Consider the following 230,686-nt stretch of genomic DNA (forward strand, 5'->3'; position numbering starts at 1 on the left):
ATGAAAAGCTCTCGACCACGATCGATGCCTTCACTTCCGCCGGTCAATCCCGTCGGCGGCCTACGACAGTGAATACCTTGAAGCGCCGCACCCCCATAGCGCCAGCATCGTCACACGGCATCGTCATAGCACCTGTTCCCGTCGTTGGCCGACGCAGGAAGGATCATCGAGGCATGGCGGACGGACTACAGCGCCGTGCGTCCGCACGGCAGCCCTGGCGGGATGGCACCCGCTGAGTTTGCAAGCCCTCGCCAAGGCCATAAGGGCACCGGATCTAATTTATCGGCGGCCTAAGAACGGGAGGAGGGTCAATAATCTTAATTTCATCCCGTAGAATTTATCAGAAGTCCGTTATTCAGTAGGAGAAGTAATAATACTCATATTTGTTATTTAATTTGCATAAAATTCAATAGGTTTTATAATAATGACAATGCAGTGGTTGTTACCAGAGACTTGAGGTTATTATGGTGCCATTAGGGCGTACTAAGGGGGAATTTACTGGTGTGCGATAAATGCGTCGGAGGAGGGGAAAGGTCGCGATCGTCGATTCCGGCCTGCTGGAGTGCAGTTTTCATATCGGCGTAGCATCGGTCCGCTTCCGCATCGAACATGCCGGGCATGGCAGCCATGGCGCCAAAGACCGCGGTCAGCCCGTCACCACTTAGCCGCGCTATCAGTGGTTCCAGATCGTCCCGCTCCGGCCCTATGAACTGACCAGAGTTCATCTTCTCCATCAGAGCCACCAGGCGAGCATAGTCAGGATTGGAAAAGAGATCTGTGGCGTGCTGCAACTGGGCGTCCGTCAGTTTTCCGGCTTCCATGGTGATGGCGTCTTTCCACAAGACGGAAGGAACACGGGACAGACAGGACAGCATATCATCCGCGATGGTGCTGATCGCTTCGATCTTGCCGGGGTTGCGGGGGCCGAGTTGGGCTACTGCCCCCGCGACGGCGTTGGTACGAGCGAGCGTTTTGTCTTCGTTCAGCGCGGACGGTTCGTCATAAACTGCATTCAGATCAAACGGGGGGCGCGCCGCAGCGACAAATGCTGCTTCGAGTTGCTCGCGAGCCGGTTCCTGCGCCTCCTGGGCGTTGACTGCACCGGGCAGACCGATGATCGAGGTGACCAGCATACATGCAGTGCGCAGCATCCAGGCTGCGGAAGCCGTGCGAAACGTTATCATGGCTGTGCCATCCTTTTCACGCGGGTGGCAACCTGTCCCCAAAAGCTGGTCCTGCGCCTCCACCCGCCTGTTATCCCGTGACATGCGGTTCAATCCGCCCAAGTACTCACATAAGCTTATCAAGCACGTCGTCTGAAAATCCGGCATAGCCAGCGGAAAGCGGCCCACTGGTGCCCCCGGGTGCCGGATCGTCGGAATAGAGAACGACGGTGACATTCACATCCCGGCTCACCGGCAAATCTTGAACCGTCTTCACAATGGCAGATACCTGCGCCGGGGTCATTTTTGCCAGCGAGGCTATGTCAATCTTCGACAGATTATCGGGTATGGCCACAGTCTTGCAGGTCGAGTTCACGGTATAGACCATCTGACCCTCGACATCCTCATTGGGCCGTGCCGTGTGGCTTAGAGCATGGCACCGACTGCGCTGGACGGCCTCGGCCGTCACGCGCATGATCGTCGCCATGCGCTGCTGCGCGGTTTGGCTGACATCAGGGAAGGCGGTCCGTGCTTCATCGTCATAGTCGACGTGACGCATGGCTTCTATCAACGGTCTGGCAGAGAACCTGTCGGCGGCCTGGAACGCTCCGGATGTGACGATGCGCGCTCGCCAGCAACTGCTGCGCACATTGATCGCCGACATCATCGTCGACGTCGATGATGCCGTGCGTGACGTCGTGCTCACGATCCATTGGCGCGGCGGCCAGCACTCGGAACTGAGGGTTCGCAAGCTGAAAGCCGGCGAGCACGGTTGTGCAACAGCGGAGGATGCGCTGGAGGTGATGCGCAGCATGGCGGGCCGTTGGTCCGACGAGCATATCGCCGCGACGCTCAATCGGATGGGCTTGCCCACCGGCCAAGGCAAAACCTGGACGGCGCATCGCGTTTACTCCGTCCGGCGCGTGCGAGGGATCGATGCCTACCGGTCTGCGGTGAAAGACGGCGAATGGCTGACTATGGAGGAAGCAGCCAAAGCCCTAGGCACCACAAGTCATACGATACGGCGCCTGATTAATGCTGGACTGCTGCAAACGGTACAAGCTGTACCGCGTGCTCCTCACCAAATCCGTGCCGCTGATCTGACGTCGGAGCCGATAATGGCTGCGATGGCCCGAAAGGGTCGCCCGTGTCGCGTCGTTGACGCAGACACGCTTCCAATGTTTACAGATACTTGAGGAAGGGCTGTACAATGAAACACGCTTCGCGGTCGGTTTCTATGAGGTGATGGGCGCGGTCGTCGTCGGCACGAAACCACCGACAATCAAGGCAACGTGGAGCCGTCCGATCCTGTCACTGGCGATCTAGCCACCTTTCCCGAAGTTCGATCCCAGTGGAAAAGCCGCGGCCGTCTCGCTGTCTCGCGTGTGTGCGCTGATGGGTAACAGGTCTTCCGCCATCAGTGGTCACGTAGTCGTTTCATCTGTGGTACATCAGCGTCAAATATTATCCGGCTAGAAATAACGGCTTGGGGTGGTGATTGGTGAGGCAGGGTGCGGTCGCAATTTTAGCGGGTAGCGCGGTCGTCTTTTGGGCGATGGCATCGTCAGCCCCTGCCACAGCATCGACGCGATCGACGCGTACGACATCGTCATTCATCGTGTGGTGCGATTGCGACACACCAGTTAAAAGGTCACGAATACAGAAAAGGATCGGTCGCATCGGGGGTAAGGTGTTCTACGTCTACGAACAGATGGGCGGGTTGGCGGTTTCAGTTCCCGTGCTTCGCGATCCCGCTGCCGTCGAGAGGACGTTGCGCAAGATTCCGGGCGTCTCCGCAGTTCAACCGGATCGAGTGATACAGTTGGGGGAACCCGGGGGGCCGCTGTAGGGTACGCGTCAGTCCGCCCAACAACATTTTTAACTGCCGATCGCCCATCTGCTTCAAGGGTCGGCTTCGAGCAGTGAAAAGCGCCGCCCCCGCCATGGGAGCGACGCCTTCATGATGCAGAATATGGACGTCAGAACTTCTGACGGAGGCCGACCATGATCGAGGTCGCCGTGTTCTTCAGCTTGTAGTTCATCGTCTGGCGGGCCAGGTTTTCGTCGATGGCTGCGGCCTTCATCTCCAAACCGCTGGTCTGCGAGTAGCGGCCGAGCAGTTCCACCGACGTCTTAGGTGTCACATCGTAGCTAGCGCCGGCATCGAGGTGCCAACGGAAGCCCCAGTCCTTGCCGACCATGGCGACCATCGGCTTCTGCGTGCCTGGGATCTTGTCGATCATCATGCGGCTGATCGAATAGTCGACGCGCGAGGCACCGATGCCGCCACCGACGAACGGCTTGAACGGACCTTCGCGGACGAGGTCGATATAGGCGGTGACGCCGAGATCGAACGACTTGGTGCGTCCGGCGCCCGAATATGTTTTGGCGCTCAGCCCCTCGGCGTTGACTTTGGCGGTGTCGTAGCCTGCCGTTCCCTCGACGCGGATGCCGCCGAAATCGTAACCCATACCGAGTTCGCCGGTGAAGCCGCCGTCATGGTCGATGTTCTTGGGCAGGGTCGGCGTCGTCTTGGAGACGGCCTGGCCCTTCGCCAGGACCTGGGTCGGCTTCACGTCGGAATCGACCTGCGCACCGGCGCGGGCAACGACATAGGCGCCCGGCTCAGCTTTCTCCGCGGCCGCAGGGGATGCCGCGACGATCGCCGCGGCGAAGCCTGCCAACAGGGCAGCCGAGTTCCTACGCGCACCGCAATGTGCGGGCGCGAGCGTGCTAACCAGGGTCATAAAAAATTGGTCCTTCGAAATGGAACTTGTTGTCGAGTGGGTCGCACGAGTTCGCGTCCCCCTACATTCACAAGACGGCACCCGTTTGGAATTCCCTTGGGCGTAACCGAAACTTTTTTCGAAATGATGCCAGGTGGTATTTTAGCAATTGATACCAGCGGGATAGCACATCGTCATAAGCGCATGGGCCGCGCCCTTTCGAACACGGCCCATGGCATTCGTGTTTAGCGGGCGCGGCCGGCCGGCTGTTCGCGGAAGAGTTCCCATTCCTCCACGATCCGTCCGTCCGGAAGGTGGCAATAATTCGCGTCCTGCCGTACTTCGATCGTACCCTTCTGCTTTTCGCAATAGGTCGCGGCGGGATTGCCCAGATGCGCATTGGTGCGGCGCTTGGGCGAGCGCTTCTGGCTCTTGCGGAAGAGCGCCCATTCCTCATGGACCTGGCCGTTGCGCAGGCGGCAATAGCCGACCTCGCCCGACGGCGTCTTGCGGACAAACGACTTGCCGCCGATCGAACCGCAATAGGCCGCTGCAGGGTTGGCCACGCCCGGGCCAGCCTGCGCCGGAACGGACAGCATGGCCGCCCCTGCCGAAATCAGGCCGGTGGTCATCAATGCTACAAACTTCATTTCATCGTCCCTACTGGCGAAGCCGGACTGGTCGTCCGCTTCGGTTTGCAAGTGCAGCAGCCGGAATATCCCTGCATCGGCATGGCCGATGCCTGAACATGTCCGCCGCCTTGCATGGCACGGCCGCCACACGACGGTGCCAGCATGACGATGACGAAGCCGAGCGACCGATACCCTTGAAAATTTATCAGAAGGCCGCGTCGAGGCCGATGCGGAAGGTACGCGGACGAATGGGCGTGATCTGCTCCTTGCCGGTGACGAAGGGCGTGCCCATCGCGAACCGGTTCCCCCGCGCGTCGAGGATATTCGACACGCTTGCGGTTACGCCGAAGCGGCCCAGGCCCAACCGCGCGGTGACGGCGCTGTCGGCATAATTGCCCTGCTCATCCCCCAGCACCGGTCCCAGCCCCAGGCGCGACAACCCGACATAGCGAACGCAGCCATCGACCTTTAATCGTGACCGGTCGCTGAGCGCGGCTTCATAGGTCATGCCGATCCGCGCGGTCACGTCCGCGATATTGGGGATGGGACGCAGGCTTGCCGCGACGCCGCCCTGCTCGCCGGACGCATCTTGCAAGGGCAGGTCGTTCGGATCGCGTCCGTTGACGCTGCTGTCGTTGAGCGAAACCGCCCCCTCCATACGCCATCCCTTGGCGAGGCGGATCGCGCCGGATGCCTCCACGGTCCAGATGTCGCCATTGCCGATATTGGCGGTCGACGGCAGGTTTCCGCTGTCGAGGAAGTCCGCCTGTATATTGCGCCAACCGGTGTGGGCGATGGTGAGTGTCAGGGCGAAGGGATCCCGCGCCGCGCGGCCGAAGCGATAACCGGCCTCGATCGTCGAGACCCGGTCGCTGTCGAACCGGCGGACATAGTCGTCGTCGACCGCCAGACCGCCCGGACGGAAGCCCTGCTGATAGCGCAGAAACGCGGACGCGCCGCCACGCAGGTCGACCAGCAGCGCGGCAGCGGGCAGGACGGACCATTCATAGCGCGTCGCCACGGTGGCGGACACGATCGGCGTGGTCCGTACCCGGGCGTCCTCCGCCGCGCCGGACAGGACGGACCGGCTGACCCGCGCGCCGCTGGTCAGCAGGATCGCCGAGGTCAGCCGGACGCTGGCCTCGCCATAGGCGGTGAGTTCGTGCAACTGATTGGACACGCCGGGAAGCGGGTAGCGCTGGCCGGGCTGTACGAAGGACCGCAACAGCCGGGTGCGATTGCCGGTATAGCTGAAGCCCAGCAACCATCCCGATCCGTCAGCCTGCGTAACCCAGGCGCGTGTCTCGTTGGCGACCATGCGGGTGCGGTTGCTCTGGACGAAGAGCGTCGCGGGATCGCCGGGCGTCGTCGCATCGTAGCGCTCCGTCAGGTCGAGCGCGGTAACCCCGGTGGAGGAGCGCAATCGAACGTTGCCGATCCGACCGTCCAGCACGAACTGCCCTTGGCCGAAATCATTGCCGAAAGCCTCGACCACGCGTGTCCTGCGGGCGAGATGGGGACCATCGCGATCCGCATATTGGCTGTCCGCCCCCCGGATACGCTGCGCGATGCCGATCAGCTCCGCGCTCCAGCCATCGGCGATGTTCAGATGGACGGTGCCGCGCCCGCCCGCGATACGGGTTGTATTGACGTTGCGGCGGCCGAGCAGCGGCTTGTCGATATAGCCGCCTTCCTCGACCGCCGTGGCGACCAGTCGGATCCCCAGTCGATCGGTGACGACCGGGAGATTGACGACGGCCTGCGTGTCGAAGCCGGGTGCGCCATGGGCCGTGGCGGATGTTCCGATCGCCACCGAACCGCCGGTCCGGTCCAGTTCGACGGGATTGGGAACGAGGCGGATCAGCCCGCCCATCGACCCTGCGCCGTACAGCGTGCCTTGCGGTCCAGCCAGCACCTCTACCGCCGCCAGATCGGCGAGGCGCAGGTCGGGATCGGGCGCATTGTAGCCAAGGCGCAGGTCGCCGAAATACTGGCCAACGGTCGCCTGGCTCGGCCCCGAAAAGCTGGAATCGGCGATGCCGCGGATGAACAGCTTGTTGCGGCCCGCCCCCAGGCTGGTCGCGGCGATCGTCGTCAGGCGTGACGTCAGCCGTTCCGTTCCACCGGCACCGCCCAGTTCGAGATCCTGCCCCGACACGCGCATGACCTGCCCGGCGGTCTGGCCGAACGGCAGATCGCGTTTGCTGCCGACGACGACGATGTCGGGCGCAGGGGCCTCGGGTGTCTTCGACGTTTCGGCTTGGGGGCGAGGACGGGGCGGGGCCGGACGAGGCGTCGGTACGCGCCGGGGGACGATCCGGTACAGCAGGCTGTCGATGGCCTCGACTTCCCCGCCACAGCGCGCTGCGATCAGGCGCAGGGCGACGAGCGCACTCATCCGCCCGCGCAACCGCGGCACCGGCTTCGACCACAAGCGAGGGTCCGTCACCACGACGCTGATCCCGCCCAGACGGCCCAGCGCCGTCACCTGATCGCGGACCGTTCCCGCCCGCAAATCGATCGACAGCCCCTGCGCATTCGCCGGAGCCGCCGCAATCGCCGCAATCGTCAATCCTGTCGCGACCGCAGCCGCACCGAATGTCACCGATTGTCGCCCAGCACCCATGCCTTGCCATCGACCCGGACCGATACGCCCAGCAAGCGCCCCAGTCGTGCCGGATCGTCCCGCAGGCTGCGGATGTCGATCGTCCCGCTGAACGATCGGTCGGCCAGCGCGGGATCGACCCGGACGGTACGGCCAAGCTGGCGGGTAAGATCGCGCGCGACGTCGGACAAGGGCGCGTTGTCGAACGTCAACCGACCCTCACGCCACCCGCCGACATCCGTCGCGGGCTGTCGAAGCAGCTCCCCGCCGCTCGCCACCGCCGCCTGCCCCGGATCAAGCCGCAGCTTCGCGCCGTCGGGATCGACCATCACCGCCCCTTCCGCGACGGCGATGCGGGTCCGTCCCGGATCGTGCGTGACGTCGAACACCGTGCCGAGGTCGACCATCTGCGTGTCGCCCGCGGTGACGCGGAACGGATGCGCAGCATCATGACGCACGCGGAAGAGCATCTCGCCATGGTCGACGCTCGCGATGCGCGTATCGGCGCGGTCCAGCGTCACGCGCGAACCACCGGCCAGGACGACCTCGCTGCCATCGGCCAGCTGCACCGTGCGCTGCTCGCCCGGCGCGGTTTCGACCGCATAGGGCTGGCTGCGTTCGTTCCACACGGATACGCCCACCACTGCGACGAGCATCGCGGCGACGGCGCTGCCACCCCAACGCCAAAAGCGGTGCCGGACCGGCCGTTCGTCATTGGCGGCGACCAGTGCGGTCGGGACGGGCATCGCGGCGACACGATCGCGCGCCTCCGCCATGGCAGTCATTGCCTCGTCATACCGGTCATGATGGCCCGGATCGGCCTCCAGCCAGGCGGTCAGCCCGTCCCAGTCGTCAAAGAGCGGATCGGCAGAGCGGATCGCCCATTCCAGCGCCTGTTCGTCGATCTGTCTGCCGGTCATTGCAGTTCATCCTTCAATTCGAACACGGCACGGGTGGCGATCCGCAGATCGGCCTCCACCGTGCTCAGGCTGACGCCCAGTTCCGCGGCGATCTGCCGTTGCGACACGCCATCGATCCGGGCGCGGCGGAAGATGGTTTCTCGGCGTGCTCCCAGCCTGGCCAGGACCGCAGCGACCTTCGCCACTTCCTGTCGTGCGCCGATCACACGCTCGCCTGCCGGCTCGGGCGACGCCTCACCAGCCCCGCGAAGCTCGTACCAGTCCTGTTCCCGCTTCTCCCCCTGGCGCTTCGCACGATAGCGGTCGATCATCAGCGTATCGGCCGCCCGGAACAGGTAGGACATGGGATTGGCAATCGGCCCCGACGACGAAGACGTCGATATCTTCAACCAAAGATCGTTGACCAAGTCTTCGGCTGCATCGCCCGCGCCACGCGCGGCAAGAAACCGGACGAGTTTATCACGATTGGCAAGATAAACCGCTTCAAGCCCGTTTGACGACATCGGCACCGACACTGAGGGAATGGACGATGTCGATTCCCTTACCGGATGAATCGTGAGAAATGAATTTCGACACGCCGTATTTTGCTTGGCCCCGCGGGGAGAGATCGCCTGTCGCTGTGCGGGGCCGACAGCCACCATCGCTTTGGCGGCGTTTGCGCTATCAGCGGCCACGGAACAACGCCCATTCCTCGACGACGGCACCGTTTGGCAGATGACAATAACCCGCTTGGCCGCCGGGACCGTTTACCATTTCGAGCCGTCCGCCATTCTGTTCGCAATAGGCACTGGCAGGATTGGGCATGACCGCAGGTCTGTGCCGACGACGAAATAGCAATCGCTGGCCGATAAGCCGTCCGTCCTGTAAGCGGCAGTAACTCCCGCCGTTGACTACGATGGCCACCCCGCCGGTCCGAAAGCAGATACCGGGCGCTGCATGGCCATCCGGCATTTGCCCGAACGCCTCGGCGCTGTTCAGGATGAGCGCCGGCACACCAAAGCACACCAGCGATCCCATGGCGACAAAGACCCAAAGACGCATCGCCACTCCATCCCCCGTTCATCCGGCAAGGTCTGGCACGCGAGCCTGTCTCGCCGCCCTCACTAATCAGACGAAGCTGGAGGTGAATAACCTTGGCGCGTATCCATCAGCTACGCCGGTAGCGAGATGAGAGTATCGTCTCACTGCTGTAGGCGCGGAAGGAACCCTTTCGTCACCAAACCGAAAACCCACAATGGGTGGCGGGTCGATCGCAACATAGCCAGCCACCAAGCTAATTCCCAAAAGACCATCCTTTTCGGGACGCTTGCGAATGGCGGTTTTCAGCTGAATCCTCCGTTCGGCGAGCTCGCTGCAGATGGCAGCAATTTCCCAAGCCAAGCCTTTCGACAGCATTGCAGCGGGCGCCAATGTATGGCCGGTTTCGTTGTCCTGACCCTATGCGCTGAATGTCCGGTGTCGCGGCGATTGTGGCGGAGGACCAGTGATGGCCATATCGGCAGCTCGCGCCCAAACCCGGTCGTTCGATCTGTATGCATAAGAGCCTGAAACCGCCGTTAGAACTATCATCAGATTCCTGTTTTCCAATGTCCAGCAGGCAATTTCGGGAAAGCTCAATAGGGAACAAATTTTGGGAAAGCGGCTCATTCGGGGCGATGAGACCCCTTCGGCGCCACGGCTTTCCCGCTCAATCTTCCCAATCAGGAAAGTGACGGTGCCCGCATCGCGCTCGATTGTGGGAACAGCTAGCCGGTGATAGGGAGCAGCAGTGATTACGATCCGCCCTGCCGTGCCCGATGATGCGGAAGCACTTACCGACCTGATGCATGGGTCGGCCGCTTATAGCGGTAAATATGCAAGTATTCTCGACGGGTATGCGGTCAAACCGTCGCAGATCGAGCGAGATGTTTTCTATATCGCCGAGCGTGATCGCACGTTGTGCAGATTTTACAGTCTAACCCTTGATGGTGAACCCGAACTGGACCTGATGTTCGTAGCGGATGGCGTTCAGGGTAGCGGGTTAGGGTCTATGCTGTTCCGGCACATGATGACGGAAGCGAGGCGGCAGGGCATCGCCTCGATCAAGATCGTTTCCCATCCGCCCTCGGTGGGCTTCTATGAGGCGATGGGCGCGGTCGTCGTCGGTACGAAACCACCGACTGCCAAGGCAACGTGGAGCCGCCCGATCCTGTCGCTTGCGATCTAGCCGCTTTTCTCGATATTCGATCCTTTTCGGGAACAGTAGTTATCGCCACCAGCCTCCTCAAAGCTGCCTGTCCGTTCCCCACCATTTTTCGACGCTAAGCGCCGTTCCGGACACGGAGTCATAGCCGTCATTTCAATTTCGACGGTGGCCAATCTGACGTGCTCCCCTGATTGTTACCAGTCAGAGGTAGAGTCCGGCCCCCTTCATGATCCGACACCGTTCTCTGGTCAGCCACTTCACGGACGTCTACGGACGTCCGTGGAATGAGAGATGGTGCCCAGGGTGGGCAACGAATGGGTCGGGCGGCTGTTCCGCCAGCTTTTCCCGACGCAGGAATAACATGAAAGCACAGGCAATTGCCTATACGAGATAGCGTGCGAGCGAGGGGAGGGCATAGCATGGGGCCAAGAATGCAGGGCAGCGCGCCAGGAGGATCATGACACAGGAAACCGAGAAGACCGGTACAGTCGGCGCCGGTGCGCGCCGGGCAAGGCGCCTGACGCGTGCCAGCGCGCTGCTGGGCCTTGCCATGCTGACTGCCGCCGCTGCGCCGCCTGCCAGCAATGCGCCGGGCAAGCTGGCCATCGGCCTGGATCAGCCAGAGCCCGGCCTGCCCGAACTGGCCGCGCCTGGCCCCTATGTACCGGGCACCATGACGCGCACGATCGTGGCCTCGGGGCAACTGGATGCGACGGCGTCGGTCGCGGCGGGGCAAGTCGTGCACGGCACGCGCACCCTGCCGTTGCGCATCTGGTATCCCGCGCGCGGCGCAGCCGGCGCGCGCACCGTGACCTATTCTGCCAGCCTGACGGCAGAGCCGCCGCAGCCACCGGTGCACTTCACCATAGCCGGGCGCGCGGTGGCCGATGCGCCGCCGGCGGGCCAGGGCTTTCCCCTGGTGCTGCTTTCGCACGGGTTTGACAACGATCCGGTGATGCTGCGCTGGTTGGGCGAAAACCTGGCGAGCAAGGGCTATGTCGTGGTGGCCATCGCCCATCATGATGGGCCGATCACCGATCCGCGCGGCGCCGTGCCGATGATGCTGCGCCGCCCGCTCGATATCGTGTTGACGTTGCAACGCCTGCGCGCCGGGTTGCTGGGGCCGCTGGCCGATCCGGCGCAGGTGGCGCTGATCGGCTATTCGTTCGGTGGCTATGGCGTGTTGACGGCGGCAGGCGCCCGCCTCGATCCCACAGCTGCGTGGCTAGCGCGCATGCCGGCCGCCCTGCGCGCCGCCTATGCCGGCAATGGCCCGGCCGCGGCCGATCTGCGCGTCGATGGCATTGCTGCTGTCGTGGCGATTTCCCCGGCAGGCGGCGGGCCATCGCCGGTGTGGGGCAGCGGCCTGGCGCAAATCCATGCGCCGCTCATGGTGGTGACCGGAACGGCCGATCGCACGGTCGGCTTTGATCCCGGCCCGGCCACGATCTTTGCAGGCGCCACGGGCAGCGATCGCACCATGCTGGCGTTCGAAGGGGCCGGCCATTCGATCGGCACCGATCCCGCGCCGCCGCAGATGCGCCAGGCCTTGTGGGACATGGACTGGTTCGAAGATCCGGTGTGGCGCAAGGCGCGGCTCAACGGCATCAGCCTGCATTTCATCACCGCCTTCCTGGGCGTGCATCTCAAGCATCAGGCGGCGATGCAGGCCTATCTCACTGTGCCGGCCGAACGCTCTGACCGGGCGGGGTGGACTGGCCCTGGCACACCCTATGCAGCGGTGAGCCAGGGGGGCGACAACCCCACCTGGAAAGGCTTTGTGCGCAACCATCAGGACGGCCTGATCCTGCGCCACTTGGCCCCCGCGCCATGAGCCTGGCGCGCGCCAAGGCCCTGCTGTCCAGCGATCCTGCCCAGGCGCGCGATCTGGCCCTGGCGGCAGGGCAGGGGTTGGAGGCGCGCTTCGTGGCGGCGGCTGCCATGCGCCGCTGCGGCGATGCCACTGGGGCGCTGCGTCTGCTGGCGCCGCTGGCGCAAAGCACGGCCTGGGGCGTGCACTATGAACGCGGCGCGGCCCACGCCATGGCGGGGGAGGATGCCGCCGCGCTGGACGCGTTCAGCCTGGCCCACCGCCGCAATCCGCAATCGGCCATCGCGGCCCATGCCCTGGCCGGCCAGCACGCCGTGCTGGGCCAGGCGCTGCCCCCGGCGCTGGCGCAGGCACAGCACCAGATCGTGGCGCAGGGCCATGCGCTCGCGGGGATAGACCGCGTCGATCCATGCTGGCTGCGTCTGCTGGCGGCGGCAAGCCTGGCCCAGGGTGGGCAGGATGCCGCCGAAGAATTGCTGCTGGCTGCCCTGGCCCGCGCCCCGGCCTTTTCTGCCGCTGCGCTCGATCTCGCGCTGCTCTACGAACGGCAGCAGCGCGGGCCAGAGGCGCTGGCCCTAGTGGCGCCGCTCGCCGCGCGTCATCCCGGCAATCCGGCGCTACACGGCCTGTTGGCAGCAGCGCACCTGCACGGTGGCGACGTCGACGCTGCCCTGGCCGCGCTGGATGCGGCCCTGGCGCTGGCGCCAGATGACGCGGGGTTCTGGCACGTGCGCGGCCATGCCCTGGCGGCGGCTGCCGATGTTGCCGGTGCAGTGGCGGCCTATCGCCGCGCACTGGCGCTACGTCCCGACCAGGCAGAGCCGTGGTGGAGCCTGGCCAATCTCAAGACCTTCCGCTTTGCGCCCGAGGATCACGCCGCGATGACAGCGGCGCTTGCCGCGCCGGGCCTGCCGCCAGCCCAGGCCGCGCATCTTCATTTCGCGCTGGGCCGCGCGCTGCTCGATGCGCAGGCGCCGGCCGGGGCGATGGACCATCTGCACCGCGCCAATGCCCAGCGCCGCGCGCAGGTGCCGTTTGATATCGCCGCGCATGAGGCATTCGTTGCCGATACGATCGCCGCCACTCCTGCGTCGTTTTTCGCCGCGCGTACCACCTGGGGCGATCCGCGCCCTGGCCCGGTATTTATCGTCGGCCTGCCGCGCAGTGGGTCAACCCTGATCGAGCAGATCCTGGCCAGCCACCCGGCGGTCGAAGGTCTGTCCGAGCTGGCCGATTTCACCCTGCTGGCGCGGCAATGGACCACGCGGCTGATCCGCGAAGGGCGCGCCCGCGATCGCGCGTCGGCACTGGCGGCACTGACCGCACCCGAAGCGCGCGCGCTGGGCGAAGCCTATCTGGCGCGGGTGGCGCGCCTGCGGCAGACCGATCGGCCGCTGTTCGTCGACAAGGCGCCGGGCAACCTGTTCAACCTGGCGCTGATCCGCGTGGCGCTGCCCCAGGCGCGCATCATCCACGTTTCGCGCGATCCCATGGCCTGTGGTTTCTCGCTTTATGCCCAGGATTTCGCGGGCGGGCAGGGCTATAGCTATGATCTCGTCACGCTGGGCCGCTATTGTCGCGCCGCTGCCGCATTGGCCGCGCATATGCACAAGGGTTTGGGCCAGGCGATGATGGCAGTTGCCTATGAAGAGCTTGTCGAGGACGCGGAAGGCACGGTACGCCGCCTGCTGCGCCATTGCGGGCTGCCCTTTGCGCCTGAAACCCTGCGCTTTTTCGACAATCCGCGCGCCGTGCGCACGATCAGCGCGCAGCAGGTGCGCCAGCCGCTGCACCGCCAGGGCCTGTCGCGCTGGCAGGCCTGTGCGCCCTGGCTTGGCCCCCTGACGCAGGCGCTGGGCCTCGCGGATAACAAAATCCGATAAGCGCATGCGATTAACACAGTTGTTGCACGCCAGCTTGGTGCGAAGCTGGCAAGGCTCAAGACGAGTACCGGCCCAGACGCGGTCGAGCGGGTGGCGAGCGCCCGCACGGGGAGTCAAATCAGAAAGTGCGAGGGGTATAATGAACAATAGCGACCTCCTGTCCGCCATGCACCGCGCGCGCCTGTCCGCGCGGCTCCTGGCATCCACTGCCGTGGTCTCGGCCGCGATGCTGGCGACGGCGCCCGCCTGGGCCGATGAACAGGCCAGCCAGCCCAGCGGCAAGATCGAAGACATCGTCGTCACCGCCAGCCGTTCGGGCGCGGAATCGGTGCAGAAGGTGCCGATCGCCATTTCGGTGGTGAACGTCGACACGATCACCAAGTCTGGCCAGGGCAACCTGTCTGACCTGCAGCGCTTCGTCCCCTCGCTCTCGATCACCGAAAGCGCGCCGGGCTTCAACAAGTTCAACATGCGCGGCCTGTCGACTGGCGGCTATCGCACGTCCGACACCTCGGACCGCTCGCTCGTGGCGGTCTATCTCGATGATACGCCGATCTCGGTGCAGGGGCAGACGCCCGATCTCAAGGTCTATGACCTGGAACGCGTGGAAGTGCTGCGCGGCCCGCAGGGCACGCTCTATGGCGCAGGCTCGATGGCCGGCACGGTGCGCTTTGTCACCGCCAAGCCGCGTGCCGACGAAGTGTCGGGCTCGATCGAAGGCACGGCCGCTTCCACCGAGCATGGCGCGGCCAGCGGCAGCGTGCGGGGCATGATCAACCTGCCGCTGGTGAAAGACCAACTGGCCGTGCGCGCCAATGTCTATGTCGGCCGCGATGGCGGTTTCATCGACAATGTCGGCGCCTATGCCGGGCAAAACCGCAACAGCAACACCACCGAACAGGCACGCGTGGCCCTGCGCTGGACGCCCAGCACCGCCTTCACGTTCGACGCTGCGTTCACCTATGAACACAGCAAGGCCAACGGCCTCAACACCGGCATGAGCGGGTTGGCGGACTACACCACGTTCACCAATGGCCCGGAAGGCACCAGCGACAAGTTCCGCCTCTACCAGGCCTCGGGCGATTATGACCTGGGCGGCGTGCACCTGATCATCAGCGGCGCCCATACCGATCGCGATGTGGGCTATCTCGCCAGCACCGAACCGACCATCGGCTATTTCTTCCAGGATTACAGCGGCGGCACGCTGCCGGTCAGCAGCACGACCTATCCGCTCTACAAGGCGCCGACCAGCTTTGATCCGGCGGTGAGCAAGCTGATCCCCTATGAACAGTATTCGATCAACCAGAAGATCAAGGACACCATGCTGGAAGCGCGCCTCGCTTCCGACAATACCGGCCCGGTGAAATGGACCGCCGGCGTGTTCTATGAAAAGCAGATCCGCCACCTGGTCCAGGACATTCCCGTCGCCGGGTTCGATACGCTGTCGTACATGAACTATTTCTATGGCCCGTTCCCGCAGACGGCCAATGGCCTCTATGATTCCAAGGCCGTGGACAAAGCGTTCAATTCCAATGACATCTTCTCGGGTCTTCAGGATACGGACGAACATCAGTTCGCCGCTTATGCCGATGCCACCTGGCACATCACCGACAAGCTCGATCTGTCGGGCGGCCTGCGCTACTTCAACTTCAAGGAAAAGTATTACCTGTTCGAAAGCGGCGTCTATGGCGTGATCAACCACGTGCCGCTGGAACAGAACGCCACGCTCAAGTCCAACGGCGTGAACCCGCGTGCCAACGTGTCGTACAAGGCCAGCCAGGACTTCATGGTCTATGCCGAAGTCGCCAAGGGCTTCCGCTATGGCGGGGCCAACCAGCCCGTGCCGATCGGCGACACCGGCATCTCGCAGACCTGCAAGAACAACCTGGCGTCCTATGGCTATTCCTCGGCCCCCAGTACGTTCGGCCCGGACAAGCTGTGGAACTATACTATTGGTGAAAAGGCGCGCCTGGCCGATGGCAAGGTGACGTTCAACGCCAGCGCGTTCTGGATCGACTGGAGCGACGTGCAAACGCGCCTGCTGCTCGATTGCTCGTACTTCTTCACCGACAACAAGGGCAAGATCCGCTCCAAGGGCCTGGAGCTGGAAACCACGGTGAAGCTCAGCCCGGAAATCACCTTCTCGGGCTTTGCCTCGTACACGGACTCGCGCGCCAACGGGAATATCCCCACGGTCGGCGCGTTTGACGGCAACCGCACGCCCTATTTCCCGCAATGGACCGCGTCGGCCTCGCTGTTCTACGATGCCAATGTCGGCACCGATCAGTCGATCCACCTGCGCGCCAGCTATCAATACCAGGGCGACCAGTTCACCACCTTCAACCCCTACAAGACCACGATCACCAATGGCCAGTTGGTGACCGATGGCCCCAGCGCCACCTATGCGCGCATCCCCGCGCAGAACAATGTCAGCGCCTCGATCAGCTATGACATCGGCCGCCTGGAAATCGGCCTGTTCGGCAACAACCTGATCAACGGCGTCAAGTATGTCGATGTGGCACGGGCGACCTATTACAAGGTCTATCAGCCGGGTGACCGCATCTCGTGGGCACGTCCCCGTACGATCGGCGTGCGCGCGCGCTACGCGTTCTGATGATATGATCGGGGGGAAGCGGCTGTGCCTGCTTCCCCCTGACATTGCCGCCGGCCGGGCCTTGGCATAGGGTCAGGCCATGCCGGCGCCCGATCCTTTGCTGCCCAATCCCTTGTTTGCCGCTCAGGTCGATTGGAACCTGCTGCGCCTGTTTGCCGATATCGTGAAGGCAGGCGGCATCGGCGCGGCGGCGCGCCGGCTCAACAAGCAGCAACCCACGATCAGCGCCGCGCTCAAGCGGCTGGAAGAGCACGCCGGCGCGCGCCTGCTGCATCGCAGTGCCAGCGGCGTGGAACTGACCGCGGCAGGCCGCGCGCTTTATCTGCTGTGCGAAGACATGGCCCAGGCCGCGTGCGCCGCGCCGCATCGCATCGCCCAGGCGCTGCAGCAGGTCGAAGGGCTGGCGCGCATCCAGGTGGTTTCCTCGATCGTGTCCCCCGCGTTTGATGCCGCGATCGCCAGCCTGCATGCCCGCCACCCGGCGATCCGTATCGAAATCCGCGTCTCGCCCTGGCGCAGCGTGCTCGATGTGTTGGAACGCGGCGAGGCGGAACTGGGCGTGGGCACCGATAGCGGCGTGCGCGCCGGGCTGACCTACGAGCCGCTGTTCACCGAAACCCAGCAACTCTACTGCGCGCGCAGCAGCCCGCTCTACGGAACGCGCGTGGCCACCATGGCTAGCCTGCGCGAACAAGGTTTCGTGCTGACCGGGCAGGACGAGGTCGACACCATTACCCACCTGCGCCAGCGCTATCGCCTCGGCACGGTGCTGACGGGCCTGGCCGAGGATATTCACGAGGCGCTGCGCCTGATCCGGCTGGGCACCGGCATCGGCTTCCTCCCGACCCTCGCCGCCGCGCCGGCCGTGGCGAGCGGGGACTTGTGGCCGCTGCTGCCCGACGACCTGGCGCCATCCTATCCGATGTACCTGCTCACCCGCCAGGCGCCCGAGCGCGGCACGCCGGCGCAGCTGTTCCTCGACGCGATCACCGGCCACCTGCGCGCGCGGGAGGTCTAGGTAGCAAGGCAGCGGGACGCCGGATCAAGTCCGGGGTGACGTAGGTGCATGTAATATATTGTATTTTTCGTCACCCCGGACTTGATCCGGGGTCCCGCTTTGTCAACGCAACACCCGCGCATTGCGCTCCAGATGCCCGCGTTCGGCCTCCAGCCAGGCTTGCCCTTCGGGCGTGGTGGGCGTCTGCGTCGCAAAGGCGAAGTCGGGCTCGTGCACGTCGATGGTATAAGCCAGCGTGCAGGCCATGCCGTCGATCGTGCAGTGCTGGTGCACCTGGCCATCGACCTGGAGCGCGAAGTCACCGTGGAGCAGCAGTGCCCCGTGCCGCGCTGGGATGGTGGTATGCGTGATGTGGGCGCCGTCCAGCGCGACCGAGACTTCGTAGCTGGCGATCTGCGCCGCGCTGGCGATGCCCTGGGCCAGGGCGTGGTCCAGGCTCGGGGTGCTGGAGAGCGCGGCGTCGATCGCTGGCAGGCGTGATCGCGCGAGGGCCATGTGCGCGCCGGCCACGATCAGCCCGCCGTCCATGGCATGGTCTGTCCCGGTGGCATGCTCGCGCAGCAGATGCAGCCGCAGCCCAAGCAGCCGGCCAGGCGCGGCGAGTTGCCGCCAATCCTCGACATAGGCGCCTGATGGCGCGAACTCGAGCACGCTGTTGCCGATGAACGCCAGGCGCGCCGGTTCGGGCCATTGGTTGCGCGGTTGATAGCTGCGCGCCACCGACCACGACATTTCGCCGCGCTGCGCATCCCACAGCGTGTCGCCCACCCAGCCCTGGCGGTGGGTCAGTGCCGTGTCATCTAGGCCGGGCAGGCGCAGGTCGAGCGTGAAGCTGCGTGACTGGAACCAATAAACCGGCGTTACCTCGTCAGTCAGCCCGGTGCAGAAGGTGATGCTCTTGCGCCGGAACGCGCCGAGCAGGTGGCGCGGAAACGGCACCGCGCCCAGCGGCCGAGGCGGCAGCGCGGCCAGTAGATCGGCAACTTTCATGCACCGGCCTCTGGCCGGCCGAACGAGGCCAGTGGCACTGGATCGTTGAGCGCCAGGTCGCCGCGCGCAATGCGCTGCTTGAGATAGGCGAAGGTCTGCGCCGTCTGGTTGAACAGGTGTTCCCCGCCCTTGATCGGGCGATAGCGCGGGGCTTCGCCGCGCACCACCGGGGCGATGACGTGGTCGTAATCACAGGAGCAGAACAGCGGGAAAGAATAGCGCTCCTGCGCCACGGTCTTCACCCGGTGCTTGGTGGCCAGATAGCGGCCGTTGGACATGATCTCCATCATGTCGCCTACATTCATGATCAGCGCGCCATCGATCAGCGGCACATCGAACCAGGCGCCGTGCCGATCCACCACCTGCAGCCCCGGCGCAGTCACGTGCAGCAGGGTGAAGCATTCGTAATCGGTGTGCGCGCCAATCCCTGGGCGATCTTGCGCGGCGGGATCGTGGGGATAGTGGATCAGCCGCAACTGGCTGGGCGGATGGCGCAGGTGCGCGTCGAAATGGGTTTCATCCAGACCAAGCGCCAGGGCAAAGGCACGAAACAGCTGGTGGCTGATCCCGGTAAGATGGGCATACCAGGCTTGCACATCGGCGCGAAAGCCGGGCATCGCCGGCCACAGGTTTGGCCCCAGCAGCGGGCGGCGCTCGCTGCCGTGATAGTCTATGTTGATGTCATAGGCTTCCTTGAGGTCGGCCGGGCCGCTGCCAAACTGCTCCTCGCCCACCGGCACATAGCCGCTGTGGTTGTGCGACAGGCCGATATAGCCCTGCATCTTGGTGGCGAGATCCTGCGAAAAATAGTCCTGCGCCCGCGCCACCAGCCGCGCGCGTAGCCCGGCGTCGATCTGCGATCCCGTGACATAGAGAAACCCCGCCTCGACACAGGCGCGGTCCAGTTCCTGCGCCACGGCCAGGCGATCGGCGCGGCTTGGGCTTTGCAGGCGGGAGATATCGACGAGGGGCAGGGCGTGATCGGGCATGGCCGATCTTCTTCCCCTTCTGCCTGCCCCACGCCAGCCGGCAAATGCCGATGCCGGCCATCAATCTGGTCTATGGGCTCAGGCAGCCGCGAAATAGGCGGTGCACATCCGCCCGAGCTCGCGCTTGAGCACGTTCCAGTCATAGTTGGTGACCGACTCGCTGCTCGAACCCAGGCTCAACTGGCGGGCAAGGGTGGCGAAGATGATGTGGTGCGCGGCCTTGGCGCACATTTCCGGGTCTGGCCCGGCAATTTCATCGCGATAGCGCATGAACGCCGCCAGCGCCTTTGATTCGGCGAGCAGCGCGGCGCGCTTGCCCAGCGCGGAAATGGGCGGGTCGTGCTCGGCCCGCATCATCGTCAACCGCAGCAGCGGCGCGTTGCGGCGCAGCACTTCGGAATAGGCTTCCACATAGTGCGGAACGAATTCCTTGAGCGTGGCGCACGAGGCGGCCAGCGCGGCCTGCATCGTGTCTTCTTCCTGCGCCAGGGTCTGCGTCGCGCGATAGAGCACGGCGCGCACCAGGCTGTCCTTGTTCTCGAACCGCAGGTAGATCGACCCGATCGAGACCTTGCCCCGGCTGCTCACCTCCTGCAGGGTGAAATCCTCGTTGCCGCGCTCCACCATCAGGGTTCGCGCGGTGGCCAGCATACGCTCGAGTGAGGCCTTGCTGCGCCCCTGCAACGGCGCACGGCCCATGGATTCAAGCGACAACTCGACGGCATCCGCCAAGGCGGACATGTCCTGCGGCATCAAGGCAACCCCATGCTGGCACACGCTGAAACGGCGCGCGCATCCCTCTGCGCCTTAAAGGCATTTGTGGCGAACGCCAACCGGCCTGTCATACCGCTGCCACAGGACGCCGCCAGGCTTGGCTCAAGCTCAAGCCCGGCGCGCCGCGTGGCTGCGGCGCTCAAGCGGGCTGCAACGCTGCTGGCCGGCGCAGGCCCAGGACGCCGCCCGCGATGGCGGCGATCAGCGCGACCACGCCGGCGACCAGGAACGCCCCCTGCATCGATCCCGCACCGCGCGCCACCAGGCCCACCACGATCGGGGAGACGGCCTGGCCCAGGAAGAAGCAGCTGGTCCACACCCCCATGCCCCGGCCGCGATGGCGGAACGAGAACTTGGTCTGCGCCCATGCGATCAGCGCCGGCACGGCCATGCCCGCGCCGGTCTGCTGCACCGCCAGCGCCAGCTGCATTTCCAGGATCGAATGCGCCAGGCCCACGCCAGCCAGCCCAATGGCGAACAGCACCAGGAACGTGGCGATCTGCACGGCATTGCCAAAGCGCGAGACGATGCGGAACAGCACCGCGCCGGCCAGGATGAAGAAGCTGGGCACGAAGGTGGCCTTGCTTACCGCCATCGGGCTGGTCACGCCCACTTCGGCCCAGGCGATGCTGCCATTGACGATGAACACGTAATAGAGAACCGAGCAGAACAGCGTCAGCCCGCCGACCAGGAAGGCCGTGCCGAACGGAAACGGGCCATCGGCCGCCGTGGTTGCCGGTGCACCGGCCGTACGGGTCTTGTCCTTAGCCTGGTTGGGCTCGAAAATGCACAGGTACATCGCAACAAAGATCGGCAGGGCGATGAGATAGACCAGGAAGCTGCCGTTCCAGCGCCATGCCGCCACCGCCGCCACCAGCAGGAACACCATGGACTGGAACGCCGGCCCAACCAGGCCTTGCAGCATCAGCCAGGTGCGGCGCTGGCCATCTTCCCAATAATCCGCGATCAGGGTGTTGACGATAGTGAGGATGCCGGCCTCGCACACGCCCAGCAGCAGGCGCGTGGCAAAGATCACATCAAGGTTTTCCAGGAAGAACGGCAGCGTGCCGACGATGCCGTAGAAAAACGTGCAGATCAGCAGCAGCGGCCGACGGCCAAAGCGATCGACGAACAGCCCGGCAAACGGCGCCAGCACGGCAATGGCATAGCCCGGCGCCGTAACCATGGCCGGCACGCGGATCGCGGCATCGGGCACGTTCTTGAAATGGGTGATCATCGCGGCAACCACCGGGAACATCGCGATGATGGCAAAGACCGGCAGGAAGCCCGCCACGATCATCGTGGCGCCCTGGGGCTTGAGCGTGAGCGAGCCGTAAAACTTGCGGGCGAGCTGCATTCGATATTCTCCCGTCGGGGCCGTTCAGCCGCGGCCATTCCTGCTTGACGACGCAGGCCCTATCAAACTAGAATTTGGATTACAAACGAAACTGCGCGGGGAGAGTGACTTGCAGCGTCTGCGAATGGGCATGATCGGGGGTGGGCCAGGCGCCTTCATCGGGCCGGTGCACCGCTATGCGGCGGAAATGGACCGTGAGATCGAGCTGGTTGCCGGGGTTTTCTCCAGCCTTGCCGCGCGCGGCAAGGCTGCCGCCGATGTCTATCGCGTCGATCCGGAACGCGCCTATCCCACGCTTGAGGCGATGTTCGCCGCCGAACGCGAGCGGGCCGATGGCATCGATTTCGTGGCGATCGTCTCGCCCAATCACCACCACTTGCCCGCCGCCCGCGCGGCGCTGGCCGCAGGCTTGCCGGTGATGACCGACAAGCCGCTGACCGCCACGCTGGACGAGGCAGACGAACTGGCTGGCCTGGTGCGCGCCGCCGGGCTGCCGTTCGGCGTCACCTATACCTATTCCGGCTATCCCCTGGTGCGCGAGGCGCGGGCGCGGGTGGCGTCTGGCGCGCTTGGCACCGTGCGCAAGATCGTGGTGGAATATCCCCAGGGCTGGCTTGCGACAGAGGCCACCGGCAAGCAGGCCGAATGGCGCGTCGATCCCGCGCGCGCCGGGCTGGGCGGCTGCATCGGCGACATTGGGGTTCACGCGTTTCACCTGGCTGAATTCATCAGCGGGCTGAAAGTCGTCTCGCTACTGGCCGATCTGGGCACTGTGGTGCCGGGCCGCGCGCTGGATGATGACTGTACGGTGCTGCTGCGTTTCGACAATGGCGCGCGCGGCGTGCTGCTGGCCAGCCAGATCGAAGTGGGCGAGCGCAACGGCCTGCGCATCCGGCTCTATGGCGATCGCGGCGGGCTGGCCTGGCGCCAGGAAACGCCCAACATGCTGGAACTGACCACGCTGGATGGGCGCACCGAGATCGTTCACGCTGGCAGTGGCCAGTTGGGCCCCGATGCCCTGGCCCGCACGCGCACGCCGGCTGGCCATCCCGAAGGCTATCTCGAGGCCTTTGCCAATCTCTATCGCGATTTTGCCGCCCAGCTGCGGGGCGAACCTGCGCCGTTGCTGCCCGGCCTGGACGATGGGCTGCGCGGCATGGCGTTCATCGCCACTGCCGTTTCTGCCAGCCGCGCCGGTGCCGGCTGGGTGCCCCTGACTGTTTGACGGAGCCTGACACCATGAAGACCATCAAGGGGCCGGGCATTTTCCTGGCCCAGTTCGCCGGCGACGCCGCCCCGTTCAACAGCCTGGATGCGATCGGCACCTATATGGCCGGGCTGGGCTACAAAGGCGTGCAGATCCCCAGCTGGGACAAGCGCCTGTTCGATCTCGACCTTGCTGCGGAAAGCCAGACCTATTGCGACGAGGTGAAAGGCATGCTGGCTGACAAGGGGCTGGCGATCACCGAGCTTTCCACCCATTTGCAGGGACAGTTGGTCGCGGTGCATCCCGCGTTCGATGCGCAGTTTGACGCCTTTGCCCCGGCTGCCGTGCATGGCAACCCGGCCGCGCGCCAGGCCTGGGCGGTGGACCAGGTGAAGAAGGCGGCGATCGCCAGCCGGCGCCTGGGCCTGTCGGCCCATGCCACCTTTTCCGGGGCACTGGCCTGGCCCTATTTCTATCCCTGGCCGGCGCGCCCAGCGGGGCTGGTCGAGGATGCGTTTGACGAACTGGCGCGACGGTGGAAGCCGATCCTGGATGTGTTCGAGGACAACGGCGTTGATGCCGCCTATGAAATCCATCCCGGTGAAGACCTGCACGATGGCGTGACGTTCGAGATGTTCCTGGAACGCACGGGCAACCATCCGCGCGCCAAGATCCTCTATGATCCCAGCCACTTCGTGCTGCAGTGCCTGGATTACCTGGCCTACATCGACATCTATCACGAACGCATCGCCTGCTTCCACGTCAAGGATGCCGAATTCCGCCCCAGCGGCCGCAGCGGCGTCTATGGCGGCTATCAGGCCTGGGTCGATCGGCCCGGCCGGTTTCGCAGCCTGGGCGATGGGCAGGTCGATTTCCCCGCGATCTTTTCCAAGATGGCGCAATACGATTTCGCTGGCTGGGCCGTGCTGGAATGGGAATGCGCGCTCAAGCATCCCGAACAGGGCGCGGCCGAAGGCGCCCCGTTCATTGCCCGCCACATCATTCGCGTGACCGAGCATGCGTTTGATGATTTCGCCGCGGGTGGGGCCGATCGCGCGCTCAATCGCCAGCTGATGGGCTTTTGAGCGCGCCACGATCAAGTGCCTGTCATGCAAGCGTTTGCCCATTTGTGTCGGCGGGGCAGGCTTGACAGGCACGATGCAGAACAATAATTGAAATTCTAATTAAACGGGCGCACGTGCCGCGCGGGCGCCCGCACGATCGCACACCGGGAGGATGCATGATTGTCGCCGCCGATTCTCCACATCCAGCCGATACGGGATGGCAGCGCCGGGATTTCCTCGCCGGGTTGGCGTTGCTGGGCCTTGCCGTTGGGCCGGCCGCTGCAGCCGTTGCCGCGTCTGCGCCGCAGGACGCGAACATCGTGCGCTACCAGGGCCTGATGCGCGATGTGGCGCAGATCGTCATTCCGCGCACCGACACGGCGGGCGCGGGGGATGTGGGCGCAGGCGCTTTCGTCTTGCTGGGCCTGGCGCACGGGCTGGGCGGCGCGCACCAGCCGGTGACCACATCGGGGCTGGAGGGCTTTTCCAGCGCCGATGGACGCTTTGACCATGCACGCTGGCTGGCTCTCGAACTCGATCGCCGCGCCGGCGGTGATTTTGCCCATGCCGGGTTGCCGGCGCGGCAGGCGGCCGTGGCGGGCCTGGATCGCGATGCCTTTGCCGACGCGCCGATGGCGCAGCCCTGGCGCACCATCAAGAACCTTGTCCTTACAGGCTATTACACCTCGGAAATCGGCGGTTCCAAGGAACTCAACTATGAACTCGTGCCCGGCCGGTGGGACCCCGACGTGCCCGTGACGCCCACCACGCGCGCCTATTCCAGCGACTGGACGGCGATCGACTTCGGCTGATGAGCAGACAGGATTTTCCCATGGATTTCGATGCAATTGTGGTGGGCTCGGGGATCAGCGGCGGCTGGGCGGCCAAGGAGCTGACCCAGGCCGGGCTCAAGGTGCTGATGATCGAGCGGGGGCGCGAGATCCGGCACCAGCAGGACTATGACACCGAGATGAAGGCGCCGTGGGAGATGCCGTTTCGCGGGGAGGGCGATACTGCGCTCTATGAACGCGAATATCCCGTGCAGATGCTCAACCGCCATTTCAACGAATTTACCGAAGGCCACTTCGTCAACGACGCGCAGAACCCCTATCAGACCGGGGACGGCACCGATTTCACCTGGTTTCGCAGCTATCAACTGGGCGGGCGCTCGCTCACTTGGGGGCGGCAGTGCTATCGCTGGTCAGACTATGACTTTGGCGCCAACGCGCGCGACGGGCATGGCACCGATTGGCCGATCCGCTATGCCGATCTGGCGCCGTGGTATGACAAGGTCGAGCGCTTCGTGGGCGTTTCGGGTGCGAACGAGGGCCTTAAGCAATTGCCCGATGGGCAGTTCCAGCCGCCCATGGCGCTCAACGTGGTGGAACAGCACGCCCGCGCCGAAATCGCCAAGCGCTGGCCCGAACGCTGCCTGACCGTGGGGCGGACCGCCAACCTGACCGAGGCCAAGACCGAGGAAGGGCGCGCGCCGTGCCAGTATCGCTCGATCTGCGCGCGCGGCTGCTCGTATGGCGCCTATTTCTCCACGCAATCGAGCACGTTGCCTGCCGCGATGGCCACCGGCAACCTGACCGTGATCACCGACGCCGTGGTAGAGGCGGTGGATTTCGATCCCGCGACCCAGCGCGCGCGGGGCGTGCGCTATTTCGATACCAAGGCCCGCGTGCACAAGACCGCGAGCGCGCGGCTGGTGTTCCTCAACGCCGGTGCGTTCAATTCGGTGCACGTGCTGCTCAATTCCGCCACCGATGCCATGCCGCAGGGCCTGGCCAATTCCAGCGGCGTGCTGGGCACGCACATCATGGACCACGCCAATACCCTCTCGGCCGCGGCGATCATGCCGGGGTTCGAGGGCCATACTTCGTTCGGCAATCGCCCGACCGGCATCGTCATCCCGCGCTACCGCAACATGGACACGCTGGACGGCATTGGCCACACGCGCGGCTATTCGTTCCAGGGTGGCGCGCTGCAAAGCACGTGGACGCAGGGCAAGCGGCTGGCGGGCACCGGCACCGATTACAAAAACACGCTGCGCAAGCCCGGGCCGTGGCGCATGGTGTTGGTGACCTTTGCCGATTGCGTGCCGCGGCCGACCAACCGCCTCACGCTCGATCGCAGCAAGACCGACGCCAATGGCCTGCCGCAGCTCAAGGTGGACTTTGCCTATGGCAAGGAAGAGCATGCCGCCCTGGCCCAGGCCAAGGCCGATGCAGCCGAAATGCTCACGGCGGCCGGCGGCCATGTGATCATGGGCTTTGACCGGCCGGGCGCGGGCGGCAGTTCCATCCACGAGATGGGCGGCGCGCGCATGGGCCGCGATCCCAAGACCAGCGTGCTCAACCAGTGGAGCCAGGCCCACGACGTGGCCAACCTGTTCGTCACCGATGGCGCGCAGATGAGCTCTTCGGCATCCCAGAACCCGTCGCTCACCTATATGGCCTTGACCGCGCGCGCGGCCGATGCCGCCGTATCGATGTTGCGCGAAGGCAAGATCTGAGCGTGATCGACCCCCATAGCCTGACCCACCGCCAAAAGACTCTTGCGCTTGCCACCCTGATCATTGCCCTGGTGCTCGAGATCGTCGACATGACGATCGTCAACACCGCGTTGCCGGCGATCAAGGCCAGCCTGGGTGCCGATGCCCAGGCATCGCAGTGGATCGTGGCGGGCTATTCGCTGGCCTTTGCCGTGCTGCTGATGGCTGGCGGGCGGCTGGGCGATACCTTTGGCTATCGCCGCATGTTCCTGGTGGGGGTCACCGGGTTCACTCTGGCCTCGGCCGCTTGCGGGCTGGCGCATACCGGCACTGCCCTGGTGGCGGCGCGGCTGCTGCAGGGCGCGACCGGGGCGGTGATGGCGCCCCAGGCGATGGCCATGGTGCAGGTGATGTTTTCCCCGCTGGAGCGGGTGTCGCGCATGGCGCTGTTCGGCGTGATCGGCGGGCTTGCCGCGATCGCCGGGCCAGTGCTGGGCGGCTTGCTGATCGAGGCCAACCTGTTCGATCTGGGCTGGCGCGCGGTATTCCTGATCAACCTGCCAGTGGGCCTGGGCGCGGTGATCGCCGGGCTGGTATTCCTGCCCGAGGCGCGTTCGGGCCGGCCGGCGGGGTATGATCTGATCGGCATGGCGCTGTTCGGCTTGGCCATGGCAGCGCTGCTTCATCCCCTGATCGGCGCGGCGGAAACCGGGCATGGCGGCGCCATGCTGTGGCCCCTGGTGGCGGTGGTGCCGTTGGGCGTGCTCGCCTGGCGCCACGCCGGCAAGCGCGTGCGTGCCGGGCGGCCGGCGCTGTTCGATCCGGCGCTGTTCAGCATCGCCAGCTTTCGCCAGGGGCTGGCGCTGGCGATCGTGTTCGGCGCGGTGGGCGCAGGCTTTCTGCTGGTCTTTGCCTTTGCCATGCAAGCCGAACGTGGCCAGACGCCGCTGTTCACCGGGCTGCTCCACGTGCCTTATGGGCTTGGCGCGATGTTCGGCATCGGGGTGATGAGCCGCAATCTGCTGCCCCGCCTCGGCCGTTGGGTGCTGGTGCTGGGTGCAGGCGTGATGCTGCCGGCAACGGCGCTGGTGCTATGGGGGATTACCATGGCGCACTTGCCCTGGCTTGCCGTGGGGCTGTGCCTGATGCTGGCCGGGGCAGGCATGGGCATGACCTCGGGTTGTGTCGGCCCGGTGGTTGTCTCGCGCGTCGATCGCGATCATGCCGGGGCGGCCAGCGCGCTGTTGAAGACCAGTCAGCAGTTTGGCGCGGCATTGGGCGTGGCCCTGGTCGGCAGCCTTTATTTTGCCGCCGGCGCAAGGGCATTCGCCCCGCCCGCCATGGCCGCCCTGGCCGTGATCGCGGCATTGCAACTGGCGTGCATCGGCCTTGCCTGGCGCCTGCCGCACAAGCTGTTCGACTAGGCCGAAAAACGCCGGGATCGGCCTGCGCCCTGGGGCATTGAAGCGGCCATGGACAAGCAAGCGGCAGACCCGTCGATCGAGCAGGAGCGCCTGCACCACATCATTGGCGGCCTGAGCGAGGGGGTGCTGCTGGTTGACGCGGAGCAGCGCATCGTCTGGGCCAACCCGGCAGCCCTTGTCATGCATGGCGTGGAACGGCTGGCAGACCTTGGCGCCGATGTTGACGATTATCGCCGCCGCTTCCAGCTGCGCTATCGCAACAACCACCGCCTGGAGCGCGGCGACTATCCGCTCGATCGGGTGATCGCCGGCGAAGCGTTCGACGAAGTGGTGGTCGAGGTAATCCCGCAAGGGGAGGAGGAGCCGCGCTGGATCCACCAGATCCGCAGCCTGATCCTGTCTGACTCTGGTGGCACACCCGATCTGCTGGTGCTGATCATCCAGGACGTGTCCTTGCGGTATGAGGCCGAGTTGCGGTTCGAACGGGCATTCAACGTCAACCCCGCGCCGGCGGTGATCATGCGGCTGTCTGACCTGCGCTATGTCAAGGTCAACCAGGGGTTTGTGGACCTGACCGGCTACCACAAGGACGAAGTGCTGGGCCGCACGCTCTATGAGATCGACGTGCTCAAGGACGCGGCCGATATCGACACGGCCAAGGAACGCATCCGCGAGGCGCGCACCGTGCCGCAGATGCAGGCCGATCTGGAACTGCCCGATGGTGGGCGCAAGCTGGTGATCGTGGCCGGGCAGCCGGTGGACCTGGACGACGAGCCGTGCATGCTGTTCTCGTTTGCCGACCTTGAGCCGCGCCGCCAAGCGGAAAACGAACTGCGCCACAGCGAAGAGCGCTTTGTCACCACGTTCCGCCTCGCGCCGGTGGCCATGGCGATCACCACGCGCGGCGATCATACGCTGTGCGATACCAACGATGCGTTCCACCAGTTGACCGGGTGGTCATCGGATGAGGCGATGGGCAAGACCATGCCCGCGCTCAAGCTGTGGGCCGATGCCACGTTCCTGCCGTCGGTGGCCGAACAACTGGTCGAACGCAGCGCCTTTCGCGGGCGCGATGCGCAAGTGCGCGCCAAGGATGGCGGGGTAACCGACTGCCTGGTTTCAGCCGCGGCGATTCCCTTGCGGCGCGACACCTGCACACTGTGGGTGATCCAGGACATTCACGAACGCCGCCACAGCGAGCTGGAACTGATCGGCGCGATCGAGGCGGTGATGAAGGACACCAACTGGTTCAGCCGCACTGTGGTGGAAAAGCTCGCCAACCTGCGCGCCCCGCATGGCAGCGAGCGCCCTGCCGAAACCAGCGAACTGACCCGGCGCGAAAAGGAAGTGCTCAGCCTGCTGTGCGAAGGTGGCGACGACGCCACGATCGCACGCGAAATGGGCGTCTCGCGCAACACCCTGCGCAACCACGTGGCGCGCGTCTATGCCAAGATCGGCGTCAACCGCCGGGCGCAAGCGGTGCTGTGGGCACGCGAGCGCGGCTACCCGCTGCAGCGCCCGATCCGCTGACTCAAAGGATAGCGGGACCCCGGATCAAGTCCGGGGTGACGGCAATCTATAGCTAGATGTTCTTCGTCACCCCGGACTTGATCCGGGGTCCCGCTTGATGTTCCTCAGAACGGCCGCCTGCACCAAACCCGCCCGCCGATTTGGCCAGTTTGTACCATACGATTTGGTACTTCTGCATCTCTCGCGGGCGATTGGGGCGGCCTATCTCTCCATCATCGGCGCGATGGTCGCGCCACGTGATGGGAGGTTCCCATGAACGAAGACCGCATCGAAGGCGAAGTGCGCCGGGTGAAGGGCTCGATCCTGGAAGCGATCGGCAAGATCACCGGCGATGACCAGACCCGTGCTGAAGGCGCGGCGGAAAAGCGCGCTGGCAAGGTCCAGGCCAAGGCCGTGCGCAAGTCTTCCCGCCCCTAAAGCGCGCCTTTCTTACCACCACCACACGAAGATACCTTTCTTCCCGCAGGAGATTTGCATGGCAACGACCATGGTTGACGGTCGCATTGAAGACCGTCTTGCCCCGCGCATGAACTGGTCGGCCCTGATGGCCGGCACCGTGATCGCGCTGGCCACTGAAGTGACGCTGGGCCTGCTTGGCGCCGGCATCGGCTTTTCCGCCATCAATCCCGGTTCGGCGAGCGGCGCCAGTGCCGGCGGGCTTGGCCTGGGCGCGCTGGTCTGGTGGACGGTCAGCAGCATTCTGGCGCTGGCCGCCGGTGCCTATGGCGCCACGCTGGTATCGCGCAGTCGGCGCCCGGTCGATGGCGTGATGCACGGCCTGGCAATCTGGGGCCTGACCCTGTTGCTGACCTTCTACCTGCTTTCTTCGGCGGTGGGCGGCATCGTTGGCGGGGCGTTCCGCGCGGTGGGCAGCGTGGCGACGGCAGCGGCCAGTGGCGCCAGCGCGGTCACGCCCACGGTGGCCAAGGCGGCCGGCGTGGACCAGGCCGATGTCGACGCGCAGGTTTCTGCCCTGCTCGATACCACGCCCAACGATCCGGCCGCGATGACGCCGGAACAGGGCCGCAAGGCGATCGTGGCGGAACTGCCGGCCATGGCCAAGGGCGGTGAAGAGGGGCGCGCGGCCGAACAGCGCGTGGCGATGATCGTGGCGGCGCAGAACAAGATCTCGCCCGACGAAGCCATGGCGCGCGTCGAAAAGGCCCGCCAGCAGTTCCTGGCCGCCAAGCAGAGCGCGATCGATACCGCGATCGATGCTGGCAGCAAGGGCGCCGATCTGGCCGCCGGCACGGCCTTTGCCCTGTTCGTGGTGATGATGCTGGGCGCCAGCGCTGCCGCCGCCGGGGGTGTTGCCGCCACCCGTCGCAACAACACCTGAGCCAAGCCATCACGACTTTGACCAACATTCCAACGCAAGGAGCACGATCATGAACGAACATCGCATTTCCGGCGCGATCAAGGAAGCGGCCGGCACCATCGAACAGGGCATCGGCACGGTTACCGGCGATGATGCCACCCGCCTGCGCGGCCAGAGCCGCCGCATCGAAGGCCGCGTGGAAGGCCTGGTTGGCAAGACGATCGACCGGGCGATCGACCGGGCAGTGGTGCTGATCGAACGCGGCGAGCAGCTGGTGCGCAACCATCCCCGCACCAGTGCCATCGTCGCCGGCGTGGTCGCGCTTTCGCTCGGCCGCCGGTTGAGCGCGGCAACGCGGGGCTGATTGACGGAACCAGCGCGGCGGCGCGGAAGGGAGCGATCCTTTCCGCGCCGCTTTGCGCATGGTCACTGCACCGGTTCGAGCGTCGCCAGCGTGACATCGTTGCTGTGCATCGCCACGTCGCGCATCAGTTGGCCATCGGCGCTGACGGTCACCGTCTCGCTCGCTTCGGGCTTGTCCTGGGCCAGTGCGGCCAGGCTGGCAAGCTGGGCCGGGGTCAGCCGCTCGGGCGCGCCCATGTCGATATAGGCGGAATAGGCATCGTTGGCGCGATAGCCGGTGCGATGCAGGGTATAGCGATAGCGACCGGGCGCGAGGTGGCTGAACGCCAGGCGCACCGGCGCCGCCGGATGATTGGGCACCAGCTTGCCAAAGAAACTGCGGTTGCTGGTCGGCTGGGCGGGCTGCTCGAAATCCCACACCACGGCGGCCACCTTGCGTCCGTCGCGCGCGATCCAGCTTTGCGCGTCGTCAGCCGGCACGCGGCGGCCCTGCAGGGCGTGGAGGTATTTGTAGGCAAACCACGCCGGCTTGCGGATGCCATCCTTGGTCATCAGGCCAAAGCCGCCGTGAAATTCGGTGGTTGGCGGGCCCGGCTCCTCGAACAGGTCGGAGTAGACCCAATAGCTCATACCTTGCGCGGCGCCTTCCACGCTTTTGAGCTTGGACAGGATATAGGGCGCGCTGACGTAGGAATCGTGCACCAGGTCACGCGGGGTATAGCTGGTGCTCCATTCGGTGAAATAAAGCGGCAAGCCGGGAAAGGCCGAGGCGTCGATCTGCTGGCGCACACGCCGCACATCGCCGGTGATCGCCTGGGGGCTGGGATCGAGCTTGGTATCGTCCTTGCCCATTTCATCCAGAAACCCGCCATTCACGCCATAAGTGTGGGTGGTGACGAAATCGATCGTGCCGCCCTTGGCTTTCACTGCGGCGAGAAGTTCGGGCACCCAGGCCGCGCCGGCGGTGGACGGGCCACCAACCCTGAGCTTGGGATCGATCGCCTTGATAGTCCTGGCAGTCAGCAGATAGAGATCGAAATAGGCCTGTTGATCGGCGTTTTCCCAGAAGCCGGCCAGGTTTGGCTCGTTCCACACCTCGAAATACCATTGCCGCACGTCGTCCTGGCCATAGCGCGCGATCATGTGCCGCACGAAGGCATCGACCAGATCGCGCCACGGGCCGGGCTGCGGGTGCGAGGTATTGCCTTTCCAGTAGAAGATCGTCTGATCAGAGGTTTTCAGCGCATCGGGGGTAAAGCCAAGTTCCACGAAGGGGCGCAGGTGCCGCGCCTTGAGATCATCGTAGAGCGCGTCGATCGCGGTCCAGTCATAGACGATCTTGCCGTTGACGCGCTTTACCGTGCCCAGCGCATCGTGGAAAATGTCGTGGAAGCGGATGGTGCGAAAGCCCAGTTCTTCGCTAGCGAGCTTGAGCTGCGCCATGTTTTCCGGGCGACGCAGCGTGCCGGGATAGTCTGACCCGATCGAGAGATCGAAGAACCGATCGATCGGCCCACCATCGCGCGCCACGTCAACGGCGATCTGGCGAGTGGCGGTGGCGGCAGGGACGGAGGCAGATGCGGCGGCTGCACCCGGTGCCGCGCCGGCCACGGGCAGCGGCTTGTTGGCCGGCATGCCCACCATGATGCCGCGCCCATGCGGCGCCAGATAGAGCGTGCCGGGATCGAGCATGTCCCCCGCGATCGCGCGCAAGGTGCCGAACTGCTGGTCCGGGCTGTTGATCCGCACCCAGTTGGCGCCGGCATCGTCAGACCGCCACAGCCCTTCCTGGCCCATGACCTTGCCCCACAGGAACACCGCGGGATACGCGTCCTTGACCACCGGCGCGCCAAAGCTGACGAGCCAGGCCTCGGTCACCTTGCGCATTTGGGTAACCTTGGTCTTGCTGTCGGGCGAATGGAACAGCCCCATCGGCAGCGCCAGCCACAGGTCTCTCACCCGGCCGGGCACCACTGCCAGCGTGCCCTTCTGCCAGCTTTCCACCTTGGGCAGGCCTGCGATCAGGGTGGTAAAGCTGCTGCCGCCATCGCCGCTGGCCAGCACCGCCGAACTGGCCTGGTCATAGACATAGAACAGCCCATCGGCGGCCTTGTCGGCCACGGGCAGATAGGACGTATCGGCCCGCGCGGCGATGCCGGTGGAAGGCTGCCAGGTCTTGCCCATGTCTTTCGAGACATAGAGCCCATCCTTCTCCGGCGCCCAGACCAGCGTGGTGCCCTTGGCCGATATCGCTGCCACGCCCGGCCTGCGCCAATCGCCGCCAGGGGCGGGCGGGTGATAGGCGGCGCTGGCAAACGGTGTCCACGTCGCGCCGCCATCGGTGGTGGTATAGCCATAGCTGGGACCATGATCGACCAGGCGCACCATGCTGCCCGGCTTCGCCCCGGCATAGTCGATGCTGAAATTGGTCTCGCTTGCCGGGGTGAACAGGCCCTTGCGCGGCGGGGTGCGCGCCAGGTCTTCCCAGGCGCCGCCACCCACGTCGCCAAAGGCGGCCAGCACGGCCGCGCCGCCGGTGGGAGAGGCCATCTGCAGCGTGGCGGCCTCTTCCAGATTGCCCACGGTAAAATCGAACGTCACCGGCTCGCCCGGCTTGGCCGAAGCAAGGTTGCGGCTGATCCACAGGCCATAGCCGGTGCCATAGATCATCTCGTCGGACTTGAACGGGTTGAATTTCAAATCGGCCAGCCAGTGGCCCATGGTGTCGCGGCCCTTCATGTAATCGACCAGCCAGGGATAGGCACCGGGATCGTGCCGCGCATGGGCCGAAAGCGCGTCCCAGTGCGCGCCGCCATCGCGCGAAAGATAGATATCATCGCCCGGCGCCCAGCGATCGATGGTCGAGACCGCCAGCGTGCCGTCACTGGCCAGGTCCACGCCGGAAAAGCCGCCAGGCAGGCCGGGCGCGGGCGGGGTGGGGGTGATGTCGTGCCAGCGCCCATCGCGGCCATCACGCTTCCACACGGCGCCGGTCTTGATATTGCTGGGGTTGAGCGTGCTGGCCTGGTCGCCGCCGGCAAAGGTGACATAGAGGCTGCCATCGCGGCCGAACACCAGGTGTTGCGGCACCATCGCGGGCAGGCCCGGCACGACGGCAAAGCTGGCGCCGCTATCGCGGCTTTGCATCAGCGCGCCCGTGCCATCGGTCGATCCGGCCCAGACCTGGCCGGGCACCATGGGATCGACCGCCACCAGGCTAAACCCCTCTACCTTTGCGCCGGTGCGGGCGAAAGTAAGGCCGCGATCGGTGCTCTTCCACAGGCCGTCGCGGTTGGAGCCGAAATAGAGCACGTCGCCCTGGCGCGGATCGACCGCCAGCCGCTCGCCCGTGCCGCGCCCGTCGGTGTTGCCACCTACGCCGATCGGCAGTTCGGTCTTCTGCCAGGTGCGGCCGCGATCGTCTGAGCGCAGGATCGCGCCCTTGCGGCTCCACTGCGACAGGTAAAGCCCGGCAGCGGCATAGACGCGGTCGGGCGCGTTGGGATCAACGGCAAAGCTCAGGATGCCCATCAGATCGCCATCGTCGCGGCCCAGGTGATCGAGCAGGGGAATCCAGCGTTTGTTCTCGAAATCAAAGCGGTACATGCCGCCGATATCGGTGCGGGCATAGAGAATGCCCGGCGTGCGCGGATGATAGAGAAACCCGTCGACAAAACCGCCCGCGCCAAATGGCACTGTCTGCCAGTGATAAGGCCCGCTCGCCAGCGGCGTAGCGGCGGCGTTGGCCGCAGCCGGCGCTTGCGCGTGGAGCGGCGCGGCCACGCCGAGCGCCAGGACGCTGGCCAGGGTAGTGCAGGCCAACCGGCGCGCGCCACGGAACGGGATTCCAGGCATGACATTCTCCTTCCCTGGCGGTGGCTGGGCGAGCGGTGCGCTGCCTGGCCTTTGCCGTTGTGTTTTTGTTTGCGGGGACGAGGCATAATTTGCGCTCGAAATGCCGTCAAGATAGCGCTAACAATTCCGCTACAAGCAAACTGCCCCGGGCCGCCATAACGATGGTGGCGGCCGGGCGGTAAAAGAGGAGCCCTGTCGGCCATGCGTCCATTTCGCCTTGCGGTGCCCGTCATTGCCGCCGCCGTTCCGCTGCTGGCCTGGCCCGTGGCGGCGCAGGCCGCGCCCTTTGCCCTGGCGCCGGTCCTGACCGACAACGTGGTGTTGCAGCGGGGCAAGCCGGTGCCCCTGCGCGGGATGGGGGAGCCGGGCAGCGTGGTCCATGCCAGCCTGGATGACGGTGCCTTGCCAGACGCGACCGTGGCGGCCGATGGAACATGGCAGATTGCTTTGCCTGCGCAGGCTGCGGGGGGCGGCCACCGCTTGCGCTTTGCCACGTCGACCGGGCAGCAGACGCAGCTTGCCAATGTGGCATTTGGCGACGTGTTCCTGTGTTCGGGCCAGTCCAACATGGAGTTCACGCTGCGCCACGCCACCAATGCCGACGTGGTGATTGCGGGCAGCGCCAATCCCGATCTGCGCCTGTTCAACGTACCCAAGCAAAGCAGCCTGACACCGCAACCGCAATTCGGTGCCGGCGTGGCCTGGGCGCCGGCTGGCCCGGCAAGCACGCCTGATTTTTCTGCCGTCTGCTATTTCATGGGCGCCAGCCTTCAGGCGACGCGCAAGGTGCCGGTGGGCCTGATCGCGGCATCGTGGGGCGGTTCGATCATCGAGGATTGGATGTCACCGGCGGCCGTGCGCCAAGCCGGTGGGCACGACGATGATTTGGAGCTGCTGGCCCTGCGCCGGCGCGATCCGGCTGCGGCCGAGCAGGCCTGGGGCAAGCAGTTGCGTGCCTTTTTCGCGCGCACGGCGGGGAAGGGGGCGGCCCGCAGCGCCGACGTGGGCAAGTTGTGGGAAGACTGGGGCGATCCGGCCTATGCCCGGTTTGACGGCACCGCCACCTATACCGCCACGGTCAGGCTCAGCGCGCAACAGGCCCGAGCCGCCCGCGCGCTGCGTCTGGGCGTGGTCGACGATATCGACCAGACGCTGGTCAACGGCGTGGCGGTGGGCGCGGGGGTGGGCTGGAACACGCAGCGCCACTATATGCTGCCGGCCGGCAGCCTGCACGCCGGCACCAATACGATCACCGTCAACGTGCTCGATACCGGCAGCGGCGGCGGCATGCATGGCGATAGCCTGCCGGCCCTGGAACTGGCCGAAGGCAGCATCCCGATTGCCGGATGGCAGGTGGTCCAGGGCATGCCGCTGGCGCGTGCCGGCAAGATTCCGATGCCGCCATGGATCGCGGCGAGCGGGCTGACCACGCTGTACAACGGCATGATCGCCCCGCTGGGCGATATCCCGCTGGCCGGCATCGCCTGGTACCAGGGGGAATCGAATGCCGGCGATGCAACCGGCTATCGTGGCTTGCTGCGCGCGCTGATCGCCGATTGGCGCAGCCGCTTTGCCACGCGGCCTTTCGGCATCGTGCAGATTGCCGGTTATGGCCCACTGGTGGCTGGCCCAACCGATGCCTTCTGGCCCCGGATCCGCGAGGCGCAGCGCGATGTGGCGGCCAGCGATCCCGACGCCGGCCTGGCCGTGGCGATCGACGTAGGTGACCCTGACGATATCCACCCCACGCGCAAGAAGCCGGTGGGCCAACGGCTGGCCCAGGCCCTGGCCGGCAAGTCGGTTGCCGCGCTGCCGGTGGTGCTGCGCGAGGGCAACGACAAGGTGCGGCTGCGCTTCAACCGGCCATTGCGGGTGATCGGCGATGCCGTGCCGATCGGCTTTGAGCTGTGCGATGCGGCAGGCCATTGCCGGTTTGCCCCGGCAAAGCTGGACGCCCCCGATACGGTGGCCATCCCCGTGCGCACTGGTGACGTGACACTGCGGTATCTCTGGGCAGATAGCCCGGTGGTCAACCTGTTCGATGCCGATGGCAGCCCGCTGAGCCCCTTCACTATGCCGATACCCTGATCACCCCGTCTCTCGCCTGGTCGATACGCGCCGCGCGATAGCGGTATCAATTTGGTATCGGGTTGGCCGTTTCGCTTGCATGCCGCATTGGCGGGGCTTAGGACGGCGGGGATGACTGATCAGGACAACGGCCGCGTCAAGCGTGGGCAACGCCGGGGGGCGCGTGGACCGACGGTGGCCGATGTCGCGCGCCTGGCGCAGGTTTCGCCGATGACGGTGTCGCGCGTGGTCAACAGCGATCCCAAAGTGCACGAGGCCACCCGCGCCAAGGTGGAAAAGGCCATTGCCGAACTGGGCTATGTGCCCAACCTGGCGGCGCGCAGCCTGGCGGGGGGCCGGCAGTGCCGCATCGGCCTGCTCCATTCCAACCCGAGTTCGGCCTATCTCAGCGAGTTTCTGGTCGGATCGAACGAGCAGGCCAACGCCATGGGCGCGCAACTGCTGGTCGAGCATTTCGAGGAAGAGGCCAGCCGCGAAGCGCTGGCGGCCAAGCTCTTGTCGCACCGCGTTGATGCCGTGCTGCTGCCGCCGCCCCTGTCTGACGATGGGCTGCTGCTGGAATGCATCAACCGCGCCGGGCTCGTCATGGCGCAGGTCGCCACCGGAGCGCCGTCGCCGCTGGCCCATGCCGTAACCATCGATGACGAGGCGGCCGCCTATGCGCTGACCGCGCGGCTCACCGGGCTGGGACATCGGCGGATCGGCTTTATCGGCGGCGCGCCCAACCAGACCGCCAGCGCCCTGCGCCGCAACGGCTATCGCCGCGCCTTGGCCGAAGCGGGCATCGATGGCGATCGGCGCCTGGAAACCACCGGCGATTTCACGTTCCGTTCGGGCATGGATTGCGCGCTGGCGCTGCTCTCGCTCGACGAGCCGCCCACGGCGATCTTTGCCAGCAACGACGACATGGCCGCCGCCACCGTCGCCGCGGCGCACCGTATGGGGCTGGACGTGCCGCGCCAGCTATCGGTCTGCGGGTTCGACGATACGGCATCGGCGACCAATGTCTGGCCGGAACTCACCACCGCGCGCCAGCCGGTGGCCGATATGGCACGCGAAGCCGTGCGCCTCTTGGTGGACAGCGTGTTTGACCCCAAGGCCCGCGCGCCGCGCCATGTGCGGGTCGATTTCTCGCTGGTGCTGCGCGCATCCGACGCCACGTTGACCGCGCCTCGCGCCGGTTAATCCGTACCCGGCCATCCCGCGCAATGCGGGGGAACGGATCACGCCATTTTCGCTACGCGCGCTTGCGGTGACCACGCACGAATAGTGGGTGACCGTTGCGGCTTTGCCACAGTCCTGCAATCGTTTTAGCGCTATCGCCAGGCCATTTGCTGCGCCTCTCGCACCGCAAAAGAGCGTGCGATAAATCCTAGTTATCTCATTGATACGATAATTCTAAGTAATTGAATTAAAACAAATGATGCAAAGCGGCATAAATTGCCGATTTGTTGCCGAATGCGGCTGTCCAGCGGCAAGCCCGCAGCACGGCGGGCGTTTGGCAATAATCCGGTTTGCGAATCGTGTGTTGAAATGGTAGCGTTAACGCAGATGAGGTGCTCTGACACACGGAGCAATCAGGAGGGGGCTCTAAGGGAAATAGATCTGTTTCTCGCCATTGCCGCGCGTCTCTCACGACGCTGAGATCGGCATGGAAATATCTGTAAAAACTACATTTCTTTAGAGATAGCCTTAATTGGGAGGGGTTATGCACAACGTTTTCGGGCGCAGCACGCGCCGCAATGCGCGCAAGATCGGTTTTCTTGTCACGTCCAGCATGGTGATGGCCGCCTCGCTGGTGGCCGGCACCGCCCATGCGCAGGAAGCCGCTGCCGCCACAGACGCCGGCAAGGCCGCCGCTGCCGATGAGCCCGGCGTGCCGTCGATCATCGTTACCGGTATTCGCGGCTCGCTGAGCAACGCTCTCAACACCAAGCGCAATTCGCAGGTGATCGTGGACTCGATCTCTGCCCAGGACATCGGCGCGCTGCCCGACCGCACCGTTTCCGAAGCCCTGCAGCGCGTGCCCGGCATCACCCTGCAGCGTACCGGCGACGTCAACACCCTGGAAGGCAGCGACCCCGGCCGCGTGCCGGCCGAAGGTGGCGGCGTGTTTATCCGTGGCCTTTCCTGGACGCGCAGCGAGATCAATGGCCACGACGTGTTCTCTGCCAACAGCGGCCGTGGCCTGAGCTTTGAAGACGTTTCGCCTGACCTGATGGGCGCAGTCGACGTCTACAAGACCCCGTCGGCCGACATGGTCGAAGGCGGCATTGCCGGCATCGTCGACCTGCGCACCCGCAAGCCGCTCGACAGCAAGAACTTCGTCGCCGTTTCGGGTGACTGGAACTATGCCGACAAGCGCAAGGAAGGCTTCTTCTCGGGCAATGCCGTGATCAGCCACCGCTGGGACACGCCCGGCGGCACCCAGATCGGCCTGCAGCTTTCCGCATCCACCGGCAAGACCGGCAACCGCACCGACGCGATCCAGACCGGATCGATCAGCACGACAACGCTGCCAGCGGCGCAATCGGGTCTCCCGGCCGGCACCACCGTGGCCCTGCCCAGTGGCCTGGGCTATCGCTCGGTCGAATGGACGCAGGTGCGCCACTCGTATGACGCGGTGCTGCAGATCAAGCCGTCGTCCAGCCTGCTGTTCACCTTTGAAGGCATGATTGCCAAGGTGACGCCGCGTGACGCTGAAAATGCCGTGCAGATCAACGACCAGAACGGCGGTTTCAGCCTCGATCCCAGCTTCACCTTCACCGGGCCGCAGCACACCCTGGCCTCGGGCACGCTGACCAATGCGCAGCTGGTCTATGACAGCCGCGTTGGCCAGCAGGACAAGGTCACCCGCGAATTCTATGGCAGCATGTTCTGGACGCCGACCGATCACCTGACGGTGAGCGTCGATGTCGATCACGTCAACTCGCACGCCAGCGTCTATAGCATGACCGCGTTCGACGGTTTCGGCCTGAACGGCGGCCGGCCCAACGTGGCGTTCAACCTGACTGGTGACCGGCCCAGCCTCACCTTCAGCGAAAATGGCCTGAGCCTGAGCGATCCGGCCAACTATTTCTGGTACGCTGCCATGCAGCACAACGAGAACAACCGCGCATCCTCGTGGGCGGAACGCGCCGACGTGACCTACACGCTTGATGACGGCAACTTCTTCAAGTCGTTCAAGGTTGGCCTGCGCAACACTGCCAAGGACTTGGTCACGCAGTCGACCAACTACAACTGGGGCCTGCTCAGCACCGCCTATTGGGGTGGCGGCACGCCGATCTACCTTAACCAGGACCCGGGCAACGTGGGCCTGCCGGGCCAGACTACGCGCCTCAATTTCGGCAACTTCATGGGCGGGAACGTCAATGTGCCGGGCGGCTGGTTCCCTTCGGTTGGCTTGCTCGACAAGGGGGCAGCCAATGCCTACAAGTATCTGGTTACCACGCAGAGCGGCAATGGCGGCTGGTCGCCGCTGACCGATGCGGCCTTCAATGGCAGCGCTGGCAACAACAACGCCTATGGCACCAATACCCAGACCGAAAAGACGCTGGCCGGTTATGCCATGGCGAGCTTTGGCGAAGACAGCGGCCTGCTCGGCCGGTTCGATGGCAACATCGGCGTCCGCGTGATCCGCACCCGCACCACGGCGGTTGGCGCCATCTTCCTGCCCTCGCTCAGCTCTTCGTCGTCGAACTCGCAGACGGCGGCGGCGTGTATCGCCACCAATGGCGCCGCGGCGTGCCAGGCGCTGGTCAATGCCGCGACGTTCGTGGGCGATGGCAGCAAGACCCCGGTCGACGCGCGCAACAGCTATACCGACGTGCTGCCGACGCTCAACACGCGGTTCTACCTGAACGACAAGACCATCCTGCGCTTTGCGGTGGGCAAGACGATTTATCGCCCGAGCTTCACCGACCTGCAGGCCAACCAAACCTATGCCTATACCTTCCAGGCGGACGGCTTCACCCCGGCGGTGGTCGCCCCCCGTACCCTGACGGGCGGCAACCCCTATCTCAAGCCGATCCGCGCCTGGAACTTTGACGCCAGCTTCGAATACTATTTCGGCAAGGCCAATGCCGTGACGCTGGCCGCGTTCTTCAAGGACGTGTCGAACTACATCAGCCCCCAGGCATCGACCGTTACGCTGACGCGCAATGGCGTGACGCAGGATTTCCAGGTCAACATCCCGGTCAACGGCGGGCATGGCACGATCAAGGGCGTGGAAGCGGGTTACACCATGTTCTTCGATAGCCTGCCCGGTGCGCTGTCGGGCCTGGGCTTCAACGGCAACTATACGTTCATCGCCAGCACCGGTGGGCGCAACCCGTCCAACCCGCAGCTGGCGCCGGGCAGCCTGCTGCCGGGCAACCTGCCGATGCAGGGCCTGTCCAAGCATTCGTTCAACGCGGCTCTGCTCTATGAAAAGTATGGGATTTCGGCGCGCCTCGCTTACAACTGGCGCTCGGAATACTTGGCCAACGCCAACGGTGCCAACGTCAACCAGCCGGTGTGGAACGAAGCCTATGGCCAGCTCGACGCGTCGTTCATCGTCGATGTGAACAGCCATCTCAAGGTCGGCCTCCAGGCGCAGAACCTGCTCAAGGCCAAGACCTATATCGATGTTGGCCCGGCCAGCCTGCACCCGCGCTATGCCTGGGAAGAAACCGACCGCCACATCGCGTTCCTCGTCCGCTCGAAGTTCTGATAGCGGCGGTATCTTGCTCCACACGGCCGGCTCCGGTTATCTCATGCCCCTGTTCCGCACAGGCGCATGAGACCGGGGCCGGAACGGGGAAGAGGATGTGATGAACGAGGCAGCGATCCGATCGATCACCATCCTGGGCGGTGGCACGGCCGGTTGGATGGCAGCCACGCTTCTGGCCAAGGCGTTCGATGGGCAACCCTTGCGCATTACCCTGGTGGAATCCGAAGAGATCGGGATCATCGGGGTGGGCGAGGCGACCGTGCCGCTGTTCCGCCTGTTCAACGACAGGCTTGGCCTGGATGAGCATGCCTTCCTGCAGGCGACGATGGGCGCCTACAAGCTGGGCATCGAGTTCTGCGATTGGGGGCAAGTGGGCAATACCCACTTCCATGGCTTTGGCGATTATGGCGAGCCGATCGGCGGGATTGCCCCGCACCATCATTGGCTGCGCCTGGCCCGATCGGGCGAAGCCGCACCGATCGATGACTATTCCGCGCCCTATGCTCTGGCGCAGCGTGGCAAGTTCACGCCGGCCGATCCGCGGCAGCCACGCTATTCCCACGCCTATCATTTCGATGCGGTGCTCTATGCCCGCTATCTGCGCAACCTGGCGGAAAGCTGGGGCGTGACGCGGGTGGAAGGCCGCGTGGTCGATGTGCCGCTCGATCCGCAGACCGGGCATATCCGCGCCTTGCACCTGGCCGATGGGCAGGTGGTGGATGGCGAATTCTTCGTCGATTGCACCGGCTTTGCCGCCGAGCTGATCGGCAAGCGCCTGGGCACGGCCTATGTCGACTGGTCGCACTGGCTGCCGTGTGACAGCGCCATTGCGGTGCCATCGGCGCGGCACGATCCGCCCGCGCCGTTCACCCGCTCCACCGCGCTGGCGGCGGGTTGGCAATGGCGCATTCCCTTGCAGCACCGCGAAGGCAACGGCATCGTCTATGCCTCGGCCTACATGAGCGATGCGGCGGCAGAAGACGCGTTGCTCGGCAGCCTGGGCGGCGCGCCATTGGCCAATCCGCGCCGCTTCCGCTTTACCGCCGGGCGGCGCGAGGCATTCTGGCAGCGCAATTGCGTGGCCCTGGGTTTTGCCAGCGGGTTCCTGGAGCCGCTGGAATCCACCGGCATCCAGCTGATCCAGAACGGCATCGGCCGCTTGATCGAGTTTTTCCCCGATCGCCATTTCGATCCGCGCGTGGCGGCCGAATACAACCGCGTGTGCCAGGTGGAATGGGACCGCATCCGCGATTTCATCATCGCCCACTATTGCGTGTCGCAGCGGCCCGAGCCGTTCTGGCAGGCCGCGCGCGCCATGGACCTGCCCGATACCCTGCAGCAAAAGCTCGATAGCTGGTACGCGACGGGCAAGATCCCGCTGCTCGATGGGGAATCCTATCAAGAGCCGAGCTGGGCGGCGATCCTGCTGGGCAATGGCGTTTTGCCGCAGCGCCACGATCCGCTGATCGACGCGCTGCCGATCGACATGCTGCGCGCGCACATGGCCCGCCGCCGCGAGGATCTGGCGCGCATGGGCCGGTCTGCACCCGATCACCGCTTTTACCTTGCCCGCCATTGCCAGGCCGCGGCCTGACCGATCGGATCACCCCATGCCGCACGACACCGCGCCTTCCCACATCCGTTCCATCGTCATCGCCGGTGGCGGCACCGCTGGCTGGATGGTGGCTGCCGCGCTTTCGCGCACGATTGCCCCGCACCGTTGCCGCATTACGCTGGTCGAATCCGAAACCATCGGCACGATCGGGGTGGGCGAAGCGACCATCCCGCCGATCCAGACGTTCAACCAGGTTATCGGGCTGGACGAGGCGGCGTTTCTCCAGGCGACCAAGGGCACGTTCAAGCTGGGCATCGAATTTGCCGGCTGGCGCGCGCGAGGCCACAGCTATTTCCACCCGTTCGGCCGGCAGGGCAACGATTTTGGCGGCACGCAATTCCACCAGCACTGGTTGCGCGCCCAGGCGCTGGGTGATGATACCCCGCTCGGCGCGTTCTCGCTCAATGAACAGGCCGCTTATGCCGGCAAGATGCGGCAGCCCGATGGCGATCCACGCTCGGTCTATTCCACCTTTTCCTATGCCTATCATTTCGATGCCACGCTCTATGGCCAGCATCTGCGTACCTTGGCCGAAGAGCGCGGGGTGGAGCGCCGCGAAGGGCTGATCGAAGAAGTCGTGCTCGACGGCGAGAGCGGCCGCATCGCCAGCCTGCGGCTGGACGATGGCGGCATGCTGGATGGCGATCTGTTCATTGATTGCACCGGCCTGCGCAGCCTGTTGCTGGGGCAGGCGCTGGGCGTGCCGTTCGAAGACTGGACGCATTTTCTGCCGTGCAACCGGGCCTTGGCCGTGCCGACAGACTGTGTCGACCTCATGCGCCCTTATACGCGCTCGACCGCTCATGAGGCCGGCTGGCAATGGCGCATTCCGCTGCAACATCGCATGGGCAACGGCATGGTCTATAGCGCCGAACATTGGAGCGATGACCAGGCCCATGCCGCGCTGATGGCCAATTTGGATGGCCAGCCGCTGGCCGATCCGCGCCTGATCCGCTTTACCACCGGCCGCCGGGTGCAGAGCTGGGCCAAGAACTGCGTGGCGATCGGCCTTTCGGCCGGATTTCTGGAGCCGCTGGAATCGACCAGCATCCATCTGGTCCAGATTGCCGTGGCCAAGTTGCTCAACTGGTTTCCCGACATGGGCTTCGACCCCATGACCATGGCCGAGTTCAACCGCCAGATTGCCAACGAATACGACCGTATCCGCGATTTTCTGGTGCTGCACTATCACGCCAACGAGCGCGAAGGGGAACCGTTCTGGGACCAGTGCCGGACCGGCGCGATCCCGGATTCGCTGGCGGAAAAGATCGCCATGTTCCGCCGCAGCGGGCGGCTGCTGTCACGCGAAACCGATCTGTTTCAAGACGCCAGCTGGCTCGCCGTGCTGATCGGCCAGGGCGTCATGCCCCAGGCCCACGATCCACTGACCGAAAGCCTGCGCCCGCTGGAACTGGACCAGATGCTGCGCGGCATGCGTGACCTGATTGGGCGCGCAGCACAGGCCATGCGCGGCCAGGCCGATCACCTTGCCAGGATCGGCGGCAGGATCGCCAACGCCCAGCGGGAAGCGGCGCTGGGCTGACCACCGGCCGGGAAAAGGCAAGGCGCGATAACCAGTTGCCAAGCCAGCATCGGCACCATAATGATAGCGCTATCACTCGACTGCGCGGGTTAAACCACGGTTTGGCTGCGACAGAATTAACGAGACGGGAAGGGACCAATCGCATGAAGGCCAAGGCACGTATTTTCACCCTCGCGCTGCTGTTGCAGGCCGGTTGCGCGGTGCCGGCCCTGGCCGCGCCGCTGGCGGTGCTTGATCGCAACGGCGCGGCGGTGAGCATCGAACCCTATGCCCCCAATATCGTGCGCGTGACCATCGCCACTGACCCCGACGTGGCGCGCAGCGCGCCGGGCGAAGGGCCCAATGCCACGCCCGATGCCGCTGGCTGGACTCATGCCAGCGACAACGGGGCTGACGTGTTCCGTTCGGGCGATCTGGAAGTGCGCGTCGATGCGCAGCCCTGGCCCAGCGCGCCGACGATGATGGCGCGCTATTTCGCGCCGTCGCTGCCCAGCGTCTCGATCGGCTTTGCCCGCCCCGGCGGCGCAGCGCTCACGCGCATGAATAGCTGGGAAATGAGCCCGCACGATGTTTCGGGCGAGCACACGTTCCGCGTCGGCGCGAGCTTTTCCACCACGGCTGACGAGCATTTCTGGGGCCTGGGCCAGAACCAGCAGGGCTTTGCCGATCTGCGCGGGCGCACTATCGATTGCCGCCACAACTATGATGCGCCCGAGGGCGAAAGCGTGTGCGTGCCCTTCATGGTCACGAGCAAGGGCTATGGCATCGTCTGGGACAACCCTTCCGCCACCACGGTTTCGGCCGGGGTCAACGGCAAGACGCACTGGCAATCCAACGTGGGCGAGCGCGTCAGCTTTTTCGTGATCACCGGCAAGACCACGGACGAGATCTATGCCGGCTATGCCCGCCTGACCGGCGCCACGCCGCTGCCGCCCAAGGCCGCGCTGGGCCTGATCCAGTCCAAGGCGCGCTATGAAACGCAGGCCGAGCTGCTCGACATTGCCAAGGGCTATCGCGCGCGCAACCTGCCGCTCGATATCATGGTGCTCGACTGGTTCTATTGGACGGCGCTGGGCAACCTCGACATCGATCGCAGCGCCTTTCCCGATCCCAAGGGCATGAATGCCCAGCTCAACGCCATGGGCATGCGCTCTTTGATCAGCGTGTGGCCGCGTTTCGAAAAGGTTTCCAAGAACTTCGACATGCTCGCCGCCAAGGGCTGGCTGCTGCACGACAAGGATGGCAAGCCGGTCGATGGCCTGCCGATCCGCTCTGACCGGGCGGGCGCGCTGATCGATCCCACCGTGCCGGCCGCGCGCAAGTGGTTCTGGAGCCAGATCCGCGACAATATCCTGAGCCAGGGTTTTGACTGGACCTGGCTGGACGAGACCGAGCCCGATCTGGTGCCTGACGGCTATTTCTATTCGATCGGTTCGGGCGATCGATACCACAACCTGTTCCCGCTGCTGCATACGCAAAGCGTGGCCGATGGCTCGGCGCAGGACCGGCCCAACAAGCGCAACATGATCCTGTGCCGCGCGGCCTACCTGGGGGCACAGCGCAATGGCTGCCTGTTCTGGTCGAGCGACGTGGACGCCACGTGGGAAGCACTGCAACGCCAGATCCCCACCGGGATCAACGCCGCCGCGTCGGGCATGACCTATTGGAGCAGCGACACTGGTGGCTGGCAGTATCCCGGCGGCGCGGGCGAGGCGACGACGGCGCCGCTGGTCGATCCGGCTGGCGCCACGGCGATGGCGCCCGATTACAAGGACTACCCCGAACTGTTCGTGCGGTGGTTCCAGTACAACACCTTTACCCCCACGCTGCGCATCCATGGCCAGCGGCCGGGCACGGCGCTGTGGCAATATGGCCCGGCGGCAGAGGCGATCCTGGCTGACACGCTGCGCCTGCGCTATGCGCTGCTGCCCTATACCTATGCCGCCGCGCGCCATGCCTATGACACCGGCGCGCCGATCATGCGGGGGCTGTTCATGGACTTCCCCGGCGATGCCCAGGCCTTGACGGTGAAGGACCAATATATGTTCGGCCCGGCGTTCCTGGTGGCGCCGGTCACGCGGCAGGGGCAGACCCACCGCCCGGTCTATCTGCCCAAGGGCACCGAATGGTATGACTGGTGGACCGGGCGCAAGTTTGCCGGCGGGCAGACGATCGAGGCCGATGCCCCGATCGCCCATATCCCGCTGTTCGTGCGCGCGGGCAGCGTGGTGCCGCTGGGCACGCCGATCCTTTCCACCGCGGAAAAGCAGGGCATTGCCAAGCTGCGCGCCTTTGCCGGCGCCAATGGCGAGGCCACGCTCTATGACGATGATGGCCAGACCAATGCCTACAAGACCAGCCAGTCCGGCAAGATCGTGGTGCGCTGGAACGATGCCAGCGGCCAGGTGGAATGGCCCGCCGGCATGAAGGGCAGTGCGGCGCGTCCGTCGGTCGAGGTGGTGCGCTGATGGCCGGGGGATGGCTCGGCGCCAGCCGGCGCGGCGTGCTGGGTGGCGGGCTGGCGGCGCTCGCCGTGGGTGGCGCGGGCCAGGCGCGCGTTGCTGCCGACCATCGCGCCCGGTCGGGCACCCTGGCGCCCGACTGGCAGTCTCTGGCCGCCGGCTATCAGGTGCCGGCGTGGTTCAGGGAGGCGCGCTTTGGCATCTGGGCGCACTGGGGCCCGCAGTGCCAGCCCGAGCGTGGTGACTGGTATGGCCGCTCGATGTATATTCCCGGCACCCCGGCTTACCAGCATCAGGTTGCCACCTACGGCCATCCCACGGCGCACGGCTTCATCGACGTGATCGGCGATTGGCGCGGTGAGCATTGGGATCCCGATTTCCTCGTGCAACGCTACAAGGCGGCGGGTGCGCGCTATTTCATGGCGATGGCCTGCCACCATGACAACCTGGACCTGTTCACCAGCGATCATCATGGCTGGAACAGCACGCGCGTGGGGCCAAAGCGCGATGTGATCGCCGGCTGGGAAAAGGCGGCGCGCGGGGCGGGCCTCAAGTTCGGCGTGTCGAACCATGCCAGCCACGCCTGGCACTGGTGGCAGACCGCCTATGGCTATGATGCGCAAGGGCCCCATGCCGGGCAGCGCTATGACGCCTGGCACCTGCGCCGCGAGGACGGCCAGGGCACCTGGTGGCAGGGCCTCGATCCGCAGGCGCTTTACACCGGGCCGAACATGGCCCCGCCCGATGGCATCACCAGCGATGCCGCGATGGACAAGTGGCACCAGGCCAACGATGGCCAATGGCTGGAAAACGTGCCGTCGCAAAACCCGGCCTTTGCCGCGCGCTGGCTGGCGCGGCAAAAGAACCTGGTGGAGCGCTACCGCCCCGACATGGTCTATTTCGACGATTACGGCCTGCCGTTCGACCACTACGGCCTGGAAGCCGCCGCGCATTTCTACAACCAGGCCACTGCCTGGCACGGCAGCCCCGACGTGGTGCTGACGGCCAAGCGGCTAAGCGATGACCAGCAGCGCGCCGTGGTGGAAGACGTGGAGCGTGGCTTTGCCGCCGATATCCGCCCGCGCCCGTGGCAGACCTGCACCTGCATCGGCGATTGGCATTACAACCGCGACCGGTTCGAGCAGAAATCCTATGTCCCGGCCCACCAGGTGATCCAGCGCCTGGTTGACGTGGTATCGAAGAACGGCAATCTGTTGCTGTCCATCCCGCTGCGCGGCGATGGCACCTATGATGCCGAAGAGAGCAAGATCCTGGACGGCATCACCGCCTGGATGGCGGTGCACGGCGATGCCATGATCCATGGCAGCCGCCCGTGGCGGCGCTATGGCGAAGGGCCGACCAAACTGGACACCGGCATCATGGCAGAGGGCAAGTCTGGCCCATTCACCGCGCAGGATATCCGCTTTACCACCAAGCACGGCGCGCTGTTTGCCGCCATGCTGGAATGGCCCGGCGCGCCGGTGCGGATCGCGTCGCTGGGGCAGCAGGCGGGCCAGGTGGCCGCCGCGCGCCTGCTCGGCGGCGGGCCGGTGCCGTTCAGCCAGGATGCCGATGGCCTGATCCTGACCCTGCCGCCCCGCCCGGAAGGCGGCATGGTGCCCGTGGTGCAGTTGGACGGGGCCGGCCTGATCTGACGCATCAACGTCTGTGGCCGGCCGCCTGCCTCAATGCTCGGCGCCGGCTGCGATCACGCCGGTGCCCTTCATCCGCGCATAGCGCACCTTGAGCACCTGGCCGATGCTGGTGAAGTTGAAGCCATAGTCGATCTGATCACCGTTCCACACCCGATCGAACACCCAGGCCTGCCCGCCCTTGCCGTCCGGGGCGTAATGCCCTTCCTCGGCACGCAGCAGGGTTAGCGTTTCGCCGGGCGCGGGCGCGGCGAGGTTGAGCGTGACGCGGGTATCGAACCCGGTGATCAGGAATTCATCCGGGCCAAGCTGGGCAATGGCCGCGCCGCCGGTGGGATGCGGATTGCCGCGCGGCGGATCGAAGCCGAACGCATCCTGGCCAAAGCCCAGCGTCGCCTTGTAGCGGCCAATCAGCAGTTCGCGCTTGTGGCCCGCCGCCGGATCGGCCGGTTCGCTGGCCGCGTGCACCTGTCCTTGCGCCGCCGCCTTGGCCCAGACCGCCTGCATCGGGGCAAACAGGTGATAGATCCGGGCAAAGCCGTTGATCGTGTCGTCGATCCCCTTGGCGCCCAGCGGAAAGTTGTAATAGCCGGTCTGGTCCATCCCGAACGGGGAATAGCCGATCGTGCCCTTGCCCAGCGCGTCCCAGAAAAAGCGCGCATATTCCGCGTCGTTGCCGATTTCGGGGACCATCAACGGGTTGTCTGGCCGGCCATAGAGATCGAGATAGGCGTGCACCGCCTTTTCGTCGCGGTTGTAGATATCGGGCGCCACCAGATCGAGCGCGGGCGCAGCCACCTTGTAGATATCGATCACGTGGTGCACCGGGCCGCCGCTGGAATATGTCGTTGCGCTCTGTCGGCCAAATGCCGATGCGAGCGCGGCATTGGCGTACATCGGCAGGTTCTTTTCTGCCTTGCCGGCCTTGGCCACGGTATTGAGATAGCTGGCGACATACCATGCCTGGAAATATTCGTCGGCATCGCTGCCAAAGGCCTGGGCCCAGTTCGATCCGGCCGGCTTGCCATAGTGCTTGAGCAGGGCCTGCGGCGCCGGGCCGGCAAACAGCTTTTGCGCCATGGGCGAAAAGTCGCGCACGTTGCCATAGCTGCCGACCTCGTTTTCCACCTGCATCATGATGACGGTGTTCTGCGGGTCGATCTGGGCAATGTGGTGCATCAGCGCGGCAAAGGCGCGGGTATCGGCCTTGAGCGTTTCGCTGCCCAGCGGGCTCATCGCATAGTGCACATCGCCCTTGGCCGTGAGCATATGGGGAAAGCGCTTGGGATCGAGCTTGACCCATTCCGGGGCATAGGCCGGCGCGGTGTTCTTCCACGTGGCAAACCACAGCAGGATCAGGCGCTTGTCATGCTTGCGCGCCTCCCCCACGACGTGGTCGACCCAGGAAAAGTCGAACTGGCCCTCGCGCGGCTCGATCTGCTCCCAGGCGACCGGGATTTCCAGCGTGTTGGCGCCCATGGCATCGATCGTGGGCCATACTTTCTTGAGCGGCTCGGGATAGTTGCTGGAATTGTTGGCCTGGGCGCCCAGCATCAGGAACGGCGCGCCATCGACCATCAGCATCGCGCCCTTTGCCGTGCGCTCTATGCGGGGAAGGGGGGCGGCGGCCGGCGAAGCAGCGCCTTGCGCCTGCGCGGCCATTGGCGCCATCAGGCTGGCCAGGGCCGCGATCAGGGTCTTGGCCGCGCGCCGGCGAGGCCGAATTTCCGTTTGGCTGTTGGGCACAACACCAAGCATCGTCTTCTCCCTGTTGGTAAGTTCGGCTCTGGCCCAGGGCGGACCGGCCGTGTTCTTTGCCGTGCCAATTCAAAACCACTTGACAGCGAGCCGCATTGCATGATGGTAGCGCTATCAGAATTTGTCAACGATTGCCCGAGGGTTGGGGAGAAGGAAATGGACGGGGTGTCATCCATCGCAGCGCTGCTGCCGGCAGACTGGGAATCCGGGCGATTCCTCGGGCGGGTGGAAACCGCGGCCGGGCCAAGCCCGATTCTGGTGGAACAGGGCGTGGCCTATGACATGGCCGGCGTGGCGCCCACCGTTGCCCAGCTCGTCGATATGCTGCCGCTCGACGCCAGCGCCGGGGTCGCGCTCGGCCGGCTCGATTCGCTGGCGCTGCCGCTGCTCAGCCCGATCGACCTGCAGTGCGTGAAGGCCTGCGGGGTGACTTTCGCCACCTCTACCCTGGAACGCGTCATCGAAGAGCGCGCGCGGGGCGATGCTGGCAAGGCGCAGGAAATCCGCGCCCGCATCGAAGACCGCGTCGGTGGCTCGATCCGCTCGGTCGTGCCCGGCTCGGCCGAGGCCGAGGCGCTGAAGGCACTGCTGATCGAGGATGGCCTGTGGTCGCAATACCTGGAAGTGGCGATCGGGCCCTATGCCGAGGTGTTCACCAAGGCGCCGGTGCTGGCGACCGTTGGCCCGCTGGCCGAGATCGGCGTGCGCAGCGATTCCACCTGGAACAACCCCGAACCCGAAGTGGTCCTGCTGGTCAATGCTGCCGGCACGGTGGTGGGCGCCACGCTGGGCAATGACGTGAACCTGCGCGATATCGAGGGGCGCAGCGCGCTGTTGCTGGGCAAGGCCAAGGACAACAACGCCTCGTGCTCGCTCGGGCCGCTGGTGCGCCTGTTCGATGATGGCTTCACGCTCGACGATGTGCGCCAGGCCGAAGTGGACCTGCTGATCGAAGGCACCGATGGCTATCGCCTGGAAGGCCATTCCAGCATGAACCAGATCAGCCGCGATCCGCTCGACCTGGTGCGCCAGACCTTGAGCGAACATCACTATCCCGATGGTTTCTGCCTGTTCCTGGGCACGCTGTTTGCCCCGGTGCAGGATCGCGACGATCCCGGCCGCGGCTTTACCCACAAGGTGGGCGATGTGGTGACGATCGCCACCCCGCGCCTGGGCAAGCTGGTCAATACCGTGGTCACCTGTCCGCAGGCCGCGCCCTGGACCATGGGCATCACCGCGTTTTATGCCAACCTGGCGCAGCGCGGCCTGCTGGGGCGCGCGGCATGAGCGGCGCCAACGGCGCGCGCAACGGTGCATCCCACCGCGCGATCTATCCGAGCCTGGCGGGCAAGCGCGTGTTCATCAGCGGTGGCAGCAGCGGCATCGGGGAAGGCCTGGTCGAAGCCTTCGTGGCCCAGGGCGCACATGTGGCGTTCTGCGACATCGCACAGGAGCAGGGCGAGGCCGTGGCAGCGCGGCTGGGCAACAGCGCCACGCCTGCGCCGCTGTTCCTGCCCTGCGACTTGCGCGATGCCGATGCGATCGCCGCGATGATGGCGCAGGTAGAGGCGCAGTTGGGCGGGATCGACGTGGTGATCAACAACGCCGCCAACGATGATCGCCATGCCGTGGACGAGGTTTCGCCCGCCTATTGGGACGAGCGGATGGCGGTGAACCTCAAGCACCAGTTCTTCGTGACCCAGGCCGCCGTGCCGGCGATGAAGCGCGCCGGTGGCGGTGCCGTGATCAACCTGGGGTCGATCAGCTGGCACCTGGGCCTGCCCGATCTGGTGATCTACCAGACGGCTAAGGCCGCGATCGAGGGGTTGACCCGTGGCCTGGCGCGCGAACTGGGCCGCGACAATATCCGCGTGACCGCGATCATTCCTGGCAACGTCAAGACGCCGCGCCAGGAACAGTGGTACACGCCCGAGGGTGAGGCCGAGATCGTGGCTTCGCAATGCCTTGACGGGCGCCTGATGCCGGCCGATGTGGCGGCGCTGGCGCTGTTCCTCGCCTCTGACGATGCGCGCCTGATCACCGGGCACGAATACTGGGTCGACGCCGGATGGCGCTGAGCGCAGCGCACGTTCCGGCCAATGTCCCGGTCATCGCCGGGGCGACGCCGCAGGCGGTGTGGCCACTGGCGGCCACGCTGGGCGAAGGCCCGGTATGGGCCGCGCACGAAGGCGCGCTGTGGTTCGTCGATATCAAGGCACCGGCGATCCATCGCTTTGTCCCGGCAAGCGGTGAAACCGCCACGTGGCCGGCGCCCGCGCAAGTGGGCTGGGTGTTGCCTTGCGCTGATGGCACGCTGCTCGCGGGCCTGCAAACCGGCGTGCACCGCTTCGATCCGGCAAGCGGCGCCTTTACCCTGCTCTGCGCGCCCGAGGCGCATCTACCGGGCAACCGCCTCAACGATGCCACGGTCGCAGCCGATGGCGCGGTATGGCTGGGCTCGATGGATGACGCCGAAACCGACGAAAGCGGGCGGATCTATCGCCTCGATACAGACGGCTGTGTCGATAGCGGGCTACCGCCGGTTTCGATCACCAATGGGCCCGCCTTCTCGCCCGATGGGCACACGCTCTACCACCACGATACGCTGGGCCGGCGCATCTGGGCGAGCACGGTGCACGACGGACGCGTGACCGGCACCCGCCTGTTTGCGCAAATCGAGGACGGCGCCGGCTATCCGGATGGACCGGTGGTGGACGCGCAAGGCTGCCTGTGGGTGGGCCTCTTCGCCGGTTGGGCCGTGCGGCATTATGACCCGACGGGGAAATTGATCGGCGTCGTGCCATTTCCCGTGGCCAACGTCACCAAGATTGCATTTGGCGGCCCGGATCTTCGCACCGCCTATGCCACCACAGCAACCAAGGGCCTGAGCACGGCTGAGCGCGCGGTCCAGCCATTGGCGGGTGCGCTCTTCGCCTTCGATCCCGGGGTGGCCGGCTTACCGGCCCATCTCGCACGGGTATAAAAAGACAAATGGGAGAGGACAGGATGAACGATTTGGCACCAAGCGCGGTCAACATGCGCCTGATCGGCGCCATCGTGGCGGTGGCCACGATCGGCGGCTTCATGTTCGGCTATGATTCCGGGGTGATCAACGGCACGCAAAAGGGCCTGGAGGCTGCGTTCGAACTGGGCAAGGTGGGCATCGGTGTCAATGTCGGCGCCATTCTCGTCGGCTCTTCGATCGGCGCATTCGGGGCCGGGCGCCTGGCCGACCAGATCGGCCGGCGCGGGGTGATGAAGCTGGCGGCGGTGCTGTTTCTGGCCAGCGCGATCCTCGCTGGCGCTGCCGGCTCTTCGCTCATCTTCATCGTCGCACGGGTGATCGGCGGGCTGGGCGTGGGCGCGGCCAGCGTGATTTCGCCAGTCTATATTTCAGAAGTGGTGCCGGCCAACGTGCGCGGGCGCCTGTCGAGCGTGCAGCAGGTGATGATCATCACCGGGCTGACCGGCGCCTTTATCGTCAACTATATCCTGGCGCATGTTGCGGGAGAATCCACGGCGATCCTGTGGGCCGGGCAGCCGGCGTGGCGCTGGATGTTCTGGCTGCAGGCGCTGCCGGCGGCGATCTATTTCCTCGCGCTCATGGGCATTCCGGAAAGCCCGCGCTATCTCGTGGCCAAGGGCGATGACGCTGGCGCGCATGCCGTGCTCGCCCGCCTGCTCGGTGCCGCCAGTGCCACCCGCACCGTTGCCGAAATCCGCCAGAGCCTGGCAGCAGACCATCACCGTCCCAAGCTTTCCGACCTGATCGACCGCGCCACCGGGCGCATCCGTCCGATCGTGTGGACGGGGATCGGCCTCGCCGTGTTCCAGCAACTGGTCGGCATCAACGTGGTGTTCTATTATGGCGCCACGCTGTGGCAGGCCGTGGGCTTTTCCGAAAGCTATGCGCTGCAAACCAATATCATTTCGGGCGTTGTGTCGATTGCCGGGTGCCTCGCCACGCTGCTGCTGGTCGATCGCATCGGGCGCAAGCCGCTGCTGCTCACCGGCTCGGCCGGCATGGCGGTGACGCTAGGGATCGTTGCCTGGGCGTTTTCGACGGCGGTGCATGGCGCCGGTGGCGCGGTGTCACTGCCGGGCAACCATGGCGTGATCGCGCTGCTGGCCGCCAATGCCTATGTCGTGTTCTTCAACATGAGCTGGGGACCGATCATGTGGGTCATGCTGGGTGAAATGTTCCCCAACCAGATCCGTGGTTCGGGCCTGGCGGTTTCGGGCTTTGCCCAATGGATCGCCAACGCCGCCATTTCCGTCAGCTTCCCGGCGCTGGTCGTGTCGCCGGGCCTGGCGGTCACCTATTCGTTTTATGCGGCGGCGGCGGCCGTGTCGTTCTTCTTCGTGCGCGCCATGGTCAACGAAACCAAGGGCGTGACGCTCGAACAGATGCAGGGCTGATTGCCGCGCGCCGGGCCTGTTTCCGCCATGTGGAGCAGGCCCGGTCAGCGCTTGGGGCTGGTTTCCTGCAGACCGATCGCGCCGCGCAGGCCGGGAATCCATTGCCCCTTGTGCGCATCGAAGAACGGAAACGTGTTGATATAGGCCCAGACGCAGATCGGCACGCCCAGCGGGCGGAACGTTTTGAAAACGCTGCGGTAATAGGCGATGCGCTGGTCGGTGGGGATGGATTCGAACGCGCCGGTTTCCCCCATCAGCGGGATCTTGCCGGTGCGCGCGACATAGGCCTTGATCCGCTGCACATCCACCGGCAGCCGGGCAAGATCGGCCGGCGTGCCATACGTCCGGCCCAGCGGCGGGGAGGGCGCTACCCAGGTGGCGCCCTGGTGGGTGAACGCAAAGGGCTCGTAATAGTGGAACGTGGGCCAGACCTGCGGATCATCGGGCAGGTTCAGCGTGGCGAGCGAGGTGATATTGCTCCATTTCTCGCCGCCGATGATCACCGGGCGATTGGGATTGTGGCGGCGAATAGCCGCCAGCGCCGGCGCAAACGTGGTGACAAGATTGGCATTGTCGAGCGCGTCCTTGGGTTCGTTCTCGATCTCGAACCACAGCGTCTGGCGCGGGCGGTTGGCATAGTGATCGGCGATCTGCTGCCAGACGGCAGTAAACCACGGTTGGGCGCCCACCGGATCGGTGTTGATCGCCTCGAAATTGTGGCTGTTGAGAATGACTTTGAGCCCTGCGTGCAGGGCGCCATCCACCACCTGGTCCACCCGGGCGAACCACGCCGGATCAATCGTATAGGGCGGCGTTGCCAGGCTGTGGCTCGACCAGTTGACCGGCAGGCGCACCGTATCAAAGCCCGCTGCCTTGATCCGCGCGAAATCGGCCGCGCCGAGGCGATTGTGCTGGATTTCCCCGCCATGGGCCATGTCCAGGTGGTTGCCCAGGTTGATGCAGGTGGCCATCGGCAGGCTGGCCGGCTTGCGGGCCATGGCTGTGTGCGGCGCAAGCGCGGCACCGGCGAGCAGCAGCGTGGCGAGAGCCTGGCGCATCGGCGCAGGAAAGCGAGGCATTGCAGGCATCGTCATTCGCCTCCATCATCGCCGGACAGCGGCCACGTGGCCGGTCGGCGAGTGTGCAGTGCCAGCTATGGCGTGCCAAGCCTGTGACGGCAAAGGATTATGTGGCAAAGTCAGGCCAGTGCCACATGACATAGCCTGCGCCGCTAGTTCCATAATAAAGGTTATGTTAAATGACGTTTTCGGTCAGTTGCATACCTTGCAACCGTACTGGCCTGTTTCGCACTTGCGGAATATGCTGAAATCACCCATTTGGAACGGGCCTTTCAGGCATCCTCTCCCAAACTTTCAAGGGCCAGCCTTCGGGCTGGCCATTTTTTTGTCTGCAGCACGCATCAACCAGGTGTTGGTGGTTCAGGCCGCGTGGCCAAGCGCGCGTTTGACCGCTGGTATAATAGTATAAACCGCTTCACGCTGCGCGCCGCGGTTTTCATGGTCGACGCAATAGCCCTGGTAATGCCGCCGGATCAGCCCGGCGCGCACCAGATCGGACACTGCGCGGCTGACATTGGTGCGCCCGGAATGGCGCAGCCGATCCCGCAATTCGGTGGCGATGGCCTGTTCGGCTTGCGCCGGATCAGCCGGCAATGTCCCTTTCCGCGCCAGTTGTGCGCGCACCTCTTCCACCACGGCGCGCCGCCGGGCGTCACGCTGTGCCATCGGGATCAGGGCATCGCTCAACCAGTCGCGCACGGGAATGGCCTGGCCACCTTCGCGCACATAGGGGCCAGCGCTGTCCGACGTGCCGGCGGCTCGGGCAATCAGATTCAGTACCATGAAGGTATAGCGCGGCCGGGTGGATACTTCGGCCAGCTTTTCCAGTACGGCCGGCAGATCGATGTCATGCGGCGGCTGGACCCGCGCCGCATCGGCGCCGCCATCCGGCCCAGCCACGGGCGCGCCCTTCCCCGCCAGCGCACGCCTTGGCCGCCGTCCGGCCCGTGAGGGCGGCAGCGACGTGGCAGGCTCCGAGGCAAAGAGATCGGGCTGAAACATGCGAACATTTCAAGCACAAACCGCCGCCCTTGTGAATCCCCTGGATGCACGCGCGGCCAGGCCCGTGTCGATTAGCCAGTGGTGACACTTTACCCCAGCGCCTGGGTAAAGTGTCAGTCGTGGCGCTTCGCGAGGTGCGCTGCGGCCGACCGTGCGCTCTAATGCTGCCAAACATGGTGGCCCCAACCAGTTGATGGATGCGGCCAAACTGGCCGCCTGACCTGCTGCGCCCTTGACGGCAGCCGGCGTAGCGGCCAGTCCGCGATCGGTTTGGTTTCAATAGAGGGCAGCGCGGATATGGGTTTCAAGGTCTTGGCGCAAAGCCTGGCGACCGCGATGGTTGCAGCGCTGCTCGTTCCCGGTGCGGCCGGTGCCGAACCACTGCTGGTCGGTGGCTATACCGGCGGGGGCGGCCAAGGCATTGCCGTCTATGATTTCGATGCCCGCACCGGCCATATCGCCGCGCGGCCGCAGCAGGTCATGCCGGCGAGCAATCCGTCGTGGCTGACGCTTTCGGCAGACAAGCACCACCTCTATGCGGTGAACGAAAACAGCGACGGCCAGCCCGATCCGGTGGGCCGGGCATCGGCCTATCGCGTCGATCCGCGCAGCGGGCGCCTCGCGTTCCTCAACCGCATCGGGTCATTGGGCGCAGAACCCACCCACGCCAGCCTCAGCCGCGATGGCCGTTTCCTGTTCATTGCCAACTATTCGGTTTCGGCCGATCCGGGCGGCACGCTGGCCGTGGCCCCGGTTCTGGCCGATGGCCGCCTGGCGCCAGTGGCGCAGATCAAGACCCACCGCGCCAGCATGGTCGACGCCGATCGCCAGGCTTCGCCTCATGTTCACTCGGTGGTCTCGTCGCCCGATGGCCGGTTTGTGTTTGCCCAGGATCTGGGTGCCGATCGCATTCAGATCTACCGCTATGACGCAGCACATCCCGAGCATCCGCTCAGCGCGCTGCCGGGGCAGCCGTTCCTGGCCCTGCCGCCGGGTTCGGGCCCGCGTCACATGGTCTTTGCCCCCGGTGGGCGGCAGGCCTATGTCACGCTGGAGATGGCCGGCGCGGTGGCCGTGCTCGATCATGCCGATGGGCATCTTACCCTGCGCAAGGTGATCCCGCTCACCCCGCCCGGCTTTGCCGGCAAAGTGGGCGCAGCGGCGCTGCATCTCTCGCCAGATGGCCGCTTTCTGGCCGTGACCGATCGCGGCACCGACAATGTACTGGTCAGCTTTGCGATCGATCCTGCCGATGGCAGCCTGCGCCAGGTGGATCGCCACGCGGTCGATGGCGTGCAGCCGCGCGAATTCACCTTTTCGCCCGACGGGCGCTTCGTGCTGGTGGGCAACCAGGGCAGCAATGCCATCGTCGTGTTCCGCCGCGATCCGCAGACCGGGGTGGTGGGCGAAAGGGTTCAGACGGTGCCGTTCAGTCAGCCATCGGCGCTGTTGTTCCTGCGCTGAACCGCCAGCGCCACACCAGCGCGGGCAAAAGCAGCAGGGTCAGCAGCAGCGAGGTGGCCAGCCCGCCCAGGATCACCACGGCCATCGGCCCCTGGATCTCGCGGCCGGATTGGCCGGTCTCGATCGCCACGGGCAGCAGGGCAAAGGCGGTGACCAGCGCCGTGAGCAGGATCGGCGTCACGCGCTCGCGCGTCGCTTCCAGCAGAGTGTCGAGCGTCCACGGCCGCCCTTCGCCCAGGACGAGCTGATCGACATGGGCGACCAGCAGGATGGCATTGCGCGCGGAAATGCCGAACAGCGCGATGAAACCGACCAGCGCGCCCAGCGAGACCACGCCGCCAGTCAGCGCCACGGCCAATACCCCGCCCGCCATCGCTGGTGGCATGCCCGCCAGGATCAGCAAGGCCGGGCGCACCCCGCCAAAGGCCAGGATCAACAGCGCGACCATCGCCACGCCGGCCAGCGCGACATGGGCGAGCAACTGGCGCTGCGCCGCTGCCGCGCCTTCGGCCGTGCCCGCCCATGACAGGAACACGCCGGGCGGCAAGGCCACATCGCGGGCGATGCGCGCTTGTGCGGCCTTGACCACATCGGCCACGGCGTGGCCGGGCACGACATTGGCCGTGACAATCTGCCGACGCAGCCCGCCCTCATGGGCGATCAGCGCACGCGCCTCCCCCGGGGAGATCGTGGCGATATCCGCCAGGCGCACCGCGCCGCCGCTGGCCCCGCCGGCCGAGGCGCGCACCAGCGTATCGCCCAAAGCCTCGGGATCGCGGCGCAGGTCTGGCGGCAGCGTGACGGCAACATCGATCGCGCGATCGGCCAGCACGACCTGGCCCACCGTCTGCCCGGCAAAGGTCGCGCGAATGGCGTCGCCCGCATCGGCGGCGGTCACGCCATGCAGCGCCATGCGTGCGGGATCGAGCGTAACCCCCAGCATCGGCGTGCCGGGTGCGGCCTTCATGGTCACGTCGGTGGCGCCGGGCACGCTGCGCAACGCCGCGGCGATCGTGGCGCCGGTGCGATCGAGTGTGTCGAGATCGGCCCCCTGCACGCTGATCGCGATGGCGGCAGTTTCGCCCGACAGGCTTTCGCTGATGCGGTCGCCCAGGAATGTCGTCACTTCGCCCTGCAAGGCCGGGGTGGCGGCCAGCGCGGCGCGAATTTCGGCAAGGGCAGCGTCTTCGCCGCGCCCGCCCACCGATTTCAGGCGCAGGTGAAACTCGCCCTGGCTGGGCGGCCAGGTATCTTCGCCCGCTTCAGCGCGGCCGATCTGCTCTTCCACGCTCAAGACCTCGGGAATGGCGAGCAGCCGGCGCGACAGCTCTTCCCCGGTGCCGCGCATCCAGGCGAGCGAGGCGCCCGGCGGGCCGCTCACCTGTAGGACATAGTGCCGCTCGCGAAACGTGGGCAAAAGCTCGCTGCCGAACGACAGCGTTCCGACGAGTGCCAGCGCGCCCAGCGTCGCAATCGCCCCGGCGGCCACGCCGGGCCGCGCGCAAAGCCGGCGCATCAGCCCTTCATGCCAGTTCTTGAACCGTTCGAGCAGCGCCGGTTCGGCCACCGGGTTGCGCCCGCGCAACAGCATCAGCGCCAGCGCGGGCGTAACCGTCAGCGCGACCACCAGCGAGGCCATCGTGGCGAGCAGGAACGCCAGGCCCAGCGGCGCGAAGAACGCGCCCTGCAGGCCGGTCAACAGGATCACCGGCAGCATGGTCAGCGCCAGCACGAAGGTGGCATGCACCACCGGCGCGCGCACCTCGATCGAGGCGGCGGCGATGATCGCGCGGCGGTCGGCCTCGTCCGTCACGCCGCGCAGCCGGCGCACGATATTCTCGATATCGACGATGGCGTCATCGATCACCACGCCCAGCGCGACGGCCAGGCCACCCAGCGTCATCGTGTTGATCGTCTGCCCGGTGCGATCGAGCACGATCAGCGCGGCAAGCAGCGACAGCGGGATCGATACGAATGCGATCATCACCACGCGCACATCGCGCAGGAATACCAGCAGCACGACAAAGACCATCACCGCGCCGATCGCGAGATCGACGGTGATGCCCGAAAGCGCCACTTCGACGAAGTTGGCCGGGCGGTGCAGCGCTGGGTAAAGCGTCACGCCCTGCGCGCGCAAGGCGGGGGCAAGGTCAGCGATCGCGCGTTCCAGGGCGCGCGTGGTGTCGAGCGTATTCGCGCCATATTGGCTCGACAGCGTCATCAGCACGCCGGGCTTGCCCATGATCAGCGCATCGCCCACCGGCGGCGCAGCGGCGTCCGCCACTTGCGCGACATCGCCGATGCGCACGGTTCCGCCCGGGCCAGTGGTCAACACGGCAGCGGCAATCTGCGCGCCGGTGGTGGCGCTGGGGCCGGGATCGACCAAGATGCGCTGGTTGGGGGTATCGGCAAAGCCGCCGCCGTTGACATTGACCGCCGCGCTCACTGCCTGGCCCAGATCGGCAAAGGTGATGCCGCGCGCGAGCAGGCGGGCGGGATCGGCGCGGACCTCGATGCGGCGCTGTTCCCCGCCAAACACGTTGGCCCGCGCCACGCCCGGCACCGAAAGCAGGCGCGGCTTGATCGTCCATTCCGCCAGATCGCGCAGCTGCATCGGCGACCGGCGCTGGGACACCAAGCCGATCTTGAGCAGGTCCATCGTGGACGACACCAGCGGCGTCAGGCGCGGGGTATCGACGCCGGGCGGCAGGCGCGGAATCGCATCGGCCAGTGCTTCGGAAACCTGCTGGCGCGCGCGATAGGCGTCGTTGCCCTCGCGGAAGGTGATGTCGATTACCGACAGGCCCTGGATCGATTGCGAGCGCACCGTCTCCACGCCATTGGCGCCGTTGATCACCGCCTCGAGCGGGCGGGTGACCAGCATTTCCACCTGTTGCGGCGAAAGGCCCGGTGCCTCGGTCTGCACGCTGGCCTGGGGCGGCACGAATTCGGGAAACACGTCATAGGCTGCGCTGCGCAGCGTGGTCACGCCCAGCGCCAGCAGCACCACCGCGCCCAGCAGCACGAGCCAGGGATGGCGCAGCGATTGCCTGACCAGCGCCGACAGCATCAATCGTCCCCGCCGTCGGCCGAGGGCTGCGGCGCGGCGTGATCCAGGCCGAGCAGCGTGCCGGCGCCGGCGACGACCACCTGATCGCCGTCGTGCAGGCGCCCGATCGGCACGAACCAGCCGGGTGCCAGGGCGCGACCGTCTTCCAGCGGCACGCGTTCAAAGCGATCGGGGCTAGTGGCGCGCCACACGAACAGGCCGGCATCGGTGCGCACGATCGCGCTGCGCGGCACGATCACGCCCTGCCGCACCGGCCCGGTGGCCGAGGTGGTGGACGCCAGAATGCGGCCCACGCCGATGCGCGGCGCTTGCGGGCCGGTCAGCAGCGCCAGCGCGCCGCCGCTTTGCAACTGGGTGTCCCCCGCTGCGGCCGGGCCAAGCACGCGCACCTGCGCGGCGCCTGGCGCCAGGTCGATCTGCACCATGGCCCCCGCAGGCGGCGCGCCAGCGGGGAAATCGAGGCGCAGGATCGCGACCTCGCCCCGGCTGGCCTGCCGCGCCAGTGCCTCGGCCGCGCCGCAGCCCAGGTGCGACAGGCCAGCCCCGAATTCAAAAGTCACGCGCTGGCACGCCAGGTTGAGGCGGGCGGCGTCGGCGCGGGCCTGGGCGCGCGCGCTTTCCACCTCGCGCTGCGCGGCGCCGGCATCGGCCCCCGCCAATGCGGCCAGACGCGCGGCCTCCCTGGCAGAGGCGGACGCGGCCGCCCGCGCGCTGTCGATTTCTGCCCCGATAGCGGCCAGCGGGCCCAGATCGAGCGCGCGGGCATAGCCGGTTTCGCCCTGGCTCTGCGTCGTGGTGGCAAGCGCTGCGGTCACGATCCCGGCGCGCCGGCGCGTGGCATCGTCCACCACGAGTGCGCCCGTCGTGTTGGCGGGTGCGGCCGGCGCCGCGTGGGGCGCATCACCGCCATCGGGCGCCGCGAAATGGGCATAGCCCCACCCGCCCAACGCGCCCAGGGCGATGCCCAGCAGCAGCGCGGAAAAGGCGCCGCGACCTAGAGCCATGGCTGCACCAGTGCGGGGTCGATCATCGTTTCGGGTCCATCAAGCGGGCGCCGCAGCGCGTCTTCCAGGGCAAGATCGGCGCTGCGCACGCGGGTAAGCGCGTCGACCTGAGCCAGTTGCGCTTCCTGCGCGGCAATCTGTGCGGCGGCCCAATCGGCCGTGCCGATCGCGCCGAGTTTCAACTGCAGGTTGGCCTTGTCCGCCGCGCGGGCCGTGGCGGGCAGCTCTTCCCCGCGCAGTCGGGCGAGCGCGCCTTGCGCGGCCGTGCGCTCGGTCTGCGCCGCCTCGATCGCGGCCTGGGCGTTGGCCAGCGTGATCTCGATCGTGGCGCCGGCCTGGGCACGGTGCGCTTCAGCTGCGGCAATGGCAGCGCGGTTCAAGTCCCACGAGGGCAGCGAAAGGTTGAGCGCGAACGGCAGCTTCACCAGCCCACGCTCCCAGGTATAGCCCGGCCCCAGGCTGACGGCGGGATAGCGCTGCGCCACTTGCGCGCGCAGGTCAGCCTCGGCCTGGTCATAGCTGGCGAGCGCGCGCAGCACATCGGCGCGCGCGGCAATCGCCCGTGCCCGCTCCGCCGCCGACAGCGCCGGCAGGTTGGCCTGGGGCGCGGTGAAATCGTTCCACAGCAGTGCCTTGCCATCAAGGGCACTGACCGGCACGCCCAGCACGCCGGCCACGGCCGCGCGCCCGCCAGCGGCCCGTGCGCGCGCATCGTTGAGCGTGCGCAGCGCCGCCGCCCGCGCCGCGCGATAGGGATAAAGGTCAAGACTGGCGATCTCCCCGCGCCGCGCCCGGTCTTCCAGCACCGCCAGTTGCCGATCGCGCAGCGCCAGGATGCCGGTGCCCAGCCGCACCTGCTCGGCCCCGGCCATGGCATCGATCAAGCCGCGCTGCAGCGCCACGCGTTCCGACCAGACCATTTCGGCCAGATCCTGCCGCGCGACCAGCACGGCCAGGTCTGCCTTGGCCAGGCGCGCCGATCGCCGCCCGCCGATATCGAGCGGCAGGTTGACCGAGCCACCAAGCAGCCACGGCGAGGACGTGCTAGGATCGTTGGCATATTCGCTCGACAGCGTGAACGTGGGAGCGGCCACCTTGTGCGCGGCGCGGGCATCGCGCTGCGCGGAAAGCACCGCCGCGCGCGCTTCGGCCACGCGCGGGTCTTGCGCCAGGATCGCGGCGAACAGCTCGAGCCGGTCGAGGCCATCGGCCATATGCGGCGCGGCAGGGGCAATGCCTTGGGCGATCTGGCGCAGCTTTGGCTCTTCAAGTTGCGTGGCCACCCGCGCTGCGCTGCGGGCCGGCAGGTTTACCGGCGCGGGCGGCACCGGCGCGCAGCCAGCCGTGGCGGTGAGCAAGGCAGCGGTAATGGATAGTCTGCGCCTCACTGTTTTCGCTTTTCTATTTCTGTGCTTGGCCCAGCACCACCCCCAACCCCCTCCTCTAAAGAGGAGGGGGCTATGAACCCGCTCTCCCCCTCCTCTTCAGAGGAGGGGGTCGGGGGGTGGTGAGAAGCCTCACGCAATATCGCCATTCCCTAGCAACACGGCGTAACCGCCCTGCCGCTTCAAGAAAAGTGACCATTGCGCAACATTGGCTGGATCAGAACGTGATGCGCGCATCCACCATGAACGAGCGCGGCGCCAGGAACTGGAACTGGTCGTCCACGCCATAGGTCTTGCCATTGGCGATCGAGGTGATCGCGCGGTTGTTGAACACGTTCGACACCGTCGCGCCGATGCGGAAGCGGTTGGCGATCATCTGGCTGATGGCAAACTCGCCCACGCTGTAGGGCGCGATGCGATAGCTGCGCGGGCCAGTGGCGCCGGCGGTCGCTTCGGTGGCGTATTGCGGGCCGGTGAACTTCTGGCTGAACGAAACGCGCGTGCCATTGTGGTTGTAGAACGCGCCCAGTGCGGCGGTGGAGAACGGCGCGCTGGCGATCTGCGCCCCGCTCGTGACCGAATGGGCATAGTTGTACGAACCATTGGCAAACAACGTCAGGCCGGTGACGGGTACGAAGCTGACCTGGCCTTCCACGCCCTTGTAACGCACCTGGCCAATATTGACGAGCGCGTTGGAGGGCGCCCCGGTAGAGGTATCGGCCGCGATCTTGTTGTTGACGTTGATGATATAGCCATCGACGTCAACCGAGACGTGGCTGCCGTGCCACACCGTGCCGACCTGATAGTTGGTGGAGGTCTGCGGTTGCAGCTTGGCCAGGTTCTGCTGCTGCACGGCCTGGTCGGTCGAGGTGCCCGACGGCGTGTAGAAGCTCGACAGGTCAGGCACATACATGCCTTGCGCATACTGGCCATAGAACGACCAGTTCTCCTTGGCCTGCCAGTTGATCGTGGCGAACGGCAGCGTCTTGGTCCAGGTGGCGGCCGTGTCGATCGGATTGCGGCTCTTCTGGTTGACCGGCCCGCTGATCGAGCGGTTGAAGTGCACGTACTTGACGCCCGGCGTGATCGACAGCGCCTCGATCGGGTGGAACTCGAACTCGGCAAACAGCTGGTACTGGTTCCACTTGGAATATTGCAGGTAGTTGATGTTGGCATAGGCCGCGCTGGGCAGCGTGCCGACGCCGGTTACCGGCGCGAACTTTTCGTTGTACGACGGCATGCCGGTGGTGCGATCAAGGTCAAACCGCGCGCGGTCGGTATCGGCGTGCTCGTACCAACCGCCCACGCGGATCTTGCCGAGCGCGAAATCATAGTTGATCTGGCCGATATAGCCCAGCACGCGATACTTGTTGAGCTTGTAGTACCCCGGAATATCGCCCGCCACCGTCGTGGTCTTGTATGGCGAAGCCACCGTGCCAGCGCCGCTCAGCGCCAGAACCGAGCCGGTGTTCCCCGACATTGTGTTGTTGGTATAGCCATACATATAGGCGCGGTTGTCGAGCGACAGGCCGGGCGCCAGCTTGCTCTGCAGGCGGATGTACGAGAAATCGGTGGTCTTGTCGGTACGGTTGTACTTCCAGTAATCCTGCTTGGTCGGATCACTGCCCAGGCCATAGTTGAGGCCATATTGCCCGATCTGCGAGGTGGGCGTGCAGTTGTCGGCGGTCAGCTGCGTGCCGGCGGCCAGCGCCGTGCCGCCGGTGCCACAGGTGGCGCCCTTCTGCAGATCAGACTGGTAATAGAAGTTGCGGTTCCACGTGCTGAGCAGCGTCAGCGTGTTGGCCGTGCCGATCGGGATCACCGCCTTGGCGAACAGGTTCTTGGAATTGACCGGCGAATTGGTCAGCGCGCCGTCCGAACGCAGGAACTGGCCAGCGACCACGAACTTGGCGCCGCCCAGCTTGTCGATCGCGCCGCTCTGGAATTCGGCGCGGCCGATGAAAGTATTCCAGTTGCCGAGCAGGCCCTGGACCTGGCCGCCCATCTGGTCGCTTACCGCGCGCGAATACATGTTGATGTTGCCGCCATAGGTGGCCTGGCCCAGTTGGCTGGCGTTGCCCGGGCCGCGATCGACCACCACGGTTTCGATCGTGGTGGTGGGGAAGAACGCGGTGGAATGGTGCGTCGGGTTGTTGGTGTCGGCAAACGGGATCGAGTCATAGGTGACGTTGTAATCGCCATCCTGGAAGCCGCGGATCGTCGCCTTGGTTTCGGTAAAGCCGGTGCCGTTGTTGCTGCCCGAAATGCTCACGCTGGGGGTCAGCGCGATCAGCTGGTTGAAATCCGACGCGGCGTTGGCGTTGTCGATGAATTCGCGGCTGACCGCGGCCTGCGGCTGCGTGGTGGTGAGCGAGGCGGTGATCGGCGCCACTTGCGCGGCGCGGCTTCCGGTCACGATGATGTCGGACGAGGTGAGCGACTGCGCGTCGTTGGCCTGGCCGGCCTGGTTGGCGGTGGTTGATTGCGGATCGGATGCGGCCGGGGCCGCTTCTGCGGCAGCAGTGGCAGGGGCATCGGCAGCGTGGGCCGTGCAGGCGAGCAGGCTGGAGGCGGCCAGCAGGGCGGCGCGCAAGGGGTGCTTGATCATGATGTTCCTCAATTTATCATCAGGAAGAAGGGGATCGGGTGTCAGTGCGCCGGCCACTCGGCGCGGGCAGCCGCAACCATCGGGGCAAGGCGGGGATCGGAAAGCAGCGCCTGCGCGGCGGCGGTCGCCATGCCGTGGGCGGCCTCTACGTCGGTGGCAAAGTGCACGCCGCAGATCTCGCGGCTCAGCGTGTAATCCTGCGCCTTGGCCATCAGCGCGGCGGCGCGGTCGGGCGCGAGCTGCGCCAGAGTCCAGGCGACCGACCAGGCAAAGGCGGAATGCCCGCTGGGATAGGCCTTGAGCGCCTGCTCGCCCTTGCCGCAATGCGGCAGCGCGGGATCGACCATGAACGGACGGGCGCGGCGGAAATGGTGCTTGGCAACAGCGACCACGCGCTCCACTTCGTCCTGCACCAGATTGGCCAGCGCCAAAGTATGGGGCAGCGTGGCAATGTCCTTGCCCAGTGCCTTGTCAAAGATCGCCGGTTCCTTGTGCTCGCCATCCCAATCGGCCTGGGCGATCCGCTCGGGCGAAGACGCCGCGATCAGCGCGCGCAGGCGATCGAGATCGAGCTTTTCCTCCAGAGAGCCGGGCGCGGGCGGCGGGGCAAAGGCATGATCGGGCGCAAACGTGATGGCCGAAAGCCAGCGCGGCGCGGCATCAGCATGATCGGCCGCGTGGGCCGCAGGCACGACCATGCAGGCAGCCGCCAGCGCGGCCACAGACCGGAAGAATCGCATCGTGTGAAACCCCATGGGCGCCGGGCCATTCCCGTTGCGCCTGCCGACCCGCTAGGCACCGTCCATGACATTTGTGCGACAAGTGCCGCACCTGGCACGATTTGCCCGCAACATTGCAAATTGAGAATGTTTTGGAGGGTGGGTGTCAGGTTTAGCACCACCCCCCAATCACGCCGGAAACATCATCCGCACTTCCAGCCCCGGCGCATTGTCGGCGAGGGCCAGCGTGCCGCCATGAAAGCGCACGATGGCCTGGGCGATCGACAGGCCCAGCCCGCTGCCGCGCCGGCCGGCGGTTTCCGGGCCGCGTTCGAACGGGCGCACCACGCGGCTGCGATCGGCCGGGGCCAGGCCGGGGCCATCGTCGGCCAGGATCACCATCGCGCCCTCGTCGCGCTGCTCCACCCGCAAGGTTGCAGTGGTGCCCGGCGGCGTGTGCGTCGCCACGTTTTCAAGCAGGTTGACGAGCAACTGGTTGACCAGCCCGGCATCGGCCCGCACCACCGAGGCGTCCACCCGGCCCAGGCGCAGCGCGCCGCCGTGATCGGCCAGCACTGGCTCCATTGTTTCGGCCACGTCGGCCACCAGTGCGCCCAGATCGAGCGGGGCGACAGCAGTAGGGTGGCGCCCGGATTCCAGCTCGGCCAGGCGCAGCAGCGCGTCGAAGATGGCGATGACCGAGGCGCACTCGCGCTCTGCTCGCTCGACCAGCGCATCGGTATCGGCAGTGGCATTGGCTGCGGCGAGCAGGCCGCGCAGCCGGGTCAGCGGGGTGCGCAGGTCATGCGCCAGGGCGCTCGAAAACTGGCGCTGCGCGCTGACCAGTTCCTCCATCCGATCGAGCATGCGGTTGAGGCTGGCCGCCTGCTGGGCAAACATGCCATCAAGCCGATCGGTGGCGATGCGGCACGACAAGTCACCGCGCGCGATGGCATCGGCTGCGGCCTGGGTTTCCGCCAGGCGCAGCGCCGTCTGCCGCGCAAACAGCATGGTTGCGGCCAGCCCCGCCAATAGGGCGCTGGCAAAGATCGCCACGATCACGCCAGGCAGGATCGCCTGTAGGCTTTCGGCCGCCTCGCTGTGCTGCACCACCACGAACAGCGCACCATCGGGCAGGCGTGTGGCCAGCGCCCGCCCCTTGTGCACCACATGCGCGCGGCTGACATAGCGCACCGGGGAAAAGCCCGGCGGCGGCGGCGGAATGCGCAGCCGCCCGGCCAGCAGGCGGCCATCTGCGGCAAACAGGATATAGGTGCGCTCGCTCAGCGCCTTCTGCTGCTGCCACGCCTCGATCCGCGCGGCGACGATCGCGGCGTTCACCGACTGGCCGTTCTCCGGCGCCAGATACTTGCTGCTATGGTATTCCAGCGCGTCATCGATCCGCCGGGCAATGCGTTGCTGCGCCACGGCAAAGACCACCAGCCCCATCGCGAGCATGGCCAGCGCAAACAGCGCGCCGAACTGGATCGCCAGGCGGCCCATGCCCAGCGGGAACGCCGCCTCGCGCCCGCCGCGCGCGGAAGCGATGCTGCCGGCGATCACGCGCACAGCCCGCTGCGCAGCACATAGCCATGCCCGCGCTGGGTTTCGATCGGATCGATGCCCAGGTCGAGCAGGCGGGTACGCAGCCGGCTCATGTTGCTTTCGACGATATTGGTAGTGGGCGCAAAGGCATAGCCCCAGACATGTTCGAGCAGCATGTCGCGCGTCACTACCTTGTCGGCATGGCGCATCATGTGGGCCAGCAGCGAATAGAGCTTGCGGTTGAGCAGCGCCTGTTGCCCCGCGAACGCCGCGCTGTGGCGCGAGGGATCGAGCACCAGGCGCCCAACGGCCAGGCGCGCCGCCTCGGCCGGGCCGGGCCGCCGCCGGGTGATGGCATTGAGGCGGGCGAGCAGTTCCTCGATCGCAAAGGGCTTGGCCAGGTAATCGTCCCCGCCCGCTTCGAGTCCTTCGATCCGGTCGGCCAGGGAGCCCAGCGCGCTCAGCACCAGCACCGGCGGTCGCGCGTCGCCCGCCGCGCGCATCGCGCTCAACACCTCCAGCCCGCCCAGATCGGGCAGCATGCGATCGAGCACCACGGCGTCATAGCGTCCGCGTGACAGCCGCTCCAGCGCAGCACGCCCGGTCGCGGCATGATCGGCCGATCGCCCCGCAGCGCGCAAGCCGTCGAGCACGTGCGCGGCGATCACCGGATCGTCTTCCACCACCAGGCAATGCATCGCCACCCCCCCATGGAAAAGGCGGCGATTAGGCGGAAAATGTTGCCGTGGTATGACGGCCATCGCACGATTGCGCGCGCTGTCGGCGGGGCAGCGCGATCGCCCGGCACCGATCATGTTTTGCTGCGTTATCTGGCGCATGACCTGCCCCACCCCGTCTTTTCGCCCCGCCTCCGTCGCCATCGTAACCGGAGGGGAATCCGGTATTGGCCGGGCCACCGCGCTCAAGCTGGGCAAGGCCGGCGTGCCGGTGGTGCTGACCTATTTCAAGGATGCCGCCGCCGCCGATGCGGTGGTGGCCACCATTGCCGAGGGCGGCGGGCAGGCGGCCGCGATCGCTGCCGATGTCGGGCAGGAAGACGCGGTGGAACGCCTGTTCGAACTGGCCGAGCGTCGCTTTGGTCCGGTCAACCTGCTGGTCAATTCCGCCGGCCTCAACATGACCGGGGTGATGATCGAGGATATGGCGCTGGCCCAGTTCGACCGCCTGATCCGCGCCGATCTCTATGGCCCGTTCCTCACCTGCCGGCGCCTGGTGCGTGGTCTGGCCTCGGCAACCACCCCACATGGCGGCCGCATCGTCAACATCTCGTCGATCCACGAAAACGCGCCGCGTCCCGGCGGGGTGGATTATGATGCTGCCAAGGGCGGGTTGGCGCAACTGACCAGAACTCTCGCGCTCGAACTTGCGCCCAAGGCCATCGCGGTCAACGGCGTGGCGCCAGGCATGATCCTGACCCCGATGAACCAGTCAGCACTCGATCACCCGGACGAATTGCGGCGCAAGCAGGCGGCCATTCCCTGGGGCCGCGCCGGCACGCCAGAAGAAGTGGCCGATCTCGTGCTGTTCCTGCTCTCGCCGCAGGCCGATTACATCACCGGCACCACCGTCACCATCGACGGCGCGCTGTCGCTCACCGTTGCGCAGGGAGCCTGAGCCATGGTTGCCTATGTGGTGGAAGAACTCCAGGACGTGACGCTCGATATCGCTGGCCCGGAAGGCCGGCTGGCGCATTACGACCTGATGAGCCCATTCGTCTGGACCGAGGGCGACAGTTACCGTCTTCTGGTAAGAGTGCTGCCCAACCCCTTGCTTGCAAACGATCCGACAGGCGTAATCTGGGCGGGCGATTCGTCCGATGGCCGTTGTTTCACCATGCGCCATGCCCCGGCCATCACGCCCGGCCCGCATCCCGATGATGCCGGCGGCTGCGAAGATCCCACCGTGGTGCACGGCGAAGACGGCAACTATACGATCTTCTACACCGGCGTGGACGCCAAGCGGTCACAAGGATCGCTGCTGGTGGCGCAAGGGCCCTCGCTGACCGACCTGCACGAGCATCGCGTGCTGCTCAAGGCGCCGGAGGGCGAAGGCAATATCAAGGAAGCCACCGTGGCGCGGGCGCCGGACGGCACGTTTCGCCTGTTCTACGAATATGCCAAGGACAATGCCTCGCGCATTGGCCTGGCCACCGGGCCATCGCTGAAAGGGCCGTGGACGGTGATCGACGATCCCTTCACCGTGCGCGACGACAGCTGGGACAATTGGCACCTGTCGACCGGGCCGATCGTGCAGCACGATGGCCAGGACCCGGTGATGTTCTACAACGGCGCCACCGCCGATGCGCGCTGGCGTATTGGCTGGATCAGCTTCTCGCCCGATTTTTCGCGCATTACAGGGCGCGGCATCGAGCCGATCCTGTTGCCGCCACCCGCACGCAGCCGAGACGCCACCGACATTGCCTTTGCGGCATCGTGCCTTGTCATGCCCGATGCGATCTGGCTCTATTATTCATTGGAAGACAAGATTTTGCGCCGCGCCCGCATCGCCTGCTACGGCTGATCGCGGTCAGTCTATGGCGATGCCCTGCTCGGCAAAGAACGCCGCCACCTCACCCAGCGCATCCTCGTGCCGTTTCCATCGCGCCAGTGCATCGCGATAGATCGGGCGACGGACCTGGGCCGCGCTGGGCGTGGAAACCGGGGCCTGGTTGCGGTGGAAATCGAGGCAGGCGGCGTCCCAGGGCAGCCCGGCGTGATCGAGCATGCGGCGCGTCACGCCTTCCTGGTCTGCCACCAGATCCTCGTAGGATACCTCCAGGATGCGGCCGGGCATGGCCGCTTGCCAGAAGCGCATCAGCCCGTCGAAGCGCGCATAATAGCGGGCGATGTCCATCAGGTCATAGCTGTAGTCGTAATAGCGCGAGGTGATCGCAAACAGGTTGCGGAAGTTGCTCAGCACCGTGTCCATCGGATGGCGGCGCAGGCATATGATGCGCGCGTTGGGCAAAGAACCGGCCACTATTCCGGCATAATGAAAATTTCCGGGAAATTTGTCGACAAAGCGCCGCGTCGTGTCGCGTCGGTGATGGCGCGCGCGGACCAGGTAATCATGGCCGATGGCGCCCAGATCCGCCGCACGCAGCGCGGCGATGGTGTCGGGATCGAGCACGGTGCGCGTGCGCGTGCCGGCGGCGTGCTTCACCGCCAGCGGCATGGCCTGCAGTTCGCCCGCGCTTTCTACTTCGGGGTGCGAGGACAGGATGCGGTCGACCAGCGTGGTGCCGGTGCGCGGCATCCCGATGACGAAGATCGGCGCCTCTGTCGGCGCATCAGCCACCGGGGTGCGGGACAATGCCGGCCAGGCCGCCTCGATCGCGTCGAAATTAGCGGCATCGCTGGCAAAGCGATAGGGCAGCCGGGCGCGATGCTCCGCATTGGCAGCAGCCAGCGCGGTGAACGCGGCGTCGTGCTCGCCAAGATCGTCAAGCTCCTTGGCCAGGGCATAGCCCAGCAGCAGGCGATCGCGCGGATCGTGCGCCGCGTCCAGTTGCGCGCGCAGGCGTGGCACATGGTGGCTGTCTGCCGTGTGCCGCTTGAGGCTGGCGAGCAGGTGATGCGCGCGGCCATGGCCCGGCGCGCGCGCGATCAGCGCTTCGAGCGCGGCCTCCGCCTCGCTGACCTGCCCGACGAAATTGAGCGCCGCAGCGTGGTTGTAGCGGTATTCGAGAATGTCGGGCGCTTGTGCCACGGCATGGGCAAAATGGGGCAGCGAGGCGGCATGGTCGCCCAGGCGGGCATAGACGCAGCCCATGGTATCGCGGCTCAGCGCATCATCGGGCAGCGCCTGTTTGGCCTCGGCCAGAGCCTGCGCGGCGGCGCTGTCCTGCCGGGTCATGATCAACAGGCGGGCAAGCTGCGCGCGGTATTCGCCCTGGGGATCGCGCGCCACAGCCTGGCGCAGCAGGGCGATCGCGGCGCTGATCCGTCCCTGCCCGGCTTCGGCCAGGCCCAGCAGGAACAGCGCCTCCGCCCGCTGCGGGGCCGCATCGCCAACCATCTGCGCCGCGCACACGACGGCCGGCCAATCACCCCGCGCCAAGGCGGCGCGCGCGGCGGCAATCTGCGGATCGGTCTTGCTCATCCCGCCCTGTGCCATGGGCGCGGTGGAACTGGCAAGCGTCGCCACGGGGTCAGCGCTGCACCGCTTCCTCATTGCCCGCGCGGCGCTGCTTGATCGCATCGATCACCGGCACGAAGGGGAACATGAACTGTTCGCGGATGGTCAGGCGGCGCCGCTCGTCCTGGCCGACCAGGATGCCCTCGCCCTCGCGATAGGTGCCCAGCACGCGATCGATCAGAATCATCGAGTTGGCATAGTTGCAGCGGGTTTCTTCATAGCCCACCGAATGGTGCAGGCTGTGATGGCGGATCGTGGTGAAGAAGAACGAATAGAACCACGGCGGATCAGACTTGACGTTGGCATGGGCAAATCCGGCCACCACGTTGCCCACGCTCGCCGCACACAGGATCGCCACCGGGCTGAAATCGAGCAGCGTAATCACGCCCAGGCTGATCAGGAACAGTTCCAGCGGATTGCCGACATAGCCCTTGAGCGCGTTCAACTGGGTGATGTGGTGGTGCGGCGCATGGGTCAGCCACAGCGGCGTCCAGTTATGCATCGCGCGATGCATCCAGTATTGGCCGAATTCGAACAGGAAGAAGATCAGCCCGACCTGCGCCAGGAACGGCAGGTGTTCCAGCCACGGCGTGGACAGCCCGGCGCTGGCCTTGGCCGCCTTCATCGGGGCATCGGCAAAGAAATCGGTCGCGCGCGAAATCACCGTGGAACTAAGCACGACATAGAAGGTGTCGGTAAAGAACTCGCGCCAGTTCATCCGCCAATCGGCGTGGCGTTCGAACAGCCATTCCAGCAACAGCAGCCAGGCCGAAATGGCCGTGGCCATGATAGTGAGCGTCCAGGGATAATCGATCACGCTCTTGGGCGCATAGGCCCAGAACAGGATCACTGCCAAAAGCGTGGCGGGCGGGATCAGCCCGATCAGCCGCTGTTTCATGTCTGTCCCATCCATGGCGAAGCTCTGTTACGAAATTCTGGAAAATAGCGGGACCCCGGATCAAGTCCGGGGTGACGCTTCCTGTCGTCACGATCCATTCACGCAGCAACAGGAAGCGGGCTTTTCACGTCACTTGTAGTGGAAGGTCATTTCCAGGCCGACACGGCGTGGCGTCAGGACGCCATAGGCATAGAACCGTTCCACCACGCCGCTGCGGGCGCGGTTATAGGAACTGGTGTCGTTCTCCACCGCCGTCACGGCATACTTGTCAAAGATATTGTCGGCATAGACGCCCACATCGAACATCGGGCTGTGATAGGTGACCGAGGCACGGTGCGTGGTATAGGCCGGGATCACTTCGCCATTGCCGCGCAGGCCGACGCGGGAATAGATGTCGCCGGTATAGGTCATCGCCCAGGTCGCTTCGATATCGCGGCCCTCGGTCAGCGGGTAGGTATAGGTGGCCCCAACGCTGCCCGAATGCTTGGTCGAACCCGGCAGACGATCGCCGGCAAAGGCATCATAGTTGACCCCACTGCTCACCACGATGCCCGGGGCATCGGCGGTAAGGTGCGCGTCGTTGTAGGAATAGGTGCCATCGATCGTCAGTTGCGGCGTGATCTTGAGGTGGCCCGAGAAATCGATGCCCTTCGACACGGCGGTGCTGCCGTTTACAGTGATGCCCACCGCGCCGTTGACCGTCTGGCTAGGCACCTGCACGCCCGCCCAGGTGACGATGAAGCCGCTCAAGGTGAACTGGAACTTCCGGTCAAACAACGACCCGCGCAGGCCCAGTTCACGGTTGCGCGTCTTGTCCGGGCCATAGGCCAGCTCGTTGGGCAGTGCGCAGACGTTCTGCACCTTGGGATCAAGCGGCAGCACGCATGGCGCCACGCGGTTCACGTTGCCGGTGCGATAACCCGTGCTGTAGGTGAAATAGGCCATGAGATCGGGGCTGAACTTGTAAGACGTGTTGGCCTTCCAGACAAAGCCGTCCTTGCCCGTGCTGCCCGACTTGATGCGCTGCGGGGCGAAGACCACCAGCGGATACGGCGTATATTTGCTGAACAGCGGCGTATCCGTGCCGCCCTCGGCAAAGGCGTCATACTTGAAGTAGCGCAAGCCGCCGGTAACCTGCCAATCCTTGGTGATGTGGAACGTGCCTTCGCCATAGGCCGCCTTTTCCTTGGTGCGGGTGTTGACGAACGACATGTATTCCAGATTGTCGGGGCGATAGATGCCGGCCCAATCGGGATAACCGGGCACATATTCGCGATACTGCGAACCATAGCGCATGTTGTTGTAGAACCCGCCAAGCACCCAGCTGAACGGGCCGCCGTGGGTGGAAACCAGGCGCACTTCCTCGTTGAACTGGTGATAGTTCGAGGTTGCCTGGTTGTAGGACGAAAACTCTGGAAAGGCTTCATAGCCATAGTCCAGATCCAGCAGCAGGTCGGTGTTGTCGCGCTGGGTATAGATCTTCTGGTTGGTAAAGGCGGTGGTCGCCACCAGCTGGGCCACGTCGAACACGTTGACGTTGAACTCGGCCGAATAGAGGTCCGACGTGCGGTTGGTCGGTTCCAGATAGCGCCACGGCGCTTCATACTTGCCAGTGCCCAGCACGCCAGCGCCGTTGGCCTGGCGGCCCTGCGTCTTGGTGATCTGGTGGGCATAGGTCAGATAGACCTTGAAGTCCGGGCTGGCTTCCAGCAGCAGCTGGTTGCGCGTGGTGAAGGTGTGTTCATAGTTCACATCCTTCTTGGAATAGAAATTCGCCGCGCGCTGGGCCGCCGTGCCGAACGAACCCTCGGCCGCCGTGGCGCCGCGCACCGGCTGCGGATCGGAAACGCCCGGTTGGCGCAGCAGGTAGTTGTAATCGATGAAGCCGGGGTTGTCGTAATAGCCCACGGTGCTGCGCAGCGCGATGTGGTCCTTCACGATCGGGATATTGACCGTGCCATCGGCGTTCACGCCCGCTTCGCTGCTGTGGCTTTCGCCAAACCAGCGGCCATGCAGATCGACGCTGTAGTGGTCGGTATCGGGCCGGTTGGGCATATAGCGCACCGCGCCGGCCAGCGTGCCCAGGCCATAGAGCGTGCCCTGCGGGCCCTGCAACACTTCAACGTGGTCGATATCGAGCAGCTTGAAATCGAGATAAAGCGGCACTTCGCCGAGATAGACACCCACCGCGCTGTTGGCGCTAGCGCCTTCCACGCTGGAATCGCCCGAATTGATGCCGCGCAGCACGATCTTGCCGGTGGAGCCCGGCCCGGTATCGGCCACGGTCATGCCCGGCGTAAACGCGGCGAGCGACTTTACGTCGTCGATGCGCTGGCGGGCGAGTTCCTGCGGGCTGACCGCGCTGATGTTGATCGGTGCATCCTGCAAGGTGGTGGCGCGCCGCGTGGCCGTCACCACGATATAGTTGGCGTCACTGCCGGCAGCCGCTGCGGCGTCGGCCGCCGGCTCGCCTTGCGGTTGCGGGGCTGCCTGCGCATAGGCCGAATGCGGCGCCAGTGCCGGGATAAGCAGCATCGTGGCGCTCAGCAGGTTCGTTCGGAAAGATCGCTTGGTCACTTCAGCCCCTCGCTTTGTTCTCAAAAAGCCTGTGCTGTGACATCCCCTCCCAGGGATCAGCCCGCTTGCCGGGCAAGTGCCGACCGCTAACCGGCCTGGCACCAAGATTTGCGTGGCAAGCGAACCCATCCGGCTCGCTTGCGCCTGCCTTGCCAAAAGTGGTCGGGATCGAAACGCGGCGCCAGGCCCTGGCAGGGTGGGAGCGCTTGCTGTCGCTCCGACAGTCAACAACCGGCCTGAAATCCGCACTATTACCCATCGCCCGCACCGCAACGCGGCGTGGCTCTGGTGACCCGCTCTTGGTATATTTATTGTGTCGCCCTGAACTATCGACACCTGCCACGGTACCGATATTACATAATCGGTCAAGCGTAATAATTTTCGTGGCATTCAGTATGATTCACTCACAGGAAATACGAGGAAACCCGCCATTTTTCCTCGCACTTGCGGCATAGCGGGGTACCGTCACCGCACACGCACGGCCCACAGCGATGCCATTGCTGGCCCAAATTGCCGCTTGATTCGCGACTCAACCTGGCGTCAAAGTGTGATCGCTGCACAGCATGCAGCTCACGAGATATGGCGATGAACGCTGGATAGGCGGCGTATATGTCGCTTCCAGCATGGCGATGCCAGAACGCGTGGCTGCATTTCTCACCCATGGGGCGCGTTATTACAAAAATGACGATGGGTAATATTTTTGCCATGGACAAGGGTGGGCTTTGCAACCATGGTGCAGTGCGAAAGGGGCGCGAATCATGATGAAGATGATCGGCACGGCGGGTAAGATCGCACTTCTGGCCAGCACACTGATGATGGCGTCATGCTCCTCGGCACCCGATGCCGGAGCCGCGAAGAAAACCGAATTCAATATCGGCTGGTCGATCTATGCCGGCTGGATGCCATGGCCCTATGCGCAGCAGGCAGGTATCGTCAAGAAATGGGCCGATAAGTACGGCATCAAGATCAATATTGTTCAGGTGAACGACTATGTCGAATCCGTGAACCAATATAACGCCGGCAAGTTTGATGGTGTTACCGTCACCAACATGGATGCGCTGACCATCCCTGCCGCCGGGGGCAAGGATACCAGCGCGATCATCGTCGGCGACTATTCCAACGGCAACGATGGCGTCCTGCTCAAAGGTGCCAATTCGGTTGCTGCCCTCAAGGGTAAGCAGATCTACCTGGTCGAGCTCTCGGTGTCGCACTACCTGCTCGCCCGCGCCCTGGGATCGGCCGGCCTGTCGCTCAGCGATGTCAAGACAATCAATACGTCAGACGCTGATATCGTGGGCGCCTTTTCCAGCCCCGATGCCCAGGCCGCAGTGGCCTGGAACCCGCAGCTGTCGGTCATGCGCGGGCAGCCGGGCGCCAACGAGGTGTTTTCCTCGGCACAGATTCCGGGCGAAATCCTCGATCTGATGGCGGTGGATACCGCCACGCTCAAGGCCAATCCCGCGCTGGGCAAGGCACTGGCCGGCATCTGGTATGAAACCATGGCGCTGATGAAACGCCAGGACGCCCAGGGTAAGGAAGCGCGCGCCGCAATGGCCAAGCTCGCCGGGACCACGCCCGATGTGTTTGACAAGCAGCTGACCACCACGTTCCTCTATGACCAGCCCGCCGCAGCAGTGGCCGCGGCAGACAGCCCGGCGCTGGTCACGACGATGACGCGGGTGCGCGATTTCAGCTTTTCCAAGGGCCTGTTCAAGGGCGCCAGCTCGGCCGACGCGGTCGGCATGGCCTTTCCGGGTGGCAAGACGCTGGGCGATCCCGCCCATGTCACGCTGCGCTTTGACGACAGCTTCATGAAGCTGGCCGCCGCCGGCAAGCTCTGATCCGGCGGTTCTAATCCGGCAGGCCCGGCACGCTGCCGGGGCTTGCCGTCTGTTTCCAAGGGGTTCACGCGATGCGCTGGGTCAACCGCAAGATGCGCCGCAATGACAGGATGATCGCCGGCGCGGTCCCGATCCTGGCGCTGCTGGTGCTCTATCTCGTCATGGCGGCGCAGCGCCACGCGCTCAACCCCAGTGACAAGATCCTGCCGCTGCCCGATGCCATGGCGCGCGGCCTTTCGGCCCTGCTGTTTCAGGCCGATCCGCTTTCGGGCCACTTCCTGTTCTGGACCGACACGTTCGCCAGCCTTCAGCGGCTGGGTCTGGGCCTGGGCATCGCCACGCTGGGCGCGCTGGTCGCCGGGCTGGTGCTGGGCGTGTTGCCGCCGGTGCGCGCCACGCTGGGGCCACTGGTCACCGCGATTGCGGTGATCCCGCCGATCGCGCTGCTGCCGGTCTTGTTCATCGCGCTGGGCCTGGGTGAAACGGCCAAGGTGGCGCTGATCGTGGTGGGCATCGCCCCGCCGATGATCCGCGACATCACCGATCATATCGCCAGCCTGCCGCGCGAACAGATTATCAAGGCGCAGACCCTGGGGGCCAGCAGCTGGCAGATCATGATCCGCGTTGCCCTGCCCCAGGCCATGCCGCGCCTGATCCAGGCGGTGCGCTTGGCGCTTGGGCCGGCCTGGGTGTTCCTCATCTCGGCCGAGGCGATCGCCGCCGATACTGGCCTCGGCTATCGCATCTTCCTGGTGCGGCGCTACCTCGCGATGGACGTGATCATCCCCTACGTCGCGTGGATCGCGCTTCTGGCGATTACCCTGGACTTTGCCCTGTCCCTCGCCAGCCGCCGCCTGTTTCCCTGGGCTCATGGAGCAAGCCATTGACCGCGCTCCTTTCCCTTCGCGATATCTGGGTCGAATTCGGGGACAAGATCGTCCTGGAAAAGATCAATCTCGATGTGGCGGCCGGCAGTTTCGTCTCGATCGTCGGGCCATCGGGCGCGGGCAAGAGCAGCCTGCTACGCCTGGTCCTGGGGCAAGAGGCGCCAAGCCGGGGCACGATCAGCCTGGATGGCGCGGTGCTGCCGCCCGAATGCGGCCCCGATCGCGGTGTGGTGTTTCAGCGCTATTCGGTGTTTCCCCATCTCACCGCCTTGCAGAACACCATGTTCGGCCTGGAATGCGCGCAAGCGCCGCTGCTCGCGCGCCTGTTTGGCAGCGCCCGTCGCGCTGCGCGCGACGAGGCTGTCGCCATGCTCGAGGCGGTTGGCCTGGGCGATGCACTGCAGCTCTATCCGGCGCAAATGTCAGGCGGGATGCAGCAGCGCCTGGCGATTGCCCAGGCCTTGCTCAAGCGGCCGCGCATCCTCTTGCTGGATGAGCCGTTCGGCGCGCTCGATCCAGGTATCCGTGCTGACATGCACGTATTGATCCGCCGCCTGTGGCGCGAACACGCGCTGACGGTGATCATGGTCACCCACGACATCCGCGAGGCGTTCTCGCTCGGCACCCGCGTGCTAGCGCTCGACAAGCGCCGCCACGATCCCCACGCGCCGCACCGCTATGGCGCCACAGTGGTCTATGACCTGCCGCTGCGCCCGCGCGAAGACGAAGCGCCGGCCGAAACCGCCGAGCCGGAAGACAAGACGCCGCCGCAAAAGGTGGCCGTATGACAAGAGAGGAACTCGCATGAGCAGCGAACCCGCCAGCCTGGCGCGGCTCAGCATGAGCTTGCCGGCCGATCTGTTCCGCAAGCTCGACATGATGGTGGAAGAGCGCCAGTTGCCCTCGCGCTCGCAACTGATTGCCGAGCTGATCCGCCACGCCCTGGCCGACCACGAAGCGCTGACCCGCCCGGACGAGATGCTCGCCGGCACGATCACCATGGTCTATCGCGGTGACCGTGGCCGCGTGCGCCACCAGCTGGCGCAGACCCAGGCCGATTACCTCAAGGAGGTGATTTCCGCCCAGCACGTGTTCCTGGAAGACGACCAGAGCTTGGAAGTCCTGCTCGTTCAGGGTCCGGCCGTGCGGCTGAAAGAACTTTCCGATGCGCTGCGCCGCGTGCGCGGCGTGCAACAGCTTGAACTTGTCACCACCACTGCCCTGCTGCCGCCGATCTATGTTCAGGACGACGGCAAGAGCACCAGCAATGGAGCGGCCGCATGACCGATACGCTCACCCCTTCCCCGGCCCCAACCCCGGCCGCAACCCCGGCCGCCGCCGGAGGCAACCTCGCCAACCCGCTTGCCGCGCGCGATCATGCCCGCAGCATGGGCGGCACCGTGGTGGAAACCATGCCGGTGCTGCCGCCCAAGGCTGATGATCTGCCCGAGGGGGTCGATCCGGCAGACCTGGTGTGGGAAGAAACCACCGCTGCCGGCGGCTATGCCACGCGGGTTCTGGCACGCGGCACGCGGCTGCGCCTGATCGATACGCGCGGCGATGCCTGCGCCGGGCTGCAAGTATTCAACGCCGCCATGCCGACCGAGCGGCTCAACGTGGCCGATACGGTCAAGGTGCAGTGGAACGCCTATCTCGGCGCGGGCAAGCTCCTGCTGTCGGACATGGGCCGCGTGCTGCTCAGCATCGTGGAGGATGATGCCGGCACGCACGATTGCTTTGCCGGCACATCGAACGCGGCCAGCAATGCTGCCAAATATGGCGAGGGCCGCAACAGCGGCGCCTGCCCCAACGGGCGCGATCGGTTCCTGCTCGGCGCAGCCAAGCATGGCCTGACACGGCGCGACGTGCATCCCTGCATCAACCTGTTCAAGGGCACACGGATCGAGGAAGACGGCACGATCACGCCGCTGGTCGGCCCGTTTGCGCCCGGCCGGCAGGTGCTGCTGCGCGCCGAAATGGACGTGATCGTGGTCATTGCCAATGTGCCCCACGTGCTTGATCCGCGCGCGGAATACAGCGTCACCCCGCTGCGCGCCACCGCCTGGCGCGGGCCGGCAACGCTGGGCAACGATCCCATCCGCAACGCGACACCCGAAGGCCTGCGCGCCTTCCTCAATGTCGAAGACTATTTCCGCCGCTAAACGCGAAGGACGGATTGCGATGTCAACCGATACCCATCTTGCCGGCCTGTCCGGAACCATCGTGCATGACGAGATCGTGCCCGCCCGCGCCCCCTGGCTCTATCATGTCGCCAAGGGGCAGACGCTGCGCATCGTCGATCTGGAAGGCAACCAGGCGGTCGATTTCCTGCTCTACAGCGCGGCCGACGATGCCGAGCGCTATTCCGCGCAGGATACCGTGGCGGCGCAGGGCAACCTGTTCCTGCGCGCGGGCACCACGCTGTTGTCCAACGAAGGGCGCCCGATGATGACCATCGCGGCCAGCGCGGTGGACTATCACGATACGATTGGCGGGGCCTGTTCGTGCGAATCCAACACCTTGCGCTATGGTCATCACACCAAGTGGCAACATGCCTGCGTCGAAAACTTCCTCGAGGCCAACCTGTGGGAAGGGCGCGGCAAGCGGGACATCGTGTCGAACATCAACTTCTTCATGAACGTGCCGGTGGAAGCCGATGGCGCGCTGGGCATCGTCGACGGGATTTCCGCGCCGGGCCTGACGGTGGACCTCAAGGCCGAGATGGACGTGGTGGTCGTCGTGTCCAACTGCCCGCAGATCAACAATCCCTGCAATGCGTTCAATCCCACCCCCGTGCGCATGATCGTGGCGGCATGATGTTCGATACCGTCCTCATCGCCAATCGTGGCGCGATCGCCACCCGGATCATCCGCACCCTGCGCCAGATGGGCCTGCGCTCTGTCGCTGTCTATTCCGAGGCGGACGAGGGATCGGCCCATGTCGCCCTGGCGGACGAGGCCGTGTGCATCGGCCCGGCACGCGCCAGCGAAAGCTATCTCAACATTCCCGCGATCATCGCTGCGGCCAAGCAGACCGGCGCCGGCGCGATCCACCCCGGCTATGGCTTCCTGGCCGAAAACGTCGAATTTGCCGATGCCTGCGCGGCAGAAGGCATTGTCTTCATCGGCCCCACGCCTGACAATATCCGCACCTTCGGCCTCAAGCACAGCGCGCGCGAACTGGCCAAGGCCCATGGCGTACCGCTGGCGCCGGGCAGCGACCTGCTGACCAGCGAGGACGAAGCGGTGGAGGCGGCGGCGGCCATCGGCTATCCCATCATGCTCAAGGCCACGGCCGGCGGTGGCGGCATCGGCATGCGCGTGTGCGAGAGCGAGGCCGACGTGCGCGAGGGCTTTGCCACCGTGGCGCGCCTGGGGCAGAGCAATTTTGGTGACGCCGGCGTGTTCCTGGAACGCTATGTGCGCCGCGCCCGCCATGTCGAAGTGCAGATCTTTGGCGATGGCGCGGGGCGCATCGTCGCCCTGGGCGAGCGCGATTGCTCGCTGCAACGCCGCAACCAGAAAGTGGTCGAAGAAGCCCCTGCCCCGCTGCTGCCCGAAAGCGTGCGCGCCGATCTCTATGCAGCGGCCATTCGCCTGGGCGAGGCGGCGCGCTACCGCTCGGCCGGGACGGTAGAATTTCTCTACGATGCCGATCGCAAAGAGTTCTTTTTCCTGGAAATGAACACCCGGCTCCAGGTCGAACACGGCGTGACCGAAGAGGTTATGGGCATCGACCTGGTCGCATGGATGGTACGCGGCGGCGCTGGCGACTTCACGTTTCTGGACAGCGCGCCCACAACGCCATCGGGTCATTCGGTGCAGGTGCGTCTCTATGCCGAAGATCCCGCGCTGGACTACCGCCCCACTTCCGGCACGCTGACGGCAGTGGAATTTCCCGCCGATATCCGCACCGAAACCTGGGTGGTCGCGGGCACCGAGGTAAGCGCATGGTACGATCCCATGCTGGCCAAGCTGATCGTGCATGCCCCTACCCGCGAAGCGGCCGTGGCGGCGATGCAGCAGGCGCTGGCCGCCACGCGCATCGATGGCATCGAAACCAACCTGCGCTGGCTGCGCCAGGTGGTGGCGAGCCCGGCGTTCACCAGCGGCGAGGTTTCCACCCGCGTGCTCGACACGATCAGCTTCGTGCCTGCCAGCCTGCGCGTAATCGCCGGCGGCACGGCCACCACGGTGCAGGACTGGCCCGGCCGCCAGCATCTGTGGGCTGTGGGCGTGCCGCCCTCCGGGCCGATGGACGATCAATCGTTCCGCCTGGGCAACCGCCTGCTGGGCAATCCCGAAGGCATGGCTGGCCTCGAAATGACGCACACCGGGCCAACCCTGGCGTTCACCGCGCCCGCGCGCATCTGCCTGACCGGGGCCGATTTCGGCGCGACGCTCGATGGCGTGGCCGTGCCGCTGGGCGAGGTTATTGCCGTATCCGCCGGGCAGACGCTGGCCACGGGCCGCACGCGCGGCGGCGGCATGCGCGGCTATCTGCTGATCGGCGGTGGCCTCGACATCGCGCCCTACCTTGGCAGTCGCGCCACGTTCGAACTGGGCCAGTTCGGCGGCCATGCCGCGCGGCGCCTGGTGGCGGGCGATGTGCTGCACCTGGGCGGCGAGGAAACCGCTGCCCCGCTGCCGGCGGTGGAACTGCCCGCCATGGGCAGCGAATGGACGCTGCGCGTGCTCTATGGCCCGCACGGCGCGCCCGATTTCTTCACTGATGAAGACATCGCGATGGTCGTCGGCGCCGATTGGCAGGTGCACTACAACTCCAACCGCACCGGGGTGCGCCTGATCGGCCCCAAGCCGCAATGGGCACGCGCCGATGGGGGCGAGGCCGGGCTGCATCCCTCGAACATCCACGACAATCCTTATGCCATTGGCGCGGTGGATTTCACCGGCGACATGCCGATCATTCTTGGCCCTGATGGCCCGTCGCTGGGCGGGTTCGTCTGCCCCTTCGTGGTGATCGCGGCCGATCGCTGGAAGATCGGGCAACTGGTGCCAGGCGATCGCCTGCGCTTCGTGCCCGTGTCCATCGCCGATGCGCAGGCCGCCGATGCGGCGCAGCGCGCGCTGGTGGCCGATGGCACGCCCCCGGCGCCGCGCCCCGCGCGCGAGATCGAGACGCTTTCGCCGATCCTGGCGGAGATCGCCGGGCACGGCACGCGCCCGCGTACGGTCTATCGCCAGCAGGGTGATCGCAATATCCTGGTCGAATACGGCCCGATCACGCTCGATATCGAGTTGCGCATCCGCGTGCACGCCTTGATGACCGAGCTGGAACGCATGGCGCTGCCCGGCGTGATTGACGTTGTGCCGGGCATCCGCTCGCTGCAGGTCCATTTCGACGGGCAAAGCCTCGATCAGCAAGCCGTGCTCGCCGCGCTGATGGAGGCGGAGGAGCGCCTGGGCGATCTGGAAGATTTCACCATCCCCTCGCGCATCGTCCACTTGCCGTTGAGCTGGCGCGATCCGGCCACGCTCGAAACCATCCAGAAGTACATGGGCGCGGTGCGCGACGATGCGCCGTGGTGCCCCGACAACATCGAGTTCATCCGCCGCGTCAACGGCTTGCCCGATGCCGCCACGGTGGAGAACCTGATCTTCGAGGCCAACTACCTCGTCATGGGCCTGGGTGACGTGTACCTGGGCGCACCGGTCGCCACGCCGGTCGATCCGCGCCACCGCCTGGTTACCACCAAGTACAACCCGGCCCGCACCTGGACCCCGCCCAACGTCGTTGGCATCGGCGGCGCCTATATGTGCATCTATGGCATGGAGGGGCCGGGCGGATACCAGCTGTTTGGCCGCACCATCCAGGTGTGGAACACCCACCGCCAGACCGACGCCTTTATCGAGGGCAAGCCCTGGCTGCTGCGCTTCTTCGACCAGATCCGCTTCTATCCAGTAAGCGCCGAGGAACTGGTGGAATGGCGCCGCGACTTTCCCACCGGGCGCCGGTCGATCAAAATCGAGCCATCGGAGTTTCGCCTGGCCGATTATCGCCAGTTCCTGGCCGACAACGCCGCTGAAATCGCCGCGTTCGAAGCCCAGCGCGTGGCCGCTTTCGACGCGGAACGCGCCGAGTGGCAACGCCGTGGCGAGTTCGACCGCGTGACGGACCTGGCCGATGCCGATGCCCCCGTGGCCGGCACGGTGGATGTGCCCGATGGCGCCGACCTGGTGGAAGCGCCCTTTGGCGGCAGCGTGTGGAAGCTGCTCGTCGCCGAAGGAGACGAGGTCAAGGCTGGCGATACCATCGCCGTGCTGGAGGCGATGAAGATGGAATGCGCGGTTGAAAGCCCCGGCAGCGGCGTGGTCGCCGCGCTCTACATGCAGGAAAAGCAGGCCCTGCAACCCGGCGCGCCAATGCTCGCCCTACGCCGGCACGCGGCATGAGCGGGCCGGCACCGCGCCTATCGGCAGCCGCCCTCGCCCAGGCGGTTGGCGGCGGGCAAACCACAGCGCTCGCTGCGATGGAGCTGGCACTGGCGCGCATCGCGGCCTATGATGCCGTGCAGCCACAGATCTGGATCAGCCGCCCGGCCGATGCTGCCCTGCTGGACGCTGCCCGCGCCGTCGATGCGCGCGTGGCGGCGGGCGAACACCTGCCGCTGGCCGGCGTGCCCTTTGCGGTGAAAGACAATATCGACGCGGCGGGGCTCGATACCACTGCCGCCTGCCCGGCCTTTGCCTATAGCCCATCAGGATCGGCGACAGTCGTGGCCCGGCTTGAGGCGGCCGGCGCGATCTGCGTGGGCAAGACCAACCTCGATCAGTTTGCCACCGGCCTGGTCGGCACGCGCAGCCCCTATGGCATTCCGCGCAATGCCAGCAACCTGGCCTATGTCTCGGGCGGGTCCAGTTCTGGCTCGTCGATCGCGGTGGCCGCTGGCCTGGTACCGTTCGCGCTCGGCACCGATACCGCCGGATCGGGCCGCGTGCCCGCCGCGTTCAACCATCTGATCGGCATGAAGCCGAGCAAGGGCCGCTGGTCCACATCTGGACTGGTGCCTGCCTGCCGCTCGCTCGATTGCATTTCGGTTTTCACCGGCGATACCGCCGATGCGCGGCTGATCGATCATGTCGTCGCCGGCTATGACGCTGCCGATCCCTGGTCGAAATCGCTGGCCGACAAGCCGATCGCCGGCCGCGTGATCGGCGTGCCCAAGCGCGCACAGCGCCAGTGGTTTGGTGACGCGGAATCCGAATATTTCTATGACCGCGCGCTGGCCCAGCTGGCCGAAATCGGTACCCTGGTGGAAATCGACTATGCCCCGCTGCAAGAGGCAGCGCTGCTGCTCTATGGCGGGCCATGGGTGGCAGAGCGCACCGCCGCGCTGGCCCCGCTGCTGGCCAGCAACCCCGGCGCGATCGATCCCACCGTGCGCGCCGTGGTCGAACCCGGCCTGGAAAAAAGCGCGGTCGAGCTGTTCAACGGCATCTATCGCCTGGCCGAATTGAAGCGCCATGCCGACCAGCTGTGGGACGAGATCGACGCACTGGCGTTCCCCACCACCGGCACGGCCTATCGCGTCGCCGAATTGCAGGCCGCGCCCATCGCGCTCAACAGCAACCTTGGCGCCTATACCAACTTCGTCAATCTGCTCGACATGGCGGCGCTCGCCGTGCCGGCCGGGGTGCGCCACAATGCCACCGGCTTTGGCATCACGCTGATCGGCCCGGCCGACAGCGACCGCGCGCTGCTCGATCTGGCCGATGCCTATCTTTCGGTGGCGCAACTGCCACCCCCACCCCCGCTCGATCTGGAGGGCAAGATGCAGACCGTGAAACTCGCCGTGGTTGGCGCCCATTTGAAGGACATGCCGCTGCACTGGCAGCTGACCAGCCGCAACGCCACCTTCGTGGAAGCGACCACCACCGCGCCCAGCTATCGCCTCTATGCCATGGCCGACAGCGTGCCGCCCAAGCCCGCGCTGATCCATGCCGGAGACGAAGGCGCGGCGATTGCGGTGGAAGTCTACGAACTGGGCGTGGCCGAGTTCGGCAGCTTTACCGTCGAAGTGCCCGCGCCGCTGGCGATCGGCACGGTCACCCTGGCCGATGGCAGCAGCGTCAAAGGCTTTGTCGCCGAACCCCGCGCGATCACCGGCGCGCAAGACATTACCGACCTCGGTGGCTGGCGCGCCTTCATTGCGCAGAAGGCCTGACCACCATCATATTTCGTCACCCCGGGCTTGATCCGGGGTCCCGCTTCCTTTGAGCGGCGGGAGAGCAAGCAAGCTGGACCCCGGACCAAGTCCGGGGTGACGAAGAGGAGGAAAGCCGATGAAGCGCTTTGTTGCCGCCACGCTCCTGGCGCTCGCCCCATTTACGGCCCCAATTGCCGCCCACGCCGCCCCCAAGCCCAAGGTTATCGCCGTGCCCGGCTTTGCCGATTTCCTGGCGGTTGACGGCAACACCGTCTGGGCCACCAATCGCGGCCGGGTGGAGCAATGGTCACTCACCGGCATGAAGGCGACAGTGCCGCTGGCCCATCCCTGCGGCGGCATGGCTATTGCCGCTGGCGCGCTGTGGGTCGCCAATTGCGCCGATCGCACCGTCAACCGCATCGACACCGCAACGGGCAAGCTTGTCGCCACGATTGCCAGCGGCATTGCCAACGACAAGGAAGGCGAACTCAATGTCGTGGCCGGCGCAGGCTCGATCTGGGTGGCGAGCGATGCCAAGGGCGTGGTCTCGCGCATCGATCCGGCCACCAACACGGTGATTGCCACCGTGCCGGTCGATCCCGGCAGCTGGTACATGGCCGCTGGCGAAGGCGCGATCTGGGTGGTCAGCGCCGCACAGCAAAGCCTGCAGCGCATCGATTCGGCCACCAACACCGTCACCGCGCGCACCCCGCTGGGCAAGGCGCCGGGTTTCCTGGCGGCCGGCGAAGGCAGCGTCTGGGTGCAGGAACAGGGCGATGGCACCCTGGCGCGTATCGACCCGAAGACCGGCGCGCTGCTTGGCCGGGTAAAGGTTGGCGAAAACCTCAAGTGGGGGGATATCGATACCGGCGCCGGCAAAGTGTGGCTGCGCACCACCGACGACCAGGTCTTTGCCGTGATCGACGCCCAGACCATGGCGATCGACGCGCGCGTGGGCAAGCCTGCGGGCAGCGGTGGCCTGCGCTTTGCCCCGGCAGGAATCTGGACATCGGCGCATGATGCCCACACGCTGACGTGGTGGCCGGGTGTGGCCGGTTACGGGAAGTAAGCGTTAGGGTTCCACCACCCCCCGACCCCCTCCTCTGAAGAGGAGGGGGAGTTAACATCCTGTTTTTAAGCCCCATCCTCTTTAGAGGAGGGGGTTTGGGGTTGGTGGAAACCACGCACCAACATCACTCCGTCACCCACCCCCCAGCCGTCGCCACATAAAGCCGCGCGACATTGAGGAACTGCTGCGCACGCGCCTGCACCAGCGCGGTGCTGGCGCGCTGCCAGGTGCGCCGGCTGTCGATCACCTGCAACACACCACTGTTGCCCACGTCAAAGCTCTTGCGCGACAGCGTGCGGGCGCGGTCGGCCACGGCCAGGGCATCCTGCTGCATCGCCACGCCTTGCGCATCGTTGTCGAGCGCGTGGAGCAGTTCCGCCACCTGGGCAAAGGCGGTCAGCACTGTCTGGCGATAAGTATGGTCGGCCGCCCGCGCCCGCGCCACGGCCGCCTCGCGCTGCGCCTTGAGCGTGCCGCCGTGAAAGATCGGCGCAGTCAGCCCGGCGAAGATATCATATCCGCGAAAGGCATTGGCGGTAAGATCGCCCAGCCCCGGCGCCCCTTGTTCCAGCGTCGCGCCCAGGGTGATGTTGGGATAGAGCCGCGCGGTGGCCACCCCAATCTCGGCCGTCGCGGCATGCAACTGCGCCTCGGCCGCGAGGATATCGGGCCGCTTGTGCACCAGCGCCGAAGGCAGCGAGACCGGCACTTGCGCTGGCAGGGAAAACTGCTCCAGCGTGAAATCGGTGGCACCCAGCGCATCGGGCGTGATGCCCAGCAACGTCGCCAGCATCGCCCGCGCCTGGGCCAGTTGCTGCTGCAAGGCAGGCAAGGCCGGCCGGTCTGCGGCAAGCTGGGCCTGCGCGCTCAGGACTTCTACCGCCGTGCCCTCGCCCCCCTGCTGGCGTTTTTGCATGAGGTCGAGATTGCGCGCGTCATCGCTGAGCAGCGCCTGCTGCGCGGCCATCTGGCTGCGGATCGCGGCGATGGTCAGCACCTGGTTCACCACCTGGCCGGCCAGCGCCAGATGCGCGGCCTCGGTCTGGCGCTGCTGCGCCAGGGCCAGCGCGCCGCTCTGTTCAGCCTGGCGCTTGAGGCCGCCGAACAGATCGAGGTCATAGCTGACGCCGCCGCCCACCGAATAGAGATGGAAATCGGGATTGCCATCCAGCCCCAGCGCGGGCGACGCGCCAAAGCCGAACGCGGCAAGGTTCACCTGCTGCTGTTCCGCGCGGGCATTGGCATCGATCTGCGGCGCGTGGCGGCCCAGCACGGCGCGCCATTGCGCCTGCGCCGCTGCCAATGTCGCATCGCTGGCGGCCAGGCTCTCGTTATGGGCCAGCGCCTGATCGACCAGCTGGTCGAGCGCATCGGAACCGAACGCGCGCCACCATTGCGCCTGCGGCCCTTCGCCCAGGCTGGCCTGCGGCGCGGCGCCGGCGGCAGGCGCGACATCGTCGGCCGCGCGATAGGCGGTGGCCACAGGGGCGGCCGGGCGATGGAAATCGGGGCCGACCGTGCATCCGGCAACCAGTGCAGCCGGGAAGAAAGCCAACGGAACAAGGCATCGTCTGGCGCGCATCGGTCAATCCATGTGCAGATGAAGATCGTCACCATCCCGGCTGCGGCGTGGCCCGCGCAGGAACAGCAGCAGCGGAATGGCCAGCAGCGTGACCAGGAACAGTGCCCAGAACGCATCGATATAGCCGACCATGGCCGCCTGGTTGGTGATTGCCGCGTTGATCCGCGCCACCTGGTCTGCGGCATGGAAATCCAGCCCCGGCGCTGTCCAGGCCAGCACCGGATTGTCGGGCCGCACCCCTTCGACCAGACGGGCATGCACCGTGGCGGTGTTGCGCACGGTCATCGCCTGCAGCACCGAAATGCCGATGGCCGAGCCGATGTTGCGGATCAGCGTGAACATCGCCGCGCCTTCGTTGCGGAACCGGGGATCGAGCGTGGCAAACGTGATGGTGGACAGCGGCACGAAGATCATGCCCGTCCCCAGACCCTGGATGAAGCCCGACCAGATCATCAGGCTTTCATCCATGCCCAGCGAGAACGCGCTCATCCGATACATCGACCAGGCGCTCAGGATAAACCCGATCAGGATCAGCAGCCGCGCATCGACACGCTTGATCAGCCGCCCGGCCAGCATCATCGCGATCAGCGAACCCACCCCGCGCGGCGCGGTGACGAGGCCGGTCAGCACCACCGGATAGTGCATCAGCCCTTCCAGCATGGGCGGCAGCAGGGCGAGCACCGAAAAGATCAGCACGCCCAGGAAAAAACCGAAGATCGAACCCAGCGTGAAATTGCGGTTGGCAAACAAGGCCAGATCGATGAACGGGCGCCGCGCTGTCAGGATGTGCACCACGAACAGATAGGCAAAGAGCAGCGCGAGCATGGCCTCGACCACGATCTCGGTGGCGCTGAACCAGTCCTTGGTCTGTCCGCGATCGAGCATCAGTTGCAGCGAACCCACCGCCAGGCCCAGCATGGCAAAGCCGAACAGGTCGAGCCGGGTCTGCGTACGTTGCGGGCTTTCCTTGAGGAACAGCGACAAGCCGGCAAAGGCCAGCGCGCCGATCGGCAGGTTGATGAAAAACACCCACCGCCACGTCAGGTTATCGGTCAGCCAGCCACCCAGCGCCGGGCCCACGATCGGCCCCAGCACCGCGCCCATCGACCACACCGACATAGCCGGGCCATGGCGCTCGGGCGGGTTGATATCGAGCAGGATGGCCTGGCTCATCGGCACCAGCGCCGCGCCGAACACGCCCTGCAACAGGCGGAATCCCACGATTTCGGTAAGATTGGTGGCCATGCCACACAGGCCCGAGGCGATGGTGAACCCCACGATCGACCACAGCATCAGCCGCCGCCGGCCAAACCGCCCGGCCAGCCACCCGGTCAGCGGCGTGCAGATCGCGGCGGCGACGATGTACGAGGTCAGGACCCAGGTGATCTCGTCGGCCGAGGCCGAGACGCTGCCCTGGATATGCGGCAGGGCGACGTTGGCGATCGTGCTGTCGAGCGAGTTCATCACCGTCGCGGCCATGACCGAGGCGGTGACCATGCGCCGCACCCCGGCCGGCGGATAGCCCGCGGTCATCAGTGCGCCGCCTGCCCGCTGCCGGCACCCCTGGTATTGACCGTCACTTCCGCGCTCAAACCGGCATGGAGCGGCACCCCGGCGGGCGGGTTCTCGATCTCGAACTCCACCGGCAGGCGCTGCACCACCTTTACCCAGTTGCCCGTGGCGTTTTCGGCCGGCAGCAGGGCAAAGCTGTTGCCCGTGCCAGGGCTGAAGCTGGCCAGGCGCGCGCGCAGGTGGAGCGAGGGAAAGGCATCGAGCCGGACCGTCGCCCGCTGCCCGATGCGCATCTGATCAAGCTGGTTTTCCTTGAAATTCGCCTCGATCCATAGATGCGTGCCGGCCAGGGTAAACACCGGCTTGGCCGCCGTGACATAGCTGCCCACCTGCAATTGCGGCACCTTGGTCACCACGCCATCCTGCGCGGCGCGCACCACCGTGTAAGACAGGTTGAGCCGCGCTTGATCGAGGGCCGCCTGCGCGCGGCGGACGGCAGGTTGGTCGGCGATCGGCGCATCGACCTTGCCCGAAAGCGCGGCCGCCAGGCTGGCATTGTGCTGTTGCGCGGCGGCCACGGCGGCGCGCGCGGTGCGCTCGGCCAGCACGGCCTGATCGGCCTGGTTCTGCGAGGAAATGCTCTGCGCCAGCAAGGCCTTCTGCCGCGCCGCCTCGCGCATGGCATAGTCCAGCTGGGCGCGCGCCGTCGTCAGTTCCGATTGGCCTTGGGCATAGGTGGCGCGCTGCGCCTCAACCTGGGTACGGGCATTGGCCAGGTCGGCCTCGGCCGCCGCCACGGCCACCTGGAATGGCGCGGGATCGATGCGAAACAGCACGTCGCCTTTCTTGACGCGGCTGTTTTCGTGCACCTCCACCGCGATCACCGGCCCGCTGACATTGGCGCTGACGGCGACAAGGCCGGCCTGGATATAGGCGTTGTCGGTGGTTTCGTGCCCCTGGCTGCCCAGATAGAGCCAGGTTCCCACCGCCGCGGCGATTACCACCCCGCCGACCAACAGGGGCAGGCGCCACCGCTGCCGCCGTGCCGGCGGTGCCGGATCTGCCACCACGTTGGCGTTCGGGCCACTGCCCGCCACATCATCTCGTGCCATTCTTTTGCCCACATCGCGCCCCGGCGCGCAAAGACGCCGTTTCGGGGCTCTCGTATCGCTGCATGCCCATAAGTCGAATGATTATTTGGCGATTTAGATATAAACAGTGTGCATGATCGCCCTCGACCTCAACCTGCTGCGCGTGTTCGATGCGCTGATGGAAACCCGCAGCGTCACCCGCGCCGCGCGCCAGCTCGGGCTGACCCAGCCCGCGGTCAGCCATGCCCTGGCGCGCCTGCGCCGCGTGATGGACGATCCGCTGTTCCTGCGTCAGCAAAGCGGCTTGCAACCCACTGCGCGTGCAGAGGAAATCGCCGGCGGCGTGCGGCGCGGCCTGGCGCAGTTCCAGGCCGCCCTGGCCCCCACTGCGTTCGAACCGGCGCGCGCCGACCGCACGTTCACCTTGGCGGCCAGCCCCTATTTCTGCCACCTGATGGTGCCGGCCCTGGTGGCGCATGTGCGGCAGGTCGCGCCCGGCGTCAGCCTGCGGATCGTCCCTTCCGGGGAGGCGGTGGTCACCCTGCTGGACCATGGCACGGCCGATCTGGCCCTGGGCGCCGCGATGAGCCTGCCCGAACGGATCGTGGTCGAACCGTTTTACGAAGAACAGATGGTGTGGATCGCCGCGCCGGATAATCCCGTGGTGACCCAGCGCCTGCCACTGGCCGCGATCGATCCCGCCGCGCGGATCACCATTACGCCCGGCGGCCCGGCGCCGCTGCCGGGCTTTCCCGCCGGGATCGGCGCCACGGCGCAGGCGGATCTGGGCGATTGGCGCACCACCCCCACCGTACCCAGCCGCATCACCGTCTATGAATCGCAGACCGCCGTGGCCCTGGTGGCGCGCACCGATCTGGTCGCCCGCGTTTCCGCGCGCATCGCCGCGCCGGCGGTGGCGCGCGGCGATGTCGTCGTGCTCGATGGGGTGGATGAGGAAGTGCGCATTCCCATCGCGCTGATCTGGCACGCCCGCCAGCGCGCAGACCAGGGCCTCGCCTGGCTGCGCGCGACGATCCGCGCCTTATAGCTTAGACTAGGCGCTCCACGATGGTGACGTTTGCCACCCCGCCCCCTTCGCACATGGTCTGAAGGCCATAGCGGCCACCCGTGGCCGACAGGGCGTGCAGCAGCGTGGTCATCAGCTTGGTGCCCGACGCCCCCAGCGGATGGCCCAGGGCAATCGCGCCGCCGCGCACGTTGAGGCGCGCCGGATCGGCCCCGAGCGCGGCCAGCCAGGCCATCGGGATGGAGGCAAACGCCTCGTTCACCTCGAACAGGTCGATATCGCCCAGCGCCATGCCGGCGCGTTGCAGCGCGCGGCGCGTGGCCGGGATCGGTTCTTCCAGCATGATCACCGGATCGCCGGCGGTCACCGTCAGGTTGACGATCCGCGCGATAGGCGAAAGGTTGTAGCGCTTGAGCGCCGCCTCACTTGCCACCAGCACGCCCGATGCGCCATCGGTCATCTGGCTGGCATTGCCCGCCGTGAGCGAGCCGCCTTCGGTCAAGGGCTTGAGGCCGGCCAGCGCATCCAGCGAGGCATCGGCGCGCACGCCTTCATCGCGTGCAAACGGACCCTCTGCCGTCATCACCGGCACGATTTCAGCGTCGAAAAGCCCTGCCGCGATCGCTGCAGCGGCCTTCTCGTGGCTGGCCAGGGCATAGGCGTCCATCGCCTCGCGGCTGAAGCCATACTTGTCGGCAATCGCCTGGGCGCCATGGAACTGGTTGAAGGCCGGCACGCCAAAGCGGGTCTGCACCGATTCCGGCCAGGGGCCCTGGCCCAGCCCCGCCGCTGTGTGCAGCGCCACGTTCGACCCCATCGGCACGCGCGTCATGCTTTCCACGCCGGCGGCGATGACCACGTCCTGGGTTCCGCTCATCACCGCCTGCGCGGCAAAGTGCAGTGCCTGTTGCGACGATCCGCACTGGCGATCGATCGTCACGCCCGGCACCGATTGCGGCAGGTTGGATGCCAGCACCACGTTGCGGCCCAGGGCCGAACCCTGCTCGCCCGCCTGGGTAACGCAGCCCAGGATCACGTCATCCACGCCGGCCGGGTCCATCCCCGCGCGCGCGATCAGGGCATTGAGCACCACGGCGCCAAGATCGGCCGGATGCACGCCAGACAGCGCGCCCTTGCGCCGGCCGCCGGCAGTGCGCGCGGCGGCCACGATATAGGCTTCAGGCATAAGTCATCTGTCCTTGTTGCTCGGGAAAAGGCACGCCGCCACTCAGCGCGGCGCCATGCGGATGCCGCCATCGAGGCGCACATCCTCACCATTGAAATAGCTGTTTTCGATCAGCCCGATCGCCGCCGCGGCGTATTCGGCCGGCATGCCAAAGCGCTTGGGAAACGGCACCGATGCCGCCAGCGTTTCCTTCACCGCGTCGGGCGCGGCATTCATCAGCGGGGTATCGAAAATGCCCGGCAGGATAGTGTTGATCCGCACGCCATCGCCCATAAGATCGCGTGCAATGGGTAGGGTCATGCCGACGATGCCACCCTTGGAAGCCGAATAGGCGGCCTGGCCCACCTGGCCATCCTCGGCCGCGACCGAGGCGGTCATCACGATTGCGCCGCGCTCGCCATCCTCGCCAGGTTCCAGCGTCAGCATGCCGGCTGCCGCCTTGGCAACGCAGCGGAACGTGCCGACCAGGTTTACCTGAATAACCGAATTGAACGCATCGAGCGGGAAATGCCCGATCGTGCCATCCTTGCGCGATCGTGCGGCGGTCTTGGCGGGAAAGCCGATGCCGGCGCAGCACACCAGCACGTTTTCCTGGCCATGGGCGGCGCGTGCGGCGGCAAACCCGGCATCGACCGATGCTTCGTTGGTCACGTCAACCTGCGCGAAATGGCCGTCGATTTCCGCCGCCAGGCTGCTGCCCAGGGTTGCATTGAGATCGAACAGCGTCACCTTGGCGCCGCGTGCTGCCAAGGCGCGCGCAGTCGCGGCGCCCAGGCCCGATGCGCCGCCGGTGACCACGGCAACAGTGGATGGTCCAATTTTCATCTGATCGGCTTCCTCTCGATTAGGCGTAAGCGGTAATGCGCTCGATGATGATCGCCGGGGCCATGCCGCCGGCCGCGCACATCGTGGCGAGGCCCAGGCGCTGGCCGGTGCGCTCCAGCTCGTCCAGCAACGTGCCCACCAGGATAGCGCCGGTCGCGCCGATTGGGTGGCCCAGCGCGATCGCCCCGCCGTTGACGTTGACCTTGTCGCGATCGAGCCCCAGGTCGCGGATGACCTTTTCCGGCACCACGGCAAACGCCTCGTTGATTTCCCACAGATCGATGTCCGCCACGCCCAGGCCGGCACGGGCCAGGGCCTTGCGGGCTGCGGGCACCGGCGCGTTGAGCATCAGCGTGGGATCATCGCCCGCGTTCACTGCCGCCACCACCCGGGCGCGGGGCACCAGGCCATGACGCTCGCCAAATTCGCGCGAGCCGACCAGAACGGCTGCGGCGCCATCGACCACGCCCGAACTGCTACCGGCGTGATGCACCGGCACGATCTCAAGGTCGGGATAGCGCCGCGCGATCTGCCGGCGAAAGGTATCGCCGGCCGCATTGTAGGGCATGTCCATCAAGTCGGCGAAGGCAGGCTTGAGCTGTGCCAGGCTTTCGGCCGTGGTCTGCGGGCGGGGAAACTCCTCGTGGTCGAGCACCATAGCCCCGGCGTCGTCGAGCACGGGCACGACCGAACGGGCAAAGCGCTTTTCGGCGATGGCAATCGCCGCGCGACGCTGGCTTTCGGCAGCAAATGCGTCAAGCGCCTCGCGCGTGATCCCCTCCATGCTGGCGACCGCATCGGCACACACGCCCTGGTGTGATTGCGGATGCCGCTGGTCGAGCCGGTCATTACCCGCCCCCATCATCGTCGGGCCAAGCCCGGCCGCCACTTCGGCCCTTTCGCGATCGGCGGTGAAGCTCATCATTTCGGTGCCGCCGGCGATCACCGCGTCTTCCAGACCGGCCATCACCTGCCCGGCGGCGAGCGCTATGGCGGTGATCCCCCCACCGCAGAACCGATCGAGCGTCATGCCCGAGGTCTGCACGTCCATCCCGGCGTCGAGCAGGGCCATGCGGGCAAGGTCGCCGCCCTGCTTGCCGCGCTGCGAGGAGGTGGACCAGATCACATCGTCGATCACGGCGCCCGCGAGACCGTTGCGGGCGACGAGAGCCTCAAGCACTGTTGCCGCGAGGTGCTGCGGGTGAAGATGGGCGAGTGCGCCCTTGCCCGACTTACCGATGCCGCGCGGCGTCCGCACCGCGTCAAAGATATACGCATTGCCCATGGCGAGTCGGTCTCCTCTGGCTGCATCGATCTTTATTAATCGATTGATTGGTTTTGTAGAGCGCCTTTTACGCAAACCGCGTCGCTTGTAAACCGCCTTGACGCGCGCATTCGCTCCCGACGCGCGCAGTCGAGGAAAAAAGATCAACTTCTCAGCGGTTCAGTCTTTGTCCGGGCGCAGTCCGCGCAGGAACAGGTCGCGCAGCAGCGTGGCGTAGGCCTGCTTGATTCCCACGTCGACCTTGGCCACACCCAGCGTGGTGGGCACCGAATAGGCGGCGAAGAAGATGTGGTCGGCCGCGCCGACCAGCGCGTAATAGAGCAAGGCCGGATCGACATCGACCATTGTGCCTTCGCGCACGCCCTGGGCCACGATCTGCCGATAGGCGGCCATCATCGGCGTGATGAACATGTCCGACACGCGCGCGCTGGCTTCCGGTCCGCCGGCTTCGACCATGTAATGCACCAGCCGGTTGAGATAGGGCGAGCGGTAATAGGCGTTGACGATCCCCTCGACGTGGATCGTCATCTTGCGCTCGGCCGAGACATCCATCGCCACCAGCGCGTCGAGACCGCTCATTTCCCGTTCGGCCTCGCGCTCCAGCAAGGCCATCAGCAGTCCCTGCTTGTCGCCGAAATAATACTTGATCATCGCGGAGTTGACGCCGGATCGCCGCGAGATTTCGCTCAGTGATGCTTCGATCTGGGTGGCTTCGGACAGGATTTCTGCCGTGGCATTGAGCAGCGCGGTACGTGCCGTCTCGCGCCGGGCGGCACGCAGGGTTCCTTCGCGGGCGATTTCGGATGCCGTCGTCATCCCAGCAGTCATAAACCGATCAATTAACATCGCAAGGGGGGATGCAGGCGGGCGCTTCGGAGAATTCTCCGAAGCAGGCGTATTGACACCGCCGCGCGACCGCCGATAGAAGTTAGCCAATCGATCGATTAACTTTGACGAATGGGCGCGCCGGACTTCCTACCGATCAGACGCCCGCCATACCGAGAGAGGATACCCCATGAGGCTTCAGGTGGTTACCGCGCGACTCGCATTCCTGCTAGGATGTGCATGGTCCCCCGCTTTGGTTCATGCGCAAGCTACGCCTGATGTGTCGGCCGAAGCCACGCCCGCAGCCGCGCCCGGCGACATTATCGTCACCGCGCAGCGGCGCTCGCAGTCGATCCAGACCGTGCCGATCGCGATCACTGCGCTCAGCGGCGACCAGTTGGGCAACAAGGGCGTGACCAATGCCAATCAGCTTGGCCAGATCGTGCCCAACCTGCAGATCAACAGCGCCATGGGCGATACCCAGCCCAACTTTGCGCTGCGCGGGGTCAGCGTGGCCAACGAATATAACCCGAACCAGGTCTCGCCGATTGGCGTCTATATCGACGACGTGAATATGGTGAACCGCGTGGGCCAGGGCGGCGGCCTCTATGATCTTCAGCGCGTGGAAGTGCTGCGCGGGCCACAGGGCACGCTGTTTGGCCGCAATACCACAGGTGGCGCGATCAACTTCATCACCAACACCCCGACGCTGTCAGGCAATCGCGGCTATGCCGAAGCCGGATATGGCAATTTCAACACGTTCAAGGCGCAAGGCGCGCTCGAAACCACGATGGTGGAAGACGAACTCGGCTTCCGCGTGGCCGCCACTTATGAAAAAGGCGACGGCAAGTTCCGCAACATCTATCCCGGCCAGCCCGACGCCGGCTCGGTCGATAGCCTCCAGGTGCGCGGCACGCTGCATATCCGCCCTGGCGCAGGCCCGCTGGATATCGTGATCAAGGCCTATGCCAGCCGCGCCAACGGCACGCAGCAGCCGATCAAGGGTCTTGCCGCCACCGCCGCGCCCGGTTTCTTTGAAATCAACGAAAATCGCATCGGTCAAAACCGCACGCGGCAATACGGCACCTCGGCCAAGATTTCCTACGAACTGTCGCCGCGCCTCTCGTTCACGTCGATCACCGCCATCGGCAATGGCCTGCTCGACGCCGCATTCGATGCCGACGGTTCGCCGCTCGATATCCTCGATCTTCAACAGAAGGCCAAGTTCGACCAGTTCAGCGAGGAAGCCCGCTTCAACTACGAAGGCAAGGCGGTCAAGGCCGTGGCCGGCGTGTTCTATGGCTGGGACAAGACCGTCTCTGACAACGGCTTCGATATCGGCAGCGCCATCGCGCCAGGCGTGGACGGTGGGTTCTTCCAACATTTCCGCCAGGTGCGGCGTACTTATGCGGTGTTCGGGCAGACCGACGTGAACCTGACGCCCAGGCTCGTGGCCACGATCGGCCTGCGCTACAGCGCCGATCGCTCGGCCTATGACGATGGCTACGCCTATCTCTTCATGGGCGCTTTCGGCGGCACGCGCACGCCGCTGTTCACCACGGTGCCCTGCACCACCGGCGTCGGCACCTGCCCTTATGACGCCAACGCGCGCTATGCCATCAAGGGGCGCAACAACGCACTTACCGGCCGCGCCGCGCTGACCTATACGTTCGACAGCGGTACGCTGCTCTATGCCAGCTATAACCGCGGCTATCGTTCCGGCGCGTTCAACGGCGGTGGCTACACCAATTCGGCCGGGATTACCTATATCAAGCCGGAATACGTCAACGCCTATGAAATCGGCGCCAAGGGCCGTTTCCTCGATCGCCGGCTGTCCCTCGCCCTCGCCGCCTTCTATTACGATTACCAGAACCAGCAGTTGCAGGATACGCGGCCTGGCCCGGTCTCGTTCCTGCTCAACGCGCCCAAGTCGGAAAGCTATGGCTTCGAAGGCGAGGCGACCTATCGCGCCTCTTCGCGCTTCTCGGTTAATGCGTCGGTCGGCTATCTCCACGCCACCTACAAGGAACTCACGCTTTCCGGCACGAACCTTGCCGGCAACGACCTGCCTTTCGCGCCGCGCTGGACGGCGCAGGGCGGGTTTGACTGGGCACCGCTCGACATTGCCGGCGGGCCGCTGACCTTCTCTCCCAACCTCAACTACGTCAGCCGCCAGTTCTTCTCGCCGTTCAACGCCGTCAACGCCGCTGGCGGTGCCCAGGTCAATTCCGAATTGCAGCAGGGTGCCTACGTCAAGGTCAACGGCGCGATCACCTGGACGCGCGGCAATGTCACGCTGCGGGCCTGGGTGCAGAACCTGTTGCAGGAAAAAACCCTGGCTTACGGCCTCGATCTGCGCGGCGCCGGCTTCCCGTTCAACTATCTCGTCCCGGCCCAGCCCCGTACCTATGGCGGGTCGGTTCGTTTCACGTTCTGATCCCGGCACCAGGAGCCTTCATGATCCCTATCGAGACCCGGCCCGCCGCCAGCGACGAACTCGCGCTGTTCCGTGATGCCGTGCGCAAGTTCTTCGCCGCCCACTTGCTGCCCAACCTTGACCGTTGGGAGGAGCAGGGCATTGTCGACCGCGCCTTCTGGCACGCTGCGGGGGAAGCGGGCCTGCTCTGCCCCACCGCGCCCGAGGACCATGGCGGGCTGGGTCTCGATTACCGCTACAACGCCGTCATCGGCGAGGAACTGGCCTATACCGGCAGTTCGGCGGGCCTGGTCCTGCAATCAGACATCGTGCTGGACTACATCGTCCACTATGCGTCCGAGGAACTCAAGGCACGCTGGCTGCCGCGCATGATCACCGGAGAGGCGATCGTCGCCATCGCCATGACCGAGCCGGGCACGGGCAGCGATCTTCAGGGCATCCGCACCACGGCGGTGCGGGATGGCGACGCCTATGTGATCAACGGCAACAAGACCTACATCACCAACGGTCAGCTCGCCGATCTGGTAATTGTGGTGGCCAAGACCGATCCGGCGGCCGGGGGCAAAGGCATTTCCCTGATCCTGGTGGAAGCCGATCGGCCCGGTTTTTCCCGTGGGCGCAATCTCGACAAGATAGGCCAGCATTCGGCCGATACTTCCGAACTGTTCTTCAGCGATGTGCGTGTGCCGATCGAAAACCGGCTGGGCGAGGAAGGCGCCGGCTTTGCCTATCTCATGGCACAATTGCCGCAGGAACGCCTGTCGATCGCCATCAGCGCGCAGGCCCTGGCGCAGCGGGCGTTTGACGAGGCCGTGGCGTTCACCAAGGATCGCAAGGCTTTCGGCAAGACGGTGTTCGATTTCCAGAACACCCGGTTTCAGTTGGCAGCGCTCCAGGCAGAACTGCAAGTGGGCTGGAGCCATATCGACTGGGCGCTGGATCGCCACGTGGCGGGGAAGCTGACCACTGCCGAGGCTTCTGCGGCCAAGCTCTATCACACCGAATTGCTCGGCCGCGTGGCGGACGAGGCGCTGCAACTGCATGGCGGCGCGGGCTACATGAACGAGTATCCGATCGCCCGGATCTGGCGCGACGCGCGCGTGATGCGGATCTATGGCGGCACGTCGGAAATCATGAAGGAAGTGATTGCCCGCAGTCTCTGACGGCTGTTGGGCAATCAAGGAAACTGGCGCCGCCCGATCGTGGCATCGGGCGGCGCCTTCTTGCGTTCAGAGGAAAGTTTCGCCGGCCGCCGCCTTGGTGCGCAGCAGGTTGGACACCGTGATCGGCGCACCTTGGGCAATCTGCTCGTCCAGCGCGGCCACGATCCGCGCCAGGCCGCAGTGGTCGCCCCAGATCATCGGCCCACCGGTATAGACCGGCCAGGCATAGCCCGCGACGAGCGCCATATCGATGTCTGACGCGCGCAGCGCGATGCCTTCTTCCAGCAGCTTGGCCCCTTCGTTGACCACCGGGAAGAGCAGGTGCTCGATGATATCCTGCGCCGACAGCGTGGGGGCAGGCTGGCCCGAGCGTGCGGCAAAATCGCGGATCGTGGCTTCGGCGAAAGCCGAGGGCGTGCCGCGCCGCTGCGCGTCATAGTCGTAATAGCCGCTGCCCGATTTCTGGCCCAGGCGCCCGGCTTCGCACAGCACTTCCTGCACGGTGCGCCCGGCGGTGTTTTCCTTATCCCAGCCAATCACATCCAGGCCAACAAGGTCCATCATCTGGAACGGCCCCATCGGAAAGCCATAGCCGACCATGGCCGCGTCCACGTCCCACGGCATCACGCCCTGCTCCAGCAGGCGATCGGCCGCTTCGCTGCGCCGCGCCATCGCCCGGTTGGCAATGAAGCCATCACACACGCCCGACAGCACCGCCACCTTGCCCAGCTTGCGGCCCAGCGTCATGGCGGTCTGGATCACGCGGTCGCTGGTCTTGGCCCCGCGCACCACTTCGAGCAGGCGCATGATGTTGGCCGGCGCAAAGAAGTGCAGCCCGACCACGTCTGCGGGGCGGGCGGTGACGGCGGCAATCGCGTCAAGATCGAGGAACGAGGTGTTGGACGCCAGCACCGCGCCCGGCTTGGCCAGCGCGTCGATCTGGCGGAACACCTGCTGCTTGAGGTCAAGCCGTTCGAACACGGCTTCTACCACCAGATCGGCCCGAGCCACGGCATCGAGCGCGGTGGCCGTGGCAAAGGCGGCCATGCGCGCGTCGCGCACGCTTGGCGTTATCCGGCCTTTGCTGGCCAATGCCTCCAGCGTGGCGCGCACATGCGCGGCGCCACGCTCCAGCGCTGGCGGGTTCACGTCGATCATCGTCACCGGAAAGCCGGCGTTGAGGAATGCCAGGGTAATGCCGCTGCCCATCGTGCCCGCGCCCACCACCGCGACCGAAGCGATCGCCACTTCGCCGCAATCGCGCGCCACCGGCACTTTGGCGGCGGCGCGTTCGGCGAAGAAGATGTGGCGCTGTGCCGCCGATTCCGGGCTGGCCATCAGTTCCTCGAACAGTTCCCATTCGCGGGTCAGCCCGGCCTCGAACGGGCGGTCGGTGGCCGCCTCGATCGCGCGCACGATGTTGCCCGGCGCCTTGAAGCCGACGAAGCTTTTCGCATGGCGGGCGCGATAGTCGGCGATCGTGGCGGCGGCCTCCTGCGGGGTGAGGTCGGCCGGCAAGTCGCGCGTGCGGCGCAGCGGGGCGCCGCTTGCCACCAGTTCGCGGGCGTAGGCCACGGCCTCGGCGCGCATGTCCTGGCCTTCCAGCACGCGATCGATCAAGCCGATGCGCAAGGCCTGCGCCGCAGCGACCGGTTTGCCGCCGACGATCAGGTCCAGCGCCTGGGCCACGCCGATCAGGCGCGGGGCGCGCTGCGTGCCGCCGGCGCCAGGCAACAGGCCCAGCGCCACTTCGGGCAGCCCGAGCTTGGCGGTGGGCACGGCGACGCGATAATGGCAGGCCAGCGCCAGTTCCAGCCCGCCACCCAGCGCCGTGCCATGGATCGCGGCGACGATCGGTTTGCTGGCACCGTCGAACCGGTCGAACATGTCATGCAGGCCAGGCGCGGCAAAGGGCTTGCCGAACTCGGTGATATCGGCCCCGGCAAAGAACGTGCGACCCGCACACAGGATCACAACGGCGGTCACTGCCGGATCGGCCAGAGCCTTGCCCATGGTTTCGTGGATCGCCTGGCGCACCGCCTGGCCCAGCGCATTGACCGGGGGCGAATCGATGGCGAGCACGGCCACGCCGTCCTCGTGCGACAGGGTGCAAAGCGGATTGGTCATCGATCGGAAAGCCTCTCACCATGGCGGCCGGAAACAGCCCCGGCCTGCCTTGATGGCTGGCTTAAAAACTCCACATGACGAAGTCAATTGATCGATCAGTTAAGTTCATGGTTGCGCCCCCGGCCCGTTCATGGCTATGCTGCTGTGCAGACGATCGCCGGCCACGGCGCGCGTCCGCAACGGCGCCCCGGAAAGAAACCGCGCCGCCCGAAACGAGAGGTTGTCGATGCACCCCAGCGAGTTTGCCCGCGCCATGCCGGACAAGGCAGCCATCATCATGGCCGGCTCGGGCCAGACCATCACCTTCGCGCAGCTGGAAGCCCGTTCCAACCAGGGCGCACATCTGTTGCGCGGCGCCGGGCTGCAACAGGGCGCGGTGGTGGCGATCATGCTGGAAAACGACGCGCGCTATCTCGAGATTACCTGCGCGGCCCATCGCGCCGGGCTCTATTTCGTGTGCCTGTCCACCCGTCTCGCCCCTGCCGAGATCGCCTATATCCTGCAGGACAGTGGTGCCCAGATGCTGATCGCCTCAGGCACGCTGGCGCCGCTGCTGCAGACGCTGGGTGATGCCGCGCCAGCCTTGCGCTATACGCTTGGGCCGGCTGTTCCGGGCTGGCAGACTTGGGAAGACGCTACCGCCTCGCTGCCGACCACGCCGATCGCGGACGAGCGCGCCGGGATCGACATGCTCTATTCCTCGGGCACCACCGGCCGTCCCAAGGGCATCAAGCCGCCCCTGCCGAGCGATCCCGCCATCACCACGCCCTCTCCGCTGGGCACCGTCTGCGCGCGGCTGGGGTTCGGGGCCGAGACGATCTATCTCAATCCCGCGCCGCTCTATCATGCCGCGCCGCTGCGCTGGTGCCGCGAAGTGCTCGCGCTGGGCGGCACGGTGGTGATCATGGAAAAGTTCGATCCCGAAGCGGCCCTGGCGCTGATCGCGCGCTATCGCGTCACGCACAGCCAGTGGGTGCCCACCCATTTCGTGCGCATGCTCAAGCTGCCGGATGAAGCACGCGCGCGCCACGATTGCTCGTCGCTGCGCCTCGCGATCCACGCCGCCGCGCCCTGCCCGGTGCCGGTCAAGCAGGCCATGATCGACTGGTGGGGCCCGATCCTGATGGAATACTATTCCGGCACCGAGGCGATCGGCATGACACTGATCACCGCGCCCGAATGGCTGGCCCATCCCGGTTCGGTGGGACGCGCGATGATCGGCACGCTGCACATCTGCGATGAGGACGACAACCCCCTGCCCCCGCGCCAGGAAGGGCTGGTGTGCTTTGCCGATGGCCCAGCCTTTTCCTATCACAACGACCCCGAAAAGACCGCCGCAGCCCACAATCGCCATGGCTGGGCCACGTTTGGCGACGTAGGCTGGCTTGACGAGCACGGCTATCTCTATCTCACCGATCGCAAGAGCTTCATGATCATCTCGGGCGGGGTCAATATCTATCCGCAGGAAATCGAGAACGCCCTGGTGGTCCACCCGCGCATCGCCGATGCTGCCGTGGTCGGCGCGCCCGATGCGGAAATGGGCGAATGCGTGGTCGCGGTGATCCAGCCCATGGACATGGCCGATGCCACCCCGGCTTTTGCCCGCGCGCTGATCGACTGGCTGCGGCCACAGCTTTCCGGGGTCAAGATCCCGCGCCGGGTGGAATTCATGGCCGAACTGCCGCGCCATCCCACCGGCAAGCTCTACAAGCGCCTGCTACACGATCGCTATCGCCAGCCCGACGCCGAACTGCCGGCGCTGCTGGCATAGCGCCTGCCAATTTGACCAGACACAAGACCGGAGAGTGCCAAGATGAGCGGGTTTGTCGTCAACCAGATCGCCGATCCCACGCTGTATGGAGACCCGCAGCGGCTGCACCAGTTCTATGACTGGCTGCGCCGCGAACATCCGGTCGCCTGGGCCGATCCCGAAGGCTTCCGCCCGTTCTGGGTGGTCTCGCGCCACGCCGATATCCGCGAACTGGAACGCCAGCCCGAAATCTTCAACGCCGGCCCGCGCATGACTCTGCTGCCGATCCCGGTGGAGCAGGCCAACGTGGCGATCTTCGGCGTCGAATCCGGGGTTTTCCCGCTCACCGCGATGGACGGCGCCCACCACCAGGCGATGCGCGCGCTGACCCAAGATTTCTTCCTGCCCAAGAACATCCGCAAGCTGGAAAGCGCCATCGCGCAGCATGCCGCCGCGTTTGTGGCGCGCATGGCGCAGGATGAAGGGCAATGCGACCTCGCCACCGATATCGCCTTCTGGTATCCGCTGCGCGTCGCCATGGCGATCCTGGGCATCGACGAGCAGGACGAAGCGCGCATGCTGCGCCTCACCCACGAGTTGTTTGGCGCGTCCGATCCGGCAGTGCGCCGTCCCGGCCTGACCGAGGCCGAACATATCGTGGCGGTCAAGCAGGACTACATCGCCTTCTTCGATGCGATCACGCGCGATCGCCAGGCCAACCCGCGCGATGACGTGGCCACGCTAATCGCCACCGGCATGCCCGGTGGCACCGAGATGAGCGCGGAAGAGCGCTTGGGCTATTACGTGATCGTTGCCACGGCCGGGCACGATACCACCGCCGCCTCGATCGTGGGCGGCATGCAGGCGCTGCTCGACAATCCCGAGCAGATAGCCCTGCTCAAAGCCCATCCCGAAATGTTGAAGACTTTCGTCAACGAGGCGATCCGCTGGACCGCGCCGGTCAAGCACTTCATGCGCAATGTGACGCAGGACTATACGCTGCACGGCCAGACCCTGCGCGCGGGCGATCATGTCTTGCTCTCGTTCGGCGCGGCAACGCGCGATCCCGAGGCCTTTGGCGATGCCGACCAGTTCCGCATCGATCGCGCACTCAACAACCACCTCGCTTTCGGACACGGCCCGCACACCTGCCTTGGCCAATATCTCGCCAAGTTGGAGATCGAGGCGTTTTTCACCGCCTTCTTCGCGCAGATCGCCACGATCGAGCCGGCCGGCCCGCCGATCTATACCGAAGGCTCGTTCGTCAGTGGCATCCGCGCCATGCCGGTGCGCTATTCCCGCCTGCCGCAGCCGGTGGAACCGGCATGACCGCCGCCGCATTCGAACAGATCACGCTCGAGGTTGACCAGGGCGTCGCCACGCTCACGCTGCACCGGCCGGACAAGCTCAACGCCTTCACCACGCAGATGATGCGCGAGATGGTCGCAGCGTTCGACGCGATCGATGCCGATGACGCGATCCGCGCGGTGATCGTCACCGGCAGCGGCCGCGCATTCTGCGCCGGGGCAGACATTTCCGGCGGCGCCGCCAACTTCCGGGTCGACGCCAGCGCGACCAGCGCGCCCGATTACAGCGATCCGGCCACGCGCGATGGCGGCGGCATCCTGGCCTTGCGCATCTTCCAGCTGAAGAAGCCGATCATTGCCGCGATCAACGGCCCGGCGATCGGTATTGGCGCCACCATGCTGCTGCCAATGGACCTGCGCATTGCCAGCGACACCGCGCGCTTCGGTTTCGTCTTTGCGCGGCGTGGCATCGTACCCGAAGCGGCATCGAGCTATTTCCTCCCCCGCCTGGTCGGCATCAGCCGCGCGCTGCGCTGGTGCTATACCGGCGCGGTGTTCGGCGCCGATGAGGCGCTGGCAGGCGGCCTGGTGGAACAGGTCGTGCCGCCCGCAGACCTCTTGCCCACCGCCCAGGCCCTGGCGCGCGAGATTGCCGACAACGCCGCGCCAGTTTCCGTCGCGCTCACCCGGCAGATGCTGTGGCGTGGCCTGGGGATGAGCGATCCGATGGAAGCCCATCGCATCGAAAGCCGTGGCATTCTCACCCGCAGCCAGAGCGCCGACGCCCAGGAAGGTGTCGCCGCCTTCCTCGAAAAGCGCCCCGCCCGCTTCCCTGATCGCGTCTCGGCCGACATGCCGGACTATTTCCCGTGGTGGGAAGAGACGCCCTATGGCTGAGGCGCGATAAGCGCCAGCGCCTGCACTTCGCTCACCACCTCGGCATATTTCGCCTGCAGATCGAACAGATTGGCCTGGTGCGGCGCGGGGTGGCGGTCGCCGCAGGCATCGGCGACCACAAATGGCAGGAAACCATGCTGGCACGCATCAAGCGCGGTGGCGCGGATGCAGCCTGAGGTGGATGTGCCGCAGATCAGCACCGTGTCCACGCCCATCGCCGTCAGCGTGGCGGCAAGATGCGTGGCGAAAAACGCCGAGGCATAGCGCTTGGTGATCACCACGTCGCCGTCCTGCGGGGCGAGAACGGCGGGAAAGGCGCCGAGTGGAGAGCCTTTTTCGAACGCCTTGAGCGCAGGCACCTTGCGGTAGAAGACGCCGCCATCGGCCCCGCCGGGCTGGTATTCCACGTTGGTGAAAATCACCGGCAGCCCAGCAGCGCGTGCGGCGGCGGTGATCCGCACGGCGCTTTCCAGCGCGCTTTCGATCCCGGCATAGAGCGGCGAGCCGGGCTGGAGATAGGCCTCCACCAGATCGACGAGCAGCAGCCCCGGGCGCTGCCCGAACGGCAGGCGCCCATCAAACGCGCCGGCATAGTTGGCATCGAGATCGCCGGCGTCCTTGGCCATCGCCTCAGATCACCCCGCGCGCGGCCAGGTCGTCCAGGTCATCGGCACCCAGGCCCAGCAATTCGCCATAGATTTCCGCATTATGCTGCCCCACCACCGATGGTGCCGGGCGGCGCACGCCGCCGGGCGTGGCGGAAAACTTGGGGAACGTCGATTGCATCTTGAGCGGGCCGAACCGCTCGGTCTCCACCTCGATGATCGCCTCGCGCGCCTGGAAATGCGGATCGTCCAGCATGTCGGGGGCGCGATAGACGCGGCCGGCGGGGATCGAATGCGCGATCATCAGCGCGTCGACCTCGTCCATGGTCAGCGTGCTGGTCCAGGCATTGATCAGCGCGTCCAGCTCGGTCTGGTTTTCGCCCCGCGCCAGATGCGTGGCATAGCGCGGATCATCGCCCAGTTCCGCCCGGCCCATCGCCGTGGCCAGGCGCTTCCACAGCGAATCCTTGTTGGCGCCGATCATGAACTCGCCATCCTTGCAGGAATAGACGTTGGACGGCGCGATACCCTTGAGGATGGAGCCAGACCGCTCGCGGATCAGGCCCATGCGATCGTATTCCGGCACCAGGCCTTCCATCACCTGCAGCACGCTTTCATAGAGCGCGGTGTCGATCACCTGGCCTTGCCCGGTCTTGTCCTTCACGTGCAGCGCGGCCAGCACGCCCATGCAGCCATACGTGGCGGTCAGCGTATCGCCGATCGACACGCCCATGCGGCTGGGCGGGCGATCGGGTTCACCCACGATATAGCGCCACCCGCCCATCGCCTCGCCAATCCCGCCAAAGCCGGCGCGATCGGAATAGGGGCCGGTCTGGCCATAGCCCGACATGCGCGCGATGATCAGGTGCGGAAATTCGGCCAGCAGCACGTCAGGCCCCATGCCCCACTTTTCCAGCGTGCCGGGCTTGAAGTTTTCGATCACCACATCGGCATGGGCGATCAGCCGCCTGACCAGCGCCTGGCCTTCGGGCACGCGCAAGTTGGCGCTGACCGAGCGCTTGTTGCGCGCGATCACTTCCCACTGCACCTTTTCGTTGCCCTGGCCCCACTCGCGCATGGGATCGCCGGTGAGCGGCGGCTCCACCTTGATCACGTCTGCGCCCATGTCGCCCAGCAACTGGCCGCAGAACGGGCCGGCCAAGAGCTGGCCCAATTCGACGACGCGGATATCCTGCAAAGCACCTTTGGTCATGTTCACTCCGCCGCTTCTGCTTGCGGCCACACCGGCGGGATGGGCGCCGGCAGCCCGGTTTCCGCCTGACAGGCCGCGCGCAGGGCATCAAGCCCCGGCCCGGTGTTGAACACCGGCAAGGCGCCGCCGCGCTCTGCCATCATCGCGTCACGCAGGGCTTGGGTCGCTGCCGCGTCAACCACGCCGGCGTCATCGGCCACCACGCCATAGGCGCGCGCGCCCTGCGGCGTGACCAGCCCCTGGACGATCTCCTTGCCCACCAGCGCCGGATCGCGCGCCAGCGGATCGCCCCAGCCACCGCCGCCCCAGGTGATGAAGTGCAACTGGTCGCCTTCCTCCACCGCCAGGTCTTCCACCTTGTTGCCCACGATCACCTGGCTGCCATCGGCCTTTTCCAGGATCTTGCGCGCGCGCTTGCCCGGATCGCCACCGTTCACGCCCCATGGCGGCACGAACCAGCGATCGTCATGGATCGCGATCGTGCCCGCACTCAGGAAACGATAGGTCATGTGAATGCCGTTGCCGCCGCGATGCAGCCCCGCCCCGCCCGAATCCGGCTCGGTGGAATAGCGCTCGATCATCATCGGGAAATAGCGTTCGAGAAACTCGTTGGGCACGTTGGTAAAGCCCGGCCACAGCGAATGGCCATCCGGCCCATCGCCAAGCGGCCGGCCGGGAATGCCGCCAAAGCCGATCTGGAACAGCTGGAACCAGGCGTGCCCCTTGCCCGGCCGCGTATCGTTGCCGGCATAGAACAGGTGCGGCGACGACGAGAACCCGGCGGCGTTGAGAAACTCTGGCGTCTTCTGCCCCAACAGACCCCCCAGGATATCGAAAATCCGGCCCAGCGCATGGGTGCGGCCCGATAGCGCGGCCGGAAAGCGCGGCTTGAGCAGGCTGCCTTCGGGAATGCGCACATCGATCAGGTCATAGAACCCGTCGTTGAACAGGATCTGCGGATCGAACACCATGATCATGTAGATGCCGAAGAACATCTTGAACATGTTTTCATTGAGATAGAAATTGATCGAGGCCACGCTCTGCGGATCGGTACCATCGAAATCGAGCACGACGGTCTCGCCATCGCGCCACATCGTGCACTTGATGCGATAGGGGCCAAAGCCCATGCCATCGTCGCAGATATAGTCTTCAAAGCTGACCGGCTCTTCGCTCACCGCCTGGCCCAGCAAGGTCTTCATGGCGCGGTGGTTGCGGGCCAAGAGTTCCTGCGTCGCCGAAACATATACATCGTCGCCAAACCGCTCGGCCATTTCCACCACGCGGCGCGCGGCCACCCGGCAGCTGGCGATCAAGGCATTGAGATCTGCCGCGCACCAATCGGGCTTGCGCGTCTGGTGCATCACCAGCTTCATCAAGTCGGCGTTGTATTCGCCCTTTTTCCAGATCTTGACCGGCGGAATGCGCACCCCTTCTTCATAGATGGAGCGGGCGTTGATCGGCATCGATCCCACCACTTTGCCGCCAATGTCGCTCTGGTGCCCGAACATCGAGGTATAGGCGATCAGGCGCCCGTCCTTGAACACCGGCAACAGCACCAGCCAATCGTTGGAATGGCTGATGGCGCCATCGACCGAATAGGGATCGGACAGGAAGATCATGTCGCCGTCTTCCAGCGTCCCGTCATAGTTGGACAGGAACCCGCCGATGAAGCTGCCGAACTGGCCCACGATCATCTTGCCGGTGTGATCGGCAATCAGCGGAAAGGCATCGCCCTGCTCGCGAATGCCCGGTGACATCGCGGTGCGCACCAGGGTGGCATCCATTTCCACGCGGGCATTGCGCAGCGCGTTTTCGATGATGTCGAGCGTGACCGGATCGATCGCGACTTTGGCAAACGGCGTGTGGTTGGTCTGGACGATTGTTGCAGGCATCGGGCTTCCCTTTCGTCAGGCCAGGGTGATGAGGATGTTGCCGACGGTATCGACCGTGGCGATGCAGCCGGTTTCGATCAGCGTGGTCGAATCCATTTCGCACACGATCGCCGGGCCAGGGATCACGTCACCGGCCTTGAGCCGCGCGCGGTCATAGATCACCGCGGCCTGCTCGGCCCCGTCCATCCACAGCACATGATCGCGGATCTTGGCAGCGGAAGGATCGCCATTGCCCTGCTCGAGCGGCGCTGCCGGCAGATCGAGCGCGCGGCCCAGCGCCACGGCGCGCAGGTTCACGATCTCGTGCGGAGTGTCCATGTTGAACGTGAACAGTCGCTTGTGCTCTTCGTCAAAGCGGGCGAGCACGCCGGCAATGCCATCGTCGGCCAGGGTCTGCGCGGTGATCGATAGCGGCACTTCAAAGGCCTGGCCGGCATAGCGCACGTCGATTTCAAAGCTGGTGGTGATTTCCGCCTCGGGCACGCCATCGGCCAGCAGTTCGCCGCGCACGTGGGTGGCCATTTCTTCCAGCACAGCGACCAGATCGGCCGGCGCGGTATCGCGCGCCAGGCGCGACCACGATCGCGCGGTTTCGGTGCGCATGCGCGTGGTGGCATCGCCCAGCGCACAGAGCACGCCGGGGCTGACTGGCGACACCGCCGGCCATGATCCCATCAGCCGCGCTACGGCATTGACATGCAGCGGCCCCGCTCCACCAAAACCCATCAGCGCAAAATCACGCGGGTCATAGCCCTGCTGCACCGAAATCATGCGCAGCGCGCCGAACATATTCTCGTTGACGATATCGATGATGCCGCGCGCCGCTTCCATCAGGCCGATACCCAGCGCATCGGCAATGGTCTGGACCGCTGCCCTGGCGCCTTCGCGATCGAGCTGGAACGTGCCGCCCAACAGGTTTTCAGGAAGATAGCCCAGCACGACATTGGCATCGGTTACGGTGGGGGCCGTGCCGCCTTTTCCATAGGCGACCGGCCCCGGCACCGCTCCTGCGCTCTGCGGCCCGACCCGAAGGGCTCTGGTCAGCGCGGGAACATAAGCGATCGAGCCACCCCCGGCGCCCACCGTCTTGACGTCCAGCGCCGAGGCGCGGACGGACAGGTGGCCCACTTCGGTGGTGCGCTGGCGGCGCGGCTCGAGGTTTTCGATCAGGGCAACGTCGGTGCTGGTGCCGCCCACATCGAGCGTGAGGATATTGCGGATGCCGGCATTGCGCCCCACCCAGATCGCCCCGGTCACGCCGCCCGCCGGGCCCGACATGAGGATGTTGACTGGGTGCTCTTCGGCCTTTTGCGCGCTCATCAGCCCGCCGTCCGAGCGCAGCAGCGAGAGCTTGCCGGTCATCCCCTCGGCCGCCAGGCGATTGCGCAGGTTGGAGACATACTTGCCCACCACCGGGCGCACGCTGGCATTGGCCACCGTGGTCAGCGTGCGTTCGTATTCCTGCATTTCGGGCAGCACTTCATGGCTGAGCGAGACCGGCACGCCCGGCAATACGTCGGCCGCCAGCTGGCCGATCCGCGCCTCGTGCGCGCCATTGGCATAGGCGTTGATCAGGCTGACCGTCACCGCCTCCACGCCTTGCGCCTTGAGCCTGGCCAGCTGCGCGCGCACGTCCGCCTCGTCCAGCGGGCGCACTTCGTGGCCCTCGGCATTCATCCGGCCCTTGACCGTCACGGTGTCTTCCAGCGCGGCGAGCGGCTGTGGCTTGGGCCAGATGATCCAGCCCGCTAGGCCGCCGGGCACATAGCTGCGCGCGATCTGCATGATATCGCGATAGCCTTCGGTGGTGACCAGCCCCACCCGCGCACCCTTGCCTTCCAGCACGGCATTGGTGGCAACGGTGGTGCCGTGCAGGAAATAGTCGATCGCGCCGGCGGTGATCCCCGCCTTGGCGCAAACGGCGGTCACACCGTTGAGAATGCCTTCGGAACTGTCGTGCGGAGTCGATGGCGTCTTGTGCCGCCAGAACGCGCCGCTGTCGGTGTCGAACAGCAAGAGATCGGTAAACGTGCCGCCAACGTCGACGCCAAGCCGGTAACCCATCGATCAACCACCCTTTCCAAAAAGCGTTCGTGCGTGCCGGTGCATCCTGCGGTTCAGGCTTGCGCCGGCCGGGGGAAAGGCGGCGCCTTGGCCACCATGCCCGGAAGCGTGCGATCCATCACCGAGCCCAGCCAATGATTGGCCGCGACCAGCGCGGCCAGGTCCAGCCCGGTGCGCACTCCGGCGCGTTCGAGCATATAGACCACGTCCTCGGTCGAAACGTTGCCGGCCGCTCCCGGCGCAAACGGGCAACCGCCCAGGCCACCGATCGCGGCATCGACCGTCACCGCGCCCGCGCCGATCGCGGCCCAGACATTGGCCAGGCCTGTGCCGCGCGTATTGTGGAAATGCACCCGCACCGGAATGGCCGGCACCGCCGCGCGCACCCTGGCCACCAGCGTGGCGACATGCGCCGGGTTGGCCACGCCGATCGTATCGGCCAAGCCGATTTCAACGGGATTGGCCTGGGCCAGTGCCTCGGCCATGGCCACCACGCGGTCCTCGCTCACTTCGCCTTCGAACGGGCAGCCGAATGCCGCGGCAATGGTCACCTGGCCCGTCTTGCCCGCCTGGCGTGCCATGGCGATGATCTCGCTGGCGGCCGCCACCGAGCCGTCGCTGGTCTGGCCCTGGTTGGCCTTGGCAAAGGTGTCGGTCGCCACCGAGACCGCGCCCAGCTGGTCGATCCGCCCAGTCTCGATCGCGCGGGCCGCGCCGCGCGCGTTCATCACCAGGCCGATGTAGGTCACGTCGTCGCGGCGCGGCAGGCCGGCGCAGACCGCCTCGGCATCGGCCATTTGCGGCACCGCCTTGGGATTGACGAAACTGGTCACCTCGATCCGCCGCGCGCCGGCGGCAATGGCGCGCTCCACCAGCGCGATCTTGTCGGCGGTGGAAATCATGGTCTTTTCGTTCTGCAACCCGTCTCTCGGGGCAACCTCGACCATTTCGATGGATTCTGTATACATTACTCGGCAGCCTCCCGCTGGCTCTGCTCGGCCAGCCCGCGGTGTGCATCGGCATAGGCGTGATAGGCGCGCAGGATGTGGCCGGTCATGATCGCTTCGGCCCAGGCGCCGTCCCGCCGGGCAAAGGCGGCGATCAGTTCTTCGTGCTCGCCGTAAGAGCGGTGCAGCGCCTCGCGCCCGTAATGGTGCGCCGTGCGCCACACCACCGGCTGCTCGATCAGCGTGGCGAGAAGCGCGGCCAGGCGGCGCGATCCGGCCACGTCCAGGATCGCCGCGTGGAAATCGCGATTGCCTTCGAGGAACCCGGCGACATCGGGCACGGGCTTGCGAATCGCCTCGCCCAGCCGGCGATTCGCCGCCCGGATGCGCTCCAGCGCTTCATCGCTCATCCGCTCGGCGGCGCGGCGCGCGGCCTTGCCTTCCAGCATCGCGCGCAGCTCGAACGCATCGGCCACATCGTCGATCGACCAATCCGCCACAAAGCTGCGCTGGGTATCGGTGCGGGTCACCAAAAGGTCGGACTCCAGCCGGCGCAGCGCTTCGCGCACCGGGGTGCGCGATACGCCGCAGCGCTCGGCCAGCGCCTCTTCCGCCAATTGCGCGCCGGCGGGCAGTTCGCCCGACAGGATCATGCTGCGGATCGCCTCATAGGCGCGGTCAGAAGCGCGTGACACATCCTTCTCCAAAGACCTTGACCTGAGATTTGTATACAATACTATTTGTATCCATCAAGCCGCGTCAGCCATGGGGGCACGAAAAAGACCGGCGGGTGATATCGGCGCCAGGCCCTGGGTGGGGCCGCGCCAGCGAACAGGGAGAATGCAATGCGACTTTCCCACTCGAGCTTCCTTGCCACCGTTTCGGTGCTGGCCGCCATGGCCACCACAACGCCCACTTTTGCGCAAGAGGCGCAACAGTCTGGCGCCGCAGCTGGCGACGATAGCGGCATCATCGTCACCGCGCGCCGCCAGAACGAGCGGTTGCAGGACGTGCCGGCATCGGTCGCCGTGCTCACCGCCGATGCCCTGCAACGCACCGGCGCGGTCAAGGCAGAGGATTTCGTCAAGCTGACGCCCGGCGTCACCATCGTCACCGGCACGGCCGAGGCTGGCGATACCCAGATCAACATTCGCGGCATGAACGGCGCGCGCGACGCGGAAAGCTCGGTCGCGCTGGTGGTCGATGGCATCCTCAAGACCAATACCGCCCAGCTCAACCAGCCGCAGGGCACATTGCAGCAGGTCGAACTGCTCAAGGGTCCGCAGGGCGCGCTCTATGGCCGCAATGCTGCGGCCGGCGCCATCGTGATCCAGTCGCTCAAGCCCACCGACACGATGACCGGTGCGGCCAAGCTGTCCTATGCCGATTACAACACCTGGGAAGCGAGCGCGCACATCGCCGGCCCGGTGGCCGAAAACGTCGGCTTCGTCCTGGCAGGCTATTACTACAAGACCGATGGGTTCTACAAAAACACCTTCACCAATTCCAAGACGGTGGACGACAAGGAAAACTGGGCGGTCGATGGCCGCGTGATGGTGGGCCAGGGCGGCCCCACGCAGCTGGATATCAAGGCGCGCTACAGCGAGTTTCACGGGGCCTCCTTGCCATTCAACGCCGCGTTCCACCTGCCCAATTTCGGTGGGGCGTTCTATGAGAACGTCAACACCCACCCGTTCCATTTCTACAACAACATCCGCCCCACCAACGACCAGACCAGCTTTGACGCCTCGATCAAGCTGGACCATCAGCTGACCGACAAGATCAAGCTGGTGGGCTGGGCGCTCTATTCCAACGTCAACCAGGATCTGGTCGCCGATGGCACCTCGGCCGATTTCGGCCGCTTCCTCAGCGCTGCCAATCCCCAGGCGCAGGCCGCGGTCAATTCCTGCTTTTCCAGCACGGCCGCGCTTACCGGTTATCCGGTCAATCCGCCCGGCTTCATCGGGCAGACCCCGGTGCCGTTCATCTTTGCGCCGACCACGGGTTCAACCTTTGGCCCCTACAGCCCGACCACCTGCGACGGCACACAGTATCAGGTGCGCAAGCAGCAGGATTTCAGCACCGAATGGCGCCTGATCGGCGATGCCGGCGCGATCAACTGGCAGCTCGGCGGCTATTACCTGCACATCAAGCGCACGGTCGGCGTCAGCCTGGGTGCCGATACCGGCAACGGCGTGATCAAGCAGCTCTACAACGCGCCCAATTCCACTAACCCCACCACGCTGCTGCTGGCCGATCGCTTCAAGACCAATGTCTATGCCGCGTTCGGCTCGGTGGAGTGGAAGCCCAATGACAAGTTCGATGCCGGCCTCGCGCTGCGCTATGATATCGAGGATCGCAAGTCGTCCTCGCTGGTGCCCACCGCCACCGATCCGTTCACCGGTGGCCCGATCAACCCCGGCCAGGCGTTCGGCCCGTTGACCGACAAGCATGCCCGCTTCGAACAGTTCGAGCCCAAGGTCACGCTCAGCTACAAGCCCACCCGCGAGTTCAACCTCTATGCCAACTGGGGCATCGGCTTCAAATCGGGCGGGTTCAACAACCAGGGTTCGGCGCAGATCATCAAGGACAACTTCGTCAACGCCTTTGGCGCCAATGTCACGGTCAACGACCAGTATCGCAAGGAATGGTCGAGCGCGTGGGAAGCCGGCCTCAAGGGCAACCTGCTCAATGGCGCGCTCACGTTCGACCTCGCCGGGTATTACACCCAGGTCCACGACATGCAGTTCTTCGAATTCTTCGTGGGCAGCTTTGGCCTACTGCGCGTGGTATCCAACATCGATCGGGTGGACCTGAAAGGCATCGAGGCCAGCGTCACGGTCAAGCCGGTCAAGGGCGTCAAGCTGTTCGGATCGTTCAACTATACCGATAGCGAGATCAAGAAGAACTCGTCGCGGCCCTATACCGTGGGCAACAAGTCTCCCTATACCGCCGATTACACGCTCAACGTGGGGGGAGAGTTCGAGCAGGCAATCGGCAGCGGCGACCTGCGCTTCTTCACCCGCGCCGATTATCGCCTGACCGGGCCCACCTGGTTCCACACCGTGCAGAACCAGTCGGTGCCGACGGTGTTTTCGGGCCTGCTGCCGATTTCGGCACTGCAGCTGCCGGCCTTTGTCGGCGATGGCAAGTATGACGTGGCGCGGCGCGATGCCTTTGGCATCGTCAACCTGCGCGCCGGCATCCAGACCGATCGCTTCAGCCTGGCGGTCTTCGCCAATAACCTGCTCGACAAGCAATATCTCAATGAAGTGATCACGGCGGTGGAATTTGGCGGGTCGTTCATCACACCCGGCACCCGCCGCCTGATCGGCGTGGAAGGCAGCGTGAAGTTCTAAGGTTTCCCCAACCCTTCATGCCTGCCAACCATGAACCCGGCCGCATCTGGATCGGTGCGGCCGGGTTTTTCCTGCGTGATCAGCCCTGGCGTGCGATGGCAACCGGCACGGTATCGCTTTGGCCCGGCGCGATCGGCACGGCCTGCCCGGCAATCACCGCCGTGCCGCGCTCGCGGCGCTTGGCGGCATAGAGCGCGGCATCGGCATTGCGCAGCAGGTCGCTGCGGCTCGCGGTTTGCGCATCGAGCCAGGCAGCACCGATCGTTGCGGAAACACGGAACGTCTGCTTGTCGGCGCGGATCGAATAGCGCAGGTCGAGCAACAGCCGGCGCAACAGACCGCGCAGATCGCGCAGCAGGGCCTGGTCGGTGATCAGCAGCACGAATTCATCGCCGCCCAGCCGCGCGGCAAAGCTGCCGGCCAGATAGGGCGCCTGCAGGCGCGAGGCGATCACCCGCAGCACATCGTCACCCGCCTGGTGGCCCAGGCGATCGTTCACCGCCTTGAAGTGATCGAGATCGATCAGCAGCAGCGCGCAGCGTTGCCCGGCGGCCGCAGTCGTCTTGATGCTGTCATCGATCACCTGGTTGCACCGCCCACGGCTGGCGATCCGGGTCAGATCGTCGGTATGGGCGGCGTGGCGCAGCGCCTCTTCCATCTTGTGGCGCTCGGTAATGTCCTGGAAAACGCCAATCAGCGCAACCGGCTTGCCGTTTTCCAGTTCCAATTCACCCATGCTGCGCACGCGGCGATAGTTGCCACGTGCGGTGGTGAAATCGGCTTCGACATCGAATGGCTCGCCCGTCACCAGCGTCTGCTCGATCGTGCTCACCAGGATTTCACGCGACTTTTCGGCATAAAAATCGAGCGCGGCTTTCAGCGATATCTCCGCGCCACACTCCATCTCATGAATGGCATAGGTCTGGTCGGACCATTCCAGCTGGTCGTCCCCCAGCGTGAGCCGCCACGAGCCGATGTTGGCAATGCGCTCGGCCTGGCGCAGCTGCCGGTGCTTGCGGCTCAGCTCGCGCAAGTTATGCCCGCGCTCTTCGGCCATCTGTACGGCCAGCGCGGCCGTGCGTCGCGCCGAAATAAGCGTTTCCACCAAGGTGGCCAAATGCCCCAGCATCTTGAGTCCGGCCGGATCGATCGTGCGCGGCTGGTCATCGATCACGCACAACGTGCCCAGCGGCAGGCGCGGCGATGTGTCATCGCTTGCGTCCTCGGCGGCATGGATCGGCACGCCCGCGTAGAACCGGATATCGGGCGCACCGGTGACCAGCGGATTGTCCGCAAAGCGGTCATCCTGCCGCGCATCGGGAACGACGAGCACATCATCGGCAGCCACGGCGTGGGCGCAAAAGGCGATGTCGCGCGGGGTTTCGTTCACGTCCAAGCCGGCCTTGGCCTTGAACCACTGGCGGTGTGCATCGAGCAGCGAAACCAGCGCAATCTTGCAGCCCGTCAGCTGCTGCGCCAGTTGCACCACCGCGTCGAATTCCTGCTCTGGCGCGCTGTCGAGCAGTTCCAGGCGTTCCAGCAGCGCAAGCCGTGCCTCTTCCGATGTGTCTACCACATCCTGTCCCTTTCCTGTCCCGACCCTTTGCCAAGAAATTAACGAACCAGGGTAAACTTTTCCCTAATCCCTGCACTTCGGGTGGCAGCATAGGGCCGGCCGCATTACTATTTATTGTTATAAGTCAAAGCTTTGTGGCAAAGGGGAAAAATCTGTCCGCCTGGCCGGGCAAAACCCGATATCTTAAGGCGCGCGCCTAACCCAAACCGGTTCGGCTCATTCGGAATGTCCGCTGATTTCCGCCCCGGCATCGGGCGCGAAGCGGCGGTTCCAGATCGTGGCGCACAGCGATATGGCGGTCACCGTCCAGAACGCCGCGGCCAAATCGTCGAGCAGCGGCCGCGCATGGCCGTGCAGCAGCATCGCCACGTGCAGCGCTGCCGCCGCCAGGCAGATGCCCAAGGACAGCATCAGCTGCTGGAACGTGGCATAGAATGCGGTGGCGCTGCTCATCTGCTGCGGGGCAATGCCGTCATAGGCGATGGTGTTATAGGCGGTGAACTGCAACGACATGAAAAAGCCCGAGAGCACCAGCACGCCAAACATCGCCCATACCGGCCAGCCCGGCCCGAACAGCCCACAGATGGCATAACCCGCCGTGCCGATCACGCCATTCCACACCAGGGTGCGGCGAAAGCCCAGCGCCCGCAGCACGCGCGGCGCAGCGGCCTTCATCGCCAGCGAGCCGATCGCCGTCGCCACCGTGATCATCCCGCTGCGCGCTGCGGAAAAGCCGAAACCCACCTGCATCATCAAGGGCAACAGAAATGGCTGCGCCCCTTGCGTGATCCGCGTGACCGAGCCGGCAATCACCGACAGGCGGAACGTGCGATCCTGCAACAGCGCGAGGTTGAGGATTGCCCCTTCCCGCCCCTTGGCGTGGCGGACATAGAACACGCCGGCGACGGCGCCGACCGCGAGCAGGCTGCCGGCCAGTGCCCCCTGGCCGGCACGGCTGGCCATTTCAAAGCCGAACAGCAGGCAACCCAGCGATACGCCGCTTAGCACGAAGCCGGCCCAATCTATCGTGGCCGGCACGTCTTCGCGGAAGTTGGCGATATAGCGGCCAACCAGCCAGAGGCCGAGCACGCCGACCGGCAGGTTAAGGTAGAAAATCCAGCGCCAATCGAGATAGGTCACGATGAAACCGCCCAGCGGCGGCCCGATTACCGGCCCGATCAAGGCCGGCACCAGCAGCCATGACATGGCGTTGACCATATCCTGCTTGGCCACGCTGCGCAGCAGCACGAGCCGGCCGACCGGGATCATCATCGCCCCGCCCATGCCCTGGAGAAAGCGCGCCGCGACCATCAAGGAAAGGCTGGGCGCCTGGCCACAGGCAAAGCTGCCCGCCATGAACAAGGCAATCGCGGCGCGGAACACAGTGCGCGAGCCGAACCGGTCTGCCAGCAGGCCCGAGGCGGGGATGAACACCGCCAGCGCCAGCAGGTAAGAGGTAAGCGCAATGCTCATTTCCGATGGGCGCACGCCGAAATCGCGCGCCATCGTCGGCAGCGCCGTGGCGAGCACGGTGGCATCGACGAATTCCATGAACAACGCCGAGGCGACGATCAGCGCAACCAGGCGATAGTTCGCGCCAGACGCCTCCGGCCCGCCAGGATCGCGCGCCGGGGTGAGCGCGTGGGCGGCCGGCACGATGCCATCGCGGATCTCGGCGTTGACAGTGGCAATCCCCCGGCGGCGCGGCGCTAGCATGGGCGGCCCCACGGGCCGAGCCGGGTGCAGGCAGGAAAGATCATGGGCAAACGTTCACTTCTGGTCTGGCGAGACAGCGCACCACCATCGCCGGGAAGCGGGGCGCGCAGCAACGGGAAAGGCCACGGGCAACCCCGCCAGCCTTATGCTTGCCCGCGATATAGGCACCATGGCCGGATTTGAAACCCTGCCCCTTTGGCAGGCTTTGGGCTTGCCGATCAACGCTTGCCGGGCGGATCGGTGACAAACGCGGGCGGCGGCGCCTCGTCGGCAAAACGCCAGGCAGAAAGATAGGCCAGCTTGAGGATGCGCGTCATTTTGCCGTAGTTGATCTTGTCGGCCGTGTCGGTGGTGTGGTGATAATCGGGATGAAACCCGGTGAAAAACCAGAACGCGGGAATGTTGTTGAGCACGAAGGGAAACTGGTCGCTGCGGAAAAACACGTTGAGCGCGTTTTCGTGGTCGAACCGGTCGTCCAGCACCAGCCCGACGCTGCGGTTGGCCTCCGCCACGGTGCGGGCGTAATCCGGGCTATAGGCCGCGCCGATCAGGTTGAGGCGGTTGGTGGTATCGGCGGGAATGTCGATCAGCCCGGTGGTCTGGTCGCTTGGCGCCTCGTTGCGGCCGATCATGTCGAAGTTGATCATCGCGCGCGTCGTCGCCAGCGGACGCAGGGGATGGGCGGCCATGTAATAGGCGCCCAGCAACCCGCGCTCTTCGGCGGCAAACACCGTGAACAGGATCGATCGCCGTGGCCGCGCACCATTGGCCATGAACGCGCGCGCCAGCTCCACCACGCCCACCGTGCCCGAGCCGTTGTCATCCGCGCCGTGCCAGATTTCCGGGCCGTTGGACCCGTCGTGATCGTGATGCGCGCTGATGATCACGGTTTCGGGCGCCAGGGTAGGGTCCGATCCCTTGAGCAGCCCGGCCACGTTCCAGGTGGTGCCACGCGAGCGCACGGTATTTTCCAGGTGCAGCGTTACCTCGGCCCCGGGCACGGCGCGCGATTGTGGCACCAGCGCGCGGTCGATCGCGGCCTGCAGCGCACTGGCGCTCTGCCCCGTGCCGGCCAGCAGCGCCGCCCCGGCCTCATCATCCACGGTGATCACCGGAATATGCAGCGCGTCGTCAACCAGGGCCTGCGCCGGGATCGGCGGCGTGCGCTTGGCGCTGCCGCCAATGCGCATCATGCGGTCGAAATTCGAGGGATGCTTGCGGTTGGGCTCGGCCATCACCACCAGTGCCAGCGCGCCATGGGCCTGGGCGTTCAGGGCCTTGACCCGGTTGGTGGCATAGCGGGTGTTGCCCGTGCCGCCAAAGCGCGAGGCCGGATCGTTTTCCTGCGGCTCGTGCTCGAACACCACCACGATCCGCCCCTTGGCGTCAATCCCGCGATAATCGTCATAGCTCACGCCAGGGGCGGTGATGCCATAGCCGGCAAAGACCAGCGGCGCGGTGATATCCACGTCATCGCGATAGCCACCCACCAGGTGTGGCGCCTGCCAGCGGCGCGTGGCATTGCCGCTGCGCAGGGCCACGAAATTGGCTGCCGCATTGGGCCGGTATTCCACCAGCGGCACGCTTTGCAGGAAGCTCGGCGCGCCAGCGGCGTCCTGCGCTGCCGGTTCGAGGCCGGCCTTGGCAAATTCGGCCGCGACCCACTGCACCGTGGCATCGTCACCGGGCTGCAACGACATGCGCCCTTGCAATGCATCCGACGCCACCAGGCCCAGATCGGCGCGCAGATCGCCCTCGCGAATGCGGTCAAAGCCAGCGGCCTGGTTGGCCGGAACCGGCACGCCGGCGCCATCCTGGGCCAGGGCAGCAGCAGGCAGAGCCACTGACAGCAAAAGGGTGAGTGCGGCCTGTTTCATGGGGGGCATGCTCCACGACGATTGGGGGGTATGGCCCAGCTATACCCCCCTCATCATCGCTGGCAATCATGCCCGCCAACGCAGCGGTTCAAAACCGGTAGCTGATCCAGCCGGCAATGAAATCCGAACTGCGATAGCCGGCATCGGTCAATGCCGCGCGCGCCATCAGGTGTTCGTAGCGCCCGGTGAGCGTCAGGCGCGGCGTGGCGTTCCACACCATCTGCGCGCGCACCACATCGGCAATCTTGCGCCCGCGCCCGTTCTGCGTGCCGGCAAAGGGCTGGCCATTGGCGCGATAGACCGCGTCGTGCACATCATCGCGCCAGGCCAGTTCGTATTCCGCGCTGATCCGCGCATTGCGAAACGGGGTGAAGCTGGCGTTCGGCGTCACCGCAACCAGGTTCGACGGGGTGAGATAGAGCTGATAGCTGAAATAGATGTTGTTGCCGAATGGGGCATAGGCATTGCGCAGCTTGCCCTGGCCATAGCCGCCACCGCCGCTGGCATAATCGACATGTACGCCCAGGCGCGGCGCGGTCTTGACCGGGCCATTGCCGATCCGCCAGGTCTGCGCCAGGAATGCCTGCCAGGCATCGATGCCCTGGTTCATGAACGTGCCCCACTGGTGGTTGACCGACCAGTCCAGCCCCAGGCGGCCCACATCGCCGCGCAGTTGCGCCCCGGCATAATACCGCGTGGCCGGCCCGATCCGCCCGCCCCAGGTGCCCACCAGGTTGCGCCGCCGCCAGGCAAACAGATCGAGATAGAGCTGCGAGCCGCCCAGCGTGGTCTTGGGCAGGACAAACCCCGCCGTCGCCCCGGAGAAACGCCGCGCGGGATCGATCACGTCATCGTCGGTGCCCAGGTCGCCATAGGCCGTGGGCTTGAGATCGAACACCGTCAGGCGTGCCTTGGCCCCGCGCACCCAGCCGCGAAAGCCATTGAGGGTATAGCGGATGGTGTTGTTGTCGCGCTGGGAAACCAGGATGTTGGGGCCGTCGGTAAATTCCTGCCGGCCATAGCGCGCCCCCACTTCGGCCTCGCCCACCATCGCGTTGGCTTCGGCAAAATACTGCAGGAGCACCATGTCGTTGCGCAGCGTAGCCGCCGGAACGCCCAGGTTGCGCCCGCCGATGCCGCCATGCGAAATCTCGCCATAGAAGCGCAGGTGGGGGCCGACATGCAGATCGGCGCTCAGTGTTTCGCGGTTGATATCCTGCCGCTGCGCCTGGGCATCGCGCAAGTTGGGGTTCGTCGTCAGGTTCATGCGCAGGCGCAATTCGCCCGAGACCGTGAGATAGACATCGCCATCGTCATCGAGCGGGATGAACTTGAGCCGGTCGAGCGGATCGTCGCGCTTGGCTGGGTTCTGCATCACCCGCCAATCCTCTGCCCAGCGTGACAGGGCATAGCCGCCCGGTGCCGCCGCCGCATCGCCATTATAGGCGGCCGGGTAGCTCTTGCGCTGGGCTTCGCCAGCCGGTTCGGCGGTGGTTTCGGCCAGGGCCGGGGTGCCGGAAAGCAGGCAAAGCGGGGCCGTGGCGGCCCGCAGCCGCGAAAAACGCAGGTCCATGATGGTTTCTCTCCCTAGATGCGCCGCTGCTTAGGCAGCGTGCGCCTGTTCCACCGGGGCCGGCAGCGACCGGCCGTGCAGCGCCGCGTCGAGGCGTTCATGATCGAGCGCGTTTTCCCAGCGCGAGACGACCACGGTGGCCACAGCATTGCCGATGAAGTTCGTCAGGCTGCGGCATTCCGACATGAAGCGGTCGATGCCCAGGATCAGCGCCATGCCCGCCACCGGCACGCTCGGCACGATCGACAGTGTGGCGGCCAGCGTGATGAAGCCCGCGCCGGTAACCCCGGCCGCGCCCTTGGACGAGAGCATCGCCACGCCCAGCAGCAGCAGTTGCTGCCCCAGCGTCAATTCCACGTTGCACGCCTGCGCGATGAACAGCGCGGCTAGCGTCATGTAGATATTGGTGCCATCGAGATTGAAGCTGTAGCCGGTCGGCACGACCAGGCCGACGACGGTCTTGGAACAGCCGGCCCGCTCCATCTTCTCGATCAGCGCGGGCAGCGCGCTTTCCGAAGACGAGGTGCCCAGCACCAGCAGCAGTTCTTCGCGCAGATAGGCAATCAGGCGCAGGATCGAAAAACCCGCGAGGCGCGCCACCACGCCCAGCACCACGAGCACAAACAGCGCGGAAGTGACATAGAACGCCGCCACCAGCTGCGCGAGATTGGCCAGGCTGCCCACGCCATACTTGCCGATGGTGAACGCCATGGCGCCAAAGGCACCGATCGGCGCCGCCTTCATCACGATCGACACCAGCTTGAACACCACGCCCGAAACGTCTTCGAGCAGATCGAGCACGCGCTGCCCGCGATCGCCGACCGAGGCCAGGGCAATGCCGAACAGCACTGCCACCACCAGCACTTGCAGGATATTGCCCTGCGTCAGCGCCGAAAGGAACGTGTCCGGGATCATCGCGCCCAGAAAGCCCACGATCGTGCTTTCGTGCGCCTTGGCGGCATAATCCGCCACCTTGCCGGCATCGAGCGTGGCGGGGTTGATATTCAGCCCCGCCCCCGGCCGCAGCACATTGGCCACGATGAGGCCCACGATCAGCGCCAGCGTCGAAAAGAACAGGAAATAGGCAAAGGCCTTGGCCGCCACGCGGCCCACTGCCGCCAGATCGCGCATGCCGGCAATTCCGGTGACGATGGTGAGGAAGATCACCGGGGCGATCACCATCTTGACCAGCTTGATGAACATATCGCCCAGCGGCTTGAGCGCTTCACCTGTTGCCGGATAGAAATGCCCCAGCAGCACACCCGCGGCAATCGCGGTCAAGACCTGGACATAGAGGTGGCGATACCACTTGCGAGGCCGCTGTGGCCCCTGCCCGGCCACGGGCGCAGACGGAGTGGTGACAGCGAAATTCATCGTGGGAAAGCCTTTCGTCCTCTCGGCAGGGCGCGTTGCTCGGTCCTGCTCGGCCATTACCATAGGCGGTGGCCCTGCCCACCGAAAGCTTTTGCTATTGCTTGCATAAGCGGCGCTTTTTCAGCACTTTATCAAATCGCGATGGCATTCTGTGTCCAGAAATCGGCACACTGGAAAATCCAGATGTGCAGATTTTGACACATCATGCTATACGTCTGGCGTGGGTAGTTTGAACCGATTCCGCGCCTTGGCGATGGCGCTGGTGGCCGCCGTGCTGGTGGCCATGGCGGCGGCCGGGGTGGCCGGCGCGATCACGCGCCATGTCATGCTGGCCCGACTGCAAACGCGCGCCGGGCAAGACCTGCGGCTGCGCCAGGCCCTGCTCACCAGCGAAATCGCGCGGTTCCGCCTGCTGCCTCGCGCGCTGGCTGATGACCGGGACCTGGTGGCAGCCACGCCTGTCCCTGGCCATACGCCCGCCCCGGCAGCGCAAGCCGCGCTCAACCGCAAGCTGGAGGCACTGGCCCAGGAATTCGGCGCGGCGGCGATCTATGTGATCGATCGCCAGGGTATGGCCTTTGGCGCCAGCAACTGGCGCCAGCCGCACAGCTTCATCGGGCGCGACTACACCTTCCGCCCCTATTTCCAGCAGGCCCTGCAAACCGGGCAGGCACAGCAGTTTGCCCTGGGCACTGCCAGCCACCGGCCTGGGCTCTACCTCGCCACCCGCGCCGCCGGCGGGGCGGCGGTGGTGGTGGTCAAGCTGGAGTTCGACGGCATCGAAAGCGCGTGGCGCCGCGCGGGCGGGATCACCTATGTCACCGATCGCGCCGGCGTGATCCTGGTGGCGAGCCGTCCGGCCTGGCGCTTTGCCGCAACAACCCCGCTCGATCCTGGTCTGGCGCGGGTCGAACGGCTGTCGCTGGGTGTGGCAGCCCTGCCCACGGCGCCCTTTGCCCTGGCCCGCGACGGCATGGTGGTGCCCGCCGGCACGGATACGCCGCACCTTGCGGTCGCGACGGCGCCAGATGCAGCGGGCTGGCAGGTCAACCTGGCGCTGCCCTTGGCCGGCGCGGTCTATCCCGCCGTGCGCGTGGCCCAGGCGATCACCGCGCTGATCGTGCTGCTGATCGGCGCCGTGGCCGCCGCGCTGGTGGAGCGCGCGCGGCAACGGCGCCGCCGCACTGCCCAGTTGGAAAGCGCGGTGGCCCAGGCGACAGCTGAACTGCGCAGCGAAATACACGAGCGCGCCGCGGCCGAAGCCCGCGCCGCCACTTTGCGCGAAGGGCTGCGCCAGGCCAACCGCCTGGCCACGCTGGGCCAGGTTACTGCCAGCGTGGCCCACGAAACCGCGCAACCTGTCGCCGCGATCCGCAACTATGCCGCCAGCGCCACGCTGCTGCTCAACCGCGGCGAGAGCGCCGAAGTTGCGCACAACCTGGCGGCGATCACCCGCCTGGCCGATCGCATCGGCGCCGTGACCGAACATCTGCGCGGCTTTGCCCGCAAGGGCAGCCGGGGCGATGGCGCGGTACCTCTGGCCGAGGCGATCGATGGCGCGCGGCTGATCCTGAAAGAACAACTGGGCCGCGTGGCGCTGTCCCTTCCCGCGCCCGATCCGGCCTGGCAGGTACGGGCGGAAAAGACCCGGCTGGAACAGGTGCTGGTGATCGTGCTGCAAAACGCGATCGAGGCGCTGGCCGGCACCGCCGCTCCGGCGATCCGCCTGGATATCCGCCGCGATGGCGCGATGGTCGATGTGGACATCGCCGACAATGGCCCCGGCCTTGCCCCCGATATCGCCGCGCGGCTGTTCACGCCCTTTGCCACCAGCCGGCCGATGGGCCTTGGCCTGGGGCTGGTGATCGCCAAGGACATCATGGAAGAATTCGGCGGCAGCCTGGTCCACGTGTCCAGCCCTGCAGGTGCCTGTTTCCGCCTCAGCCTGGCCGTGGCGGAATAGCCGGTGGCAGAACCTGCCCGCCTGATCGCCCTGGTCGAAGACGACGAGGATCTGCGCGCCTCCACCGCGCAACTGCTGCGCCTGGCCGACTTTACCGTGGAAGCCTTTGCCGACGCGCCCGCAGCGCTGGCGGCGGTGGGTGCTGCCTGGCCCGGCCTGGTGATCAGCGACGTGCGCATGCCCGGCCTTTCGGGCATAGACCTGTTCCGCGCGCTGCATGCCCGCGACGCCGAACTGCCGGTGATCCTCATCACCGGGCATGGTGACGTTGGCATGGCGGTCGATGCGCTAAAGGCAGGCGTCTGGGATTTCCTGACCAAGCCTTTTGCCGCAGAGGCCCTGATCGCGGCGGCAGAGCGCGCCGCCCATGCCCGCGCCCTGGCCCTGGAAAACCGCCGGCTTCAGGCCCTGGCGCAAGACAGCGGCGGCAGCGCGCTGATCGGCGCCTCGCCCGCGATCCGCCGCCTGCGCGACATGATCCCGACGCTCGCCGATGCCGATCTCGACCTGCTGATCGAGGGTGAAACCGGCACGGGCAAGGAACTGCTGGCGCGGCTGATCCACCAGGGCGGCAAGCGCCGGCGCCACCGCCTGGCCACGATCAACTGCGCCGGTCTGGCGCCGGCGCTGGAAGATGAGATATTCTCGCTGTCGGGCGGGGCCAGCCTGGTCCACGCCAGCTATGGCACCGTGCTGCTCGACGATATCGACGGCGCCAGCAGCCGCTTTCACAACCTGCTCGTGCCCGTGCTGGAAGAGCGTGCCCTGGCCGTGCCGGGCAAGGCGCCCGTGCCGCTCGACCTGCGCGTGATTGCCACGGCCGGCGCGGGCGGCCAAGGCAGCGAGGCTGCCGCCCCCCTGCCCCCAGCCCTGTTGCACCGCATTGCCGGCATGCGCATCGCCATTCCGCCGCTGCGCGCTCGGCGCGAGGATATTCCCCTGCTGTTCGCCCACTTCGCGCAAGAGGCCGCTGCCCGCGCGCGGCTGCCGGTGCCACGCCTGGTGCCCGCCGTGCAGGATCGGCTCGATCATCACGCATGGCCCGGCAATGCCCACGAACTGGCCCGCTTTGCGCAGCAGTTCGTGCTGGGCCTGGTCACGCCCGACGGCAGCGACAATGCTGCACCTGCCCCGCAACCCTTGGCCGAGCGGGTTGACGCGTTCGAGCGCGAGGCGATCATCGCCGCCGTGCGCGCCGCACAAGGACGCATTGCCACGGCGATCGCCACGCTGGGTCTGCCGCGCAAGACCTTTTACTACAAGATTAACAAGCTGGGCATCGATCTTCAGGCTCTGCGGCAAGAATGACAGCCCCACGCGAAAACGGAACGATGCCGTTCAATTGAGCAGGGCGGCTTCTCCCCACACCACCGGATCGGGCGCCACGCTGGCATTTTCCGGGCGGGCGATCAGCTCGATCAGATGCACGCCGCGCACATCGGCCGCAAGCGGCACCAGCGCATGGCCCGCGTGCAGCGGTGCGGACTGCGCCAGCAAGCGTCCATCGCCATAGACCAGGAACGTCACCGCGCCGCTGTTGCCCCAGGCCGCATCATCCACCCCGACGCGCGCGGTGAAGCGGGCATGGCCGGCGTTGCGCACTTCCATACGCGATCCAGCCAGGATGCCGATCCCGGTATCGAGCTTTTCGTGGCCGGCCTGCAACTGCTGGCCATAGGGGCCGGTATCGACCGCCGCCCCGCCCCAGCCGCCATAGCGCGGATGCTCGCCGCCCCCGCGCGTATCGTTCCACGGCAGCAAGCCGCGATGAACCAGCGGATCGGGCTGGGGCTGCACCACGCCATCGATCGCCGGATTCACGCTGCCCGGCATTTCCGAAAGATAGAGACCATTGGCCAGGCGATGGCGGCCCACCAGCTTGAGCAGCACAGTTTCATGGGGGCCAAGCGGCACAGTGGTTTCGCCGGTGAAGCTGCCGGTCTTGCCGGTCCACAGGTCGGTCGTGGCAATCGTTCCGGTCAGCTTGGCATGCTCGGCCGTCAAGGTGGCGTGGGTCGGCGCGTCGCTGCGGTTGAGCAGGGCCACCGCCTTGCTGCCATCGGCCAGCGTCTTGACGTAGATCTGCACTTCGGCGCTGTCATAGGCGAGCACGGCCTGGTTGCCGGCACGATCCTGGTTGAGCGCAATCGCCTGGGCCCAGCCGAGCAGCGCGATCTGGTCGGGCGTGGCTTGGCGCAGGTCCATCCCGATCAGCAGCGGGGCATTGAGCATGGCCCACAGCGCCAGGTGCGAGCGCGCCTCCACCATATGCGTGGCATCGAATTCGCCCTTGCCGATGAACAGCATGTCGGGATCGTTCCAGCTGCCGGGATGGGCATAGAGCGCGCGCCGCGCCGTGGTATCGAGGTTGTGCAACATCCGCGCCCAGGTGGGCGAGATATCTTCGCTGGTGCGGCTGATGTTGCCGATGTCCTTGCCCCAGCTGCGCACATCGGCCGATCCCCACAGGCACAGCGACAGCACATAGTCGCCCGCCGGGCGGGTGCGCGCCAGGGCATCGGCCACCGCGCCATAAAGCCGGCGCACTTCGGCAATGTCGGTGCGTGGCAGGTCATCGAAATCGATCACCGGCCCGAGCGGGCGATAGAGCCCGGCCTTGACCCGCGGATTGTCTGGCCCAAGCCCGCGGATGCCGCAGCCATCCACCTTGATCAGGTCGAAATTCCACTCGCGGAAATAGAGCGCGATATCTTGCTCGACATGGCCATAAAGGCCGGTTTCGCGCTCGGCCTGGGTGCCTTCGGGCAGATTGGGCGCATCCACGCCGCCGAACACCTGGCTGCAGTTGTTGCGGCCAATGTCGGAATAGATCCCGGCCTTCAGGCCCATGGCATGCAGCCGATCGGTCAACGGGCGCAAGGAGGTGCCGCCATCGGCCGTTGTGGCAGACGGGAAGTTGGCCGTGCGCACCAGCATGCGGCCATCGGGCATGCGCCGCTTGAGCCACCAGCCATCGTCGATATCGACATAGCGATAGCCCTTGGCCGCCAGGCCACTGTCGACCAGCAAGCGGGCCGAGGCCATCAGCTTGGTTTCATCGACCGCCGCGCCAAAGGCATTCCAGCTGTTCCACCCCATCGGCGGCGTGGCGGCTTGCCCGCGCGTGTTGGCGCTCCACCGGCCAGTGGGCGCCAGCGGATCGGGCGCCGCTGCGGCGTGGCAGCCCGGCGTCAGGCAGGCAAGCACGGCAAGAAACGACGCAAGAGGCAGCTTGGTCATAGGACGGTCCGATCGGCAGGGGCAATTGCGCTGATATCGCTACCATGCAACGCGGCGCGATTGGGCGCAACCATCCGCTACGCCCCCGCCCTAAATCGAACCGCAGGTCAGCCGAACGCGGCGTCATCCTCGTCCATGCCGCCAGCCGACAGATCAAGTGCAAAGCCTTGGAGCCGGGCCTGCTGATCACCCAGCGATCCCGCCGCAGCGGTCAGCCGTGGCATGCGCGCCGGGGGCGCTGGCCGCGCACGCGGGGCGGCCGGGTTTGCGATGGGCGGCTTGGCCCGTGCCTTGCCGCCGCGCGCGCCGCCGGCCGGGCGTGCCGCGCGCGGGATGGCATCAAGCGTGAAATACCCAAGGCTGGCCTGCAATTCGTCCGCCTGCTCGGCCAGTTGTTCCGAGGTGGCCGAAACCTGTTCCGAGGCGCCAGCATTCTGCTGGGTCACCTGGTCAAGCTGCTGGATCGCCTGGTTGATCTGCGCGGCGCCAATATCCTGTTCGCGGCAGGCGGCGCTGATCTCGCTGATCAGTTCGGCGGTGCGGCGGATATCGGGCACCAGGCGGCCGAGCATGTCGCCCGCCTCGGTCGCGGCCTTGACCGTATCGGCAGAAACCGCGCCGATTTCCGAAGCGGCAGTCTGGCTGCGCTCCGCCAGCTTGCGCACTTCGCTGGCCACCACGGCAAAGCCCTTGCCATGCTCGCCGGCCCGTGCGGCCTCGACCGCGGCATTCAACGCCAAGAGGTCGGTCTGCCGGGCGATTTCCTGGACGATGCCGATCTTGTCGGCAATGGTGCGCATGGCTTCGACCGCCCGGCTGACCACCACGCCCGAGCTTTCGGCATCCTTGGATGATTGCCGGGCGATCTTTTCGGTCTGGGCGGCGTTGTCGGCGTTCTGCTTGATGTTGGCGGCCATCTCTTCCATCGCGGAAGAAGCCTGCTCGCTCGCGGCCGCCTGCTCTGCCGCGCCTTGGGAAACCTGTTGCGAACTCGCGGCCAGTTCCTGGCTGCTCGACGAGACGGTTTCGCTGGCGTCGCTGATCTGGCCGGCAAAGGTGCGCAGATTGTCCACCAGGGCGTTGATGGCGTTCTTCATGCGCTGGTGATCGCCTTCGCAGGCGATTTCGACCTTTTCGCGCAGATCACCCTCGCTGACATTGGCGAGCACGCGGTTGCCTTCGGCGATGGGCAGCAGGATCGCGTCGAGCATTCTGTTGATGCCCTGGATCAGCCCGGCAAAATCGCCGGAAAAGCGCTGCGCCTCGCCACGCCGGGTCAGCTCGCCCACGGTGGAGGCCTTGATCAACTGCCCGATCTCGCCGGTGATCGCGCGCAGGTTGCGGCGCAGCCCTTCGATATTGTCGTTGATGAAGGCCTTCTTGCCGGGGAACTGCTCGATCGGCGCATCGAAATCGCCTTCGCCAAACGCCTTGATACAGGCCATGGCCTTTCTCTTGACGGCAATATGTTCGCCCACCATCGTATTGATGCCCTGCGCCATCGTGGCGAAATCGCCGTGATACCGCTCCATCGGCAGGACCACATCGATATCGCCCTGGTCGTGCGCTGCGCTCATCGCGTTCATGTCGCGGATCAGGCCAATAAGGTTGCCGCGCAGGGTTTCGATCACCTCGTTGATGAAGGCTTTCTTGCCGGGGAAGGCTTCGAGCGGCGCGTTGAAATCGCCCACGCCGATCGCCTGGACGCAGGCCATGGCCTTTTTCTTCACGGCGATATGTTCGCCCACCATGGCGTTGATCGCGCCGGCAACCTGGTGCAATTCGCCCTTGAAGCGATCGGCAGCGATGGTCGCGTCGATATCGCCGCGTGCATGCTCGCTGGCCATGGCCTGTACCGCCGCACCCAGATCGCGCGCAGGGGCAGTGGCGCTGTCGAGCAGCTGGTTGATCGCCTCGGCCAGGGCGGCGGAGCGGCGATTGCCGAACGGAACCGCCAACCGGGCACCGAGATCACCGCTGGCGAGCGCAGCCTCGACCCGGGCGATGTCGCGATAGGTGGGGTCGAGCGACCCGATGAAGAATGTTGAGCCGGCCATAAATCCTCGCCTTTACCATGCCTGGGCAGGCCCGCTGATCTAGCCGGGCGCGCTGAAGGCGGCGTAAAGCGGCGATGCGCCGGACTACGCAGCCAGGCCGCGCGCTGTTATTAGGCATCGCCCAGGCCCATGATTCTGGCGGCAAATTGGTATCGTTTCCACACCCGCACGGCCCGCGGGCGAGAGCTGCGGAAAGCCACGCGGAACGGCGCCTCAGACTCCGCTGGCCGCCATGACAGGCAAATTGCATGTGATACCATTGCAGGGCCGATTGCACGGCTGGATCGGCGCACGATGGCTCCTTTCGTCCCGCACGACCGCGCTGGCGATCCGCTGACTGTATGCGGGGCGACGCCAGCCCCCATGCTCATTTGTCGTGGTATTTATATAAATCAGTTATATAAAGTCGCGCGCCTTCCCACAAAATGCCGCTTGTGCCGCTGCGCTTTGCAGAGTTTCGACAACGCATGCGAAAGCGGCTTGGCCCCACCCCTTTGCAGCGAAACCAAGGCTTTCGCCATATAGTGCGGGAGACGGCGCAAGGACAAAAAAATACCTATTTGCTACCATTGCACTCATTTGCCTGGCATGTATAACAAACCTGTCTTGCACGGTGCTGCCGGTAGGGCACGCGACGGACCACGATCCCATCGTTCAACCAACCCGAAAGGTTATTGCGTGGAGGCCAAGTTGATCACGCCCACAAGTTCCCCTGAACCGGGCGCAGGCGCCACGGCCACCTGGATGCACCGCGAAGCGGCCGAGGCCGGCGCGGCGGTTGCCCGCTTCATGGCCCACAATGCCCAGGCCCTGGCAGACCTTGGCGCGCGGCTGCGCCAGGCGCCGCCGTCTTTGGTGCTGACCTGTGCGCGCGGATCGTCGGACCATGCCGCAACCTATGCCAAGTACATGATCGAAACGCTGCTCGGCGTGCCGACTGCCTCGGCGGCGTTCTCCACCGTCTCGCTCTATGATGCACCGATGCGCGCCGCGACGGGCAACGCGCCGCTGTGCATCGCCATTTCGCAATCGGGCCACAGCCCCGACATGCTTGCCACGGTAGAGCGCTATCAGGCCGCTGGCGCCCTGGTGGTGGCCTTGGTCAACAACGATCAATCGCCACTGGCGCAGATGGCCGATGTGGCCCTGCCGCTGTGCGCCGGGCCGGAAATCTCGGTGGCGGCGACCAAGTCGTTCATCACCTCGCTGGCCGGCATTGCCGCGCTGGTTGCAGCGTGGAGCCAGGACGAAGCGCTGAATGCGGCCCTGGCCGCCCTGCCCGCCGCGCTCGATGAAAGCTTTGCCCTGGGTTGGGACGTGGCCCGCGCCGGCCTGCAGGATGCCACCAACCTGTTCCTGATCAGCCGCGGCTATGGCCTGTCGATCGCACAGGAAGCCGCGCTCAAGCTCAAGGAAACCAGTGGCCTGCATGGCGAAGCGTTCAGCTCTGCCGAAGTGCGCCATGGCCCGATGGCGATCGTGCGCGATGGTTTCCCGGTGCTGGGTTTCGACATCGGCGGCCAGGCCGGGGCCGACGTGCGCCAGGTCTGCGCCGATTTCGCCGAACGCGGTGCGCAGGTGTTCCTGGCCACGCCCGAGCCTGAAGCCGTTCCCGCCGGGCCGAACCTGACCGTGCTGCCCGCCGTGGCTGCCGACGAGGCGATCGCGCCGTTGCTGCGCATTGCGAGCTTTTATCGCATGGTCAATGCGCTATCCATCAGCCGGGGCTTCAATCCCGACGAGCCTCCGTTCCTGGCGAAAGTGACCCGCACGCGATGACCGTTCTGGCGTTTACCAACGGCCATATCCTGCTGGGTGATCGCATCGTTCCTGCGGCTACGGTGCAGATCGAGGCCGGGCGCATCGCGGATATTGCGGCCGATGTGCCGGTTGATGGCACCGTAGTTGATCTCGAGGGTGGCTGGCTGCTGCCCGGCTTTGTCGATAGCCAGGTCAATGGCGGTGGCGGCGCGCTGCTCAACAACGATATCACCGTCGAAGGGCTGGCCACGATTGCCCAGGCGCATGCGCGCTTTGGCACCACGGCCCTGATGCCCACGCTGATCACCGATACGCCGGCGGCGATTTCCGCAGCACTCGACGTGGTCGATGCGGCCATTGCCCAGGGCCTGCCGGGCATCGTCGGCCTGCACATCGAAGGGCCGTTCATCAATGCCGTACGCAAGGGCGTGCACGATCCGGCGCTGATCCGCCGCCTGGACGAAGACCTGCTGGTCGAACTGTGCCGCCCGCGGCGCGGCAAGGTCATGCTGACCATCGCGCCCGAACAGGTGGAACCGCAGGCGCTGGAACGTCTGCGCGCGGCCGGCGTGATTATCAGCGCGGGCCATACCAACGCCACATTTGCCGAGGCGCAGGCCGGCTTTGCCGCCGGGCTGACCGGGGTGACGCATCTTTATAACGCGATGTCGCCGCTGCAGCACCGGGCGCCGGGCATGGTGGGTGCCGCCCTGCTCAACGATGCGGTGTGGTGCGGCATCATTGCCGATGGCGTGCACGTGGCCGGGCCGGCGCTGGAAATCGCGCTGCGCATGAAAGGGACCGAGCGGCTCATGCTGGTGACCGACGCCATGCCCAGCGTGGGGATGAGCGCCGGTTCGTTCGAGTTGAACGGCCGTACCATCACCGTGACCGATGGCGTGTGCCAGGACGAGAACGGCACGCTGGCCGGCTCCAGCCTCGACATGGCGGGCGCGGTGCGCACGATGGTGGCGCTGACCAGCGCTGACGTGCCGATGGCCAGCCGCATGGCCAGCGCCACGCCGGCCGCGTTCCTGGGCCTGGCCGACGAGATCGGCACCCTGGCGCCCGGCCTGCGTGCCGATCTGGTGTGGCTGGACGCCGCCCTGCAGCCGGTGCAGTGCTGGATCGGCGGCAGCGCCGTGATCTGATCTGCGTGGCAGGTGGCGCGCCAACGATGCGGCCCCCTGCCACGGCCTGCCTGAACAAAGCCCCAGAAGAAAGCTGATGCAGCCCATGTCCAGCCTGATCCTTGCCGCGCCGTTCGATGGCTGGCTCTCTCCGCTCGACGATGTGCCCGATCCGGTCTTTGCCCAAACGCTGCTGGGCGATGGCATGGCGATCGATCCGCTGGACGGCACGCTGCATGCCCCCGCCGATGGCACGGTGGTATCGGTTCATGCCGCCCGCCACGCCATCACGCTGCGCCTGGCCGGCGGGGTGGAAGTGCTGATGCACATCGGGCTGGAAACCGTGCGCCTTAATGGCGAGGGCTTTGTCGCCCATGTGCAGGCGGGCGATACCGTGGCTGCCGGTGACCGGCTGATCAGCGTGGACCTGGGCACCGTGGCGCCGCGCGTCAAAGGCATGATCACCCCGATCGTGATCACCGAAACCGCCGGCCATGCCGTGATCGAGCGCGCCGTGCCCGGCTGCATCGCCCGTGGCGCGCCGCTGCTGGTGCTGGGTTCCGCGCAAGCTGAAAGCGCCGCGCCCGCTGCTGCCTTTGCCGCCACCGCACAGGCCACGCTGCGCCTGCCGCTCGCCCATGGCCTGCACGCGCGCCCGGCCGCGCGGCTGGCAGAATTGGCCAAAAGCTATGACGCCGATGTGCGCATCGTGCCGGCCGCCACGCCCCAAGCCACGCCCTGCCGCCTGCGCAGCCCCAGCTCGGTCATGGCCCTGGGCCTGCGCCATGGCGACGAATTGACGCTTCTGGCCAGCGGCCCGGCCGCGGCGGCCGTGATCGAGGCCCTGGCCGACCTGATCGCCACCGGCATGGGTGAATTACGCCCGCTCGACCAACAGGCCGCGCCCACGTCGGCCCCGGCGCACAAGCCGGCCGAAAGCACCGATACCAGCCCGATCGCGCCGGGCGAGCGGCTGATGGCAGTAACTGCTGCGGCCGGCTATGCCATTGGCCAGGCGGCCTGGCTGGAACGCCCCGAACCGCCGCGCACCGCGCATGCGAGCGGCGATGCCGGCGCCGAAATCGCCCACTTCACCCAGGCCCTCGCCGCCTTTCGCACGGCCCTGGAACAGCGCGCGCAGGAACAGGCCGGCAGCGAGCAGGCCGCGATCCTGACCGCCCATCGCCAGTTGCTGGACGATGAAGACATCCTGGAAAGCGTCGGCGATGCCATGGCGCGCGGTGACAGCGCCAGCCTGGCCTGGCAGCGCACCATGCAGGCCCGCGCCGCCACGCTGCGCGCCGCGCCCGATCCGCACATTGCCCAGCGTGCCGACGATTTCATCGACCTGGAATGGCAACTGCAATGGCATCTCGCCGGCCAGGAACCGCCCGCCGTCTCGCTGCCCGAGGCGGCGATCGTGATCGCGCGCGATCTCGTACCTTCGCAAGTCGCGGCGCTTTCACCCGCGCAAGTGGCTGGCCTGGTTACTGCGCAAGGCGGGCCAACCTCGCACGTGGCGATCATCGCCGCCAGCAAGGGCATCCCCGCGCTGGTCGCGGCCGGGCAGCGCGTGCTGTCGATCGCGCCGGGCACGCCGCTGCTGCTCGATGCCACCGGCGCCACGCTGACGGTTGATCCCGATGCCGCCACTTGGGCCACGGCCCAGGCCGAAGCGGCACGGCGCCAGGCACGCAAGGCCGCCGCGCAGGCCGCATCAGGCCTTGAGGGTCGCACCAGCGATGGCTTGCGGATCGAGGTCTGCGCCAACCTCGGCAAGCGCAGCGAGGCCGCCCCGGCCGTAGCCAGTGGCGCCGAAGGCTGCGGCTTGCTGCGCACCGAATTCCTGTTCCTCGATCGCGCCAGCGCGCCCGATGAAGACGAGCAGACCGCCGATTACACCGCCATTGCCCAGGCGCTTGACGGGCGGCCGCTGATCATCCGCCTGCTCGATATCGGCGGAGACAAGCCGGCGCCCTATCTGCCAATGGCGGCAGAGGAAAACCCGGCGCTGGGCCTGCGCGGCATTCGCGTGGGGCTGGCCCAGCGCGAGATGCTGGTGCCACAGTTGCGCGCCGTGCTGCGCGCGGGCGCCGGGGCAGCGGCAGGCGCGGTCAAGGTCATGGCGCCGATGATCGCGCGGGTCGAGGAACTGCGCGCCGTGCGCGCTGCCCTTGATGCCGAGGCCGCCAAGCTGGGCGTGGCCGCAGTGCCGCTGGGCGTGATGGTGGAAACACCCGCCGCTGCCGTGATGGCCGATGCCCTGGCCGCCGAATGCGATTTCCTGTCGATCGGCACCAACGATCTGACGCAATATGCCCTGGCCATGGATCGCGGGAATCCCGCGGTTGCGGGCAGCATCGACGGGCTCGACCCTGCCGTGCTGCGCCTGATCGGCCTGTGCTGCGAAGGCGCGCAAAGCCACGGCAAGTGGGTGGGCGTGTGCGGCGGCCTGGCATCCGATCCGCTGGCCGTGCCGATCCTGATCGGCCTTGGCGTGACCGAACTTTCCGCCGCGCCAGCGATGGTGCCGGAAATCAAGGCGCTGGTGCGCGCGCTCTCTGCCCAGGATTGCCGGGGCCTGGCCAGTGCCGTGCTCCAGGCCTCGAGCGCCGCGCAAGTGCGCGTGCTGGCCACACAGATGATCGAAGGGGTTACCCAATGAGCCAAGCCGTGAACAACGCGCTGCAACATCTGCAAAGCCTGGGCCGCGCCTTGATGCTGCCGATCGCCGTGCTGCCGGTGGCGGCGCTGCTTCTGCGGCTGGGCCAGCCCGATCTGCTGGGCCTCGATTTCGTCAGCGCGGCGGGCAATGCCATGTTTGCCAATCTCGGTCTGCTGTTTGCCATTGGCGTGGCCACCGGCTTTGCCAAGGATGGCAACGGCGCCGCGCCGCTTGCCGGCGTGGTGTGCTTCCTGGTGGCGAGCGAAGGCGCCAAGGCGCTGCTGGCCGTGCCGGCCGATGTGGTGGCGGGCGTTGCCAAGGCGGCGCTGCCGGCAGTGACGGCGGCCTGGCGCAGCGCGCAAGTCGATCATGTTGCCGTGCCGCTGGGCATTGTCTCGGGGATCATCGGCGGGATCGGCTACAACCGCTTTTCCACGGTCAAGCCGCCCGAATACCTCGCCTTCTTCGGCGGCCGGCGGTTCGTGCCGATCATCAGCGGGGTTGCCGGCGTGGCGCTGGCCGGGCTGCTGGGCGCCAGCCTGGCCAGCATCAATGCCGGCGCCAATGCCGCGAGCGAGGCGGCGCTGGCCAGCGGCGGGATCGGGCTGTTCATCTTCGGCACGCTCAACCGCCTGCTGCTGGTGACGGGCTTGCACCACATTCTCAACAACATCGCCTGGTTCGTGCTGGGCGATTACCACGGCACCACGGGCGATCTGCGCCGCTTCTTTGCCGGCGATCCGACTGCTGGCGCGTTCATGAGCGGGTTCTTCCCGGTGATGATGTTTGGCCTGCCTGCCGCGTGCCTGGCGATGTATCACACCGCGCGGCCCGAGCGGCGCAAAGCCACCGGCGGCATGCTGCTGAGCCTTGCCGCCACCTCGTTCCTGACCGGGGTGACCGAGCCGATCGAGTTCAGCTTCATGTTCCTGGCGCCGGTGCTCTATGCGTTCCACGCGGTGCTGACCGGCATTGCGATGGCGCTGATGGCGGCGCTGGGCGTGCACATGGGCTTTGGCTTTTCGGCCGGACTGCTTGATTACGTGCTCAATTTCTCCAAGGCGCAGAAGCCCTTGCTGCTGATCCCGGTGGGCCTGATCTATGCCAGCGTCTATTATGGCGTGTTCCGCTGGGCGATCCTGCGCTTTGACCTCAAGACGCCGGGCCGCGATGACGTGCCCATGGGCAACGGCGGCGCGCCGGTGCTGGCGGGCGAACGCGGCCAGGCCTTTGTCGCGGCGCTGGGCGGCGCGGCCAATCTGGTGGAAGTGGGCGCCTGCACCACGCGGCTGCGCCTGGTGGTGGCCGATCAGGCCAGCATCGACGAAGCCGCGCTGCGTGGCCTGGGAGCTAAAGGCCTGATCCGCCCCTCTCCGCGCGCCCTGCAGGTCGTGCTCGGCCCGCAGGCCGATCAGGTGGCGGTGGAAATCCGCGCCGCCATGGGCGCGCCTGCACCCAGCGCGGCACCGGCCAAGGCCCCGATTACCGAGGCCGGCAGCTTTGCCAGCGCGATCGATCCCGCCAGCGTTCCGGCCGAGTTGGCGCAGGCGCTGGGCGGTACGGCGGCCCTGGCCCAGGCTCGCAGCGTGCATGGGCGCCTGCTGCTGCCGGCCGGCACGGTGGTGGATGAAAGCGCCCTTGCCGCGCTGGGCGCGCGCGGCGTGGTGGCCACGCCCACCGGCCCGCAGGTGCTCTTTGCCGAGGCCGCGATCGCTCCCTGGCGCGCCTGAGCTACGTCAGGGACGATGCGGCAGCGCCATCAGGGGATGGCGCAGGCACAGCAGCGTTCCGCCCAGCACCACGAAGGCGGTCAACGCCAGCGGCAGCGCCAGCCCGGTGTGCAGCACCAGCACGGCGCCGGCCGCCGCGCCAATAAAGATCATGGTGATCGCCAAAAGGCGCGTGCGCAGGTTGGGCCCGCCCGCGTCAGAGGCAATGCCGGTGATCGTCAGGGTCAACACGGTGGTGGTCAGATCGGGCACTTTGAGCTGGCGCACCGTGGCATTGCGAAAACCCATGGCCCCTGCCGTCAGCCCGATCATCACCAGCACGGCCCAGGCGGGATGCGCCACGATGCCGTCGGTGCCGGGCACCAGCGCCACGGCGGCAGCCCCCAGGAACAGCACGGCTTCGAGCAAGGCCGCGCGCAGCAGCCAATAGCGCAGCGGATGGCTCGACGCGTGGCGCCACAGCCGCCCCGCCACGCTCGCGCCCACCATGAACAGGCCCAGCGCCACCAGATAGGGCACGGGCGTGAAACCCGGCGCGCGGGCCAGCGCGAAGGCCAGGAACACCACGTTGCCGGTCATGTTCGCAGTAAACACCTTGCCCAGGCCAAGGACGCTGACCGCGTCGACAAAGCCGGTCGTGGCCGACAGCAACAGCAGCAGGCGCGGCAGCGGCGATGGTGTGCGCACCGCCACAGGCGCGCCGGCGACGGGGGGCGATGGTGGGGGATGAGAGTCCATGGCACTTTCCCTTTCAGAACCGGAACGAAGCTTCACCGGCAAACAGATCGATCGGCCGGCCGGCACCGGCCTGGACCAGAAAGCCGCTGGGCACGAAATGGCTGGCAGAGGCAGTCAGCGCCAGTTCGCGCGTGGCCTGCCAGGTTACCACCGCCTCTGCCTGCTTGCCGAGAAAGCGTGCCTGGCCGGCCGTGGCGGGGTGCAGCTGGCGGCCGGGCACATCATAGACGCCGTCGCCCCGGCTTTGCCGCCAATAGGCCATGCCCGTAACACCCAGTTGCACCGCGCCGCCGTTCAGCTTGCCCAGCGCGAGCGTGAGCGCGGGGTGCACATCGATCAGGTTGCGCGGGCCCAGTGGCGAAAGCTCGCCAAAATACTTGCCTTTGGGAAACAGCGGGTTGAAGCCGTTGACCCGGCCATCGGCGGGCGCCTTGTCGCCACTCGCGAGATCGACATGGAGCGACAGATCGGGCGTGGCCGGCAAGGCCGGAAAGCGGCGCCCGGCGCGCAGCGCCACCGACCAGGCATGAATCGGCGCGCCGGCCAGGTGCCCGCCCTGGGCCATCGACTCGATATCCCAATAGGCAGACCCGGCACGCCCGGCGCTGCGCAGGCCCAGGGTAATGCGCCGTTCGTCACCCAGTCCGCGGGCAAACCCGGCCTGTTGCAGGCTGGCGGCGCGATCGTGATAGACCATGGCATAGGCGTCGATCCGCGCGGCATGCCCGCTGCCCAGCCAGCGCGTGGCATATAGCCCCCACAGCGCCTTTTGCCGCGATCGCCGATCGTCCATGCTGTGCGGCCCGGCCGCAACCGGCACCAGGTAGAACAGGCTGGCGGTATAAGGGCCGGAATCGAGCAGCGCCCGCGTGCCATCGAACGGCAGCGGCGTATTGGGGCCATAGCGCGTGCCGACCAGCCGCTCGCTGCCCAGGCTGACGAGCTGGCGCCCGCCTTCCAGGCGCAGCGTGGTGCCCGGCGCGATCGGCACGGTCACATCGGCAAAGGCCTGCAACAGATCCACGCCGGTGCGATCGACCGGCGATGGCCCGCCGACCACGCCCTGCGCGGCATTGGCCAGCCCTTGAACAAACACGCGAAAGCGGCCGACGTGCAGATCGGCATGGGGCATCGCCCGCCAATAGCGCGCGGTCTGCCCCTGGGTTGCCTCAACCCGCGCGCGCAGTTCCAGGCCGGTCGACAGCCACACCTGCGGCGGCGCCAGGGGAATGTATTTCAGCGGCGCGGTCCACCGCGCGCGGCGGGCGGCGGGGTCGGCCAGGCTGGACCAGTCTTCGGTATAGCGGGTGATCGTCAGGGTGGGCGGGCGCCAGGCCTCGATCACGCTGCGTGGCAGGGCATCCTGATCGGCAGACTGCTGCGCGCGCGCAGCCCCATGCGGCACCAGCGCCGCCAGCATGGCCGTGACGACGGCCCGGCCGGCGCGGCGCCGGCTCACATGCGGCCCTCGCGCCGGGCATGTTCGGCCACCAATGCCGCCAGGACAAAGCCGCCGGCCAGGCCAAGATGCTCGAAAAACGCGTTGGTGGCGGCAAAGCGCGCCGGCCCCTGCAGCGCCCAGAACGGATTGGCGAGGCAGGCCGCCAGCACGGTGAACACGCCCAGCATCCCCGCACCCAGCCACACCAGCCGGCCGACCAGGATCAGCGCCGGGCCGATCAATTCCACCGCAATGGTCGCGGCGGCCCACAGCGCCGGCGGCGTCATGCCGAAATGCGCCTGCTCGGCAACGGCGCCGGGCCAGTCACCCAGCTTGGCCAGCGCCCCCACCAGATAGGCGCCCACCAGCAGCAGCCGGGCAACGAACCAGGTGGGCGGCCAATCGAGGATGGCATCGACGAAGCGCGGATCGGCCGGGGCCGATGGAACAGGCGCAAGACGGGGCATGGCGCTTAACGCATTGCGTTCTGGTGGATTTCGGCGATGTAGCCGCCCGGGAAGCGCACCAGCGCGGCACGGCGGCCGCCCACTTCGCGCGCCGGCACCAGGGTTTCCACGCCAGCGGCGGTCGCCTTGGCCAGGGTGGCGGCCAGATCAGGCACGGCATAGCCGGTCATGTCGCGGCCCCAGGGCCAGGGCAACTGGCCGTTGGACACCAGCACCGTCAATTTGCCATAGCCGCTGTCGATCATCACGCGGCGGATCGGGGCCGGCAGCCCCGCCTCGGCGCCCGGCGCGGTCTTGTCGTCAGACACCACGTGGCCATGGGCAAAGCGGGTCCATGCCGCGATGAACGCGTCGGCGGCATCGGCGGTCAGGTACACGCGGTTTTCTGGCACGGTGGCCAGCGGCGCATAGTGCGGCGTGGCGGTGTGCCAATAGAGCTGCATGTTCACGCCGCCCGGCCACTGCACCACCACATCGCGCCCGATCGGATCGGGAAACGTTTCGATAAGGCGCGTGGCACCGGCGGCGCGCGCGGCCTTCACCGCGGCGTCCATGTCCGTGACCAGATAGCCGGTGCGTTCGGCGCCAAACGGATAGGGGATCGGCGTCTTGAACCCGAACACCGAGACCGTGCCTGCCGGCGTGAGCACAAGCTGCGACTTGGTCAGGCTGGGCGTGGGGGTAACCTGAAATTCGCCCTGCTTGCTGGTGGTACCGCCAAACGTGGCCTGGAACGCGGTGACGAAGGCGTCAAACTGCTCCTGCGGCACATAGACATGGGTGGTATCGTATTGCGGGCCCACGGCATAATCGGCCATCGGCACCGGCTTGGCCGCCAGCGGGGCCGAGGCCGTCAACAGCGCGGCCGCAAGGGCGAGGGAAAGGCGCAGCTTCATCATCGTTTCTCCTGTCAAACCGCCCAGCAGCCGCAGCCCAGTGCGCCCCAGAACGTTTGCACATCGGCAACCGGCGCGGCCTGACCCAGCGCAGCGGCATGATCGTGGCCATGGACACCGCAGGCGCTGGCGCAGCCGCAGGCATTGGCCAGCATGTTCCGTGCCTGGTCGGTCTGGTAATAGCCGCCGAACGTGTTGACCGGCGACCAATCGGGCATGGCCGGCGGCAGATCCGGGGCCAGCGGGGCAAAGTCCCCCTGCCCGTGCACCACTTCGCCGCCCAGCAGCGTCAGCACGCTGCGGATATGGGCGATATCTTGCTCGGGCACGGCGAAGTAATCGGCGCTCAAGAGCGCGCAATCGGCCAGCTGGCCGGCCATGATCTGGCCCTTCTTGCCCACCTCGTTGGAAAACCAGGTGTTCTCGTGGGTCCACATCGCCAGCGCCTTTTCGCGGCTGACGCGGTTGGCGCCGGGATAGAGCGCCATGCCGCCCACCGTTCGGCCCGTCACCAGCCACGACAGCGATACCCACGGGTTGTAGCTCGCCACCCGCGTGGCATCGGTGCCGGCGCCCACGGGAATGCCTGCCGCGATCATCCGCGCGATCGGCGGCGTGCGCTCTGCAGCGCGGTGGCCATAGCGTTCGACGAAGTATTCGCCCTGATAGGCCATGCGGTGCTGCACGGCGATGCCGCCGCCCAGCGCGGCGATGCGATCGATGTTGCGGTCGCTGATCGTCTCGGCATGGTCGAAGAACCAGTTGATACCCGTCAGCGGGATATCGCGGTTGACCTTTTCATAGACATCGAGCGCGCGCGAAATCGTCTGGTCATAAGTGGCGTGCAGCCGCCAGGGCCAGCGATGCTCGGCCAAGAGGCGGATGACCGGCTCCAGATCGCCTTCCATGCTCGGCGGCATGTCCGGGCGCTCCACCCGGAAATCCTCGAAATCGGCAGCCGAATAGACCAGCATCTCGCCCGCGCCGTTGTGGCGATAGGTATCATCGCCCTGTCCGGGCGAAACCTGTTTCACCCAGCCGGCAAAATCGGCCAGCTCTTCCTTGGGCTTTTGCGTGAACAGGTTGTAGCTGATGCGCACGGTAAGCTGGTTGTCGGCGTGCAGCTTTTCGATAATGGCGTAATCGTCGGGATAGTTCTGGAACCCGCCCCCGGCATCGATCACCCCGGTCACGCCCAGGCTGTTGACCTCACGCATGAAATGGCGGGTGGAATTGACTTGGTAATCCTCGGGCAGCTTGGGCCCCTTGGCCAGCGTGGAATAGAGGATCGTGGCATTGGGCTGAGCCAGCAGCAGCCCGGTGGGATTGCCAGCGGCATCGCGCACGATCTCGCCGCCGGGCGGATTGGGCGTGTCCTTGCCATAGCCCACCACGCGCAGCGCGGCAGCATTGAGCAGCGCGCGATCATAGAGATGCAGGATGAACACCGGCGTATCGGGCGCCACGGCGTTGAGTTCGGCCAGCGTCGGCAGGCGCTTTTCGGCAAACTGGTGCTCGGTAAAGCCGCCAACCACGCGCACCCATTGCGGCGCGGGGGTGCGGGCAACCTGGGCTTTGAGCATGGCCATGGCATCGGCCAGGCTGGGCACGCCGTCCCAGCGCAGCTCCATGTTGTAATTGAGGCCGCCCCGGATGATGTGCATGTGGCTGTCGATCAGGCCGGGGATCAGGCGGCGCCCGCCGGCATCGATCACGCGCGCCTGGGGCGCGGCAGCGGCGCGCACGTCGGCCTCGCTGCCCACCGCCAGGAAACGTCCGTCGCGGATGGCCACGGCCTGCGCCTGGGGGTTGGCGCGATCCAGCGTGGTGACCTTGGCGTTGACGATCAGGGTATCGGCCATGGCCTTACGCGTCCTTTTCCGGCGCGGAGCCATCGGGCAGGCGGCCGAACACGTGGCTGCGGCAATCGGTGCGGACAAAGGCAGTGATCGAATGGCCGGCAGCGGCATGGCGCACCAGCGGCACCACCTGTTCGCCCACCAGGATGCCCAGCAGCCCGACCAGCGCGATGACCGGCGGCGCGGGGGAACGCACCCCGATCAGCGAATAGACAATGCCGACCAGCAGGCCGGCCGCTAGCGACGCGAGATATGCCTTCATGGCGCAGTTTCCTTGGGGAAACGGCCCGCCCCGCAAGAGGGATGGGACGGGCCGCCGGGGGGATTGGTAACAAAGTCTGCAATTTCGCCTGATCGTCACCCCGGGCTTGGCCCGGGGCCCCGCTTCCCTGTCAGCGCACGGCCAGAAGCCAGCGGGATCCCGGATCAAGTCCGGGATGACGGAGACAGGATCAATGCTCGGCGCCGCCCACCACTTCGTGCGCGAACTGGCCGCGCTGCGGCGCGCCGTGGAGCATGGTATAGGCATAATCGACGCCCATGCCGTAGGCACCGAAATGCTCGCGCGCGATGGCCATGACGCCGTCATAGGTTTCGCGCCGCGCCCAGTCGCGCTGCAGTTCCAGCACGGCGTTGATCGTGGTCAGCGAGTGGGCGCCGGCCTGCTCCATGCGGCGGATCGCCACATCGTGCGCTTCGGGCGAGGTGCCGCCCGAGGCGTCGGTGATGATATAGACCTCGAACCCTTCCTCGATCGCGCTGAGCGTGGGGAAGAGCAGGCAGGCTTCGGTCCACAGCGCGGCGATCACCAGCTTCTTGCGGCCGGTGGCCTTGACGGTGGCGACCAGTTCGTCGCTGTCCCAGCTGTTCATTGAGGTCCGCTCGATCGGGGTCTGCTGCACCACGTCGAGCAGTTCGGGCCAGATATAGCCGGAGAACGACTTGGTCTCCACCGCCGTCAGGATGATCGGCGCGCCGAACAGCTTGGCCGCCTTGGCCAGGGCGACGGTGTTGTTCTTGAGCTGCTGGCGATCGATGCTGGTGACGCCAAAGGCCATCTGCGGCTGGTGATCGACGAAGATGAACACGGTGTCGTCAGGATTGATCAGCGACTTGGCATGAAAGGTCATGGGATCTGTCCTTGAAGGAGAAAGGGTGTGGGTCAGTCGGCCAGCAGATGGGCTTCGAGCAGCCACAGCTGCTTGTCGCTCTCGCGCGAGATCTGGGTGAACAGGTCGGCGGTGGTGGCATCGCCCTCGCCCGCCGCGCTGTCGATCGCGGCGCGCACGGCCTTGCCGAACAGCGCCAGGCTGGCCGCCAGCGTGCGGATATGCGCGTCACCGCCATGGGCGGCGAGCGGATATTCGTAGAGCGTGGTGGCGCCGGCGGTGGTCTGCACCCGGCCATCGGCGACATGGCCCAGCGTGGTGATCCGCTCGGCCAGGAGATCGACGAATTCCTCTACCTGGCCATGCACGGCATCGAACAGGCCGTGCAGTTGCAGGAAGTGGCGGCCGCGCACGTTCCAGTGCGCCTGCTTGGCCTGCGCTTCCAGGTCGAGCGCATCGGACAGCCGGGCCTGGAGCAGCGCCACCGACGCCTTGCGGACGTGGGCGGAAAGATCGATGCTGGTTTCGTAGGTCATCGGCTCAGGCCTTGAAGAAGCTGAGCAGATCGGCGTTGATCACCTCGGGATGGGTCGAGGCCATGCCGTGGGGGAAGCCGGCATAGGTCTTGAGCGTGCCGTGCTTGACCAGCTTGATCGCCAGGTGGGCCGAATCCGCGATCGGCACGATCTGATCGTCTTCGCCGTGCATGATCAGCACGGGCACATCGATCGCCTTGAGATCGTCGGTGAAATCGGTTTCGGAAAAGGCCTTGATGCAATCATAGTGGGCCTTGGCCCCGCCCATCATGCCCTGGCGCCACCAGTTGTCGATCAGGCCTTGCGAAACCTTGGCATCGGGGCGGTTGAAGCCGAAGAACGGGCCTTCGGGCACATCGCGGAAGAACTGCGCGCGGTTGGCCAGCAGCGCCGAACGGAACCCGTCGAACACGTCCATCGGCAGGCCGCCGGGGTTGGCCGGGGTTTGCAGCATGATCGGCGGCACCGCGCCGATCAGCACGGCCTTGGCGACGCGGCCGGGCTTGGCCCGCGCCACATAGTGCGCCACTTCGCCGCCGCCGGTGGAATGGCCAACGTGGATCGCATCCTTGAGATCAAGATGATCGGCCAGCTCCGCGACGTCGGCGGCATAGGTATCCATCTCGTTGCCGTCGCCGGTCTGGGTGGACCGGCCATGGCCGCGCCGATCGTGCGCGATCACGCGATAACCCTGCCCCAAGAAGAACATCATCTGGGCATCCCAATCGTCGGCAGAAAGCGGCCAGCCATGGTGGAAAACCACCGGCTGCGCGGTCTTGCTGCCCCAGTCCTTGTAGAAGATTTCGGTGCCATCGGCGGTGGTGATCGTGGGCATGACGTGAAGGCTCCCATTCCGGCCGCAACACCAGGGGCAACCTTTGCCCGGTGCGGCCAGCTTTGTGTTCCAGCCCAAGTGTGCGCCCTCGCGCCTGCCCTGCCAGCCCCAGCATGGGGGCTGGGCGCACCCCCATTTCGGGTGGCTACCCAGGCCGCGACGCGCGTGGTATCGCCTTCCTCCATGCCCGCGCGCACCGATACCACGATAGGCATCCTGATTGCCGACGATCACCCGATGCTGCGCGAAGGTGTGGCTGCCGTTATCGCGATGCAGCCCGACATGGCCGTGGTGGGCGAGGCAGCGACCGGCGATGAAGCCGTGGCGATGTACGATGCCCTGCGCCCGGCGGTGGTGCTGATGGACCTGCGCATGCCGGGGATGACCGGCCTTCAGGCGATCGAGGCGATCCGCGCCCGCCATCCCCAGGCGCGCATCCTGGTCTTGACCACCTATTCCGGTGACGCGCAGGCGCTGCAGGCGCTGCGCGCGGGGGCGGCGGGTTTCCTGCTCAAAAGCAGCCTGCGCCGCGAACTTCTCGGCGCGATCCGCACCGTCCACGAAGGCCAGCGTCACCTGGCGCCCGATGTGGCGCAGGAAATCGCGCTGCACGCGATCGACGAGCCGCTGACCCCGCGCGAAACCCAGATTCTGCAACTGATCGCCTCGGGCCATGCCAACAAACAGATCGCCTGGACGCTCAACCTGGCCGAGGAAACGGTCAAGTCCGGCATCAAGAACATCTTTGGCAAGCTGCATGTCAACGATCGGACCCACGCCGTGACCAAGGCGGCGCGGCGGGGCATCATTGAACTGTAGGCGCGGCATTGCCGTGCTGGCGGCCGGCGGGCTGGCGCTCATGGCCAGTGCGCCGATGGCCCAGCGGCAGGGCCAGGCCCAAGCGCCAGTTCAGGCGCCGGTTCAGGCCCAAGCGGGTGTGCTGGCGGGATACAAGCACGAACACTGGACCCTGGAAGAAGGCGCGCCGGGCCGGATCAACGCGCTGACGCAATCGCGCGACGGGTTCCTGTGGATCGGCAGTGTGGAAGGACTGTTCCGCTTTGACGGGTTGACGTTCGAACCCGTGCCCCAGCCCGGCGGCCAGGGCGCGCGGCTGGTGGTGTCGCAACTGGCCAGCGCTCAGGACGGCACCGTGTGGGTGGGGCTGGGCCGTGGGCGCGGGGTGATGGCCTGGCGCGATGGGCGGCTGGTCGACATGGCAATGCCGCATCCCTCGCGCCAGGTCACCGACATGGCCCAGGCGCCCGACGGCGCGATGTGGGTGGTGCGGGGCGGCCGCAGTGATGGCACCCTGGCCCGCTATGCCGATGGGCGCTGGCAGGAATTCGGCCAGGACGCCGGCTTGCCCGCCGAACAGGCGTGGAGCACGGCGTTTTCCGCCGACGGCACGCAATGGCTGGTAACCGAACGCCAGGTGCTGATCCGCCCGCGCGGCAGCCAGCGCTTTGCCGCAACCGGCATCGCGGTTACCCCGCGCGCCAGCCTTGCCGCCGGGCCCAACGGGGCGATGTGGCTGTCAGACGCGGCCGGCACCCGCCGACTGACCCTGGCGCAGGGCCGCGTCACGGCCGGGGCGCGGCTGGCGATCAACCCCGATCCGGTTGGCGGCACGCGCATGCTGTTCACTGCCGACGGCGCGCTGTGGGAAACCACCTGGAACAGCGGCGTGCAGCGCCTGACTACGCCCGACAAGGCCACCGGCAGTGCCCAGGCCGCGCCTGCGGCGATGCGCCGTTTCACCTTCGATGCCACGCAAGGGCTGACCTCTGACCAGACCCATGCCCTGTTGCAGGATTGCGAGGGGAACCTGTGGATCGGCACGGAAATGGGGCTGGACAAGCTGCGTCGCGTGCCGATCGTGGTGGAAACCGCGATCCCTGCCAATTCGCCCACCAGCTATCGCCTGGCCGGCGGCGATGATGGCGTGGTCTATGTTGGCGATGCCCGCGCCACCTATGCCATTGCCCCTGGCCAGGCGGCGCGCACGATCCTGCGCTTGGCCAGCCCCGCTGGCGCATTGTGCACGGCGCGCGGGGGCGGCGCATGGCTGGTGACGGGTGAACGCCTGGTGCGGCTGAACCCGCGCGGCGCGGCCGGGCCGGCCATTGCCCTGCCGCGCGGCCTGATGCCGCTGGCCTGCGGGCAGGATGGCGCGGGCCGCATCTGGCTGGCGGCGCTGGACCAGGGGCTGTGGTGGCACGAAGGCGGCGCCTGGCACACCCTGGCGACACCCCGTGCGCTGCCCGCCAACATCGCGATTGGCGGCGATGACCGGGCGATCGTGGCATTTCGCGGACCGGCGCCGCGCGGGGCAGATCTGCCGTTCGTGGCGATTTCGCCCGCGCAGTTGCAGGTCGACGGGATCGAAGGCCTGCTGCCCAGCCCCCTCGGCGATGGTCCGCTGATCAGCGGCGCGCGTGGTCTCCAGGCGCCATTCGCGCGGGGCAGCACACCCGTGCTGGCAAGCGCAAACCCCTGGGCAGCCTCGCTCAATGGCCTGGTGTGGACGCGCAGCGGCGATGGCTGGGGCATTGGCGATAGCGGCATCGTGCAGATCCACCGCACCGATCTGGTGCAGGCGTTGACGCACCCCGGCCAGGCGGTGCCCTGGCGCCGGTTCGATTTTCGCGATGGCCTCAACAGCTTTGCCCAGAAGGCCGCCGGCGCCCAGGTGGCGCAGGGCGGCGACGGGCGTATCTGGTTCCTCACGCGCCGCAACTTGGTGTGGATCGATCCGGCCGCGCTGCGCCGCAATCTGCTGCCGCCCGCAGTCATGGTGCGCAGCCTGGTGGCTGGCGGCACGGCGCGGGCGCCGAGCGCCGGGCTGCGCCTGCCGCCGGGCACGCGATCGGTGCGGATCGATTTCACCGCCACGAGCCTGACCGTGCCGCAACGCGTGCAGTTCCGCACCCGCCTGTCTGGCCCGGGCCTGCCAGGGCAATGGACCGCACCATCGACCGAGCGCAGCGTGACGTTCAGCGATCTGGGGCCGGGCCGCTATACGTTCCAGGTCATCGCTGCCAACGAGGACGGCGTGTGGAACGCGGGCGGCCAGACCATGCAGTTTGCCATCGCCCAGCGGTTCTACCAGACCTGGTGGTTCCCCCTCGCCGCGATCGTGGCGCTCTCGGCCATGCTCTATCTGCTCTACATCGCGCGGGTGCAGTATCTGGGCCGGTTGATCCGCGATCGCATGGCCGAACGCACCAGCGAGCGCGAACGCATTGCCCGCGAACTGCACGACACCTTGATCCAGGGAGTGCAGGGCCTGATCATGCGCTTTCAGTCGGTGGCCGATCACCTTTCGCACGACCGCGCCGCGCAAGCCGTGCTGACCCCGGCGCTGGACCGGGCCGAGGAAATGCTGATCGAGGGGCGCGACCGGGTGAAAGGCCTGCGCCGCCTGGAAGACCGCCACCTGCGCCGCGAACTGCAACGCCTGCTCGACAACCTGGTCACCGGCGCCAGCCTGACGCTGAACGTCAAAGGCGAAGTGCGGCCGCTGCACCCCGATATCGTCGATGAAATCCTCGCCATCGTCGGCGAGGCGCTGTGCAACGCGGCGCGCCATGCCCAGGCCGACGCGATCGATGTGAACGTGGAGTATGGCGCGCGGGCTCTGGCGGTGTTTGTCAGCGACGATGGCATCGGCATTGCCAGCATCGATGGCGAGGACGGCGCGAACGGCAGGGCGGTAAGCGCGGCGCTGATGAAGGGCCATTATGGCCTGATCGGCATGCGCGAGCGGGCGCGGCGCATCGGCGCATCGTTTTCCATCGAAAGCGGGCATCGCCTCGGCACGCTGGTGCGCCTGTCGGTGCCGGCGCGCCTGGCCTACGCCGCCTGAATGGCGTCAAGGCGCGGTGGGCAAGGCAGGTTCGGGCGTGGCGCTCTTGTGCGGATGGCGCAGGTTCTCGATCTCGGCAGCGCGGCGCTTGAGATAGAAATCGCGCGTGGCGTTGTAGGGATCGGCCGATTCCGCGCGGAACTTCTTGAGCTGGCCATCGATCGCCACGCGGTCATCCAGTCCGCCGATCACCGTGACGGCCAGGCCATACGGCACGGTATCGAGTGGCTCGCCCACGGCCAGCGGGAACCAGGATCGATCGACCGTGGTGCCGATAAGGTCGCGCAGCGTGGTCGGCCCGATCAACGGCAGGAACAGGTATGGCCCCGATTTCACGCCGTAAAAGCCCAGCACATCGGCCAGGCCATTGGGCCGATAGGGTATCTTGAGCGGCTTGGCCTTGGCCACGTCGATCAGCCCAGCAAGGCCAATGGTGGAATTGACGGTAAAGCGCACCAGCACCTGCCCGGCCTTGCCAAACTTGTGTTCGAGCAGGAACGCCACGAAGTTCGACGGCTCACGCAAGTTGTAGAGCGCATTGTGCAGCCCGTGGCGCAGCGGCGATGGCAGGCCGTGGACATAGAGCCGCGCCACCGGCGCCACCACCAGCTTGTCGCCCTTCTGGATCGCCTCGTAAGACTTTTCGTTGACGGCGTGGACCGGGTCCTGCCGGGAATAGGCATCGCCCTGCACCACGATGCCGGGTTCTTCCTGCACATCTGCAGGTTCGGACGGGGGCATGACGGCCGGCGGCGCCGTAGGCGCAGGCGTGGTGGGCGGGGCCGCAGATGGCGCAGCAGATGGGGCGGGCGTTGCAACGGGCGCTGCCTGCGCCACGGGGGGCTGGCTTGGCGGCATGGCGCTGGATGGCGCCTGGGCATGCGCGGTTCCTGCCAGCAGCAAGCCGGGCGCCGCGACCATGGCCGCCGCCCACTTGCAGCCGGCCGACTTTGCTTTTCCCATCGTCGTCATATCCTGCCACTTGGCCGGATTTCCTGTACGCCAGATGAACTGAAAGCCGCATTTCCGTAAATTACGGGCAGTCCCCGCAGGTGTAACAATGCTGCGTCAATACGCGACAAGTTGAGTGCTGAAAGCCGGTCCAAATCGCGGCAAAATGGGACAAGATCCCCCAGGTGTGCGCCCGGCCAGTGGCCCGCGCCATGCGGAAAACCCGTAGATTTCCATATAACAGAACCTTAAGCACGCGGCCGGCATGATCCATGGCTGCTGCAAAGGGCTGGCCTTGACGCGATGCGCGATTTTCAAAGCACCATTCTGGAAATGATCGCCCGCGGCGCGCCGCTGGCCGCCACCATCGACCGGCTGTGCCGCGAGGTGGAGCGCCGCGCGCCCGGCGTGGTCTGCTCGGTGGTAACAGTCGATGCCATGCGCCGCCTGCGCCCACTGGCTGCGCCCAGCCTGCCGCCTGCCATGCGCGCGGCGTTCGACGGCATTGACATCGGCCCTGGTGTCGGCGCCTGCGGCACCGCGACGGCGCTGGGCATCGAGGTTGTCTCTGCCGATATTGCCACCGATCCCGCCTGGGCGCCCTATCGCGATCTGGTGCTGCCCCTGGGCATCAAGGCATGCTGGTCGCGGCCGATCATGGCAGGCAATGACCAGCCGGTGGGTGCCTTTGCCTTTTACTATCACGAAGCGCGCGGGCCTTCGGCGCTGGAGCGCGTGCTGGTGGACCGCTCCATCGCGCTGTGTGCCATCGCGCTCGACCGGCAACGGCGGGTGGAAGAGCGGGATCGCCGTGCCAATACCGATGGGCTGACCGGCCTGCCCAACCGCGCCGCGTTCAACACCGCGATGGCCACCGTCGATTGCAGCCAGCCCGGCAACTGGGCGCTGTTCCTGATCGACCTGGATGGCTTCAAGGCGGTGAACGATACCTATGGCCACCACGCTGGTGACCGCTTGCTGGTGCAGGTAGGGCAGCGGCTGGCACAAATGGCCGCGCCGGATACGGTGTTCCGCATCGGCGGCGACGAATTTGCCGTGCTGGTGCAGGATGACGAGCACCTGCGCACGCTCGATGCCCTGGCAGAGCGGCTGCTCGACGGCTTGAAAGTGCCCATCACCATACCAGGCCACGTGCTGCGCCCGGCCGGCACCATGGGCATCGCCATCTTCAACGCCGGCGATGTGACGCCCGAACGCGTGCAGCAGAACGCCGACTTTGCGCTCTATCACGCCAAGGACGTGGCGCGCGGTGGCTCTATACGCTTTTGGCCGGGCATCGGCACGCGGATGACACGGCGCATTACCGCGGTGCGCGAGTTGGACGCCGCGCTGCGCGAGGGCCGCCTGGTGGCGCATTACCAGCCGGTGGTGGACCTTGCCACCGGCACGGTGAGCGGGCTGGAGGCGCTGTGCCGCATCCGCATGGGGCAGCGCCTGCTATCGGCAATGGCGTTTCACGATGCCACCAGCGATCCGCAGACCGCCAATACCCTGACGCGCGAGATGATCCGCCAGGTGGCGCGCGATGCCCGCACCTGGCTCGATCTAAATGTGCCCTTTGCCCGCGTGGGCATCAATGTCAGTTCAACCGACCTGCACAGCGCCGGCTTTTTCGACGCCACCGCCACCGCGTTCGAGGAACACGGCGTGCCGCTGGACATGATCATCCTGGAAGTGACCGAGGCGGTCTATATGGATGATGATGGCGGCGTCATTCGCCGCTCGGTCGCGGCGCTGCGCGAACGTGGGCTGAAAGTCGCGCTCGATGATTTCGGCACCGGATTTGCCTCGCTCACCCATCTGATGACCGTGCCGGTCGATTACATCAAGATCGACAAGTCGTTCGTGGATCGCATCGCCACGCACCGGCCCAGCCAGATCATCGTCGAAGGCGTGATCGACATCGCCACCAAGCTGGGCATCCAGGTGGTGGCCGAAGGCATCGAGGCGGCTGACCAGGCGCAGATCCTGCAAAGCCTCGGCTGCGTCCTGGGCCAAGGCTATCTCTATTCGCACGCCGTCGATTGCGATGCGATGACCGCGCTGCTGCGCGGCGGGCCGCTGCGGACCCTGCCTGCCCCGCGCGTGCAGCAGCAGGCCTGATCACCCGTCAATCGCGCGGGCGGGTGGCGCGCGGTGGCTCCGCCCCGGTTGTCCCGAACAGCGCCATGTCGGCCCAATGGGGCCAGGCGATCACGACCGGCTGCTCTCCCAACCAGACCAGGCGCGGACGGCGCGGATCGAGCGCGGGCCAGGTGCCGATCGGCGCGCTGGCCGGAATGCCGCTGCGGGCAAAGGCCAGGAGCGCGCCGGCCATGGTGTCTTCCAGCGCCTGGTCCACCCCCTGCCAATCGCGCGTCACGCGAAACAGGTTGAGCGCGTCGCGCGTGCGCAGCCAATAGGGCACGTCACCGGTGTGATAGGCGCCGACAGTGGCCGGATCATGATCGGAAAAGACCACACCTTGGGCATAGGGCTGCCGCCGGGCAAAGAGATAGGCATAGACCGGCTGCGTGCCAAAGCGGCGCTGCGCCGCCGCCCAGTCGGCCATCTGCCGGCCCACGGTGGCATCGCGGGCGATATCGGCCGCCGCGCGGGCCGGATCAGGCCCGGCATAGGCTGCCACGATGGCATCGGCCTCGCCGCCGAACCGCGCCTTGACGGCGGCGGCCAGATCCTGCGCCGTGGTCACCGGCCCCAGCGGGCGAAAGCTTTCGTCGCGGGTATAGCCGATCAGCACGGGCACATCGTTTTGCCCATGGGCGGCAAACACCGCTTCCGCGCTGCCGGTGATCACCTGTCCATCGCGCACGATCGGGCTGCGCGGGCTGGCAGCGGCAATGATGCGGTCACCGGGCAAGGTGCGCAGCTGCGCCAGCGAGGTTGCGCCCAGTTCCTGTTGCAGGGCCAGCCCTTGCGCCTCTCCCTCGGCCAGGGGTGCGGGGCCGAGCATGCCGCCAAACGGGCTGCCGCTCATCGCCACGGCACGGGCAAACAGACCGCGCGCCATCGGGCTGATCTGCAACAGCGCCACCGACATGGCCCCGGCCGATTGGCCCACGATCGTGACGTTATCGGGATCGCCGCCAAAGCGGGCGATGTTGCGCTTCACCCATTGCAGCGCGGCGATCTGGTCCATCAGGCCATAGTTGCCCGATCCATGCCCGCTTTCGGCCGACAGCGCGGGATGTGCCAGGAAGCCGAGCGCCCCGACGCGGTAGGCGATATTGACGCGCACCACGCCCTCGCGCGCCATCGGCTCTCCCGAATAGTTGGCCATAGAGGCGGAACCGATGTTGAACCCGCCGCCATAGATCCACACCACCACGGGGGCTTTGCCCGCCGCCTTGGCCTGTGGCGCCGGCGCCCAGATGTTGAGGTAGAGGCAGTCCTCGCTCGTCGCCTCGTTGCCGAAATAGTGGTTCTGCAGCGATCCGCGCAGCGGTTGCAGGCATTCGGGGGCATAGCGATCGGTGTGCAACGTGCCGGCCCACGGGACAACCGGCTGCGGCGCGCGCCAGCGCAATTCGCGCAAGGGCGGCGCGGCAAACGGCACGCCCAGCCAGGCCTGGATGCCCGAGGATAGCGTGGTGCCCTCGATCATCCCGCCATCGACGGCGATGGGCGCGGCCTGCGCCGGGGCGGCGAGGCCGAGCGCAAGTGCCGCCAACAGGCGTCGGATCACTTGCCCGTCCCGGCCGGGCCCGGAACCTTGAGCACGCGGTGGAAGAAATCGAACGTGGCATTGAGCGCCTGCATCGATGCGGCATGGGTTTCGGCCGGGGTGCGGCCGATGAAGCTGTGATCGACATGGGGGATGTAGATCGCCGTGACCGGCACGCCCGCTGCCTTCAACGCCGCCTCACCCAGGTGCGATTGTGCCACGGGCACGGTCTTGTCTTCCTCGCCATGGATCAGCAGGAACGGCGGGTCTTTCGCGTCGATATAGGCAACCGGGCTGACACTGCGGAGTTTGTCGGCGCTGCACGCGCCATCGCAACCCAGCAGGCGGGAACCGGCCGAATTGCCATCGGGCGTGGCATTCATGCCGGCAAAGTCATAGACGCCGTACCAGGTCACCGCGCCCTGCACGCAAGCATCGCCACCGGCGGCCGGATCGAGCGCGGTGTTCTTGCAGGTCAGCGCGGTCAACGCGGTAAGGTGCCCGCCGGCAGATCCGCCCCACAGCGCCACGCGTGCCGGGTCGATGGCATATTGCGCGGCGTGCCCGCGCAGGAAGCGCAGCGCGGCATTGGCGTCCTGCAACTGGGCGGGAAACTTTGCCTCGCCCGACAGGCGGTATTCCAGGCTGGCCACGGTAAAGCCTTCGGCCGCGAGCGCAGCAAGCACCTTGGGCCAATCGGCAAAGGCACCGGAATGGCGGGTGTGCCCGGCCATCCAGCCACCACCGTGGATATAGAGCACCAGCGGATGCGGCCCCTTGGTGGCCGGCACATAGATATCCAGCGCTTGCGGGCGATAGCCGGGCAATTGCTGATAGGTCACATCGCGCCAGGCCTTGACCCCGCCGGGAAAGGCCACCGGCACCTGGGGAAAGCGATCGGCGAGAACCGGCGCGGCTTCAGTGGGGAAATCGCGCGCGGGTGCCACGGCCGGCGTGGCGAGCAGGGCCAGCAGCCCCAGCGCAGCGGGAAGGCGTGCAAACATCAGGTCTCTCTCCATGGTCTTTGTTATCGTTGTGTCGTGCCGGGCGTGCCCGGCCGGTCAGTCGGGAAAATCGGGCTTGTGGCGGGCCTGGGCGGCCAGGCGGATCGGCGCGTTGACCGCGCCATACCCGGCATAGCCGCGCCGCTCGACCACCTCGAAAAACACCCGGCGGGCAAAGGCGCGGCTGTAGAATTGCAGGTATTCAGCCTCGCCATCGCGGTCGTAGAGAATGTCGCGCGCGGCCATGGCCTCGATCAAGTCGGGCTCCAGCCCCCAGCGCGCTTCCAGATCGTCGAAATAGTTGCGCGGGATCGCCAGGCGCGGCAGGCCCTGGGCATGGGCGGCATCGGCCACGGCCACGATATCGTCGGTGGCAAAGGCGATGTGCTGCACCCCGGCGCCGAAATAGTTCTGGATGAAGCGCGAGGTGAGCGATTGCGCCGCCAGCGAGCCATTGAGCGTGAAGCGCACCGAGCGATCGGCGTTTTCCACCGCCTGGCTCTGGATCAGGCCCATCGGATCGGCAATGTCGAGCTGCGGCGTCTTGCCCACGTCGAACAGCGCGACGTAGAACAGCAACCAGCTGAGGAATTCCTCGTACTGCATGGTCTGCGCCACGTGATCGATGGCCAGGCGCGGGCCGGGCACGGGATCTTCCAGCCGGTGGGGAAATTCGTGTGCCCACATCGCCGCGCGGGTGGCGGCATCGACGAAATAGATCAGGCTGCCGCCCACGCCGCGCACGCTGGGGATCGGCCATTCATCGGGCGCCAGCGCCTGGGTGAACCGCGGCACGCGCAGGAAACCGGCCCGCGCCAGCGCGCCGGGCACATCGTCCACCGCCAGGCCGAGCGCGCAGACCGAAGCGCCGTGGACCACGTCGAAACTGTGGGCGAGGCCTTCGGGTTCGCAGTTGATCACGATGTTGACGGGGTTTTCCAGCCCCTGCGTCCAGCGCGTCACGTCCTTGCTGCGATGGCGCGCGGTGGGGCGAAAGCCCAGGGGGCGTAGCATCGCCGCCAGATTTTCCGCCTCTTCGTGGCTGGCGGCAAATTCGATGAATTCGACCCCGCTGGTCTTCACGCGCGGTGGCAGGCTGGTGGCGCTGGCCGAAGGGCGGGCGATCCCGCCTTCCAGCAGGCGCAGCGCGCGATAGCCATCGAGCGCCACCCCGCTGGCCGATCCAGCGCGGAACCGGTCGTTGAAGATTTCCAGGCTCCAATAGCCCTGATAGCCGATCTTGCGGATCGCGGCGGCCCAGTCATCGAGCGGGAAATCGCCTTGGCCGGGCATGGAGCGGAAATGGCGGCTCCACCCCAGGTAATCCATGTCGAGCACGGGGGCGTCGGCCACCTGGACGATGAACAGCTTGTCCGCGCGGATATCGCCGATGCTGGACGAGGGAATCTTGCGCGAGAGCGAATGGAACGAATCCAGCACCAGGCCCAGCGCAGGATGATCGGCATCGCGCACGATGCCCCATGCCTCGCGGTGATCGTGGACGTGCCGGCCCCAGGCGAGCGCTTCATAGCCCAGGCGCAGGCCGCGGGCGGCGGCGCGCTCGGCCGCCTCAGTCAGGTCGGCAATGGTCCGCTCGCGGTTGCCATCGGCGATCGGCGAGCAGCTGGAGCAGACGAGCAGCAAGTCGGTGCCGAGTTCCTGCATCACGTCGAACTTGCGCTCCAGCCGGTCGAAAGCGCGGGCGCGCTGCGGCTCGGGCAGGCCATCGAGATCGCGGAATGGCTGGAACATCGTGCAGACGAGGCCCAGGTCACCCATCATCGCGGCAATCTCGCGCGCGGAGAGATGCGTCGAGAGCAGGTCGTTCTCGAAGATTTCGGCGCCGTCATAGCCGGCCGCAGCGATCGCCTGCAGCTTGGCCTCGAGCGTGCCCGAAATCGATACGGTGGCGATGGATGTCTTGAATGCGGGATTCGTCATGGCCGCCTGCCGTTCGTTGCCTTTGGTTTCCTGCCCCGGCCACGGGCCTATCACGGGCCGCTGCTTGACAAAAGCAAAAATGTTAGGGACTAGTTCGTTACATAAATTGAACTGGCCCGGGGAGCGGAAACGAACCTGCCGGGCCTTGCAACGAGGGACAGGTGCGGCAAGGAAGGGCATACGGCGCAACTAGGATGGTGCCCGCAGCGATGCGGGGCCAGGCCGATGCGCGCGCGATTGCCCAGGAGAGTTCCTTGCCGGAAGACGACGCCCCCGCCTCACTAACCGACGCTTCTGCTGCCACTGCGGCAAAGCCGCCCCGCCGCTCCCGCGCCGAAACGCGCGAGGCCGCGATCAATCAGATCGTGGACATCGCCACGCAGGAATTCGTGGAAAAAGGGCTGGCCGGCGCGCGGATCGACGAGATCGCCGGCAAGGCCACCAAGCGCAAGATCTACTATTATTTCGACGGCAAGGAAGAGCTTTACCGCGCCGTGCTGGAGCGCGCTTATCGCCGCGTGCGCGACAGCGAGGCGCAGGTGGATATCACCACCGGCACTGCCGAGCAGGCGCTGCGCCGCCTGATCGAGCATGACGTGCACTATCACGCGCGCCATCCCGAACTGGTGCGCCTGGTGATGAACGAGAACATCCACCACGCCCAGCATCTCAAGCAGATCACCGAACTGCCCAGCCGCAACCACAGCGTGATCGATATCCTGCGGCAGCTGATCAGCCGGGGCGAGGCTGAGGGCAGCTTTCGCGTCGGGATCGACCCGGTCGATCTGCATTTCAACATGACGGCGCTGGCGTTCTACAACGTTTCCAACCAGTTCACCTTTGCCCACAATTTCGGCGTGGACATGACCAGCGACAGCGCGCTGGCCCACCGGGCACGCCAGGTGGCAGACATCATAATCGCCTGGGTGACGCGCAAGGATTGAGCGCCTGACCGTGGCCTGCAAAGGCTGCGGCCGCGCCGGCCTGCACCGTCATCCGCGCATGCGGGAGAGAGACAGGCATGGCCACACCCATCACAGCAAGCGCCGGCGCGTGCCCGGCGCAATGGACCCGCACGGGCCTGGCCATCGTGGCCCTGTGCTTTGCGATCAACATGGCCGACGGCATCGATGTGACGATCCTGTCGTTCATCGCGCCGCGCATCCAGGCCGATTGGGCGATCGGCGCCGATACCATGGGCCTGCTGTTTGGCGCGGGGCTGGTCGGCATGGCGATCGGCGGCATGGGTATTGCCCCGCTGGCCGACCGGCTGGGGCGCCGCCGCATCATCCTGGCAGCATTGGGGCTGATGTCGGCCGGGATGGTCGCCAGCGGTTTTGCCGGCTCTGTGGCCGTGCTCTATGGCTTGCGCGTGGTGGTGGGCATGGGCATCGGCACCGTGTTGGCAGCCATGGCCGCACTGGCCGCTGAATCCGCGCCGGCTGCGCAGCGCAATCTGGCGGTGGGCATCGTCCAGGCGGGCTATCCCTTTGCCGCGGTGTTTACCGCGCTGCTGACCGCGCATCTCCTGCCGCTGTGGGGCTGGCACCGCCTGCTGCTGATGGCCGGGGGGTTGACGGTGGTGCTGTTTCCCGCCGCGCTGCTGATCCTGCCGCGCGGCGGTGCAGCGCGGACGGCCGATGGCCCGGCGCGCGAACCGGCAGGGCGGATTGGTGACCTGCTCTCTCCCGCCTTCCGTGCCCGCACGCTCACGCTGTGGGCGGCGGTGTTCTGCGGGCTGATGGTGCTCTATTTCATCGTCAGCTGGATCACCAAGCTGTCGATCGCGGCCGGCCTTTCCGAAACCAACGGCATCTATGCCGGGGCGCTCTACAATTTCGGGGCATTCGTGGGCACGGCGGGGATGAGCATGCTGGCCGTGCGCGTGCCACTGGGGCGCCTGGTGCCCGGCATGCTGGTCAGCGCGGGCGTCGCCATGCTGGTATTCGGATCGCTCGCCATGCCGGTGGCGGCCACGCTCGCCCTCGCTTTCCTCATCGGGGTCACGCTGCAGGGTGGCTACAACGGCGTGTGGCCGCTCGCCGCCTCGGTCTATCCGGCGCGGATGCGCGCCACGGGCGTGGGCTGGGCGATCGGCCTGGGCCGCGCAGGCGCGGTGATCGGCCCGATGATGGGCGGTTGGCTGATGGCGGCCAAGGCGCCGCTGCCGCTACTGTTTGCCGCCTATTGCCTGCCGCTGCTGGCCTGCGCCGCCGCCGCATTTGCCGTTGACCGCATGTCTCGGCGTGTTGCGGAATAATTTGACAGGAACTAGTTCGTAACATAAATGAGTCGTCGGAAGGCGAAACGGCAAACGTTCGCCAGGGAGGATGACCATGCGTTTGGAAGGCACTCGTCTCGTGCTGTCCGCGTCTGCGCTGAGCGTGGCCGTGGCCCTTGCAACCCCGGCTCTGGCGCAGGCTGCGCCGCAAGCCAATGCTGCGCCCGATACGGCGCCGGCGGCCGAAGCGGCCCAGCCCGATGTCAAGGAAATCGTGGTGACCGGCTCGCTGATCCAGCGGCCCAACAACACCGCCGTCAGCCCGATCGTGTCGGTCAGCAACGAAGCGATCAAGGCCAGCGGCAACGTCAACCTGCAGGATGCGCTCAACCAGTTTCCGGGCTTCACCCCAGCCGGCAATTCCGGCACCGGCGGCCAGGGCACCGGCGGGCGCGCCTCGGTCAACCTGCACGGCCTTGGCCCCAACCGCAACCTCGTGCTGCTCGATGGCAAGCGCCTGCCGCTCTCGGATATCTCGGGCACGGTCGATACCAACATCATCCCGGAATCGATCATCGGCGGGGTTGACGTGATCACCGGCGGCGCATCGGCCGTCTATGGTTCGGATGCCATGTCGGGCGTGGTCAATTTCAAGACCCTGCGCAGCTTTGACGGGGTCAAGGCCGACGTCCAGAACAGCCTGAGCGAAAAGGGCGACGCCTACAAGTTCTCGGGCTCGATCGCGTTCGGCAGCAGCTTTGCCCAGGATCGCGGCCACGTCATCGCCGCGTTCAGCTATACCGACCAGGATCCGATCAACGGCAAGGCGCGCAGCTTCTTTTCCGACAAGACGCCCTCGTCCTATATCGGCACCGGCACGTTCGTGCCAAACGCCACCAACGCGCCCAATGCTGCCGTCGTGCAATCGGTGTTCGCCGGCTATGGCGTGACCAGCACGATCAACCCGCTGCTCAACCTGGGCTTCAACAACGACGGCTCGCTGTTCGTGCAGACCGGCGCAGTCAACTACAAGGGACTGACCAACAGCGGCGGCTATGCCCTGGTCGGCGGCAACGTGCGCATGCCGGTGGGCCAGCAGGTCGATTTCATGAACGGCCTCAAGCGCAAGACCGCCTTCATCAAGGCGGACTATGACCTGACGCCCAACCTGACCCTTTATGGCCAGTTCCTGTTCGTCGATCTCAACGTCCACACTGCCAGCGGCAACACGCTGACGCAGTTTGGCCAGCTGACCACCATTCCGGTCACCAACCCGTTCATTCCGCAAGACCTGCGCACGGTGCTGGCCTCGCGGCCCAATCCCACGGCCAATTTCCTGTGGAACGGGCGCTATGTCGGCCTGCCGTACAAGAGCTGGGATGAAGACTATACCGTCCAGCAATACATGGCGGGGCTGAAGGGCAATATTGCCCCGGGCTGGACCTTCGATGTCTATGCCTCGTACGATCAGTCGGTCCACAACCAGACGATGCACAATGCCGTGGTCAAGAGCCGCGTGCAGAACCTGCTGAGCGCGGCCGATGGCGGCAACTCGCTGTGCCAGGGCGGCTTCAATCCGTTTGGCGATGCCAACATGCGCTCGGTCTCGGCTGCCTGTGCCGCCTATATGACCAAGGACGCATTCAGCGCCGAGCGCCTGGGGCAAACCCAGTTCCAGGGCCAGATCAACGGCAAGCTGTTCGATCTGGGCGCAGGCCCGGCGCAGATCGCGCTGGTCGCCGGCTATCGCAAGAACACCTACAACTATCGCCCCGACAGCGACCTGCAGGCGCAGAACCTGGAAGCGGTGACCGCCTCGCAGCCGGCCTCGGGCCGCATCTCGGTCAAGGAACTGGCCGGGCAGATCGACATTCCGCTGGTGGCCGACAAGCCGTTCATCCGCGAACTGGGCATCGGCGCGGCCGCGCGCGTATCGAACTATTCGGTCAGCGGCACGGTCACCAGCTATGAAGCCGATATGCGCTGGCGCCCGACCGACACGATCATGCTGCGCGGCGGCTATCAGCGCGCGGTGCGTGCGCCCAATATCGGGGAGCTGTTCTCGCCGCAGCAGGGCACGCAGCTGGTGATCGGCACCCCGCCCGGCTCGCTCGGCGATCCGTGCGACTATCGCTCCACGGCGCGCACCGGTGCCAATGGGGCGCAAGTGGCCGCGCTCTGCGTGGCGCAGGGTGTGCCGCAGGCGGCGATCGGCAGCTATTCGTTCCCCACCACCGCCACCGGGCAGCTGGTTTCGGGCAACATCGGCCTGCGCCCCGAACATGCCGATACGTTCAACGCCGGGGTGGTGTTCAACGCCCCGCGCGGCGGCGGTCTGTTCGGCGATTTCTCGTTCTCGGTCGATTACTACAACATCTCGATCAAGAACGTGATTTCCACCGTGCCTGGCCTCACCGTGCTGTCCAAGTGCTATAACCTCGATGGCAGCAATCCGGGCTATGCCGCCAGCAACCCCTATTGCGCGCTGATCCAGCGTGACAGCAACGGGCAGCTGGTCAATGTCGCCACACCCTATCTCAACCTGGGCTCGCTCAAGACCGACGGCGTGGAAGCGCAAGTCAACTGGGCAACCCCGGCGCCGTTCCTGGGCCGCACCGGCAAGATCTATACCACCACCACGGTTGGCTGGCTCCATGCCTACAAGGTGCAGCTGCTGCCCGGCGCTGCGGAAATGAACTATACCAACATCAGCAATGGCGCAGCCAACCCCAGCTCCGTCCCGCCGCGCGCCACGCCGCGGTGGAAGGCGCTGACCACGCTGGGCTATCGCTCTGACAACATGGGCATCGGCCTGCGCTGGCGCTTCCAGAGCGCGATGCAGGATGTCAGTTCGGTGCTCACGCCCAACAACACGCAGGTGGGCATTGCCGCCTACAACCTCTACGACCTGTTCGGGAATGTGAAGGTCGGCAAGATGTTCGAGCTGCGCGCCGGCATCAACAACCTGCTCAACGCCAAGCTGCCCTACGTCGCCAGTTCGCAGAACGGCACCGACGTGGCGCTCTATGACCCCATCGGCCGCTCGTTCTATATCGGCGCGCGGGTTAGCTTCTGATCCACCCTGCCCCGGCGCTGCATCCCTGGTGGTGCAGCGCCGGAGCCTTTTTGCAAAGACACAGGTTTTGATGATCCGCTCCGGGCTTCTTGGTCGCGCCATCCTGGCATCCAGCTCTCCACGCCTGCACGAGGAAGAGGCCCGCGCCCTGGGGCTGGAGCTGACCTATGAACTGTTCGATTTCACCCAGCGTGGCCTTGCCGATGCCGATCTTGCCGGCGTGGTCGACAATCTAAAGCGGCAGGGCTTTGCCGGCTTCAACGTGACCTATCCGTTCAAGCAGGCGATCATGCCGCTGATGGATGAACTCGCGCCCAGTGCCCAGGCGGCCGGCGCGGTCAACACCGTGGCGATCCGCGATGGCCGGCTCATCGGCCACAACACCGATATGCCCGGTTTTCGCGACAGCCTGCTGGCCGGGCTGCCCGGCGCAGCGCTTGGCCATGTCATCCAGCTGGGCGCAGGTGGCGCGGGTTCGGCCGTGGCCAACGCGCTGCTTTCGCTTGGCGTGGCGCGACTGGAACTGGTCGATCCCGATGCCGCGCGGGCCGGCGCTCTCGCCACTGACTTGGCGGCACGCTATCCCAGCGCCCGCGTGCTGGTCACGCCGCTGGCTGATCTCGATACCGCACCGGCCGATGGCATCGTGAACGCCACGCCGATCGGCATGGCCGCCAAGCCCGGCACGCCGATCCCGGCCGAGGCCATCGCCGCACACCACTGGTTGGCCGATATCATCTATTTCCCGCTGGAAACCGAGCTGCTTCGGGTCGCACGAAGCAAGGGCTGCCGGGCCATCAACGGCATCGGCATGGTGGTGGGCCAGGCCGCGCTGGCGCTTGGCATCATCACCGGCCACACGCCCGATGCCGAACGGATGAAGCAAAGCCTGGCCTGATCGGCAGCCTAGGCGCGGGCCACCGCGCTGATCAGCTGTTCGGTGGCAAAGGGCTTGCGCAGCACTTGCGCATCCGGGCCGGCGACGGCCTCGATCGCGGCAAGATCGGCAAAGCCGCTCATGAACACCACGCGCAGGGCGGGGTGGTGGCGGGCGAGCTTGGCCGCCAGTTCTGCGCCGGTCATTCCCGGCATGGCGAAATCGATCGCGGCCACTTCGGGCAGCGCCTCGCCCGCCTGTTGCGCGCGTTCCAGCAGGGCCAGGGCCGCCGGACCATCGGCCGCCACGTCAACCACATGGCCGTGATCAGCCAGCGCCGCCGCCAGCGCACGGCGCAGATCGGGATCATCGTCAACCAGCAAGACCCGCGCCAAGCTGGTGCCGGGGCCGGCGGGCGCGGCCGGCGTATCATCATCCTGTGCGGCGCTGGCCGTGCGCGGCAGGAACAGGCGCACCGTGGTGCCCTGGCCCGGCGCGCTGTCGATCCGCACCGCGCCGCCAATCTGGCGCATGCTGCCATAGATCTGTGCCAGGCCCAGCCCGGTGCCCTTGCCCACCGGCTTGGTGGTAAAGAACGGCTCCATCGCGCGGCGCAGGGTTTCCTCGTCCATCCCCGCGCCGGTATCGGCCACTTCGACCATGACATAGCGACCATCGGCAAGATCCGCCGCGCCCTGCGCCAGATAGGGATGCAGCGCGATGGTCAGCGCGCCGCCCGCCGGCATGGCATCGCGGCCGTTGACCGCCAGGTTGAGCACCGCCATTTCCAGCTGCGTCGGATCGGCCAGCACCGCCCAGCCCTCGCCAGCCGGATCGGCCAGATGGCAATCCAGGGTGATCAGCGGGCCCAGCGTGCGCATCAGCATTGGGCGCAGGCGCTCGATCACCAGCGCCGGATCGAGCGCCTGGGTCGCCAGCCGCTGCGTGCGGGAAAAGGCCAGCAACTGAGCGATCAGGTTGGCCGCGCGCTGCGCTGCCTGGCGCCCTTCGCCGGCCAGACGCTCCACCCGCGCGGCATCGCCGCTGCGCCGGGCGATTAGATCGAACGAAGCCAGGATCGCGCCCAGCACGTTGTTGAAATCGTGCGAGAGGCCGGCGACGAGCTGGCCCATCGCCTCCATCTTCTGGCTTTGCACCAGGGCTTCCTGCGCGGCGCGCAATTCGCTGGTGCGCGCTTCCACCCGTGCCTCCAGCGTGGCGTTCAACTCGCGCAGCTGTTCGGCGATCGCTGCCCGCTCGCTCACCAGGCGGGTGCGCTCGGCGATCTCCTCCATGAAGGCAACGTCATCGGGATGCCAATCGCGCGTCGTCCGGCTGTTGAGATAGACGATCGTGCGCAGCCGCCCTTCGCGCAGGAATGGCACGACCAGGATGGCGCGGGTATCGACCGTGCGCGCGGTTTCCAGGCTGCGCGCGTCGACCCGCGGATCGGCGGCGAACAGATCGCCCACCACCACCGTCTCTCCCCGGTTGAGCGCGGCCACGATGCGGGCGCCGAAATCGGCCGCCGGCATGCGCCCCAGCAGCGGCGGGGCCGTGCCATCGGTCCAGCAGATATCGTAATCGAACACGTCCTCTTCGGCCAGCAGTTGGCCAAAGCCGGTGCGGCTCACCCCGAAATGCTCGCCCATCAGCGCGGCAATCTCGTCCAGCGCGGCGGTGGTATCGTAATCGCGCAAGACATCGGCGATCTTGAGCCGCAGCGCAATGCGCGCCTCGCGCCGGGCGATCTTGTGAAACACCCGCTCCAGCCAGGCTGCGCCCAGCGCGATGGCCAGAATCAGCAGCGTGATCGTGGCGATCAGCACGGCCAGAAACGTCTGGCCGATGCCGCTGGTGACCATGTGCGCGTGCGCCGCGCTGTCCATGGTGATCACAGCAGCATGCATGCCGGCATAGTGCATTCCGGCAATCGCCAGGCCCATCAGCCCCGCCGCGCCCAGACGCATCCCCAGTGCCTGGTCCCGAGCGGCAAACCACAGCGCCGCCGTGGCCGCACCGATCGCGATCAGCACCGAAATGCCCACCCACAGCCGGTCATAATGCATGGTGCCGGGCATGCGCATCGCCGCCATGCCCACGTAATGCATCGCCACCACGCCCAGACCCATCAATAGCCCGGCAGAGGCGATGCGCCGGGATGACAGGCCGGTGCGGCCCAGCGCGGCAAAGCCCGCGCCGGTAAAGCCGATGGCGATGGCCAGCGACAGCAGCGTCAGCCCCAGGTCATAGCCCATCGCCATGCCCGGCACGCGAAATGCCAGCATGGCCACGAAATGCATCGACCAGATGCCGCCACCCAGCGCGATCGAGGCCGCCGCCAGCCACACCCGGCGCGCCCAACCCTGGCCCACGCGCACCCGGCCCGCCAGGCTCAACGCCGTGAACGAGGCGAACACCGCGATCAGAATCGATAGAATGACCAGATTGGCCTCGTGCGTTCCGGTCGTGTTCATGGCCCCCCTGCTCCCACAGAACCACGACCCCGGCAATGGCCATCTAGGGACATGCCGCGGTGGCGGATCGGGGTGCGCAACGCACGGGGCAGGCTTTGGTGCCCGCAATCAATCTCGCGTGGTTGCGCGCGCCTTGAGCCGGGCATGGATCGCCACGGCCTCGTTGCGATCAGCCAGGGGCACAGGCCCTTGCGCCAGGGCATGGGGCGGCGGCAAACGCAGGCCTTGCGCCGCGATGCCGCGCGCCAGCCCCAGCCGCCGCGCCAGGGCGGCGCGCGGCGCGGCGTCGCCCTGCGCCAGGCGATCGTAATCGACAAAGCACTGGCGCGCCGCCACCGTGGCCGGCTGTTCCAGCAGATGGCGATAGACCCCGCACCAGGTGCGCAGCCAGAACACCAGCGTATCGGGATCGCCCGCAACCGGCGCACCGGTGGGCAGGCAGAACGGGCGCTGGTGCACCCCGAATTCGTGATGGCCCAGCCAGCGCATGTAATCAGCGCGAAACCGGTCGCCCGCCGCCAGGGCGCAGGCGCGGCGGTGCTGCGCCAGCAGGCTGGCGGCCTGTTGCAGCGGATCACGAAACGGATGGACCAGCACCGCGCCGGGCAGCGTGGCCAGCGCGCCCACGCGCAGCACATTGGCGTTGTTCTTGGACAGGTAGCGCCCCTGCCCGCGTGCGAGGCAGACCAGCGCCATCATCTGCCCGAATGCAGCGAGCGTGGCGGCATCGGGCTGGTGCGCGCACAGCCCGCGATCGGTGTGGTAATCGGGCCCGCAGTGCAGGCGCCAGAACACTTCCTCGATCGCCTCTGCCGTATCGAGATCGTGTTCCAGCCCATCGCCATGGCCGCGCGGCGTGCGCGCCAGCCGGCGCCGATGGCGTGCCACCAGCCCGGCCCAGGTGTTGGGCGCCAGGGGAAACGGCATGTCGGCATAGCGCAGGCTGGCGAAGTGATCGGCCGCCTCCAGCCGCTGCATCAGCACGGTGGTGCCCGCCCGCGCGAGGCCCGCCACGAAGACCGGGGGGCGCAGCGTCAAGGCCGCCGCCGCCCGCCCGAACCGCGCGCGTTCCAGGTCAAAGCTAAGGTCCAGCGCGGCTCGGCTGCCCAGGGCCAGCCGATGCAGCAGCCGGTCAAGCCGGCGATAGGCGGGCGCGCCGGCCGGCGCCGCTGCGGGCAAGGGCAAATCGGACGAAGGCAAGACAGATCCCCGCAACAAGAATGGCCAGGCGCACCAGCGGATCAAGCAAGGCCGCAGTGGTCGGCACGCCCAGCTGCGGCCCCAGGCTCAGCGCCAGTGCCAGCGGCAGGGCGGCCAGGGCCAGTGCGCCCCCGGCCACGAGCGAACGGCCCATCAGGTGGATGGCCAGCAGCCGCGCGGCGCGTTCCTTCCAGCAGTCAGAAGCGCGGCGCCGCGCGAGGACACGCAGCGCACGCCGGCCCGCAAGGCCCAGCGCGGCAAAGCGGCGCAGCACGCCCCAGCGCCGCACCAGGTGCAGCGTGGCCAGCAGCGCGCCGGCCAGAACCAGCGCGGCGGCGATCACCGCCGGCCAGCTCCACCACCGCGCGCGGCCTTGCGCGCCAGGCGGATCAGCCGCTTGACCGGATACCACACGAAGGCCAGCAGCCCGAGCAGGATCGCCCCGACCACGCCCAGCGCGGTAGAGGCCGCGCCCAGGCCCAGGCCAGGGCCGACATAGGCCTGCGCGGGAACGGCGGTGGCGGCCAGCAACAGGATCGCCGGCAACAGCAGGCGCGACGCGGGGGCGATCGGCAGAACGGTCATTCGCATCGGGCATTCTCCGCAGCTTGGATGCCGATCTTGTCGGCGACGGGATCGATGTAACGGGTCCAGCGCAGCTCGAACCGGTTGCGGTCCGCGTCGGCACTGATGAAGTTCCAGCGCACGGTGCCATCGGCGGCCAGGCGCACGACGCGGCCCAGCTCGGTCTCTTCCACCATGGTGTCGCCACCGGGCAGCGGCGTGGCACGGCCCTGCGCGCGGGTGTGGATGTTCAAATCGCGAAAGGCGCGGGCCAGCGGTTCGCTCACCTGGTCGGTGGCGAAATCATAGACCAGCATGCGGTTGGTGCCGTCGGGTTCGGCCTGTTCGGGCTGGTCCCAGGCAAAGCGCCAGTGGTTGTCGAACACCGAGATGCGGTGATCATCGAGCACGCTGACATCGTGCTGAAACCGCCAGGGCAGGCCGCGGCTCCACACCACCTTGCCGGTGGATGGGCGATAGAGCAGCAACAGCGACAGGTTGCGCAGGCTGATCAGCAGATCGCCCGATCGCCAATAGGGGCCATCGCCCGGCACCGGCTGAATATCGTTGAGGTGGATGGGATCATCCGAATAGGGGCGGCCGCGCCAGAGCTGGCCCATATTGTTGGCATCGAGCAGGTCGATCACGGCAGTGCGGCCGAGCACCTTGCCCGCAGCGGTCAGGTGCATCAGACCTTCGTCGGCAAATTGCGGGCCAAGGCCGGGGCGCGTGGTGCGCGGCAGGCGATAGGATGCCCACAGCGTGCCATCTGGCGCACGTTCCAGCGAGTGGTGGAAGATGCCGTCGATCATCCATTCCGGCCGGCCGCAGGCATCGATCCGCACCAGGGGCGATGTATCGTGCACGGTCAGCCCGCCATCGGGCATCAGCATCGGATGCATCGCCATGAAGCGCTGGTTGGTCTTGTCCCGCGCCAGATCGATCAGCGCCGAGCGGAACGTGGAATGCGCCAGGATCGCGGCGATATCCGGGGCATAGGTGCGCACCACATGGCCATCGCGCAGCCGCAACAGCTGCACCACCCAGCGCCGGCGCGCGGTATCGAACACGGTCAGCAGGATATAGCCGGGATCGACAAAGCCGGGCCGGCGCCACAGGCCGCCGGGCAGCGGCTCATAGGGTTGGCCGATCGTGGGGTGATAGGGCAGCAAGGCGCCAGCGGCGCGCCCGACGGTATCGGGTATGCTGGCCACCTGCACCGCCAGTTCGCCCAGCGCGCCATGGCGGCGCGGCGCCAGCAGCACGAACCCGAAGCCCAGCAGCACCAGCGCGCCCAGCGCCAGGGTCAGCCCCAATGCCCACAACGGCACCGGGCGGCTCATCAGGCGGTCCCACCGCGATGGCGCCGGGGTGCCGGAAGACGACGCGCCGGGGGATGGGGCAACAGGATCAACAGGCAGTGCAGGTATTTGGGGCAACGCCGGGCGGTTCATGGCCACGGCATCTAGCGCGCAGTTGTATCACCGCAATTTCGCCGGGCTACAGGCCTGCAATCTTTACTGACACAGTGAAACATCAACAGCGACGGGCACATCCAATAGGGATGAAATAGTATTCTGTATCAAGGCGATGCCGCAGAAGAAAGGCCATGCTGCAGCCCGTGGGACTGCGGCATGGCCATACAACTTGTTACAAAATTGCCGTCCGGCGTCAGGCCGGCAGGCTGACCGCGTTGATGATGTGCGCCTGGGTATATTCGAGCAGGCCGGCCTCGCCCAGTTCACCGCCCAGCCCCGATTGCTTGACACCGCGGAACGGGATGGCGGGGTCGATCGCCAAGTGCTGGTTGACCCATACCGTGCCGGTATCGATCCGCCGCGCCACGTCCATCGCGCGGGCCACGTCCTTGCCCCAGACGGTGCCGCCCAGGCCGTAATCGCTGTCGTTGGCGCGGGCGATCACATCGTCCACGTCAGAGAACTTGAGCACCGGCAGCACCGGGCCGAACTGTTCCTCGCGCACCAGCGGCGCATCGTCATCGAGATCGGCGACGATGGTAGGCGCGATAAAATAGCCCGGCCGATCGAGCGGCGCGCCGCCGGCCAGCACGGTGCCGCGTTCGCGCGCATCGGCCAGCAGGGCGGAAACCTTGTCGAACTGCATCTTGTTCTGCACCGGGCCGATCGTGACGCCCTGGCGGGTGCCTTCGTCCACCACGGCGTCCTGCGCCAGGCGGGTGATCTCTTCCAAGAATTCGTCATAGACGGTTTCGTGCACATAGGCGCGCTTGATCGCCACGCAGACCTGCCCGGCATTGACCATGGCGCCCTGATAGACCTTTTCGGCGGCGAGCTTGGCCGGCATGTCATCCAGCACGATCGCGGCATCGTTGCCGCCCAGTTCCAGCGTCACGCGCTTCACGCCGCTCGCGGCCGAGGCCATGACCTTCTTGCCGGTCGCGGTCGATCCGGTGAAGGCAACCTTGGCCACGTCGGCATGGGTGGACAGCGCGCCGCCCAGATCGTTGACATCGGCAATCACGTTGACCACGCCCGGCGGCAGAATCTGCGCGATCACCTCGCCCAGCAGCAGCGTGGTGAGCGGGGTGGTGGGCGCGGGCTTGGCCACCATGGTATTGCCGGTGAGCAGGCACGGCCCCAGCTTGTTAGCCAGCAGCACCACCGGGAAATTCCACGGCGTGATCGCGGCACACACGCCCAGCGGGGTGCGATGCTCGATCACCGTGTTGCCGCCTTCCTCGCGCAAGACCTTGTCGGTCACGCGCATGCCGGCAAAGCCTTTCAGCACGAAATAGGTGGCCATCATCTCGCCACGTGCCTGGTCCAGCGGCTTGCCCTGTTCGGCGGTCAGCAACTGGGCAAACTCTTCCGTCCGGGCGTGGACCGCCTCGGCCAGCTGGTCGATCAGCGCGGCGCGATCATCCTGGCTGCGCGCCGTCCAGGCGGGAAACGCGCGCTTGGCGGCGGCGACCGCAGCATCGAGCTGGGCCATGTCAGCCCGTGGCGCCTGGGCCAGCACGGTTTCCGTCGCGGGGTTGATTACGTCAAACGTGGCCGCGCCGGGCACCAGCTGGCCATCGATCAACAGGCTGAATTGCTTGTCCATAGGGGGATTTCCTTTGCCGTTGAGGCTATAGTGGGACGCGCTCAGGGAATGCGCAAGATGGGCTTGACCACATGGCCGGCCTCGCCCTGGGCGATGGCATCGGCAATGTCGGCAAACGCGAAGAAGCGCACCAGGCGATCGAACGGAAAGCGCCCGGCGCGATAATGGGCCAGCAGTTCGGGGATGAACGTCTGCGGATCGGCGCCGCCTTCCACCACCCCGCGGATCACACGCCCGCCGCTCATCAGGAACGTCGCATCGGCGGCGATGTCACCCGGGCCATAGGCCCCTACCAGCGCCATCTGCCCGCGCGGGGCCAGCGCTGCCATCGCGGCGTTGACCACGTCGGGCCGGCCGGTGGTGTCGATCACGCAGTCGAACCCCTGCGCCAGGCCGGCGCTGCGGGCATGATCGGCCAGGCTACCGGCGCGCGCGTCAAAGCCATGGGTGGCGCCCAGTTCCTGCGCCAGGGCAATGCGCGCGGGGTTGATATCCACCGCCGCGACCACGCCCGCCCCGGCAATGCCGCAGGCCATGATCGCGGAAAGCCCGACCGCGCCGGTGCCGATCACCGCCACGCTGGCGCCGGGGCGCGGGCGCAGTTCATTGAGCACGGCGCCAGCCCCGGTCTGGATGCCGCAGCCCAGCGGGCCGAGCAGATCGAGCGGCAGATCGGCATCGACCTTTACCGCATTGCGCCCATGCACGATGGCATGGGTAGCAAACGACGATTGCCCGAACACGTGGCTGTGGATCACCGCGCCTTCGGGCGTTGCCAGCGCCGTGGTGCCATCGCTGCGGCTACCGCCAAAGTTATAGGCAAACCAATCGTGGCAATAGGCCGGGGCATGATCATCGCACGAGGGGCAGTGGCCACACGAATCAAAGCTGAGCACGACATGATCGCCCGGTGCCAGCCCGGTCACCGCCGTGCCGACCTGCTCGACCACGCCAGACCCTTCGTGCCCCAGCACCACCGGAAACGGCAGCGGCAGGTGCCCATCGCGCAGCACCATGTCGGTGTGGCACACCCCCACGCCCACCAGGCGCACCACCACCTCGTCTTCGCGCGGATCATCGAGCACGACCGGCTCGATCACCGGCGGCGCGCCGGGCTGGCGGAAAACAGCGGCATGGGCAGCAGTGGGCATGGGGGCGTATCCTTGCAGTGAAACGGCTGTAACAGGGCAGAAAAGAGGCGCCGGACCGGGGGATTTTCGTGGAGGAAGCGGCCCGGCGCCAGTGGGTGGATCGATCAGAACTTGAAGCCGGCGCGCAGATACCATTCGCGCGGACGGTTATAGCTGCCAAAGATCGCGCCGGCCGAAAGATTGGTATTGCCGCTGACGAGATAGCGGGTGTCGGTCAGGTTGGTGCCACCCACGGTCAGCGACCAGCGATCGCCGGGCGTGTTGTAGGTGAGGCTGGCGTTGATCATGTCGTTCGTGGGCCGGCGCAGCAGCAGGGTGCGGGCAATGTCATTCCACACCGGCGTGGTGTGCGTCCAGTCGGCCAGCGCTACCACGTTGCCCCCGTTCGCCAGGTTGAATTGATAGCGCGGCGACAGGTTGATCTTCCAGTTGGCCGTCTTGGGCAGCGGCGCGCCCAGATAGATGCCCGCCTGGATGCCCGGGATCGTGCCGGCATTGACCAGCGCGGCGGGATCGATCTGGGTATAGTGCGCATCGATATAGCCGACCGAGCCATTGATGGTCAGGCCGGTAACCGGCGCCAGCACCATTTCGGCCTCTACCCCCTTGATCCGCGCGCGCCCGGCGTTGGCGATCGTGGGCGAGGTGCCGATCTGGATATTGAGCTGAACCCCTTCATAGTCGGTGGTGAAAGCGGCCAGGTTCAGCTGCAGCTTGCGATCGAGCAGGGTCGATTTCACCCCCACTTCCCAGGTCGTGGCCTTTTCCGGGCCAAAGCCGGGCGCCACATTGCCCTGCGGATTGGTCAACCGTGTGGTCCAGCCGCCGGTCTTGTAGCCCTTGGACCACGAACCATAGACCATGACGCGCTCGGCTGGATAGAGCTGCACCCCGACCTTGGGCGAGAAGTTATTGAAGTTCTTGCGGTTTACCCCAGGAGCATAGACCTGCACGGGATTCGCCGGGTTGGGATAGCCGATGCCGTTCTGGCAAGAGACCGGCGCCAGGGGGAACGGCCCGTTCGGCGTGACATTGCCATTGGCATCGCTGCATCCGAACAGCTTGTAGTTGAAGCCGTTCAACTCCTGCTGGCCGCCTTCGAACTGCTTGGCTTCGTGCGTATAGCGGCCGCCCACGGTGATGCCCAGGATCTCTACCGGGCGATAATCGACTTGGCCAAAGAACGCATAGTTTTCGGTGTTGAAGCGGTTGGGGCCATCCACCTGCACCAGGCCTTCGTCAAAGGTCACGTAATCGTGCAGGCTGCCCTTTTCCTTGAAGTAATAGCCGCCCAGCACATAGTTCAGCTTCTTGTCGAGCGCCTTGCCCAGGATCTGCACTTCCTGGCTGAACTGCCACTGGTTCTGCTGGAACGACAGCTCGAGGAACGAGAGCGGCGATCCATCGGCATCCAGCCCGGCGCGCCAGTGCGTGTTGCGATAGGCGGTGATGGACTTGATCGTCAGGTCATCGCTCACCTGCGCCTGCACCGTTGCGCCCAAGCCCCAGGTCGTCAGCTTGTTGAAGCTGGGCCCGGTGGCATAGCTGGTGTCGGGGTCTGCGGTGACGAAGCGGGAATCCCATGGCAGGCGATCGTTGGTGGGATCGCCATCCACGTTCACGCTGGCCAGCGGGGAAAGCCGGCGGCCGAACTGGGTGCCGCGCGCGCCGCACAGCGCCTGGGCATTGCGCGCGGCGATCTGCTGCGCGGTTGAGCCGATGCAGAAATTGTAGAGACCGGAAAACAGGAAGCCGGTGTTGCCCGAGGCCGATAGCGCCGTGCCTGGCAGGTTATCAGTGCCGGCAAATGGCCCAGGCAGGTTGAGCGCGGCCAGAAGCTTGCTCGCCTGCGAGGAACTGTCCTGCCGCGTCCAGTCGCCGGTGAGCGTGGCCGTGATCGCGCCGCCATTGTCCCACTTGAGCTTGCCGCGCAGTGAGGCGGTATTGTCGCCGCCTTCGCGGCTGGAGCTGGCATAATCGGCGTGGTTGAAGTTCAGGAACGTGTCGGAATTGCTGGCGCGCTGATCGGGATAGGGAATGCGCTTCAGGAACCCCTCGCGGTTGGTGACGGCAAAGGTCACCGACGAAAACAGCGAAGGCGCCAGCGGCACGTCCACCGTGCCGCGCACCTTGACGAGGTTGTAGCTGCCGGTGGTGGCGTCGATCGAGCCCTTGAATTCCTTGCCCGGCTCGTGCGTGACGATCGAGATCGCGCCGCCGATGGTATTGCGCCCGAACAGCGTGCCCTGTGGGCCCTTGAGCACTTCCACGCGTTCCACGTCGGGCAGGTCCTGGTTGGCGCCCACGGTGCGCGCCAGATAGACGCCGTCGAGGTAGATGCCCACGCCCGGATCGATGTTGAACGCAAAGTCATCCGAACCGATGCCGCGGATCGTGGCCGACAGTACGGCCGAAGAACCCGAAAACGGCGTGCCGCCATCGAGGTTGACGTTGGGCGCCAGGGCCGACAGCGACGCCACGCTGGTAACCGCGCGCTCCCTGAGCGACGAGGCGGTGAACGCGGAAATCGCGATCGGCACGTTCTGGACGTTCTGCGCGCGCTTTTGCGCGGTGACGACGATTTCCTGAATGCCCCCCTGCGGCGCGGCGGCCGCAGTATCAGCCGGCGGCGCGGTATCCTGGGCATGGGCCAGGCCGGGCACGGTGGTGGCCACGGCCAGGGCTACCAGGCTCGATCGAGTGAAAACCTGCGGCATCCTGCACTCCCTTGCGATGTGTTATCGCCATGGGAGCTACCGCCCTGCCCCGCCGCCATCTTGGACGATCGCGCGAAAAGCATGGACAAAAACGACGAGGCAACGACCGCTGTGTTGTACGGCGGCAGGCCGGATCAATGCATGGCGCGATAGCGGCGCGGGGTTTCGCCAAAGCGTTCCTGGAACCGCCGGCTGAAATAGGAACTGTCGGAAAAGCCGCAGTCGAACGCAATCTGGGTAATGCTGCGCTGGGGTTCCAGCGTCAGCTTCTGCGCGGCCAGCGCCAGGCGGCGCTCGTTGATATAGCCACCCAGCGTCACGCCCTGGCCAGCGGCAGCGGCCTGCAAGCGGCGCAGCGACACGCCCATTTCCGCAGCGATCGTGGCCGGGGACAGGGTGTGATCAGCCAGCCGCGCCGCCACGATCGCCCGCGCGCGTTCCAGCAGGCCGTGGCGGCTGGGCTGCACCCTCGCCCCGCCCGGACGCAGGCTGGCGAGCAGCAGCGAGCAGAACACGCCGTCATAGCCGTCATCGGGCAGGCCCTGCGGGCTGGCCTCGCACTCACGCCACAGCGACAGCAGGAAATCGTGGAGCAGACGGGTCGACGGCGCCTCGCGCGGGATGCAGGTTGCCACGGCATCATCCACCCAGCCCGGCATATCGGCCAGCACCGCGCGGTCGAATTCGGCCACGATCAGTTCGTGATCGTTGCGCAGATCAAAGCGATAGACCTCTTCGCTGGCGCACAGCACCATGTCGCCGGCGCGCACGTCCATCTCGCGGCGGCGATGCACCACGCGCCCCTGCCCCGAACGGAACACGTGCAGCTTGAGCCGCGGGCCGCCGGCATGCCCAGCTTCCATCAGGCGCCGTTCCACCGAAACCGGCGTGGCGCGCGGGCGCGTCATGGTGATCCCGCCCATCTGCCAACGCGATACGGTCGCTTCGAAATGCGGGCTCAGCGGCTGGGTGGACAGGCCGGAATAGGTGCGCGCCATCAGGCTGCGCCAATAGCTCAGCTTGTCTGTTCCGGTCAGGCTGCGCGTCGAAAAATGCTCGATCATCTGCCTCGATCCACCACCCTCTGCCGCCATGTCACATGGCGCGTGCGGACTCGGTCTGGCGCCAAGTCTCTCCTGGTGAATTAGTCAGCAATACATACAAATGCAATGACACGTCCGATCGGGCAGCGTGATCGCCCACGTATCAGGCGACCAGCACGGCGCGGATATCGTTGACGTTGGTGTGGCTGGGGCCGGTGATCAGCAGATCGTCGATCGCGGCAAAGAAGCTGTAGCTGTCATGCCCGGCCAGGGCCTGGGCCGCGCTGGCGCCGGCCGCGCCAGCACGGGCCTGCGTATCTGGCGCGACGAAAGCACCGGCGGCATCATCGCTGCCATCGATCCCGTCGCTGTCGGCCACCAGTGCCCAGATCCCCGGCGCGCCATCGAGGGCAATGGCCAAGGCCAGGGCAAATTCGCAATTGCGCCCGCCCCGGCCATAGGCGCCCCCTGCCAGCGTGACCGTGGTTTCCCCGCCCGAGAGGATCACGCCCGGTGCGCGCAGCGGATCGCCCCAGGTCTGTGCCGAGCGGGCAATGCCGGCCATCGCCCTGCCCAGTTCGCGCGCCTCCCCCTCCAGCGCGTCGCCCAGGATCAACGGAGTGAGCCCGGCCTGGCGCGCGCAGTCGGCCGCCGCGGTCAGCGCCTGGCGGGGCGAGGCGATGATGCGATGCTCGCCCCGCGTGGGCGGCAGCGGTGGCGCGGCGCGCAAGGCGGCCAGTGCCGCTGCAGGCACGGGCAGGCGTTGGCGCGCGATGATCGCCAGGGCATCGGCGGCACGCGTTGCATCGGCCAGCGTCGGGCCCGAGGCGATCGCCGCCGGGTCATCGCCCGGCACATCGCTGATCAACAGGGTCAGCACGGGCGCAGGCGCGGCCAGCGCCGCCAGGCGACCGCCCTTCACCCGCGAGAGATGGCGGCGCACCGTGTTGATCTCGGCAATGCTTGCGCCCGATTCCAGCATGGCGCGGGTCAAGGCCTGCAAGGCATCGAGGTCCATGCCCGCAACTGGCCATTCCATGCAGGCCGAACCGCCGCCCGATATCAGCGCGATGACCAGGTCTTGCGGCGTAAGGCCATGCAACGCCGCCACGATCTGCTGCGCGGCCAGCAGGCTGTGCTGATCGGGCACGGGGTGCCCCGCTTCCACCACGGCGATGCGCGCGGGAGGAGGCAGGCCGGCGGCATGGCCGTAGCGCGTGGCAACCACGCCCGAAACCGGCACCCGCGCGCCCCATTGCGCCAAGAGCGCGGCATCGAGCGCGCTGGCCATGGCCGCAGCGGCCTTGCCCGCGCCGATCACCACGCAGCGCCCGGCGGGCGGCGGGGGCACATGCCGGTGCATGATCGCGGCCGGCTGGCTGGCGGCGATGGCGGCATCGTGGACCATGCGCAACAGGCGGCGGGCGGCGGCATCGTCGATGGCAATCCGGTCTGACATTTTCCCTCCCGCGGGTGGCCCCTTGCATTGGCGCATATACGGCCAGGATATTCCTGCCTATCATGCGCTTGAGCGATCGCGAAGGAGACACCGCGTGGGGGCATGGGGCGCGCTGATCATGGGCTTTTTCGGCGCGGTCTTTGCCGCGCTGACGCTGGCCTGGCACTGGCATGTGACGGGCGCGGCGCTGGCCCTGCCCTTCGTGCCGTTCGTGGCGATTGCGCTGGCGGCATGGGTGGTCATCCGCCGGCCGGGCAAAGGGATCAGGCCTGCCCCTCACGTGGAAAGGACCATCATGTGGAGCAGCATCGGCGAAGGCCTGGGCCTGTTCCTGGCGGGCAACATCGTGATGAACCTGCGCCGCCCCGATCTCTTGCTGCCGGCGATGGCGCTGGTGGTGGGGCTGCATTTCCTGCCAATCGCCCAGGCTGCGCGCTTCCGCCCGTTCCATCTGCTGGGCGGCGCGCTGATCGTGGCAGCACTGGCCGGATTTGCCCTGGCCGCACCCCTGGGCGGCAGCCTTGCCGGCTTTTCCGCCGCAGCGGCGCTGTCGCTGGCCGCGGCCATGGCGGTCCGCCGCGATCATCGCGCCAAGGCGCTGGGCGTCCACTGACGAACACAGACATACCACGGGAGAGGACAACAGGATGATCGGGCGGACATGGGCGATGGCCCTGGCCATGACAGTGGCCACCACCATTTCAAGCGTCGCGCCAGCCGCGCGGGCGGCCCCGGCGGCGCCAGCGCCCACCCTGGAATATGCGTTCACTGCCAAGGTCACGCTGGCCCCGGCGGTGGAGCAGGGCGAGATCGGCGGCGGGCGCAGGCGATTCATCGCCATCACCGGCGGCAGCGTGGATGGGCCGCTGTTCCACGGCCGCGTCATGCCCGGCGGCGGTGATTGGCAGACTATCCTGCCCGATGGATTGACCCAGGTGGATGCCCGCTATTTCCTGCAGGCGGCCAATGGCACGGTGGTGGATGTCAACAACCCCGGCGTGCGCGTGGCCAGCACCGCGGTGACCGAGCGCATTGCACGGGGCGAAGACGTGCCGAGCGACGCCTATTACTTCCGCACCACACCCCGCCTGGCTGCCCCGGCAGGCCCGTTCGCGTGGATGAACCGCGCCGTGTTCGTGGCGCGGGGCATCCGCAAGCCCGACCATGTGGAGATCGATTTCTACGTGGTGCGCTAGGGTGTGGGGATTCAGCCCATGGCGGGCTGCGAACGACCGCTTTTCGCGCTTCCGGTGCTCACGTACCAAAAGTACGCTGCGCTCCGGGTCGCGAAAATCAGCCATTCTCGCTCCACCCTGGCCTGAATCCCCACACACCCTAGGCGCGGCGCGATCAACGCGGTGAAGGCGCGGGCAGAAACGCCTTGGGAGCAAGCGCCGCAGTGGTGAACCGCGCCAGGGCAATCGCGCCGTGGAAGTGATTCACCCCATTGCGGCGCATGCCCACGCTGCTGCTGCCCGGCCCCTGCGGCGCAAAGGCCACGCGCGCCTCGCCTTCCAGCACGCCGTTGACATAGCTGCGATAGGTGGTGCCGTCATAGGTCTGCGCGACATGGTACCAGCGCCCTAGCGGATGCAGCCGGGCCGGATCGACCAGGACCTGGCTATAGCCGGCGCCTTTGACAAAGGTGTCGAGATACCACGAGGCGCCCACCACGCGGATTTCGAACAACATGCGGGTTTCGCCGGGCGGACGGCCGGGCACATCGTCGCTGGCGAGGTGCAGCCAGCGCTGCTCGAACGCGCCGCCATCGGGGCGGAACACGGCCTCGGCGGTAAAGCGCGCCGCGCCGGCCAGCGGGTGGCGCGGCAGGATCAGCGCATCGTTCTGCCCGTCGAACGCCACGGCCTTGCCCACCGCGCTGCGCTCCACGCGGGGATGGCCCAGCACCTTGGGCGCCAAGTGGCCGATGCGGGCCAGATTGTCGAACCGCCACACCACCTGGCGCGCCATGGCCAGGCCCGGCGCCAATGCCAGCGCGGCCAAGGCCAGCGCACCCAGCCGCCGCGCGATCATGTCTCGGCATCCAGCATGACCACATTGTTGCGCTGCGTCACTTCGGCTGCGCCCATATCCACGCGCACACGCAGGCCGGTGGCTGGCGCGCCAGGCGGGATCGCCAACGTGACGCTGGCCGTGCGCGGCGCCAGATCGGCGGGCGCGGCCAGGGCCGGCACCGGCGCGCTGGCCAGCACGCGGCCATCGGCGGTTTCCAGGCGCACCTGCCCGGCCGGTGCGGCAACACTGCCCAGGCTGTGCACGCGCACCGTCAGCTTGCGGCCCTGCCGCACCACGTCATCGGCCCCGATACCGAGGTCAGGGCGGTGTTCGGGCTGGATGGCGGCACGCCGCGCCAGACGGAAGGTCATCACCGTGGTCTGCCCCGGAGCCAGACGCACGGAAATGGAACCGCCGCGTTCCATTTCTACCTCATGGGTGGATACCGGCCCGCTCACCGCGTCGGCATCGCCCGCCGCGATGCCTTGCGTCATGGTCCAGGTGCCGGCCACCACGTTCCAGGTGCCCATATCGGCCAGCTGTTCGCGCGCGTTGGTGTTGTGGGCCAGCACGGTAAAGCCTTCGGGCGTGGCATCGCGCACCAGGATCGCCACCTGCACCGCTGCCTCGGGATCGGCAAAACGCCAGCTCACGGCATTGCCCGGCCAGGTCTGGTTGCGCTTGAGCGCAATGCCGCCCAGCCGCTCGCGCTGGAGCAGTTCGTTGGGCGCTTCCACCCGATCGGTCCACCAATGGCCCTGGGTATACATATACATGTGCTGCGCCTTGTCGGCGATGCCGGCGGCGTTGAGCGCTTCGAGCCAGGCGCGGTTTCCGGTGGTGTTCCATGCCTCGAACCGGGCGATATCGTTGCCGGCCTGCGCGGCTTTCAGCGTCGCCTCTTGCCATTCGCGGCGCTTGCCCAGCACGGTCAGCGCGTTTTCATTGAGCTCTCCCAACGCCGAGAAATTGCCGGGCGTCAGGCGGCCCAGCACCGGGCGCAGGTATTTGTCATCGCCGGTAAAGCGCCAGGCCGCCCAGGCCGATTGCATCGGCAGGCTGGCGCCGCCGCCATCGCCGGCCCGCTCGGCATCGCTGTTCCAGCTGATATCGTTGGGAAAGCGCCACAGTCCATCGGCCCCCTGCTTGCCATGGGCGAGCAGGCCATCGATCAACCCGGTAACCAGATGGCGCGCGGTGGGATCGGCATTGTACAGCCCGAGCAGCACCGGCGTGTGCATGATGACAAAGCCATAGGGTTTCTGCCAGGCCCAGGGCTCGTCGCGATAGATGTGCCGCCCGCCATACCAGCTTGACGAGATGTGCATGTGCCCGGCCGGATTGGTGCGGATCAGGCCGCCCAGCGCCTTGACCGTGGCCATCATCCGCTCGACCGCCTTGGGCTCTCCCCAATTGAGATAGAGCCGCTCGGCATCGGAATTGATGCCTTCTTCATAGACGTGCAGCTCGTCGCTGGTGATATAGCTCAAGCCGTTGACGATCATGCCGTTCTTGTAGACCGCATCCGACAGCGCGCGCAGCGAGGCGTTGATCTTGTCGGGATCGACCCCCATCAGCGCCAGCCCCGGCCATTGCTGCGTCAGGTCGGTATCGTCGGAAATGCCGCCGCCGAAATCGCCATAGGGCACCTGGCGGTTGTCGATCCACCAGGTGACGAACTGCCGCGCCAGCTTGAGGTCTTCGAGCTGGCGAAACGCCCAGAGCGGCATGCCGGCCGGCGGCACGGGCTGGACAAACGGCGGCAACTGGTTGGCCGAATAGCCGATATCGGCCCAATAGCGCCGCGCTTCCAGGTTATCGGGATCGACCCGCAGCAGATCGCTGATATCGCCATAGAGCCGGCGATAGAGCGCGGCGCGTTTCGACGCGGTATGCTCTTCCACCAAGAAGGCCCAGTTGTCTTTCACCTGGTTGAAGCGATCGGCCACGTGTTCCTTGAGTGCCGCCGCACGGTCCTTGAACACCAGCCGCACGCCCATGCCATCGAGCGTATCCGCCCCGAAATCGGGCGCGGCCGAAGCAACGGTGAGATAAAGGCTGTCACCGGTCAGGATGCGATCGCGCAGATCGAGCCACAGCGTGCGCGCCTCTCCCGGCTTTACCGACACCTGCACGTCGATCATGTCGCGCTCGGGCCAGATCGGGTCTTTGACGCGGATATCCAGCGGGATCAGCCCCTGCGCGTTGGGCGTGGCGTGCAGCGCCGGCAGATCGAGTGCCACGCCATCCAGGCCATCGTGGCTGTTTTCCCAGCCATAGTTCCAGGCGCGGGCCAGCGGGCGCCCGGCCGGCGCATCGCCAAAGTTCGACGGGATCAGCACGTGCACCAGCGGCAGATGCGCGCCCGCCTCGCGCCGCGCCGCCGGGCCGCCAGCGGCGCTGCCCGCGCCAACCGCCGCGCGCACGCCCTCGCTCGGCAAGGCAACCACCGTGGCCCGCTCTGCTGATGGATAGCGCCCGGCGATGAAGGCATTGAGCGGCGCCAGCGCGCCGAGATCAGTGGCGGCCTGGCTGCGCACCGTATAACGCAACTGGAACGTGCCATCCGGCACCGCGCCGGGCTTGATTTCATAGGCCCAGATTTCCTGGATCGGCTGTTCCTGCATCACGTTGGTGAAGCGCAGCACGCCACCCTGGCGCGGCGCCGTATCGGTGAGCGAGCGGACCACGCCCTGCGGCCGGGCGGCCAGTTTCTGCCAGTTGCCCTGGCCATCGGCCGACCATTCCAGCGCGCCATAGGCCGCGCCGCGTATTTCCACACGATTGAACGCCGCATCGGCCGGCACTGTCAGGCGATAGGCCTTGCCACCTTCGACATAGACGTTCCAATCGGGCAGTTCGAAATAATCGTCACGTCCCGGCAGGCGCGACCGGTTGTACACGCCCGGCCAGGTGGTTTCGGCGATGCCATCCACCCCTTTCCACATCCACTCCTTGAGATCCTTGGCATCGGCAAATTCCACCTTGCGCACCGTGGTGACCGGCGTAGACAGCGACGGCGGGGTCTGGCTGTCCCACCCGAAGCGGTGCAGCCAAGCGGTGCGCGGCGCGGAAACCGCCGGAGAGGGGGCAGATGGCGGCGCATCGCCATGCGCAGCCAATGCGGCCACGCCGGCGCCATCGAGCATGTGGTCATAGACGCGGATATCGTCGAGATCAGACCCGCGCATGAAGTTATAGCGGCTTTGCACCTGGTGCGGGGCGATCACCCGGCCCGCCAGGCCGAACTGATCGAGCCCCATGTCGAGATCGGCAGCCTGCGCCTTGGCCGCCACTTCGCGCCCGTCCCAGAACAGCTTGATGCCGCGCGCCTCGTCCCAGGCAAAGGCGATGTGGTGCCAGGCATCAGGCGCCGGGGCTTGCGGGATCGTCCAGCTGACCCGCACGCGCGAGAGATTGGCATCGGTGACGAAGGCGTCGAACCCACGGCCGTTCCAATCGATGCGCAGGAACGCCATGTCCCAGCTGGAATGATCGGCAGCGCCGGCGCGGAAAATCACGAACGGCGCTTCGCCCACCGGGGTGTGGCTACGCCAGAAGAACGCCAGCGTGCCGCGCTGGGCATAGATATTGCCCGGCGCATTCCACGCGACATAGCCGCCATCGGCCCAGCGCCCCGCCCCGCCCTGCGCGCCATCGGGCACGATCGCCACGTCGCTCTGGAAATTGGGCACGGCATCGCCGCCAGCCTGGGCAGCGGTGAAATCGCGATCGAGCGGGGCGTGGAACAGCAGGCCATCGGCCGGTGCCGCACGCGCGGCGGTGGTGTTCGCCAGGCAAGCCAGGGCCAGCAACGAGGCACCACGCAAGAGCGGATGGGACACGGCAATTCTCCCAAGCAAATCCATATTCAATTTCACCGTCACCCCGGACTTGATCCGGGGTCCCGCTTCTTCGTGCGACCGAGCAGAAGCAAAGCGGGACCCCGGGTCAAGCCCGGGGTGACGAGAGCGGCAAGTGACTGTTTTTCTTCATCACGGCAGCACACTAAACCGGAAATCGCGAAAGCGCGCCTCGCCCTTGCCGGCGGCATAGAGGCCGGGGCGCAGCATCAGGAAGCCGCCGCGCACGTTGTGGTGATAGCCCGAAACCTCCATCCCCCGGTCAAAGCGCTGCCAGGTCTGGCCATCATCGCCGCTGGTGTGCAGCGAGACGATATGCCGATCGTTGCGCAAGCGCATGCGCAGGCGGCGGCCATAGGGATTGGCGGGGCGGCCGCGCTCCATGCCATATTGGTGGGTGACGAACGCCTTGGCGTCAAAACCCAGCCCGCAATAGAGCGCCTGGTCATAGAACAGCAGCAGGCCGGCGGTGGTTTCGGGATCGATCTCGATCGTGCAGGCAAATTCATAGGCCTGGTCCCCGGCGATGAGCAGCAGCGGCGAGGAATCCGCCGGCGCCGTGCCGCGCGCGGCGAGGTGCAGCCAGCGGTCGGCCACGCGCACGCGGCGTGCTTCATCCGGCGCGGGTTTGAAGAAGTTCCACCGCTTGCCCAGCGCCAGCGTGGCGAAATCGTCTGACAGCGGCAGCCCGTGCGGGCCCGCCGGGCGCCCGCCGCGCGGGCTGGGCAAGGGCATGGAGAGATCACCACCCTTCATGCGGAACCAGCCATCGGCGGTCCATTCCACCGGATCGAGCAGGGTCTGGCGGCCCAGCGTCCAGTAATCGCGTTCGAAACCGTGATAGACCGACCACCAATCGCCACCCGGCCCCGGAAACAGCGTGGCATGGCCGCGTGACCACCACGCCTCTTCCCGGCTGCGCGTGCGCACGATCGGGTTGTGCGGGCAGTTTTCCCAAGGCCCGTGGATAGAGCGGGAGCGCGCGGCGATAACCATGTGCCCGGTCGGCGGGCCGGCCGTGCCGCCCACGGCCGTAATCAGGTAGAACCAGCCGCCATGGGAAACGATCTTGGGCCCCTCGGGCGAAAAGCCTTCGACCGGCCAGCGCTCTGCCGAGGCATCGGAATAGCGCCAGGGATCATAGACATGCTGTACCGCGCCGATCGTCGACAGGCCATCGGCAGCCAGCGCCACGCGGTCTCCGCCCGACAGGAACAGCCAGCGCGAGCCGTCTTCGCCCACGGCATGGCCAGGGTCGATATGGTCGGGCAGGCCCAGATTGATCGGCGCGCTCCATGGCCCGGCGACATGGTCCGCCCAGATCACATAAGTGGCGTTGGGCCGCGCCTTGGCGGCGAAATAGATGAAATAGCGCCCGGCGTGGCGGCACAGATCCGGCGCCCACACCGCGCCGACATTCTGCGTCAATGCGGCGGTGACCGGCTGCCAGTTGAGCAGGTCGCGCGAATGCCAGATGACCAGGCCCGGATAGGAATCGAAAGTGGAGAAGGTCATGTAGTAATCATCGCCATCCTTCAGGATCGAAGGATCGGGATGATCACCAGCCATGATCGGGTTGCGATAGGTGCCGTTGCCCTGATCGGCGACGCGCTGGCCATCGAACCCACGCGGGCGCGCGGCAGGCGCGGCCGTGGCGGGAAGGCTGGCAAGACCGGCGAGTCCCGCCGCACCCACCAGCGCGCCGCGTCGATCGACGCCGCCGCTCATGCTTCGATCCGCACCGGCGCCAGGCGCGGACTGAGCGCGTGGACCACGGCCAGCGCCACCAGATAAGCGCTGGCGCAGATCGCGAAGAGCACTTCATAGCTGTGCGTGGCATCGAGGATATAGCCGGCGAACAGCGCCATGCCCATGCCGCCGAATGCGCCCACCGTGCCACCGATACCCACGACCGATCCCACCGCGCCGCGCGGAAACACGTCTGACGGCAGGGTATAGAGGTTGGCGGAAAAGGCCTGGTGCGCCGCCGTGGCCAGGCCGATGATCAAGACCGCCCACCACATGCTGTCCACCCCTTGCACGAACCAGATCGGCAGGACGCAGATCGCGCAGATCAGCATGGTCAGCTTGCGCGCCACATTGGGCGTGCGCCCGGCCTTGATCAGGCGCGATGACAGCCAGCCGCCGGCGATGCTGCCCAGATCGGAAATCAGGTAGATCGCCGCAAGTGGCAGGCCAAAGCTTTTGAGATCAAGGTTGTAGCGCGTGAACAGATAGCCCGGCAGCCAGAACAGGAAGAACCACCAGATCGGGTCGATCAGGAACTTGCCCAGGGCATAGGCCCAGGTTTCGCGCACTGTCAGCAACCGCGCCCAGCCGATCGGCTGCACCGGATCGGCCGGGTCCTGGCGAATCCAGGCGAGTTCGGCGGCGCTGAGCCGGCCATGCTGTTCCGGGTGGCGATAGAGCAGCCACCACGCCACCATCCAGGCGATGCCGAACAGGCCGGTGACGAAAAACGCCATGCGCCAATCGAACCACAGCACCAGCAACGGCACCAGCAGCGGCGTGATGATCGCGCCGACATTGGCGCCGGCATTGAACACGCCGATGGCAAAGGCGCGCTCGCGCTGGGGAAACCAATCGGTGACGGCGCGGATGCCAGCGGGGAAATTGCCGGATTCGCCAATGCCCAGGCCGAACCGGGCTAGCGCGAACGACACCAGCCCCGTGGCAAAGCCATGGGCCATGTGGCTGACCGTCCAGATAATGATGGCGATGGTATAGCCCAGCCGCGCGCCCAGCGCATCGACCACCTTGCCGAACGAGAGATAGCCGATCGCATAGGCGACCTGGAACCAGAACACGATGGCGGCAAAATCGGTTTCCGACCAATGGAAATTGGCAGCCAGCGTGGGCTTGAGCACACCGATCATTTGCCGGTCGATATAGTTGATCGCCGTGGCGGCGAACAGCAGCGCCACCACCACCCAGCGGACGCGGCCCACCTTGGCCCCGACCTGGATATGCCCGCCCTGGTGTGGCCCAGTCTGCGCTTCCATTGCTTCAACTCCCGATAACGGCGGGCTTTTTGCCCTGCCGGTCTTGCCGCAGCGATCAGGCCCCCGAAGGGGCTCAGGCCGCCACGATCGTGCAGGCCACGTCGCCATGGCCAACAAAGCTGGCGCGCACCTGCTGCCCCGGCACGACCGGATGCACGCCGGTGACGGCGCCGGTGGAAATCCACAGCCCGCCGCTGGCGGCAATGCCGCGCGCGGCGAGGTTGCCCAGCAGGAACCGCACCGCGCCCAGCGGGCCATCGAGCATGGTGGCGGTGGTGGCTGCGCCCACGCCGACGCCATCGATCGCCAGGCCCACGGGGATAGAGGCAAAATCAATATCTTGCCACCCAACCAACGGCGCGCCCACGACCAGCCCATAGTTGTTGCCATAGTCTGACACGGTGACCGGCGGGCCATCATCGTTGATGCCGGGATAGGGGGAGGACGCCACCTCGATCCCGATGTGCACGCGATCGAGCAGGGCGCGGGTGGCCGCGTCATCGTCCGGCACCGTGCCGTTCCAGCCCGCCGCCACATGCAGCAGGAATTCCGCCTCGGCCGCGGCAAAACCTTCGGCAAAGACCGGCATGGCGGGCACCTGCCCAGCGCCGGGCGTGACCACGCTATCGGCAAAGATCGGCCCGGCGAGGCGGTTGCACGCCAGGCGCGCATCGTCGGGCGGGTTGATCCGGCCCACTTTCCACCCCGCCACCGTGCGGCCATCGATGGCCAGCGCTGCGTCCTGGATGGCATAGGCCGTGGCCAGATCGGCCGGCATCTGCCCCGGATAGGTGGCCAGCGCGCGCTTTTCACGCCTGGCGGCCACGAATGCCGCGGCTACGGCGCCCGCCTGTGCCGGATCAGCCTGTGCCGCATCTGCCTGTTTCGTCAAACCCATCCCCAACCCATCCCGGGCGGATCGGGCCTTTCACGCGGCTGGAAACCGGTGTCAAAACCCGATACAACGCAATTGAACATGATCCGCCGCGCCCCGTTTATGGCGGGGCAGCATCAGCCTTGCGGCAAGGTAACCGGTGTCATCTTGCCTTTTGTCCCAGCCGAAGGCAAGTCTGAAAAATCGGCGCAGAGCGAGAGACAAGAAGGACACCGGATGGCCAAAGCGCAGAAACCCACGATCAACGATGTGGCGCGCCTGTCAGGGGTGTCGAAAAAGACCGTCAGCCGGGTGATCAACAAGTCTCCGCTGCTCAACCAGGCCACCCGCGAAAAGGTGGAAGCGGTGATCGCGCAGCTCGATTACGTGCCCAACCCACAGGCGCGGGCACTGGCGCTGCGGCGCAATTTCCTGATCGGCCTGATCCATGACAACCCCAACGCGCAGATGGTGCTGGGGGTGCAGGAAGGCATCCTCGATACGATTCGCAGCACCGAATTTGCGCTGGTGGTGCGCCCGGTCGATCGCCATTCGCCCACCCTGCTCGATGATATTCACCGCTTTATCGAGCAGCAGCGGCTCTATGGCGTGATGCTGCTGCCGCCGCTTTCGGAAAATGACGAGCTGGCCCGGCTGTGCCGCGATCTGGGCTGCACCGTGGTGCGCATGGGCTCGGCCCGGCTGGACGACGAGGCCCACTTGGTGGCGTCCAACGACCAGGAAGCGGTGAGCGAGGCAGTGGCCTGGCTCGCCGAATTGGGCCACACGCGAATCGGCTTCATCGCCGGGCCCGATGGCTTCCGCTCTGCTCGCGAGCGCGAACTGGGCTTCATCGCCGGCATGGGCCGCGCCGGCCTGACGATCGACCCCGCCCTGCTGGCGCGCGGCAACTATCAGTTCGAATCGGGTCATGCCGCCGGGCAGCACCTGCTCGGCACCGCCACCCCGCCCACCGCGATCTTTGCCAGCAACGATGAAATGGCCGCCGGCGTCCTGCATGCGGCCTGCGAACGCGGCCTGCGCGTGCCGCACGACCTGTCGATCATCGGTTTCGACGATACCGCCATTGCCGCGCACATCTGGCCCCCGCTCACCACCGTACGCTGGCCGATCCGGGCCATGGCGCGCACCGCCGCGCTCAAGCTGACACGCCCCGAAACCGCCGCGCGCGACGCGGCTTTCTTCCCGTCCGAACTGGTGCGCCGCGCCTCGGCCGTGCGCGCGCCGAGCTGATCATGCGATCGCGGCGCGGGGCGCAAAAGACGTTTGGCACCCTATTGACACCGGTTACCTAAAGCCGATACCACACCTCTCGGCAGCGAAAGGGAGAGTGCGCCATGTATGCCAAGACCTATCACGCGACGCATCCGGACATGATGGATGGTGTTTCCAACGACGCGCTGCGCGATCGCTATCTGGTTTCGGGCATGTTCGTGGCCGGAGAGATCAATCTCAACTATTCGCACAACGAACGCTTCGTGATCGGCGGCGCCGTGCCGGGCGCGCAGCCCTTGCATCTGCCGCGCCAGACCGAGCCCAAGAGCGCGGCCGGGCACACGCTGCTGGAACGGCGCGAGATGGGTGTGGTCAACATCGGCGGCCCAGGGTTCGTCACGGTGGACGGGCAGCGCTTTGCCATGGCCAACAAGGAATGCCTCTATGTGCCCATGGGCAGCGAAGAGGTGGTGTTCGAAGGCGAAGGCGCGCGGTTCTACCTGGCCTCCACCCCGGCGCACAAGGCCTTGCCGATCAAGCATATCCCGCTGGACAAGGCCAATCCTCTGGCGCGTGGTGACCTGGCCAATTCCAACCAGCGGACGATCTACCAGCTGGTGATCCCCGGCGTGTGTGACAGCGCGCAGCTGCTGCTCGGCCTGACCGTGCTGGAAGAAGGCAGCGTGTGGAACACCATGCCGCCGCACCTGCATGACCGCCGCAGCGAGATCTATCTCTACTTCGACCTGGCCGAGGAAAACGACCGCATCTTCCATTACATGGGCGAGCCTGACAGCATGCGCCACATCGTCATCGCCAACGAAGAGGCGGTGATCAGCCCGCCCTGGTCGATCCATATGGGCGCGGGCACCAAGAAGTATGCGTTCATCTGGGCAATGGGCGGGGAAAACCTCGACTATACCGATATGAACGCGCTCGATATCTGCCAGCTGAAGTAAGCCGCGATGGCGATTTCCTTCAGCCTTGCGGGCAAGACCGCGCTCGTTACCGGGGCCAACACCGGTATCGGCCAGGCGATCGCCGTGGGCTTGGCCCAGGCCGGGGCCGACGTGGCCCTGGCCGGCCGCTCTCACCCCGCCGAAACGCTGGACCTGATCGCCCAGGCCGGGTGCAAGGCGGTGAACATCACCGCTGATCTGGCCAGCACCGCGCCGGTGACGCGCGTGGTGGACGAGGCCGTGGCGGCACTGGGGCGCATCGATATCCTGGTCAACAATGCCGGGATCATCCGCCGCGACGATCTGCTGCAGTTCAGCGAGGCAGACTGGGACGCGGTGATCGATACCAACCTCAAGACGCTGTTCTTCCTGAGCCAGGCCGCGGCGCGCGGCATGGTGGCGCAGGGCAGCGGCAAGATCATCAACATCGCCTCGCTGCTGACTTTCCAGGGCGGCATCCGCGTGCCGAGCTATGCCGCGGCCAAATCCGGCGTGGGCGGCGTGACCAAGGCCATGGCCAACGAACTGGCGCCGCACGGCGTACAGGTCAACGCCATCGCGCCCGGCTATATCGCCACCAACAATACCGCCGCCTTGCAGGCGGACGAGACGCGCAACCGCCAGATTCTGGAGCGGATTCCAGCCGGGCGCTGGGGCGATCCCAGCGATATTGCCGGGGCTGCGGTGTTCCTCGCTTCGCCTGCATCCAACTATGTCACGGGCCACGTGCTGGCCGTCGATGGCGGGTGGCTGGCACGGTGACCGGGCGTTCGGGCCATATCGTCTGCTTTGGCGAGGTCTTGCTGCGCCTGGCAACACCTGGCCACCGCCTGATGACGCAGGCCGAAAGCCTGGACCTGGTGGTGGGCGGGGCAGAGGCCAATGTCGCCGCCGGCCTTGCCGCGCTGGGCCATCATGCTGCGCTGCTGACCCGCCTGCCTGCCAGCCCGCTGGGCGACAAGGCGCGCGCGGCGCTGGGCGCGGCGGGGGTCGACACCCGCCATGTCGGGCGGGGCACGGGGCGCATGGGCCTCTATTTCCTAGAAAGTGGCGCAGGGCTGCGCCCGGCGACGATCACCTATGATCGCGCCGGCAGCGTGTTTGCCCAGTCCGCGCCCGGCGATTTCGATTTTGCCCGCGCGCTCGATGGTGCCGCCTTGCTGCACCTGTCGGGCATCACGCCCGCGCTGGGGCCAGGCGGCGTGGCGCTGGCGCAGGCGGCGGTGGCCGCGGCCGATGCGGCGGGCGTGCCAATCTGTTTTGACGGCAATTACCGCGCCATGTTGTGGGACGCGTGGGACAGTGACCCGCGCGCGATCCTGACCGATCTGATGCAATCGGCCAGCATCATGATCGGCAACCACCGCGATATCGCGCTGTTGCTGGCCCAGCCCTTTTCCGGCGACGGGGCGGAGCGGCGGCGCGAGGCAGCCCAGGCCGCCTTTTCCGCGTTCCCGCGCCTGGCGCTGATCGCATCGACCGCGCGGCACATCGCCGGCCCCGATCACCACCGCATTGCCGCGCGGGTGGACGCGCGCGACGGCGCGCACCAGACCGCCGAGGTGGATGTGACCGGCATTGTCGACCGGATCGGCACGGGCGACGCCTTTGCCGCCGGCGTGCTGCACCAGTGGCTCCAGGGCGGAAACGTGGCGGCGATGGCCCAAGCAGGCCTGGCCTATACCGCGCTCAAGCATAGCCAGCCCGGTGACATGTGCACAATCGGCCGTGCCGAACTCGAAGCGTTTTCCGCCAGTGGTGGCGATGTCAGGCGCTGAACGCGCCAAAGCTTAGTAACGACAAAACAAGCGGGAGTGGCAGGATGGACCGGATGACCCGGCGCGGCCTTATGCAGGGCGCGGGCGCCATGGCGATGATCACCACACCGCTGGGCGCACAGGGCCTGGCGCGGGCGCCCGCCCCGGCCCAGCCCCGCGTGGGGCGCTATCGCGGTCTGCGCGAGGGCGGCGTCATGGCGTTCAAGGGCATCCGCTATGGCCGGGCGGCGCGCTTTGCCCGCGCCGTGCCCGAACCGTTTAGCGGGCCAGAGCAAGACGCCACGCAATTTGGCCCGCTCTGCCCGCAGCGCGGCATGGCCGAGGCGCCGCAAAGCGAGGATTGTCTGTTCCTCAACGTGTGGACGCCCGATGCCCATGCCGCCGCGCGGCGGGCGGTGATGGTCTATTTCCACGGCGGTGCCTATGCCAATGGCTCGGTCACCGATCCGCTGACGCATGGTTCGCACCTGGCCGCTGGTGGCGATGTGGTGGTGGTGAGCGTCAACCATCGCCTGGGGCCGCTCGGCTATGCCTGGCTGCGCCCGCTGGACGCGCAGGCGGCCGATAGCGGCAACCTGGGGCAGTTGGACCTGATCCTGGCGCTGCAATGGGTGCGCGATCACATTGCCGCGTTTGGCGGCGATCCCGAGCGGGTGATGGTCTTTGGCCAATCGGGCGGGGGTGCCAAGATCGCCACGCTGATGGCGATGCCGGCCGCGCGCGGCCTGTTCCATGCCGCCGCGACCATGAGTGGACAGCAGGTGCAGGCCAGTGGCCCGGGCCATGCGCTGGCCCGCACGCGCGCATGGATGGCGCGCCTGGGATTGGGCGACGATGGGGTTGCGGCGCTGCGCGCCATGCCGATTGCGCGCCTGATCGACGCGCTCGACACCCCCGACCCGATCATGGGCGGCAGCCTCTATTTCGGGCCGGTGCTGGATATGACCAACCTGCCGCGCCATCCGTTCTGGCCCGATGCGGCGCCGCAATCGCTGGATATTCCGATGATCCTGGGCAACGTGCGCGATGAAACGCGCGCGTTTCTCGATCCACGTGGGCCAAAGCTTGCCGGCCTGAGCTGGGACAACCTGCCGCAACGCATCGCGGCCGAGGTCAAGATCGATCTCGACCCGCAATGGGTGGTGGCGCAATACCGCGCCAACGCCCCGGAGTGGAGCGCAGAGCAGATCTATTACGCGGCAACCACCGCCGGGCGATCGTGGCCCGGCCAGGTGATCGAGGCCGACGCGCGCGCCGCCGCCAGCGCGCAGGCCACCTGGGTCTACCAGCTTGACCGCCCCTCTCCGCGCGATCCGCTGCGCGGCGCGGCGCATACCGATGATATCCCTTATGTGTTCGGCACGCTGGATGCGCCGGGCAGCTATTCCGGCACCGACGCGCAGGCCCGTGCGCTGAGCGCGATGATGATGGCGGCCTTTTCCGGGCTGGCACGCAGCAGCCGGCCGGGCCTGGCAGATTGGGCGCCCTATCGCCTGCCGGCGCGCGCGACGATGGTGTTCGACGCGGCCCCGCACATGGCCGACGATCCGCGCGGCTGGCAACGCCGGCTATGGGCCACCGCGCCCTATGTGCAGCCGGGATCATAACCGGCGAATCAGCATCATGCTGCAGGCCCACGCGCGCAGCATGACGCGGCAAAATGCGCCGTGAGGCGGGCGGAATTTCAGTTTAGACTATTGAATTACCGTATTATTTTTTGATCGATAGCCAAGCAACCGGGTTCTTGACAGGGGAAAGATCGTGCTGCAAAACATATCGTAATGACACCGGTTACCTTTCGCGGCACATAAGGCCGGGAAGATAGCAAAAGACAACAAGCCCGCCCGATGGCGCGGGCGATCCGCCGTGTGCGGATGGGAGTAGTGTTGCCGGATCGATGCAAGCCATTGCGTGCATTGTTGACACCGGTATCATCCAGCCTCACGGGCTGAGAGGGGATGTGACGATGCGCAAGAATATTTCCCGAGTTTCCACGCTCAAGATCGCCCTGTTCACCGGCAGCGCGCTGGCCCTGCCGCATGGCGCGATGGCCCAGGCCGCCCCGCAGGATACCGCCACACCGGCCACCGACGCGGCTGCTGCGGCCCCGGGCACCGGCGATGACCAGACCCCGGCCATCATCGTGACCGGCTTCCGCCAGTCGCTTCAGGCCGCGCTCAACGTCAAGCGCAACTCGGTTTCGGCAGTCGATGCCGTGGTGGCCGAAGACATTGCCAAGTTCCCCGACCAGAACATTGCCGAATCCCTGCAGCGCATTCCCGGCATCTCGATCCAGAAGGACGGCGGCGAAGGCCGCGCGATCACCGTGCGCGGCTTGGGCGCCCAGTTCACCCGCGTGCGCGTCAACGGCCTGGAAACGATCACGACCTCGTCCGACGGCGCCTCGGCCAACCGTGATCGCTCGTTCGATTTCAACGTCTTCGCCTCGGAACTGTTCAGCAGCCTGGTGGTCCACAAGACCGCCGAGGCGAGCCTGGACGAAGGCTCGCTGGGCGCAGTGGTCGATCTCAACACCGGCAATCCGCTGGCCGGCAAGACCGGGCTGACCGCCGTGCTCAACGTGCAGGGTTCGTATAACGACCTGTCGAAGAATGTCGGGCCGCGCGTTGCCGGGCTGCTGTCGTGGAAGAACGATGCCGGCACGCTGGGCGTCAATCTCTCGGCCGCCTATTCGCACACCGATACGCTGGAAACCGGCAACAATACGGTGCGCTGGTCGCAGGCCTATTTCAATTCGGTGGGCGGCACGCCGTGCTTCTATTCGGTCGCCGGCGCCACTGGCGGCAATGCGGTGAACAGCGGCGGGTTCTATCGCCCCTCGGCCGCGTGCGATGCCGCTGCGCTCTCGTTCCACCCGCGCATTCCACGCTATGGCGTGGTCGAACACGATCGCCGCCGCCTGGGCCTGACCGGCTCGATCCAGTTCGAACCCAGCACCCACACCAAGATCTCGATCGACGCGCTCTATTCCTCGTTCAAGGAAGACCGCAAGGAAAAGTGGCTGGAAGTACTGGCCCGCTCCAACGAGCGCAGCTTCAACGTGGTCAATCCGGCGTACGACAGCAATGGCAACATGGTCAGCGGCACGTTCAACAATGCCTACATCCGCACCGAAAGCTATCTGCGCCAATCTAATACCAAGTTCTACCAGGTGGGCGCCACCTGGGACCAGGACGTGTCGGACAGCCTGCGCTTCACCCTGCTGGGCGGCATTTCGCAGTCTGACGCGGATATCCCGGTGGAAAGCACGATCGCCTACGACAGCAAGGGCGCCAACGGCTTCGCGTTCGATTACAGCAACATGAAAGCGCCGGTGCTGAGCTATGGCATCGACGTGACCAACCCGGCCAATTTCCAGCTGGCCGAAATCCGCGATCGCCCGTCCTATGTCACCAACAAGTTCAAGACAGTGCAACTGCGCACCGAATGGGATGTGACCAAGGGCTTTACCGTCAAGCTGGGCGGCGTGTGGCGCCGCTACAACTTCCAGACCCAGCTGTGGACGCGCGACACGGTGGCCTGTTCGGGTAACGGCAAGCCCGACCTGATCCTGGGCACCACCACCTGCTCGTCCAGCGTCTATGGCCTGCCTGTCACGTCGAGCATTTCCGATCTGGTCAGCCTGGGCGATGCCGGGCAACCGGGTGGCACCACCTCGCAGTTCCTGGCGGCCAACATCGGCTCGGCCGCTGCCTATACCAATCTCTATGGCCGCACCCAGGTCGAAGATCTCGGCTCCAACCGCCAGGTGCAGGAAACCACGTCGGGCGGCTATCTGCAGTTTGACGTGAAGGGTGATCTGTTCGGGCTGGAATATGCCGGCAACGCGGGCATCCGCTATGCCCACACCGATCAGCGGTCCACCGGCTATACCGCAGGCGTCGCCGCCACGGTGGGCCGCACCTACAACGACTGGCTGCCCTCGTTCAACATCGCGTTCTATCCGCACCGCGACGTGATCCTGCGCGGCGCCATTGCCAAAGTCATCACCCGGCCTTCGCTGGGCAATCTCAATCCCGGCGGCTCGGTCGACGGGTTCAACTATCGCGTTACCTTCGGCAACCCGTTCCTCAACCCCTATCGCGCCACCAATTTCGACGTGTCGGCCGAATGGTATTTCGCGCCGCAGGCACTGCTGTCGGTGGCCGGCTTCATCAAGCAGATCCAGAGCTTCCCGGTCTCGGGCACTTATACCGCCACGCTGCCGCAGCTCGGGCTCGATCGCTCGGTGCTCACGCCCAGCTCGCCCGCCTACATCAACTATGACCCGACGCAGGAATATATCGTGTCCTCGCAGGTCAACGGCGCGGGGGCCACGCTCAAGGGCATCGAAGTGGCTTTGCAGCTGCCCTTCACGTTCCTGCCCAGCTTCCTCAGCCACACCGGGTTCCAGGGCAATGCCACGCTGATCAAGAGCGACGCTGATTACACCATCACCGGCCCGGCGGTGAGCGCCTGCACGCGCAATGCGTCCGGTGCCTGCACGCTGGCGGGGGTTTCGGCGATCTATAACCAGACGCTGCTCAACGTCTCCAAGCGGGCCTGGAACGCCACGCTCTATTATGACGATGGCAAGTTCAGCATTCGCGGCTCGGTCAGCTATCGCGGGCCATTCGTGGATGGCACCAGCGCCACGGGCAACGTATTCGAGGGCTATGGCGCCTATACCAGCGTGGATGCAGCGGTGCGCTACAAGATCCGGCCGTGGCTGGAACTGTCGATCGATGGCAACAACCTGACCGACGCCTATCGCTATCGCTTCACCGACGAAACGGCGCAGCGCAATTACGAGAACAACCACTTTGGCCGCACCATCCTGTTTGGCGCCCGCGCCAAGCTGTGAGGGTTAGCCCGCGTGCCTGAACGACGCTTCCCCCCGCCCACGTCATCCCGGACTTGATCCGGGGTGGCGTGGGCATCCCACTTCTGAAACTGAGGAAACTCTGCCCATGACTCTTGATCGTCGCGCTCTGGTGGCCCGGACGCTGGTGATCGGGGCTTGGGCAGCGGCCCGGCCGGCGCTGGGGCAAACCCCGCCACCGGCCGGGCCACGTGGCACGCCGCCCGGGTTGCCGCAGCCGGCCGAAACGATCGACCTGTGGCCGGGCGGCGCGCCGGGTTTGTCACAGGATCGGCCCGGCAGTGGGCTGGTGGAAACGGTCAACGAACGATCGACCGACAGCCTGGTCAACGACCGCGCGGTGCTTGGCGTGACCCGCCCACGCCTGGCGGTGTTCCGCCCCGATCGGCCCAATGGCGCGGCCGTGATGATCACGCCAGGCGGCGGCTATCGCTGGGTGGTGGTCGACAAGGAAGGCTATGAAATCGGCCGCTGGCTGGCCGCGCGCGGGTTTACCGCGTTCGTCCTGTTCTATCGCCTGCCCGGCGATGGCTGGGCATCGGGCGCCGATACCCCGCTGGCCGATGCGCAGCGGGCGATGCGCCTGATCCGCCACCATGCGCGCGATTACGCGATCGATCCCGAGCGCGTGGCGGCGATGGGCTTTTCCGCTGGCGGCCATGTCTGCGCCGACCTGGCCGCGCGCTTTGCCGTGCCGGTCTATACCCCGCGCGATGCCGCAGACGCATTGTCGGCCCGGCCGCACAGCGCCGCGCCGATCTATCCGGTGGTCAGCATGGACCCGGCCATTGCCCATCCTGGATCGCGACAGCTGCTGCTGGGTGAGCATCCTTCCCTGGCCGCGCAGGTGGCGCATTCGCCCGATCGCTGCGTGCCAGCAAACGCTCCGCCGCATTTCCTCTGCCATGCCGAGGATGATGACGTGGTGCCGGTGGAAAACACCATGCGCCTGCGCGCCGCGCTCAAGGCGCGGGGCATCCCGCTGGAAATGCATCTCTTTGCCAATGGCGGGCACGGCTTTGGCCTGCGCCGCGCAATAGGCAAGCCGGTGGCGGCCTGGCCCGATCTGTGGCGGGCCTGGGCGGCCACGGTGGGACTGGCGTGAGCGCGCCATATCTGCGCATAGAACAGGGGCATGACCGACCGCCCTGCCCCCTTTCCAGAAAGCGCGCCCGCCGCTGACCATCCGCGCCACGGCGAACCGACGATCGAGGACGTGGCCGCCGCCGCCGGGGTTTCGATCCGCACCGTTTCGCGCGTGCTCAACAAGTCTCCCAAGGTCAACGCGCAGACGCGTGAGAGGATCGAGGCGGCGATTGCCGCGCTGCAATTCCGCCCCAGCCTGCGCGCCCGCGCCCTGGCGATGGGGCGATCGTTCCTGATCGGGTTGATCCACAACGATCGCAACGCGCTGGTGCTCGATTCCATCCAGCGCGGCATCGTCTCGGTCAGTTCGGTGCACGGCTACGAACTGATCGTCCATTCCACCCCGCGCGAGGGTGAGGCGGCGATTGCCGATACCCTGGCCTTTGCCGGGCGATCGCGCGTGGACGGTTTGATCGTGCTGCCGCCGATCTCGGGCGTGGCCGGCCTGGCGCAGGCGCTGGAGGCGGCCAAAGTGCCGGCCGTGGCGGTTTCGGCCGTGCCACTCGATGGGTTTGCCGGGGTGGTGTTGAGCGACGAGCGCGGCGCCGGCGCGCAAGTGGCGCGCCATCTGCTGGGACTGGGCCATCGCCGCCTGGGTCTGGTCAACGGGCCGGAAGACATGGCCTCTGCCCGCGAGCGCCGCGCCGGTTTCCTGGCGGAAATCGCCACGGTGCCCGATGCGCGGGTGGCCGAAGCGGCAGGCGACTATGGCTTTGCCGCCGGCATCGCGGCGGCAGAGGCCCTGCTGGCCGCACCCGACGCGCCCACCGCGATCTTTGCCGCGAACGACATCATGGCCGCCGGTGTGCTCAAGGTGGCGGCGCGGCGCGGCATTGCCGTGCCGGGGCAGCTTTCCGTAGTGGGCTTTGACGGCAGCATGCTGGCGCAGATGGTCAGCCCCGCGCTCACCTCGGTCACCCGGCCGTTCGGCGCGATAGCTGCGGCGGCCACCGGCGACCTGATCGCGCGGATCGAGGGCGGCAGCCCGCCGCCCCCGTTTCATCCCGAACTCATGCTGACCCCGGCCGAGAGCAGCGGGCCGGTGCCAGGCTAAACAGGTTCCAGCTGGCCGGCGGCCAGCGCGGCATGCGCCTTGGCCACCGCATCGAAAAGCTGCGCATCCTGGCCCAGCGTGCCGAACACCGCTGGCATGGCCAGCACAGCGCGCCAATCGCTGGCCCGCGCCAGCAGGTCTGCCGCCAAGGGATCGGTGATCGCGGTGCCGCTGCGTGCGGCCCGCTCCAGAAAGCGCAGCCAGGCGGCAATCGGCACGGCCAGCCGGGTGATCGGCCGGCCTGCTTCCAGCGCCTCGCGCACTGTGCCAAGCAGGCGGTAGGGCAGCTTTTGCGAGCCATCCCAGGCGATCTGCGACAGCAGGTGGCGGATCGCCGGATTGGCAAAGCGCGCCAACACATCGGCAATATAGCGCGACAGGTCCAGCCCCGGCGGCGCCATGACCGATGGCGCGATATCCTCGCGCATCAGGCGTTCGACAAACCTGGCAAGGGCAGCGTCCTGCATCGCCTGGGCCACGGTTTCATGGCCGAGCCCCAGCCCGACATAGGCCAGCGTCGAATGCGCACCATTGAGCAGGCGCAGCTTGGCCATCTCGAACGGGCGCACATCGGCGGCGAACGTCACCCCGGCCAGATCGAGCGCCGGGCGCTCTCCGGCAAAGCGATCCTCGATCACCCACTGGGTAAAGCCTTCGCGCTGGATCGGCCAGGCATCCTCCAGACCGGTCGCGGCGGCCACTTGCGCGCGCAAGGCATCGTCGGTGGCCGGCGTGATCGAATCGACCATGGCATTGGGAAAGCACACCTGATCGACGATCCATGCCGCGGTCTGCGGGTCCACCTGCTGGGCCAGGGCCAAGGTGGCGGCCTCCAGCTTGCGGCCATTGTCGGTCAGGTTGTCGCACGACAGCACGGTCAGGCCAGGCAAGCCGGCGCGGCGCCGTGCGCCCAGGCCGCAGACCAGCCAGCCGATGAAGCTTTGCGGCACCCAGCTGTCGTTCCCGGCCCCGGTGAGGTCGGCAGCGATCGCGGGGTGGGTGGTATCGAGCGCGCCATCGGCGCCCAGGCAATAGCCCTTTTCGGTCACCGTGGCGCTGATGATCCGGGTATCGGCATGGGCCATGGCGCCAAGGATTGCCTGCGGCGCCTTGCCGGTCAGCACCTGGCCAATGCTGCCGATCACGCGATAGCGCGTCTGCCTATCCAGCAAGGCCAGCGTATAAAGCCCGCCCTGCGGCCCCAGCGCCTGGGCCACCCCTTGCGAATGCAGGCTGACGCCAGTGATGCCCCAGCGCGGATCGTGCGCCAGCAGCGTGTCGAACGCGGCGGCCTGGTGCGCGCGGTGAAACGCGCCGGGCCCGAAATGAACCACGCCAGCGCGCATGGCGCCGCGATCATAGGTGGGCCGCGCCACATCGCCGGGCAACAGCGCCAGCGTTTCGGGCGATAGGCGCGTCATGCGGGCACCGGCAGGCCATAGGCGCGGCGCACCAGGCCCGTGGTCAATTCCACGATCAGATCGGCCGCTTCCCAATCGGCCAGGCGATGTTCGGCCACCAGCCGCGCCAGGAAACCGCAATCGATCCGCCTTGCCACATCGTGCCGCGCCGGGATCGACAGGAAGGCGCGGGTATCGTCGTTAAAGCCCACGGTGTTGTAGAACCCGGCGGTCTCGGTCGTCATCTCGCGGAAGCGGCGCATGCCTTCGGGGCTATCGTGGAACCACCAGGCCGGTCCCAGCTTGAGGCAGGGATAATGCCCGGCCAGCGGCGCCAGTTCGCGGGCATAGGTCGTCTCGTCCAGCGTGAAGAGGATGACCTTAAGCGCCGGCTCGTTGCCGAACAGATCGAGCATCGGGCGCAGCGCCTCGACATATTCGGTGGCGCGGGGAATGTCGGCGCCCTTGTCGCGGCCGTGGCTGGCAAACAGCTGCGCATTGTGGTTGCGCGTGGCGCCGGGATGGATCTGCATCGTCATGCCATCGTCCAGGCTCATCCGCGCCATCTCGGTCAGCATCTGGGCCCGGAACAGCTCGGCCTCGGCCGCGTCGGCCTTGCCGCCGATCACCTTGGCAAACAGTGCCTCGCATTCCGCGCGCGAGAGGTTGGCCGTGCGCGGGGTGAGGAAGCCATGGTCGGTGGCGGTGGCACCCATCGCGCGGAAATCGGCGCGACGGCGGCGGTGCGCGGCCAGATAACCGGCCCACGTCGTCACGTCCTCGCCGCTCAGGTCGGCAAAGCGCACCATGTCGCGGGCAAAGGCATCATGTTCGGGGTCGATCACCGAGTCCGGGCGATAGGTCGTCACGACATTGCCCTGCCAGCCCGAGGCGCGGATCGCCTGGTGGTGGGCAAGATCGTCGGCGGCGCCTTCGGTGGTGGCGAGCAGTTCGATGTTGAAGCGCTCGAACAGCGCACGCGGGCGGAACGCCGGGCTGGCCAGCGCCGCACCGATCGCGTCGTAATAGTGATCGGCACTCGTTTCATCGAGCGTCTGGTCGATGCCGAACACCTCGGCAAAAACATGGTTCAGCCACATCGCCGAAGGGGTGCCGCGAAACAGGTGCCAATGCGCGGCAAAGGTGCGCCAGGCCTCGCGCGGATCGGTGGCGGGCAGCGCCCCGCCCTGGCGCGGCACGCCCAGCGCATCGAGCGACACGCCCTGCGAATAGAGCATGCGGAACAGGTAATGGTCGGGCGCCAGCAGCAGCTGCGTGGCATTGTCCCACGGCGCGTCGCTGGCAAACCATTCCGGGTCGGTATGGCCGTGCGGGCTGATGATCGGCGCCTGGGCGACCAGGGCATAGAGCGCGCGGGCGATGGCGCGGGTATCCGGATCGGCGGGAAACAGGCGATCGGGATGAAGAACCAATCTGGGCATCGACAACAGGCCTCTTGCAGGATCGCTGGCGGGTCTAGTGGATTGTGCCAGCGCTGGCAACAGTGTATCCCCGCGCCATGACCGAGGCCATTTACACCCTTCCCGACGCGCTCAAGATCGCGCCCAACGACGATGTTGCCGTGGCCTTGCAGCCACTTGCCGCCGGGCAGCAGGTGATGATCGAGGGCAACGCGATCACGCTGCGCCAGGCGATCCCGGCCGGGCACAAGTTTGCCTTGGCCGCGCTGTCCCCAGGCGCTGCGGTGCATCGCTATGGCGCGCGGATCGGCCTGGCCACCGCGCCGATCGCGCCGGGTGATCACGTCCACAGCCACAACCTGCAGACCGCGCTGGGCGGCGAACTGGCCTATGCCTTTGCCGCGCCGGCCAAGCCGCCGCGCGCGCAGGATGATCAGGCGCCGCAGTTCATGGGCTATGCCCGCGCCGATGACCGCGTGGGCACGCGCAACGAGGTGTGGATCCTGCCCACGGTGGGCTGCGTCGGGCGGCTGGGCGAGCGGCTGGCGCAACGTGGCCAGGCCATGGCCGCCGCCATGCCGGGCGCGGCGATCGATGGCGTGCATGCGTTCAACCATCCGTTCGGCTGTTCACAGCTTGGCGCCGATCTCGATGGCACGGCCGCGATCCTGGCCGCGCTGGCCTGCAATCCCAATGCCGGGGGCGTGCTGCTGCTGGGCCTGGGCTGCGAATCCAACCAACTCGATGCGCTGCTGGCGCGCATTCCTGCCAGTCGGCGCGACCGTCTGCGCGTGCTGCGCGCGCAATCGGAAAGCGATGAGTTCGCCGCCGGGGAAGCCCATCTGGCCGATCTGCTCGGCCTGATGGCGCAGGACCGGCGCAGCCCCGTGCCGCTTTCCGCCCTGCGCCTTGGCGTCAAATGTGGGGGTTCGGATGCGATGAGCGGGCTGACCGCCAACCCGCTGATCGGGCGAATGACCGACGCGGTGACGCAAGCCGGCGGCACTGCCATCCTTACCGAAATTCCCGAGATGTTCGGCGCGGAAACCCTGCTGCTTGGCCGTGTCACCAGCCCTGATGTGTTCGATCGGCTCTCTACCCTGGTCAACCGCTTCAAGCGCTATTTCCTCGACCATGGGGAGCCGGTTTCGGAAAACCCCAGCCCCGGCAACATCGCCGGCGGCATCACCACGCTGGAGGAAAAGTCGCTGGGCGCGGTGCAAAAGGGCGGCCAGGCCTTGGTGGCCGACGTGATCGACTATGGCGGGCAGGTCAGCCAGGGCGGCCTCACCGTGCTGGAAGCGCCGGGCAACGACGCTGTTTCGACCACCGCGCTGGCGGCGGCCGGTGCCACGCTCACGCTGTTTTCCACCGGGCGCGGCACCCCGCTGGGCAGCCCGGTGCCCACGGTCAAGATCGCCTCGAACAGCGCGCTGGCGCGGCACAAACCGGGCTGGATCGATTTCGATGCCGGCCAGGCGCTCGATATCGGCATGGACACCGCAGCCCAGGCGCTGCTGACGCGCATCATCGCCATTGCCAGTGGCACCCCGGCGCGCAACGAAGCCAACGACGAACGCGCCATCGGCATCTGGAAGCGCGGCGTGACGCTTTAAAAGATCGGCCGAGTCAGCTTGAGCAGCGCGGCTGCATCGCGCACGTGGCGTTCCCAGGTGCTGCCGGCATAGGGTGCGCAGGCAAAGCTGACGGTCAGGCGATCATCGCGCATACCATCGACCCAGCGCAGCGCAACGTTGCCGCCCGCATCGCCCGTGGACGTGCAGCCCTCGGTCCCGGAAATCGCCTTGACGCCCAGCGGGCGATCGCCGGCCAGCGCAGCGATGAACGCGTCGGCATTCTGCCCCCGCGTCTTGGTCGGGGTGCGGCGATAGACCCATTTCTGGTGCACGATGTCCCAGCTGCCACGCTCGATCAGCACTTCGCCAGTGGGCGACACCGACAGCCTGACCGTCTCGCAATCCTTGCAGGCGGTGGGCGGTGACACCGTGACGATCAGCGTGGAAATGGCGACCGGCGGGGGTGGTGGCGGCGGAGGTGGTGGCGGGGGCGGCGGCTCTGGCGCGTGGTTGACGACGATCGGCGGCGCCTCCGGCTCGGGCGCCGGGGGCGGAGGAGGAGGAGGCGGTGGTGGCGGAGCGACCGGCATGACCTTTGCCGGTGCCGGTGCAGGCGCAGGCGGCTCTTCGGTGTGGGGGATCACGTCGGCGATCGGGCCAGCGTCGGGCGCGGGCGCCGCCTCGCTCTGCGCTGGCGGAGTTGGGGCCGGCTGCGGCGTGGGTGTAACGGCGGGCGGCACCGGTGCAGGCTCGGCAACCGGTGCAGTCGCCGCGGGCGCAACCGGTTCGGCCGGCGCCGGGCGGCTGGGCGCAGCAGGCTTCTCCACCGGCCGGCCCAGGCGGGCGGCGGCGGCGTGGGGGTGAAGCAGCGCGGGGCCGCAACCCTCCAGCGTGAGCAGCGCGCCACAGGCCACACCAGCCAAGACGAGACGCCTCATCGAAACCTGCATCATCACCATCCCGACCAAGAACCACGCGTCAGGCGGAAAGCCCCTGTTCCCGCGCGCATGCTCTTATCCTGCCGGATCGGCGCAGAATATCCCCCTGATGCAATTTTTCAATGTGTGGCGAAGGCTTGCGCCGCCCGGGTTGGGCCAGTGCCGGCTCAGGCCGCCAGCCCGGCATAGCGATCGAGCTTGGCCAACGGCTCTTCCGGCCAGCGCGAGAGCAGGACCAGCCGCTTGTGCCCGTGGCCGATCGCCAGTTCGTCAGTCACGCCCATGCCGCCGTGGAACTGGATCATGTCGTGCCCCAGGCTCAGCGACACATCGCTGATAAAGGCGCGGGCGCCGGCCACGGCCTGGGCGAAATCACGCTCTGCCCCGCCCACCAGCGCGAGGTTGAGCAGCGCGCGCGATTGCTCCAGCGCGCAATAGTGCGCCACCATGCGGTGCTGGATCGCCTGGAAGCGGCCCAGCGGCGTGTTGAACTGGCTGCGCGTGCGCAGGTATTCCAGCGTCTCGTCAAAGATCCGCTGCATCACCCCCACCGCCTCTGCCGCGCGGGCGAGATCGGCCAGCGGTATGATCTGGTCGAGCAGATCCAGCCCGCCAGCCAGGCGATGCGACGCTGGCACCTCCACGTTATCGAGCGTCAGGTGCACCGCCACGCTGCCGTCGATCAAGCGCCAGGGCGTGATCGTCAGGCCCGGCGCATCAGCGGGCACGAGGTAGAACGCGATGCTATCGGCACCAGTGCCGCCATCGCTGGCGCGCGCGCTCACCAGAAACGCGTCGGCGCCCTGCCCGGCCGGCACGCAGTGCTTGGTGCCAGACAGGCGCACATTGTCTTCGCCGGCCTGGCTACGGGTTTCCACCCAGGCGCGGTTGCCGCGCTGCCCCGGCTCGGCATGGGCCAAGGCCACGCGCTGCGCCCCGCTGGCCAATCCCTCGCGCCAGGCATCGGCCAGGCTGTCGGCCGCACCGGCCAGCAACAGCCGCGCGCCCACCAACACGCTTTCGGCCAGCGGCTCTACCACCAGGCCGCGCCCCAAAGCGGCAAACAGCGCCACGATCGCGCCCGGCTCAAGCTCCATGCCGCCATCGGCCTGCGCCAGGGGCGCTGCCATCAGCCCGCACTCGGCCAGCAAATCCCAGTTTTCCTTAGAAAAACCCTGCGCCTCGGCCAGGTAGGCGCGGCGCCGTTCGATATCATAGCGATCGGCCACGAACCGGTCGGCCAGGCCCGCGAGCATGGTTTCTTCTTCGCTCAGCTCAAAATTCATGGGTGTTGCTCCCTCCCGGTTCGATCTAGCACTACCGACAGGCCAACCACGCTGCGAAAAAGGTTAGGATGGCCACCAACGCCCGCTCAAAAGAAGGCACAAGCAGATGGTCCTGGAGATGGATGCCCCTAGCCTGGAATGGGTTGATGCCGTTCGCATAACGGCGCCCGACGAGATTCGCCGCGCCGCCCAGGCGCTTGATGCCATTGCCCGCAATTGCGGCATGCAGGCCGCGCCGGCGCACAACATCGCCGACAAGCGCACGCCGATGGACGTGGACGGCAACGTGCTCGCGCGCGACGTGTTCGGGTGGACCAGCGAAAAGGCCTGGTGGCACAATCCGCGCATTGCGCTCGATTCGCCGATCACCACCGCCTGCCGCTTTGAAGCCGAACCGTTCTGGGTGAATGAAAAGGGCTGCCACACCCGCGCGCCCAACCGCTATCTGGCGGCGATCGACCTGACCAACTTTGAAGCCCGCGCGATGACCCGCGCAGCCATCGTCGTGCCGGTGCACCTGCCGTTCGGCCAGATCGGCGCGGTGTCGTTCAACCCGCTCGACCAGTCGCTGACCGACCTTGGCGCATTGTTTGCGCGCTATGGCGATATCTTTGGCCTGGTCGGGCGCACGTTCATCACCAGCTATGTCAATACGATGGGCTCGGCCCAGGCGCTGCCGCCCGGATCGCGCCTGTCCAAGCGCGAGGTCGAGTGCCTGCGCTGGGCGGCGATCGGCAAGACCGACCTGGAAATCAGCATGATCATCGGGCGCAGCCGCGCCACGGTGCGGTTCCACATCCACAACGCCTCGATCAAGCTGGACGCGGTCAACCGCAGCCAGACCGTGTTCAAGGCAGCCCAGCTTGGCTACATCTCGCTGCAGAAGTGATCCCGCGCAGCATGGCCGCAGCATTGGCGGCACCAGGCGCCTCTTCCACCGGGCAGGGGCGCCTTGCCGTGCGCGTGCAACCGCCAGGCACCAGCCCGTCTTTTGTGCAGGCCTAGCGTTTTGAAGAGTCGCCATGAGGGGGGCGGGCGCGCTTTATCGGGAACAGCGGAATCGCCAATGGTTCCGCGCGTGATATGGAAGAGGAAGACCTTGGCCCAAGCCGCTGCCCTGTTCATGCCCGATGCGCCCTTGCGGCTGATGGCTGGGCGCGCACGGGCAGAGCGGCCAGACGCCGGGCGCATCGTTTTCCCCCATCCCGGCACCAGCGATTTCGATACCGTTGCGCTCGGCACGCAGGGCACGCTGTGGTCTTATACCATCCAGCGTTTCCCCCCCAAGGCGCCGCCCTATGCCGGCCCGGCCGCGTTCAAGCCCTGGGCGCTGGGCTATGTCGATCTGCCCGGCGAAGTGATCGTGCAGGCGCGCCTGGTGGGCATGGCGTTTGATGCCATCCGCATTGGCATGCCGCTGCAACTCACGCGCGTGGCGCTGGATGACAGCGCCGACGATCCGCTGTGGCTGCCCGCCTTCGCCCCGGCAGAGGCCCTCGTTGCGGAGCGCGCAGCATGAGCGCGGGCGTGCATATCGTGGGCATCGGCATCCACCCGTTCGGCCGCACGCCGGGGCTCTCTGGCCTGGAACAGGGCGTGCACGCGGTGCGCGCGGCGCTGGCCGATGCCGGGGTGAACTGGGGCGATATCCAGTTTGCCTATGGCGGATCGGACGCGGCGGGCAATCCTGACAGCATGGTATCGCACCTGGGGTTGACCGGCGTGCAGTTCATCAATGTGCGCAATGGCTGCGCCACGGGCGGTTCGGCGCTGTTTTCCGCGCAGATGGCGATCCGTTCGGGCGAGTTCGAGCTGGGCCTGGCGCTGGGTTTCGACAAGCATCCGCGCGGCGCCTTCGATGCCAAGCCGGCCGAATACAACCTGCCCGAATGGTATGGCGCGGCCGGCTACATGGTCACCACGCAGTTCTTTGCCGCCAAGATCATGCGCTACATGCACCTGCACGGCATTTCGCGCCGCACGCTGGGGCTGGTGGCGCAAAAGGCCTTTGCCAACGGCGTGCACGCCCCGCACGCCTGGCGGCGCGAGCCGGTGGCGCTCGACACCATTCTCGATGCGCCGATGGTCTCTGACCCGTTCACCAAGTTCATGTTCTGCTCGCCAGGCGAAGGCGCAGTGGCGCTGGTTCTGGCGAGCGAGCGCATGGCCCGCCGGCTGGGCGCCACACCGATCCGCCTGGCCGCCGCCACGATGCGCACCCGCCCACCCGGCAGCTTCGAGGTTTTTGCCCCCAGCATCGACAGCGGCGGCGGCACGGCCACCGCCACGCGCCTGGCCTCTGCCGCCGCGTTCGAGGCAGCCGGCATCGGCCCGGCCGATATTGCCGTGGCGCAATTGCAGGATACCGAAGCCGGCGCGGAAATCATGCACATGGCCGAAAACGGCTTTTGCGCCGATGGCGAGCAGGAAGCCTGGCTGGCGCAAGGACGCACGCAGATCGGCGGCGCGCTGCCGGTCAACACCGATGGCGGGTGCCTGGCCTGTGGCGAGCCCATCGGCGCTTCGGGCCTGCGCCAGGTCTATGAAAACGTCGTGCAACTGCGGGGCGCGGGCGGTGGCCGGCAAGTGCCCGGCAATCCGCGCACGGCCTACAGCCACGTCTATGGCGCACCCGGCGTTTCGGCCGTCACCATCCTTCAGAAATAGCCCCTTATGGACCTCGATCTCTCTCCCCAAGACCTGGCCTTCCGCGACGAAGTGCGCGCGTTCCTGGCCGAAAACCTCACTGCCGAAATCCGCGATGGCGCGGCGGCAACGCCATCGGTCTTCGTCGAGCCCGACATCGGCCAGGCGTGGAACGCGGTGCTCCACCGCAAGGGTTGGCTCGCCTATCAATGGCCGCGCGAATATGGCGGCACGGGGTGGAGCCCGGTGCAGCGCTATATCTTTGAAAAGGAATGTGCCGAGGCCGGCGCGCCCAATCTTACCGTGCTGGGATTGAAGCTGGTGGCGCCGGTGATCTATGCCTTCGGCACGCCCGAACAGAAGGCGCATTACCTGCCGCGCATTCTCTCGGGCGAAGACTATTGGTGCCAGGGCTTTTCCGAGCCGGCCAGCGGATCGGACCTGGCCAGCCTGCAATGCCGCGCGGTGCGCGTCAGCGACGAACGCGGCGAGCGCTATGTCGTCAACGGCTCCAAGATCTGGACCACCCACGCCCACTGGGCCAACCGCATGTTCTGCCTGGCGCGCACCGATGCCAGCGCGCACAAGAACGCTGGCATCTCGTTCCTGCTGGTGGACATGGACCAGCCCGGCATCTCGGTGCGCCCGATCCTGACTCTGGCCGGCGATCACGAAGTCAACCAGGTGTTCCTGGAAGACGTGGAAGTGCCGGTAAGCGACCGCGTCGGCGCCGAGGGCGACGGCTGGAAGCTGGCTAAGTTCCTGCTCGAAAACGAACGCGGCGGATCATGCCACGCGCCCAAGCTGGCCTATGACCTGCGCCGGATCGAAGCCGATGCCAGCCAGCAGCCCGATGGCCACGGCGGCACCATGGCCGGCAATGCCGAATGGCGCCGCCGCGTGGCGCGCATCCGCCTGGGGGTGGAATCGCTGGAAATGATCGAATTGAAGATCCTGTCCGAAATCGCCCACGGGCAAAAGCCGGGGCCGCAGACCTCGCTGGTCAAGCTGCTGGCATCGAATCTGCGGCAGGATATCGACCTGCTGGCGATGGACCTGCTGGGCGTGGCGGGGCTGGAACTGGAACGGCAGCGCCCGCTCTATGGCGCGCAGGCGCCGCAGGCGGTGCATGGCCTGCCTAGCCAGGTTGCCGCCGCCCGCTATCTCAACAGCCGCGCCTGGACCATCTTTGGCGGCACCAACGAAGTGCAGGCGGGCATCATCGCCAAGACCGTGCTGCATCTTTAAACCACAGGCAGCCAGAACAGAATCCGTCGGGAGTTAGGGAATGCAACTGAGCCGCGAAGCCCTGCTGAACGCCTATCGCGCGATGAAGACCATCCGCGAGTTCGAGGAAAGGCTGCACGTCGAAATCCAGACCGGCGAGATCGCCGGTTTCACCCACCTCTATTGCGGGCAGGAAGCCGTTGCCGTGGGGGTGTGCGAGCATCTCGGCACGCAAGACCGCATCGTGTCCACCCACCGCGGCCATGGCCATTGCCTGGCCAAGGGCTGTGACGTGGACGGGATGATGAAAGAGATCTGGGGCAGCCGCGAGGGCCTGTGCAAGGGCAAGGGCGGATCGATGCATATTGCCGACATCGACAAGGGCATGCTGGGCGCCAATGGCATCGTCGGCGCCGGCGCGCCGATCGCGGTGGGCGCGGCGCTGGCCAGCCGGGCCGATGGACCCGGACCCGATGGCATGAAAGTGGCGATCGCCTTTTCCGGCGATGGCGCCTGCAACCAGGGCACCACGTTCGAGGCGATGAACCTGGCGGTGGTGACCCAAGCCCCGTGCATTTTCGTGTTCGAAAACAACCACTATTCCGAACACACCGGCGTGTCCTATGCCGTGGGCACCAATCGCGACATTGCCAGCCGCGCCGAAGCGTTTGGCATGAAGGCCTGGCGCGCCGATGGCACCGATTTCTTTGCCGTGCACGAGACCATGCGCGAAGTGCTGGACCACGTGCGCGGCGGCGGCGGCCCGGCGGCGGTGGAGTTCGATACCGAACGCTTCTTCGGCCATTTCGAGGGCGATCCGCAGCGCTATCGCGGCCCTGGCGAGATCGAGCGCATTCGCGCCGAACGTGACTGCCTGACGCGGTTTCGCAACGCGGTGACCGCCGCCGGCCTGCTCGACCATGGCGATATCGACGCGCTCGATGCGCAGGTGCTGGGCACGATCGAGGCCGCCGTGGCCGCCGCGCGCGCCGCGCCGCGCCCCACGGCCGACGATGTCCTGGCCGACGTCTACATCAGCTACTGATCGCGGGAAGAGACGCAACGATGACCAAGATGATGTACCGCGACGCCGTGCTCTCCACGATCATGGAGGAAATGGCACGCGACCCCGATGTGGTCGTGCTGGGCGAAGATGTGGTGGGTGGCATGGGCACGGCCGGCGGGCCCGAGGCGATTGGCGGGATCTGGTCTACCTCCACCGGCCTTTATGATCGCTTTGGCCCCGGCCGGGTGATCGACACGCCGATTTCGGAAAGCGCGATCATGGGCGCCGCGGCCGGCCTGGCTTTGTCGGGCAAGCGGCCGGTGGCCGAACTGATGTTTGCCGATTTCATCGGCGTGAGCCTTGACCAGCTGTGGAACCAGATCGCCAAGTTCCGCTATATGTTCGGTGGCAAGACGCGGTGCCCGGCGGTGATCCGCATGGCCTATGGCGCCGGGTTCAACGCCGCCGCGCAGCACAGCCAGTCGGTCCACCAGATCCTGACCGGGATGCCCGGCCTCAAGGTGGTGATGCCCTCCACTCCGGCCGACGTGAAAGGCCTTTTGCGCACCGCGATCCGCGATGATGATCCGGTGATATTCCTGGAACACAAGGCGCTCTATGCCACCAGCGGCGAAGTGCCCGACGACCCGGATTTCATGATCCCGTTCGGCCACGCGCGCCTCTCCCGCGCCGGTGGCGATGTGACGCTGGTATCGTCCGGCCTGCTGCTCGGCATGTGCGAGGCCGTGGCCGATCGCCTGGCCGCCGAGGGGATCGGCTGCGATGTGATCGACCTGCGCACCACCAGCCCGCTGGACGAGGAAACCATTCTCGACAGCGTGGAAGTGACCGGGCGAGTGGTCGTGGTCGATGAAGCGCCGCCGCGCTGCGGCCTGGCTGCAGACTTGTGCGCGCTGGTGGCGGAAATGGCGTTTTCCAGCCTCAAGGCGCCGCCGCAGCAGGTGACGCCGCCGCACACTCCCATCCCGTTCGCGCGCGAGCTGGAAAGCGCGTACCTGCCCTCGGTCGACAAGATCGAGGCGGCCGTGCGCCGCGTCCTGGCCTGGCGCTGAAGGAGAGAGCGATGCCCGACATCCGCCCTTTCTGCATGCCCAAGTGGGGCATCGAAATGACCGAGGGAACCCTCGCCGAATGGAAGCTGGAGGAAGGCGCGAGCTTTTCCCGCGGCCAGTTGCTGTGCCTGATCGAAACCGCCAAGATCACCAACGAGGTTGAAGCCGAATGGGACGGCGTGCTCGCCCGCGTGCTGGTCCCGGCCGGCGGCGACGCGCAGCCGGTGGGGGCGCTGCTGGCAGTGCTGGCCCAGCCCGGCACCAGCGATGCGGATATCGACGCGTTCATCGCCGGCTTCCGCCCGGCCGATGCCAGCGTCGCGGCGCGCGGCGGCAGTGCGCCGGCACAAGAAGCAACGCCTGCGCCTGCATCGGCTCCGCCCGCGCCAAAGCCCTTGCTCACCAACCGCGCGATCAGCCCGGAGGCGCGCAAGCTGGCCGAGGCGAGCGGCCTGGATATCGAGCCGATCACCGGTTCGGGTCGCGATGGCCGCATCACCCTGCAAGACGTGCAGCAGGCGCTGCGCCCGGCGGCCACGCCTGCCCTGGCGGGCGCGCTGCCCGCGCCGCAGGACGAGCTGGCCGATGGGGCCAAGGTATTCGCCTCTCCCCTCGCCCGGCGCCTGGCCGCGCGGCACGGTATTGCCCTGGCCGGCATCACTGGGACCGGCCCACGCGGGCGTATTTCCAAGGCTGACGTGCTGGCGCTGGTGCCTGCCCCTGCTGCCGCGCCGGCCGGCATGGCGCCGTTCGTTGCGGTGCCCAACCTGCCCACGGTCGTGCCGTTCGACCGGGTGCGCAAGGTGGTGGCGCAGCGGCTGACCCAGGCCAAGCAGGACATTCCACATTTCTACCTGCGCACCAGTGCGCGGCTGGATGAGCTGCTCGCCCTGCGCCAGACGGCCAACCTGGTCTTGGGCATCAAGGCCTCGATCAACGATTACCTGGTGCGCGCCACCGCGCTTACCCTGGCCCAGCACGGCGATGTCAACGTGCAGGTGCACGGGGACAGCGTGCACCGCTTTGCCCATGCCGATATCGCCATTGCCGTGGCCAGCCCCAAGGGCCTGGTCACGCCGATCGTGCGCCAGGCCGATCGCCTGGGCATGCCCGGCATTGCCGCCGCAACCCGCGCCCTGATCGACAAGGCGCAGGCCGGCAAGCTGGGCTATGACGACATGGAAGGCGGCACCTTTTCGATCTCCAACCTGGGCATGTTCGGCGTGGAAGAGTTTGCCGCGATCATCAATCCGCCCCAGGCCGCGATCCTGGCGGTGGGCGCGGCAGTCCGCACCCCATGCGAGTTGCCGGGCGGCGCCGTGGGCTTTGAAACGCGGCTGGCGCTGACGCTGTCGGTCGATCATCGCGCCGTCGATGGCGCGGCGGCCGCCGCGTTCCTCGCCACGCTCAAGGGCCTGCTCGAAGCGCCCGAGCGCCTGTTTGCCTGATAGTTTCACGGAGCATACCATGTCCCAGCGCGGCCCTCTCACCCAGTTTGGCCCGATCTTCCAGATGGCCTACCTGCCCGCCAATTTCGATGCGGCGATCGACTATTGGACCAGGGTGGTCGGCGCCGGTCCGTTCTTCCTGATGGAAGGCATCACGCTGGCCGACATGACCTATCTGGGCGAGCCGAGCGACGCGCGCTTTTCAGCCGCCTGGGGCTATTGGGGCGACATGCAGATCGAACTGATCCGCGCGGAAAACGATGCGCCGTCGATCTATACCGGCCCCTATGCGGTGACTGACCGGCTGCACCATGTGTGCGTGGAAGTAGATGATCTGGAGCCAGTGCGCGCGGCGCTCGCCCAGGCCGGCGCCACCATCCTGATCGAAGGCAAGGTGGGCGAAACCGGCGGGGTGATCTATGCCGATGCCGGCGCCGGGCCGGGTGGCGTGATCGAATATGTCAAGCTGATGGAAGGCGGCGCGGGGCTGTTTGCCATGATGCGCGAGGCCGCGCGCGATTGGGACGGCAGCGATCCGCTGCGCAAGCTGGGCTGACCTGCGGTTGCAAGCGCCGCTGCCCGATCCCATGTAGCAGGGCCCGCTGACAAAACGGAAACACCAACGCCATGCAACCGCAAACCACCCTCGTCCTGACCAGCCAGGCGCACGAAGACGGCAAGATCATCGCCGCGCTCACCGAAATGCCCCTGCCCGAACCGGCCGAGAACGAACTGGTGATCGCGGTGGAAGCCGCGCCGATCAACCCGTCTGACCTGGGCCTGCTGTTCAGCTCTGCCCGCGTCGACCAGGCGACGTTTGCCCCCGGACGCGTGGAAGCGCCGCTCTCGCCGGCTGGCCTGGCCGCGCTGTCCGGCCGCCTGGGCGAAGTCATGCCGGTGGGCAACGAAGGCGCCGGCACGGTGATCGCTGCCGGCAGCAGCCCGCGCGCGCAGGCCCTGATCGGGCGCCGCGTGGCAACTTTTGCCGGTGGCATGTATGCCCGCCATCGCGTTGTCCCGATCGAGGCGTGCATGGTCCTGCCCGAAGGCACGAGCGCACAGGATGGCGCGGCGGCCTTCGTCAATCCGCTGACCGCGCTGGGCTTTGTCGAAACGCTGCGCGCCGTGGGCGGCAAGGGCATCGTCCACACTGCGGCCGCGTCCAACCTCGGGCAGATGCTGGTGCGCCTGTGCGCGGCCGAAGGCGTGCCGCTGGTCAACGTGGTGCGCAAGCCCGAACAGGCCGACCTGCTGCGCGGCCTGGGCGCGGGATATGTGGTCGATAGTTCCAGCCCCGATTTCGCGGCCGACCTGCGCCAGGCCCTGGAAGCAACCGGTGCCGACACCGTGTTCGACGCTATCGGTGGCGGCCCGCTGCTGGGCACCATCCTCTCCACCATGGAACAGGTCGGCCGCGCGGCCGCCGGCGCCTATTCGCGCTATGGCTCCACCGCCAAGAAGCGCGCGTATGTCTATGGCATGCTCGATACCGGGCCGATCACCCTGCCGCGCGACATCGGCTTTGTCTGGGATGTTTCGGGCTGGCTGCTCGGCCCGACGATGGAAGCCCTGGGGCCAGAGGTGCGCGCCCGCATGACGGCCCGCGTCGGCCAGGACCTGACCACGCTGTTCGCCTCCAGCTACAAGGCGCAGGTGCCGCTCTCGCGCGTGCTCGATGCCGACGTGGTGGCCGACTACAACCGCCGCGCGACGGGCGCCAAGTATCTGATCCTGCCGCAGGAATGAAAAACACGACTGGGCTTTCCGCCAATGGCGGGACGCCCAGTCGGTTCGCTCGGTCCAGCCGGCGTCACCACGCGATCGGCCCGTGGGTGGTGCCACTGCCAGATAGGGAAGCGATCACCAAATCCTACATTACAGCCTCAATTTTGATGATTCGAACCGCCACACGATAATTCCAGCGACTGCGGCGCCATAGCCAACATGATTTGGTTGTATTGGGCGGCGTATTTTTTCATGGCGGCGTCGCATTCATCAATTATCTCATAATGCTGATCATCGCCAAAACTTGGGTTCCATAAATCTCTGATTCGATCAGCGTCAGAGCCATCAAAACTAAAGCTGCATTTGTTTGCACCTGGTACATAATAAGTGAATGCATACCCGTTACTTCTAACTTTGAAGAGACGGAGATCATTACGCGAAATTGCCGACTGAACTTCACGAACAGCATACATTCTCTTAAATTCATCAACGCAGGATCGACTGTCCAAGATTTGCTTTTGCAAAATCAACTTGGACTCTCGATATCCTGGAGACTCAAAATCCTTTACAGCGTTGGGTCCGATTAGCCTCAGCTGCGACCGTACAAACTCGGCATCCTCTTGAGACAATAAATCCAGTGTGTTTCTCGGCGGCCGCGGCGGCGGGTTATGTTGCTTTGTACAACCACACACCAAGCCGAGCAGCAATGCGATGGCAATTTTCTGCATGTGCCACCCCCGCCAACTACCTGCCGCACGGGAAACGAAGTGAACGGTTTTCCATTGCGCCTCAATAGAAAATTACCGATTGCCGGGATTTGTCGGGCCCAAGCCAAATCCGAACGGGAACAGCGGATCGGCGCTGTCATCGCCCACAGCCGGGTTCTGCCGTTCCACCGCCGTCATCGTGCGCGGCAGTTCGAACGGCAGGCGCCCGCGCGCGGTTTCCTTGCCGGTCACCACATCCAGCAGGCCCTCGTCGCTCACCCCGAAATTGCCCAGCACGGCGCGGGTCTTGGGCAGGATCTCGGTGAGGATCGCCGGGCGATCGAGGAACACGGCGAGCACCACCGGCACTGTGGCCGCCACTTGCGCCACGGCATCGTAATCGGCGTTGCCGGGGCGGAAATCGAGGCGGCCCTCGTTCTGGCGGCTGCCGAAGAAGTTGTTGGGGTGCAGCCGCTCAAACGGCGTGGTCGCCCGCATCAGCGCCACTTGCGCGTCTTGCGGGCGCTCCACCACTACCAGGCCATGGGCGCGGGCCTGCGCCGCATCGATGCCTTTGAGATAGACGCGCGTGCCGGCTGCCAGCGGCAGGATGACGCTTTCGTTGCGCAGCATGACTTGCGCCTGGGCCTGGGCCTTGCGCCCTTCGGCCAGCGCGGCGGGCGTGACTGCATCGCGCGCAGCGGCCGGATCGACCAGCGGGTTGTCGAACAGGCCCATGGTGAACTTGAGCGTCATGATCCGCGCCACGGCAGCGTTGACGCGGGCGATTGGAATGGTGCCGGCCTGAACGTCGCGGATGATCCATTCCGGCTCGGTCACGCCGCCGAACTGGTCGATCCCGGCGCGCGTGGCCTTGGCATAGCGCTGCGCCGGGGTCAGGTCTTCCACGCCCCAGGGCATGGCAATCTCGTTGGGCGTCTGCGGCTGGGTCGGCGCGCGGCAGGCCTGGCTGCAATCGCGGGTGATGCCCCAGTCCGACAGGACCAGGCCCTTGAAACCATAGTCCTTGCGCAAGAGGCCGAGCAGTTGCGCATTGTAGCCGGCGGCCACCGGCTCAAGCGGCTTGCCCGCAACATGGGGCCCGGAAATGATATCGTAGGTGGGCATCACGCCCGCCACGCCAGCGGCAAAGGCACCCAGGAACGGGCGAATATGCGTCTTGAGCGTGGCATCGTCGTGCACGGCCATGCGCCCGTAATAGTTGTGCCCGTCAAACCCTTGCGGATTGGCGCCATAGCCCACCCAGTGCTTGACCACGGTGGCCACGCCATCGCGCGCCAGCATGTGGGCGTTGCCCTGGAAGCCGATGACATAGGCTTCCACCATGGTGCGGGCGAGATCGGCATTGGCCCCGAATGTGCCGGTGCCACGCGGCCAGCGCGGGTCGGTAAACAGGTCTGCCTGGGGGGAAAGCGCCATGTGGATGCCGGTGGCACGGTATTCGCGGCGCGCCACATCGCCGAAATGGCGCATCAAGGCGGCATCGCCCAGCGCGGCAAAGCCCAGGGTTTCGGGCCATTGCGAATAGCCCTGGGTGGCGGCGCTGGCCCCCACCGTCACCTGGAAATGATGGCGTGGATCGGTGCTGATGGTGAGCGGGATGCCCAGCCGGGTCTGCGCGGCGAGCACCTGGATCGCGTTGTTTTCCTGCGCCATGCGCTCGGGCGAGACGGCCAGGCGGGTGATGAAGCTGGTGATATGCTGGCCCGCGATCGCCTGCTGCACGGCGACCCGATCATAGCCTTGCGAGGATGTACCCACGGCGCTGTCGGGCGTGACCAGCGAGCCGTGCATCATCGCCCCGGCCTTTTCCGCCAGGGTCATTCGCCCGACCAGATCGGCCACGCGCCGCGCCACCGGCAGGCGCCAATCCTCGTAAGGATCAAGCCTCCCGTTGCGGTTGAGATCGCGAAAGCGCTGCTTGCCCACGGTTAGCACCGGCCCGGCATCGGCCGGGATCACCGGCTGTTGCGGTGCGGCCTGCCGGGCCGGTGCTGCGGCGCCCACCGGATGTGGGGACGCCGCGAGGGACGCGGTGGAAAGCTGGGCCAGCAAGGGGGCGACAATCAGGGCGGCGGCTCGGTTCATCGACGGTTTTCCCACTTTTCCTGGTCCACATGGCCTCGCACCTGCTGGCACGATCCGGTCTGATTGATCGTGCGCGCTCACCCGCGCGGGTACTGGCGTTGACCTACTTTTCCTATTTTTGGACAAAGTCTTGGCCATGCCAGACGTCGCCCATCAAAATTTAAGTAGCGATCAAATTGACGCGGGTAAACCCGGATTGGCCCGGCAGATGAAGGTCACGGCGTGGCGCTGAATGCCGCACGTTGATGCTGGCGCGCGCGAAGCCGCCGGCCCAGCCAGCCACGGATCGGCCGGTCCCACGCCACATCGGCCAGCCACGCCACCGCCACCAGCAGCGGCACCAGGCCCAGGCCGATCACCAGCATCCGCTCAGGGGTGGGATGGGCCTTGGCGACATAGTTCATCCACACGTAAAGGAACGGGAAATGGGTGATATAGATCGGGTATGACAGCCGCCCGCAGGCGCGCACCAGCCAACCGGTGATCGGCCCGGCTGCCGAATGGCAGCCGGCCACGATGATCGCGGGAAACAGCACGATGACGCAGGCTGCTTCGTAAACGCCGTTGAGCTTGATGCCGCCCACCTCTGGCCAGATCGGCAGGAGCATGGCGCCGACCATGATCGCCGAAAGCAGCGGCCAGCCCAGCCGGATGCGCGGCAGCCGGGCGCGCATGCGATAGAGCCACAGCCCGGTGACAAAGGGGAAGCACAGGCGCACTGGCGCCATCCACAGCGTTTCCCAATACGAACCCTGGTCCAGCGAACCCAGCGCGATGCCGCTGGCGGCCAGCCCCACGCCGCTGATCACTGCGAGCACGCCCAGCGCGCGCGTGGACCAGTGGCGCAGCACCAGGGCATAGGCCAGGTTGCCCAGGTATTCCTGCAGCAGGCTCCAGCATGGGCCGTTGAGCGGGTGGGTATCGGTCCAGCGGTTGGGCAAGGGCCAGGTAGGGATCAGCGCCAGCCCCATGACGAGCGCCACGACCACGCGCGACAGCGCGATTGCCTGTTCCGGCGCGCCCAGGGGATCGAGGAGGTAGCTGGCGAACCCCAGCAGCACGCCCAGGATCACCAACGGATGCAGCCGCACCAGACGCAGGCGCAGGAACTGGCCCACGCTCATCCGCGGCCAGCGGTCATCATAGGCATAGCCGATGACAAAGCCCGACAGCGCAAAGAAGAAATCCACCGCCAGCGGGGCATGGTGCAACACCACCTTGTCCCCCTGCCACAGCACGGTGATGCCCTGGATGTGAAACAGCACCACCATCAATGCCGCCGTGCCGCGCAGGCCATCGAGCACAGCAAAATGCGCCTTGCCGGTGGCAGTGGTATCGGCGTGTTCCTGGCGCATCGCGTCTTGTTCCCCCGGCGGTGTTCAGGCCAGCAGCGCTGGCGGCAGGATGACGGTGTTGAGCGAATCCGCCTCCATCGGCAAGGCCAGCGCCTTGTCCCCGACGCGATAGGTGACGGTCGAGGGCTGCGACACGGGATTGCTGGCAACCAGCACCACCGTGCCATCGAGATTGCGGAACGCCAGCTGATCGACATAGCCCAGGAAGCTGTCGACCGGCACCATGCGCGCGCCGGGCCGCACATGCGCGGAAAGATGGCGCACCAGCCAGTAATCCTCGCCCATGCGGAACGTGCCGGCCTGCGTATCGACCACCAGCAGGCTGTTCTGCGGCCAGCCCCAGCCGCTCATCCCGCCTTCGGGCATGACCATGTTCCAATAGGTCCAGGCCGTGGCGCCATGCTCGAAATAGCGTTTGATCGTCTGCCAGCCATAGCGGGCATAGCGCCAATCGTTGGTGCCCACGCCGCATTCCTGCTCCGATCCCCACAGCTCCAGCGCGGGATAGCGTTCGCGCAAGGCCGGCAGCGCATCCTTGCCCGCCCATTGCACGCCGATGCCCTTGATCGCGGCGGCGGCATCGGGATGGGCCATGACACGGTCGAACAGATCGATATTGCCGCGCTCCAGCGTGCCGAAAAATACGCGCACGCCCACCTTGCCCATTTCCTGGGCTAGGAACGGGATGAATCGCGCCAGCCCTTCTGGCGTCCAGCAGCAGCTGGGAAAGGGCTGCGCGGAGTTGAATTCGTTCTGCGGCATCACCGTGTCGATGCGGATGCCGGCCTTGGCATATTCCTCCACATAGCAGCGAAAATAGCGGGCATAGGCAGCCAGTGTGCGATCATCGAGGAGGAAGGAATCGTAGCCCTCCTGGCCCAGTTGCGCCGGGGTGATGCCGTTGGATGGCTGCCCCGGCCAGGCCGGCGCCTGGGCATAGTGGCCGCCTTTCTTCATCCACGTCGGCGGTGACCAGGGTGACGCCCAGACCTTGAGATCGGGGCGCAGCGCCTGGGCTGCCTGGATGAATGGGATCAGCGTCTCGCGATCGTTGGCGATGGAAAAATGCGCCATGTCGTAATCGCCGGGCGTTTCATCATAGCTGTACCACCGGCGCGAAATGTCGTTGGCGCCGATCGGCGTGCGGCAATGGTTGAACGCGCAGCCATCATCGCCAAACAGCGCCGCCAGCGCGCGGGCGCGCTGTGCCTGCGGCAGCGCCGCCAGGGCCTGCCAGCCCTTTTCCGAAAAGGCGCCGCCGAACCCGGCGATCGTCTGGCGCGGCGCATCAAGCCGCACTTGCGCGCCCGTGGCAAAGGGATCGGCCGGCACGGCTCCAGGCGCAGGCAGGCTGCGCGCCTGCCATGGCCGCCCGGCAACGGTAGCAAACCAGGCTGCGCCCGGCGGCGTGCTCGCGGCCGGCGCGGCAGCCCGTGCTGCGGCAGGCATGCCTTGCACACCTGCCGCAGCCGCCCCCATGCCGATCAAGGCCATCGCCTGGCGGCGGTCCATCGCCTCAATCCTTCCAGCTGCGCGCGGGCAGCTTGACGGTCACCACTTGCGCCAGATCGGCCGCGCTGCGCCCCAGGGCAAAGCCATAGTCGCCGGCCGGCATGGTCCAGCGCCCATCCTTCCAATCGGCCAGGAGGCGCGGATCGAAGGTTACCGTGGCGCTCTGGCTCGCGCCGGCTGCCAGGCTCATCCGCTTGAAGCCGACCAGGCGTTGCAGCGGCTGGCCATTGCGGCTCACGAGATAGACTTGGCCCACGTCATCGCCGGCGCGCTGACCGGTATTGGCCAGGGTAAAGCTGGCAGACAGCCCCGAAACTTTCAGGTCGCGCGCGGCAAAGCTGGTGTAGCTTAGGCCGAAGCCGAACGGAAACAGCGGCTTGTATCCCTTGCGGGCAAACCAGCGATAACCCACGTCAGACCCTTCGATGTTATAATCGGCGTGCAGCTGGTCCTTGCCCGGGGCCGGATCACCCCCGAAATTGGGCTCCACCCAATCCGCGCCGTCCAGCTTGGGCCGGGGCAACTGATCGAGGCTGGCAGGAAACGTGACGGGCAGGCGTCCGCCCGGATTGGTATCGCCGAACAGGACCGAGGCGATCGCCTCGCCCCCGCGCGCGCCGGGATACCAAGCCTCCACCACGCCGGCGACCTTGTCGAGCCAGGGCATCATCACCGGGCCGCCGGTTTCCAGCACCACGATGGTGTTGGGATTGGCTGCCGCCACGGCGGCGATCAGCGCATCCTGGCCATCGGGCAGCGACAGGTCGGGCTGATCGGCCCCTTCGGTGCGCCATTCGGTGGCGAACACGATCGCCACCTCAGCCTGCCGTGCCTTTGCCACGGCATCGGCGATATAGCGCCCGTCGCGGAACGTGATGGTGGCCTTGGGAGCCAGGGCCTGGATCGCCTTGAGCGGGCTGGAGCGGTGATAGCTTTGCTGCATCAGCGCGGCAAACGGTCCATCCCCGCCCAGCGAACGCGTCGCGGCCGGGCCTCCTTCGCCCATGACCAGGCTCGAGCCCGAGCCGGCCAGCACGCCGCTGTCGGCATAGCCGCCGATCACCGCGATCGATGCGGCCGTCTTGGCCAGCGGCAGCGCGCCATTGTTCTTGAGCAGCACGATGCCCTGCCGCGCGACGTCTTCGGCCACCTGGGCATGGGCGGCAAAATCGATCGCGCCGCCGGGCCGGGCCGGGTGCTTGTCGAGGCCCATGGCATAGATCGCGGTCAGCACGCGGCGGTTCATGTCATCGAGGCGGGCGGCATAGGCCTTGTCGGCCCCTGCCTTGGCCTTGAGCACGTCAGCAAAATAGAGCGCCTTGTCCAGCTCTGCGCCGGATTGCTGATCCAGCCCGCCCAGCGCCGCTTCGACCCCGGGCACCGCGCCCCAGTCAGACATGACGAAGCCCTTGTAGCCCCAAGAGCCCTTGAGCACCTTGTTGAGCGCCCAGTCGCTGGCGCAGGCCTGCGCCCCACCAATGCGGTTGTAGGCACACATCACCGCGCCAGGCTGGCCCTTTTCGATGCCGATCTGAAACGCCAGCAGATCGCTTTCCCGCGCCGCGCCCTCGGCAATCTTGACATCGACATACTTGCGCCCGGTTTCCTGGCCGTTGAGCGCAAAGTGCTTGATCGTCGAAATGATGTGGTTCGACTGGATGCCGGCAATCGCCGCGCCCACCAGATCGCCCGAGAGCAGCGGGTCTTCCGCCAGGTATTCGAACGTGCGGCCATTGCGTGGATCGCGCATCAGGTTGACGCCGCCGGCCAGCAGCACGTTGAAGCCCTTGGCCCGCGCCTCTGCCCCGATCATCGCGCCGCCGCGATAGAGCAAGTCAGGGTTCCAGCTTGCCGCCTGGGCCAGGCCCGATGGCAGGGCGGTGGCGCCATCCTTGCGCAAGCCGCCCACCCAGGCAACGCCCAGGCTGGCATCGGTTTCGGTCAAGGCCGGCACGCCCAGCCGCGGAATCCCGGCGACATAGCCAGCGCCGAAAATCGCCCCAGCCGGGATCTTGGCCCCCGGCAGGAACGGCAGCGGCATCACGCCGTGGGTGAGGATCACCTTGTCGTCGGCGCTCATCTTGGCAAGCGTGGCATCGGCGCGGGCCTGCGCCGCTGCCATGTCGACCGCGGGCGCCTGCTGGGCGCGCGCACCGCTGCCAAGCGCCAGGGCGGCGCAGCCGAGCACGAAGGGCAAATGGCGTTTCATCGCTGGGATCCTTGCTGGAACGAAAAAGAAAAAAGCGGGCCGCACGCACGCACCAGGCGGCGCGCGGCCCGCAGCAGGGTAGACCGGTGTTTAGAACTTGACCCCGGCGCGCACGCCGAAAGTGCGCGGATCGCTCATCGTCAGGCTGGTGGCGTTGCCAGTCACCAGCGAAACCTTGTTCTCGATGTTCTTGATGAAGGCCGAGGCATACCAGGTGTCGTTCGGCGCATTGTAGGTCAGGCTCGCCTGGGTGCGCGAGCGCGAAGGCGTCCACAGCTTGAGCCAGTAAGACCCGGTATCGCCAAACACCGTCACCGAATAGGCCGACGAATAGCGCGAATAGACCGAAGCGACGACATTGCCCGAACCGACCGGCACGGTGTAGTTCACCCCGCCGTAAATGACGGTGGCGGGGGTGCGATCAAGCTTTTGCCCGGCATAGTTGATGGCGCAGGTGCCGTTGACCACGCCCGAGGGGCAGAACTGCGTATAATGCCCGTCGGTAAGATCGACGCCGAGCGTGAGGTTGAGATCGCGCATCGGGAAGAACTGCGTCTCGAATTCCCAGCCCAGCACGCGCGCCTTGCCCGCATTGGTCGTCACGGTCTGGTTGGCGCCATTGATCGGGATCACCGCGCTTAGCTGCATGTTCTTGTAATCATACAGGAACAGGTTGGTATCGACCTTCATCCACGGCGCCACGCGGCCACGGAAGCCCAGTTCATAGTCGGTCAGGGTTTCCGGCTCGTAATAGATGGCATGCTGATCGGCATACTTGAGCGAACCGGGCGTTGCCCCCGGCGTGGAATAATCGCAGCGTTCCCCTTGCGAGGTGACCAGCGACTGGCCAGCGCCGCCGGTGGAGCAGCCATCGCCAAAGCCGCCAACCTTGTAGCCGGTGGCGATCGAGCCATAGAGCAGCCCGCCCAGCACATCGGCGTCAAAACCCAGGCGCCAGGTGACCTTGCGGCCCTTGACCGAGGCATCGTTGACATAGCTGCGCCCGCTGCCCACGGTCGGCCCGCCCGGCGCTGCGGGCGTGTTGGGATCGATGGAATACTGCCCGCCCACCAGCGGCTGGCCGCCCAGCGTGTTGAGGTGCACGGTGTGGCCATAGCGCGAGAGATCGTCGGCGGTATAGCGAATGCCCGCCGTGACGCGCAGCGCATCGGTCACCTTGTAGGTGCCCTGGGTGAACGCGCCCTTGGTGGACGAGATCGTGTGCTGCGGGAAGCCGTAGATGAACGTGTTGCCAAACGCGAAGGGCACCAGGTTGTAGATGAAGAACGCGATCCGCGATTCTTCGCGGAAGTAATAGAGGCCGCCCTGGATCTTGAGCGGGCCATCGCCGCTCGACGCCAGGCGCAACTCGTGGCTCTGCTGCGTGTAATCGCCGTTGAACGTGCCGGGCAGGTTGACGCCACCCGAAAGCACGTTGCTGTTTTCCTTGGCTTCGTATTGGCGGATCGAGCCAAGGTACGTCGCCTTCACGCCGCCGAAATCATAGTTGAATTCGCCGTCGAGATTATAGGCGATGTCATGCACGTTGGGCTTGAACGAAGACTGATCCCCGCCGCCATACTGGTGCGCCGACAGCCCCGAGGTATAGGTCTGGCCATCGACCGGGTTCACATAGGTGAGCGGCGCGTTGAAATTGGCGCTGGCGAGCGGCGTGGTGAGCGACTGGCGGGTATCGCCGATCGGTGCCCACACGGCAAAGCGCCCGCCGCTGGGATTGTTGCCAACCTGATAGAAATTGCTGAACGGCACCGAGGAATCGCGTGATCCGGTCAGCCGTGAATAGCCGCCGCGCAGCAGCAGTTCGCCGCGATCGCCCAGCTTGAACAGGCCCTGCAGGCGGGCTGAAATATTGGTGCGGAACTTGTTGTTGTAATTGGGATCGTTGGCCACGCCCTTGACGAAATTGTCGCGCGTGTCGAAATTGAGCGAGAGGCGGAAGGCGGCCCAGTCGTTGACCGGCAGGTTGAAGGCCGCGTCGGCATTGTAGGCGTTGTAATTGCCCACGCCGGCATTGGCTTCCACGCTGGCCCGCTCGAAATTGGGCCGCTTGGTGATCACGTTGATCACGCCGGCCGTGGTGTTGCGGCCATAGAGCGTGCCTTGCGGCCCTTTGAGCACTTCGACGTGGTCCACGTCCATGAAGCTCACGTCGGCCTGCTGCGGCCGCGCCAGATAGACGCCATCGGCCAGGAACGCGGCCGAAGGGTTGCCCTTTTCGGTGCCGTCGGTGCTAGTCACGCCGCGAATGGTGATCTGCAGGCCATTGGTGCGGTCGATCGACAGGCCGGGCACCTGGTCACCCAGCGCGGTGGGATTGGTCACGCCCTTGGAACGCAGGCCATCGCCGGTGATCGCGGTCAGCGCAATCGGTGTTTTCGATAGCAGCGTCTTGTCGCGCGTGGCAGTAACGACGATATCGGGCATCGACACATCGTCGCTGGCGGTCTTGGCCGCATCTTGCGCCGGTACCGGCGCGGGCGTGCTCTGGGCATAGGCCGGCGCGGCCAGGGCCACCGCCGAAATCAGGCATGCTGTCTGGATCAGCTTCATGTCTTCCCTCCCTTTTTGTTCCCGCGTGCACGTGCGCCGCGGGTAGTGCTCCCGTTCGCGGCCACGCCCTGCCTGGCTTGCGCACGTGGCGCAGACAGGCACTGCCCGGGCAATGGCCGCATGCCGAAATGGGGAAGAAACGGGCCGCAACGGCCCAGCGCCCGAAGCCATGCTTCGAACCGCAATCGATATCCTCTCCATCGGCGGCAAGTTTTCGATCTTGCTTAGCCATGGTTTGAAATGAATCAGTCAGCGCTGTCAAGACTGCGCTGTCAGAATTTCGCGTGACCTGCCGAAAGAAATAGCCATAATGGTTGACATGGAGAGGCACCCGTCGGCCAAAATGCCACAATCCCCATCTGACCCCGCCGCGCTTGCCGGCCCCCTTTCCCGCCCCGCTGGCGCCAAGGAACGCGCCACGATGGAGGACGTTGCCCGGCTCGCCGGGGTCTCGCTCAAAAGCGTGTCGCGCGTGGTTAACCGCGAGCCGCATGTGTCAGACACGCTGCGCGCCAAGGTCGAGGCCGCGATCGCCGCGCTGGCCTTCGTGCCCGATGCTGCGGCGCGGTCGCTGGCCGGATCGCGCACGTTCATCGTCGGGCTGCTGTTCGACAACCCGAGTCCCAACTACACCATCAAGATCCAGTCGGGCGTCTATCGCGCCTGTGTCGAGCAGCAGTACCACCTGCGCATCGACAACATCGCCTCGGACCTGCCCCGCGCCGAGGTGGAGGCCCAGCTTGATGCGATCGTGCGCAACAGCCGCTGCGACGGGTTCATCCTCACCCCGCCGCTGACCGACAATGTCCAGGTCCTCGCCTTTCTGGAGCGGCGCGGCGTCCGCTATGCCCGCATCGCGCCCAACAGCGAGCTGGGCCGCTCTCCCTGCGTGGCCATCGACGATGCTGCCGCCGGTGCGCTGGTCGCCCGCCACCTCTGGGCGCTGGGCCATCGCCGCCTGGGCGTGGTCACCGGCCCGCCCTTGCACCGCGCCGGCGATCGGCGCCGCACCGGCTTCCTCGCGGCGATCCGCCAGTTCGATCCCGATCTGGTGGTGGCAGAGGCCGATGGCCTGTTCTCGTTCGAAAGCGGGATTGCCGCCGGCATGGACTTGCTGGCGCGCGACCCGCGCCCCACCGCGATCTTTGCCACCAACGATGATTCCGCCGCCGGGGTCATGGTCGCCTGCGCCCGCGCCGGGCTGCGCGTGCCGCACGATATTTCGCTGTGCGGCTTCGACGACAGCTGGGTGGCAAAGTCGGTCTGGCCCTATCTCACCACGATTTACCAGCCGATCGAGGAAATGGGCTATGCCGCCGCCAGCCTGCTGCTCGATCGCGGCGAGACCGGCGATCGCCAGGTCATGCTCGATTTTCACCTGGTAGAGCGAGATTCACTGGCGCCGCCACCCTGAGGCAGCGGCGCCAGCCAACCAGGCACGCGATCAATCGAGCAAGTCGAAGCGGTCTGCGTTCATCACCTTGGTCCAGGCGGCGATGAAATCGTCCACGAACTTGTCTTCTGCATCCAGCCCGGCATAGACCTCGCACACCCCGCGCAACTGGGCATTGGCCCCGAACACGAGGTCGACGCGCGTGGCCGTCCAGCGCGGCGCGCCGCTGGCGCGATCCTTGCCCACGTAGGTTTCCGCTTCATCGCCGGCCGGCGCCCAGGCCGTGGCCATGTCGAGCAGGTTGACCACGAAATCGTTGGTCAACTGGCCCGGCCGCGCCGTCAGCACGCCATGCGCCGCGCCGCCATGGTTGGCACCCAGCACGCGCAGCCCGGCAACCAGCACGGTCATTTCCGCCACGCCCAGGCCCAGCAACTGCGCCCGGTCGATCAGCAGCTCCTCGGCGTTCACATCGGTCGGCCCGGCCAGATAGTTGCGGAAACCATCGGCATGCGGCTCGAGCCAGGCAAAGCTTTCGGCGTCGGTCTGCTGCGCCGTGGCATCGGTGCGGCCCGGGGTGAACGGCACGTCCACCGTGCGGCCGGCGGCCTTGGCGGCCAGTTCGATGCCCACGCCACCGCCCAGCACAATCAGATCGGCCAGCGACACCTTCTTGCCACCACTGGCCGCACCATCGAACTGCGCCTTGATGCCGGCATAGACGTCCAGCACGCGCGCCAGCTTCTCCGGCTCGTTCACCGCCCATTGGCGCTGCGGCTCCAACGCGATGCGCGCGCCATTGGCGCCGCCGCGCCGGTCCGATCCGCGATAGGTGGCCGCAGAGGCCCAGGCCGTGCCGACCAGTTCAGCCACCGACAGTCCTGAGCCGGCGATCGCGGTCTTGAGCGTGGCCACATCGGCGGCATCGATCAGCGGATAATCGCGCGCGGGAATGGGATCTTGCCAGATCAGGTCTTCGGCCGGCACGTCTGGCCCGAGATAGCGCGCCTTGGGCCCCATGTCGCGGTGGGTCAGCTTGAACCAAGCGCGGGCAAAGCTGTCGGCAAAATAGGCCGGATCGGCACGGAAACGGTCCATCACCGCGCGATAGGCCGGATCGACCTTCATCGCCATGTCGGCCGTGGTCATCATCGTGGGCACCTTGACGCCCGGCGTATGCGCCTTGGGGGCCAGGGTCTCTTCGGGGTTGCCCACCGGTTGCCACTGGTGCGCGCCGGCCGGGCTGCGCACCAGTTCGTATTCGTGGTCGAGCAGCATGTCGAAATAGGTCATGTCCCACTGCGTGGGCGTGGGCGTCCACGATCCCTCGATGCCCGAGGTGATCGTGTCATCGCCCATCCCGGTGCCGTGGGTAGAGGTCCAGCCAAAGCCCATCTGGGCAATGTCGGCCCCTTCGGGCGCGGCCCCCACCAGTGCGGCATCGCCGCCGCCATGGGCCTTGCCAAAGGTGTGCCCGCCGGCGGTGAGCGCGGCGGTTTCGGTATCGTCCATACCCATGCGATGGAAGGTTTCGCGAATGTCGCGCGCCGAGGCCATGGGATCGGGCACGCCGCCCGGTCCTTCGGGGTTCACATAGATCAACCCCATCTGGATCGCGGCGAGCGGACCCTCGATCTTGAGGCCGGCGGCCTCGTCGATCCGGGTCTGGTTCTGCGGGTCACCCACCCAGGTTTCTTCCATGCCCCAGAACACATCGAGGGCCGGTTCGTGGATATCCTCGCGTCCGCCGCCAAAGCCGAAGATCGGGCCGCCCATCGACTCGATCGCAACATTGCCGGCCATGATGAACAGGTCAGCCCAGCTCAGCGCCGCGCCATACTTGCGCTTGATCGGCCAGAGCAGGCGCCGTGCCTTGTCGAGGTTGCCGTTGTCGGGCCAGGAATTGAGCGGCGCAAACCGCTGCGAGCCCGATGACGAGCCGCCGCGCCCATCGCCGCTGCGATAGCTGCCGGCCGAATGCCAGGCCATGCGGATGAAGAACGGACCATAATGGCCATAGTCGGCCGGCCACCACGATTGGCTGTCGGTCATCAGGGCATGCAGATCGGCCTTCACCGCCGCATAATCCAGCCCCTTGAACGCGGTGCGATAATCGAACCCTTGCGGATAGGGGCTGGCCGATTGGCCATGCTGCGCCAGGATCGCCAGCGGCAGGGCCTTGGGCCACCAGTCCTGGTTCGTCCGTCCCAACAGGGGCCGCTTTTTGCCCTCGCCGCCGCCCATCGGGCACTTCGTCGTTACCGCATCCATGTCACTCTCCATTGCTTGGCCGAATCCGGTATCGGCCGTGAGCAGGACGCGACGATCCTGTCATGAAGCCATGACAGGAAAAAGCGCCTCTTGGTTCACTGCGCACATGTTTCAGAGGCTTGCAGCCGTCGCGCGCACGGCGTCGAGGATAACGCCCGCCACCGCCTCGGGCTGCGACAGCAGGCTCAGGTGCCCGGCCGCCACTTCGCTGGTCTGCGCGTTCATCGCCGCGGCCAGTTCGCGCTCCAGCGCCACGCTGACAATGCGATCCTGCGCGGAAACGATGTACCAGGTCGGGCGTGTTTCCCACGCGGCCTGCTCCACCTTGTCGCCAAAGGTGCTGGCGGCGAGCGGCGG

Annotated in this window: 167 protein-coding genes (1 of these 167 cut by a window edge); 80 read left to right on the forward strand and 87 right to left on the reverse strand. The window is 66.4% G+C overall.

The genetic code is table 11. From position 1 onward, the window contains the following. Positions 1-132: 132 nt before the first annotated feature. The gene (locus SCA01S_RS23015) at positions 133-294 is read left to right on the forward strand and encodes an integrase core domain-containing protein (protein ID WP_082209106.1); all 162 of its coding nucleotides are present in this window, start codon (positions 133-135) and stop codon (positions 292-294) included. Between the two features lie 179 nt (positions 295-473). Here SCA01S_RS23015 and SCA01S_RS05570 read toward each other — a convergent pair whose 3' ends face one another. Together SCA01S_RS05570 and SCA01S_RS05575 are read right to left on the reverse strand one after the other, a co-directional pair. Then, on the reverse strand, positions 474-1,184 hold the full coding sequence (locus SCA01S_RS05570) for a hypothetical protein (RefSeq protein WP_157088865.1): 711 nt from the start codon (positions 1,182-1,184) through the stop codon (positions 474-476). A 106-nt stretch (positions 1,185-1,290) separates the two neighbouring features. Next, entirely contained in the window at positions 1,291-1,722 is a 432-nt protein-coding gene (locus tag SCA01S_RS05575; protein WP_062783759.1) for a hypothetical protein, read from the reverse strand. Here SCA01S_RS05575 and SCA01S_RS05580 point away from each other — a divergent pair. Further along, the gene (locus tag SCA01S_RS05580) at positions 1,721-2,359 is read left to right on the forward strand and encodes a helix-turn-helix domain-containing protein (protein ID WP_062783762.1); all 639 of its coding nucleotides are present in this window, start codon (positions 1,721-1,723) and stop codon (positions 2,357-2,359) included. The two genes, SCA01S_RS05575 and SCA01S_RS05580, sit on opposite strands and share 2 nt — an antisense overlap. Positions 2,360-3,142: 783 nt before the next feature. Here SCA01S_RS05580 and SCA01S_RS05585 read toward each other — a convergent pair. The 6 genes from SCA01S_RS05585 to SCA01S_RS22785 form a co-directional block, all read right to left on the reverse strand. Next, positions 3,143-3,910, reverse strand: a complete 768-nt coding sequence (locus SCA01S_RS05585) for an outer membrane protein (RefSeq protein ID WP_084390795.1) — start codon at positions 3,908-3,910, stop codon at positions 3,143-3,145. Positions 3,911-4,134: 224 nt separating this feature from the next. Beyond that, on the reverse strand, positions 4,135-4,539 hold the full coding sequence (locus SCA01S_RS22705) for a DUF333 domain-containing protein (protein WP_211185495.1): 405 nt from the start codon (positions 4,537-4,539) through the stop codon (positions 4,135-4,137). A gap of 187 nt (positions 4,540-4,726) precedes the next feature. Then, entirely contained in the window at positions 4,727-7,126 is a 2,400-nt protein-coding gene (locus SCA01S_RS05595; protein WP_245652455.1) for a TonB-dependent receptor, read from the reverse strand. Next, a complete protein-coding gene (locus tag SCA01S_RS05600; protein WP_062783775.1) occupies positions 7,123-8,046 on the reverse strand; it encodes a FecR family protein in 924 nt (307 codons plus the stop codon). The genes SCA01S_RS05595 and SCA01S_RS05600 overlap by 4 nt, the downstream gene beginning before the upstream one ends. Continuing rightward, positions 8,043-8,720 (reverse strand): sigma-70 family RNA polymerase sigma factor, encoded by a 678-nt coding sequence (locus SCA01S_RS05605; RefSeq protein WP_327196003.1) that lies wholly within the window; start codon positions 8,718-8,720, stop codon positions 8,043-8,045. The genes SCA01S_RS05600 and SCA01S_RS05605 overlap by 4 nt, the downstream gene beginning before the upstream one ends. Next, positions 8,710-9,087 carry a DUF333 domain-containing protein gene (locus SCA01S_RS22785; protein ID WP_245652456.1) on the reverse strand — a complete coding sequence of 126 codons (378 nt, stop codon included), beginning with the start codon at positions 9,085-9,087 and terminating at the stop codon, positions 8,710-8,712. Before SCA01S_RS22785 ends, SCA01S_RS05605 begins: the two co-directional genes overlap by 11 nt. A 727-nt stretch (positions 9,088-9,814) precedes the next feature. On the opposite strand from SCA01S_RS22785, the gene SCA01S_RS05610 reads away from it, so the two are divergent. The 5 genes from SCA01S_RS05610 to SCA01S_RS05630 all read left to right on the forward strand — a co-directional run bounded on the left by SCA01S_RS05610 (position 9,815) and on the right by SCA01S_RS05630 (position 17,577). Next, on the forward strand, positions 9,815-10,252 hold the full coding sequence (locus SCA01S_RS05610; RefSeq protein WP_157088866.1) for a GNAT family N-acetyltransferase: 438 nt from the start codon (positions 9,815-9,817) through the stop codon (positions 10,250-10,252). A 436-nt stretch (positions 10,253-10,688) separates the two neighbouring features. Beyond that, complete coding sequence (locus SCA01S_RS05615; protein WP_062783779.1) at positions 10,689-12,065, forward strand: alpha/beta hydrolase family protein; 1,377 nt, start codon at positions 10,689-10,691, stop codon at positions 12,063-12,065. Next, the gene (locus tag SCA01S_RS05620) at positions 12,062-13,945 is read left to right on the forward strand and encodes a sulfotransferase family protein (protein ID WP_062783782.1); all 1,884 of its coding nucleotides are present in this window, start codon (positions 12,062-12,064) and stop codon (positions 13,943-13,945) included. The genes SCA01S_RS05615 and SCA01S_RS05620 overlap by 4 nt, the downstream gene beginning before the upstream one ends. A gap of 139 nt (positions 13,946-14,084) precedes the next feature. Then, complete coding sequence (locus tag SCA01S_RS05625; RefSeq protein WP_022678422.1) at positions 14,085-16,559, forward strand: TonB-dependent receptor; 2,475 nt, start codon at positions 14,085-14,087, stop codon at positions 16,557-16,559. A 79-nt stretch (positions 16,560-16,638) separates the two neighbouring features. Then, entirely contained in the window at positions 16,639-17,577 is a 939-nt protein-coding gene (locus SCA01S_RS05630; protein ID WP_062783785.1) for a LysR family transcriptional regulator, read from the forward strand. Between the two features lie 102 nt (positions 17,578-17,679). On the opposite strand, the gene SCA01S_RS05635 is transcribed toward SCA01S_RS05630, so the two are convergent. The 4 genes from SCA01S_RS05635 to SCA01S_RS05650 form a co-directional block, all read right to left on the reverse strand. Then, positions 17,680-18,567 (reverse strand): hypothetical protein, encoded by an 888-nt coding sequence (locus SCA01S_RS05635; protein WP_062783788.1) that lies wholly within the window; start codon positions 18,565-18,567, stop codon positions 17,680-17,682. Continuing rightward, positions 18,564-19,556, reverse strand: coding sequence for an isopenicillin N synthase family dioxygenase (locus tag SCA01S_RS05640; RefSeq protein ID WP_062783790.1), 993 nt, complete (start codon positions 19,554-19,556; stop codon positions 18,564-18,566). Before SCA01S_RS05640 ends, SCA01S_RS05635 begins: the two co-directional genes overlap by 4 nt. Before the next feature lie 78 nt (positions 19,557-19,634). Next, positions 19,635-20,297 carry a TetR/AcrR family transcriptional regulator gene (locus tag SCA01S_RS05645; protein ID WP_231627601.1) on the reverse strand — a complete coding sequence of 221 codons (663 nt, stop codon included), beginning with the start codon at positions 20,295-20,297 and terminating at the stop codon, positions 19,635-19,637. A 172-nt stretch (positions 20,298-20,469) separates the two neighbouring features. Further along, positions 20,470-21,687 carry an MFS transporter gene (locus tag SCA01S_RS05650; RefSeq protein ID WP_062783793.1) on the reverse strand — a complete coding sequence of 406 codons (1,218 nt, stop codon included), beginning with the start codon at positions 21,685-21,687 and terminating at the stop codon, positions 20,470-20,472. A 109-nt stretch (positions 21,688-21,796) separates the two neighbouring features. On the opposite strand from SCA01S_RS05650, the gene SCA01S_RS05655 reads away from it, so the two are divergent. The 9 genes from SCA01S_RS05655 (at position 21,797) to SCA01S_RS05690 (ending at position 31,091) form a co-directional block, all read left to right on the forward strand. After that, entirely contained in the window at positions 21,797-22,912 is a 1,116-nt protein-coding gene (locus SCA01S_RS05655) for a Gfo/Idh/MocA family protein (protein ID WP_245652457.1), read from the forward strand. 14 nt (positions 22,913-22,926) lie between these two features. Next, positions 22,927-23,979, forward strand: coding sequence for a sugar phosphate isomerase/epimerase family protein (locus SCA01S_RS05660; RefSeq protein WP_062783799.1), 1,053 nt, complete (start codon positions 22,927-22,929; stop codon positions 23,977-23,979). Positions 23,980-24,134: 155 nt separating this feature from the next. After that, on the forward strand, positions 24,135-24,770 hold the full coding sequence (locus SCA01S_RS05665; protein ID WP_062783802.1) for a gluconate 2-dehydrogenase subunit 3 family protein: 636 nt from the start codon (positions 24,135-24,137) through the stop codon (positions 24,768-24,770). A gap of 20 nt (positions 24,771-24,790) precedes the next feature. After that, positions 24,791-26,476 carry a GMC oxidoreductase gene (locus tag SCA01S_RS05670; RefSeq protein WP_062783805.1) on the forward strand — a complete coding sequence of 562 codons (1,686 nt, stop codon included), beginning with the start codon at positions 24,791-24,793 and terminating at the stop codon, positions 26,474-26,476. A 2-nt stretch (positions 26,477-26,478) separates the two neighbouring features. Further along, positions 26,479-27,879: an MFS transporter gene (locus SCA01S_RS05675; RefSeq protein ID WP_084390797.1), complete on the forward strand. Its 1,401-nt coding sequence runs from the start codon at positions 26,479-26,481 to the stop codon at positions 27,877-27,879. A 48-nt stretch (positions 27,880-27,927) separates the two neighbouring features. After that, a complete protein-coding gene (locus SCA01S_RS05680) occupies positions 27,928-29,409 on the forward strand; it encodes a PAS domain S-box protein (protein WP_084390798.1) in 1,482 nt (493 codons plus the stop codon). 252 nt (positions 29,410-29,661) lie between these two features. Next, positions 29,662-29,826 (forward strand): CsbD family protein, encoded by a 165-nt coding sequence (locus SCA01S_RS21685; RefSeq protein ID WP_022678410.1) that lies wholly within the window; start codon positions 29,662-29,664, stop codon positions 29,824-29,826. A 58-nt stretch (positions 29,827-29,884) separates the two neighbouring features. Continuing rightward, complete coding sequence (locus tag SCA01S_RS05685) at positions 29,885-30,748, forward strand: hypothetical protein (RefSeq protein WP_062783811.1); 864 nt, start codon at positions 29,885-29,887, stop codon at positions 30,746-30,748. Positions 30,749-30,797: 49 nt separating this feature from the next. Next, a complete protein-coding gene (locus SCA01S_RS05690; protein ID WP_062783814.1) occupies positions 30,798-31,091 on the forward strand; it encodes a CsbD family protein in 294 nt (97 codons plus the stop codon). 62 nt (positions 31,092-31,153) lie between these two features. Here the strand turns inward: SCA01S_RS05690 and SCA01S_RS22790 are convergent, their stop codons facing one another. Beyond that, a complete protein-coding gene (locus SCA01S_RS22790; protein ID WP_245652458.1) occupies positions 31,154-34,945 on the reverse strand; it encodes a GH39 family glycosyl hydrolase in 3,792 nt (1,263 codons plus the stop codon). A gap of 201 nt (positions 34,946-35,146) precedes the next feature. On the opposite strand from SCA01S_RS22790, the gene SCA01S_RS05705 reads away from it, so the two are divergent. The 7 genes from SCA01S_RS05705 (at position 35,147) to SCA01S_RS05735 (ending at position 49,019) form a co-directional block, all read left to right on the forward strand. Continuing rightward, complete coding sequence (locus SCA01S_RS05705) at positions 35,147-37,033, forward strand: sialate O-acetylesterase (protein WP_084390800.1); 1,887 nt, start codon at positions 35,147-35,149, stop codon at positions 37,031-37,033. 111 nt (positions 37,034-37,144) lie between these two features. After that, positions 37,145-38,218 carry a LacI family DNA-binding transcriptional regulator gene (locus tag SCA01S_RS05710; RefSeq protein WP_062783820.1) on the forward strand — a complete coding sequence of 358 codons (1,074 nt, stop codon included), beginning with the start codon at positions 37,145-37,147 and terminating at the stop codon, positions 38,216-38,218. 523 nt (positions 38,219-38,741) lie between these two features. Continuing rightward, positions 38,742-41,744 carry a TonB-dependent receptor gene (locus SCA01S_RS05715; RefSeq protein ID WP_245652459.1) on the forward strand — a complete coding sequence of 1,001 codons (3,003 nt, stop codon included), beginning with the start codon at positions 38,742-38,744 and terminating at the stop codon, positions 41,742-41,744. Positions 41,745-41,844: 100 nt separating this feature from the next. Beyond that, complete coding sequence (locus SCA01S_RS05720; protein WP_062783823.1) at positions 41,845-43,338, forward strand: tryptophan halogenase family protein; 1,494 nt, start codon at positions 41,845-41,847, stop codon at positions 43,336-43,338. Positions 43,339-43,354: 16 nt separating this feature from the next. Continuing rightward, on the forward strand, positions 43,355-44,902 hold the full coding sequence (locus SCA01S_RS05725; protein WP_062783826.1) for a tryptophan halogenase family protein: 1,548 nt from the start codon (positions 43,355-43,357) through the stop codon (positions 44,900-44,902). 143 nt (positions 44,903-45,045) lie between these two features. Further along, positions 45,046-47,370 (forward strand): glycoside hydrolase family 31 protein, encoded by a 2,325-nt coding sequence (locus SCA01S_RS05730; protein WP_062783829.1) that lies wholly within the window; start codon positions 45,046-45,048, stop codon positions 47,368-47,370. Then, a complete protein-coding gene (locus tag SCA01S_RS05735; RefSeq protein WP_062783832.1) occupies positions 47,370-49,019 on the forward strand; it encodes an alpha-L-fucosidase in 1,650 nt (549 codons plus the stop codon). Before SCA01S_RS05730 ends, SCA01S_RS05735 begins: the two co-directional genes overlap by 1 nt. Positions 49,020-49,049: 30 nt before the next feature. On the opposite strand, the gene SCA01S_RS05740 is transcribed toward SCA01S_RS05735, so the two are convergent. Further along, positions 49,050-50,774 (reverse strand): DUF5597 domain-containing protein, encoded by a 1,725-nt coding sequence (locus tag SCA01S_RS05740; protein WP_062783835.1) that lies wholly within the window; start codon positions 50,772-50,774, stop codon positions 49,050-49,052. Between the two features lie 156 nt (positions 50,775-50,930). Between SCA01S_RS05740 and SCA01S_RS05745 the strand changes: the two genes are divergently transcribed. Genes SCA01S_RS05745 through SCA01S_RS05760 form a run of 4 tightly spaced genes read left to right on the forward strand, consistent with a single transcriptional unit; the run spans position 50,931 to position 55,193 of the window. Beyond that, complete coding sequence (locus SCA01S_RS05745) at positions 50,931-52,061, forward strand: fumarylacetoacetate hydrolase family protein (RefSeq protein ID WP_022674699.1); 1,131 nt, start codon at positions 50,931-50,933, stop codon at positions 52,059-52,061. Continuing rightward, entirely contained in the window at positions 52,058-52,852 is a 795-nt protein-coding gene (gene xylB / locus SCA01S_RS05750; protein ID WP_062783838.1) for a D-xylose 1-dehydrogenase, read from the forward strand. The genes SCA01S_RS05745 and xylB overlap by 4 nt, the downstream gene beginning before the upstream one ends. Next, positions 52,843-53,757, forward strand: a complete 915-nt coding sequence (locus tag SCA01S_RS05755) for an SMP-30/gluconolactonase/LRE family protein (protein ID WP_245652460.1) — start codon at positions 52,843-52,845, stop codon at positions 53,755-53,757. The genes xylB and SCA01S_RS05755 overlap by 10 nt, the downstream gene beginning before the upstream one ends. 23 nt (positions 53,758-53,780) lie before the next feature. Then, complete coding sequence (locus SCA01S_RS05760) at positions 53,781-55,193, forward strand: sugar porter family MFS transporter (protein WP_062783840.1); 1,413 nt, start codon at positions 53,781-53,783, stop codon at positions 55,191-55,193. Positions 55,194-55,237: 44 nt separating this feature from the next. Here SCA01S_RS05760 and SCA01S_RS05765 read toward each other — a convergent pair whose 3' ends face one another. After that, the gene (locus SCA01S_RS05765) at positions 55,238-56,281 is read right to left on the reverse strand and encodes a glycoside hydrolase family 5 protein (protein WP_245652461.1); all 1,044 of its coding nucleotides are present in this window, start codon (positions 56,279-56,281) and stop codon (positions 55,238-55,240) included. Positions 56,282-56,632: 351 nt separating this feature from the next. After that, positions 56,633-57,274: a hypothetical protein gene (locus SCA01S_RS05770; protein WP_084390801.1), complete on the reverse strand. Its 642-nt coding sequence runs from the start codon at positions 57,272-57,274 to the stop codon at positions 56,633-56,635. A 297-nt stretch (positions 57,275-57,571) separates the two neighbouring features. Between SCA01S_RS05770 and SCA01S_RS05775 the strand changes: the two genes are divergently transcribed. Continuing rightward, positions 57,572-58,738 (forward strand): lactonase family protein, encoded by a 1,167-nt coding sequence (locus SCA01S_RS05775; RefSeq protein ID WP_218016387.1) that lies wholly within the window; start codon positions 57,572-57,574, stop codon positions 58,736-58,738. Here the strand turns inward: SCA01S_RS05775 and SCA01S_RS05780 are convergent. The 7 genes from SCA01S_RS05780 to SCA01S_RS05810 form a co-directional block, all read right to left on the reverse strand. Beyond that, positions 58,704-61,808, reverse strand: coding sequence for an efflux RND transporter permease subunit (locus SCA01S_RS05780; protein WP_062783846.1), 3,105 nt, complete (start codon positions 61,806-61,808; stop codon positions 58,704-58,706). The two genes, SCA01S_RS05775 and SCA01S_RS05780, sit on opposite strands and share 35 nt — an antisense overlap. After that, the gene (locus SCA01S_RS05785; protein WP_062783849.1) at positions 61,808-62,812 is read right to left on the reverse strand and encodes an RND family efflux transporter; all 1,005 of its coding nucleotides are present in this window, start codon (positions 62,810-62,812) and stop codon (positions 61,808-61,810) included. The genes SCA01S_RS05780 and SCA01S_RS05785 overlap by 1 nt, the downstream gene beginning before the upstream one ends. After that, entirely contained in the window at positions 62,803-64,200 is a 1,398-nt protein-coding gene (locus SCA01S_RS05790; RefSeq protein WP_245652462.1) for a TolC family protein, read from the reverse strand. The genes SCA01S_RS05785 and SCA01S_RS05790 overlap by 10 nt, the downstream gene beginning before the upstream one ends. A gap of 214 nt (positions 64,201-64,414) precedes the next feature. After that, on the reverse strand, positions 64,415-66,805 hold the full coding sequence (locus SCA01S_RS05795) for a TonB-dependent receptor (RefSeq protein WP_062783852.1): 2,391 nt from the start codon (positions 66,803-66,805) through the stop codon (positions 64,415-64,417). A gap of 41 nt (positions 66,806-66,846) precedes the next feature. Then, positions 66,847-67,545, reverse strand: a complete 699-nt coding sequence (locus SCA01S_RS05800; RefSeq protein WP_062783855.1) for a phosphatase PAP2 family protein — start codon at positions 67,543-67,545, stop codon at positions 66,847-66,849. 168 nt (positions 67,546-67,713) lie between these two features. Beyond that, positions 67,714-69,087: a HAMP domain-containing sensor histidine kinase gene (locus SCA01S_RS05805; protein ID WP_245652463.1), complete on the reverse strand. Its 1,374-nt coding sequence runs from the start codon at positions 69,085-69,087 to the stop codon at positions 67,714-67,716. Then, positions 69,084-69,767: a response regulator transcription factor gene (locus SCA01S_RS05810; RefSeq protein WP_062783858.1), complete on the reverse strand. Its 684-nt coding sequence runs from the start codon at positions 69,765-69,767 to the stop codon at positions 69,084-69,086. The genes SCA01S_RS05805 and SCA01S_RS05810 overlap by 4 nt, the downstream gene beginning before the upstream one ends. Before the next feature lie 139 nt (positions 69,768-69,906). Between SCA01S_RS05810 and SCA01S_RS05815 the strand changes: the two genes are divergently transcribed. Beyond that, the gene (locus SCA01S_RS05815; protein WP_062784283.1) at positions 69,907-70,704 is read left to right on the forward strand and encodes an SDR family NAD(P)-dependent oxidoreductase; all 798 of its coding nucleotides are present in this window, start codon (positions 69,907-69,909) and stop codon (positions 70,702-70,704) included. Between the two features lie 3 nt (positions 70,705-70,707). Further along, a complete protein-coding gene (locus SCA01S_RS05820; protein WP_062783861.1) occupies positions 70,708-71,610 on the forward strand; it encodes a glycoside hydrolase family protein in 903 nt (300 codons plus the stop codon). A gap of 6 nt (positions 71,611-71,616) precedes the next feature. Here SCA01S_RS05820 and SCA01S_RS05825 read toward each other — a convergent pair whose 3' ends face one another. The 3 genes from SCA01S_RS05825 to SCA01S_RS05835 form a co-directional block, all read right to left on the reverse strand. Next, positions 71,617-73,191 (reverse strand): tetratricopeptide repeat-containing sulfotransferase family protein, encoded by a 1,575-nt coding sequence (locus tag SCA01S_RS05825; protein ID WP_062783864.1) that lies wholly within the window; start codon positions 73,189-73,191, stop codon positions 71,617-71,619. Between the two features lie 49 nt (positions 73,192-73,240). Further along, complete coding sequence (locus tag SCA01S_RS05830; RefSeq protein ID WP_062783867.1) at positions 73,241-74,125, reverse strand: sterol desaturase family protein; 885 nt, start codon at positions 74,123-74,125, stop codon at positions 73,241-73,243. A 129-nt stretch (positions 74,126-74,254) separates the two neighbouring features. Next, positions 74,255-76,660 (reverse strand): TonB-dependent receptor, encoded by a 2,406-nt coding sequence (locus SCA01S_RS05835; RefSeq protein WP_062783870.1) that lies wholly within the window; start codon positions 76,658-76,660, stop codon positions 74,255-74,257. 800 nt (positions 76,661-77,460) lie between these two features. Here SCA01S_RS05835 and SCA01S_RS05840 point away from each other — a divergent pair. The 9 genes from SCA01S_RS05840 (at position 77,461) to SCA01S_RS05880 (ending at position 88,666) form a co-directional block, all read left to right on the forward strand. Next, complete coding sequence (locus tag SCA01S_RS05840; RefSeq protein ID WP_062783873.1) at positions 77,461-78,543, forward strand: putative urea ABC transporter substrate-binding protein; 1,083 nt, start codon at positions 77,461-77,463, stop codon at positions 78,541-78,543. A 71-nt stretch (positions 78,544-78,614) separates the two neighbouring features. Beyond that, the gene (locus SCA01S_RS05845) at positions 78,615-79,430 is read left to right on the forward strand and encodes an ABC transporter permease (protein ID WP_062783876.1); all 816 of its coding nucleotides are present in this window, start codon (positions 78,615-78,617) and stop codon (positions 79,428-79,430) included. Next, on the forward strand, positions 79,427-80,218 hold the full coding sequence (locus SCA01S_RS05850; protein WP_022677796.1) for an ABC transporter ATP-binding protein: 792 nt from the start codon (positions 79,427-79,429) through the stop codon (positions 80,216-80,218). Before SCA01S_RS05845 ends, SCA01S_RS05850 begins: the two co-directional genes overlap by 4 nt. Positions 80,219-80,234: 16 nt before the next feature. Then, positions 80,235-80,714: a CopG family ribbon-helix-helix protein gene (locus tag SCA01S_RS05855; RefSeq protein WP_022677795.1), complete on the forward strand. Its 480-nt coding sequence runs from the start codon at positions 80,235-80,237 to the stop codon at positions 80,712-80,714. 104 nt (positions 80,715-80,818) lie between these two features. Beyond that, positions 80,819-81,592, forward strand: coding sequence for an urea amidolyase associated protein UAAP1 (locus SCA01S_RS05860; protein ID WP_062784285.1), 774 nt, complete (start codon positions 80,819-80,821; stop codon positions 81,590-81,592). 19 nt (positions 81,593-81,611) lie between these two features. Then, a complete protein-coding gene (locus SCA01S_RS05865) occupies positions 81,612-82,247 on the forward strand; it encodes an urea amidolyase associated protein UAAP2 (protein WP_062783879.1) in 636 nt (211 codons plus the stop codon). Further along, entirely contained in the window at positions 82,244-85,843 is a 3,600-nt protein-coding gene (uca, locus tag SCA01S_RS05870; RefSeq protein WP_062783882.1) for an urea carboxylase, read from the forward strand. Before SCA01S_RS05865 ends, uca begins: the two co-directional genes overlap by 4 nt. Further along, positions 85,840-87,615, forward strand: a complete 1,776-nt coding sequence (gene atzF / locus SCA01S_RS05875; protein WP_062783885.1) for an allophanate hydrolase — start codon at positions 85,840-85,842, stop codon at positions 87,613-87,615. Before uca ends, atzF begins: the two co-directional genes overlap by 4 nt. 118 nt (positions 87,616-87,733) lie before the next feature. After that, the gene (locus tag SCA01S_RS05880) at positions 87,734-88,666 is read left to right on the forward strand and encodes a Vgb family protein (RefSeq protein ID WP_062783888.1); all 933 of its coding nucleotides are present in this window, start codon (positions 87,734-87,736) and stop codon (positions 88,664-88,666) included. Positions 88,667-88,790: 124 nt separating this feature from the next. Here the strand turns inward: SCA01S_RS05880 and SCA01S_RS05885 are convergent, their stop codons facing one another. From SCA01S_RS05885 to SCA01S_RS05895, 3 genes are read right to left on the reverse strand one after another with little or no spacing between them, the layout of a single operon-like run. Next, positions 88,791-90,248: an efflux transporter outer membrane subunit gene (locus SCA01S_RS05885; protein WP_062783891.1), complete on the reverse strand. Its 1,458-nt coding sequence runs from the start codon at positions 90,246-90,248 to the stop codon at positions 88,791-88,793. Between the two features lie 3 nt (positions 90,249-90,251). Next, on the reverse strand, positions 90,252-91,781 hold the full coding sequence (locus SCA01S_RS05890) for a DHA2 family efflux MFS transporter permease subunit (protein ID WP_062783894.1): 1,530 nt from the start codon (positions 91,779-91,781) through the stop codon (positions 90,252-90,254). Then, positions 91,781-92,872 carry an HlyD family secretion protein gene (locus SCA01S_RS05895; protein ID WP_062783897.1) on the reverse strand — a complete coding sequence of 364 codons (1,092 nt, stop codon included), beginning with the start codon at positions 92,870-92,872 and terminating at the stop codon, positions 91,781-91,783. Before SCA01S_RS05895 ends, SCA01S_RS05890 begins: the two co-directional genes overlap by 1 nt. A 112-nt stretch (positions 92,873-92,984) precedes the next feature. On the opposite strand from SCA01S_RS05895, the gene SCA01S_RS05900 reads away from it, so the two are divergent. Beyond that, positions 92,985-93,899 (forward strand): LysR family transcriptional regulator, encoded by a 915-nt coding sequence (locus SCA01S_RS05900; protein WP_062783900.1) that lies wholly within the window; start codon positions 92,985-92,987, stop codon positions 93,897-93,899. Between the two features lies 1 nt (position 93,900). Here the strand turns inward: SCA01S_RS05900 and SCA01S_RS05905 are convergent, their stop codons facing one another. The 4 genes from SCA01S_RS05905 to SCA01S_RS05920 all read right to left on the reverse strand — a co-directional run bounded on the left by SCA01S_RS05905 (position 93,901) and on the right by SCA01S_RS05920 (position 97,990). Beyond that, positions 93,901-95,064, reverse strand: coding sequence for an acetyl-CoA C-acetyltransferase (locus SCA01S_RS05905; RefSeq protein WP_062783903.1), 1,164 nt, complete (start codon positions 95,062-95,064; stop codon positions 93,901-93,903). A 42-nt stretch (positions 95,065-95,106) separates the two neighbouring features. Beyond that, on the reverse strand, positions 95,107-95,889 hold the full coding sequence (locus SCA01S_RS05910) for an SDR family NAD(P)-dependent oxidoreductase (protein WP_022678572.1): 783 nt from the start codon (positions 95,887-95,889) through the stop codon (positions 95,107-95,109). A gap of 19 nt (positions 95,890-95,908) precedes the next feature. Beyond that, on the reverse strand, positions 95,909-97,174 hold the full coding sequence (locus tag SCA01S_RS05915; RefSeq protein WP_062783906.1) for an acetyl-CoA C-acetyltransferase: 1,266 nt from the start codon (positions 97,172-97,174) through the stop codon (positions 95,909-95,911). Between the two features lie 159 nt (positions 97,175-97,333). Beyond that, positions 97,334-97,990 (reverse strand): TetR family transcriptional regulator, encoded by a 657-nt coding sequence (locus SCA01S_RS05920; protein WP_062783909.1) that lies wholly within the window; start codon positions 97,988-97,990, stop codon positions 97,334-97,336. A 289-nt stretch (positions 97,991-98,279) separates the two neighbouring features. Here SCA01S_RS05920 and SCA01S_RS05925 point away from each other — a divergent pair, with 289 nt between their 5' ends. Both SCA01S_RS05925 and SCA01S_RS05930 read left to right on the forward strand, forming a co-directional pair. After that, entirely contained in the window at positions 98,280-100,436 is a 2,157-nt protein-coding gene (locus tag SCA01S_RS05925; RefSeq protein WP_062783912.1) for a TonB-dependent receptor, read from the forward strand. Positions 100,437-100,456: 20 nt separating this feature from the next. After that, on the forward strand, positions 100,457-101,599 hold the full coding sequence (locus SCA01S_RS05930) for an acyl-CoA dehydrogenase family protein (RefSeq protein ID WP_062783915.1): 1,143 nt from the start codon (positions 100,457-100,459) through the stop codon (positions 101,597-101,599). Between the two features lie 66 nt (positions 101,600-101,665). Here the strand turns inward: SCA01S_RS05930 and SCA01S_RS05935 are convergent, their stop codons facing one another. Then, positions 101,666-103,726 (reverse strand): 3-hydroxyacyl-CoA dehydrogenase NAD-binding domain-containing protein, encoded by a 2,061-nt coding sequence (locus tag SCA01S_RS05935; RefSeq protein ID WP_062783918.1) that lies wholly within the window; start codon positions 103,724-103,726, stop codon positions 101,666-101,668. 226 nt (positions 103,727-103,952) lie between these two features. Here SCA01S_RS05935 and SCA01S_RS05940 point away from each other — a divergent pair, with 226 nt between their 5' ends. Genes SCA01S_RS05940 through SCA01S_RS05950 form a run of 3 tightly spaced genes read left to right on the forward strand, consistent with a single transcriptional unit; the run spans position 103,953 to position 107,680 of the window. Beyond that, on the forward strand, positions 103,953-105,497 hold the full coding sequence (locus SCA01S_RS05940) for an acyl-CoA synthetase (protein ID WP_062783921.1): 1,545 nt from the start codon (positions 103,953-103,955) through the stop codon (positions 105,495-105,497). A gap of 42 nt (positions 105,498-105,539) precedes the next feature. Next, a complete protein-coding gene (locus SCA01S_RS05945) occupies positions 105,540-106,805 on the forward strand; it encodes a cytochrome P450 (RefSeq protein ID WP_062783924.1) in 1,266 nt (421 codons plus the stop codon). Continuing rightward, complete coding sequence (locus tag SCA01S_RS05950; RefSeq protein ID WP_062783927.1) at positions 106,802-107,680, forward strand: crotonase/enoyl-CoA hydratase family protein; 879 nt, start codon at positions 106,802-106,804, stop codon at positions 107,678-107,680. The genes SCA01S_RS05945 and SCA01S_RS05950 overlap by 4 nt, the downstream gene beginning before the upstream one ends. Here the strand turns inward: SCA01S_RS05950 and SCA01S_RS05955 are convergent. From SCA01S_RS05955 to SCA01S_RS05980, 6 genes are read right to left on the reverse strand one after another with little or no spacing between them, the layout of a single operon-like run. After that, a complete protein-coding gene (locus tag SCA01S_RS05955) occupies positions 107,671-108,306 on the reverse strand; it encodes an N-carbamoylsarcosine amidohydrolase (protein ID WP_062783930.1) in 636 nt (211 codons plus the stop codon). The genes SCA01S_RS05950 and SCA01S_RS05955 overlap by 10 nt on opposite strands. A gap of 4 nt (positions 108,307-108,310) precedes the next feature. Next, positions 108,311-109,498, reverse strand: a complete 1,188-nt coding sequence (locus SCA01S_RS05960; protein WP_043611360.1) for a CaiB/BaiF CoA transferase family protein — start codon at positions 109,496-109,498, stop codon at positions 108,311-108,313. Positions 109,499-109,500: 2 nt separating this feature from the next. Beyond that, a complete protein-coding gene (locus tag SCA01S_RS05965) occupies positions 109,501-111,390 on the reverse strand; it encodes a hydantoinase B/oxoprolinase family protein (RefSeq protein ID WP_062783933.1) in 1,890 nt (629 codons plus the stop codon). A gap of 15 nt (positions 111,391-111,405) precedes the next feature. Further along, positions 111,406-113,454, reverse strand: a complete 2,049-nt coding sequence (locus SCA01S_RS05970) for a hydantoinase/oxoprolinase family protein (protein WP_062783936.1) — start codon at positions 113,452-113,454, stop codon at positions 111,406-111,408. Positions 113,455-113,507: 53 nt separating this feature from the next. Continuing rightward, the gene (locus SCA01S_RS05975; protein ID WP_062783939.1) at positions 113,508-114,422 is read right to left on the reverse strand and encodes a hydroxymethylglutaryl-CoA lyase; all 915 of its coding nucleotides are present in this window, start codon (positions 114,420-114,422) and stop codon (positions 113,508-113,510) included. After that, complete coding sequence (locus SCA01S_RS05980; protein WP_054131539.1) at positions 114,422-115,096, reverse strand: GntR family transcriptional regulator; 675 nt, start codon at positions 115,094-115,096, stop codon at positions 114,422-114,424. The genes SCA01S_RS05975 and SCA01S_RS05980 overlap by 1 nt, the downstream gene beginning before the upstream one ends. Before the next feature lie 150 nt (positions 115,097-115,246). Between SCA01S_RS05980 and SCA01S_RS05985 the strand changes: the two genes are divergently transcribed. Beyond that, positions 115,247-117,760: a TonB-dependent receptor gene (locus SCA01S_RS05985; protein WP_084390806.1), complete on the forward strand. Its 2,514-nt coding sequence runs from the start codon at positions 115,247-115,249 to the stop codon at positions 117,758-117,760. Positions 117,761-117,839: 79 nt separating this feature from the next. Here SCA01S_RS05985 and SCA01S_RS05990 read toward each other — a convergent pair whose 3' ends face one another. The 5 genes from SCA01S_RS05990 to SCA01S_RS06010 form a co-directional block, all read right to left on the reverse strand. Continuing rightward, entirely contained in the window at positions 117,840-119,336 is a 1,497-nt protein-coding gene (locus SCA01S_RS05990) for a diguanylate cyclase domain-containing protein (RefSeq protein ID WP_245652464.1), read from the reverse strand. A 216-nt stretch (positions 119,337-119,552) separates the two neighbouring features. Then, on the reverse strand, positions 119,553-121,052 hold the full coding sequence (locus SCA01S_RS05995) for an MDR family MFS transporter (protein ID WP_084390807.1): 1,500 nt from the start codon (positions 121,050-121,052) through the stop codon (positions 119,553-119,555). Between the two features lie 218 nt (positions 121,053-121,270). Continuing rightward, on the reverse strand, positions 121,271-122,929 hold the full coding sequence (locus SCA01S_RS06000) for a M20/M25/M40 family metallo-hydrolase (protein ID WP_062783942.1): 1,659 nt from the start codon (positions 122,927-122,929) through the stop codon (positions 121,271-121,273). Between the two features lie 88 nt (positions 122,930-123,017). Beyond that, a complete protein-coding gene (locus SCA01S_RS06005; protein WP_062783945.1) occupies positions 123,018-124,502 on the reverse strand; it encodes an alginate export family protein in 1,485 nt (494 codons plus the stop codon). Between the two features lie 30 nt (positions 124,503-124,532). Next, positions 124,533-125,876: a dicarboxylate/amino acid:cation symporter gene (locus SCA01S_RS06010; protein WP_054131326.1), complete on the reverse strand. Its 1,344-nt coding sequence runs from the start codon at positions 125,874-125,876 to the stop codon at positions 124,533-124,535. A 229-nt stretch (positions 125,877-126,105) separates the two neighbouring features. On the opposite strand from SCA01S_RS06010, the gene SCA01S_RS06015 reads away from it, so the two are divergent. Together SCA01S_RS06015 and SCA01S_RS06020 are read left to right on the forward strand one after the other, a co-directional pair. Further along, entirely contained in the window at positions 126,106-127,839 is a 1,734-nt protein-coding gene (locus tag SCA01S_RS06015) for a sensor histidine kinase (RefSeq protein ID WP_412103066.1), read from the forward strand. Between the two features lie 3 nt (positions 127,840-127,842). Beyond that, positions 127,843-129,147: a sigma-54-dependent transcriptional regulator gene (locus SCA01S_RS06020; RefSeq protein ID WP_062783951.1), complete on the forward strand. Its 1,305-nt coding sequence runs from the start codon at positions 127,843-127,845 to the stop codon at positions 129,145-129,147. 30 nt (positions 129,148-129,177) lie between these two features. Here the strand turns inward: SCA01S_RS06020 and SCA01S_RS06025 are convergent, their stop codons facing one another. Both SCA01S_RS06025 and SCA01S_RS06030 read right to left on the reverse strand, forming a co-directional pair. After that, on the reverse strand, positions 129,178-131,079 hold the full coding sequence (locus tag SCA01S_RS06025) for an NPCBM/NEW2 domain-containing protein (RefSeq protein WP_062783954.1): 1,902 nt from the start codon (positions 131,077-131,079) through the stop codon (positions 129,178-129,180). Between the two features lie 107 nt (positions 131,080-131,186). Continuing rightward, positions 131,187-133,136: a methyl-accepting chemotaxis protein gene (locus SCA01S_RS06030; RefSeq protein WP_062783957.1), complete on the reverse strand. Its 1,950-nt coding sequence runs from the start codon at positions 133,134-133,136 to the stop codon at positions 131,187-131,189. A 744-nt stretch (positions 133,137-133,880) separates the two neighbouring features. Here SCA01S_RS06030 and SCA01S_RS06035 point away from each other — a divergent pair. The 4 genes from SCA01S_RS06035 to nagE all read left to right on the forward strand — a co-directional run bounded on the left by SCA01S_RS06035 (position 133,881) and on the right by nagE (position 140,422). Beyond that, positions 133,881-134,915 (forward strand): SIS domain-containing protein, encoded by a 1,035-nt coding sequence (locus tag SCA01S_RS06035; protein WP_062784292.1) that lies wholly within the window; start codon positions 133,881-133,883, stop codon positions 134,913-134,915. Next, the gene (gene nagA / locus SCA01S_RS06040) at positions 134,912-136,048 is read left to right on the forward strand and encodes an N-acetylglucosamine-6-phosphate deacetylase (protein WP_062783959.1); all 1,137 of its coding nucleotides are present in this window, start codon (positions 134,912-134,914) and stop codon (positions 136,046-136,048) included. Before SCA01S_RS06035 ends, nagA begins: the two co-directional genes overlap by 4 nt. Positions 136,049-136,133: 85 nt before the next feature. After that, entirely contained in the window at positions 136,134-138,692 is a 2,559-nt protein-coding gene (ptsP, locus tag SCA01S_RS06045; protein WP_062783962.1) for a phosphoenolpyruvate--protein phosphotransferase, read from the forward strand. Continuing rightward, complete coding sequence (gene nagE, locus SCA01S_RS06050) at positions 138,689-140,422, forward strand: N-acetylglucosamine-specific PTS transporter subunit IIBC (RefSeq protein ID WP_062783965.1); 1,734 nt, start codon at positions 138,689-138,691, stop codon at positions 140,420-140,422. The genes ptsP and nagE overlap by 4 nt, the downstream gene beginning before the upstream one ends. Before the next feature lie 6 nt (positions 140,423-140,428). On the opposite strand, the gene SCA01S_RS06055 is transcribed toward nagE, so the two are convergent. The 9 genes from SCA01S_RS06055 to SCA01S_RS06095 form a co-directional block, all read right to left on the reverse strand. Next, positions 140,429-141,160: a YoaK family protein gene (locus tag SCA01S_RS06055; protein WP_062783968.1), complete on the reverse strand. Its 732-nt coding sequence runs from the start codon at positions 141,158-141,160 to the stop codon at positions 140,429-140,431. Between the two features lie 13 nt (positions 141,161-141,173). Next, the gene (locus SCA01S_RS06060) at positions 141,174-142,619 is read right to left on the reverse strand and encodes an alginate export family protein (RefSeq protein ID WP_062783971.1); all 1,446 of its coding nucleotides are present in this window, start codon (positions 142,617-142,619) and stop codon (positions 141,174-141,176) included. Continuing rightward, positions 142,616-143,068, reverse strand: coding sequence for a DoxX family protein (locus tag SCA01S_RS06065; RefSeq protein WP_062783974.1), 453 nt, complete (start codon positions 143,066-143,068; stop codon positions 142,616-142,618). The genes SCA01S_RS06060 and SCA01S_RS06065 overlap by 4 nt, the downstream gene beginning before the upstream one ends. Positions 143,069-143,073: 5 nt before the next feature. Beyond that, positions 143,074-143,964 (reverse strand): hypothetical protein, encoded by an 891-nt coding sequence (locus SCA01S_RS06070; protein ID WP_062783977.1) that lies wholly within the window; start codon positions 143,962-143,964, stop codon positions 143,074-143,076. A 14-nt stretch (positions 143,965-143,978) separates the two neighbouring features. Further along, on the reverse strand, positions 143,979-145,826 hold the full coding sequence (locus tag SCA01S_RS06075; RefSeq protein ID WP_062783980.1) for an amidohydrolase: 1,848 nt from the start codon (positions 145,824-145,826) through the stop codon (positions 143,979-143,981). Positions 145,827-145,830: 4 nt separating this feature from the next. After that, positions 145,831-146,085 (reverse strand): XapX domain-containing protein, encoded by a 255-nt coding sequence (locus tag SCA01S_RS06080; RefSeq protein ID WP_022677548.1) that lies wholly within the window; start codon positions 146,083-146,085, stop codon positions 145,831-145,833. A 190-nt stretch (positions 146,086-146,275) separates the two neighbouring features. After that, positions 146,276-146,953 carry a hydrolase gene (locus SCA01S_RS06085; RefSeq protein ID WP_062783983.1) on the reverse strand — a complete coding sequence of 226 codons (678 nt, stop codon included), beginning with the start codon at positions 146,951-146,953 and terminating at the stop codon, positions 146,276-146,278. Positions 146,954-146,985: 32 nt separating this feature from the next. Beyond that, complete coding sequence (dps, locus tag SCA01S_RS06090) at positions 146,986-147,468, reverse strand: DNA starvation/stationary phase protection protein Dps (RefSeq protein ID WP_054131339.1); 483 nt, start codon at positions 147,466-147,468, stop codon at positions 146,986-146,988. Between the two features lie 4 nt (positions 147,469-147,472). Continuing rightward, a complete protein-coding gene (locus tag SCA01S_RS06095) occupies positions 147,473-148,303 on the reverse strand; it encodes an alpha/beta fold hydrolase (protein WP_062783986.1) in 831 nt (276 codons plus the stop codon). A 183-nt stretch (positions 148,304-148,486) separates the two neighbouring features. Here SCA01S_RS06095 and SCA01S_RS06100 point away from each other — a divergent pair, with 183 nt between their 5' ends. Then, complete coding sequence (locus SCA01S_RS06100; RefSeq protein ID WP_054131341.1) at positions 148,487-149,122, forward strand: response regulator transcription factor; 636 nt, start codon at positions 148,487-148,489, stop codon at positions 149,120-149,122. Beyond that, on the forward strand, positions 149,112-152,171 hold the full coding sequence (locus SCA01S_RS06105; protein ID WP_157088867.1) for a sensor histidine kinase: 3,060 nt from the start codon (positions 149,112-149,114) through the stop codon (positions 152,169-152,171). The genes SCA01S_RS06100 and SCA01S_RS06105 overlap by 11 nt, the downstream gene beginning before the upstream one ends. Positions 152,172-152,177: 6 nt before the next feature. On the opposite strand, the gene SCA01S_RS06110 is transcribed toward SCA01S_RS06105, so the two are convergent. Continuing rightward, positions 152,178-153,134 carry an MlaA family lipoprotein gene (locus tag SCA01S_RS06110; protein ID WP_157088868.1) on the reverse strand — a complete coding sequence of 319 codons (957 nt, stop codon included), beginning with the start codon at positions 153,132-153,134 and terminating at the stop codon, positions 152,178-152,180. A 291-nt stretch (positions 153,135-153,425) separates the two neighbouring features. On the opposite strand from SCA01S_RS06110, the gene SCA01S_RS06115 reads away from it, so the two are divergent. Continuing rightward, positions 153,426-155,246 (forward strand): putative bifunctional diguanylate cyclase/phosphodiesterase, encoded by a 1,821-nt coding sequence (locus SCA01S_RS06115; protein ID WP_062783991.1) that lies wholly within the window; start codon positions 153,426-153,428, stop codon positions 155,244-155,246. Positions 155,247-155,253: 7 nt separating this feature from the next. On the opposite strand, the gene SCA01S_RS06120 is transcribed toward SCA01S_RS06115, so the two are convergent. Genes SCA01S_RS06120 through SCA01S_RS06130 form a run of 3 tightly spaced genes read right to left on the reverse strand, consistent with a single transcriptional unit; the run spans position 155,254 to position 159,752 of the window. Then, positions 155,254-156,828, reverse strand: coding sequence for a carboxylesterase/lipase family protein (locus SCA01S_RS06120; RefSeq protein WP_062783994.1), 1,575 nt, complete (start codon positions 156,826-156,828; stop codon positions 155,254-155,256). Beyond that, positions 156,825-157,811: an alpha/beta hydrolase gene (locus tag SCA01S_RS06125; RefSeq protein ID WP_062784000.1), complete on the reverse strand. Its 987-nt coding sequence runs from the start codon at positions 157,809-157,811 to the stop codon at positions 156,825-156,827. Before SCA01S_RS06125 ends, SCA01S_RS06120 begins: the two co-directional genes overlap by 4 nt. A 57-nt stretch (positions 157,812-157,868) precedes the next feature. After that, positions 157,869-159,752 carry a bifunctional sugar phosphate isomerase/epimerase/4-hydroxyphenylpyruvate dioxygenase family protein gene (locus SCA01S_RS06130; RefSeq protein ID WP_062784296.1) on the reverse strand — a complete coding sequence of 628 codons (1,884 nt, stop codon included), beginning with the start codon at positions 159,750-159,752 and terminating at the stop codon, positions 157,869-157,871. Between the two features lie 194 nt (positions 159,753-159,946). Here SCA01S_RS06130 and SCA01S_RS06135 point away from each other — a divergent pair, with 194 nt between their 5' ends. The 4 genes from SCA01S_RS06135 (at position 159,947) to SCA01S_RS06150 (ending at position 165,947) form a co-directional block, all read left to right on the forward strand. Next, positions 159,947-160,696 carry a TetR/AcrR family transcriptional regulator gene (locus SCA01S_RS06135; protein ID WP_084390809.1) on the forward strand — a complete coding sequence of 250 codons (750 nt, stop codon included), beginning with the start codon at positions 159,947-159,949 and terminating at the stop codon, positions 160,694-160,696. Between the two features lie 77 nt (positions 160,697-160,773). Further along, on the forward strand, positions 160,774-162,012 hold the full coding sequence (locus tag SCA01S_RS06140; RefSeq protein ID WP_062784002.1) for an MFS transporter: 1,239 nt from the start codon (positions 160,774-160,776) through the stop codon (positions 162,010-162,012). 76 nt (positions 162,013-162,088) lie between these two features. Further along, positions 162,089-165,049, forward strand: a complete 2,961-nt coding sequence (locus tag SCA01S_RS06145; protein ID WP_245652466.1) for a TonB-dependent receptor domain-containing protein — start codon at positions 162,089-162,091, stop codon at positions 165,047-165,049. A gap of 70 nt (positions 165,050-165,119) precedes the next feature. After that, positions 165,120-165,947, forward strand: coding sequence for a shikimate dehydrogenase (locus tag SCA01S_RS06150; RefSeq protein WP_062784008.1), 828 nt, complete (start codon positions 165,120-165,122; stop codon positions 165,945-165,947). An 8-nt stretch (positions 165,948-165,955) separates the two neighbouring features. Here the strand turns inward: SCA01S_RS06150 and SCA01S_RS06155 are convergent, their stop codons facing one another. From SCA01S_RS06155 to SCA01S_RS06200, 10 genes are all read right to left on the reverse strand, one after another. Beyond that, positions 165,956-168,403, reverse strand: coding sequence for an MHYT domain-containing protein (locus SCA01S_RS06155; RefSeq protein WP_062784010.1), 2,448 nt, complete (start codon positions 168,401-168,403; stop codon positions 165,956-165,958). Positions 168,404-168,511: 108 nt separating this feature from the next. Next, complete coding sequence (locus SCA01S_RS06160; protein ID WP_062784012.1) at positions 168,512-169,582, reverse strand: sulfotransferase; 1,071 nt, start codon at positions 169,580-169,582, stop codon at positions 168,512-168,514. Then, on the reverse strand, positions 169,536-169,946 hold the full coding sequence (locus tag SCA01S_RS06165; protein WP_062784014.1) for a hypothetical protein: 411 nt from the start codon (positions 169,944-169,946) through the stop codon (positions 169,536-169,538). Before SCA01S_RS06165 ends, SCA01S_RS06160 begins: the two co-directional genes overlap by 47 nt. After that, the gene (locus SCA01S_RS06170; RefSeq protein WP_199223629.1) at positions 169,943-170,194 is read right to left on the reverse strand and encodes a hypothetical protein; all 252 of its coding nucleotides are present in this window, start codon (positions 170,192-170,194) and stop codon (positions 169,943-169,945) included. Before SCA01S_RS06170 ends, SCA01S_RS06165 begins: the two co-directional genes overlap by 4 nt. Next, the gene (locus tag SCA01S_RS06175; RefSeq protein WP_062784018.1) at positions 170,185-171,510 is read right to left on the reverse strand and encodes an arylsulfotransferase family protein; all 1,326 of its coding nucleotides are present in this window, start codon (positions 171,508-171,510) and stop codon (positions 170,185-170,187) included. The genes SCA01S_RS06170 and SCA01S_RS06175 overlap by 10 nt, the downstream gene beginning before the upstream one ends. A 328-nt stretch (positions 171,511-171,838) precedes the next feature. After that, positions 171,839-173,254 carry an aldehyde dehydrogenase family protein gene (locus SCA01S_RS06180; protein ID WP_062784020.1) on the reverse strand — a complete coding sequence of 472 codons (1,416 nt, stop codon included), beginning with the start codon at positions 173,252-173,254 and terminating at the stop codon, positions 171,839-171,841. Between the two features lie 41 nt (positions 173,255-173,295). After that, positions 173,296-174,405: an NAD(P)-dependent alcohol dehydrogenase gene (locus SCA01S_RS06185; protein WP_062784021.1), complete on the reverse strand. Its 1,110-nt coding sequence runs from the start codon at positions 174,403-174,405 to the stop codon at positions 173,296-173,298. A 104-nt stretch (positions 174,406-174,509) separates the two neighbouring features. Then, positions 174,510-177,122 carry a TonB-dependent receptor gene (locus tag SCA01S_RS06190; protein WP_084390811.1) on the reverse strand — a complete coding sequence of 871 codons (2,613 nt, stop codon included), beginning with the start codon at positions 177,120-177,122 and terminating at the stop codon, positions 174,510-174,512. Positions 177,123-177,256: 134 nt separating this feature from the next. Continuing rightward, positions 177,257-178,186, reverse strand: a complete 930-nt coding sequence (locus SCA01S_RS06195; protein ID WP_022675173.1) for a helix-turn-helix domain-containing protein — start codon at positions 178,184-178,186, stop codon at positions 177,257-177,259. A gap of 142 nt (positions 178,187-178,328) precedes the next feature. Beyond that, positions 178,329-179,624 (reverse strand): glycerate kinase type-2 family protein, encoded by a 1,296-nt coding sequence (locus tag SCA01S_RS06200; RefSeq protein ID WP_062784023.1) that lies wholly within the window; start codon positions 179,622-179,624, stop codon positions 178,329-178,331. A gap of 94 nt (positions 179,625-179,718) precedes the next feature. Between SCA01S_RS06200 and SCA01S_RS06205 the strand changes: the two genes are divergently transcribed. Both SCA01S_RS06205 and SCA01S_RS06210 read left to right on the forward strand, forming a co-directional pair. Beyond that, positions 179,719-180,237: a hypothetical protein gene (locus SCA01S_RS06205; protein WP_062784025.1), complete on the forward strand. Its 519-nt coding sequence runs from the start codon at positions 179,719-179,721 to the stop codon at positions 180,235-180,237. 34 nt (positions 180,238-180,271) lie between these two features. Next, on the forward strand, positions 180,272-180,820 hold the full coding sequence (locus SCA01S_RS06210) for a DUF3237 domain-containing protein (RefSeq protein WP_245652467.1): 549 nt from the start codon (positions 180,272-180,274) through the stop codon (positions 180,818-180,820). A gap of 154 nt (positions 180,821-180,974) precedes the next feature. Here the strand turns inward: SCA01S_RS06210 and SCA01S_RS06215 are convergent, their stop codons facing one another. From SCA01S_RS06215 to SCA01S_RS06235, 5 genes are all read right to left on the reverse strand, one after another. Further along, positions 180,975-181,658 (reverse strand): LamG domain-containing protein, encoded by a 684-nt coding sequence (locus tag SCA01S_RS06215; protein WP_062784029.1) that lies wholly within the window; start codon positions 181,656-181,658, stop codon positions 180,975-180,977. After that, complete coding sequence (locus tag SCA01S_RS06220; protein WP_245652468.1) at positions 181,655-185,485, reverse strand: LamG-like jellyroll fold domain-containing protein; 3,831 nt, start codon at positions 185,483-185,485, stop codon at positions 181,655-181,657. The genes SCA01S_RS06215 and SCA01S_RS06220 overlap by 4 nt, the downstream gene beginning before the upstream one ends. A gap of 150 nt (positions 185,486-185,635) precedes the next feature. After that, positions 185,636-187,231, reverse strand: coding sequence for a family 43 glycosylhydrolase (locus SCA01S_RS06225; RefSeq protein ID WP_062784036.1), 1,596 nt, complete (start codon positions 187,229-187,231; stop codon positions 185,636-185,638). Continuing rightward, positions 187,228-188,526, reverse strand: a complete 1,299-nt coding sequence (locus SCA01S_RS06230; RefSeq protein WP_062784039.1) for an MFS transporter — start codon at positions 188,524-188,526, stop codon at positions 187,228-187,230. The genes SCA01S_RS06225 and SCA01S_RS06230 overlap by 4 nt, the downstream gene beginning before the upstream one ends. 73 nt (positions 188,527-188,599) lie before the next feature. Next, positions 188,600-189,424 carry a 2-keto-4-pentenoate hydratase gene (locus SCA01S_RS06235; RefSeq protein ID WP_062784040.1) on the reverse strand — a complete coding sequence of 275 codons (825 nt, stop codon included), beginning with the start codon at positions 189,422-189,424 and terminating at the stop codon, positions 188,600-188,602. 213 nt (positions 189,425-189,637) lie between these two features. On the opposite strand from SCA01S_RS06235, the gene SCA01S_RS06240 reads away from it, so the two are divergent. From SCA01S_RS06240 to SCA01S_RS06275, 8 genes are all read left to right on the forward strand, one after another. Then, positions 189,638-190,654: a LacI family DNA-binding transcriptional regulator gene (locus SCA01S_RS06240; protein WP_022677926.1), complete on the forward strand. Its 1,017-nt coding sequence runs from the start codon at positions 189,638-189,640 to the stop codon at positions 190,652-190,654. A 104-nt stretch (positions 190,655-190,758) separates the two neighbouring features. Beyond that, on the forward strand, positions 190,759-191,595 hold the full coding sequence (gene kduI, locus SCA01S_RS06245) for a 5-dehydro-4-deoxy-D-glucuronate isomerase (RefSeq protein WP_062784042.1): 837 nt from the start codon (positions 190,759-190,761) through the stop codon (positions 191,593-191,595). Positions 191,596-191,601: 6 nt separating this feature from the next. Beyond that, the gene (kduD, locus tag SCA01S_RS06250) at positions 191,602-192,357 is read left to right on the forward strand and encodes a 2-dehydro-3-deoxy-D-gluconate 5-dehydrogenase KduD (RefSeq protein ID WP_062784047.1); all 756 of its coding nucleotides are present in this window, start codon (positions 191,602-191,604) and stop codon (positions 192,355-192,357) included. A gap of 71 nt (positions 192,358-192,428) precedes the next feature. Further along, positions 192,429-193,373, forward strand: coding sequence for a sugar kinase (locus SCA01S_RS06255; RefSeq protein ID WP_062784300.1), 945 nt, complete (start codon positions 192,429-192,431; stop codon positions 193,371-193,373). A 44-nt stretch (positions 193,374-193,417) separates the two neighbouring features. Beyond that, positions 193,418-194,980 carry a carboxylesterase/lipase family protein gene (locus SCA01S_RS06260; protein WP_062784049.1) on the forward strand — a complete coding sequence of 521 codons (1,563 nt, stop codon included), beginning with the start codon at positions 193,418-193,420 and terminating at the stop codon, positions 194,978-194,980. 359 nt (positions 194,981-195,339) lie between these two features. Beyond that, a complete protein-coding gene (locus SCA01S_RS06265; protein ID WP_062784051.1) occupies positions 195,340-198,237 on the forward strand; it encodes a TonB-dependent receptor in 2,898 nt (965 codons plus the stop codon). Positions 198,238-198,343: 106 nt separating this feature from the next. After that, positions 198,344-199,360, forward strand: a complete 1,017-nt coding sequence (locus SCA01S_RS06270) for an alpha/beta hydrolase (protein WP_062784053.1) — start codon at positions 198,344-198,346, stop codon at positions 199,358-199,360. Between the two features lie 30 nt (positions 199,361-199,390). Continuing rightward, complete coding sequence (locus SCA01S_RS06275) at positions 199,391-200,455, forward strand: LacI family DNA-binding transcriptional regulator (RefSeq protein WP_062784055.1); 1,065 nt, start codon at positions 199,391-199,393, stop codon at positions 200,453-200,455. Here the strand turns inward: SCA01S_RS06275 and SCA01S_RS06280 are convergent. Both SCA01S_RS06280 and uxaC read right to left on the reverse strand, forming a co-directional pair. Then, on the reverse strand, positions 200,452-201,876 hold the full coding sequence (locus tag SCA01S_RS06280) for a mannitol dehydrogenase family protein (protein ID WP_062784057.1): 1,425 nt from the start codon (positions 201,874-201,876) through the stop codon (positions 200,452-200,454). The genes SCA01S_RS06275 and SCA01S_RS06280 overlap by 4 nt on opposite strands. Continuing rightward, positions 201,873-203,297, reverse strand: coding sequence for a glucuronate isomerase (gene uxaC / locus SCA01S_RS06285; RefSeq protein WP_062784059.1), 1,425 nt, complete (start codon positions 203,295-203,297; stop codon positions 201,873-201,875). The genes SCA01S_RS06280 and uxaC overlap by 4 nt, the downstream gene beginning before the upstream one ends. 77 nt (positions 203,298-203,374) lie before the next feature. Here uxaC and SCA01S_RS06290 point away from each other — a divergent pair, with 77 nt between their 5' ends. Then, positions 203,375-204,892, forward strand: coding sequence for a UxaA family hydrolase (locus tag SCA01S_RS06290; RefSeq protein ID WP_062784061.1), 1,518 nt, complete (start codon positions 203,375-203,377; stop codon positions 204,890-204,892). Here the strand turns inward: SCA01S_RS06290 and SCA01S_RS21690 are convergent. Both SCA01S_RS21690 and SCA01S_RS06300 read right to left on the reverse strand, forming a co-directional pair. Then, positions 204,889-205,791, reverse strand: coding sequence for a hypothetical protein (locus SCA01S_RS21690; RefSeq protein WP_157088869.1), 903 nt, complete (start codon positions 205,789-205,791; stop codon positions 204,889-204,891). The two genes, SCA01S_RS06290 and SCA01S_RS21690, sit on opposite strands and share 4 nt — an antisense overlap. A gap of 167 nt (positions 205,792-205,958) precedes the next feature. Then, positions 205,959-207,077: an acyl-CoA dehydrogenase family protein gene (locus SCA01S_RS06300; RefSeq protein WP_062784065.1), complete on the reverse strand. Its 1,119-nt coding sequence runs from the start codon at positions 207,075-207,077 to the stop codon at positions 205,959-205,961. Positions 207,078-207,195: 118 nt separating this feature from the next. Between SCA01S_RS06300 and SCA01S_RS06305 the strand changes: the two genes are divergently transcribed. From SCA01S_RS06305 to SCA01S_RS06345, 9 genes are all read left to right on the forward strand, one after another. After that, positions 207,196-207,966, forward strand: a complete 771-nt coding sequence (locus tag SCA01S_RS06305; protein WP_028658247.1) for a helix-turn-helix transcriptional regulator — start codon at positions 207,196-207,198, stop codon at positions 207,964-207,966. A 210-nt stretch (positions 207,967-208,176) separates the two neighbouring features. Next, positions 208,177-208,596, forward strand: coding sequence for a Zn-ribbon domain-containing OB-fold protein (locus SCA01S_RS06310; RefSeq protein WP_245652469.1), 420 nt, complete (start codon positions 208,177-208,179; stop codon positions 208,594-208,596). Next, positions 208,593-209,744 carry a thiolase family protein gene (locus SCA01S_RS06315; RefSeq protein ID WP_062784067.1) on the forward strand — a complete coding sequence of 384 codons (1,152 nt, stop codon included), beginning with the start codon at positions 208,593-208,595 and terminating at the stop codon, positions 209,742-209,744. The genes SCA01S_RS06310 and SCA01S_RS06315 overlap by 4 nt, the downstream gene beginning before the upstream one ends. Before the next feature lie 6 nt (positions 209,745-209,750). Next, a complete protein-coding gene (locus SCA01S_RS06320; protein WP_062784069.1) occupies positions 209,751-210,971 on the forward strand; it encodes an acyl-CoA dehydrogenase family protein in 1,221 nt (406 codons plus the stop codon). A 40-nt stretch (positions 210,972-211,011) separates the two neighbouring features. Further along, positions 211,012-211,995: a thiamine pyrophosphate-dependent dehydrogenase E1 component subunit alpha gene (locus SCA01S_RS06325; protein ID WP_062784071.1), complete on the forward strand. Its 984-nt coding sequence runs from the start codon at positions 211,012-211,014 to the stop codon at positions 211,993-211,995. A gap of 20 nt (positions 211,996-212,015) precedes the next feature. Then, positions 212,016-213,029 carry an alpha-ketoacid dehydrogenase subunit beta gene (locus SCA01S_RS06330; protein ID WP_062784073.1) on the forward strand — a complete coding sequence of 338 codons (1,014 nt, stop codon included), beginning with the start codon at positions 212,016-212,018 and terminating at the stop codon, positions 213,027-213,029. 11 nt (positions 213,030-213,040) lie between these two features. Beyond that, positions 213,041-214,477 carry a 2-oxo acid dehydrogenase subunit E2 gene (locus SCA01S_RS06335; RefSeq protein WP_062784075.1) on the forward strand — a complete coding sequence of 479 codons (1,437 nt, stop codon included), beginning with the start codon at positions 213,041-213,043 and terminating at the stop codon, positions 214,475-214,477. Positions 214,478-214,496: 19 nt separating this feature from the next. Next, positions 214,497-215,033, forward strand: a complete 537-nt coding sequence (locus tag SCA01S_RS06340; RefSeq protein WP_062784077.1) for a VOC family protein — start codon at positions 214,497-214,499, stop codon at positions 215,031-215,033. A 71-nt stretch (positions 215,034-215,104) separates the two neighbouring features. Next, on the forward strand, positions 215,105-216,223 hold the full coding sequence (locus SCA01S_RS06345) for a zinc-binding dehydrogenase (RefSeq protein WP_062784079.1): 1,119 nt from the start codon (positions 215,105-215,107) through the stop codon (positions 216,221-216,223). Between the two features lie 137 nt (positions 216,224-216,360). On the opposite strand, the gene SCA01S_RS22105 is transcribed toward SCA01S_RS06345, so the two are convergent. The 6 genes from SCA01S_RS22105 to SCA01S_RS06375 all read right to left on the reverse strand — a co-directional run bounded on the left by SCA01S_RS22105 (position 216,361) and on the right by SCA01S_RS06375 (position 226,665). Further along, complete coding sequence (locus tag SCA01S_RS22105; RefSeq protein WP_148291833.1) at positions 216,361-216,930, reverse strand: hypothetical protein; 570 nt, start codon at positions 216,928-216,930, stop codon at positions 216,361-216,363. Between the two features lie 72 nt (positions 216,931-217,002). Further along, positions 217,003-219,018, reverse strand: coding sequence for a glycoside hydrolase family 3 protein (locus tag SCA01S_RS06355; protein WP_084390814.1), 2,016 nt, complete (start codon positions 219,016-219,018; stop codon positions 217,003-217,005). A gap of 215 nt (positions 219,019-219,233) precedes the next feature. Continuing rightward, complete coding sequence (locus SCA01S_RS06360; protein WP_062784083.1) at positions 219,234-220,373, reverse strand: acyltransferase family protein; 1,140 nt, start codon at positions 220,371-220,373, stop codon at positions 219,234-219,236. Positions 220,374-220,397: 24 nt separating this feature from the next. Continuing rightward, complete coding sequence (locus tag SCA01S_RS06365) at positions 220,398-221,885, reverse strand: glycoside hydrolase family 30 protein (protein WP_197279235.1); 1,488 nt, start codon at positions 221,883-221,885, stop codon at positions 220,398-220,400. Positions 221,886-221,889: 4 nt separating this feature from the next. Continuing rightward, positions 221,890-224,094: a beta-glucosidase gene (locus tag SCA01S_RS06370; RefSeq protein WP_062784085.1), complete on the reverse strand. Its 2,205-nt coding sequence runs from the start codon at positions 224,092-224,094 to the stop codon at positions 221,890-221,892. Between the two features lie 90 nt (positions 224,095-224,184). Then, entirely contained in the window at positions 224,185-226,665 is a 2,481-nt protein-coding gene (locus SCA01S_RS06375) for a TonB-dependent receptor (protein WP_062784087.1), read from the reverse strand. 343 nt (positions 226,666-227,008) lie between these two features. On the opposite strand from SCA01S_RS06375, the gene SCA01S_RS06380 reads away from it, so the two are divergent. Beyond that, positions 227,009-228,079 carry a LacI family DNA-binding transcriptional regulator gene (locus SCA01S_RS06380; protein ID WP_167542865.1) on the forward strand — a complete coding sequence of 357 codons (1,071 nt, stop codon included), beginning with the start codon at positions 227,009-227,011 and terminating at the stop codon, positions 228,077-228,079. A gap of 30 nt (positions 228,080-228,109) precedes the next feature. Here SCA01S_RS06380 and katG read toward each other — a convergent pair whose 3' ends face one another. Then, positions 228,110-230,329 (reverse strand): catalase/peroxidase HPI, encoded by a 2,220-nt coding sequence (gene katG, locus SCA01S_RS06385; protein WP_062784091.1) that lies wholly within the window; start codon positions 230,327-230,329, stop codon positions 228,110-228,112. Positions 230,330-230,440: 111 nt separating this feature from the next. Further along, positions 230,441-230,686, reverse strand: the 3' end of a protein-coding gene (locus tag SCA01S_RS06390; RefSeq protein WP_022678320.1) for an alpha/beta fold hydrolase. Its footprint extends 462 nt past the window's final position; only the last 246 of its 708 coding nucleotides appear in the window; its start codon lies off the right edge, out of view — the gene reads right to left on this strand; it ends in the stop codon at positions 230,441-230,443.

The organism is Novosphingobium capsulatum NBRC 12533 (genome assembly GCF_001598375.1).
GTDB classification, from domain to species: domain Bacteria; phylum Pseudomonadota; class Alphaproteobacteria; order Sphingomonadales; family Sphingomonadaceae; genus Novosphingobium; species Novosphingobium capsulatum.

What these genes read in the sequence shown, in the direction of transcription:
- SCA01S_RS05570 (WP_157088865.1), bottom strand. Translation starts at nt 1,184, where the DNA reads ATGATAACGTTTCGCACGGCTTCCGCAGCCTGGATGCTGCGCACTGCA.
- SCA01S_RS05580 (WP_062783762.1), top strand. Translation starts at nt 1,721, where the DNA reads ATGGCTTCTATCAACGGTCTGGCAGAGAACCTGTCGGCGGCCTGGAAC.
- SCA01S_RS05575 (WP_062783759.1), bottom strand. Translation starts at nt 1,722, where the DNA reads ATGCGTCACGTCGACTATGACGATGAAGCACGGACCGCCTTCCCTGAT.
- SCA01S_RS05585 (WP_084390795.1), bottom strand. Translation starts at nt 3,910, where the DNA reads ATGACCCTGGTTAGCACGCTCGCGCCCGCACATTGCGGTGCGCGTAGG.
- SCA01S_RS22705 (WP_211185495.1), bottom strand. Translation starts at nt 4,539, where the DNA reads ATGAAGTTTGTAGCATTGATGACCACCGGCCTGATTTCGGCAGGGGCG.
- SCA01S_RS05600 (WP_062783775.1), bottom strand. Translation starts at nt 8,046, where the DNA reads ATGACCGGCAGACAGATCGACGAACAGGCGCTGGAATGGGCGATCCGC.
- SCA01S_RS22785 (WP_245652456.1), bottom strand. Translation starts at nt 9,087, where the DNA reads ATGCGTCTTTGGGTCTTTGTCGCCATGGGATCGCTGGTGTGCTTTGGT.
- SCA01S_RS05615 (WP_062783779.1), top strand. Translation starts at nt 10,689, where the DNA reads ATGACACAGGAAACCGAGAAGACCGGTACAGTCGGCGCCGGTGCGCGC.
- SCA01S_RS05620 (WP_062783782.1), top strand. Translation starts at nt 12,062, where the DNA reads ATGAGCCTGGCGCGCGCCAAGGCCCTGCTGTCCAGCGATCCTGCCCAG.
- SCA01S_RS05625 (WP_022678422.1), top strand. Translation starts at nt 14,085, where the DNA reads ATGAACAATAGCGACCTCCTGTCCGCCATGCACCGCGCGCGCCTGTCC.
- SCA01S_RS05630 (WP_062783785.1), top strand. Translation starts at nt 16,639, where the DNA reads ATGCCGGCGCCCGATCCTTTGCTGCCCAATCCCTTGTTTGCCGCTCAG.
- SCA01S_RS05635 (WP_062783788.1), bottom strand. Translation starts at nt 18,567, where the DNA reads ATGAAAGTTGCCGATCTACTGGCCGCGCTGCCGCCTCGGCCGCTGGGC.
- SCA01S_RS05640 (WP_062783790.1), bottom strand. Translation starts at nt 19,556, where the DNA reads ATGCCCGATCACGCCCTGCCCCTCGTCGATATCTCCCGCCTGCAAAGC.
- SCA01S_RS05645 (WP_231627601.1), bottom strand. Translation starts at nt 20,297, where the DNA reads ATGTCCGCCTTGGCGGATGCCGTCGAGTTGTCGCTTGAATCCATGGGC.
- SCA01S_RS05650 (WP_062783793.1), bottom strand. Translation starts at nt 21,687, where the DNA reads ATGCAGCTCGCCCGCAAGTTTTACGGCTCGCTCACGCTCAAGCCCCAG.
- SCA01S_RS05660 (WP_062783799.1), top strand. Translation starts at nt 22,927, where the DNA reads ATGAAGACCATCAAGGGGCCGGGCATTTTCCTGGCCCAGTTCGCCGGC.
- SCA01S_RS05665 (WP_062783802.1), top strand. Translation starts at nt 24,135, where the DNA reads ATGATTGTCGCCGCCGATTCTCCACATCCAGCCGATACGGGATGGCAG.
- SCA01S_RS05670 (WP_062783805.1), top strand. Translation starts at nt 24,791, where the DNA reads ATGGATTTCGATGCAATTGTGGTGGGCTCGGGGATCAGCGGCGGCTGG.
- SCA01S_RS05680 (WP_084390798.1), top strand. Translation starts at nt 27,928, where the DNA reads ATGGACAAGCAAGCGGCAGACCCGTCGATCGAGCAGGAGCGCCTGCAC.
- SCA01S_RS21685 (WP_022678410.1), top strand. Translation starts at nt 29,662, where the DNA reads ATGAACGAAGACCGCATCGAAGGCGAAGTGCGCCGGGTGAAGGGCTCG.
- SCA01S_RS05685 (WP_062783811.1), top strand. Translation starts at nt 29,885, where the DNA reads ATGGCAACGACCATGGTTGACGGTCGCATTGAAGACCGTCTTGCCCCG.
- SCA01S_RS05690 (WP_062783814.1), top strand. Translation starts at nt 30,798, where the DNA reads ATGAACGAACATCGCATTTCCGGCGCGATCAAGGAAGCGGCCGGCACC.
- SCA01S_RS22790 (WP_245652458.1), bottom strand. Translation starts at nt 34,945, where the DNA reads ATGCCTGGAATCCCGTTCCGTGGCGCGCGCCGGTTGGCCTGCACTACC.
- SCA01S_RS05705 (WP_084390800.1), top strand. Translation starts at nt 35,147, where the DNA reads ATGCGTCCATTTCGCCTTGCGGTGCCCGTCATTGCCGCCGCCGTTCCG.
- SCA01S_RS05710 (WP_062783820.1), top strand. Translation starts at nt 37,145, where the DNA reads ATGACTGATCAGGACAACGGCCGCGTCAAGCGTGGGCAACGCCGGGGG.
- SCA01S_RS05715 (WP_245652459.1), top strand. Translation starts at nt 38,742, where the DNA reads ATGCACAACGTTTTCGGGCGCAGCACGCGCCGCAATGCGCGCAAGATC.
- SCA01S_RS05720 (WP_062783823.1), top strand. Translation starts at nt 41,845, where the DNA reads ATGAACGAGGCAGCGATCCGATCGATCACCATCCTGGGCGGTGGCACG.
- SCA01S_RS05725 (WP_062783826.1), top strand. Translation starts at nt 43,355, where the DNA reads ATGCCGCACGACACCGCGCCTTCCCACATCCGTTCCATCGTCATCGCC.
- SCA01S_RS05730 (WP_062783829.1), top strand. Translation starts at nt 45,046, where the DNA reads ATGAAGGCCAAGGCACGTATTTTCACCCTCGCGCTGCTGTTGCAGGCC.
- SCA01S_RS05735 (WP_062783832.1), top strand. Translation starts at nt 47,370, where the DNA reads ATGGCCGGGGGATGGCTCGGCGCCAGCCGGCGCGGCGTGCTGGGTGGC.
- SCA01S_RS05740 (WP_062783835.1), bottom strand. Translation starts at nt 50,774, where the DNA reads ATGCTTGGTGTTGTGCCCAACAGCCAAACGGAAATTCGGCCTCGCCGG.
- SCA01S_RS05745 (WP_022674699.1), top strand. Translation starts at nt 50,931, where the DNA reads ATGGACGGGGTGTCATCCATCGCAGCGCTGCTGCCGGCAGACTGGGAA.
- xylB (WP_062783838.1), top strand. Translation starts at nt 52,058, where the DNA reads ATGAGCGGCGCCAACGGCGCGCGCAACGGTGCATCCCACCGCGCGATC.
- SCA01S_RS05755 (WP_245652460.1), top strand. Translation starts at nt 52,843, where the DNA reads ATGGCGCTGAGCGCAGCGCACGTTCCGGCCAATGTCCCGGTCATCGCC.
- SCA01S_RS05760 (WP_062783840.1), top strand. Translation starts at nt 53,781, where the DNA reads ATGAACGATTTGGCACCAAGCGCGGTCAACATGCGCCTGATCGGCGCC.
- SCA01S_RS05765 (WP_245652461.1), bottom strand. Translation starts at nt 56,281, where the DNA reads ATGCCTGCAATGCCTCGCTTTCCTGCGCCGATGCGCCAGGCTCTCGCC.
- SCA01S_RS05770 (WP_084390801.1), bottom strand. Translation starts at nt 57,274, where the DNA reads ATGTTTCAGCCCGATCTCTTTGCCTCGGAGCCTGCCACGTCGCTGCCG.
- SCA01S_RS05775 (WP_218016387.1), top strand. Translation starts at nt 57,572, where the DNA reads ATGGGTTTCAAGGTCTTGGCGCAAAGCCTGGCGACCGCGATGGTTGCA.
- SCA01S_RS05780 (WP_062783846.1), bottom strand. Translation starts at nt 61,808, where the DNA reads ATGCTGTCGGCGCTGGTCAGGCAATCGCTGCGCCATCCCTGGCTCGTG.
- SCA01S_RS05785 (WP_062783849.1), bottom strand. Translation starts at nt 62,812, where the DNA reads ATGGCTCTAGGTCGCGGCGCCTTTTCCGCGCTGCTGCTGGGCATCGCC.
- SCA01S_RS05795 (WP_062783852.1), bottom strand. Translation starts at nt 66,805, where the DNA reads ATGATCAAGCACCCCTTGCGCGCCGCCCTGCTGGCCGCCTCCAGCCTG.
- SCA01S_RS05800 (WP_062783855.1), bottom strand. Translation starts at nt 67,545, where the DNA reads ATGCGATTCTTCCGGTCTGTGGCCGCGCTGGCGGCTGCCTGCATGGTC.
- SCA01S_RS05810 (WP_062783858.1), bottom strand. Translation starts at nt 69,767, where the DNA reads ATGCATTGCCTGGTGGTGGAAGACGATCCGGTGATCGCCGCGCACGTG.
- SCA01S_RS05815 (WP_062784283.1), top strand. Translation starts at nt 69,907, where the DNA reads ATGACCTGCCCCACCCCGTCTTTTCGCCCCGCCTCCGTCGCCATCGTA.
- SCA01S_RS05820 (WP_062783861.1), top strand. Translation starts at nt 70,708, where the DNA reads ATGGTTGCCTATGTGGTGGAAGAACTCCAGGACGTGACGCTCGATATC.
- SCA01S_RS05825 (WP_062783864.1), bottom strand. Translation starts at nt 73,191, where the DNA reads ATGAGCAAGACCGATCCGCAGATTGCCGCCGCGCGCGCCGCCTTGGCG.
- SCA01S_RS05830 (WP_062783867.1), bottom strand. Translation starts at nt 74,125, where the DNA reads ATGAAACAGCGGCTGATCGGGCTGATCCCGCCCGCCACGCTTTTGGCA.
- SCA01S_RS05835 (WP_062783870.1), bottom strand. Translation starts at nt 76,660, where the DNA reads ATGCTGCTTATCCCGGCACTGGCGCCGCATTCGGCCTATGCGCAGGCA.
- SCA01S_RS05840 (WP_062783873.1), top strand. Translation starts at nt 77,461, where the DNA reads ATGATGAAGATGATCGGCACGGCGGGTAAGATCGCACTTCTGGCCAGC.
- SCA01S_RS05845 (WP_062783876.1), top strand. Translation starts at nt 78,615, where the DNA reads ATGCGCTGGGTCAACCGCAAGATGCGCCGCAATGACAGGATGATCGCC.
- SCA01S_RS05855 (WP_022677795.1), top strand. Translation starts at nt 80,235, where the DNA reads ATGAGCAGCGAACCCGCCAGCCTGGCGCGGCTCAGCATGAGCTTGCCG.
- SCA01S_RS05860 (WP_062784285.1), top strand. Translation starts at nt 80,819, where the DNA reads ATGGGCGGCACCGTGGTGGAAACCATGCCGGTGCTGCCGCCCAAGGCT.
- SCA01S_RS05865 (WP_062783879.1), top strand. Translation starts at nt 81,612, where the DNA reads ATGTCAACCGATACCCATCTTGCCGGCCTGTCCGGAACCATCGTGCAT.
- uca (WP_062783882.1), top strand. Translation starts at nt 82,244, where the DNA reads ATGATGTTCGATACCGTCCTCATCGCCAATCGTGGCGCGATCGCCACC.
- atzF (WP_062783885.1), top strand. Translation starts at nt 85,840, where the DNA reads ATGAGCGGGCCGGCACCGCGCCTATCGGCAGCCGCCCTCGCCCAGGCG.
- SCA01S_RS05880 (WP_062783888.1), top strand. Translation starts at nt 87,734, where the DNA reads ATGAAGCGCTTTGTTGCCGCCACGCTCCTGGCGCTCGCCCCATTTACG.
- SCA01S_RS05885 (WP_062783891.1), bottom strand. Translation starts at nt 90,248, where the DNA reads ATGCGCGCCAGACGATGCCTTGTTCCGTTGGCTTTCTTCCCGGCTGCA.
- SCA01S_RS05890 (WP_062783894.1), bottom strand. Translation starts at nt 91,781, where the DNA reads ATGACCGCGGGCTATCCGCCGGCCGGGGTGCGGCGCATGGTCACCGCC.
- SCA01S_RS05895 (WP_062783897.1), bottom strand. Translation starts at nt 92,872, where the DNA reads ATGGCACGAGATGATGTGGCGGGCAGTGGCCCGAACGCCAACGTGGTG.
- SCA01S_RS05900 (WP_062783900.1), top strand. Translation starts at nt 92,985, where the DNA reads ATGATCGCCCTCGACCTCAACCTGCTGCGCGTGTTCGATGCGCTGATG.
- SCA01S_RS05905 (WP_062783903.1), bottom strand. Translation starts at nt 95,064, where the DNA reads ATGCCTGAAGCCTATATCGTGGCCGCCGCGCGCACTGCCGGCGGCCGG.
- SCA01S_RS05910 (WP_022678572.1), bottom strand. Translation starts at nt 95,889, where the DNA reads ATGAAAATTGGACCATCCACTGTTGCCGTGGTCACCGGCGGCGCATCG.
- SCA01S_RS05915 (WP_062783906.1), bottom strand. Translation starts at nt 97,174, where the DNA reads ATGGGCAATGCGTATATCTTTGACGCGGTGCGGACGCCGCGCGGCATC.
- SCA01S_RS05920 (WP_062783909.1), bottom strand. Translation starts at nt 97,990, where the DNA reads ATGACGACGGCATCCGAAATCGCCCGCGAAGGAACCCTGCGTGCCGCC.
- SCA01S_RS05930 (WP_062783915.1), top strand. Translation starts at nt 100,457, where the DNA reads ATGATCCCTATCGAGACCCGGCCCGCCGCCAGCGACGAACTCGCGCTG.
- SCA01S_RS05935 (WP_062783918.1), bottom strand. Translation starts at nt 103,726, where the DNA reads ATGACCAATCCGCTTTGCACCCTGTCGCACGAGGACGGCGTGGCCGTG.
- SCA01S_RS05940 (WP_062783921.1), top strand. Translation starts at nt 103,953, where the DNA reads ATGCACCCCAGCGAGTTTGCCCGCGCCATGCCGGACAAGGCAGCCATC.
- SCA01S_RS05945 (WP_062783924.1), top strand. Translation starts at nt 105,540, where the DNA reads ATGAGCGGGTTTGTCGTCAACCAGATCGCCGATCCCACGCTGTATGGA.
- SCA01S_RS05950 (WP_062783927.1), top strand. Translation starts at nt 106,802, where the DNA reads ATGACCGCCGCCGCATTCGAACAGATCACGCTCGAGGTTGACCAGGGC.
- SCA01S_RS05955 (WP_062783930.1), bottom strand. Translation starts at nt 108,306, where the DNA reads ATGGCCAAGGACGCCGGCGATCTCGATGCCAACTATGCCGGCGCGTTT.
- SCA01S_RS05960 (WP_043611360.1), bottom strand. Translation starts at nt 109,498, where the DNA reads ATGACCAAAGGTGCTTTGCAGGATATCCGCGTCGTCGAATTGGGCCAG.
- SCA01S_RS05965 (WP_062783933.1), bottom strand. Translation starts at nt 111,390, where the DNA reads ATGCCTGCAACAATCGTCCAGACCAACCACACGCCGTTTGCCAAAGTC.
- SCA01S_RS05970 (WP_062783936.1), bottom strand. Translation starts at nt 113,454, where the DNA reads ATGGGTTACCGGCTTGGCGTCGACGTTGGCGGCACGTTTACCGATCTC.
- SCA01S_RS05975 (WP_062783939.1), bottom strand. Translation starts at nt 114,422, where the DNA reads ATGTATACAGAATCCATCGAAATGGTCGAGGTTGCCCCGAGAGACGGG.
- SCA01S_RS05985 (WP_084390806.1), top strand. Translation starts at nt 115,247, where the DNA reads ATGCGACTTTCCCACTCGAGCTTCCTTGCCACCGTTTCGGTGCTGGCC.
- SCA01S_RS05995 (WP_084390807.1), bottom strand. Translation starts at nt 121,052, where the DNA reads ATGCTAGCGCCGCGCCGCCGGGGGATTGCCACTGTCAACGCCGAGATC.
- SCA01S_RS06000 (WP_062783942.1), bottom strand. Translation starts at nt 122,929, where the DNA reads ATGAAACAGGCCGCACTCACCCTTTTGCTGTCAGTGGCTCTGCCTGCT.
- SCA01S_RS06005 (WP_062783945.1), bottom strand. Translation starts at nt 124,502, where the DNA reads ATGGACCTGCGTTTTTCGCGGCTGCGGGCCGCCACGGCCCCGCTTTGC.
- SCA01S_RS06010 (WP_054131326.1), bottom strand. Translation starts at nt 125,876, where the DNA reads ATGAATTTCGCTGTCACCACTCCGTCTGCGCCCGTGGCCGGGCAGGGG.
- SCA01S_RS06025 (WP_062783954.1), bottom strand. Translation starts at nt 131,079, where the DNA reads ATGACCAAGCTGCCTCTTGCGTCGTTTCTTGCCGTGCTTGCCTGCCTG.
- SCA01S_RS06030 (WP_062783957.1), bottom strand. Translation starts at nt 133,136, where the DNA reads ATGGCCGGCTCAACATTCTTCATCGGGTCGCTCGACCCCACCTATCGC.
- SCA01S_RS06035 (WP_062784292.1), top strand. Translation starts at nt 133,881, where the DNA reads ATGCACCGCGAAGCGGCCGAGGCCGGCGCGGCGGTTGCCCGCTTCATG.
- nagA (WP_062783959.1), top strand. Translation starts at nt 134,912, where the DNA reads ATGACCGTTCTGGCGTTTACCAACGGCCATATCCTGCTGGGTGATCGC.
- ptsP (WP_062783962.1), top strand. Translation starts at nt 136,134, where the DNA reads ATGTCCAGCCTGATCCTTGCCGCGCCGTTCGATGGCTGGCTCTCTCCG.
- nagE (WP_062783965.1), top strand. Translation starts at nt 138,689, where the DNA reads ATGAGCCAAGCCGTGAACAACGCGCTGCAACATCTGCAAAGCCTGGGC.
- SCA01S_RS06055 (WP_062783968.1), bottom strand. Translation starts at nt 141,160, where the DNA reads ATGGACTCTCATCCCCCACCATCGCCCCCCGTCGCCGGCGCGCCTGTG.
- SCA01S_RS06065 (WP_062783974.1), bottom strand. Translation starts at nt 143,068, where the DNA reads ATGCCCCGTCTTGCGCCTGTTCCATCGGCCCCGGCCGATCCGCGCTTC.
- SCA01S_RS06070 (WP_062783977.1), bottom strand. Translation starts at nt 143,964, where the DNA reads ATGAAGCTGCGCCTTTCCCTCGCCCTTGCGGCCGCGCTGTTGACGGCC.
- SCA01S_RS06075 (WP_062783980.1), bottom strand. Translation starts at nt 145,826, where the DNA reads ATGGCCGATACCCTGATCGTCAACGCCAAGGTCACCACGCTGGATCGC.
- SCA01S_RS06080 (WP_022677548.1), bottom strand. Translation starts at nt 146,085, where the DNA reads ATGAAGGCATATCTCGCGTCGCTAGCGGCCGGCCTGCTGGTCGGCATT.
- SCA01S_RS06085 (WP_062783983.1), bottom strand. Translation starts at nt 146,953, where the DNA reads ATGACCTTTCATGCCAAGTCGCTGATCAATCCTGACGACACCGTGTTC.
- dps (WP_054131339.1), bottom strand. Translation starts at nt 147,468, where the DNA reads ATGACCTACGAAACCAGCATCGATCTTTCCGCCCACGTCCGCAAGGCG.
- SCA01S_RS06095 (WP_062783986.1), bottom strand. Translation starts at nt 148,303, where the DNA reads ATGCCCACGATCACCACCGCCGATGGCACCGAAATCTTCTACAAGGAC.
- SCA01S_RS06100 (WP_054131341.1), top strand. Translation starts at nt 148,487, where the DNA reads ATGCCCGCGCGCACCGATACCACGATAGGCATCCTGATTGCCGACGAT.
- SCA01S_RS06110 (WP_157088868.1), bottom strand. Translation starts at nt 153,134, where the DNA reads ATGGGAAAAGCAAAGTCGGCCGGCTGCAAGTGGGCGGCGGCCATGGTC.
- SCA01S_RS06115 (WP_062783991.1), top strand. Translation starts at nt 153,426, where the DNA reads ATGCGCGATTTTCAAAGCACCATTCTGGAAATGATCGCCCGCGGCGCG.
- SCA01S_RS06125 (WP_062784000.1), bottom strand. Translation starts at nt 157,811, where the DNA reads ATGTTTGCACGCCTTCCCGCTGCGCTGGGGCTGCTGGCCCTGCTCGCC.
- SCA01S_RS06130 (WP_062784296.1), bottom strand. Translation starts at nt 159,752, where the DNA reads ATGACGAATCCCGCATTCAAGACATCCATCGCCACCGTATCGATTTCG.
- SCA01S_RS06135 (WP_084390809.1), top strand. Translation starts at nt 159,947, where the DNA reads ATGGTGCCCGCAGCGATGCGGGGCCAGGCCGATGCGCGCGCGATTGCC.
- SCA01S_RS06140 (WP_062784002.1), top strand. Translation starts at nt 160,774, where the DNA reads ATGGCCACACCCATCACAGCAAGCGCCGGCGCGTGCCCGGCGCAATGG.
- SCA01S_RS06145 (WP_245652466.1), top strand. Translation starts at nt 162,089, where the DNA reads ATGCGTTTGGAAGGCACTCGTCTCGTGCTGTCCGCGTCTGCGCTGAGC.
- SCA01S_RS06150 (WP_062784008.1), top strand. Translation starts at nt 165,120, where the DNA reads ATGATCCGCTCCGGGCTTCTTGGTCGCGCCATCCTGGCATCCAGCTCT.
- SCA01S_RS06155 (WP_062784010.1), bottom strand. Translation starts at nt 168,403, where the DNA reads ATGAACACGACCGGAACGCACGAGGCCAATCTGGTCATTCTATCGATT.
- SCA01S_RS06170 (WP_199223629.1), bottom strand. Translation starts at nt 170,194, where the DNA reads ATGCGAATGACCGTTCTGCCGATCGCCCCCGCGTCGCGCCTGCTGTTG.
- SCA01S_RS06175 (WP_062784018.1), bottom strand. Translation starts at nt 171,510, where the DNA reads ATGAGCCGCCCGGTGCCGTTGTGGGCATTGGGGCTGACCCTGGCGCTG.
- SCA01S_RS06180 (WP_062784020.1), bottom strand. Translation starts at nt 173,254, where the DNA reads ATGGACAAGCAATTCAGCCTGTTGATCGATGGCCAGCTGGTGCCCGGC.
- SCA01S_RS06185 (WP_062784021.1), bottom strand. Translation starts at nt 174,405, where the DNA reads ATGCCCACTGCTGCCCATGCCGCTGTTTTCCGCCAGCCCGGCGCGCCG.
- SCA01S_RS06190 (WP_084390811.1), bottom strand. Translation starts at nt 177,122, where the DNA reads ATGCCGCAGGTTTTCACTCGATCGAGCCTGGTAGCCCTGGCCGTGGCC.
- SCA01S_RS06195 (WP_022675173.1), bottom strand. Translation starts at nt 178,186, where the DNA reads ATGATCGAGCATTTTTCGACGCGCAGCCTGACCGGAACAGACAAGCTG.
- SCA01S_RS06200 (WP_062784023.1), bottom strand. Translation starts at nt 179,624, where the DNA reads ATGTCAGACCGGATTGCCATCGACGATGCCGCCGCCCGCCGCCTGTTG.
- SCA01S_RS06210 (WP_245652467.1), top strand. Translation starts at nt 180,272, where the DNA reads ATGATCGGGCGGACATGGGCGATGGCCCTGGCCATGACAGTGGCCACC.
- SCA01S_RS06215 (WP_062784029.1), bottom strand. Translation starts at nt 181,658, where the DNA reads ATGATCGCGCGGCGGCTGGGTGCGCTGGCCTTGGCCGCGCTGGCATTG.
- SCA01S_RS06225 (WP_062784036.1), bottom strand. Translation starts at nt 187,231, where the DNA reads ATGAGCGGCGGCGTCGATCGACGCGGCGCGCTGGTGGGTGCGGCGGGA.
- SCA01S_RS06230 (WP_062784039.1), bottom strand. Translation starts at nt 188,526, where the DNA reads ATGGAAGCGCAGACTGGGCCACACCAGGGCGGGCATATCCAGGTCGGG.
- SCA01S_RS06235 (WP_062784040.1), bottom strand. Translation starts at nt 189,424, where the DNA reads ATGGGTTTGACGAAACAGGCAGATGCGGCACAGGCTGATCCGGCACAG.
- SCA01S_RS06240 (WP_022677926.1), top strand. Translation starts at nt 189,638, where the DNA reads ATGGCCAAAGCGCAGAAACCCACGATCAACGATGTGGCGCGCCTGTCA.
- kduI (WP_062784042.1), top strand. Translation starts at nt 190,759, where the DNA reads ATGTATGCCAAGACCTATCACGCGACGCATCCGGACATGATGGATGGT.
- kduD (WP_062784047.1), top strand. Translation starts at nt 191,602, where the DNA reads ATGGCGATTTCCTTCAGCCTTGCGGGCAAGACCGCGCTCGTTACCGGG.
- SCA01S_RS06255 (WP_062784300.1), top strand. Translation starts at nt 192,429, where the DNA reads ATGACGCAGGCCGAAAGCCTGGACCTGGTGGTGGGCGGGGCAGAGGCC.
- SCA01S_RS06260 (WP_062784049.1), top strand. Translation starts at nt 193,418, where the DNA reads ATGGACCGGATGACCCGGCGCGGCCTTATGCAGGGCGCGGGCGCCATG.
- SCA01S_RS06265 (WP_062784051.1), top strand. Translation starts at nt 195,340, where the DNA reads ATGCGCAAGAATATTTCCCGAGTTTCCACGCTCAAGATCGCCCTGTTC.
- SCA01S_RS06270 (WP_062784053.1), top strand. Translation starts at nt 198,344, where the DNA reads ATGACTCTTGATCGTCGCGCTCTGGTGGCCCGGACGCTGGTGATCGGG.
- SCA01S_RS06275 (WP_062784055.1), top strand. Translation starts at nt 199,391, where the DNA reads ATGACCGACCGCCCTGCCCCCTTTCCAGAAAGCGCGCCCGCCGCTGAC.
- SCA01S_RS06280 (WP_062784057.1), bottom strand. Translation starts at nt 201,876, where the DNA reads ATGACGCGCCTATCGCCCGAAACGCTGGCGCTGTTGCCCGGCGATGTG.
- uxaC (WP_062784059.1), bottom strand. Translation starts at nt 203,297, where the DNA reads ATGCCCAGATTGGTTCTTCATCCCGATCGCCTGTTTCCCGCCGATCCG.
- SCA01S_RS06290 (WP_062784061.1), top strand. Translation starts at nt 203,375, where the DNA reads ATGACCGAGGCCATTTACACCCTTCCCGACGCGCTCAAGATCGCGCCC.
- SCA01S_RS21690 (WP_157088869.1), bottom strand. Translation starts at nt 205,791, where the DNA reads ATGAGGCGTCTCGTCTTGGCTGGTGTGGCCTGTGGCGCGCTGCTCACG.
- SCA01S_RS06300 (WP_062784065.1), bottom strand. Translation starts at nt 207,077, where the DNA reads ATGAATTTTGAGCTGAGCGAAGAAGAAACCATGCTCGCGGGCCTGGCC.
- SCA01S_RS06305 (WP_028658247.1), top strand. Translation starts at nt 207,196, where the DNA reads ATGGATGCCCCTAGCCTGGAATGGGTTGATGCCGTTCGCATAACGGCG.
- SCA01S_RS06315 (WP_062784067.1), top strand. Translation starts at nt 208,593, where the DNA reads ATGAGCGCGGGCGTGCATATCGTGGGCATCGGCATCCACCCGTTCGGC.
- SCA01S_RS06320 (WP_062784069.1), top strand. Translation starts at nt 209,751, where the DNA reads ATGGACCTCGATCTCTCTCCCCAAGACCTGGCCTTCCGCGACGAAGTG.
- SCA01S_RS06325 (WP_062784071.1), top strand. Translation starts at nt 211,012, where the DNA reads ATGCAACTGAGCCGCGAAGCCCTGCTGAACGCCTATCGCGCGATGAAG.
- SCA01S_RS06330 (WP_062784073.1), top strand. Translation starts at nt 212,016, where the DNA reads ATGACCAAGATGATGTACCGCGACGCCGTGCTCTCCACGATCATGGAG.
- SCA01S_RS06335 (WP_062784075.1), top strand. Translation starts at nt 213,041, where the DNA reads ATGCCCGACATCCGCCCTTTCTGCATGCCCAAGTGGGGCATCGAAATG.
- SCA01S_RS06340 (WP_062784077.1), top strand. Translation starts at nt 214,497, where the DNA reads ATGTCCCAGCGCGGCCCTCTCACCCAGTTTGGCCCGATCTTCCAGATG.
- SCA01S_RS06345 (WP_062784079.1), top strand. Translation starts at nt 215,105, where the DNA reads ATGCAACCGCAAACCACCCTCGTCCTGACCAGCCAGGCGCACGAAGAC.
- SCA01S_RS22105 (WP_148291833.1), bottom strand. Translation starts at nt 216,930, where the DNA reads ATGCAGAAAATTGCCATCGCATTGCTGCTCGGCTTGGTGTGTGGTTGT.
- SCA01S_RS06355 (WP_084390814.1), bottom strand. Translation starts at nt 219,018, where the DNA reads ATGAACCGAGCCGCCGCCCTGATTGTCGCCCCCTTGCTGGCCCAGCTT.
- SCA01S_RS06360 (WP_062784083.1), bottom strand. Translation starts at nt 220,373, where the DNA reads ATGCGCCAGGAACACGCCGATACCACTGCCACCGGCAAGGCGCATTTT.
- SCA01S_RS06365 (WP_197279235.1), bottom strand. Translation starts at nt 221,885, where the DNA reads ATGGACCGCCGCCAGGCGATGGCCTTGATCGGCATGGGGGCGGCTGCG.
- SCA01S_RS06370 (WP_062784085.1), bottom strand. Translation starts at nt 224,094, where the DNA reads ATGAAACGCCATTTGCCCTTCGTGCTCGGCTGCGCCGCCCTGGCGCTT.
- SCA01S_RS06375 (WP_062784087.1), bottom strand. Translation starts at nt 226,665, where the DNA reads ATGAAGCTGATCCAGACAGCATGCCTGATTTCGGCGGTGGCCCTGGCC.
- SCA01S_RS06380 (WP_167542865.1), top strand. Translation starts at nt 227,009, where the DNA reads ATGCCACAATCCCCATCTGACCCCGCCGCGCTTGCCGGCCCCCTTTCC.
- katG (WP_062784091.1), bottom strand. Translation starts at nt 230,329, where the DNA reads ATGGATGCGGTAACGACGAAGTGCCCGATGGGCGGCGGCGAGGGCAAA.